A 188,595-nucleotide genomic window follows, 5' to 3' on the forward strand; every position below is an offset into this window, starting at 1 on the left:
CACAGATGGCAACTACACCTTCACCCCGGCACAGGACTGGAACGGCACAGTGCCGACGATCACCTATACGGTGAGCGACGGCGAAGGCGGCACCGACACGGCCGATCTGGTCATCACCGTCACCCCGGTCAATGACGCGCCAGTGCCGGTGGGTACGATCCCCGGTCAAGTCAACGAAGATGCCGACACAGGCGTCAGCGTAGACGTGACCGGCGCGTTCAGCGACGTGGACGGCGACACGCTGACCTACAGCGCCACCGGACTGCCCGCCGGGCTGAGCATCGACCCGAATACCGGCGTGATCAGCGGCACGATCGACCCTTCGGCCAGCCAGGATGGGAGCGGCGGCGTGCATAGCGTGACGGTGACCGCCACCGACGCCGAGGGCTTGACGGCCACGCAGACCTTTGATTGGACAGTGAGCAACCCGGCCCCGACTGCCGGCGACGATGCCGCGACCACCGACGAGGACACTCCTGTCAGCGGCAATGTGCTAGGCAACGACAATGACCCGGACGGCGACAGCCTGAGTGTGACCACCTTTACCGTGGCGGGCGATCCCACCGAGCATACGGCGGGTGCCGGCCCTGTGGTCATCGCGGGCGTGGGCACGATCACGCTCGGCACAGATGGCAACTACACCTTCACCCCGGCACAGGACTGGAACGGCACAGTGCCGACGATCACCTATACGGTGAGCGACGGCGAAGGCGGCACCGACACGGCCGATCTGGTCATCACCGTCGATCCGGTCAACGATGACCCAGTTATCGCCGAAGGTAATCAGACCGGCAGCGTAATCGAGGCGGGCCATCTTGACGACGGCACGGTGGTCCCGGGGTCTCCCAGCGCCACGGGCAGCTTCACCGCAACCGACGTGGATGGCCCCACATTGACATGGAGCGTGGCCGGTACGCCGGACGCCACCTACGGTACGTTCGGCATTGATCCTTCTACGGGTGTTTGGACCTACACGCTCGACAACGATCTGCCGGCGACGCAGGCGTTGAACGAGGGCGATACGGTCGAACTGACCTATACCGTCCAGGTAAGCGACGGCGCGGGCGGCACGGCGACGCGCGAAGTCAGCATCACCATCACCGGCACCAATGATGCACCGGTGGCCATGGCCGATAGCGAGGCAGTGACGGAAGCGGGCGTGTCCGGCGGCGGAAACACTCCCGCGCCGGGCGATGCCACCGCCAGCGGCAATGTACTCACCAACGACACCGATGTCGATGCCGGCGAGAAAGCTACGCTGCAGGTCAGCGAAGTGGGTTTTGGCGGCTCGGCGGGCACGGTCGGTTCGGCGCTGACGGGCGTCTATGGCTCACTGACGCTTAACGCAAATGGCGAGTACACCTACGAGCTCGACAATACGCTATCCGCCACGCAGGCGCTTAAGCAGGGTGAAATCGTCACTGAAGAGTTCTCCTACACGGTGGTGGACGCCAACGGTGCGACCAGCACCAGCACGCTGACCATCACGGTCACGGGCACCAACGACCGGCCAGTTATCACATCGGATGCAGCCGCTGCAGCCGGTGAAGTCACCGAGCAGGGAACTGCCAACCCTGCCGAGTTGACTACGACTGCCGGCACGCTGACCGCCTCCGATGTGGATACTGATGCCACGCAGACATGGAGCATTGCGACAACGGACGGCATCTATGGCACGATCGAGATCGATCCGGCCACCGGACAATGGACCTACACGCTCGACAACTCGCGGGATGCGACACAGGCGCTGAATAACGGCGACACCAGAACGGAAACCTTCACGGCGCGGGTAACCGATGAGTTCGGCGCGTACAGCGAGCAGGTCATCACGGTCACCGTCAACGGTTCCAACGACGAGGTTACGGGGATCACGCCCAATGCCACTGTGCCCCTGACGGAAGACGGCAGCGCGGCCGGCACCTTGCAGGATTTTGTTTCCGACGTCGACGACGTCATCGTCGTGACGGGCTTTCAGGTCGATGCAGATGGCGACGGAACGCCCGAAGACTATGCTCCCGGCGATGTTGTCACTCTCAGGGATAGTGACGGCAACGAGTTGGGATCGCTGACCATAGCGGAAAATGGCGATTACAGCTTCACCCCGGTCGATAACTACGCTGGCGAGGTGCCGACCGTCACCTATACGATGAAGGAATCCAACGGCGGCGGAACGGTGACGCAAACGCTCACCTTCGAGATCACCAAGGTTTCCGATGCGCCGATCCTTGAAGCGAACAAGACCGTCAACACCACCGAAGACAATTCGGTGGCGCTGGGCCTGACCGCGCCGGCCATCACCGACACCGGCACGGGTACGGGCAATGACGACCATTCCGAACGGCTTGGCGAGATCACGCTGACGATCGGCGGTGCGGGCGCGGACGGCGTTATCCTCTCCACCGGCAGCACAGTGCTGACACCCGTCGGTGGCACCTTGACCATCGTTCTCACCGATGCGCCGAACTACCACATCGCAAATGTTCCAGCCGTGAACCCGGCCACGGGCGTTTATCACCTGACCACCGCCGAATACCAGGCATTGGTGGCCAATCCGCTTGCTGAAAGCGGCGAAAACTTCACCGTCACCGTCAGCGCGACCAGTTACGAAGTGGACGGCAGCGGCGCGATTATCCCCGGCGTAGACGGTGCGACCAATACTCAAGTCATTGACGTCGATGTGCAGGCCGTGACCGACGGCGCGACGCTGGCCATCGATACGACTGCGCTGACCTTCGCCGAAGACAATGCCATCGATCTGACCGGCCACCTGACGGCCACGTTGAACGACACGGATGGAAACGCGGGCAACGACACGGACGGCAGCGAGACTTATTGGTACACCGTTACGGGTCTGCCTGACGGAACGATCGTCACCATCAATGGCGCCAACACGACCATCAGTGCGTCCAACCCGACCGCGACCTCGCCGGTGGGCACATCGGCGACCCCGCCGAGCATAAGCATCACCCCGCCCCCCAACTACAGCGGCGACATCAATGACGTGACGATCACGCTCCATTCGCGGGACACCGACGACGATTCGAGCGGCGCCATCGACACGATCACCAGCTCGGTCACGCTGGACCTGCACGTCAGCCCGGTGGCGGGCGACGTAACGGCCGGCAGCGTGACCACGGCGGAAGACACGGCGGTCGCCTTCCTTGCTGGCGTGGCTGTTACCGACACGGGTACGGCTACGGGCAGCGAAGTAATCGATTCGGTGTCGTTCACGGTGCCGACGGACTGGACGGTCACAGCACCGACCGGCATGACCGGGTGGAGCAATACGGGATCCGGCAGCACCTACACGATCACCTTCGACAGCGCACTGACCGAAGCCCAGCGTGAAGCCATCCTCGACGCCTTCACCATTACGCCGCCGGCGCACAGCAGCGCGGACGAGACAATCACGCTGTCGATCACGACCACCGACACCAATACGGTGAATGGTGCGCCCGTCAGCGACACCAAGACAGAGGATCGCGACGTGACGATCACCGTCACCCCGGTGGCCGAAACGACGGATACCGACAGCGACGGCGAAAACGGCAACGACGTGACGATGATCGACGATCACGCCTATACCGTGCCCGGTAAGGAAGACACCTGGTTCGCCTTGGGCGAGAACTATACGGACGCCTCCAACACCGGCGGTGGTCATGACCTGATGACGGGTTGGTCCAATGAAGACACGGACGAGTTCGTCTACGCCGTGCTCACGGCGACGCTGGAATCCGATAGTGCCGGCGCTGACGCGGGCGACACGGTCTTCGGCACGCAGTTCCGCTATTCGACGGATAACGGCAGCACCTGGGTGACGCAGACCTATGCTGGCGAACCCATCTGGGTGCCGCAGCAGTATCTCGACACACTGCAAGTGATGCTGCCCCCCGATGTTTCGGGCACGCTGACTATCAAGGTGCAAACCGGGACGGTGGATTACGACGACGATAGTGAGGTCACGGGAATTCCCCTCGACCCGCCCACTGTCAGCGGTCCGGGAGTGAACGTCGCCGTCAGCGGTGAAGCCATGCTGTCGCTGATCAAGTTCGATCCGGTCGCCGACGCGGTGACGATGGCGCTCAATGGCCGGGCCTCGGGTCTGGAGGATACGGACATTCCGCTGGCGATCAGGACCACCAGCTCCGACGCCTCGGAGACGTTCAACGTGACCATCTCGGGCATTCCCGTGGGTGCGACGATCACCTATGGCACGGGTGCGGGTACTTTGACCTTTACGGCGACCGAGGGCAACACCAGCTTCGAGATCTCGAATTTCAGTAACGACGCCCCGATAATGTTCACCCCGCCGCTTCATAGCAGCGGAGATTTCCCATTGACGGTCAGCGCGGTGTCGGTCGATGGCACCGATACCTCGGATCCCGTGTCTCGAACGATCAATGTGTCCGTGATCGGCGTTGCCGATGTCCCCGAAGTGAAGGTGGTTTCCGACTACAGCACGACCGAGGCCGCGCTGGATGGCGCCGGCAATCATAGTGTGACGCTGTCCAACCTCGTGAGCGGCATTGCGTCTCCCGATGCGGACGGTTCGGAAACCGCCACCTTGCGCATCACCGGGCTGCAGGAAGGGTTCTCCGTCTCCGGCGCGACCATGGTCGTATCGGGAAGCGGCGCCGAACGCGTCTGGATGGTGGCGGCCGACAAGCTGGGGGACGTTTCCATCGTCGTACCGGAAAACTACAGCGGTACGGTGAATTTCCAGGTGGCGGGCGTCACCACCGAGAGGGACGGCCACTCGTACACTGAAAACGAGCTGACCCCCGTGAGCTTCACGGTCACGCCCTCGCCCGAAGCGACGATCACCGACAGCGCCACGCTGGCGGAGGATGTGATCACGCTGCTTAACCTGGCTATCGTGCCGCAGAACGGCGATACCGATGAGACGCTGGGCCAGCTCTATATCCCGACCGATTACGCCACCGGCGCGGATTACACGCTGTACCTCAATGGCGTGGCGCTGGAATCGGCGGGTGTTGGCCCTACTTCCATCAGCGGCGTGGCTGGCTTGCCGGACGGCGGCTACTATGTCATCCCGGCCGGTCAGGTCGGGCAACTGGGCGCAATGGGCGCCTCCGATCTGGACGGCAGCCTGGGTTCGCTTGATTTCTACTATGAAGTCATCGACGCGTCCAGCGACGGCACGCTGACTCCCGTGACCGAAATCAAGCAGGGGACGCTGGGTCTGGATGCCACGCCGGTGACGGATACGGTGGACGCTTCGATCACCGGCATCGTCATGGGCACCGCCACGGGCACGACAGAGGACGCCAGCACCGGCGATGATGCCGCACCCGATACTGCCACCGTGACCGAAGGCGGGGCGTTCACCGTCAACCTGCACGTAAGTTCGGACGACACGGACGGCAGCGAACATCTGATCCGCGTGCTGATCGAAGGCGTGCCCGATGGCGTGACCGTGACCGGCGCATCGCAGGTGGGCGCGGGAAGCTGGCTGCTGGTCTATGACGGAACGAATGCGCAATCCATCGGCGCGGACGGCCTCGATGTACCGGTGGAGTTCATCGTCGGCCAGGGCACAATCAACGGCATGTCGACCATCACAATGACGGTGCAGGCGCAGGACCGGGGCGATTCCGCAACGCCCGCGCCGAGCATCGAAGAGGATTCGGTCAGTTGGAACCTGAATCTCGATCTGGGCGACGGCGACCCGTATACGCCGCCGGTCATCGACGAGTGGAGCTACAACGGCGCGGAAGGCACGGAGGACACGGCCTTCAGGCTGGCCGACATGATGAATGCCGAGGTTTCCACCAGCGACGACGGCCAAGCCTACAGTTACACCGTCACCATCACCGATCTGCCGGCGGGCACCACGGTCGAGGGCATGACGCTGACCACCATTGACGGGGTCCACACCTGGACCGCCACGGTGACGGTGCCAGCGGGCGGCAACAGCCAGACGGCACTTGATGGGCTGCTGGCCGGCATCAGCATCACCCCGCCGGAGAACGGCAACGACAACAATGCCGCCTTTGGCTTTGACGCCAGGCTCACCGCGTCGGTCATGGGCGGCGCCAGCGTGGAGGCGGACGCCGCCGCCGCCATGCCGGTGGTTCCGGTGACGGACCCGGCCGCCATCACGGTAACAACGAACGACGTGGACGAGGGCACGGACAGCGTGACCGCGTCCATCGACGTTGGGACCTCGGTGGACGGCATCCACGGCCAGATCGTGGGCGGCCTGCTCTACGTGCAGGTCATGACCGCCAACAATGACGGCGGCACGGTGACGGACGCCAGCGGCGATCCGCTTGCGCTCACCGCCGTCAGCGGCGTTGACGGCGTGCCTGACGGCGATTACTACGTCATCGATGTCGGCGCCGCGGGCGGTTCGACCGAACTTAGCTATACGGCGGCGGACAGCACCCTCGAACCGGGTTCCGTGACCTTCACCGCTTACGCGCAGACGCAGGAGACCGGTGCGGGCAACGTGGCGTCGGCCAGCGCTTCGGAAACCGCCCAGGTCGTCCTCGCCAATAATGGCGTCACGGTGGACAGTAACCCCGTGACAGGCAGCGAGGCGGCCACGTCCCACAAGAGCAATGCCATCGAGCTGAGCGGCTTGTCGGTGGCGCTGAACGACAATAACGGTTCAGAGTCGATCCATTCCATTCTGCTGTCGGGCGTCCCGGTGGGTTTCCTGCTCTATGTCGGCGACAACGCAGGTAACGCGACCGAGGCCAGCCAAGCCTCCAATGCGGGCGGGGACGGCAACACCAACACCTGGGTTCTGTCGGCCGACGGCACGATACCGGCCTATGTGGCGATCCTGCCGGCCGCCCACTGGAGCGGCACGCTGGACGATCTGGCGCTGATAGTCGAATCGGGCGAGACCAGCCTGCCCGCGACCCTAGTCGAGACCGTCCCGCTGAATCCGGTGACGGTCGAAGCCGCCGCCGATGGCGTGAGCATCGAGCCAACCTTGTCCTTCGGCACGGAAGGCCAGATCATCGCCCTGAACCTGAACGCGTCGATGGCCGACTCACAGCCGGCAATTGCGGCAGTGACGGACGAAAGCACAGAAACCGCGACGCTGCAGATTACCGGCCTGGGCGAGCATGCGGCCTTGTACGTGGGCGACACCCTCGTCACTTCCGGAGTCAGCTATGATGCGGCGACCGATACGTACACCATAACCGGCCTGTCGCAGAGCGATCTGGACGGTCTGGGCTTCGTGCAGGCGGCGTCGGCGCTGACCGATCAGGATGGAGCGAGCGGAACGCAGGTAAAAGTGACGGCGTGGACGGTGGAAAGCGCCAATGGCGCGGAATCCGCCCGTAAAACCGACACCATCACGCTGAACGTGTCGAGCCAGCTTGCCACAACCGGCGACGATACGCTGATCTGGACAGGCTCTGCCATCAACGGCAGGGCGGGCACTGACACGGTGCAGCTGCGCTATGGCGAAGATCTCACCGGCGCTGACTTGGCTTCGCGTTTGAGCAATATCGAGATCATCGACATGGGCATTGGCGGCGTCAACCAGATCACGGGTCTTACCCCTGACCAGCTCAAGGCCATCGCCGGCACGGGATCCAGCTTGACGATAAGTGGTACAGCCGACGACTCCCTGAGTCTTTCTGGCGAGTGGGTCGATAACGGCGACGGTACTTATACGGGAACGCGAGACGACGGATCGGCAGTCACCTTGACGGTTACCGGCGATGTGGGTGTCGACACCGGCGCGGTCGCGGCGTCCGCGGAAACCTTCTCCGCGCCTTTCACTCTCCCGCAGGGCGATGGCGACGATCTTGGCGATGTTGCTGCTGCAAGCATGGCTGCCTTCATGTTCGAGCAGCCGGACACCCCGCCCTCGTTCGAAGGCCTGCTGGCCGACACCGAGGAACCGGGCGAATCCGTTTCGGATTGGCTGCCTGAAGAAACGGATGCCGAAACGCCAGCCATATCCGGTCCGGCCGATGGCCCGGGTGACAGTTTGACGGCGGAACCGTATGCCTACGTGAATGATCCGCTGAGTCAGTACGAGTTGGAGCAAGGTCTGCATGACGCGCATGTACTGGCTTGATCCGGAGAGGGGGGGCGGGCCCCGCCACCGCCGGCTGACTCGTGCGCGTGTGTGCCTGCTCGCGCTTGCCCTGTCGAGCGCCAGCGGCACCGCCGCTCAGATCCATGACCTCGCTGTCCGCCAGGCCGAAAGGCCGGCGGCGCGTTCTCCCGTGTCGGACGAACGCTCCGTCGACATGCAGGCGGCGATTGACCAGGCGTTGAGCTGGCATCCGCTGGTGCGCGGCGCCCGCAGCCAGGTGCTGCAGGCGAACGAAGGCGTCGATGCCGCTCGCTCGGGCTACTATCCCCGCATCAGCGGCGGCGTAAATACGCGGTCCAGCAATTCACCGATTACGGGCTACGACAGCCGCCACATCCAGCGGGCCGAGATCTCGGCCTCGCAGATGCTGTACGACTTCGGGAAGGTTTCCAGCCGGGTCGACCAAGCCCGCAGCGCCTCGGAAGTGGCGCGGGCGCGCGTTCTGTTGTCAGTAGACGAAGTGGTGCGCAACACCGCGTATGCTTGGATCGAGGTGCGGCGCCAGGAGGCGTTGGCCGTGGCCGCGCAAGAGCTGGTAGATGCGGTCGAAGACGTCGCCCGGCTTGCCGCCGAGCGGGAAGAGAAGGGCGCCAGTACGCGGTCTGACACTGTGCAGGCGCGCGCCCGCGTGGACTCGGCTCAGATTGAGCTGCTGTCGGCGCGCGCGCAGACGCAGCGCTGGCGCACCACGCTGATGCACTGGATGGGCGCTTCAGGCCTGCCCGAGGCCGCCGGAGACGTGCCCGCCGCGCTGGAAGGAGCCTGCACCGAGCCGGCCGCCGCCTCAGCAGTCGGCGGCTCCGCGGGGCAGGACGCCTCTGCGATAAGGGTCGCCCTGGCGCAACTTGAGGTGGCGCGAGCCGGCGCCGAGGTCGCGCGCACCCAGCAGTTGCCCACGCTTTCCCTGGAGGCCTCCACCGGAAGGGGATTGAACGCGCATTCGCGCGCCATCGGCGAGCGTTCCATCGACACCACCGTAATGCTGAATTTGTCCATGCCTCTGTACGAGGGCGGGCGCCTGCAGGCCGACCGCAGGGCGGCTGAGCACGCGGTGAATGCGGCTCGCGCCGCATTGGACGAGGCGCGTCTGAGCGTGGAGCAAGGCGGCGAAGATGCCGCACTGGAGTGGCGCAAATTTGCGTCGCGACGCCCGGTGCAGCAAGCGCGTGAAGAAAGCATGCGTCTGACGCGCGCCCTGTATCGCGATCAGTACCTGCAGCTCGGAACGCGTTCCTTGCTGGATCTTCTCAATGCCGAGCAAGAATACTACGGCGCAAGGCGTGACCAGATCGACACGGCTCACGAGATGGCCCGCCTGGGCATCGACTGCTTGTTTTATGCGGGACGCCTGCGTACGGTTTTCTCAGTGCAATCCGACCCGGGCGCCGTCGCGGCGACGGAGGCGTACGTGCGAGAAATGCAATGAGCGCCATACCAGAACAGGAGCTCGTGCCGATTCTCGAAGGCTGGCTGGAGGCCATTCTGGCTGTGGCGGCCCACTATCATCTCGCCGTTTCGCGCGAGCGTCTGCGCGTCAGCGCCAGTTGGAGCGGTTCCGGACAGTTGCGGGCCGCGCTGCGCGAAACGGCGAGACAGGCCGGACTGCAGTTGCGCTGGGTGCGGCCGCGGCTGAGCGGTCTCACGTCCTGGCGTCTGCCCATTGCGGTGGAGCTGCGTGACGGCCAGGTCGGCGTCATTACGGCAATGTCCCAGCAGGAGCTGCAGATCGTCTTCAGCGGCGACGAGGGGCTGGCCACCACGGTGGCGACCGAAGCGCTGCAGGCTTCGCTGGCCGCCGTAGCCGTGATGCGGCCGATCCGCTCCGCACCCGACGATCGCGTGGACCAGTACATCCGGCCGGTCGAGCGCCACTGGCTGCGCGGCATTGTATTTGCCGATCTTCGGCCGTACGCTCATATTCTCGTCGCCTCCTTCGTTGCGAATCTGATGGCGCTGGCCAGCATCGCCTTCTCGATGCAGGTGTACGACCGGGTCGTGCCCGCGCAGTCGGAGTCGACCTTGTACGTGCTGTTCGGCGGCGTCGTCTTGGCCATTCTCCTTGCCTGGGTCATGCGTAATGCGCGTGTGACCATCATCGACGTGCTGGGCAAGAGGGCCGATCTGCGCATCTCCGACCGCGTGTTCGGCCATGCGCTCCGGTTGCGCAACACCGTACGGCCCAAGTCGACGGGCACTTTCGTATCGCAGGTGCGAGAGGTGGAGTCCGTACGCGACATGCTTACCTCCACGACGGTGACCGTGATTGCGGACCTGCCCTTTTTCTTATTGTTCTGCTTCATCTTCTGGCATATTGCCGGCCCCCTGGTGTGGGTGCCCCTGGCTGCTTTTGCGATGCTGGTCGTGCCGAGCCTGCTGGCGCAGCGTCGTCTTCGCGCGCTGGCTCAGGCAAGCATGCGCGAATCCGCGCTGCGCAGCGCGATGCTCGTCGAGGCGATTCAGAGCATCGAGGACATCAAGCTGCTGCAGGCCGAGCCTCGTTTCCAGAACCAGTGGAATCATTACAACGCCGGCGAAGCCGAGGCCGGGCTCAAGCTGCGCAAGTTGATTCACGACCTGAACAACTGGTCGCAAACGGTGCAGGGCGCGGCCTTTGCGGTAGTCGTGTTTTTCGGTGCGCCCATGGTCATGACCGGAGAGATGAGCACGGGCGTGCTGGTGGCCGCGTCCATTCTGTCCACGCGCATGCTGGCGCCGCTGTCGGGCCTGACGCAGGTGCTGAATCGCTGGCAGCAGGCGCGCCTTGCTTCCGAGGGCCTGGACCAGCTGATGAAACTGCCCGTTGATCATGCCTCGACGGAAACCCGGGTGTATCGCCCCGCGTTACTGGGCCATTATGAACTGAAGCATACCCTGTTCAGCTACGACGGGCAGACCGCCGCGCTGCGGATTAAACAATTGGAAATCCGTCCCGGCGAACGCGTGGGCGTATTGGGGCGCAACGGCTCCGGGAAGTCGACGCTGCTGCAGGCATTATCGGGCCTGCTCGAGCCGCAGATGGGCAGCGTACTGCTTGACGGCGTGACGCTGGCCCAGATCGACCCGGCGGACGTGCGCCGCGACGTGGGCCTTCTGTCTCAGAACGCGCGGCTGTTCTTGGGCACTCTGCGCGAGAACATGCGATTGGGCGCCCCGCACGCGACTGACGAGGAACTCATCTCCGCCCTGAAAGCGGCCGGGGCTTGGCAATTCGTGCAGCGCCTTCCCAAGGGGCTGGATTATCCCGTCACCGAGGGCGGCCTGGGCCTATCGGGTGGCCAGCGCCATAGCCTCCTACTTGCACGTCTGCTCCTGCGCCGCCCCGCCGTGCTCTTGCTGGACGAGCCGACCGCCATGCTGGACGAGGCGGCCGAGCGGAACGTCATTGCACAGCTCAAAGAACTGGCTTCCGACCGCAGCCTGATCGTGGCCACGCATCGTCCCGCCGTATTAGAGGCCGTTGACCGGATCCTCGTGCTGGACGCCGGCGCCGTCGTGCTGGACGGGCCGCGAGACGATATCCTGGCGAAGCTGCGGCAAGGCGGCCTCAGGGCGCGCGGGCCGGCGGTGAAAGCTTCGCTTCAGGCGCGGGCCGAGCCTGAGTTCCGCGCCGCGCATGCTTCAGACAGCGGGGTGGCGCCATGAGCACCAAGCCGCTCGCCGATCTTGACGATCTTGACGAAGTGCGCTACAGCGCGGCCGGGCGCGTGGCATGGTGGCTGACCGCTTTTGTAATCGCGTTCTTTGCCTGGGCATGGTTTTTCGAGATCGAAGAGGTTTCGACCGGCGTGGGCAAGGTCATTCCCAGCTCGCGCGAGCAGCGCATTCAGTCGCTAGAAGGCGGCATCCTGGCACGCCTGGACGTACGCGAAGGGCAGATCGTGGAGAAAAACCAGGTTCTGGCGCAGCTCGACCCCACCCGCGGAGAGTCCAGCGTAGAAGAGACGGCGGCACGCTACCGCGCGGCTCTGGCAAGCAGCGCCCGGCTTCGTGCCGAAGTCGACGGGGATGAAGAACCCGTTTTTCCGTCTGAGCTGGATGATTATCCCGAGCTGCGCAAGGCGGAGCTGGCCCTATTCAAATCCCGCCGCGGCAGCCTGAAGCAGTCCATGGCGAACCTGAATGAAGCGCTTGGCCTGGTGCGCAAAGAGCTGAACATCACTCAATCGCTTGTAAAGAGCGGTGCTGCCAGTAACGTGGAATTGATCCGCCTGCAGCGGCAGCGCGCCGAACTGGAGCTCAAGATCTCTGAAACCGAGACGAGCTACATGGTGCGAAGTCGCGAAGAGCTGGCAAAGTCGAACGCTGAAGTGCAGTCGCTGTCATCGGTCGTGCGGGGGCGAGCCGACACGCTGGAACGCATGACGCTTTATTCTCCCGTACGGGGCATTGTCAAGCACATCGAAGTCACGACCATGGGCGGAGTCGTACCGCCCAACGGCTCTGTGATGACTATCGTGCCGCTGGACGATCAATTGCTGGTAGAGGCTAGGATTTCACCCCGCGATATCGCCTTCATTCACCCCGGCCAGGAGGCGCTCGTCAAGGTCACGGCCTACGATTACGCGATTTATGGCGGCTTGAAGGGCACGGTTGCAACCATTGCGCCCGACACCCTGCGCGACGAGATCAAACCCGAAATCGTCTACTACCCTGTTTATGTCCGGACGGAGTCGGACGTACTGGTCAATAAGGCCGGGAAGCAGTTTCCCATTGTCCCCGGCATGGTAACGACCGTCGATATCCGCACGGGAAGCAAGACGGTCTGGAATTATTTGACAAAGCCATTCAACAAGGCCGGCGAGGCGCTTCGAGAACGTTGACGGCGGACATGCTTGATTCATGATTAGAGGATACTTATTTATGAACATTGAGACGCGTATCGCCCGAGCGGCGAAGAATGTGATCCTGGCATCGGGCCTGCTGGTCGCTGGTGCTTCCTGGGCAGCCAATCCCGTCGATCCGATCAGCAACCCCGAGAGCCTGGCCTATCCCGAAGTTCATATGGACCTGCCTGATTATGATGAGCCCTTCCAGAGAGCGGGGATCATGTTGGAACCACAACGCTTGAGTCAAATTGCGCCGGGCATGGCGGCCGAACAAGTTGTGACGCTGCTCGGATGGCCGCTGAACGAGGAAGGCGCGGCGCAAAGCCGACATTGGGACTACAACTTCACTTTCAAGATGCCCGGGTCGGGGCATTACCTCGTATGCCAGTACAAGGTGGTTCTAGACCAAGACCGTAAGCTCGAAAAAGCGTTCTGGCGGCGGCATCAATGCCTAGATATTGCCAATAGCGCGGTGCAATGACTCTGATGTCAATAGTCGGACTGCGTTGTTTTGGTCCGGCCGCAGCGGATGGCCGTCGGTCATTCCGCCGCGCCTGGCGGAATGCGGGTCTCGCACAAGGCGCCTCGTTCTTTAGCCAATCCCGAAAGGCGACCAAGCCCCGCAAGCCGACGAACTCTGGTCGATCGACGAAGGAATATGGCAAAGCAAGTAGGAAGCGAATTTCGAAAAAAGGCGAGTTGGCCGCCCGCACAACCACTCGTCCGGGTCGACAGAACTGAGTCCGGCCGATATGAATCTGACCCAGCATCTCAAGAAGGCGCTGGCGCCGATTGATGTGCGGTTTCCAGACCATATCATTATGATGGCGACGGAGACGGTTTCGCTGGCTGAGCGGGGAAGATGCGACGGCCTGAAAATCTGGCAGGGTGTTCCGACCTGCCTTCCCATTCAATGCTTCCCCTCCCCGACATTCTTAGACTTGATTCTCTGTAATTCGGCGATAAATAGGGCGCCAAGGTTAGGATCCTGCAGCCGCCGTGACATGTAGGAGAAAAGAATGAGGAAGTGCGACGTTTGCTGGATAGCCGTGTTATGCGGGTTTGTAGTGGCATTCTTTGGGTTGGCAGTGCTCCTCCACGGCTGGCCGTGGGCTACTGGCGAAGAAACGAACGCCCCAGCGATCACAGATTGGTTGACATCCATCGGTACGATTGGAGCGATTGCTATTTCTTTAGGAAGTCTTGCACGAATATAGAAACACCAGCGTCAAGAGAGGCTTACAACTCTAAAGGGCATGGCCTGGATTATTGACAACGCAATTAGTAATCTCGAATTTTCTACTCGTCAGATTTGCGATGAGCGCCTGTCTCACGACCAATACAACCCGGACGTTTTGAGAGGCTGCAGAAGCTCAGTCAACCAAGCACTTTCTAATCCGTACCATCAGCCACCATTCAGCGATTGCCTGCGAGACCTGAATATCACGTTGGACAAGCTACGATCAGGTTTAGCTACCCTCGACAGGGCCATCGCAGGCGACGCTGTCAGCAGTGCTAAGTTTCAAGCAGAAGTGAAAATGGCGGGAGAAGCCTTCAACAATGCCTTGTCTGCGCCGGTGTTTCACGGTGTACCTAGGCCAATCACGGCTTATTGGGAATGGGGCGCCCTATCGGATTAACGGTTGACTCTGTCATCATAGTAGGGCCTTGTCAGGAATAAACCCTCCTCCTTGTGTCAAGATTGACAGACATCACACCGCTTCATCACAGCTTCCACTGATTCAGTAGCATGTGTCCCTCCGCCTATCGGCTGCGGGCCGGGCTGTCGTGCTTCGTATCAAGCCGCCTGCGGCGTCTTGCCCCTGCGCGCTTCCATCCCTCAAATTTCCACGCCTGCCGGCGCTGCGCGCTGCACCTGCCCTGGGCCGCTGGCCCAAGTAAGAGCCGCGCCGGGCGCGGCTGGGGGCGCTCGCCGCGCGGCTGCCGTGCGGGGTCATCGCTCGGGCGGGCCGCTGTTCCGTCTTCTGTGAGTTCCGTCGCCAAAACCGCCGACTGTATCACTGCGCTTCTCCCTCCAAGGGGTTCGCTTCGCCGGGTACTCACCCGGTCCCTGCGCTTCGCTTCGGGCTGCGGCTTCCGTTCCCGCCCCTTTCCGGTCGGCGCTACATGATCCAGATCGGCACGGCGACGGAACTCACGGAAGACGGCGGCAAGACCGGAGAGCCAGCGTAAACCCCACACGGCGGACTCACGTTCCGGCTCAAGAATCTTCGGATCCGGTCAGCTGAAAACCCGAAACCTCATTTGGAGATCAGATCATGAACACCTATGAAGCGAAGCAGGCAGCACGGAAAGCAGCGTATCAGGCCAAGGCCGCACAGGCCGAACAACAGGCCGACGCAGCACACGCGCAGGCGCATGACATGGCACAGGCCATCCCCTTTGGTCAGCCAATTCTGGTGGGCCATCACTCTGAACGTGGCGACCGCCGCTATCGGGGGCGCATCCAGCAGGGCTATGAAAAATCCTTCGAACTGCAGAAAAAGGCCGAACACTACGCAGACAAGGCCGCAGCAGTAGGCAAGGGCGGCATTTCCAGCGATGACCCGCAGGCCATCGAAAAGCTGAAGGCAAAGCTGGCATCGTTGCAGGCATGGCAGGATGCCATGAAGAAATTGAATGGGGTTCTTCGCCGCCATGCCAAGGCCGAGCCGGAAACCCGCATCAGCGCCCTGGTAGCCACTGGCCTGGTGGACGGTGCCCGCGCCCGCGAACTCATCAAACCCGACTTTATGGGCCGTATCGGTTTTGCCCCGTACCAACTGCAGAACAATAACGCCAACATTCGCCGCATTGCCCAACGCATCAAAGACCTGGAGAAAGTGGCTGACCGGCCCGAGTTTGAACGCAGCGGCCCCGGCTACACCTACCGCGAGGATCCGCAGGAAAACCGCGCCATGTTCTTGTTTGACGGCAAACCCGCCAAGGAAACGCGCGACTTGCTCAAGCGCCACGGATTCCGCTGGAGTCCCACACGCAGCGCCTGGGTGCGGCAACTGACCGGCAACGCCCAATGGGCCGCCATGGATTTCATGCGCGCCCTGGAACTCGCCCAGCGACAGCAATAAGCCTTTCCTGTCTGGGCGGAGGGTCGCCCAGACATTCCCCCCGACTGACACAAAGGAGAAGTCACCATGGCATCGTTGAACCGCGCCACTCTGATCGGCAACCTTGGCAAAGACCCCGAAGTCCGCTACACCGCAGAAGGTGCAGCCGTGTGCTCAGTGTCGATTGCTACGACTCACCAATGGAAGGACAAGGCCACAGGCGAGCGCCGCGAAGAAACCGAATGGCACCGCGTCGTTTTCTATGGCCGACTGGCTGAAATTGCCGGTGAATATCTGCGCAAAGGCCGCACGGTATTCGTGGAAGGCCGCCTGAAAACCCGCAAGTGGCATGACGCAGACACGGGCACAGACCGCTACACCACGGAAATCATTGCAGACCAAATGCAGATGTTGGGCGGCAGGGAAACGGCCCAGGCTGACACCGCCCAGCCTGGGCCGGCAGCCCGCCCGAAAGGCCGCAGCAGCAAGGCGAAGGCACCCACTGCAACGCCTGACGAAATCGATACATCAGATATTCCATTCTAATCGACAGCCCACCACAGGCCGGGTAACATCGGCCTGGCGAAAACCGCGACTGGCCCGGCTTTGCCGGGCCTTGTTGCGTGTGTCGCCGCAATCCTCGCGCTGACCGACACAGATCATTAAATCAGGCTGGACTGTCGCGGCGGTTCCAGCGGGATGGCATCGAATGCCGCAGCGGGCGGCAGAGTAAACAGCGCCTGCGCGTCGTCCTGGCTGCCGTTCAGCCATTGATCGACATCGGCCAGCTCAATCGGAATCACCGAGCGCTTATCCTGCGCGCCGACAGGTTTGGAGGGATCCGGCTTGTGCATCCTGTTCATCAGGGGATGAGCGTCCGCGTTCAGTGTGAGCATGGTATAGCTTTCCACCACTTCGCCGGTTTCCCGGCTGACCCAGGTATTCCACAAATCGGCCAGCCCCCAGGGCGCACCATCGGCGCGCCGGAACCGCCACCACACATTGCTGCCGCTTTCCCAACAGGGTTCATCGAAGGATTCCGCCGGAATGATGCAGCGCTGCCCCCGCGCCCAGGCTTGCCGGAAGGTAGGCTTTTGCGCCAATTCTTCCGCGCGTGCGTTGTTGGTGGAATAGGGCAGTTTGGCATCCTTGGCGAATGGCGGAATCAGCGCCCACTGGCCCACGACAAGTTCCCGCACCTGCTCGCCTGCACGAATAAACGGCCCCATACCCCGGGGATGCACCTGTGGCCCCCAGAGCTTTGGCGGGTTCTGACGTCCTATATGCCAGTAGCGTTCAACAGCCGCCTGATCGGGTGTTACGTAGCGATTGCACATAGAGAAATTCTCGCGTGTTTGCTGCGGGTGTGCAATGTCGGGTTTGCTCGTGCTGGGGCTGTTGGGGAGCATGTCAGAGCAGCTTTTGCTGCTAGTGCCGTGCAGTTCCCAGGCTGCGCCTGGGACCCTGTCCGGTGACGATGCCAGCCCGGTTCCTGGTCTGGCTGGGACCTTTAAGGCCTCAAATTCGCCTTCGCTCATTTGTGGCCTTAAAGGTCCCACACATGACGCACCCCTAGCGGGGTGGGGAGAAGGTTGTCTTTTCAGGCGCTTAGCGGTAATCCGTTATGAACTGCCATGCAGGACAGAAAGTGCTACAGAATTGCATAAGGCATTGATTGGAAGGAGGAAGGGAAGGCCACGGGTGTGGCCTTCCGGGGCGTAGACGGTGGAATAAATTCTTTCCGCAGTTGTGGCGCTACATCTAGACGGCTGGCTTTATACACCTTCAGGACTTGCTGAGGGCATGCCAGCTGCAGCATGGCTGAAACTGGACTACCCACCAATTACACATTGCCTGCAACCGGCCTGCACAATTGTGTCAATCTACCTCAAGGTCAGATTCGACAGGTAGAGTCGATGCGGCCAGCTCCTTTTCATCCTGGCTAAAGACCTTTGCGGCCGCAGGCTGTAGGTCGTGCGCCAGTCCCTTGTAAGTCTGCCTGTCCACTCTTTCCGGCAGCTTCTCTGCATCGTCGGTGAACACCGTCACATCATGCCGTTCCCGCGAGATGCTGACATAGTAGGTGTCCTGGGCGGTGGAGCGGCTGAAGCTCTCAGCGTTGTAAAGCACCCGGTCGCAAGTCAGCCCCTGCGCGCTGTGCGCTGTAGTGGCGTAGGCGTAGTCCATGTTCAGTGGCCGTTCTGTGGGTAGCTGGACATGGCGGCCCTGGGTTTCAAGCGTTACGCTGGCCGAGTCGATGGCCACAACTTTCGCCAGCTGCCCGTTGACCAAGTCATTCTGGGCGTCGTTGCGCGTGATGCGAACATGGTCGCCGACAGAAATCTCTGCAGTGTTCAGGTGGTAGACCGATAGCTTGCTCATGGTCTTGGGAATGATTTCTATCGGCTGTACGTTAGCCGAGTCCGCCTGGACAGGCATGACGCTGATACGGTCATGGCTGTTGCTGCCTGTCACGCCGTAGAGTTCGCCGCGTTTCAAGCCGCACTTGTAATCACGTTCTGGAATCACGATGTCACCCACGGTGTAGTAGCGGGCAACACTGCGTTCGGCACGAGTGGTGTCATGCCGGGCCAGCAGTTGGCACGGGCGGCCTTTGCCTTCCAGGCCCAGCAAGGCGTGGATGCGTTGGTTGATTTCATTCCTTGATGCGTTGGTGCCGGTCACGACAATGGTGTTGGCCTGTTCGGCGGCAGTCAGCCCGGTGTAGGTCTTGGAGATGGCCTCATAACGGGCTGAACTGTCGCGGGTCTTTCTGCCATGTTCGTCGGTGGTGAACTGATCTGGAATGACGCGGATCCCATTCAGCAGCGGCAAGGAGTGACTGGCCCGGCCTGTGGCGGCGAGTTCTACCGCCTGGCGCAGCCGCGCCGTGCGTTGGCGTTGGATGTCGCCCATCAATACGGTCTTCATTCCGTGTTCCTGCAGCATGGCAAAGGCGCGGCCCGCCTCGATGGCCTTGGTCTGGGCAGTGTCTCCCAGCAGTACCACCTTCGCGCCTGTGGGTTGAATAAGCGCCAGCAGCTTGTCCATCTGCCGCACCGGCACTACTCCAGCTTCGTCGATGACGACCACGGACTTCGGTCCCAGGGAATTCAGGAAGGGGCGCTTGTCGGCAGCGCCCAGGATGGAGGCAATGGTGTTGGCCGGAATGCCGTCGTCGCGCAGGTTGCGGACCATGTTGCCGTAGGGCGCGAGTGCCGTCATGGTGTGACCCTGTTCACGCAGGATGGCCTGGGCGTTTTGCAGAGCGAAGGACTTCCCGGTGCCGGCCAGGCCCTGGATACCGGCCACTTTGTCGGTGCCGGTGGTAATCAGCATGACTGCTTCGCGCTGGCCGGGAGTCAAAAGAGCGTCCAGGGCGTTTTCAGCGTCGGCGGCGTTGATAGAGGGCTGCCAGGCACCCCGGCCAGCCTGTTCAGCAGCCAGTATCCTGGATTCGGCTTCATGGGCCTTGCGGGTGGCGTAGCGTGGGCTTTCCATCAACAGGCGGCCCTGGGCAATGGCGTCATCAACCAGCTGCAGGGCAGTGTCCGGGTTTAATCCAGCCAGTCGAGTGACTTCTGCCGCCCATCCTTCGCGGGTCATGGGCTTTGCTTTTTTGTCCTGTGTGCTGCTGTAGTGCGGCGCTTCCTGGATCAGCGCACCGGATGCGACACGGCCCTGGATAGCTGCCTGAATGGCTGTGATGTTGGTATGGCCCCCGGCATGGCGTATGGCGCTGTGCAGGAGATCGGCCAGGGGCATAACAGACTCCCGTTCAGCCAGATGCTGGATGGCCCAATCCAGCGAAGCCTGTGCGACAAGATCGGCAGACGCTTCCTCTGCTTCGGGCGCCTGTCGTTCAGCGTCGTGGGGAGCCTGGTCAAACTGCATTCCGATAGCAACAGCGGCTTCCCGCCACTGCTGGTGCAGTTCCGTGCGGCTGAAAGCCTGGGATTTCTCTTGGCGGTGCGCCAGATTGATGCCCTGACGCAGTGCATGATGCGCATTGTCGCGGGTTGTGCCGCGTGCAGTCAGTTCAGACGTGATGCCGGCGCTGCGCTTACTGAAGAACTCGATCTGTTCACGAGTGATATGGGCTAGCTCGATATGGTTCTTTTCATGGCGGACGGCATACCCCAGAGTGCGGACATTACGTTCCAGTTCAGCTTGATAGATGGCATCGGTCACCCGCAGCAGCTTGAAGATGGCCTCGTTCGAGAGCGACACCCAGTTACCGTCAGCGCGCTGGGTTAGGTTCATCAGCAAGGCGTGGACGTGCAGGTGAGGGTCAGGGGCTGCGTCTTCCGTAGGGCGTGCGGTTTCGTGGCGGAACTTTGCAATGATGAGATTGCCTGTCTGTTCTACCCGAGACTTGCCGTTTTCCTTGCGGCGACCCATAGTCAGATGCTGTTCAACATAGGCCAGGGCAGCAGCCACCGCCTGATCGTTGGCATAAATCAAGCGTTCATCGCCACCGATCAGCGCCTGCAGCGTAATGCTCTTGGGCGCACCAAAGGTCAGATCGAGCGCAGCACGGGCCTTTGCATCCTTGCGGATCGACCGGCCAGCTGTCACGTTCCGGCCAAAGTCGCCCTGCAGCATGGCTTTGAAGCGGGCAGGGTCAATCTCACCGACGGCTCCCAGGCGCCGGGCGCCGACGCCTTGCCAGGTCGCGGCTCCACCGTCGCGGCTGTAGTAATCGTCGGCTTGGTCGGCGTAGTAGTGGGTGGCAAGAGACGCGCGGGCGCGGTAGCTCTGGCTGTGGGAGATCATCGTGGCTCCAGAAAGGAAACTGATAGCGTGGACCGATTGATTAAGTGAAAGCCTACATATTGAAAAACTTAGTAATATCCTTCTTGCGCACGGGTGATTCGAAGCTGATCAGCCTGTCGCGGCTGGCCCCTAACATGGCGGTCATTCTCTAGCTTTTTGTCTCATAGATTTGGCGCATATTCGCCCGAATGGCTAGAGACCGGTTTAGCTTCATTATTTTTCGGTTAGGGGGAACCTGTGGGATATCACGATGTTCAGCAAGTCTGTATGAATGGTCATCAGATCACCGATTCGTACCATCGGTCGCCTGAATTTCGGAGGAAACATTGTTCTAAATGCGGGGCGGAAACAATCCATCAATGCCAAGCTTGCGGGTTTGACATACGTGGCGACTATCACGTAGAGGGAGTGTTCGCAGTGGGATTCAGGACTCCTGTTCCGACACACTGCGAAAATTGTGGGAAACCATTTCCATGGTTAGAGAAGAAGAAGCAACTTGCTGAAGCTGTCGATACTACTGTGGACGGCTTCAAGCTCCTGGAACACATTTGCAGCCGGTTTCATTTAGTCGCGAAACAACTACGGACAAGGTATAGTGACCGGCCTTCGTTATTGGTGAATGATGAATATGATGTCCAGGATCTGTTGCACGCGCTATTGAGAGTCCATTTCGAGGATATTCGACCTGAAGAATGGACACCCAGCTATGCTGGTGCTAGTTCAAGAGTCGACTTCCTTTTGAAGGACGAGCAGATTATTGTCGAAGTTAAAAAAACACGGGCGACATTAAAGGCGAAGGATGTTGGAGAGCAACTGATCGTCGATATACAACGCTATCGCGCGCACCCTGACTGCAAAAAGCTAATCTGTTTTGTTTACGATCCGGAAGGATGGGTTGCGAATCCGCGTGGTTTAGAAAACGATCTGACGCGCAGCGAGGGTGATCTTGAGGTAAAGGTTCTTATTGTCCCGAAGGGGCACTAGGCCGAACTGATATCTTGACGGGTCTGGTCGTGGCAATGCTTGACGGCCGGTTGGCGTTACTCCAATCCTCAAAAGTCTTCGTTGCTGTTGTATACGCACTGAACGGCAAATTGACCTTTGTAATCGGGTAATTGCCTGCCAAGGCAATATATCCAGTTAATGCCGGCAGCGCTTGTATCTGCGCTGCCGTCACCACGTCTTCCGTCACCCGTTCCATGTTGTCCGATGTATTGCGATTGTCCGCACTGCGACTGATGCTGAACTTGGGGCGTTCCACTTCATGCTTGCCGAGGCTTTCGCTCATGTCCTTGGCCGTTTGCGGGTCGGTGCGGGAGCCGCCGAGCACGGCCAGGTTGCGGAAGCTGGCTCGGATGGTGGTTGCCATGGTGCGCCCGTATATGTGCTCCAGCTGTGATGTGCTTTGCAGGCCCGCCACGATACGCAGACCGTTCTTGCGGCCTTTGGTCAGGCCGGCTTCCAGTGAAGGCAGCGCTTCCAGGCTGGCCAGTTCATCAATGAACAGCCACCAGCGTCGGTAGGCGCTTTCAGGCATGGACAGAATGGAGGTGATGAACACGTCGGCCCAGGATGACACCAGGGGTTTCATGGAACTCATCATGTCTTCGCGCCAGTTGATATACAGGTTGCCGCCGTCTGGCTTTGCCAGCCAGTCACGGATGGAGAATCTGCCGGGTTTCATGCCGGTATGTTCCGAGAGCTTGTTCGACAACACGAATCGGGCTGAGGACAGCGCCTTGCTGGCTTCGCTGGAACCGACAAACAGGGATTCGGCCAGGGTGCCTTCCAGAAACTGCTTCAGCACCTTGGGATCTTCGATGGTGCAAAGCCGAAACAAGTCCATGATGCTGGCTTCTTCGCCCTGCAGCTCATAAAGTTTCTTTGCCGTTTCACGTAGCAGCAGGCGACCGAAATCGTTCCATTCCTCCGCATTGCGGTCCTGGCTCATGGGGACCATGGAACGGGCCAGCCGCTTCCAGTCGTAATCGGCTCGCACTTCGTTGAAGAAAGACCAGCCCTGGCTGCGGGCATCGTAGGGGTTCAGGATGACATCGTTGGGATGCCAGAATTTGCTCAGCAGATCGCCATTGGGGTCAATGACGATCATGCGGTCATTACGTGCAGGCGTTTTGCTGGGTAGATGCCTGGCCATATCATGCTGTGAGCGTTTGAGCACTGATGCCGCCATGTTCCGCAGCAGCACGGATTTACCCGAACCCGTTGCGCCGCTGATAAGCAGGTGCAGGTTTTCATTTGCAGTCGGCATAGGAATGCCGCCCACATTTATCTGCATCTTGCCGCGCTCTTCACACTGTCGTGCCAGGTTTTTGGCGCTGGTGGTGCGCGTCCCGCGCACAAAGCGTTTGTAGGCTGCGCCTTCAAAGCCTTCGGTCCTGGCAGTACGTCCTATGAAAAGTATCAGCACCAGGGAAAGCGCCAGGCCGACACCCAGCGCACCGTAGAGCAGGGGGTACTGCGGTGTGAGCATCAAAAAATGCCGAAAAGTATGGGCGTTCCAGTCGCGCCAGTGCATCTGGCTGGCCCAGGTGGCTGCAGTCATCCACGCTACAGTGGGGAAAATTGCCAAGGAAAAGGCGGCAATGCGCCGCCGGGTGATGGGTGAGATCAGGGTGGACATGGGGGATGAACCTCAAGAGATCAGAAACTTGCCGAGGGCAAGCCCGGCCAGTAGCCCACCCAGCACGCCGGCAGCGCCGCCCACAGCCAGGGCGATGGTGGCCATGCGGCGCGCAGATTGGTGGGCAATGTGGGCGTATTGCGCGGATTCCCGGCTCAGCTGGTCCAGCCGGGAGCCGGTGTCGTTGAGCATGGCTTGTATGGCCTGCTGAAGCTGCTGGTTTACCGGCTTGGCAGCCGTTTCCAGCGTGGCGCTCAGGTGGCGGCTGAGTTGCTGGGGCAGCATCTGCTGGGTTTCGCTCATGGTTTGCATCTGCTGCTGGGCGACATCCAGAGTACGGGTGACGGCTTCCAGCCTGTCCACCAGGCCGGCCACTTCACCCAGGACTTCGTGATACAGCAAATCCAGTTTTGAACGGGGGCCGCTGGGCGGCGTGTGGGCATCCATGACGGATCACGAGAACAGGGCAGCGAAGGCCGCGTTCATCTGCCTGTCCACCGGCTTGGCCAGGGCGCGCAGGGCATGGCGGTTACTCAGCTGCGAGATGCGGGCATGATCGTCAGAGTCGGCGCTACGCAGCAGGGCGCGGTAGTCGGTCTGGTCAGCCAGAACCTCTGCGATGGTGGTGCGCTGGTCGGCCAGCAGCTCGAAGACTTCGTTTTCGTAGACGGCAGCCTGGGGGTTGGCCTGCACTTCGCCCGACTTGGCGGCATAGGCCAGGATGGAGGGAAACTCTTCTTCTACGCTGCTATCGACACGATTGAACAGAATCCGTACCCGTTCCGGGTCCACACCCAGCGCAGCCAGCGCGGCCACGGTTTTAATGGTTTCGCGCTGGGCTTTGCCGGTGTTGATGACCGGCAGCACGAAGTAGCTCATTTCTTCGTGCGCGCCTTCGTAGCGCATCATGTGGGTCAGGAAATCCTCGATGTTGCTGGCACCGACATCGACAATCGCGTCATCCCGGGTGAGCAGTTCGCGGAACAGGCGGCCAAAGTGTTCACCGCGCAGCTGATCGACATTCAGGCCCAGGTCGGCCCCGGTTTCGTTGGTGGATTCCACCGCAAAAATCTGCGCCCCGTTCATGCGGGGTGCGAGCAGATGGGAAGCAACAACCGTCTTGCCAACGGAGCCGGTGTAATTGAGAACGGCGACTTTCATGGTCTATTCCTTGTGGGGTTTGTCAGTGGAAGAGGGGGTTACTTGCCTTCACGGCGCAGGGCTTCCAGGTCGATACGCATGTCGCGAATCTTGCGCAGGTCGCCGGGCGTCTCAATGTTGCGGGGCCGGCCCTGGATGGCATCGAGGGCTGGGACGGTTGCGGGTGGCGCTTTAGGGGCTGTGGTGGGCGCAGCGTGCGGCTTGGGCAGCGCGGCAGGTTTGGCTGCAGCACACCGCTGTGCCTTGCGCCAGCGGTACAGCGTGATGGCGTAGGTGCTGTACTGGACCGACAGGCCCGCTGCGGCCAGATCATCCAGCACGGCTGCATGGGGAACGCCGGCGGCGAGCTCAGCTTCGATCAGAGGAAAGAGCGCGCGCAGCTGGGCTGCGATGCTGATGCGAGGGTCCAGCTCAGCGAGCGCGGCCCGGTAGCGTGCGACGGGAGCGGATTCAGTCATAGGATTCCAGGGGGGATTGATGCCGCTTATCGCGACAATTCAGGAAAGACGGCAGCCTGCCTAGCGACCAGCCAGGAGCGGCCCGTGGCCAGCGCTTCGTCGTAGGCGGATTGTTCGTCTGTAAACGGGGCAGTCTTGCCGTGGGTGGAGAATTGACCGCCGCCGACTTCCTGGCCGTTCTCCAACAGGCGCAGGGTGAAGCAGCCCGTGTCGGCTGGGTGAGGAAGAATCTCGAAATTGAAGCGCAGCCGGGTCTGGGTGACTTCGTCGTAGAACTGTCTTTCGACTTCGCGCAGGCGGGCGGTCCACTCCGGGCCGATGCGCTCCAGGGCTTCAGCGATGCTGTAGCCGCGTTCGCGCAGCCAGTCGCAGCGGTTCAGGATGAGCGCCGCAGTGAGCGCTTCGCCCAGGCTCATGGTGCCGACGCCATGGAGGGCGGCTTCCTGTGCAATGTTGAGCATGCGGGTGTCGATGGTCGAGTGCATGGAATCTCCTTTGCCCTGTGACTTTACGGGCAGTGCTTGGGGTGAAAAGAAGGGGTAGCCCGGGTGGGCGGGTGCTGGCTTCGTTGCTGACCGACAGCCGCTATGCGGCTGTGCAGCGTGGAATGCAAGATGGCCTGACGTGAACAGGCAAAGTGCGGCGTGTCAGGCTGCTGACGGCGTGACTTGTTCACAGGCCGGTTTGGTAGAAGAAAGGTAGAAATAAGGTAGAAGGCGCTGCGATGGCTGGAAAGCCAGTATTCATGCGGGTTTCAAAAAATCTTGCGCGATGCTGTGACGATAAAACGCGATGCTCTGACGAAAGGCCGCGATCTTATGACGTGCCTGCCGCGATGCTATGACGACGCCAAAATCACTTATCCACAGGCTGAAAATCGGGCCTGGAATGGCTGTTTGCAGGCATGAGGCGCGATGCTATGACGATGAAAAACTACCGTTCAAGGCGCGTCCAGACCGCCTGTTCATGGCCCCGAGTCGCGGTTTCAATCCGGGGTTCCGAGATCACTTTCAGAGCTTCCAATTCTTCCAGGCTGCGCTCCAACGTGACCCGGAAATCCCGCATGCGCCCGGTGTATTGGGCGCGTTGCTTGAGGATGTCCAGGCTGTATTTCTGCTGGATGTCGGCAGAGGTGCCAATCAGCCGCTGCAGGCTCTTTGACAGGTCGTGACGCATCTGCAGGCGCTTGGCCCAATCCACCAGGGCATATTCCCGGTTGCCGAAAATCTGCGCCCAGCGCGGGTCGGCATACAGGGTGTAGCTGCCCGTGGGCTCGTGGTAGTCAAAGCCCCCGATCATGGCGATCACACGGGTGGAGGGGTGGCGACCATAGCTGTATTTCACGGAGCCGTCTTTTCTACGCGCCTCGATGCACAGGGTAAAGCGGGCCAGGTCTTTCATGCCTTCATGCAGCCATTCGTAGGCGCTGCCGCCTGTGGGCCGGCCCATGCCGCGCAGGAAGTCGGCACGGTTGATAACCGGCGCTTCGCCCAGCAGGGCGGTGGTCTGCAGATACATGGCGTGCATCCAGATGTCGGCATGGTCTTCACTCAGTTGCTTGCCCGACCCTTTCAGCAGGATGTGGCTGCCCTCCAGGAATACGGTTTCATCGTGGAGAGGACGCCAACCCCGGCGTACCGGGGCAAAGATGGCGCTACGGGCAATGTAGTTGGGAATGGCCCGGACGGTCTCGTTCATGCCGGGCAGCATGAACGGGGTCGGGATGGTGGCTTGTTTCTCTGCAGCGTCAGCCATGGCCTGAGAGGCTTTCTGCATGGCGCGCTGCATGGCAGCCGACAGCCGCTGCAGGTTGGCATCCTTGTGAAAAGGCGTGCGGGTGGGGGTGGTCATTGATGATGCTCCGGGCGAACCCATGCAAGGGCCGCCCGGAGTGTGTGCAGCGCCTCACACGGGTTCGGGGTAGGTGGACCCGGCAACCTGCCGGGTCGAATGGATTGGGTGTGGCTGCTGCGCGAACTCAGGCGACGACGTGGCGCCGGGGTTCAAACCAGATTTCTTGCACACGGAATTTCTCGACATGCACAACAATGTCCACGGTCTGCTGCAGAAAGGTCTGAATCGTGGGCAAGTCCAGATTGCCGCCGGTGGGGGACTGCTTGGTGAGGATGGCCAGCCGGTCGAAGGCGTCGATTGCGCTGTTGGCATGCGTGGTTGTCACAGAACCTGGGTGGCCGGTGTTCAGGGCCGCTAGGTAATCCCAGGTTTCCGGGCCGCGCAACTCTGCCAGGAAAATCCGGTCGGGTGACAGGCGCATGCAGGCCGCCAGGCAGTCGGTGGCCGATACGCGGCCCCGTGTGCCGCCGTACATCAGGTGGATACGGTTTTCATGCCAGGGCAGGATCAGTTCATGCACGTCTTCAATGGTGATAAGGCGTTCATGGACGGGTATTTCATTCATGAGGGATCGGGCGAAAGTGGTTTTTCCTGACCCTGTTGCTCCCGAAATCACGATGTTCTTGCGCGCGCGGACGGCGTCCACCAGAAACTCGAAATAGTCTCCTCTGTTCTTCAGTATCAGCAGCCGCTGATCGAGTTTCGACAAGCCGTCAGCACCATATTTGGCGGTGGCGTCCATGGTGGACTTGAAAGCCCCGCCGGACGCCAGCTGCTTCAGGTAGAAAGTTTCCGTGGCGTGTTTGCGGATGTTGATGGCGATGGTGTCGTCTATGCAGGCCGGTGGCAGAATGATCTGGCCGCGCTCCCCATCAGGCAGGACCACCGACATGATGGGGCTGCGCGCCATGTGGTTGTAGGCCGCCAGTGCCGTCGCGAGCGCTTCCAGGTGCGGGTAGCTCAGTTCCTCGCAGTCGTGCGACACCCAGTGTCCGTCCGTGCGGGCGTACAGATGGCCCTCGCGCACGATGGCAATTTCTGTGACTTTCGGGTCCTGCAGATGCTGAACCAGGGGCCGCAGAAAGGTGCGTACCGAAATGGCGCGATCAAAAGGGACCACTTCAAGGGGTAAGTTCAAGGTCGTAGACATGGCTGAAATCCAGATCACGGGCGACCATGATGCCGATGCGTTCGCCCTGGTTTTTATAGAGGGTGGGAGGTATGTCCAGAGATCGTTCCAGAATCTTGGCGATAGCTTCCTGCCCGCCTTGGGCGGTGTTGTCGAAGCGGATGTTGTTGTCGCCGGACTGTCCCTGATTCGATGCCCAGTTGCCGAAGTCGCCCACCAGGGACAGCAGGATGGCGTTGCCGAAGCGTTCCCAGAAATGGTTATCGACATGACCATCCAGCCCGGCTTCGCCCAGGGGGCCGGTGCCAGGTGAGGCCAGTTCCACGATGACGCCGGCAGGCGTTTCCAGCCGGTTCCAGGTGACAAAGGCGCGGGCCTGGCCCTGCTGGATACCGCCGGACTGATAGCCGGTGAACTTGGTGCCGGCGTCGATCAGCTTGACCTTGCCGTTGGCGCTCATGACATCGTGGGTGGCCAGACAGGTGAGCAGCCCCGGCTGAGTGCTGACCAGTTTGGTTTGTAGGGTGCAGTCGATCATGGTGCCTTGGGTGAGCAGAAAGTTGCGATCGCCCAGCAGCCCGGCCACGGAGGGCGCAAGTTCCAGGGGCCGCAGCTTGTCGGCCAGGGGGCCGGCATCACTGTAGGGGCCGCCTGGCGCGTTGGCTTGGCTGCTGCCTGTGCTGCCTCCGTCTGCGCCGCCCGCCTGCAGCGGGCTGGCCAGCCGCCGCTGAGCCACTTCATCGACACGCGGCGGTGCTGCGGGCGTCGGTGGTGGAAGGACATAGGCGGGCGCAGGGACCGGCTCAGATGCCGGGGGAGGCAAAGGCTTAGGTGGCGCGGGTCGCTCCACCCTGGGCGGTTTCAGCCGGTTGGTGATTCCGCTTTGATCGGCTTCCAGGCTGCTGTCGCTGGCTGACGCCGGTTCCCGGCTCCAGGCTTTCAGCAGTACACCGATGGCCACGGCAATGGCCACCAGGATGGTGAGCCACAGAAAGGCGCGTGCGCCACGTGGGGCGCTGCGCCCGGCGGTTTCCAGGTTCAGCGCTTCACGCTCCAGGCTGGCCGGGGTGGTCTGCTCCTGGTGCGGGTCGGTGTCGTTCATGGGCTGTTCCTTCATGGCGTAATCTCCCGAATCCTCAACGTTGGTACAGGCGCTGCCGCGCCTTTCACCGTGCGCCGGACGGCGGGAGAGGCTGTGCCGGTGTGGGCGGGTACCGGGGTCAGGCCGAAGGCTTCGTTATGGATGGCCAGCACCTGGTTACCCAGACGCAGATGCCAGCGTGGTGAGGTGCGGTGCAGCACCATCGTCCGTTCATCGGCCATGTGATAGTTGGTGATGACTTCCTGGCCGTCAGGGGTCACGCGGTACACCGTGGGCATGTCGGTTTCCGGGGGGAACTGCAGCCAGGTATGACGGCCATCATCCCAGGCGTGAACGGGGGCAATGCTGGCGTTGCCACTTCGGGTGTACGCCTGCCAGTTCATCGTGTCGGCAGATGCCTGCAATGAACGCTCAACCGCTGCCTTTTGTGCCGCCTGAGCCTTCATGCGAGCCTCTACTTCGGGGTAGCGCATCACCAGCTTGTAAAGGGCTGGGGCGCTGCGGTCAGGGCTGTAGGACAGCCGGAAGCTGTATTCCCGCCGGTCGGTGATAACGATCAGGTTGGTGTCAGCGTCTTCGGCGGTGGGTTTGAAGAACAGGTGGTGGTTCTTGTACGTGAAGGCGTAAGCCTGACTGTCGCCAAAGACGTGATACTGATAGCTTTCGCCGGGTTCCAGCTGGATGTGGGTGGCAACACCGATCACCGCATCCAGTTGGATCACGTTGGCCGCGTCATAGTTGACATAGCGCACCCGATGGTCGAGGCGTGAGGAGCGGGGCGTCTCCAGCGCCCAGGCGCTGGTTGGCAGGGCCAGGCACAGCAGCAGCGCCACCGCCCGCCTGCGTGGTAAGAGTTCAAACATGGGGATTCCTTCTGATCCGGGGCGGGTCAGCGCGACAGGTCGGCAGCCAGGTCGTAGCGCACAACCTGAAAGCCCAGCGGATTGCGCCGGGCGACGGCTTCTGTGAGAGGTACGTCGGCGTACTGGTAGGCCATGGTGGCGATCAGATGCCGCGTCCTGGTGACGTTGCCGGTGGAGACTTCACGCTCCGTTCTGGTGAAGCGCACAATGGCGGCCTGATTGGTGCCCAGGGTGATGGAATGAATCTGAACATCGACCGTACCCAGGGTGCCAAGCCGCGTGGTCACGGCATCCGGCCCTTCGAAGCGCTTGCCGTACTGCACCTGAATGGGCGGCGATGACAGCAGGGCGCAGGTGTCGAATTGCTCCTGAATGGTCTGCCAGCTGTAGCCTTCGCAATTCAGCACATAGGTGTTCAGAAAATACTTGGCGATGCGCTGGCCATAGTCTTCCATCGGTTCGCCCAAGGTGCTGACATGCTCGATGCTGCCGGTGGCGTTATCCACGCGCACCACATACATTTCAGGCGGTTGCTTTAGGGGCGTCAGACCCGCCACGGCGGCGACAGCGGCAAAGGCGATCAGCCCCGCGCCTATGGCAACCTGCCAGGCGCGCTTGCGGCTGGTGACCAGTTCGCCCAGGTGGTCGCGCTCCAGGCCACGCGATTGCTCCAGCCAGGCTGCAACGTCTTCAGACTTGAGAGGTTCTGCCACGGTTCAGGCTCCTTTGAAAATCGGTGCGCTTGCATTCACCGGCACACGCGGCCCGTCAGCAGGCTGTGGGGGTTGGGGCGCATGAAAGGCGCAGCCGGCCAGCAGCCCGGCCAGCGCCAGGGCGGCAATGAGTTTGTGCATGGGAAGGGCTCCTGTCCTGCCGCGCGGGCAGAAGGAAGGGGGTGATGGCCCCGCTGGGCAGCGGGTAGGGAGGGGTTTACTTGGCGCGCAGGCGCAACATGCTACGCAGACGCAGAACAGAGAACGCGCCCCGGGCGGCGGAACCGACACCGAGCTGAGCACCGAAGCCGTTGGAGAGGCCGGCGGCAAGGCCGGGAATCAGAATCATGATGACGAGACTGGCAGCACCGACAAGCACCTGAGCGCCGAACAGTGAAAGCACGTCGGCCATCCCTGTTTCTATCTGGTCAGCGATCATGCGGATCAGCTGAATGTTGAGTTGCAGGATAAGGCCGAAGACCAGGCCTGCAAGCAAGGCCAGGAAGACAAAGTTCAATGCCTGCGAAACCCAGTTATTGAAGAGAGGTTTTGTTGGCTCGAACAATGTCGCGGAGATAAAGAGTGGCCCTGCAGCAACCACAAGTGCCATGCCGACTTTGCAGACCACCACAATGACCATGATGATGCTGCCTACGACGGCCGCATTGATTCGCAACAGCGTCGCCAGGATGCTGACCAGCACTTCCCTGGTGGAAGGCATGAAGTTGTACCAGGGCCGGTCGCTGGAACCCAGCATGGCATTGGATGCCTCACTGGTCTCGTTCTGCAGCTTATCGACTTCTGCCGCCACGTTGCCCGTGCCGAGCGCGAGCTGTGTGACATCGTCAGGCAGTGCGATCATGGTTTTGGCAATGTCGTTCTGATACAGGCCGCCTGCTCCAAAAATCATGGACACAATCGCTACGAGAATGGCCTTGCGAAAGAACTCGGTGACGGTCATATTGCTCTGACCGTGCATGAGCGCAAACGCGTACACGACAAATTGCAGAGTCAGGCCCACCACGATGACCGGCATGAGTGCTTCGAACAGTGCCTGCATCGGCCCGTTGATGGCATCGCTGAGGATACTTTCGGTTTGCGTCATGACCCACTCAGCTATGTTGCTTGGCGTAGTGGGTGCCGCGACGGATGGAGTGAGGCTGGCCATGGCGTGCTGGCCTATTCAGCCGCGCCGGGGGATGAGTCTGACGCTGGCTTGTTCCCAAACCATCCGCCATAGACACGTTCAGCCCGAGCCTGCAGCAGTTGTCGTTCCGCATCCAGTTGCTGTGCAGCAAGCTGAATGCGGGTCTGTTCGGCTGAGATATTCGCTTGCTCAATCTGAATCCGCGCCTGCAGTTCAGCAATTTCCTTGGGGTTGGTCGTTTGATTGATCTGATCCTGCAGGGCATCAACATTGGCCAGCCGCTGAGTCATCGAATCGTAGGCCCGCTCACTCATGGCTTTTGCGGTTGCCTCAATGTTCAGTGACCGTTTTGACAGCTCCTGTCTGTCTTCGGCGAAATTCACAGGAGCCATGACATTGTCTGTGATGCGGGAGACATCCCCGTTCAAGCCTGAGCTACCAGACCGGTTCAGCAGGTCCTGGGCGCTGGAGGGTAGCGCTGCGCGAAGCTGATCGCGGATGGCGTAATCGTTGGGAATGACACCGTAGCCGCTGGACTGCGTGAAGGCGGCAAGCTGCTCCCTGGCTGTTGCCAGTTGATCCGTCAGGTTCTTCAGCTGGTCGCGGGCGGTCAGCAGCTGTTCTTGCAACTGGGCTATGGTTGCAGCATCGACCGTAGGGATGCCGCTGGCGCGGGCAGGGTTTATGAAAACAGCGGCCAGGGCAATGCCCGCCGCAAGATGCTTGTAGCGTGTCATGGGAGAACTCCGGGGGTAATAGTGGTGGCGAGCTAAGTCGCCGTGCGTTGTGTAGGTCTCTGTCGAGAACGGGCGTGGATGGCGTGTGCTGCCTTAGATTGTCTGTGACGATCCTTCTTTCGTTACTATGCATGCCACGAGGAGAATTACCGAATGGCACTTACATCCACCCAAATTGGAGCAATTGGCGAAAACTTGCTTATCAACGCCGTGATGAAAGCAAGTGACGGAAGGCTATCACCATTCCAGCCACTGGCTGACGATGATGGCCTCGACGTGCTTTTCTACGATAAGCAGACCGGCAACTCCGCCGCCGTCCAACTGAAGTGCCGAACGAACACATTGCGAAGAGTCGGCTCAGAAGAACGCGGACACACAGTTCACTTCGAAGTGCGGCACACCACTTTCAATGAAGCGCGGCGTGCCTATCTCATTGGCGCCCTGTGCAACGACGATTTGACAGACTTCGTCGCCACATGGCTCATACCGATGTTTGAACTGCCACAGATCGCGCGCAACATCTCCGGCAAATGGGTCATAAGACCCAGCATGGCCAACGACAGTAAAGATCGCTTTACCTCATATCGGTGTGACACGGCCATCCAGCTAGCAGCTCGAATAATTGCTATTTGCGAGGCTGACGGGCCGAACGGGCCGCCTGGGATGGGGCCGCCGGTTAGGGAGTTTTAACGGAACTCAGCGGCACCATCATCATATAACCATGCTCAACCAGCTTAACAGTCCGCTTCTGGAAGTCGAAGCAAGTACAAATCACTGCTTGGAAATGGCTGCTTGGTATTCGGCTTCCGTGATACGGCGAGCCTTTAGGTTGTCAGAGACAATTTTATCGTCAGCCTCTTTGTAGGCAATGTGTGTTCTGTCGCCCACGACCAGGATATTGTCTGCGCCGTTGAGTGTTGCTGGCACGGTATTGGACCGGTATCCAACTTTGCCGAGGTTGTTCCATGCGGTTTCTGTGAACAGGAACGTGTCGTCGTTCCGTTCAATGTGGACCAGGGTCGGCGGGTAGCGACCGTTATCCGAGAACCAATGTCCGATGAATTTCTCGCCTTTCGGTTCAGTCTTGCATCCCGCCAGGATGCTCAGCAGGGCAGTGGCTCCGGCGGCGACGATGAAATGTCTTCGATTCATTGGGTGCGTTCCTATGGTGGTCGGTTTTCGATAAGCCCCTGGCTGCGTTTGTACGCTGCCCAGGCGTCGGCCACGCTGCAAGCGTGTCCGGCAGTTGTAAGCCAGCAGGCACGTTCGTCTTGTTTCAGATTGTTCCACCAAACCATGCCTGCAATCTCATCGGCAGTGGGGTGGCATTGACGGTCTGGAAGGTTTACAGGCACAGCTCTGGTCCATCCTGTTCATGCTGTGGCGACAGCCTTAGCGCATGGTCGAAGCGGGCGCCGATGAGGTCGGCCACCCGCTGATAATCCTCAGGTGTGGGGCGCTGCCCATTCACTTCATGGACGTGCAGGCTGTAATACTTTTGCACACCTTGCTCAAAATAGGCACGATTCTGGCGCGGGTGGGTGGACGAAAACCAGATGTCAGGACTTATGCGTGGGTCGCTGCATGACGGATCGGATACGCCGAAATCCTGGCTGTGTCGTTCGAGGTCGTCAGCGTCCACCGTCACCCGGTCAAGCTCGATGTCACGGGTATTGGTTTCACCAGCCTCCAGGTCTTCATGCGTCCAGTGTTCGCTATAGACCGAGATCAGGAAAGTGTCTTCTGGGCGGTCGGCGTCCGGGTCGTGCAGACCCAGCCGCGTATAGAAATCCTGATCTTTCGTTGCCTGCAGATCATCACGAGCCTGTGTCTGGCGTCGATCTTCATCCAGCGCCTGCTGCTTCTCACGCTCGTTGGCATTGTGTTTCATGGGTTATTCCTATGAAGAGGCCGGGACAATACGGCCTTGGCGAACTGCATCCAGGTACAACGGCAACCAGTGTGCTGGGTCAGGCCCGGCCTGGGCGACTGCTTGTTCTGCAATCTCTGCCATATCGGGGCTGCCGGAGAACACCAGCAGTTCGTCTTCGCAGTCGGAGAGGTCCAGTTGGGCTACCGTGACGCTGGAGCCTTGCTTGACGAGAAACTTCCGGCTGGCTTCGCCCAGCGTTTTCAGCAACTCAAACTCGGCGGGGGTCAGGCCGAATCCTTCGATGTAATCGCGGGCTTTGGCCCTGGGGTTGGGCAGCAGAATCAGGGTGGCCGTCTGCTGAACCAGTGAAGGGCCGACCGGGTTTTGGGTGATGGCGCCCGGTTCCTGTGTAGCGAAGGCGAGCACACCGTTTTTCTTGCGGATGGTGCGGCTGGCGTCCTGCATGTCATCCTGGAAATGCTTGTCTTTTAGCGGGTGCTGGCATTCGTCGTATAGGTTGATGATGCGCCGTCCGTCATGCAGGGCGTCGATGCGGTGCTTCAAATACATGGTGGCCGCGCCGCGTACCGCGTCATCGTCCAGCAGTTCGGTAAGGTCAAAGCCAAAGATAGCGGGTGTGCCGTCATCCGTTGCCAGGCTCAGCTGATCTGACGGATTGTCGAACACCCAGCCGTATTCACCGCCCCGGCACCACGGTGCCAGGCGTGCGTGAATGGTACTGGTGCTGTCATCCTCGCTATAAGGGTTGGGCAGTAGGGTGTTCAGGGTGGACAGCGTGCGGGCTTCGCGGTCGATGAGCGTGGTCAGCTGCTGTACGGCCCGGGTAATGTCGGCATGTTGTCGGGTGGTGACTGTTTCACCCCTGCGTTCCGCCAGGAATACAACCAGTCGCACCATGAAGGCGACGTTCCCCTTGGTGGGTTCCATCTGAAATGGGTTCCAACCGGTCGCTTCGCCAAGGCGGATATTGAAGTACCGCCCTCCCAGCGCCATGATGAGTACCTGCATACCCTGGTCTTTGTCCCACACTACACACGTTGCCCCAAACTTCTGTGCCTGGGTGAGCAGCATGCCCTGCAGCACGGTTTTGCCGGTGCCGGTCATGCCAATAATCATGGTGTTGCCCGGGCGTCGCTTGCCGGTTTCGTCCAGGTCTTCCACTGAAGCGTGGAAGTTGAAGAAGAATGGACTGCCGGTTTGCGTCTTGAGCATGGTGACGGCTGGCCCCCAGGGGTTGCCAGCGGGCTTGCCGGTCAGTTGGTTATGCAGACTGGAGAAGCACAGGAAATTGAGCGACGTGACGGGCACCGGGCGCGGACGCCAGTGCCAGTTGCCGGGCAACTGCGCCCAGAAGCCAGCCTCCAGGGCTTTTTCCAATGGCCTGAAGCCGATGGCTTCTTCGGCCAAGGCGGTGGCTGTATGCGCCAGCGCCTGGCGCACGCCTTCCGCCGTGTCGCCATAGATAAGCAAGGTAGCGTGGTGGTCGCCCAGGCCAAGACGACCAGAAGTGAGGTCATCCATGGCCTGGGTCAGTTGGGCCACCTGGCTGCCGGCGTCGTCGCCGGAATCTACCAGCAGCTTCTGATGGCGCTTCACCAGTTTCTTTGCAGCGGCCCCGGTGTGGCTGCCCCAGGATTGGGTCAGTACAAACTCATGCGGCAGGCCCAGCAACCGGTCCAGATGGCCGGGCTTGCTGGCTTCCGGGTAGTCGCGCAGCTCCATCATGCCGAAGATGCGTGAGTCTGCCACGGTACGCAGTTCGCCAAGCTCGCCATGTTTGCCGAAGATGGGCCGGGCATAGGGCAGGGTGTCGCGTAGCCGTTCCCGCGAAACCGGTACGGGCCGTAGCCGCCCCGAAAGCAGAAAGCCCAGGAACTCAGCGGTTTCACTGAAGGCAAAGCCATTGCGATCCACAATCCCCAGCGTCTGCGGATCGTAGCGGTACAGACCGGCCTTGAATGTGCGCAGAATGTCGTTCAGGCGGGCGATGGATTCCGTCTGCCAGTGCGCGATGCGCTGGCTGTCGGCCTTTTCCAAGCTGGCGAAGGTGCCAAGTATCGGATCCTCGACCGGGTGAACCAGCACCGACAGGTACAGATCATTCACCATCAGGCCGCTTGCGTCGAAAGTGGAGCGATAGGCCGCGTCGAACCGGGAGGCGAAGGGCTGGCTGAAAGTGCTTTCCGGGTATTCGGTGACGCGACGGCGGATGATGTGGGAATAGAAGCCGACCGATCCCATGGGCAGGCCGCGCAGCACGTTATGCAAGGCTTCAATCCATTCCTTCAGTTCTTCCTGTGCGTAGGCATCCGGTGCGCGCCCCGCCACCTTGATGACGGCCAGGTACTCATGGTTATCGCAGGCGATGATCTGATCTGTGACGTGGTGGGAATAGGGCAGATAGCGCGAAACCCGCCGTTCATCCACGGCGAGAGTGGCTGCAGCAGTCATACTGGCGTCCTTTATCGGATAAGCGTGCGCCAGGAGCGGCGCCGGTGGTAGCCGTGCAAGGCGTAGCTGGAACCTTTCCAGAAACGCTGGTTACGGTTGCGTTTACGGGTCTTGAGTTCCAGCCAGAGGACATCCAGCGCTTTGTCGTCGTCGCGAGTGAGGATGGCCAGGGTAGGCATGACCACGAACAAGAGTCCCCACCAGGCCAGGCCCGCTGTCATGGCAATCATCGCGACAACGGCGAAGGCACCCAGAAGCAGCCGCGTGGGAATGCCCATGAAGGTGGCCTTGCGGCCCAGCCCCTTGAAAACAGGGTAGCTGTGATCGTTCATGGCTTACTTCCAGAGCAGTACTACCAGTTCAGCGGCTGACCCGGCCAGCAGCACACCGATGCCCCAACGGATGGCGTCATCCTTGCGCATGACCTCTGCGGAATACAGCACAAAGATGATGATGCCGATGATGATGGCGGCAATCGGCAGGATGACATCCAGGTTGTCGCGTAGGGTCTGCAGCGTCGTCTGCGCCCTGGTAAGTCCACCGATGGATTGGGCCGATGCAGTCTGAGTGATGCTGAACAGCAGCAGGGCTGTCGTCCATCTGTTGAAGATATGCAGGCGTTTTGTAGCGTTTCTGATGCGGATCAGTAGTGACATGGAAAGACTCCTGCCCCAGACGCCACGCGGCGCAGGGGTGACGGTGACAAGGGAAAGTAGGGCCGGCCCGGTGGGCCGTGGTCAGGTGTCGGAACGCTGGCCGGGTTCAGAATCGGGCGTCTGGGCAAAGCCGTCAGTCGCCGGGTTGGAGGTGAAACCGTCGGGTGAGCCGGGTGACGCTTCGGATTGCGGTTTCTGCTTAGGCTTCGATGAGGGCCGGGTCGGTGTTCCGTTCGCTGCCGGGGGTGTCGTGGCGTCGGCAAGCGGCACCAGGGCAGGCACCTTGATGCCTGCCTGAGTCAGTACCTTTCCAACATACCCGTTGGTAAAGCCACGGCGGAAATTGCTGGTGTTGTAGCAGGACAGCGCGGCGCGTAGTGCCTGCTGCGGGTTTTGGTGGGTGGGTAAGGCCCGGGCATAGCAGTCAGCCAGCACGGTCTGGGCGGCAGTGAGGTTCTTGCAGGGGTCAAACACTGTAGTCGTATCCAGCCTCAGCCAGGCCCAGTTACGCACATTGATCTGCCCCAGCCCGGCATCGAAGTCGATACCCTGGTCAATCAGTTTCTGCGCTGCTGCCGTAGCTTCCTCCAGGCTGCGGGGCTGACGCTGCAGTTGGTGGCCCTTGCGATTGACGCCGATGGCGTACTGTTGCGCCCTGGATTCATGCTTGACCACGGCATGTAATGTGACCGGGTGAATATCGGGAGCGCAGGCCAGGGCCAGGGCGGCGAGTTCTGTAAGCATGGCGGCGTCCTCAGTTGTCGCTGCGGTGCCTGGGGTCGGTCAGAGAGAAGTTCCAGCCGTTGGCCCACTGCCCAGTGTGTTCCGCTTCCCACTTGGCCTGAGCCGCTTCGTAATCTTCGGACTTGATCCAGTAGCCGCCCATGGCCGGCCTTCCCACGTACCGGACAGACAGTTCATAGGTCCAGGCGTGATCGTTGTAGACCACACAATAGGCGGGGAGCTGTGTGAGCGTGACCGTGCGAAGCGGATGCACTTCGTAGACGGGTTCGGAGCTGTCGCCGCCGTAGCGGTAGCCGCGTTCGCGCCATTTGTAGGCCGTACCGGCGTAGCTGCTGTTCAGAAAGTCCGCATCACATTTGCCTGCCCCTCGAGAAATGGCGTCGATACGCTGCGCCATACCATTTTCGCCGGAAGCGGGGCATTCAGATAGGAAAGCCCGTCTGGCTGCGACCGTCGCAGACCAGTCCAGGCCGCGTTTGTTGTATTTTTTGATATCGAAATAATGATCCAGCGAAGGGCTGCACTCACCAGGACGCAGGCTGGAAGACAGGCATAGCGTCGCTTCGCAGGCCAGTCGGGGGATGCCGGTCAGTAGCTCAATGGTGCCGTTTGCATGGGCAGCAGGAGTCAGGGCGCAGGCAAGGGCCAGCGCCCCAGCCCGCAGGGCGGGAAGAGTGTGCATGAGGAAGTCTCCGGGAGAGGGGTAGAGCGTGCGGCCTGTCGGCCTGGAGAATCAGCGCTGCTGCAGCGTCTGTTGTGCGATGGCGAGATGTTCGGGCTTGGCCATGGCCCGCAGCAGATGGGCGCTTTCGATGGCGGCCAGGCGGGTATCGCGCAGTTGGCCCAGATCAGCCACGACTTTGCGCAGCAGCGTCAGTTCTTCCTGCAGCGTATCGTCGGCGGAAAGCCGCCGCCTTACATAGTTAGAGAGGGACAGCCCAGACAAGGCGGCTGCTTCGCCCAGGCGTGCAGCATGAGACGGGGTCACCCGAATACGGATGACCTCGGAAAGAGGTTCGTTCATGGAGATATCCTGTTTGAGGTGAGCTACCGCCAAAAGTCCGCCGCTGCTTCTATTCGCGTTCAGGTGCCAAATCGCAGCTTTGATTTGGGCCGTTCGCGTATGAACTGCAGGACTTTGCTCTCCGGCTGGGGCAGCTTGCCAGCTTCCAGTTCATCCAGAAAGTTGGCCCATTGCTGGACCATGGTTTTCCGCTGGGCGATGAATTCTGCGCGGTCATAGCTGCTGCCGAGTTCTTCATCGGATGTATGCGCCAAGTGGCGCTCGATGACATCCGGGTCCCAGCCCAGATGTTCCCGAATCATGGTGCGAGCCGTGGCGCGGAAACCATGACCAGTGATCTGTTCCTTGGTGTCGTAACCCATGGTACGCAGGGCGACGTTGATGGTGTTTTCGCTGATATACCGGCTGGTTTCCGAGCGGCGTGACATGCTGCGGAAGACTGGGCCGGTTGGACCAGTGAGCGAATGCAGTTCCTCAAGAATCTCCAATGCCTGGCGTGGCAGGGGGACGATGTGTGCCGGTGTGCGGCTATCGCGTTTCTGCCATTCGCGCATCTTCATCTTTTCAGGTGGGCAGCGCCAGAGTTCAACCTCTAAATTGATGTCTTCCCAATCTGCAAAGCGGATTTGACCAGGCCGCTGAAACAGCATGGGTGCCAGCCGTAGCGCGCAGCATGTGATGAAGTTGCCATGGTAGTTGCGGATATCTCGCATGAGTTGACCGAGCTGAGCTGGATCAGTGATGGCCGCGTAATGTCGGCCACGGGGCGAAGGCAGCCCGCCTGTGTACCTGTTTACGAAGTTCTTTGCCGGTTCCAATGTGCCAAGGTCTACGGCGTACTGATAAATGTGCTGAATGACCTCACGTATCCGTTGCGCAGTTTCAAGGTTGCCGCGATCTTTAGGACGGTGCAGGCATGACACAATCTCCGTAGGCAGAATGGCGTCGATGGGCTTGTCTCCCACCCAAGGAAATACATGAAGCTCCAGGTGCCGGATGATCCTGTGCGAGTACGCATCGGACCAATGCCTGTCTTTGCTAGCGCTCTTGTGCCACGCACGGGCCATGAGTTCAAAAGTCTGAAGGCGGGCGGTCCGGGCCAGTTCTTCCTCGCGGTCACGAACGTCCTTGGGGTCCTGACCGTTGGCACGTAGGCTGTTTGCCTCGTTTGCCTTGATCCGAGCCTGGGCCAGCGTGACGCCCGGATACGGCCCCATGCCCAGCTTCACCGGCTTGCCGTGTCTCATGTACCGATAGATCCATGCCTTGCCTGTCGCTCGAACGCGCAGGTAAAGGTTGTCGCCGTCGTTCAGCAGATATTCTTTTGGGCCGGGCTTGGCCGCTCTGATCTGAGTCTCGCTCAGTAAGCCCATGACTTGTACCCCCAGAGGCCGTTAATGACGAAACCATTGTGGGGTACAAACTGGGGTACAGACAAACTCGGGATGTAGCGGCGCGCAGTGAGACGTCCTGGGCAGCGAATTGCGCCTAAGACATTGATTTTTTGAAGATTTGGGAGGTTTTGAACCGTGCTGGAACAGCAGAATGGTGGCCTGGGGCGGAATCGAACCACCGACACGCGGATTTTCAATCCGCTGCTCTACCAACTGAGCTACCAGGCCATCTGGTGAAGGCAGAATAATACACCAAAAAAAAAATGTGTGCTTTGGGCAACGCTTTTTATTTTAAATAAACTGTCTTTATCCTTAAACGTAACTCGGTTCTCAGGGTTTTCCCCTTGCCCGGGTATAATGAGCGGTTGTGTCGGTTAGCTGTTTTTTACAGCCCAATTATGTCAGTAGACGTCATTACCTTCGGTCTGAACCACGTCTCGGCGCCCGTATCGGTGCGCGAGCGTGTCTCTATGCCGCTTGAGGTTCTCAAGCCGGCTATCGATGGTTTGCGCTCGGCGTTTGGCGCGTCGGTCAAAGAAGCCGCCATTTTGTCTACCTGTAACCGCACCGAAATCTACTGTGCTGCCGAACCGCATGTGTCGGCGGGCCTGGCCGACTGGCTGGCCGAATTCAACAAGCTTGAATCGCGCAGCTTGCAGCCGCACCTATACCAGTACCAGCAAAACGAAGCTGTGCGCCACGCGTTTCGTGTGGCCAGCGGGCTCGATTCCATGGTGCTGGGCGAACCTCAAATTTTGGGCCAGATGAAAGATGCCGTTCGCGCCGCCGAACAGGCCGGCTCGTTGGGCACCTTGTTGCATCAGCTATTCCAGCGCACCTTTTCGGTTGCCAAAGAAGTTCGCTCGCAAACCGCCATTGGTGCGCACTCAGTGTCTATGGCCGCTGCGGCCGTTCGCCTGGCCGAACGCGTGTTTGGCGACCTGTCGCAAACCCGCGTGCTGTTTATCGGTGCCGGCGAAATGATCGAACTGTGCGCCACCCACTTTGCCGCGCTCGAACCGGCACAAATGACGGTCGCCAACCGTACGGCCGAGCGCGCCGAAGCCTTGGCATCGCGCTTCATGGCCAAAACCATGAAGCTGTCCGACTTGCCCGCGTCCCTGGCCGACTTCGACATCGTTGTGTCCTGTACGGCAAGCTCCTTGCCCATTTTGGGCTTGGGCATGGTCGAGCGCGCCACGCGTATTCGCCGTCATAAGCCCATGGTCATGGTCGACCTGGCCGTGCCCCGCGACATCGAAACCGAAGTCGGGCGCCTCGACGATGTTTACCTTTATTCGGTCGACGACCTGGGGCGCATGGTGCAAAGCGGCACCGATGCCCGTCGCGCTGCGGTCGTGCAGGCCGAGGCCATCATCGAAACCCGTGTGCAAAATTTCATGCACTGGCTGCACAACCGAGAAATTGTGCCCACCATTGTCGACATTCATCAAAAGGCCGAGCAGCTCAAAGACGTCGAGCTGCAGCGTGCCCGCCGTCTGCTGGCCAAAGGCCAATCTCCCGAAGCCGTGCTCGAGCAGCTCGCGCACAGCCTCACTCAAAAATACATCCACGGGTCGCTTGCAGCCCTGAACCGCAGCGAAGACACCGAGCGTCAGCAATTGCTCGACTTGCTTCCCCGTTTGCTGCCCGACGCAGAACGCCGCCGTTAGCGACCCTACGGGTCCTTTGCTGCGCCGCGCCTTCCAACTTTCCTTTTTCTTTTCCCTATGAAAGACTCCATGCGCGATCGACTCGAGCAGTTCGCTCGTCGACTCAAAGAAATTGATGCCATGCTTGCCGAGCCCGAAATTGCCGGCAATATGGACAAGTTCCGCCGCTTGTCGCGCGAACGCGCAGAGCTCGAGCCCGTGGTGCGCGAATTCGAAACCTATGTCTCTGTCGAAGGCGACATGCAGTCCGCCACCGACATGCTTGCCGACCCCGACATGCGTGACATGGCCGAAGAAGAACTGAAGTTGGGTAAAGCGCGTATTGCGGCCCTGGAAGACAGCCTGCAGGTCTTGTTGCTGCCCAAAGACCCCGACGACGGCCGTAGCGTGTTTCTGGAGATTCGCGCGGGTACCGGCGGTGACGAAAGTGCGCTGTTTGCCGGCGACCTGTTGCGCATGTACACCCGTTACGCCGAGACCAAAGGCTGGAAGGTCGAGTTCATGTCTGAAAGCCCGTCAGAAGTGGGGGGCTACAAAGAAGTCATTGTGCGCCTGGATGGCGACGGCGTTTATGGTCAGCTGAAATTTGAGTCCGGCGCGCATCGTGTGCAGCGCGTACCGGCAACCGAAACCCAGGGCCGTATTCACACCTCGGCGTGTACCGTGGCCGTGTTGCCCGAAGCCGACGAGGTCACCGATATTGTGATTAACCCGTCTGATTTGCGTATTGACACCTTCCGGGCCAGCGGCGCGGGTGGGCAGCACATTAATAAAACCGATTCGGCCGTGCGTATTACCCACTTGCCCACCGGGCTGGTCGTTGAGTGTCAAGACGATCGCTCCCAGCATCGTAATAAAGACAAGGCCATGCAGGTACTTGCAGCGCGCCTGAAAGACCAGCAGGTGCAGGCGCAGCAAAGCAAAGAGGCGGCCGAGCGCAAAAGCCTGGTGGGCTCGGGTGACCGCTCCGAACGCATTCGTACCTACAACTACCCGCAAGGGCGGGTGACCGATCACCGTATCAACCTGACACTCTACAAACTGGGCGCCATTATGGAAGGCGACCTGGACGAGTTGACCAATACCCTGTTGGCCGAGCATCAGGCCAATTTGCTGGCCGCCATGAGCGAGGCCTGATCGGCATGAGCTGTGTGCGCGACTTGCTTCGCGACTCACCCTTGCCGCGTCTTGAAATGCAGATGCTGTTGCAGCAGGTGCTGGGGGTGTCGCGCGCCTGGCTGGTGGCCCACGATACCGACCCGCTGCCAGAAGACGCCGTAGCCAACATTCAGGCACTGATGGCACGTCGACAAGCCGGCGAGCCCATGGCCTATATTTTGGGCACGCGCGAATTTATGGGGCACGACTTTCAGGTAACGCCGGCGGTGCTTATACCGCGTCCCGACACCGAGGTGCTGGTTGAAACCGCACTCGACATTTTGCAGGGCAAGTCTGTCGCCCAGCCGCGTGTGCTCGACCTCGGGACGGGTAGCGGCGCTATTGCGATTTCTGTTGCTTTGGCGTACCCGCGGGCCAGCGTTACGGCAACAGATTCAAGCCCCCAGGCGCTGCAGGTTGCGCATGCCAATGCAAAGCAGTTGGGGGCCGCAGTACAGTTTTTCGAGGGTGACTGGTACCAGGCGCTGCCGGCCGAGACCAGCCCTTTCGATTTAATTGTTTCAAATCCGCCGTATATTCGGGCCGACGACACGCACCTGGCCCAAGGCGACTTGCGCTTCGAACCGCGCAGCGCCCTGACAGACGACGCCAACGGTTTGCAGGCTCTGGTCCGCATCGTCGAAGGCGCGCTTGCCTGGCTGGCCGAGGGTGGGGCACTGTGGCTTGAACATGGCTGGGATCAGGGTGCCGACGTCAGGCAGTTGCTGGCTCAGGCCGGTTTCCAGCGGGTCGAAAGCCGCCGTGACCTGGCCGGTATCGAGCGGATTTCCGGCGGCTATTTATAATAGACACAATTCCACTGTTTAGAGGGCACCATGAGCGAAGTTCAAGATTTCATCCGGGAAACCGTTACCAGCAACCCCGTCGTGTTGTTCATGAAGGGTACGGCGCAATTTCCGCAGTGCGGGTTCTCGGGTCGTGCCATTCAAATTCTGAAGGCATCCGGCGTGACTAAACTGGTGACCGTCAATGTTCTTGAAGACGAAGAAGTCCGTCAGGGCATTAAAGAGTATTCGAACTGGCCAACCATCCCCCAGTTGTACGTTGCCGGCGAGTTCATCGGCGGCTCCGACATTCTGGCCGAAATGCACGAGTCCGGCGAACTGGTAACGGCACTGAAAGAAGCAGGCGCACTTGGCTAACAAGCGTCGCCTGGTTGTCGGCATTACCGGGGCGACAGGCTCTATTTATGCCGTGCGCATGCTGCAAACGCTGCGCGAAAAGGCGCCCGATATCGAAACCCATTTAGTGGTTTCGCCATCGGGCGTGCTAAATATCAAGTACGAGCTCGATCTCGATCGCAAGGCCGTGCACGATATGGCCGATCGCGTGTACAGCTTTCGCGATGTTGGCGCGACGCTGGCCAGTGGCGGGTTCGACACAGCCGGCATGGTTGTGGTGCCGTGTTCCATGCGTACGCTAGCCGCTGTGGCGCACGGGTTCTCCGACAACCTCATTACCCGCGCCGCCGACGTCACCCTTAAAGAGCGCCGGCGTCTGGTGCTTATGGTCCGCGAAACGCCGCTGAATCTGGCGCACTTGCGCAACATGACGTCTGTCACCGAAATGGGGGGCGTCATTTTCCCGCCATTGCCGGCGTTTTATCATCACCCCAAAACCATCGAAGAGATGGTCGACCACACGGTGGCCCGTGTGCTTGAACTGGTGGGTATCGACGTGCAGGGCCCCCGCTGGGAAGGCACCTGACGCCGTGGGCCTTAGCCCAGTTTTTGCAGGTCGCCTACTACGTTTAGCGGGATAACCTTGGGGCTGCTGCGGCTTGTCTGCGTTTTGGTGTCCGTCTCGTCGTCATCATCGCTGAAGGCGGCCAGCGCGTCGCTGAAATCCTCGGTATCAAACGCCTTGTCGCCGTCTTCGTCTGCAGCGCCATCGGCTTTCAGGCCGGCAAAATCAAAGATACGGCTATCCATCAGGTGTGACGGTACCGCATGCGCCAGCGCGGCAAATACATTCCACGACCGGCCCGGCAGCTTGCGATCCCATTCGGCGATCATGCGGTTGATTTCCTGGCGCTTCAGGTTCTCTTGTGAACCGCACAAGGTGCAAGGGATGATCGGGAATTCTTTCAGTTTGGCGTAGGCAATCAGGTCTTTCTCGGGCACGTAAGCCAAAGGCCGGATCACGATGTGTTCGCCATTATCTGACTTGAGCTTGGCTGGCATGCCCTTCATGCGCCCGCCGTAAAACAGATTCAAAAAGAACGTGGCCAGAATGTCGTCGCGGTGGTGGCCCAATGCAATTTTTGTCGCGCCCAGCTCTTTGGCCACGCGGTACAAAATGCCCCGGCGCATGCGCGAGCACAACGAGCACATGGTTTTACCCTCGGGGATCACACGCGTCACGACCGAATAGGTGTCCTGGTTTTCGATGTGGAACGGCACGCCGACGCGTGTCAGGTATTCGGGCAGAACGTGCTCGGGGAAGCCGGGCTGTTTCTGGTCGAGGTTGACCGCCACAATGTCGAACTTGAACGGTGCGCGCGACTGATGGATGAGCAGCAGGTCGAGCAGGCCGTAAGAGTCTTTTCCGCCCGAGAGACACACCATGACTTTGTCGCCGGCTTCGATCATATTGAAATCGATAATGGCGCGGCCTGTTTCGCGGATCAGGCGTTTGGTCAGTTTGTTTTCGCTGACACTCATTTTGCGCGGCTCGCGCGGGGTGTCGACGGAGGCGGTGTCCGGGGTTGCTGTAGTGTTCATGGTGTTCAGTTTTGGCGGCTTCGTTCGATGGCGATGCCTACGGCTGCACAGTCGGAAAACGCATTGGGTTTGCTGATGCGCAGCTTGATGTGCTTGATCTCCGGGAAATCGCGCAGCAGCCGCTCGGTCACCTGCTCGACCAGGGTTTCAATAAGATGTACATGGGCCTGGGTGCACTCTTGCACAATGGCGGCACGCACCAGGCGGTAATCAAGCACCGTCTGGATATTCATGTCGTCGACAGGCTGATGAATGTCGACGTCCAGCTCTACGTCGATGTGAAGGGGCTGGGTGGCACGCAGTTCGTGTTCCAGAATGCCAATGTGGGCATCAAGGGCGAGCTGCGAAAAGTAGATCCGGCGGGTAAGCATGAGTAGTGGCGTAAGGGTTGGCGGCGGTACGGGGCCGCAGCCAACGCAGGTTGGCGTAAGAAAACAGATTATAAGCAGCTAAAGTCGCGCTGCAGGCCAAGCAAGTGCTGACCGCCGTCGACCACAATAGACGTGCCCGTCATGCTGGGCGTTTCGGCCGCAAATAAAATGGCGCGGGCAATGTCTTCCGGGCTGCTGGCTTTGCCCAGTGGCGACAGCGCGTGTGTGCGTTCGAAATCGGCTTCGGTTTGCAGGTGACTGGGTAGTGTCAGGCCCGGCGCGACGCCCACCACACGTAAGCGGGGGGCGAACGCCTGGGCAAGCATCGTGGTTGCGGCCTGGAGCGCGGCCTTGGTCAGCGTATACGAAAAAAAGTCGGGGTTGTAGCTCCAGAGCTTTTGATCGAGCAGGTTGACGATGACGCCCTGGGCGTTGGGGCGGGTTTCGATATGCGCGGCAAGTTGTTGTGCCAGCAACAGCGGGGCGGCCAGATTGGGCATGATGTGCGCCTGTAGCGACGCCACCGAGAATGTTTTTGGGTCGTCAAACTCGAACAACGATGCGTTGTTGACAACGGCGTCGACCTGACCCAGGGCATCGAGGGTTTGCTTGAACACGGCAAGCGGGGCTTCCGGGTTGGCCAGATCGCCGCCAACCGCCGTGCAGCGCACGCCCATTTGTTGAAGTTCGGCCAGGGTGCGTTCGGCATCTGCGCCAGACCGGTTGTAGTGGATGGCAACGCCCCAGCCCGACCGGGCGAACTTGAGCGCGACTTCTCGGCCCAGGCGCTTTGCGGCGCCGGTAATCAGGACGATTTTTTGAGCTTCAGAGCGATCAGTCATGGCTAGAAAATTCTTTATTTGCGCTTTATTGCCCAACCTGCGGGTGCTGGGTTAAGGCATACATTAAAAGTGCGAAGTTCATCGCGGCGGAACACATGCACGCTAACGGTGTCATTGGCTTTGTAGGCGCGTAAAAGCCGGTCGATGTCGCCGGTGTCGGCAACGCGTAACCCCCCAATGGCCACCAGTTGGTCGCCGGCCGACAGCCCGCCCTGATGGGCGGCGCCGCCATTGATCACGCTGGCCAGCTCAATACGCCCCTGGCTTGCACGCGTGCGTACGTCAAGCGATGGCGTCTCGGGGGCGGTTGTGCGCTCGAGCAAAATACCGGCGTTGGCCAGCAGTGTTTGCAGCGGCACATCTTCGCAGCCATCGACATGGCGCGCCAGAAAGTCGGCAACATCGACGCCGCAGGCCTCGTGTATTAATGACACCATGGCGTTTTCATCAATACCGCTTTGTGTGCCGGTGTAAAAGTGTCTTCCGTAACGGCCCCACAACAAGCGCATGACATCGTCAAGCGACGCGTGCCCGCTTGAGGCGTGTCGAATAAAAAGGTCGAGGCCCAGGGCAATGAGTGAACCTTTGCTGTAGTAGCTGACCAATGCGTTGGTGGCGTTTTCGTCTTGCTTGTAAAAACGTGTCCAGGCGTCGAAGGAGCTGTCGGCCACCGACTGCATCAGACGGCCGGGGGCCTTGGTGACGGTGTCGATGGTTTTGGCGAGCAGGCCGAAATACTTGGCTTCGTCGATAAGGCCCGCGCGCAGCAGCATCAGGTCGTCGTAGTACGACGTAAAGCCTTCGGATACCCAAAGCAGGCGACTGTGGTTTTCGCGGTCGAGCTGGTAGGGCACGAAGGCCGCGGGTTTGATGCGCTTGACGTTCCAGGTGTGGAAATATTCGTGGCTGACCAAGCCCAAGAAGTTAGTGTAGCCATCGGGAGGGTTGGTTTGCCCGGCAACGGGGAGGTCGTTGCGCGAAGTCATCAGCGCAGTCGAAGCGCGATGTTCGAGGCCGCCATACCCATCGCCAGTGACCATGGTCATGAATACATAACGGTTGCTGCTGTCCAGAAAAGGCGCCGCATGAGTCTCGGGCTCAAAAAAGCTGATCTGGGTCTCACATATTTTCTGGACATCTGCGGTGATGCGATCCAAGTCCAGGTTTGGGGCGATGCCGGTGAATACGAGTTCGTGTTCGGCGCCATGGGCTTTGAATTGGGCGACTTTCGGCGTACCCATTTCAACGGGGTGGTCAATTAGGGCGTCGTAGTCGGGGGCGCAATACAACCCAAAGCCGTGCAGTTTGGCCGCCCCGGGGTATTGCGATGCATCGGCTTCGGGCAAACTGGTGTACACCTTCCAGTCGGCCCGGTGCGCGGGCGCCTTAAGGTCGACCAGGCATTCAAGGTGCGTGTGCCCTTCGGGCGCCAGGAAAACGCTGGTGCCATTAAAAAAGGCATGGGTTTCGTCGAAGTGTGCGCCGCGCACAGACAAGTCCCAGGCGTAAACGGTGTACTGCACGGTTAACGGGCCCTTGCAGGGGGCACAGCGCCAGCTGTGGTTGGATATTTTTTGTATGTCGACACGGCGGCCATTAACATTGGCGGCGATATTCACAATGTGTCGGGCAAAATCGCGAATCAGGTAGCTGCCCGGAATCCACGCGGGCAGACTGAGCACTTGCCCCTCGGGGTTTGGGTTTTGCAGGGTCAGCTCGACCGAAAAATAATGGCCGGCCGGGTCGGCAGGAATTAAGCGGTAAAGTAATGGTTTTGCATTCATAACGCATATATTACTTTGCAAGGAGTCAGCATGAGTGAGCCATTGGTCAAGGTCGAGACACGCGGCCGGGTCGGTCTTTTGACACTGAATCGCCCCAAAGTCCTTAACGCTCTGAGCAACGAGGTGATTGACGAAGTGGCCAATGCCATGAAGGCGTTTGATGCCGATGACAATATCGGCGCTATTGTCATCACAGGCAGCGAAAAGGCCTTTGCTGCAGGCGCCGACATTGCGGCGATGAAAGACTGGTCGTATACCGACGTTTATAAACAAGACTACCTGGGCCACCAGTGGGAATATCTGCGTCGCGTACGCAAGCCGATTATTGCGGCGGTGTCGGGTTTTGCTTTAGGCGGCGGGTGCGAGCTGGCCATGCAGTGCGACTTCATCATTGCCGGTGAAAATGCAAAATTTGGCCAGCCCGAAATCAAGCTTGGCATTATTCCGGGCTTTGGCGGCACCCAACGCTTGCCACGTGCAGTGGGTAAAGCCAAGGCTATGGACATGATCCTGACGGCCCGCATGATGGACGCCGCCGAAGCAGAGCGCGCAGGCTTGGTGTCGCGTGTTGTGCCTTCCGATCGCGTGCTCGACGAAGCGCTCGAAGCCGCCACCGTCATTGCCGCTATGTCATTGCCCTCGGTCATGATGGCCAAAGAGGCGATAAACCGTGCCTACGAGGCGCCGCTCAACGAAGGCCTGCTCTTCGAGCGTCGCAATTTTCATGCGTTGTTTTCAACCCACGACCAAAAAGAGGGTATGAACGCCTTCATCGAAAAGCGTCAGCCCCAGTTCAAGCACGAATAGCAGCCAAAGGCCCGCCAGTCGTCATAGGCGGGCTACCTTACGATTTGCTTACGCTTAAAAAATAAAGTTATACTCTGCGGGTTTGACGCTTAACAAACAACAGCGGGAATGCGCAGGCAGGTTTGCGGTTACCCCAATAAGGTTTACCCCAACGTGTCATCCGCTAATCAGGTAAAATCCCCGGGCTCTGGTGCTGCAGTGCAGCTAACCGAAGCACAAAAAGCCAGCTTGCAGGCCAAGGCCAAAAAAGGTCTCTTGCGGGCGTTGGTTGCCCAGGCAGTCATGGCGGCTGTTGCCGTTGTGGTGTGCTGGCTGGTAGCGGGCGTGTATGCCGGTGCCTCGGCTTTGCTGGGTGCTGCGGCTTACCTGGTGCCCAATGCGTTGTTTGCGTTGCGCTTGCTGGTCGGCCTGGTTATGGGTCGTCCTGCCAACCCGGCAGGGTTTCTGCTCGGCGAGCTCATCAAGCTGGGTGGTGCAGTTGCGTTGCTGGTGCTGGGTGTTTATCTGGCGCAGGCGTGGCTGGTTTGGCCGGCGCTTATTTTTGGGCTGGTCATGGTACTTAAGGGCTACGTGCTTTTGCTAATGTTCAGCAAGCTGCCGTAGTGTGGTGCAAAAATTCATGTGCGGTGTCGTGCCAAGCGGCATCGTGCTCGTTATATAGTCAACAGGGTAAGGGTTCAAATGGCTGCTGCTAGTGATATTTCGCCACAGTCCTATTATATTCAGCACCACTTAGTGCATTTGAATGGCCTCGGCGAGAAGCAATCGACTATCGCCGATTTCTCGGTCATCAACTACGACTCGTTGTTCTGGTCCATTCTTATGGGTCTTATTGTCGTGTTGGCCATGTGGTCGGCCGCGCGTCGCGCCAGTGCCGGCGTTCCGGGTCGCTTTCAAACCGCTGTCGAAATGCTTGTCGACATGGTCGCACAAGAATCCAAAAGCATTATCCCCAGCGAAGCTACACGCCGTTTTGTGGCACCGCTGGCACTTACCGTTTTCTTGTGGGTCATTCTCATGAATGCCCTCGATCTGGTGCCCGTCGACTTGCTGGCCTGGATCTTCAAAATGACAGGCGTTGGCGCCGAGCATGGCGACCCGCTGTATTACCACCGCATTCTGCCAACAGCCGACCTCAACGTGCCTATGGGTATGTCCCTGGGTGTGTTGCTGCTCACTATCTATTACGGCATCAAAATCAAGAGCGGTGGCGGCTTCGTAAAAAGTCTGTTCACAGCTCCCTTCCACGCCCATGGCTTTGTTGGTCTGCTCCTCGTTCCGTTCAACGTTCTGTTGAACCTGATGGAATATGCCGCCAAAACCGTGTCGCTGGGAATGCGGTTGTTCGGTAACATGTTTGCCGGCGAATTGCTCTTCATGCTTATCGCTCTGCTGGGTGGTGCGTGGACAGGCTTTAATGGTGCAAGTATCGGTTTGGGTATTGGTCATGTTCTGGCCGGTTCCGTGTGGGCAATCTTCCACATCCTTATCGTCGTATTGCAGGCTTACATTTTCATGATGTTGGCGCTTGTATATGTCGGTTTGGCTCACGAAGACCATTAATAAATTTCCGGCGCAGTTGCTCTCATCCGGGGGCAGCTGTTCGGGGCGCAAGGTTTTCTTGCAAAGCAGTTTTCTTTTTGGCTTTTTGATTACACAAGGTTTTTTAACCAAGGAGTTGTTATGACCAACGTTGCTTTCGTTGCTCTGGCTTGCGGTCTTATTGTTGGCCTGGGTGCTTTTGGCGCCTCGATCGGTATCGCTTTGATGGGTGGTAAATATCTCGAAGCTTCGGCTCGTCAACCCGAGCTCATGAACGCTTTGCAAACCAAAATGTTCCTGTTGGCTGGTCTTATCGACGCTGCGTTCCTGATCGGTGTTGGTATCGCCATGTTGTTCGCTTTCGCCAACCCCTTCGTCGGCTAAGCAACAATACGCCCGCCAGTACGGGTGGGCTAAGTAGTCGTAGGCAGTGCCGCAGGGCGCTGCTCGCGACTTGGACATTGGGTGTTTTGCAGCATCGCTGCGGGCACTTGTGGTATTAAAGGGACACGACCGTGAATTTAAACGCGACTCTCTTTTTTCAGATGATCGTGTTTTTTGTTTTGGGTTGGTTTACGATGAAATTCGTATGGCCACCTTTGACAAAAGCAATCGAAGATCGCCGTCAGAAAATTGCCGATGGTCTTGCAGCTGCCGACAAGGGTAAGGCCGATTTGGCCCAGGCCCAGGCACGTATCAGTCTGATCGAGGCCTCTGCCAAATCCGAGAATCACGCCCGCATGCTCGAAGCTGAAAAGCAAGCCGCGGCCATCATCGACGAAGCTCGTCGTGAAGCCGAAGCTGAAAAGGCTCGAATCATTGCGCAGGCCAAGCAAGACGCCGAACAAGAAGTTCAGCGTGCGCGCGACGGGCTTCGTGCCGACGTTGCAAACTTGGCTGTTAAGGGTGCAGAACAGATTCTCAAACGAGAAGTCAATGCACAGGCACACGCCGAGCTGTTAAATCAGCTCAAGGCACAACTCTAATATTAGGGCAAGGCCATGGCTGAATTATCGACTATTGCCCGACCCTACGCCGAAGCGCTTTTCGCTACGGCCAAGGGCAACCAGGACGCCTTGGCTTCCTGGTCGGGTTTGGTTAACGAGCTTGCCGAAGTGGCAAGCCTTGACGACGTGCGCGAAGCACTGACTGATCCGCGTCTTAGCAACGATCAGCGCATCGAACTGTTTACAGGGCTGATCAAATCACCCCTGTCAGATGCGGCACGTAATTTCATCGAACTGCTGGTCAAAAACGGGCGCATTTTGCTGTTGCCCCAAATTGCACAGCAATTCGATCTGTTGAAAAACCAGTTCGAGGGCACCGCACTTGCCGAAATCACCAGCGCATTCGAGCTGAGCGATTCGCAGGTTCAAGAGCTTTTAACCGGTCTCGAGAAAAAGTTTGGCCTCAAGCTCAAGCCATCTGTCACCGTCGACTCCGCCCTTATCGGTGGTGTCCGCGTGATCGTTGGCGACCAGGTACTCGATACTTCTGTGCAGGCCCAGTTGGCCCGCATGCGCGACACGCTGGCCGCCTAAGCGAGCCATATAACAGGATTCAGGAGTCTGAACATGCAACTTAACCCGTCAGAGATCAGCGAGCTGTTGAAAAGCCGCATCGAAGGCTTGGGCGCGTCTACCGACGTACGTACACAAGGCACGGTCGTATCCGTGACCGACGGTATCACCCGCATTCACGGCTTGTCCGACGTAATGCAGGGCGAAATGCTCGAATTCCCCAATAACGTCTTCGGCCTGGCGCTCAACCTCGAGCGCGATTCCGTGGGTGCCGTTATTCTGGGCGACTACACCGGTGTTTCCGAAGGTGATCCGGTTAAAACAACCGGCCGCATTCTCGAAGTACCCGTTGGCCCCGAACTGCGCGGTCGCGTGGTAGACGCCCTGGGCGCTCCCATCGACGGCAAAGGCCCCATCAATGCCAAGCACACCGACATCATCGAAAAGGTTGCGCCCGGCGTTATTGCACGTCAATCAGTCGATCAGCCGCTTCAAACCGGTATCAAGGCGATTGACTCCATGGTGCCAATCGGTCGTGGCCAGCGCGAGCTGATTATTGGCGACCGTCAAACCGGTAAAACTGCTGTCGCCATCGACACGATCATCAGCCAGAAAGGCAAGAACGTTACTTGCGTATATGTGGCTATTGGTCAAAAGGCTTCAACCATCAATAACGTGGTTCGCAAGCTCGAAGAGCACGGCGCAATGGAATACACCATTGTTGTTGCTGCCTCGGCTTCCGACTCCGCCGCGATGCAGTACCTGGCTGCTTACTCGGGCTGCACCATGGGCGAATTCTTCCGCGATCGCGGCGAAGATGCCCTTATCGTATACGACGACCTGACCAAACAAGCCTGGGCCTACCGTCAGGTTTCGCTGTTGCTGCGTCGTCCTCCCGGCCGCGAAGCTTACCCCGGCGACGTCTTCTACCTGCACTCCCGTCTGCTCGAGCGCGCTGCTCGCGTTAACGCCGACTACGTCGAAGCGTTCACCAAAGGCGAAGTCAAGGGTAAAACAGGTTCGCTCACCGCGCTGCCTATCATCGAAACCCAGGCAGGCGACGTGTCCGCGTTCGTTCCTACCAACGTAATTTCGATTACCGACGGTCAGATCTTCCTTGAAACCGACTTGTTCAACGCCGGTATCCGTCCTGCTATTAACGCAGGTATTTCGGTATCGCGTGTGGGTGGTGCGGCTCAAACCAAGGTCGTTAAAAAGCTGGCTGGTGGTATTCGTACCGACTTGGCCCAGTACCGCGAACTGGCTGCGTTTGCGCAGTTTGCGTCCGACCTCGACGACGCAACCCGTCGCCAGCTCGAGCGCGGCAAGCGCGTTGTTGAACTGCTCAAGCAGCCTCAATATCAGCCGCTGCAAGTCTGGGAACTGGCCGTTTCGTTGTTCACCGTTACCAAAGGCTACCTCGACGATCTCGAAGTCGATCAGATTCTGCCTTTCGAAAAAGCACTCAAAGAGTCGCTCAAGTCCAAGAACGCTGCCCTGGTTCAGCGCATCGAAGACAAGAAAGAACTGTCCAAAGAAGACGAAGCAGAGCTGGTTGCCGCAATTGAAGAGTTCAAAAAGCACGGTGCTTTTTAATTTGACTGGCGAGGGTGGCAGGGCGGTTAGCCCCGCTGCCCGTAGGACTACAGGAGCAGGCCACGCCTGCTCCGCCATAACGCCCTGACAGGAATTGCGATGGCCGGAATTAAGGAAATTCGAACCAAGATCAAAAGCGTGCAAAACACGCGGAAGATCACCAAAGCCATGGAGATGGTGGCTGCATCCAAAATGCGCAAGGCGCAAGACCGGATGCGTGCTGGTCGTCCCTATGCAACCAAGGTGCGCGACATTGCCGCTCACCTGATGCAAGCGCATCCCGACTACACACATCCTTTCATGGTCGAACGTTCGAACGTGAAAGGCGTCGGCATTGTGCTTGTCTCTACCGACAAAGGTCTGTGTGGTGGCCTGAATACCAACATTACCCGTCTGGTCCTGAACCGCATCAAAGAGTTCGACCAAAAAGGTATCAAGGTTCAGGCAACTGCGTTGGGTAACAAGGGTCTTGGCTTCTTGACGCGCATCGGCACCAATCTGGTGTCCCAAGAAGTTCAGTTGGGCGACAAACCCAACCTCGAGCGTCTTATCGGTGCCCTCAAGGTACAAATCGACGATTTCGTCGATGGCAAAATCGACGCCGTATATCTGGCCACCAACCGCTTCGTCAACACCATGAAGCAAGAGCCGGTATTTGTGCGTTTGTTGCCCCTGCCCAGCGGCTTGTCCGATCCGTTCCAAACCGAGGGCACGTTCCAGGAGAAATCCGAAGACGCCGTCCTGAACACGAAGTACGGCTGGGACTACATCTACGAGCCCGACTCGAAGTCGGTCATCGACGACCTGCTGCAGCGTTACGTTGAAGGCCTGGTGTATCAGGCTGTTGCCGAAAACATGGCATCCGAGCAGTCCGCTCGTATGGTGGCCATGAAGGCAGCGTCTGATAACGCCAAGAAAATCATCGGCGATCTTGAACTGGTTTACAACAAAACCCGTCAGGCTGCCATTACCAAAGAAATTTCAGAAATCGTCGGGGGCGCTGCCGCTGTTTAACCAAACAGAAGGGCATCCCGTCAAAGATATTTAGCAAGGACTAAACATGAGCAACGGTACCATCGTTCAGTGCATCGGCGCCGTGGTGGATATTCAGTTCCCCCGCGACAGCATTCCAAAAATTTACGACGCGCTTAAACTCGCAGACGACAGCTCCAAGTTTGCCGAAGCTGGTCTGACATTCGAAGTCCAGCAGCAGCTGGGCGACGGCGTCGTCCGCACCATCGCCATGGGTTCATCCGACGGCCTGCGCCGCGGCATGGCTGTGGCCAACACCGGCGCACCTATTTCGGTGCCCGTCGGTCAGGGCACGCTGGGTCGCATTATGGACGTTCTCGGTCGTCCCATCGACGAGCGCGGCCCCATTCTGTCTGAAGAAACACGCGCCATTCACCAAGATGCCCCCAAGTTCGACGAACTCTCGCCTTCGGTCGAGTTGCTCGAAACCGGTATCAAGGTTATTGACCTGGTTTGCCCCTTCGCAAAAGGCGGTAAGGTCGGTCTGTTCGGGGGTGCCGGTGTAGGTAAAACTGTTAACATGCTCGAGCTCATCAACAACATCGCCAAGGCACACAGTGGTCTGTCGGTGTTTGCCGGTGTGGGCGAGCGTACCCGCGAAGGTAACGACTTCTACCACGAGATGGCTGAAGCCGGCGTTATCAAGATGGACAACCTGTCCGAGTCGAAGGTAGCGATGGTGTTCGGTCAGATGAACGAGCCTCCAGGCAACCGTCTGCGCGTTGCGTTGTCGGGTCTGACCATGGCCGAAAAATTCCGTGACGAAGGCCGTGACATCCTCTTCTTCGTTGACAACATCTACCGTTACACCCTGGCCGGTACCGAAGTGTCCGCGCTGCTGGGTCGTATGCCTTCGGCGGTGGGTTACCAGCCTACGCTGGCCGAAGAAATGGGTAAGCTGCAAGAGCGTATTACCTCGACCAAAACCGGTTCTATTACGTCGATCCAGGCCGTTTACGTTCCTGCCGACGACTTGACCGACCCGTCGCCTGCAACAACCTTCTTGCACCTTGACTCTACCGTGGTTCTGTCGCGTGACATCGCCGCGCTGGGTATTTACCCCGCCGTCGATCCCCTCGACTCCACCAGCCGTCAGCTCGACCCGCAAGTGGTTGGTGAAGAGCACTACGCGATTGCCCGTGGCGTTCAGCAAACACTGCAGCGCTACAAAGAACTGCGCGACATTATCGCCATTCTGGGTATGGACGAACTCTCGCCCGAAGACAAGCAGGCTGTTGCTCGTGCACGTAAAATCCAGCGCTTCCTGTCGCAGCCGTTCCACGTTGCCGAAGTCTTTACCGGTTCGCCCGGCAAATACGTTCCGCTGTCCGAAACGCTGCGCGGCTTCAAGATGATTGTTGAAGGCGAGTGCGACGCGATCCCCGAGCAGGCCTTCTACATGGTTGGTTCCATCGACGAAGCGCTCGAGAAAGCCAAAGCACTGTAAAAGGGACTCTTATGGCCACATTACACGTAGACGTCGTCAGTGCAGAAGAATCGATTTTCTCCGGTGAGGCGAAATTCGTGGTTCTGCCCGGCGAGTCCGGCGAACTGGGCATCATGCCTGGTCACACGCCGCTCATCTCGCGCATTCGCCCGGGTACGGTAAAGATTGTTCTCGCCGATGGTAGTGGTGAAACCAATGTTTTCGTGGCCGGCGGCATCCTCGAAGTTCAACCCGGTGGTGTAACGGTGCTTTCCGATACCGCTATCCGTGCCGAAGACCTCGACGAAGCCAAGGCACTCGAAGCACGCAAGCGTGCGGAAGAGGCCCTTCGCAATGCCAAAGACAAGGCCGACATTGCTGTCGTCGAAGCCGAGCTGGCCATGCTGGCCGCACAGGCTGCAGCAGCACAAAAGCTTCGTAACGCACGCTCTTCGCGTCACTAAGCGTTTGCCCGTCTTAAAAAACGGCCTTCGGGCCGTTTTTTTTCGTCTGTCAACTATTTGCGCCCGTAGTATCCGAGTGCTGATATTTCCGAATAGTCCTGCGTGACTGACGTCCCTAAGATACGTTCAGGGCCTGAGCACAGGCTCTTCATATCAAGGGGGATACATGAGAGAACGTATAGATTGCGCTGTCTTGCTGGAACCGCATGACGGCTTTTGGTCGGCACTTGATGCTGGTGAGTACCTGGGGGGCAGGCTGGTCATGCACCCGGTGGGCTGCGACGTGTTGTCAGCCGACGTTGACGAAGGCTCGTACCTGCGCGACAACGAAGTCATGCTGCGACGATACGATGTTTGTATTGTCGGCGTTACCGCTTCCAATTTGTCGTGGGCGCGGCGCCTGCTGTCGGCGCGAGCGGGCGCCAAAGGCGAGACCCCTGCACTGGCGGTCGTCAGCGGGCTAAAAGCCGCTGCAATCGACGATCTCTTGTCGCTGGGGCTCGCCGACTTTATCCGCCTCCCGCTGTGCTACGACGAATTGCGGGCGCGTATTCAGCAATTGCTGGTCAGCCGGGGTGGGTTGCGTTATGGGCTGCAACCCGCGCCGTCAAGGGTCGCTTTGCAGCTTAACGACGTGGTACAGCCGTTGGCTGCAAGCGGCGTTGCATCGTCGGGCACAAGCCGTGGGTTTGCCGCGCCCGCTGCTTTGCCGGTGGCCGGTGCCAACCAGCCGACATCCGCGTCACATGCGCCGCCCATGCTGTCTGAAGACGAGCTGTGCGATACCATACTGCAGCGTACCGGGCTCGAGCTCGATGCGTATGCAGTAGCTGCGGCCACGCGTACGGCCACCAGTAAAGACTCGTTCAGGGCGGCAAAGGGGCGGGTCATCGAGCGCTTTGAACGGGCCTACATTGCGGCCGCGCTCGGTTCGTGCTCGGGCAACATTGCCTTGGCCGCCCGCGGCGCGCAAAAGCACCGTCGTGCCTTCTGGGCCCTCATGCGAAAGTACCAAATCGATGCCAGTGTGTATCGGCCCGACCCGTCAAACAATTTTTCCCCAGACGGTTAAAATCGTCTTGCTTAACTTTCAAGGATTGCCGTGTCTTTTCCAAGCTTAAAAAACGACGTTTTCCTGCGCGCTTTGCTGCGTCAGCCTGTTCCCTATACGCCGCTTTGGCTTATGCGCCAGGCCGGCCGCTATTTGCCCGAATACAACCAAACGCGCGCAAAAGCAGGGTCGTTTCTTGGTCTGGCTCAAAATCCCGAATACGCCTGTGAAGTAACCTTGCAGCCGCTCGAGCGCTTCGACCTTGATGCGGCCATTCTCTTTTCCGACATTCTTACTATTCCCCATGCCATGGGCCTGGGGTTAGACTTTGTCGCCGGCGAAGGCCCGCAGTTTGCGCACCCCGTCCGTACCGAAGCCGATGTTGCCAAACTGCAGGCCCCCGATCTGTCCAACTTGCAGTACGTGTTTGACGCGGTATCGCTTATTCGCAAAGAGCTCGACGGTAAAGTGCCGCTTATTGGCTTTGCCGGCAGCCCCTGGACGGTCGCCTGTTATATGGTTGAAGGGCAAGGGTCTAGCGATTACCGCCTGATCAAAACCATGCTGTACAGCCGTCCCGATCTGCTGCATCGCATCCTCGAGGTCAACGTACAGGCCACTACGGCGTACCTTAACGCACAAATTCAGGCCGGCGCACAGGCCGTCATGGTTTTCGACAGTTGGGGCGGCGTGTTGGCCGACGGCCTGTTTCAGCAGTTCTCGCTGGCCTACACGCGCAAGGTCGTCGACGGCCTGATTCGCGAACAAGACGGGCGGCAGGTTCCCGTGATTGTCTTTACCAAGGGTGGCGGCCTATGGCTCGAAGAAATCGCCGCGTGCGGCTGCGATGCCATGGGCGTCGACTGGACAGTCAACCTGACGCAGGCACGCCGCCGCATTAGCGACAAGGTCGCGTTGCAGGGCAATCTCGACCCCATGACCTTGTTCGGCACCGAGGCCGCTATTCGCACCGAGGCGCGTCGCGTCATCGACGATTTCGGCCCGGTGGGTACGGGTGGGCACGTGTTTAACTTTGGGCATGGCATCAATCGTTTCACCCCGCCCGAAGCGGTGGGTATTCTGGTTGACGAAGTCCATAGCCATAGTCGCGCAAAGCACTGATTCAACGCACATTTAGTTGCAGTGCAATGTGCTGGTTTGCGCCTTCAAATCTAACCTTCAAGCCCGATTCATCGGGCTTTTTATCTAAGTTGTGCACAAATATTTTCGCGCCGCACAATGAGCGCGGCTATGTTAGATACAATTTAATTAAATTAAATAACCTTCTGATTTAATTACTATTTTTTCGAATTATAAAAATATTTCTGTAAATTAAGTACTAACTTTAATTGACTTTCCCCAGGGTTATTAATTGCATTTTCCCCAAAGTTATCCACAGGCTTGTTGAAAACATCAGAAGGGCTTGTATTGTCAAGCCTGGCTGCAAATATCCTAGAAATTGCTTTAACTTCAAACAAGGCCGGATGTGATCAATGCTGACGTTGTGCCGACACAAGAATCGACCGAAGCCACGCGTTACTGGCTTGGGGTAGCCCTCGACGTCCCTCTGCCTGGGCTGTTCGACTACTACGCGCCTACCCCTGTCGATGCAGGTACGCGCGTTATTGTTTCTTTTGGTCGCCGCCAAATGATTGGCATGGTGGCGCAGGTTAAGGCGGCCCCCGACATCCCCCCCGAAGGTGTCAAGGCGGTCGATGCCGTGCTTGATGATCTGCCCCCCATGCCCGACGACTGGATGCGCCTGGTGGTGTTTGCCGCACGGTATTACCAGCGTCCGTTGGGCGAAGTCATGTTGCCGGCACTGCCGGTGTCGCTGCGCAAAGTAACGGGGTATACCGGTAAAGGTGCGCGTGGGGGGCCGGTTGCGCGTGTCGACAAATCGAAACGCAAGGTTGCCGTGGTCGACGCGGCCAGCGCCGCGCCGGTTCAGCTGAATCCCGAGCAAGCGCATGCCGTACAAGCCATAACCGGGGCGCAGGGGCATCAAACTTTTTTGCTGCATGGGGTGACGGGCAGCGGCAAAACCGAAGTGTATATGCATGCCGCGCAACATGTTCTGGCTCAGGGGCGCCAGGTGCTGTTCATGGTGCCCGAAATCAATCTGACTCCACAGTTCGAGCAATCGCTGCGTGCGCGTCTGGGCAACGCCGATCAACCTGGCCTGCTGGCGGTACTTCACAGTGGTCTGGCCGATGGCGAACGCTTGCGTGCCTGGTTACGCATCTCGCGGGGGCAAGCCCGGGTGTTGCTGGGTACGCGCCTGTCCATCATGACACCCATGCCCGATCTGGGCCTTATTATTGTTGACGAAGAGCACGACACGTCTTACAAGCAACAAGACGGCCTGCGCTACTCGGCGCGCGATCTGGCCGTCTGGCGCGGCCACGACCTGCAGGTGCCGGTGGTGCTGGGGTCGGCGACCCCGTCACTTGAAACCTGGCATAACGCCCAGCGTGATCATTATCAATTGTTAAGCCTTACCCAGCGCGCCCGGGCGGTTCAGCTGCCGCAGGTGCGTCTGGTCGATACCCGGCGTCTCGCGCTCGAACATGGGTTTTCGCCGCAATTGCTCGACGCCGTCAAAGCGCGCCTGGCACAGCAAGAACAGGTCCTTATCTTTCTGAATCGTAGGGGTTATGCGCCGGTGGTCAGTTGCAATTCTTGCGGCTGGGTCAGCCAGTGTCCGCGCTGCACGGCCTACACCATTTTGCATCGCACCCAGGGCGGGCGTGCACACAACCATTTGCAATGCCATCATTGCGGCTACCATGCCGCCGTTCCCCGGCGTTGTCCCGACTGCGGCGACCAGGATTTGCGCCCCATGGGTCGTGGCACACAGCGCCTCGAAGAGCATTTGGCCGAATGGTTCCCTCAAGCCCGTATTTCACGCATTGATGCCGACAGTACGCGCCTGAAAGGCAGCGCCGAAGCCTTGTTTGCGCAAGTGCACGCCGGTGAGGTCGATATTCTGGTCGGCACACAAATGGTGGCGAAAGGTCACGATTTTGCCAAGTTGGGGCTGGTGGGGGTACTGAATGCCGATGCCATGTTGTTTGCGCAAGATTTTCGTGCACCCGAACGTTTGTTTGCCCAACTGATGCAAGTTGCGGGCCGTGCAGGGCGTCATGCCGGCGCGGGCGAGGTCATTATCCAAACCGACTACCCCGAACAGCCGGTGTACCAGGCATTGCTTAAACACGATTACCAGGGCTTTGCGCGGTACAGCCTCGAAGAGCGCAAGGCCGTTGGCTTGCCGCCGTTTGCCTATCAGGCCTTGCTAACCGCCGAGGCCCGCGCGCTCAAGACGGCCGTTGCCTTCTTGTCCGAGGCGGCAGCGCTGCCGGATACCGCGCCCGAGCTTTATCCTACCTCCGACGCGGTTACGCGTTACGACCCTGTGCCATTGCGGGTGGTCAGGGTGGCAAACACCGAAAGGGCGCAACTTCTGGTCGAGAGCGATAGTCGTCCGGCGTTGCAGGCTTTCTTGACCACTTGGTCAGCCGATGTTGCAGCGCTCGCTACGCGTCATCGTGTGCGCTGCCATCTTGAAGTCGACCCCCTGGAGATCTGATGACAACGTTTACGCACAATGCGTCAATGCCAGTGGGCTACACGTTGCCTGTCGATCTGAACCCGGCGCAGCGCGAGGCCGTGTTGTATTTAAATGGGCCGTGTCTGGTGCTGGCGGGCGCAGGCAGTGGCAAGACCCGCGTCATTACCCAGAAAATTGCTTATTTGCTGCGAGAGTGCGGCTACGCGGGCAGGCAAGTTGTTGCGCTGACGTTTACCAACAAGGCTGCGCGCGAAATGAGCGAACGCATCAAGAATCTTGTTGATCGCAAGGTTTCCAAGGGCCTGACTGTCAGTACGTTTCACTCGCTGGGCGTCAGGTTTTTGCGTGAAGAGGCCGCGTATGTGGGCCTGAAATCGCAGTTCTCGATTTTCGATTCTACCGATGCACTGGCGATTATCCAGGAGCTGTTGGCAACCACCGACAAGGCGCGCCTCAAGGCCGTGCAGCAAACGATCTCGTTATGGAAAAACGCTTTGGTCGAGCCTGATCAGGCTGAAAAAATTGCGCTAACACCCAGCGACATCGAGGCCGTGCGTGTGTATCGCAGCTATAACGCGACCCTCGAGGCCTACCAGGCGGTTGATTTTGACGACCTGATACGCCTGCCGGCCCGGTTGCTAGAGTCAAATGCCGAGGTGCGGCAGCGTTGGCAAGCCCGTGTACAGTACTTGCTGGTCGACGAATACCAGGACACCAACGAATGCCAGTATCGTCTGGTGCGCATGCTAACCGGCGACCGCGCCATGTTTACGGCCGTCGGTGATGACGACCAGGCCATCTACGCCTGGCGCGGGGCCACTGTACAAAACCTGGCCAAGCTGACCACCGACTACCCAGGCTTGAAGCTGATCAAGCTTGAACAAAATTACAGGTCGGTGCAGCGCGTACTGGCGGCGGCCAATCAGGTTATCAGCCATAACCCGAATTTGTTCGATAAAAAACTCTGGTCCGATCTGGGCGTTGGCGACCCCATACAAGTCAAAGCGATGGACTCTGAAGAAATCGAAGCCGAGTCCGTCGCTTTTCGGATTTCCTCCGAGCGGGTCGAGCGTCAGGCCAATTGGCGCGACTTTGCTATTTTGTACCGTAGCAATCAGCAGGCGCGGGTGCTTGAGCAGGCCCTGCGCAATTTGCGCATACCGTACTCGGTGTCGGGCGGCCAGAGCTTTTTCGACAAGGCAGAAATTCGCGACATCTTGTCGTACCTGCGCCTGATTGCCAACGATGCCGATGATCCGTCATTTATTCGCGCGGTGACCACGCCGCGTCGCGGCATCGGTCAGGCCACCCTGCAGGCGCTGGGCGAGTATGCATCGGCACAGCAGCTGTCCTTGTTCGAAGCGATTTTTTCCATCGGCACCACCGATCGCCTGTCGGCACGTCAGCTCGAACCGTTGCAAACGTTTGGCGAATTCATTCAGCGGATTCAAACGCGTGCCGCTAAAGAAAGTGCCCAAGCGGCTGGCGATATCCTTGACGAATTGCTGGCGGCCATTCAGTACGAGCGCTTCTTGTACGATACCCTCGACGAAAAACCGGCCCAGAACCGCTGGCAAAACGTGCTTGAGCTTGTGGGCTGGTTAAAGCGCAAAGCCATCGAAGACGACTTGAACGTGATGGCGCTGGTGCAGCATATTGCCTTGGTCACCATGCTCGAGCGCAGCGATGACGACGCGCCCGATGCCGTTAAACTGTCGACGTTGCATGCGTCCAAAGGTTTAGAATACCCCCACGTGTTCTTGGTGGGGGTCGAAGAGGGCTTGCTGCCGCATTTGGGTCGTGATGACGACGACACGGCTTCAGCGGCCGGCGAAGACGCGTTGGCCCAGCGGATCCAGGAAGAGCGCCGTCTGATGTACGTGGGCATTACGCGTGCGCAACGCACCCTCAATCTAAGCTGGTGCAAGCGTCGTCGCCGTGCGCGCGAAGACGTCGTGCGTGAACCTTCCCGCTTTATTGCCGAAATGGGTTTTCAGGCCGGGAATGCTGCAGGTGTCGATACTGCCGCCGGGCTAAGCCCCAAAGAGCGCCTGGGCATGCTTAAACAGTTACTGAACAAATCGTAGTTTTTATTTTCGACGACCGTGGCCACGGCTGCGTGTCAGGAGACGGAGTGATATGAAAGAAATCAACACCATTGGTATTGTCGGCGCGGGCGCCATGGGCCGCGGTATTGCCCAAATTGCGGCACAGGCGGGTATTGTCGTCAAATTGTTCGACCTGAACGCAGCAGCGGTTTCTGCCGCGCGCGAGGCGCTGCAACAAACCTGGGACAAACTCTCGGCCAAAGGCAAGTTGTCGGCCGACGACGCCGCTGCAGCGCTGGGCCGCATTCAGGCGTGTGCCGACTTGTCCGATATGGCGTCGGCCGATCTGGTCATCGAGGCCGTTATCGAGCGTCTCGATGTCAAACGCGACCTGTTCAAGCAGCTCGAAGCGATTGTTTCGGCTGATTGCATTCTGGCGTCCAACACGTCGTCACTGGCCATTACGGCCATTGCTGCAGCTTGCGACAAGCCGGGTCGTGTTGCTGGTTTCCATTTCTTCAACCCTGTGCCGCTCATGAAAGTGGTCGAGATCATCGACGGCTTGCGCTCCGATCGGGAAACAGGCGACGCCCTGATGGCGCTGGCGCGCAAAATGGGCCACAAGCCGGTGCGCGCCAAAGACATGCCGGGTTTCATCGTTAATCATGCCGGCCGTGGCCTGAACATCGAAGGTCTTCGCACGGCGCAAGAATCGGTCGCGCCGTTTTACCAGATCGACGCCATCATGCGCGAACAGGCCGGCTTTCGCATGGGGCCTTTCGAACTGCTTGACTTGACCGCCCTCGATGTATCCCACCCGGTCATGGAGTCAATCTATCAGCAGTTTTACGACGAGCCGCGTTTCCGCCCCTCGCCAATTACCGCCGTGCGTTTTGCCGGCGGCTTGTTGGGGCGTAAAACGGGTGAAGGTTTTTACAAATACACCGATGGCCAAAAGCAAGTGCCTGCCGAACCCGCCGTACCGGCGCTGCCAGCCGGCCTGAAAGTGTGGGTGGCACCTTACCATTCGGTGGGCCACAAGCGGGCGTTGGGTTTGCTTAAAACATTGGGTGCCACGGTAGTGTCGTCCGAGCAACCGCCCGTCGATGCACTGTTGGTGGTCACTCCCTATGGCGAAGACTCGGCATCGGTCGTCAGCGCCCATCAGCTCGATGGCGAACGCACTGTTGCACTGGACACCTTCTTTGGTCTTGAGCAGGGCAAACGCCGTGTTGTCATGTGCTCGTTGGCCACCTCGCCCCAATGGCGCGATGCGGCTCATGCACTGTTTGCATCCGACAACACGCCGGTATCTATTATTGATGACTCGGCCGGGTTTGTGGGCCAGCGCCTTGTGGCGGCCATCGTCAATGTGGCTTGCGACATTGCCCAGCAAACCATCGCTTCGCCCGAAGACATTGATCTGGCCGTGTCGTTAGGCCTGGGCTACCCCATGGGCGGCCCGCTAAGCATGGGCGACACCCTGGGTGCTGCACACATTCTTGAAATTTTGCGGGCCATGCACCGCACCACTGGCGACATGCGTTACCGCGCCAGCCTGTGGTTGCAGCGGCGCGTTCAACTGGGTGTGTCGCTTCGCACCGAACCCGCGTGCGTGTCGGTTTAAGTCGGGGTGTGGGTTAAGTCTTTAACCAGACGCAAAAAAAGCAGCCTTCGGGCTGCTTTTTTTATGAAGAACGGCTTGCTGGTTTGGGGCTGCGTTGGCATTATGCGAACGCTTTATGCCCCGGCCGTGCTGGATTACTGCGACTTTGAAACCATGTACTGAACGGCTGCGCGGATTTCGTCGTCGGAGGCTTGTGTGCCGCCCCGAGGAGGCATGGCGCCTTTGCCCTTGATGGCAATGGCAACCATTGTGTCCATGCCAGTGGCAATAAGGGGTGCCCATGCGGCCTTGTCGCCCAGTTTGGGGGCGCCGGCCAAGCCCATGTCGTGGCACGAGAAGCACATGGATTTGTAGAGCTTTTCGCCGGCGGGATCGACCGAGGCGGGGGCTGCGGCAGCGGTTTGGGCGGCTGCAGGGGCTTCGGCTTTAGGCGCTTCGGCCGGGGCAGCCGCAGGGGCAGCAGCTACAGGGGCCGCCGGTGCTGCTGCGGCAGCGGGTGCGGCCTCAGCGGCCTTGTCTTCGGCGGCGGGCTCTTTGGGTTCTTCGAACGAAGCGCCCGACTGATTGGCCATGTAGACCACAGCGCGGTGAATTTCGAAGTCGTCGAGGGTGGGGTTGCCGCCCTTGGCAGGCATGGCGTTTTTACCCTTGATGGCGTTGGTAACCAGTGTGTCTTCGCCCGAAGCGACCAGTGGCGCCCATGCGGCTTTGTCGCCCATTTTTGGCGCGCCGGCAACACCGGCGTTATGGCACGAAGCACAGGTGGTTTCGTAGACTTGCTGGCCGGTTTTGAAGACTTTGGGTGCGTTGGCGTCGACCAGTGCGAAGCCCGCAACCGGTTTGATGCGCTGGGCAATGGCCTCGGGGGTTTGGGCGTCGGAGCCCGCGCCAACCAGATCGCTGGATACGACCAGGCGAATCAGCAGGAAAATGATGATGACGGGAACGATAAACGACAGGACAACCGTGACAATAAGTTGTTTGGGTGTCTTGATGGGGCCTTCATGCCCTTCGTGGTTTTCTTCGTTGTGGTGTTCTGTGTTGTTCATACTCGAGTCCTGCGTATACGGGAACAAAGGCGCTTGCCTGGATCGGTAAATCAAACTAAGTTAGCGATTATAACGGGTGTGTCGCCCGATTGCAGGGCGTGGGTCAGGGTATTGAAAAAACTTTGCCGTAAACGCGCTACAATAGCCGGCTGACGCGCCCGTAGTTCAATGGATAGAATTAGAGTTTCCGAAGCTCTCGATACAGGTTCGATTCCTGTCGGGCGCGCCAACTGCAGCATCCCCTTCTATACGCCCACGCTTGCATGCACCCGTCACAATCCCTTTTCGGGTTGTCAGGGTCGCAACAGTTTCTCCGAATCCCGCACCAACTGAAACCCCGGCAGTATCTTTGCAGCCCGTTCTGGGTCTTCCATGGCAAAGTCCAGGTTCTGGCGTGCAATTTCTACGTGCTCTTCGCCTAATGCCTGGGCACGGCTTCCCTGATGCTTTTCAATGGCTTGCACAATGGCGTGGTGGGTACGGTGAGCCTGCTTCATCCATTCGTGGCCTTCTTCCATTGACGACTGCATGGGCAACGTTGCGCTGGCTGCAGCAAAAGCCTGGCTGTTCAAGGTTTCAATAGTGCGTGCCAGCGTCTTGTTGGCGCAGCCGTCGATAATGGCCTGGTGAAAGCGGTCGTTCATTTGGGCGTAACGCGCATAGTCGTCAAGGTCCATGTTGGCCTTGAATACGACGGCATCCCCTTCATCCAGGCAGTCTTTCAGAATTTTCATGGTGCGACGCGACGCGCCGTTTTCGGCCAGCAGGCGGGCGGCAAAGCCCTCGATGACCCCGCGCATCCGGATCGCGTCGGACACATCTTGCATAGTGAAACTGCGCATGTGGTAACCGCCGCCCGGCGAGGCCTCGATGAGCCCTTCGTGCTCGAGCGAGACCAGGGCCTGACGAACGGGTGTGCGCGATGTGTTCAAACGTTCTGACAGCGGAATTTCGGCCAGCCGCTCGCCCGGCGCAAAAGTACCGTTAAGGATCAGGCCGCGCAGTTGCACGAGAACTCGGGATTGTTGGGAGGTCATGTTGTCTGGCTTTTGATGGACATTGTTATTGTATACAGGCCAATGGCGTTGCGTAGCCGCGCGCGCTTAACCGGGGCTTTATAGGGCGAGTGCTGGCATTAATCGTCTTGAATCATTGTATGCAATTGGCTTGTTTTTGGCCTGATGGCATCCGGTTTGTTAGGGGTTTATACCAATAAAAAATACCTTGTTAATCGCTATTTAATCAACCAAGTAATTGATAATAAACAGCATTTTAATTGGTTTGCTTTGCTTTATGGTGGCGCGCTGAAATTGCGATGAAAATGGCTTGTTGTATACAATTGTATTCATCATTTATTGCCATTGTTTCAGGGGGCTATATGCTTAGTGCTCAACAAAACGATTTCATCACCCGTGTCGGGCCTGGCGCACCTGCCGGTCAGCTGCTGCGCCGCTATTGGCAGCCGGTTGCCCTGGTCGACGAGCTCGAAGGGCCGCGCCCCGTGCGCCCGGTGCGGCTTATGGGCCAAGCGTTTGTTTTGTTCCGCGACGAAGCGGGCGAACTGGGCTTCATCGATCGCGACTGTCCGCACCGTGGCGCCGACCTGGCGTATGGCCGTATCGAAAACGGCGGTTTGCGTTGCCCGTTTCATGGCTGGTTGTTCAATGTGAAGGGCGACTGCCTGGAGACACCTGCCGAACCTGAAGGCAGCAAGCTGCATACCCGTATCAAGCAGCGCGCGTATCCGGTGGTTCAGCGTAGCGGCATTATTTTTGCCTACATCGGCGAGGGCGAGCCGCCCGCATTTCCCGAGTTTGACTGCTTTGTCGCACCCGACACGCATACCTTTGCCTTTAAGGGCCTGATCGAGTGCAACTGGCTGCAGGCGCTTGAGGTTGGCATGGACCCGGCGCACGCGTCTTATTTGCATCGTTTCTTCGAAGACGAAGATACGTCGGAAAGCTATGGCAAACAGTTTCGCGGGGCTTCTGCCGATTCAGATATGCCCATCACCCGTGTGCTGCGCGAGTACGACCGCCCCGATATTTCGGTCGACCCGACAGCTTATGGCTTTCGGTTAACCGCTTTACGCAAGCTGCCTCAGGCCCAAACCCATGTGCGCGTCACCAACGTTGTCTTCCCGCAGGCGTTTGTCATCCCCATGAGCGCCGAAATGACCATTTCGCAATGGCATGTGCCGATCGACGACACCCATTGCTACTGGTATGCCATCTTTACCAGCTTTACCGGCCCTGTCGATAAAAAACGCATGCGCGAACAGCGCCTTGAACTTTACGAGCTGCCCGATTACGTATCGCGCAAGAACAAGCGTAACAACTACGGCTACAACATCGACGAACAGAACACCCAAACCTATACGGGGATGGGCTTTGACATCAACGTACACGACCAGTGGGCGATTGAGTCGCAGGGGCCCATTCAAGACCGCACCCGTGAGCACCTGGGCACCACCGACAAGGGCATCGTGGCGTTTCGCCGTCAGTTGGTGCGCGCCATCGAAAGCACGCTGGAAGGGGGCGATGCACCCATGCTTATCTCTGTCGATCAGGCCTCTGGCTTTAGTGGGCCGCCTTCTATCGACGGTATTGAAAAGGCAGGCGTTGACCCCGTGCAATATTGGCAAGAGGCCGACCTGGCACGCCGCAAGGCTTGTGACTGGGCAGCTGCGCGCCTGACCGAGCCCGCCGGAGAATAACCATGGCCTCTTTTGTCGAGCGCCACGGCCTGTGGGGCGATGACCAGCGCGCAAGTGCGGCCGAACTTGTCGCCCGCATCGATGCCGGCGAGATCGAAACCTTGCGTTTTGCGTTTCCCGATCAGCACGGTATTTTGCGCGGCAAGACACTGGTCGCCGCTGAAGCGAAAGGAGCGTTGTCTGACGGCGTCAACCTGACGACGACGCTCTTGCTTAAAGATACGTCGCATAAAACGGTGTTTCCGGTGTTCAACAGCGGGGGTTACCAAATTCCCGGTATGCAGGGTGCGTCTGATTTCACTATTGTGGCCGACCCGGCAACGTTTCGAGTTTTGCCCTGGACCAACAAAGCTGGCTGGGTGCTGTGCGATGCTTACAGCACCGATGGCCAGCCGTCGCCGGTGTCGTCGCGCCAGATCATGACGCGGGCCGTCAACGAGCTTGATGCGCTGGGCTACGAATTTGTAGCGGGGCTTGAAGTCGAATTCCACGTATTCCGGCTGGATGACCCCAATATGGCCCTGACCGATTCCGGTCAGCCCGGCACACCGCCGACGGTATCGCTGCTGTCGCATGGCGCGCAATATCTGACTGAAATGCGATATGACCGCGTGGACGACGTCATGGAGTTGCTTCGTGTGCAGTTGCAGGCGTTGGGGTTGCCGCTACGTTCGCTCGAGGTCGAGTTTGGCCCCAGTCAGTTCGAGCTGACTTTCAGCCCCACGGTGGGGCTGGCGCCGGCTGATCTGATGATTCTGGTGCGTAGCGCCATCAAGCAAATCTGTTACCGGGCGGGCTATCACGCGACGTTCATGTGTCGCCCGCGTATCCCCAACGTGATGTCCAGCGGATGGCATTTGCATCAGTCATTGCGCAGCAAAGCCACAGGCCAGAATGCGTTTGTGCCGCAAGTCGAGGGCGCCGATTTAAGCCCGCTGGGCCTGCAGTACCTGGCCGGCCTGAAGACACATGCCTGTGGTGCGGCCGCCCTGGCCAGCCCGACCATTAACGGGTACCGCCGTTATCGGCCGTTTTCGCTGGCTCCCGATCGTGCCGTGTGGGCGCGTGATAACCGCGCTGCCATGTTGCGTGTGCTGGGCGGTGTGGGCCAGTCGGCAACACGCATTGAAAATCGCGTGGGCGAGCCGACCGCAAATCCTTATCTGTATATGGCGTCACAGTTATACGCCGGCCTTGACGGTATTGCGCGTCAACTCGACCCCGGGCCGTCGGCCGACGTGCCTTACGAAACCCAGGCCGAACTGTTGCCACGGTCGTTGGGCGAGGCGCTGCAGTGCCTGCGTAACGACGCCTGTCTGGTTGAGAAACTGGGTCCCGGCTTTGTTGACTATTTTTGCCACATCAAAGAAGCGGAAATTGCGCGCTTCAATCTTGACGTATCCGAGTGGGAACACCGCGAGTACTTTGATTTGTTTTAGGACGATTTATGACGGTTATTCATTACATTCTTCGCGATGGCACCGACCGTGCTGTTGATGCCAAAGACGGTGCCAGCCTGATGGAAAACGCCATCATGAACAACGTGCGCGGCATCGAGGCTGAGTGCGGCGGCTGCTGCTCCTGTGCGACTTGTCACGTGTACGTCGACGAGAAGTTTGCGGCGTTGCTGCCGGCCCCAGACGAAATGGAAAATGAGTTGCTTGACGGTGTTGCCGCCGAGCGCAAGCCCACCAGCCGCTTAAGTTGCCAGATCAGCGTAGGGCCGGAGCTGGACGGCTTGATTGTGCATATCCCCGAGGCGCAGTATTAGTCAACGCGCTTTGCCTGAACATTAGTAATGGGTTGCGAAACAGAACGGATCAGGCATATCCGAAAATCATAAAGGAGCAATTGTGGGTTTGTGGAAGAAAGCAGGGGCTTTGGGTGTTGTTGTTTCGGGGGGGTTATTGGTCGCGGGCCAGGCCACGGCACAAGATGTGATCAAGGTTGGCATGATTGCCGAAATGACAGGGCCGTTCGCCGAATTTGGTCGCCAGATGAAGGCTGGTATCGAGGCCTATCAGAAGCAGCACGGCACGACTGTCGACGGTCAACGCATCGAGGTGATCTACAAAGATGTGGGCGGGCCGCAGCCGGAAGTGGCCAAACGTCTGGCGCAAGAGCTTATTGTGCAAGACAAGGTCGATATTTTGGCGGGCTTCGGGTTTACGCCCAATGCGCTGGCGGTTGCGCCGGTAGCGACACAAGCCAAGGTGCCCATGGTGGTCATGAATGCGGCATCGGCAAAGCTGACCTCGCGTTCGCCTTACATGGTGCGCACGTCGTTTGGCTACGACACCATGGTACCGCCCATTGCCCAGTGGGCGCTTGAGCAGGGCCAGAAAAAGGCTTACATGATCGTGGCCGACTATGCCCCAGGGCATGATGCGGAAAAAGCGTTCCGGCAGGCCTACGAGCAAGGCGGCGGCGAGATTATCGGCAGCGTCCGTGTGCCGCTCATGACGGTTGATTTCGCGCCGTATTTGCAGCGTGTCAAAGATTCGAAGCCCGACGTTCTGTTCGCCTTTGTGAATGCCGGCAACGTGGCACCTGCGTTGTTCAAAGACTTTAAAACCAAAGGCCTGGCCGACGACGGTATCAAGCTGATTGGCACTGGCGATATTGTTTACGAGTCAATTCTTGATGTCATTGGCGATAACGGATTGGGCGCGACGACAGTGTATCCCTACTCCATGCAGCATCCATCCGAACTGAACCGTACGTATGTGCAACAGTTCCAGGCGGCGCTGGGCGCCAAAGAGCGGCCCACCATCATGAGCGTTTCAGCTTACGATGGTATGGCCCTGATTTATGGCGGTCTGAAAAAGGCCGGTGCCAATGCCGGCGGCCAGGCCCTGCTTGAAGCGTTCAAGGGGCTGGCATTCGAAAGCCCGCGTGGTCCCATTGCTATCGACCCAGAAACCCGGGATGTTGTCCAGAACCAGTATATTCGTCGTCTTGAGCGTGTTGACGGCGAACTGATGAATGTGGAATTCAAGACTTATGAAGCCGGCCGCTGAGGGCATGGATACGGTAGGTCATCGCGCGGCTGCAACGGTATCCGGCGCGGCTGCCGGCAGCGTTTCGGGCGCCGACACCGTTTCGCCTGCGAAAACGCCAACCGCGTTTGCCCCCGGCCTTGCCACAATGGTCGGGCAGTTCCGTCGGGGTGAGCTTTCCCCGGTGACGGTAACGCAGCAGTTGCTGGACGATATCCAGGCCGACACGGCGGGCATTAACGCATTTTGCTTGCTCGACCCTGACCAGGCACTGGCCCAGGCACAAGCCGCCCAGGCCCGCTACCGTGCGGGCGCACCGTTAGGCCCGCTCGACGGGGTGCCGGTGTCGGTTAAAGACCTCGTCGCCGTCAAGGGTTGGCCCACACGACGAGGCTCATTGTCGTCACTGACCGACCCGGCGGCCATGCAAGATGCGCCTGCCGTAACGCTGCTGCGCAACGCGGGCAGTGTCATCTTCGGAAAAACAACCACTACCGAGTTCGGCTGGACGATCGGTTCAACCAACCCGCATGCCGGCATTACCCGCAACCCTCGGTCGCTTGCGCATTCGGCCGGTGGTTCCAGCAGTGGCGCGGCCGCGCAGGTGGCGGCAGGTTGGGGCCCTGTTGCTTTGGGTAGCGACGCCGGCGGGTCGGTGCGTATACCTGCTTCCTGGTGCGGTGTGGTGGGCTTCAAGCCCACGTTTGGCGCTATGCCGCTGGCACCGCAAAGCGCATTTGCCGAGTTTGCGCATTTGGGGGTGTTGACGCGCAGCGTGGCCGATTGTGCCTGGGCGTACTCGGCCATGGCGGGGGCGCATCCGCTCGACCCGTCCTCGCTCTATCCCCGGGCGCGTAATTCGTTGCCGGGGCGCTGTTTGCGCATCGGGTGGGCAACGCAAGTCGACGCCGACGAAGCGCTTGATCCAACCATTGACGCTGCTTTCAGACAATTTGTCGCCCACCTGGGCACGGCGGGTTACGACCTGCAGCCGGCAGACCTTCGCACTGAAGGCCTGGCAGAAGACATGTGGCGTGTCTGGCAGTCGCGTATTTACGAATCGTTTATTGACTGGGCGCCCGAGAAACTTGCGTTACTCGACCCGCGTTTGAGTGGGGTGTATGAAGCCGGGGCAAGGCTGAACCAGGCCACGCTGACCCGCAGCCGCGCGCGTTTACGCGCGTTTGCAACACGCGTAGCGACCTTGTTCAGCAACATCGATGTATTGCTGACACCTGCAACGTCGCAGGTCGCGCCAAGCCTTAATGCCCCTGTCGCGGCGTCTGCAGACGCCGAGAACTGGTTTGCAGGTAACGGCTTTGCATTCCCGTTCAATATTACGCAAATGCCGGCCGTGGCCATGCCACTGGGGGTTAACGCTGCAGGTTTGCCGTTTGGCCTGCAGGTGGTCGGTCGTCGCTACGAAGACGAACAAGTGTTAAGGTTTGCTGCAGAACTTGAACTTCTTCGTCAACCCACTGCATGAAACCTGTCGCCATATTCCAGCACTCCGACATCGGCCGACCCGGATCGGTCATCGACATTATCAACACCTTGGGCCTCTCGTATTCGATCATTGAAACGTATCGGGGTGAGCCGGTGCCCAGGCACCCCGACGATTTCAGCGGGCTGATCTTTATGGGCGGGCCTATGGGGGTCAATGATGATGACGAGTGGCTGACGCACGAGCGGGACTTGATACGTCTGGCCGATGCGCAAGACATCCCGGTGGCTGGCCATTGCCTGGGGGCGCAGCAACTGGCCAAGGCCCTGGGTGCAACGGTGCGGCGCAATGTGCGGCCCGAAATCGGCTGGCAACCTATTGCCGTCGAGCCCGACCCGGTGGCGTTAAGCTGGTGGGGCGTGTCGCAGCCGACCAGTTTGCTGACGTTTCAGTGGCACAGCGACACCTTCGAGCTTCCCGACCGTGCGCACCGTATTGCTACCGGCACCCATTGTGCCAATCAGGCCTTTGTGGTGCGCGATTTGCACATTGGCATGCAATCACATTTCGAGATGACCCCCGAACTGGTTCACGACTACTACCAGCGTAACGGGGCCTTTTTACGACGTGAGCACATGGCGGGCAACCCGGCCGTGACGTCGGTGGACGACACCCTGAGCCAATTGGACGAGCGCACCGGTGACATGAAAACAGTGCTCCAGCGGGTGTATACCCGCTGGGCCCTGGGCCTTAAAAAATAAGGCTTTACTTCAGAAGGTTGCGCAGCACGTACTGCATGATGCCGCCGTGGCGGTAGTAGTCGGCCTCGCTGGGGGTGTCGATACGAACGATGGCATCAAAGCTGACGCTACCAGCGTTGACCTTGACCGTTGCCGGCACTTTGCCCTGGTTCAGGGCCTCGATGCCGGTAATCGAAAACACTTCGTCGCCGGTCAGACCCAGCGATTGCACCGACTGGCCGTCAGGGAACTGCAGGGGCAGCACACCCATGCCAAGCAGGTTCGAGCGGTGAATCCGTTCGTATGACTCGGCAATGACGGCGCGCACACCCAGCAACACCGTTCCTTTGGCCGCCCAGTCGCGCGACGACCCGGAACCGTACTCTTTGCCGGCCAGAATCACCAGCGGCGTCCCTGCGTTGATGTAGTGGGTGGAGGCCTCGTAAATGCTGGTTACCGGCGCATCGGGTTGTGTAAAGTCGCGCGTATAGCCGCCTTCGGTGCCCGGGGCCAGCTGGTTACGTAGCCGTACATTGGCAAACGTGCCCCGAATCATGACTTCGTGGTTGCCACGTCGCGACCCATAAGAGTTGAAGTCTGCAGGGGCGATGTTGTGACTGGTAAGGTAGGCAGCCGCGGGCGAACTTTTGGCGATGGATCCGGCGGGGCTGATGTGGTCGGTGGTGACCGAGTCGCCCAGCTTGGCCAGTACCCGCGCGTTGTGGATATCGCTGACGGGCTGGGGTTGGCGCGGCATGTTGGCAAAATAGGGCGGTTTGCGCACATAGGTAGAGTGGTCATCCCACTGGAACAGCTGCCCTTTGGGTGTGGGCAGTTCTTGCCAGCGTGCATCGCCCGCGAACACATTGGCGTAACCGCCGGCAAACATGTCTGCGGCAATTGTGCTGTCTATCACCGCCTGGACCTCGGCCGTCGTCGGCCAGATGTCTTTCAGGTATACGTCTTGCCCGTCGGCACCTTTGCCCAGTGGCTCGGCGTACATGTCGATATCCATGGTGCCGGCCAGCGCGTAGGCGACGACCAGCGGCGGCGACATCAGATAGTTCATTTTGACTTCGGGGTGGATGCGCCCTTCGAAGTTGCGGTTGCCTGACAAAACCGACGCGACCGACAGATCGTGTTCGTTAATGGCGTTGCTGACTTCCGGGATGAGCGGCCCGGAGTTGCCGATGCAGGTCGTGCATCCGTAACCCACCAGGTTAAAGCCTAGTTTATCCATGTAGGGTGTCAGCCCGGCACGCTCGTAGTAGTCGGTGACCACACGCGACCCCGGTGCCAGGCTGGTTTTGACCCAGGGCTTGCGTGCCAACCCCTTTTCGACGGCTTTTTTGGCCAGCAAGGCGGCGGCCAGCATGACGGCCGGGTTGGAGGTGTTGGTACACGACGTAATAGCCGCAATAACCACCGAGCCGTGGTCTAGCCGGCCCGTGCTGCCGTCTGCCAGCTTGATGGGGACAGCGGCATGTCGGCGTGTGCCGGTGGCTGCGTTGGTGTGATCGGTGGGTTCGGGTGCTGTGGCGGCTTTCTCGTCGTGCGATGGTGGGTCGGAGGCCGGGAAAGACTCGGCCACGGCTTTGTCGTAACCTTTGGGCTTTTGATCTGGCGCGTTGATGTACGACGAGAGCGCGCCCTGAAACGCGGTTTTGGCATCGGTCAGGGCGATGCGGTCTTGCGGGCGTTTCGGGCCGGCAATAGAGGGTACGACCGTCGACAGGTCGAGCTCGAGCCGCTCGGAATAGCGGGGCTCTGCCGTCGGGTTGTGCCACAAGCCTTGCGCCTTGGCGTAGGCCTCGACCAGGTCGATTTGCGCCTGTGAGCGGCCTGTAAGGGCCATATAGCGCAGGGTTTCGTCGTCAATAGGAAAGATAGCAACCGTTGAACCGTATTCGGGGCTCATGTTGCCGATAGTGGCGCGGTTGGCCAGCGGTACGGCCGACACCCCTGGCCCGTAAAACTCAACAAACTTGCCAACAACGCCGTGCTTGCGCAGCATTTCGGTGATGGTCAGCACCAGGTCGGTGGCTGTAGTGCCTTCGGGCAACGAGCCGGTAAGTTTGAACCCGACGACACGTGGGATGAGCATGGAAATGGGTTGGCCCAGCATGGCAGCTTCGGCCTCGATGCCGCCCACACCCCAGGCCACAATGCCCAGGCCGTTGACCATGGGCGTATGCGAATCGGTGCCGACGCAGGTGTCGGGGTAAGCCTGTTTGTTGCCGCCATTGTCTTTGGTGAAAACGACCCGTGACAAATGCTCCAGATTCACCTGGTGCACAATGCCGGTGCCCGGGGGGACGACTTTGAAGTTTTCGAAGGCTTCTTGCCCCCAGCGCAAGAACTGGTAGCGTTCGAGGTTGCGCTGGTACTCGATATCGACGTTTTGTTCGAAGGCGGTTTTCTGGCCGAACACATCGACAATGACCGAGTGGTCGATGACAAGTTCGACAGGGGCCAGCGGGTTGATTTTTGCCGGGTCACCGCCCAGTTCTTTTACCGCTTCGCGCATGGTGGCCAGATCGACAACGGCGGGTACGCCGGTAAAGTCTTGCAAGACGACCCGTGCGGGTGTAAAGGCAATTTCTTTGTCGGGTTCTGCTGAAGGGTCCCAGCCAGCGAGCGCGCGGATGTCTTCCGCGGTCACGTCTGACCCGTTTTCGGTGCGCAGCAGGTTCTCGAGCAGGATTTTCAGGCTATAGGGCAGGCTTGCCACATCGAGCCCGCTGCCTTTGACGGCATCGAGTCGGTAGATTTCGTAGGATTCGCCGCCGACATCAAGGTGTTGTCGGGCGCCAAAACTGTTGGTGTTGCTCATGACGCATCTCCCGGTTGGTAAAAGGGCGTGCCGCAGGGCGGCTACCCTCTTATCTTAACCCCCGGGGCGCGACCTTGCTATTGGGCGGTCGCCCATGACGGCACGGGCGCGTGAAGTGCGGCGTGGTATTTGGCGGCGTAGGTGTCGAAGGACTCGGTGTCGCTGTTTTCGATGGCAAGCTGTTCGGCCAGCGATTCGGTGGCCGTGCGCTCGAGGCTGGCAACAGTTTCTGGCGGCAGTGGCGTGGCGGTTAGTGTTTGATGATGGGCCAGGCTTTGCGAAAGCGTGTAGTCGTGGAATGTGCGGCCGCTGGCGCGCAGTTCTGCCAGCAGGCGTGCCGAAGGCGTTTCTTCGACGTGATTGACCTTTTGCGCCTGCACGCCCAGCGCCCGGGTATGCAAGGTGGTGTTGTTTACCGTGTCGAGCAGCTCGGCATAGGGCGCAATACGTTCGATCAGCTCGCGCCCCCAGTCTTGCAAACCAATGGGCTGGTTTTGGCGAACCAGCTTCAGCCCGGGTTCGCGGCCGCGTTTGGAAACAATACCGAAGTTGTCGTTACTGTCGCGGCAAAACCCGTTGTTCGGGAAAAACGGGCTGTCTTCGACTGCGCAAAACAGCAGGAAGGCGTCCATGAACGCGCTGGTAGTGTCTGGAATGCCCACCGGGCAGAACGGGTCGATGTCGAGGCAGCGGACTTCGATGTACTGCACGCCGCGTGCAGCCAGGGCCGTTGAAGGGCGCTCGCCCCGTTCTACTGAACGCTTGGGCCGGATGCTGGAGTAGTACTCGTTTTCGATTTGCAGCAAATTGGTATTCAGCTGGATCCATTCGCCGTTGCGATGGGTGCCGATGGCTTCGTAGGCAGGCCAGGGCGTGGTGACGGCATCGTGCAAACGCTTCAGAAAGGTTTCGATGTCGTTGTAGCACAGCTGAAGTTCGGACTGTGCCTTGTTGTTGTAGCCCAGATCGCTCATGCGCAGGCTGGTGGCGTAGGGCAGGTACAGTGTGTCGTCGTCGAAGCGTTCGAGCTGATGCGGCTGACCTTTGACAAAACTGGTTGAAATGGCGGGCGACGCACCGAACAGGTACATGAGCAACCAAGAATACCGCGTGAAATTGCGAATGAGCGCCAGATAGCCTTTGGAACGTTGCTCTTCGATGCTGTTGCCTTCGGTGCCTAACAGGGCCCAGACCTCGTCTGGTAATGAGAAGTTGTAATGAACGCCCGCAATACACTGCATGGCTTTGCCATAGCGTTCGGCCAGCCCACGGCGATACACATGCTTGAGCATGCCTGTGTTTGACGTACCGTACCAGCCGATCGGGATATCGGCTTCTCCGGGCAGCAGGGCGGGCATGGACTGGTTCCATATCAGTTCGCCTTGCAGTTTGCCCGCCACGAACCGGTGAATGTCTTCAAGCTCGCCCAGCAGCGATTCGACCGACCCGTGCACCCCCGTGATCAGCTCAAGCAGGGCTTCGGAGTAGTCGGTGGTGATTTTAGGGTTGGTCAGTGCGCTGCCCAGTTGCTGCGGATGCGGTGTGCGGGCCAGGGCGCCGTTCAGGTCGACGCGCAGCCCTTCTTTTTCGATACCCCGCATAATGCCTTGCAAGACGGCGGCCTTGGGGTGCAGCAACATGTGTCGTTCTGGGCGTTGGTTCATTCGGTGTGTCTTCTTGTATATGGGCGTATGGCAGCGGATTTTACCCGAGCCCCTACAATGTACGCCTGTGAATGTTTTTTTGCTTTATTTCCAGCAAATTCCAAAGGGGTTTTGTGGTGTTTGGTTCGGGCTTGATGGCGCTGCGCGCCTTGGTTGTTGTGGCGTTTGCAGGGCTTCTGGCGGGGTGCTCCCCCGACTACAACTGGCGCGAGGTTACGCTGGCCGATGGCCTGGTCATGGCCGCTTTCCCCGACAAGCCCCGGGTGCAAAAAAAGACCCTGCCCTTCGAGGGGCATGCGCTTGAATTTTCACTGACCGGCACGGTGCTGAACGACGCCGTGTTTGCGGTTGGGCATGCGCCCCTGCCACCGGCCATCGGGCAAGACGCCGACCTGCGCGAACGCCTGTATCAGCAGACGTTGCTGTCGTTTTACGGGAATTTTGGCGTACAACCGCCCAATCCGTTGCCTCGCCCGGGTCAGCAATTTGACATTGCGGGGCAAGGCCCTGGCGGGCCGTTGCGGCTGCAAGGGGTGGTATGGGTACACGCATCGTCGATCACCGAAGCATTGGTCACGGCCCCTGCCGATCGCTTTCCCACCGAGCCGGCCATGCAGTTCTTGAGCGCGGTCAAGGCGCCAGGTCGCTGACAAGGTCGCTAAGCGCGCCGGGCGGCGTCAGGCGGCAACCAGGTCAAGTGCCCCCAGATACCCGGCGCGCAAAGCAAACGTAATGGCGGCCTGCCGGTTGCAAACGTCGAGCTTGGTGCAGGCGTTTTTAATATGGAAGTTGGCTGTGCGCTCGGCCAGCCCTAATATGGCGCCGATTTCGGCGCTGGTTTTGCCAATGGCCGCCCATTGCAGGCACTCGACTTCTCGGGGGGTAAGGTGGGTGCCCTGAAAGGGCGTTGCAGGGTGGGCTGCATGAGGCATTTTTGTTATCCTTTTTGTTAGCCGCGGTGATGCGGTGGCCTTTTTTTGTGGCATATTGAAAGAATTTGTTGTTAATGTATCAATATTTCAAGCGATCGCCAAATCATTATGGCTAAAAACGTCGCGGGCAAGGTGTTAGAATTTCGACTCATTCAATGTACGGCGCCGATTTGCTTGATCTGCTTGCGGGCGCCTCATAAATCCAGCTAAAGAGGTCCGCCTATGACCCAATCACCGCACACTGCCGCCAATTTGCCCGCCGACACCACTATCCCTTCAGGTTCTGTCGGCATTGTTTCCCCCGAATTCATCAGCTTCGACGAACCCCTGCATCTGGTCAGCGGGAAGGTGTTGCCGCGTTACGAGCTTGCCGTTGAAACCTACGGTACGCTCAATGCCGATCGCAGCAATGCCGTACTGGTTTGTCATGCGTTAAACGCCTCGCACCATGTGGCAGGCATGTCAGCCGACAACCCTAAAGACGTCGGCTGGTGGGACAACATGGTAGGGCCTGGCAAGGCACTGGATACCGACCGTTTTTTTGTCATTGGCGTCAACAATATCGGTTCGTGTTTTGGGTCTACGGGCCCGGCCAGTATTAACCCCGACACGGGCAAGCCATGGGGGGCTGCGTTCCCCATGCTGACCGTGCAAGACTGGGTGCATGCGCAAGCTCGCCTGGCCGATTACCTGGGCATTAAAAAATTTGCTGCTGTCATGGGCGGGTCGTTGGGGGGCATGCAGGCCCTGGGGTGGTCCATAATCTGCCCCGACCGCGTCGGCCATTGCATTGTCATTGCCAGTACCCCGCGCCTGTCGGCGCAAAATATCGGCTTCAACGAAGTGGCGCGTCGCGCCATTATTACCGACCCCGACTTTCATGGGGGCGATTACTACGCCCATAACAAGGTGCCGCGTCGTGGTTTGTCGCTGGCGCGTATGGTGGGTCACATTACCTATTTGTCAGACGACGATATGGCCACCAAGTTTGGTCGCACCCAGCGTGCCCCGGCCGAGGGCGGCGATTTCCACTACGGTTACGATGTCGAATTCGAGGTCGAGTCATACCTGCGTTACCAGGGCGAGAAGTTTTCTACCTATTTCGACGCGAACACCTATCTGCTGATTACACGGGCGCTCGACTACTTCGACCCGGCGCGCCATCACGATGGCAATCTGGCCCGGGCGCTCAGTCATGTCAACGCCGGCTTTCTGCTGGTGTCGTTCACGACCGACTGGCGGTTTCCGCCCGAGCGCTCCCGCGAAATAGTCGAGGCTTTGCTCGAAAACAAGCTGCCGGTCACCTATGCCGAAATCGATGCGCCGCACGGCCACGACGCGTTCTTGCTTGATGATCGTCGCTATCACGCCGTCGTTCAGGGCTACTACGACCAGATCGCCCGCGAACTAGGTTTGCCCGAGCGCGCTAAAACGACGGGAGTACTGGCGGCATGACGACCACTACAACACACGACACGGCCGCCATTCGTCCCGACCTGGCCCGCATTGCCGGCTGGATCGAACCGGGCAGCCGTGTGCTTGATCTGGGCTGTGGCGATGGCACGTTGCTTGCCTATTTGCGCGACCATAAAAAGGTCGATGGTGCGGGGGTCGAGTTCGATGACGAGCGCGTCATCGCGTCGGTCCGACGCGGGGTCAGGGTCATCCAGCAAAACCTCGAAGATGGTTTGGCTTTGTTTGGCGACCAGCAGTTCGATTCGGTTGTATTGTCGCAAACCCTGCAGTCTATGCACCACACCGAACACATTTTGCGTGAAATGGCCCGGGTCGCGCGGTTCGGTATTGTCTCGTTCCCCAATTTTGGCTACTGGCCGCATGGTTTGTCGATTTTAAAAGGACGCATGCCGGTCACCGGTCAGATGCCTTACGAGTGGTACAACACGCCCAATATTCATTTGTGCACCATGAAAGACTTTGAAGACCTGGCGCGGCAATTGGGGCTTAAAGTGACGCATGTTGCGGCTTTCAACCGCGATAAAGAAGTCAACTTCTTGCGTGGCTGGCGCAGCACCCTGGCCGTGTACCGGTTCGAATCCCCCAACGCCGCATCCTGAGGGAGGCCGTCATTTCTCCGTTTAGCAGCGTTTATGCCAGCCCGCGCGTTTACCCCCTGCTGGTGCTGGGTTTTGCCAGCGGCTTGCCGCTGGCCCTGGTCACCGGCACGTTGCAGGCCTGGGCCACCGTATCTGGTGTTTCGTTGCAAAATATCGGCTTTCTCACACTAGTTGGTACGGCCTACACCCTGAAATTTTTATGGGCGCCGCTGGTTGACCGCTATGCGCCCAATTTTTTGGGGCGTCGTCGCAGCTGGATGTTCTTCAGTCAGGTACTGCTGGGTATATTCATTATGGCTATGGGCATGTTGTCGCCCTCGTCGCATCTGGGTTTGTTGGCGGCGGTCGCCGTTATTGTGGCGTTTCTGTCGGCCACGCAAGACATCGCTTTCGACGCCTATAGTACCGACGTCTTGCGCGACAACGAACGTGCCGCCGGCGCTGCCCTGAAAGTGCTGGGGTACCGGTTGGCCATGATTGTCTCCGGTGGGTTGGCCCTGGTGTTGGCCGGGTCTTGGCTGGGCTGGCAGTACACCTATGCACTAATGGGCGTGTTCATGATGTTGTGCGCCTTGGCCACGGTGTTGGCGCCCGAACCCGAAGTCATTGCGGCGGCGCCTCGTACGTTGGGTGTGGCCGTTGTTGCGCCCTTGTCCGAGTTTTTTAGTCGGCGCGGCGCAGTACTGATTTTGTTGCTGATTGTGCTGTACAAGCTGGGCGACGCCTTTGCTGGGGCCTTGTCGACCACTTTTCTTATTCGTGGCGCCGGTTTCAGTACCGAAGAAGTGGGGGCGGTAAACAAGATCTTTGGGCTAGTGGCTACTATTGTCGGTGCGCTGGCCGGTGGCAGCATTATGGCCCGTATGGGGCTTTATCGCTCGTTATTGCTGTTTGGCATTTTGCAGGCCGTGTCCAATTTCGGGTATTGGGTGTTGGCGGTAACGCCGCCACATCTTTACACCATGGGCATGGTGGTCGCTATCGAAAACGTGTGCGGCGGGCTGGGTACGGCCGCATTCGTGGCCCTGCTTATGGCGCTGTGCAACCAGCAGTTTTCGGCGACCCAGTTTGCATTGTTGTCTGCCTTGTCGGCCGTTGGCCGCACTTATCTGGCCGGGCCGTTTACGCCGCCTTTGGTGGAAACCTTTGGCTGGCCACAGTTTTTTGTATTTACGGTATTGATTGCCTTGCCGGGTTTGGCGCTGCTTTGGTTCAAGCGCGACGACATCCGGCTGCTCGACAGCACCGACCGACATTAAAAGATTCCGCTTATGCTCCGTGTTATTTCTGCCAACCTTAACGGTATACGCTCGGCGGCAAACAAAGGTTTTTTTACCTGGTTGCCCGAGCAAAACGCCGACTTTATCTGCCTGCAAGAATTAAAAGCCCAGGCCGATAATCTGACCGACGAAATGCGCAGCCCGTCGGGCTACATGGGCTATTTTCATTACGCCGAAAAAAAAGGCTACAGCGGTGTGGGTATTTACGCCCGTAAGGTGCCCGATCAGGTTATTGAAGGCCTGGGCGTACCTGAAATCGACGCTGAAGGCCGCTATATCGAGCTGGTTTACGACGGGTTTTCGGTTATCTCTGTTTACTTGCCTTCGGGCTCAAGCGGAGACCACCGTCAGGCGGCAAAGTACAGTTTTATGGATGTCTTTTACGGCCATTTGCAGCAGTTGGCGCAAGCCGGCCGCAGGGTTATCTTGTGTGGCGACTGGAACATCGCCCATAAAGAAATCGACCTGAAAAACTGGAAAGGCAACCTGAAGAACAGCGGTTTTCTGCCCGAAGAGCGGGCCTGGCTGACCCGCGTGTTTGACGAGCTGTCGTGGGTCGATGTCTACCGCCGCTTGTACCCCGAGGCCACGGGCGACGCCTACACCTGGTGGAGCAACCGGGGTCAGGCACGCGCCAACAATGTTGGCTGGCGTATCGACTATCAAATTGCAACGCCCGATATCGCTGCGACCGCAACGCAGGCGTCCATCTACAAAGCGCAATGGTTCAGCGACCATGCCCCGCTGATCATCGACTACGATACCCAAGTGTAATCTTCGGGTTGTTTGGCTAAAGGAAGTGTCATGCAAGGGATCAAACGTAAAGTGGTGTATGTGTCGTTCTACGAGGCCATCGCTATTGCACTGACCACGACCGTGTTTTATTTGCTGGGCTACAGCATGACGGACGCGGGCGTCGCGTCTGTTGTGGCGTCAGTCATTGCGGTGCTCTGGAATCTGGTCTGGAACACCGGGTTCGAGTTCTGGGAGTCGCGTCAAATTCGAAAAGGGCGCAGCATTGCGCGCCGTATTGCCCACGCCATTGGTTTCGAGGGCGGGCTGGTGGTGTTTCTGGTGCCGTTTTTTGCCTGGTGGCTGCAGGTATCGTGGTGGGAGGCACTGGTGCTGGACGCCGGCCTGATCGTTTTCTTTCTGGTGTATACCTTTGTATTTAGTTGGGTGTTTGACCGTGTTTTTGGCCTGCCGGCGTCGGCCATGCCCCAGCCCGTTACCCAGGGGCAGTCGGCGCGGTAACCTCGCCCGCGCGGCGCCGCTGTTGCGGTGTGGCCAGCCGCATTTGTTTCCGGGCTTGTTGGGCCAAGGTTAAAGGCGTTTTAATAGGCGCCTACCTTGCCGGTTGGCAGAAACCTGTTCCAGGAGCCCCCATATGTCCATGCCTCAGCGCCGAAACCGTCTGGCAATTGCCGGCCTTGCTGTTGCTTTAGCCATGCCTTTTGGCGCACATAGTGCGTCGCCCCTTGTCAATGTAGGGCCCTTTCCCGGCCTTGATCAGGTTGCTCTGGCGCCCGACGGCCTGAAGCAAGCCTTGGCCGAACTGCCCGCCATTGTTCAAGATATTATTGAACGTAGCCAGGTGCCGGGCGTGGCCGTGGCGGTGGTGCACAACGGCAATACCGTATTTGCGCAGGGTTTTGGTGTGCGTCAGCTGGGTAAGCCGGCGCCTGTCATCCCCGAAACCGTTTTTCTCATTGCGTCCTTGTCCAAGTCGTTGACCGGTTCGCTTATTGCCACGCAAATCAGTGCGGGCAAAGTGCAGTGGCACGACCCGGTCGTCAAGTATTTGCCAGGTTTCAGGCTGGCCAACAATTACGTCAGTCAAGCAGCAACTATTGGCGACTTCATGGCCCATCGCTCGGGCTTGCCCGGTGCCGCCGGAGACGACCTCGAAGACCTCGGGTACTCGCGCAATGAAATTCTTTCGCGCTTGCACCTGCTGCCGCTCGACGACTTTCGTACGTCATACCACTACGCCAACTTTGGCACGACGACGGCTGCCGAGGCGGTCGCCGCTGCTGCAGGCATGCCATGGGAGTCGTTGATTCAGACCGCCTTGTTTCAGCCGCTGGGCATGACCTCATCCAGCGCACGTCATCGCGACTTTATCGGGCGTTCAAACCGGGCTGTGCAACATGCGTTTGAAGACGGCCGGTTTCAGGCGCTTTACGACCGCAATGCCGATGCCCAGTCGCCGGCTGGCGGCGTATCGTCCAATGTGCTCGATATGGCCAACTGGATGAAATTCATGCTGGCGTCGGGTCGGTACAACGGGCAGCAATTGGCCACTGCCGAAGCGCTTTTACAAGCGACGCAACCCCAGGCGTTCAGCGGGCCGATGGCTGCACCCGACGCCCGCCCGGGTTTTTACGGCTATGGTTTTAATGTCGGTATCGAACCTAACGGCCGTGTTCTTGTCAGTCATTCCGGGGCGTTCTTGCTGGGCACGGGTACGCATTACCGTCTGCTGCCCTCTGCCAATGTTGGCATAGTGGTGCTGACCAACGGCAGCCCGGTGGGCGTCGCCGAAAGTATTGCCGCCGAGTTTACCGACCGTGTTCAGTACGGCAAGCCGCTGCGTGACTGGTTCAGCGCTTATCAGCCATTGTTCCGGGGGTTGCTTGCGCCTGTTGGCGATCTGGTGGGGCAGCAGCCCCCGGCAACGGCCCGGTCGGCGGGCGACCTGGCTGTGTATGCGGGCACCTACCATAACGATTATTACGGGCCGGCCACCATTACAGCGCAGGAGCAATCGCTTTATCTTGCGTTGGGGCCAGGGGGGCTGAAAGTGCCGCTCAAGCCTTGGGATGGCGACACGTTCGCTATCGCTCCGGTGTCCGAGAATGAGGCCAAGGGTTCGTTGTCGTCGGTCAAGTTCGCCCGGGAACCCGGCGGCGTCGCGCACGGGTTTGTGGTTGAGTACCTGAACGGAAACGGTCTGGGGCAGTGGCGCCGGGCCGGCGCCCCCGATTAGCCAAACCGAAAGCTGGACGCCGTAATGTTTGCGAAGGCGGTGACCTCGTGGTGCACACAGGTCGCGGCTTCGTTTTCGGCTGCGCCTACTGCGACCATCAGGGGCAGCAGGTGGTCTTCGCGCGGGTGTGCCCGCCGCGCAGCGGGCGCCGTTTCCCATTGCTTAAGGGCATTGCTGCGCTCTGCCACCGGGCCTTCGACCACGACCTGCTGCAGCCAGGCATCGAATTGAGCCGAGGGTTCAGACCCAATCGTGCGGATTTCACGCAGATTGTGATAGCTCAGACCACTACCAATGATCAAAATGTCTTCGTTACGCAGCGGGGCAAGGGCACGCCCCAACGCCAGGTGCAGCTCTGGGTCGAAATGCGTTTCTAGTGAAACCTGCACCACCGGAATGTCGGCGTCGGGGTACATGATGGCCAGCGGTACAAAAGTACCGTGGTCAAAACCGCGTTCGGTATCGACAGCGCAGGTTAAATCGGCCTTTTCGAGTAAGCCGACGACTTGTCGGGCCAGTTCTGGCGAACCTGATGCGGGGTACTGCACTTCGTAGGTATGCGGCGGGAAGTTGTAATAGTCGTAATACATGGGCGGCTTCGGATTGCCCATAATTAAGAAGCCGCCGTCGGCTTCCCAGTGTGCTGAGACCATGACAATGGCTTTGGGCTTGCGCGGCAACTGGTTCGGGATGTCTTGCAGCGCAGCTGTCAGAATAGCGTAGCGTTCTGCAGCTTCAGGCATCCAGGGCCAGGGGCCGCCGCCGTGCGAAATATAGTAAACGGGCATTGTCATGGTGATTCTCGTGCAGTGTGCGGGTGGGCCCGCCGTGTCAGTTTGCTTTTCTTAAGCCGTCGACACTCCAGGCGCCTGGCCCCGCAAAAATAATATAAAAGAAAATAAAGCAGAACAGCGTGGCTGCTTCGCCGCCGTTAAGTATAGGCAATAGCAAGTCGCCCTTAGGTGCGACGTGGCCGATGAAGTAAGCCGCTGCGGCAAAGCCCGAGGCAATGAATGCGGAAAATCGCGTAAACAGGCCGATAAACAGCAAAATGCCAAATACAATTTCAATAATGCCGGCCAGGCCGTAAATTGAAAAAAGCTGCAGGTTATCGAACATGGCGATATGGGGTATGCCCAACAGCTTGGCCGAGCCGTGCCAGAACAGCAGGTAGCCGCTGACGATACGTAAGATGCCCAGAACGCGGGGCGCCCAGAGTGTGCAGGTGTTATCCATGGTTTTCCTTTAGAAGAGAAAAAGCAACTGCGAACAGCAAACCGTGAAGCAAAGACAAGTATTGTGCTACCCGTGATGCCGGCCTGTGCAGGTCGATACCACCTGCCCAGTTTATAAGAAGCCAATGGGTTCGTGGGGCATGGTTGGCCACTTATGCACGATAATGTTGCTTTTCCAGTCCATTTTCCAGGTCCATCATGTCAGTAAACACCACACGTACCGACTTTGTGCGGTTCTCGCTCGAGCAAGGCGTTTTGCGCTTTGGCGAGTTCAAGGTCAAGTCCGGCCGCCTCAGCCCTTATTTTTTTAATGCCGGCTTGTTCAACTCCGGGTTGTCGGTAGGGCGTCTGGCGCAGTTTTACGCACAGGCCTTGGTCGACTCGGGTATTGAATTCGATATGTTGTTCGGGCCGGCTTATAAGGGGATCCCGCTGGCCACCGCAACGTCGGTGGCCCTGGCGCAGCACCCGGCCATGCAAGGGCGTGATATCCCGTTTGCGTTTAACCGCAAAGAAGCCAAAGACCATGGTGAAGGTGGCGTGCTGGTGGGAGCGCCGCTAAAAGGCAAGGTTGTCATCATCGACGACGTGATCACGGCGGGTACGTCGGTGGGCGAGTCGGTGCAAATTATTAAGGCGGCAGGCGCCGAACCGGCTGCGGTGCTTATTGCACTTGACCGCATGGAGCGTGCCGGCCCCGACGACGCTTTGTCGCCGCATTCGGCCGTGCAAGAGGTCGCGAACCGCTATGGCATGCCGGTGGTCAGCATTGCGTCGCTCGCCGATATCATGGCGCTTATCGAGCACAGTAACGATCTTGCGGTCCACCGCGACGCCGTCGCGGCCTACCGCAAGAAATACGGCGTTTAACCCAGCTTTTCTTTCAGCAGGTCATTAACCTGCTGCGGGTTGGCCTTGCCCTTAGCCGCCTTCATGACCTGGCCAACCAGCGAATTGAAGGCTTTTTGCTTGCCCGCCCGGTACTCTTCGACGATGGCGGGGTGAGCGGCCAGAACCTCGTCGACCATTTTGCCGATGGCGCCGGTATCGCTGATTTGCTTAAGGCCTTTAGCTTCGATGATGGCATCGGCATTGCCGTTGTGCTCGCCGGCCCACATTGCGGTAAACACATCACGAGCAATTTTGTTAGACACCGTGCCATCGATGATGCGTTTGATCAGGCCGGCCAGGGCATCGGCTGAAACCGGGATAGCGTCAATGCTGATCTCGTCGCGGTTGAGTGCGGCCGAGACCTCGCCCAGTACCCAGTTGGCGGCCAGCTTGGCCTGGCCTTCGGGCAACTGTTTTGCCGTCGCCTCGAAGTAGTCGGCAAACGCGCGGTCGAGCGTTAGCTGAGCCGCGTCGTAGCCTGTCAGGCCTAAGTCAGACTCGAACCGCTTGCGCTTGGCGCTCGGCAGCTCGGGCATACCGGCCTTGACGCGCTCAATCCATTCGGGCGCAATAACCAGCGGTGGCAAGTCGGGATCGGGGAAGTAACGATAGTCGTCAGAGTCTTCCTTGCTTCGCATGCTGCGGGTTTCGTCTTTGTCGGCATCGTACAGACGGGTTTCCTGACGTACCTTGCCGCCATCTTCGATCAGGTCGATTTGGCGTTGGGCTTCGTGCAAGATGGCGCGCTCGAGGAAACGGAATGAGTTCAGGTTTTTGATCTCGCAGCGGGTGCCGAATTCGGCCTGGCCTTTTGGGCGTACCGAAACGTTGGCGTCGCAACGAAACGAGCCCTCTTGCATATTGCCATCGCAGATACCCAGCCAGACCACCAGGCCATGCAGGGTGCGGGCATAGGCAACGGCCTCAGCCGCCGAGCGCATTTCGGGTTCGGAGACGATCTCGAGCAACGGGGTGCCGGCGCGATTCAGGTCGATACCGGTTGATGACTCGCCGTGCGGGCCCGTGAAATTTTCGTGTAGCGATTTGCCGGCGTCTTCTTCAAGGTGGGCGCGGGTCAGACGCACGGTTTTTTCTGTGTCGCCTACAAAAAACCGGATTTCGCCGCCTTGAACAACCGGGATCTCGAATTGGCTGATTTGGTAGTTTTTGGGCAGGTCGGGGTAGAAGTAGTTTTTGCGCGCAAATACCGATCGTGGCGCCACATGTGCGCCTACTGCAAGACCGAAAGCAATGGCCCGCTCGACGGCACCACGGTTAAGCACCGGCAGGCTGCCCGGCAAGGCCATGTCGATCTCGTTGGCCTGGGTGTTGGGCAGCGCACCGTACTTGGTGCTGCTGCTTGAAAATATCTTGGATGCCGTCGATAGCTGGGCGTGTGTTTCAAGCCCGATGACAATTTCCCATTCCATTATTTCTGTTCCGGTTTACGTTGGTGCCAGTCGGTGACCTGCTGGAAGCGGTCGGCAATGGCCAGAATCTGGCCTTCGCGGAAGTAGTTGCCGATAATTTGCAAGCCGACGGGCAGCTTGCCTTCGGCGCCGCCAAAACCGCAAGGGATAGACATTGCCGGCAAGCCCGCCAGGCTCACGCCCAGGGTGTAGACATCGGCCAGCCAGTCGGCGGTTGGGTCGTCGCGGTTGTCGCCGATGCGTTTGGCGACAGAAGGTGTAACGGGGCCCATGATGACGTCGCACTGGTCGGCAAAGGCTTGCTGGAAGTCGTTGGTGATCATGCGACGTACCCGTTGGGCCTGCAGGTAGTAGGCGTCGTAGTAGCCGTGGCACAGTACGTAAGTACCCACCATAATGCGCCGGATTACTTCGGGCCCGAAGCCTTCGGCACGGCTGCGGCTGGTCATGTCGGCCAGGTCGCCGTATTGGTTGGCCCGGTGGCCGTACCGGACACCGTCGTAGCGCGAGAGGTTGCTGGATGCTTCGGCCGGCGCAATGACGTAATACGCGGGGATGGACAGTTTGGTGCGTGGCAACGAGATATTGACGCGCGTGGCGCCCAGGGCCTCGTAGTGTTGCAGGGCGGCCTCGATGGCAGCGGCTACGTCGGCACTTAAGCCGTCGCCGAAAAATTCGGTGGGTACGCCAATGCGCAAGCCTTGCAGTGGCTTGGCCCCGTTGGCATCGAACTGGGCAGCGTGTTGCGCAAATTCGTTGCGCATGCGGCCGGGTGCGTTGGCAACACCATCGCAAAACTCAAGGCTGGTCGAGTCGCGTTCGTCGAAGCCGCTCATGGTGTCGAGCAGCTCGAGGAGGTCTTTGGCGTGACGGGCAACCGGGCCGGCCTGGTCGAGGCTGGACCCGAAGGCAATCATGCCAAAACGCGATACCGTGCCGTAGGTGGGCTTGATGCCGCTGACGCCGCAAAGGGCCGCCGGTTGCCGGACCGAGCCGCCGGTGTCGGTGCCCGTGGTGGCGGGCACAATGCCCGCGGCAACCGCTGCGGCCGACCCGCCCGACGAGCCGCCGGGCACCCGCTGGGTATCCCAGGGGTTGCGCGTAGGGCCGAACGCCGAATTTTCGTTGCCCGAACCCATGGCGAATTCGTCGCAATTTAGTTTGCCAACCGACACCGCCCCGGCCAGCGCCAGTTTGCTGACAACTGTGGCGTCGAAGGGGCTGGTGTAATTGGCCAGCATTTTGCTGGCAGCGGTTGTGCGCCACCCCTGTGTGACGAAGACATCTTTGTGGGCAATGGGGACACCGGTAAGCGGGTGCGCCTGGCCATTGGCCAGCATCTGGTCGGCTGCGCGCGCCTGGGCCAGCGTAAGTTCCGGGTCGACGTGCAAAAAAGCGTTAAGCCCTGACTGGGCCTGCGCAGCCTGAAGCGCGGCATTGGCCAGCTCGGAGGCACTGACCTTGCGCGCTGTTAAAGCGCCGCGCAAGGCTTCGATGCTGTCGAATTCTTGAAGTGTGGACATGGGTAATATTTAGTAAGAGTTTATTCGATGACCGTGGGCACCAGGAACAGGCCTTCTGTTTGGGCCGGCGCGTTCGACATAAGCGCATCGCGGCCTTCGGGGGGCTGTGCCGGCGCGGCGGCGTCTTCGCGCAGCCGAAGGGCGATGTCTTGGTGCGCCGAAAGCGGATGTGCCATGGGGTCAATGCCCGAGGTATCGACGGCCTGCAGTTGTTCGATCAGGCCCAAAATGCCATTGAGCTCGGTTTGCATGGTTTGGCTGTCAGCGTCTGACAGTGCAATGCGCGCAAGACGCGCGACGCGGGTAACGTCGTCTTGGGTGATGGCCATGGAAATTGTCCGGTAGAGGGATCGGTTACTAAAAATTAATGGGCCAGGAATCTGGCCCTATCTAAAATGAATTATAAGTTATCATTTACGGCTAATTCTGTTAATTGGGCCCGTGGTGCGCGTGCTAAGCTTCAAAACCGCGATGGCTGATTAATTCGCTTTAATAAACTATCTACGACTAAGCGCACATGTTCGGATTTCTCCGCAGTTATTTCTCCAGCGATATGGCCATCGATCTCGGTACGGCCAACACGCTTATCTACGTTCGCGGCAAGGGTATTGTGCTCGACGAGCCCTCGGTCGTCGCCATCCGCCACGACGGCAGCCCTAACGGTAAAAAAATCATCCAGGCCGTAGGGCGCGAAGCCAAGCAGATGCTGGGTCGGGTGCCGGGCAACATCGAGGCCATTCGGCCCATGAAAGACGGCGTGATCGCCGACTTTACCGTGACCGAGCAAATGCTCAAGCAGTTTATTCGTATGGTGCACCCGGGCAGCATGTTCGCGCCCAGCCCCCGAATCATTGTTTGTGTGCCTTGCGGTTCCACTCAGGTCGAGCGCCGCGCCATCCGCGAATCTGCCCTGGGTGCGGGTGCCAGCCAGGTCTACCTTATCGAAGAGCCCATGGCTGCCGCCATTGGTGCCGGGTTGGGCGTCTCCGACGCCAGCGGCTCCATGGTTGTCGACATCGGTGGCGGTACCACCGAAGTGGCCGTTATCTCGCTGGGCGGCATGGTGTACAAAGGCTCGGTACGTGTCGGCGGCGATAAATTCGACGAAGCCATCATCAATTACATCCGTCGCAACTACGGCATGCTTATCGGCGAACCCACCGCCGAATACATCAAAAAAGAAATCGGTTCCGCTTTCCCGGGTGCCGAAATCCGCGAAATCGAAGTCAAGGGTCGTAATCTCTCCGAGGGTGTGCCGCGCAGCTTTACGGTGTCGTCCAACGAAATCCTCGAGTCCCTCACCGATCCGCTTAACCAGATCGTATCTGCGGTAAAAACAGCGCTCGAGCAAACCCCGCCAGAACTGGGCTCCGACATCACGGAAAAGGGTATTGCCCTGACCGGTGGCGGCGCACTTCTGCGCGACCTCGACCGTCTGCTGCAAGAAGAAACTGGGCTGCCCGTTATTGTCGCCGAAGACCCACTCACCTGCGTTGTGCGCGGCTGTGGCGAAGCGCTCGAGCATCTTGAACGTCTGGGCACGGTGTTCATCTACGATTAACACCGACGGTGCGGCCTTGACCAATGCAGCGAAATGCAACTCTCCGGTTATTCAAGCGTGGGCCAACGCCTGAATTTCGTCTGCTGGTTGTTGTTCTGCTCAGTCTGGTTTTGTTGTTTGTCGATGCGCGTTGGTCGGTGCTCGATCCTTTCCGGCGCGTGGTATCGGTGGCCATTTATCCTTTTCAGCGGGTCGCCATGGCGCCGCGCGATGTCATCGAGCTGGTCGATAACTGGATGAACGCGGCAACGCTGGCGCGTACCGAAAAAGAAGCCCTCCAGCGTCAGCGCATCGAACTTGCGCAATTGGCCAGTCATTCGGCACAGTTGGCCACCGAAAACCAGCAGCTACGTCGTTTGCTCAGCGTAACCGAACTGGGCCAGCAGCGGTCTATTGCTGTCGAAGTCCTTTACGAGCCGGCCAACGCGTTTAATCATCACCTTATTTTTAATAAAGGCAGTACCAGCGGCATTGCGCCGGGCATGCCGGTCATCGACGAGGGTGGTGTGGTTGGCCAGGTTATCCGGGTAACACCATTTACTTCCGAAGCGGCGCTGCTGACCGACGACAAGGTGTCGGTGCCTGTTCAGGTCGTACGCAACGGGCTGCGGCTTATCGCCTTTGGCGGCAATCCCGAAGGCAAGGTTGAAGTACGTTATTTAATGGCCAATGCCGATATTCAACCTGGCGATACGCTGGTGACCAGCGGCATTGGCGGGCTGTTTCCGGCAGGTTTGGCGGTCGGCCGCATCGACGAAGTCAAGCACGATACCGTCAGTGGTTTTGCTGTCGCGCTTGTCACGCCGTCGTCGCACCCCGAGCGCTACCGGCATTTTCTTGTTTTAAGTACCGAGGCTGCCCGTGCTGCGGTCAACGCCGAGGGTGACGATGCCCCCAAGTAATACAACGCCTCGTTCGTTAAGCTCGTTGCAGCCGCTCGATACCCGCTCGTTCGGCGGGCCGGCCAGTTTGTGGTTGGTGTGGGGCTCAATTTTGCTGGTCTGGGTGGTTTCGCTATTGTCGTGGCGCCTTTGGTTGCCCGCGCCCGATCTGCTTTTGCTGGTTATTGCGTTCTGGTGTCTCAACGAGCCTCGGCGTGTTGGTCTGTTTACCGCATTTGTATTTGGCCTGCTGCTGGATGTCCACGATGCGGGCCCATTGGGCGGGCAGGCGCTTGTGTATGGGTTGGTGGCGTACGGTACTGTGGTGTTAAGCCGCCGGTTGGCCCGTTTTAATGTTGTTGTGCAGGCTTTGCATTTGCTACCCGTTTTTGTGGTGTCTAAAGCGGTTTACGCCCTGATCAGCGCGTGGCTGTTGGGGCAATGGGTGGGCTGGACATGGTTGTGGTCGGCCCTGTTTACCGTTGCGCTTTGGCCCATCGCCTATATTTTGCTGCACTACCTGCCCAATCGGTTGCACGATGAAGTCGAGTCGGGGGCGGCCTAAGGCCGTTTTCGCACGCATCACATGTTCGAATTCAAGAAAACCTCGCAAGCCCAAAAGCGCCGTTTGTTGCTGCGTCTTTGTATTGCCGCAGCGCTGGTGCTGGTGTGTTTCGGGTTGCTGATTGCCCGCCTGTGGCATTTGCAAGTCGAACGCTACGAAGGGTTGGCGGCCCGCGCCGATGCAAACCGTATCGCTGTCGTACCTATACCACCCCGCCGCGGCGAAATCCTCGACCGAAACGGTGTTGTGCTTGCTCGCAATTATCGCGATTACACGCTGGTGGTAACGCCCGCCCAGGTTAAAGATCTTGACCAGCTACTCGATAACCTCTCTGCATTGGTGTATATCAGCCCCACGCAGCGTAAACGGTTTTTCCAGTTGGCTCAGCAAAGCAGCCGGTATGCGCAAATTCCCGTACGCAATAATCTCAACGAAACTGAAGCCTCCTGGTTTGCCGCCCATGCCTACAAGTTTGACGGCGTCGAACTTAGCGCGCGCTGGGTGCGCGAGTATCCGCACGGCGAAACCGCCGCCCATGTGCTGGGGTATGTGGGGCGCATTTCCGAGGCCGACCTCGAGCGTCTTGAAGAGGCCGACCAGTTGGGCAACTATCGAGGCAGCCAGACCATCGGTAAAAAGGGTATAGAAAAAACCTGGGAATCGGTGCTGCATGGCCAGACGGGGCTTGAAGAGGTTGAGGTTACGGCAACCGGTCGGCCGGTACGAACCCTGCGCCGCGTCGACCCTGTTCCGGGGGCTGATCTGGTGTTGTCGCTGGACATTGGCCTGCAGCAGCTGATTGAAAATGAGTACAAAGGGAAACGCGGCGCGTTTGTGGCCATCGAGCCCCAGACCGGCGAGGTTTTGGCCTTTGTGTCGGCGCCTTCGTTCAATCCCAATCTGTTCATTGATGGTATCGACGTCGACAACTGGCGCGAACTCAACGAGTCGCCCGATCACCCGCTTATCAATCGCCCGCTGTACAGTACTTACCCCATTGGCTCTACTTATAAGCCGTTTGTTGCGCTCGCGGCGCTCGAGATGGGGTTACGCACGCCGACGCAGCGTATTTCAGACCCGGGTTACTTCGAGTTTGGCGGTCAGCGCTTCCGTAATGCGGGGTCGGTCGCCTATGGGCCAACCGATATTCATCGCGCGTTGGTGGTGTCCTCCGATACCTATTTCTATTCGCTGGGCCCCGAAATGGGGGTCAACGCCTTGCACGATTTCAGTCGGCAATTCGGGTTTGGGCAAATTACGGGCATCGACCTGGATGGCGAGAAAAAGGGGATCTTGCCGTCAACCGACTGGAAGCGACAGGCATTTCGCAAACCCGAGCAACAGCGCTGGTATGCCGGCGAAACGGTGTCTGTAGCGGTTGGGCAGGGGTACAACTCGTTTACCTTGTTGCAGCTGGCGCAGGCAACGGCGGTGCTGGCCAATGGCGGGGTTTACATGACGCCCCACCTGGTTAACCTGGTGCGTAACGCGCAAACCGGGTTGCTTGAAAAGACTGTGACCGAACCGTCGCACAAAGTACCGCTTAAGCCTGAAAACCTCGCGGTGATTACCAAGGCGTTGGCCGGCGTTGTCAACGAAGGTACGGCCCGCCGCGCGTTCGCCGGGGCGCCCTATCAGGCGGCCGGGAAGACCGGTACGGCCCAGGTTTACAGTTTGCGCGGGGCCAAGTACAACGCCGAGGCCATCGACGAGCGACTGCGCGACCATGCCTTGTTCATGGCCTATGCGCCGGCCGAAAATCCAAAGATTGCCATCGGGCTCATCGTCGAGAACGGCGGATGGGGGTCAACTGTGGCCGCACCCATCGCACGCAAGGCCTTCGATTACTGGTTGCGCGATTACGTCAAGCCCGAACCACCCGAGGAAAACGCGCGGGCCGACCGCCACAATGCGACGGCGAGGGCGGGGCAATGAAACGTTTGGGGCAATGGCTGTTGCGTGTGGTTCTGGCCTTCGACTGGCCTTTGCTGTGCATTCTGGTGCTCATGGGCGTGCTTGGGCTGGTGATCATGCAGTCGGCCGTTGGCGGCACCGATTGGCGTTTTGCCGATCAGGCCCGAAACTTTGCCTTGGCTTTTTTTGCCATGTGGGTCGTGGCGTTGACGCCGCCCAAGTTCCTGATGCGCCTGACACCGCTGCTTTATTTGTTTGGCGTGGTGTTATTGCTGGGCGTTGAATTTTTTGGTGAAACCAGCAAGGGGGCAACCCGTTGGCTCGACCTGGGTATTGTGCGGATTCAACCCTCCGAAATGCTGAAAATTACCGTGCCCATGATGCTGGCCTGGTACTTTCATCGCAAAGAGGGCAAGTTCGGTTTTCTCGACTTCATCGTGGCCGGCATTTTGCTGGCAATTCCTTTCGTGCTTATCGTCAAGCAACCCGACCTGGGCACGGCGCTGCTGGTGTTAATGTCGGGCTTTTTCGTCATGTACTTTGCAGGCTTGTCATTCAAGCTGCTGGTGCCGGCAGGTATTGCGTTGGTTGTGGGGCTGTCGGCGCTAATTTACTTCGAGCACGATATTTGTCAGCCGGGCCTTGATTGGGTGGTGCTGCACGAATACCAGAAGAACCGGGTATGCACCTTGCTCGACCCCAGCTCCGACCCCCTGGGCAAGGGCTTTCATACCATCCAGTCCATGATCGCTATCGGGTCGGGTGGTGTGTATGGCAAAGGGTATATGGAAGGCACCCAGACACATCTGGACTTCATCCCTGAACGTACAACCGACTTTATTTTTGCTGTGTATGCCGAAGAGTTTGGCCTGTATGGCGGCATTTTGATGCTGGTGCTGTATTTCTTGTTGATCGGGCGCGGCTTGTTTATCTCGGCCTGGGCCACCACGCAGTATGGCCGGTTGCTGGCGGGTGCCATGGCCATGATGTTCTTTGTTTATGTTTTTGTGAACATTGGCATGGTGACCGGCATCTTGCCGGTGGTAGGTGTGCCGTTGCCTTTCATGAGTTATGGGGGGACGGCGCTGCTGACACTTGGGGTCGCCAGTGGTTTGCTAATGAGTATCAGCCGGCATCGGGCTCAGCTGGCGCGCTAATCAAAGACGGCTGCGCCAGCCCCGCAATTATTTTTTTGACCGGGGCAGGCAGGGCCAGGGTTGGCCACTGTTGCAGGGCAAACCATTGTTTTTGTGGTTCGGCTTCGCGGGTTGTAGCACCTGGGGCATTGACTTGCCAGGGCGTGATGTCAAGCTTGAAATGCGTAAATACATGCTGCAGCCCACCCATGCGCTGCGGGGCCGTGGTAACGCCACGCTGCACGCAGTACGACGCAAGTGCCTCCGGGTCGTCAAATTCCGGCAGGCTCCATAAGCCGCCCCAAATCCCTGAATCCGGCCGTTGTTCCAGGAAAACATGGTCATCGTGCAGCAAGATCAGCATATGACACGACCGGAGGGGGACTTCGGCGCGGGGCTTTGGCGTTGGTAACTGGTTTTGTAGCCCGTGCTTGCGGGCGTGGCAACTGTGCGAAAGCGGGCATTGTTCGCAGGCCGGGTTGCGGCGGGCGCACGGGCCCGAGCCCAGGTCCATCAGGCCTTGGGTATAGGCGGCGATATCTACCGTGGCGGGCGCGGCGTCGAGCACGTCATGGGCCAGGGCCCATAGTGTCTTTTCGACGACGCTGTTGCCCGGGTAGCCCGTTACGCCAAAGTAGCGGGTAAACACGCGCTTGACGTTGCCATCCATGATGGGCGTGCGTACGCCATAGGCAAACGCGGCAATGGCGCCTGCGGTAGACCGGCCAATACCGGGCAAGGCGGCAATCAGCTCGGGGTCCTCGGGAAAGCGCCCGCCATGGGTAGCCTGCACCGCCTGGGCGCATTTATGCAGGTTGCGTGCGCGCGCATAGTAGCCCAGCCCCGCCCAATAGGGCATGACATCCGCCTGATCGGCCTGGGCAAGAGCCTGCAATGTCGGGAAGCGCACGAGAAAACGGTGGTAATAGTCAATGACCGTCGAAACCTGCGTTTGTTGCAGCATGATTTCGGACAGCCAGATCCGGTAGGCGTCGCCCGTTTTCTGCCAGGGCAGATGGTGACGCCCGTGCTGCTTTTGCCACTGGATGATGGTGGTTACGAATGCCGACGGGTTCTGTGCGGGGTAAGGCCGGGGGTAAGACGACATTCAGAACCGTGTGTTTCGGGTCACAGACCAGCGTGCCGACAGCGCCGCCAAAACGGCCACACCGACAATTGCCGTTAATAGCCAAAGGCCATCGGGCAACTGCAGCCGGATTTGCGTACCGTAACTGTTGGCCAGGTTGGCGATGGCCTGGTTAAGCGGGTGCAGCGCAAGCCAGGCAATGCCAATGGCGCAAACGCCGGCCAAGGCACCGGTGAGCGCACCCAAATACAAAAACGGGCGCCGCACGAACGACTCGGTGGCGCCCACCAGGCGGGCCACGGCGATTTCTTCGCGCTGGGTAAGCGCCTGCATGCGGACGGTATTAAAGACGGTAGCCAGTACAACCAAGGCGACACCGGCGGCCAGCATGCCTAAGCCAATGCGAACGAAGTCAAGAATGGCGGCCAGGCGCTGTACCCAGTTGGCGTCGTGCTGTACGCTGTGCACATCGGGCAGGGCCTTCCAGGCGGCGGTTAGTGTGGCGGTTTTTGCGGCTAGGTCGTCGGTGTTTTTCAGGGTGACGATAATGGCGTCGGGCAAGGGGTTGCCCGGCAACACGGCCAACGCGTCGGCCCAGTTCGGGTTGCGTTTCAGGGTGGCCAACGCTTGTTCGCGCGGCACCACGCGTGTGGCCTCGATGTGATCTTGGTAGTTGTCGGCCAGCGTTTTGGCGACGGACTCGGTGGCCCCGCGCGGGGCATCGGTAGCCATGAACAAGGTGATTTCGGGCGAAATGGACACTTGTTTGACGACGGGCTGTGCCGCGGCCAGAAAGCTTGCGCCCAATAGGGGTAACGCCAGTGTCAGCGCAATAACCAGCAAGTTGGCGACCGACGAGAACGGATGCAGCCAGAGCCTTCTGAGGGCGACAGCCAATGCGTAACGATGTTGTCTTAACCAGCGCCTCATGCCATGACCCCTTTAAAGTCGGCAAAACGGCCGGCGGTAATTTGCAGGGTGCGGTTGGCGTAAGCCGCCATCAAACCGGTGTCGTGGGAAGCGATCAGGGTGGTGACGCCCACCCGGTTGAAGTCGCGGAAAACGTCCATAATGCGCGTAGCGCTGTCGTGGTCGAGGTTGGCGGTAGGTTCGTCGGCAATAAGGATGGCGGGGCGGTTGACGATGGCCCGGGCGATGGCCAGACGCTGCTGTTCGCCACCCGACATTTCAATGGGGTTCAGGTCTTCTTTGCCCGACAGCCCGACCTTTTCGAGGGCGGCGCGGGCGCGCGCAACCGCCTGGGACTGTTCCAGCCCGACTACGGTAAGGGGCAGGAGCACATTGGCCATGACGGAGCGGTCGAATAGCAGGTGGGTGTCTTGCAAAATAACGCCAACTGCCCGCCGCAGGTAAGGCCGGGCCCGGTTGGGCATTTTGTCGATACGGTGGTTATTGACGATGATGCTGCCGCGGCTGGGGGGTTCGAGCCCGCCAATGAGTTTGAGCAGGGTAGATTTACCTGCACCCGATGGCCCCGAGACGAATACAAACTCGCCTGCATCAACGCGAAAATTGATGTCGGCCAGGATGTTCCGGCTGCGACCGTAAGACTTGAAAACGTGCTGAAACTCGATCATGGTGAACAGCGATGGGTAACCTGTTGATCCGACCCGTTGGGTAATCCGGGTATTCTAAGTGAATATGATATTGTGCCCATCGGCAATTTCCTAATCGGTGCTGATTTTTAATGGCTGTGTCGTCTTTTCGGTTCAATACGCTCAAAGGCTTTGTGTCCTGGCACAACGCACGGTTTCGCGCGTTGGTCTATCAGGTGCTGCTGGTGGCCGGCCTGGTGTCGGCCTGTGCCTATCTTGTTGTCACCACATTAAACAACCTCGAAGCCCGTAATGTGGCAACGGGGTTTGGTTTTTTGCACCGCGAAGCGGGCTTTGCCATTAGCGAGTCGCTACTGGCTTATCGCCCGGCCGATACCTATGCGCGGGCTATTTTGGTGGGGTTGGTGAACACGCTGAAGGTTGCGGCGGTGGGCGCCGTGTTGGCGACAGTACTTGGCTTGCTTGTCGGCCTGGCGCGCCTTGCGGTCAACCCGTTGCTGTCTTGGCTGGCGCGCACCTACATCGAGGCCATGCGCAATGTGCCGCTATTGCTGCAGTTGTTCTTCTGGTATGCCCTGATTACCGAAGCGGCGCCTGGCCCGCGCCAGGCCATTGCCGTTTTGCCCGGCGTGTTCTTGTCGAACCGGGGGTTGGTGTTGCCCGCCTTCGACTTCGATACCCTTAGTCTTGGTATGCCGGTGCTGCAAGGGTTTAATTTTGCAGGCGGCATCACCGTTAGCCCCGAGTTTCTGGCGTTGTTGCTGGGCCTGGTGTTGTATACCTCGGCCTTCGTCGCCGAAATCGTGCGCTCGGGCATACAGGCGGTGGGCAAGGGGCAGTGGGCGGCCGGCCGGGCTTTGGGGTTGTCGGATCGCCAGGTGTTAAGGCTGGTGGTGTTGCCCCAGGCCTTGCGCATTATGGTTCCCCCCATGACCAGCCAGTACCTTAACCTGACCAAAAACAGTTCGCTGGCGGTGGCGATTGGCTACCCGGACATCGTCTCGATAGTCAACACCACCATCAACCAGACGGGGCAGGCTATCGAGGGGGTGTTGATCATCATGGCGGCGTATCTTAGCGTCAGTTTGTCCATCTCTGTTCTGATGAACATGTATAACCGCCGCCTGGCGCGGGTGGCGGGCCGATGAGCCGGTTGCGCCTGCTTGTCGCCAGTCCGTTCAATACCGTACTGACGGTGTTGTGTGCGGGGCTTTTGCTGGCGCTGGTGCCTCCCGCGCTCGATTGGCTGTGGTTAAGCGCCAGTTTTGGCGCAACCGATGCGCAGGGGTGCCGCGAGGCTGGCGGGGCGTGCTGGTCGTTTATTGCGCATAAATATCGCCTTATCCTTTTTGGCGTGTATCCGTACGACGAGCAATGGCGGCCATTGCTGGCCAGTGTTCTGCTGGTTGGCTTGGTGGCTTTCAGCTGTGTGCGCGCATTCTGGCGCAAATGGCTGGCGCTGGTATGGCTGGTTGCCCTGGCGCTTGTTGGCGTGTTGATGTGGGGCGGGGTGTTTGGCCTGAGCTGGGTCGAGAACCGGTTGTGGGGCGGTTTGCCGTTAACGCTTGTTTTGGCGGTTTTTGGTGTCGGTCTTGCGTTTCCGTTAGGTGTATTGCTGGCCCTGGGGCGCGCGAGCGACATGCCCGCGGTACGCGTGTTGTGCGTGACCTATATCGAACTGATTCGCGGTGTGCCGCTGATTAGCCTTTTGTTCATGGCATCTGTGATGTTGCCCTTGTTCTTGCCCGAAGGTATCACCATCGACAAACTGTTGCGCGCGCAATTAGCCATTGTATTGTTTGTGGCGGCCTACATTGCCGAGACGGTGCGGGGCGGCTTGCAGGCGGTGCCACCCGGCCAATATGCCGCGGCCGATTCGTTGGGGCTGGGGTATTGGCAAAAAATGAACACGATTATTTTGCCGCAGGCGCTTGGCACCGTTGTCGGGCCGTTGGTGGGCATTTTCATTTCTTTGTTTAAAGATACCTCGCTGGTGGTTGTTATTGGCGTGTTCGACCTGACCCAGGCCGCTAAAACGGCGTTGGCCGATGCCCAGTGGCAAGGTTTCAGCACCGAGGCCTACCTGTTTATCGCGGCCATTTATTTCGTGTTCTGCTATGCCATGTCGCGCTACAGCCGAACGCTGGAACGGCGCTGGCAGCCCTGAGAATAAAATTGTAACAACGCGATTGCTTCAGCCTTGGTAGTATAAAAAGCGATCAGGGCGTGTTCGTCCTGTCAAAAAGGAGAACAATATGAACGTGTCTATGCGATTGAATCGTGTGATTGCAGGGGTGGGGATTGCAGCGCTGCTTACGGGTTGCGCCGCAGTCAACGACACCATGGGTGGCATGAGCCAGGGTGGCCGCACGGCGGCCGGCGCGGGCGCGGGCGCTGCCGTGGGCGCCGGGTTGGGCGCTATTATCGGTGACAGCAGTAAAGCGGCCCTCATTGGCGCCGGTATTGGCGCTGTGGCCGGTGCTGTTGCCGGCTACAACTGGGCAGGCATCAAAAACGACGTCCAGCAGTCGGGCGCCACCAGCCTTGGGGTTGATGTTGTCGAAATGCCCGATGGCACACTTAAGGTCCTGATCCCCAGCCATGTGTCATTCGACACAGGCAAGTATGCGCTCAAGCCCGAATTGCTGCCGGTACTCGACAGCGTTGCACGTGCCCTGACGCAGCATCCCGAATTGCGGGCCAAAGCTATCGGCTACACCGACAGCACAGGTACCGCGCAGGTAAACCAGACGCTGTCTGTAAATCGGGCGCGTGCGGTAACCGACTACATTGCCGCACGGGGCATTTCGGGCACACGCCTGATGTCTGAAGGCCGCGGCCCCAGCAACCCTATTGCTGACAACACTACGGTTGAAGGTCGTGCCATGAACCGGCGCGTCGAGCTTTTCTTGTACGCAGTACGCTAGCCGGGTCGGTAGCGCCTTTACAAAACAAACCGCCCCGCGTAATTGCGGGGCGGTTTGTTTTTGCGCCGCCCGTTAAGGCTTAGAACGGGTAGTGGCGCGGGGTGGTTTGCATCGATACCCAACGCAACTCGGTGAAGGCATCGATGCCTGCTTTGCCGCCGAAGCGGCCGATGCCGCTGTCTTTGACGCCGCCAAACGGCATTTGGGCTTCGTCGTGAACGGTGGGGCCGTTAATGTGGCAAATACCCGACTGAATGCGCGTGGCCACTTGCCAGGCGCGGGCGACGTCTTTGCCAAATACAGCCGACGACAACCCGTATTCGCTGTCGTTGGCCACGCGGATGGCCTCTTCAACACCGTCGACCCGGACGATGCCCTTTACCGGACCGAAAGACTCTTCGCTGTAGATTTTCATGTCGGGCGTGACATTGTCGATGAGCGTAGCGGGGATGAGGGTGTCGGTGGCTTTGCCGCCGCACAGCAGCTTGCCACCCTTGGCCAGCGCATCGTCAATCATGGCGTTACAACGTTCGACCGTCGACATGTCGACAACCGAGCCCAAGACGACGGGGCCTTTGCGCGGGTCGCCCAGGGGCAGGTTGCGGGCTTTTTCGGTAAGTTTGGCCACAAACTCGTCGGCGATTTTTTGGTCGACAATAATGCGCTCGGTCGACATGCAGATTTGCCCTGAGTTGGCGAACGCACCAAATGCAGCGCCATTGACGGCATCTTCGATGTCGGCATCGTCGAGGATAACCAGCGGCGCTTTACCGCCCAGCTCGAGGACGACGGGTTTAAGGTACTTGGCGCAGGCCATCGCAATGATGCGGCCCACACGTGTCGAGCCGGTAAAGTTGACACGGCGAACGGCCGGATGCGCGATCATGGCCTCGACGATGGGGCCGGCGTCGGCGGGTGCGTTGGTGACAAAGTTGACGACGCCTTCGGGCAGACCCGCTTCTTGAAGGGCTTCGATGATGAGGCCGTGCGTGGCCGGGCAAAGTTCAGAGCCTTTCATGACAACGGTGTTGCCGCAGGCCAATGGCACGGCAATGGCCCGGGTACCTAAAATGACGGGTGCGTTCCAGGGCGCCATGCCCAACACAACGCCTGCAGGCTGACGCACGGCCATGGCCAGGTTGCCGGGTACATCGGAGGGGATGACCTCGCCACTGATTTGAGTGGTGAGCGAGGCTGCTTCGATGAGCATGTTGGCGGCTAAATGAACATTGAAGCCGGCCCACATGGCAGACGCGCCGGTTTCTTCGGCGACCGCTTTGATGAAGTCGTCGGTACGGGCCTCGAGGGCCTTTGCGGCCTTGAGCAACAGACCGCGACGCTCGCCGGGGCCCATGGCGGCCCATGCCGGAAACGCGCGCGATGCGGCTTCGACGGCGGCAATGGCATCGTCGACGGTGGCGGCGGGGGCAGTGGTTGCCACGCTGCCATCAAGCGGGTTTTTACGTTCGAAGGTTGCGCCGTTGCTTGCCGCCTGCTTCTTGCCATTGATTAACAGTGAGATGGTGGTCATAAGGGGACTCCGTAATGGGTGGTATGGGCGTGAAGCCAAGGGCCGCACTCTGCCGGGCAGGCCTCTGATGCTTCGCGACCTTTCAAGTGTAACTCTTCAATCTCAATTGTTGGCTTGGCAATTGGCTCGGGGTCTCTATAATCGGTACAGCCTATTTTCGGATGTACACATGCACTTTCTGACATTGTTGCTGAATCGTTGGGGCGGGTTTGCCGGGGTGACTGCAACGGTTGCCTTGTGCTTTGCAACCAGCTCCCTGCCTACGCCGCTGTACCCGTTGTACGAGCAAGCCTGGGATATCCCGCCCAGCCAATTAAGCTATGTGTTTAGCGCGTATATGGCATGTGTACTCGCTAGTTTGCTGTGTTTCGGTCGGGTTTCCGATACATTTGGACGCTTTCCTGTTGTTGTGACGGCACTGGTGACGCTCATTGTGGGCTTGGTCATGTCGATGCTGGCGCCCGGAGTGCCCATGCTGTTGGCCGCCCGGGTGCTGATTGGCATAGGCAACGGCATGCTGATGACCACTGCTGCGCTGGCCATGGGCGAGTCGCACCCCGATCGCGACAAACGCAAAGCCGCTGTTGTTAACTCAACGGCAGTGACGGTCAGTTTCGGGTTGGGGCCGGTGCTGGGCGGTGTGATTGGTCAGTTCAATGTGTATCCGCTGGTGCTGCCCTACGTATTTGTGCTGGTGCTTGCTGTGCTAACGCTTTTTGTTGTGTTGCGCTCGCGTCATCAGTTGGCGGGGCCGGTGGGGGCACGTGCGCCGCTGTCGGTGTTACCCAAAGTGGCACTTCCCGGGGCCGGTCGGCGTGTTCCTTTTTTGCAAGGGTGTATTGGCGGGTTTTTTACGTTTGCGGTGGGTTGCATGTTTGCGTCGCTGGTGCCGTCTTTATTGCCCGCCCTCGAGCTCGACTGGCAAGGGCCTTTGGTGGTTGGGGTGGCCTTTTTGTTTATGTCCGTGGCCTCGCTGGCGGTTCAAATGACGCAAACCCGGCATGCGCCCTTTGTGGGCCAGGCTTTGGGCATGTTTGCGTTTGCCCTAAGCGTGCTGGCCCTTATTGCAGGCATGATCTCGCATAATGTGTGGGTGCTGATTTTCAGCATGGTCACGTTTGGTGTCGGGCAGGGCTTTGGCTTTATGTATTCGGCCATGATTGTCGGGCAGTACGCCGACGAGCATCGGCGTTCGGCCAATATATCGACGTTTTTCTTGTTTACCTACACTGGCGCATCGGTGCCTGTTGTGGCGCTGGGCTTGCTGGCCGACCGCATTGGTCTGGCATCGGCCATTTTTTCGTATAGCGCCATAACGGCAGTATTGCTGGCGCTACTGACGGTATCGGCGTTGGTGTTGCACCAACGCGCTTAACCGCGGCCGACTTTCCGCCGTTCGTGAAACTTTCTTTTGTCTTCGTACATAATGCGGTCGGCTTCGCGCAGGGCGGCTTCGATACGTTCGCCTTTTTGGCATAGCGCCCAGCCAATTGCCATTTGCAGCGGCGGCCCGGAATAAAACTGGTTGTTCAGTTCAATCAGTTGTTCAATACTTTCAAGCAACAGTTCGCGCTCTTCTTCGGTGGCGCCCGGCATGATGATGGCAAACTCGTCGCCGCCAATGCGCATGGCATGAAAACTCTTGCCGGCGGCCTGGGCCAATACCTCGCCTGCCCGGCGCAGCAGCGCGTCGCCGGCCGCGTGCCCGTGGGTATCGTTAGCGTCTTTCAGGTTGTTCAGGTCTATCATGACCACAGTCGCGGGGAAAGGCCCTTTACGTTCGACCCGGTTAAGTTCGTCGACAAAGAACGCCCGGTTCTTGAGCTTGGTGAGTACGTCGTGTTTGCCCAGGTATTCAAGATAAGCTTCTGCTTTCTTGCGCGCGGTAATGTCTGTCAATGCCAGTAAGACCAGGTCCCATGAGGCTTCGTGCCCGGCAAACACCGAAAACTGCAGGTGGATATTCAGGGGGGTGCCGTCGAGCGCGTAATTAAGCACTTCGCGCTGTATAAACAGCTTGCCTTCCCACAGGTCGATGAGCTGTTCGCGAAAGTGAGGCAGCATCTCGTCGCGGAAGATGTCGGGCAAATGAACGAGCAAGTCTGGCTTGCTGTCGGCTTTGAACATATCCAGGGTGTACTGGTTGACGTCCAGTACCCGGATCTCGGCCATGCATTGCTCAACGAAGTCGGGATGGACATCGGTAAAGGTACGAAAGTCGGTAATGCCGCGTTCGCGGACTTCGTCGAGCAGCGCCTTGATGCGCGAAAAATCTTCGACCCATAGCGATACCGGCGCGTACTCGAAAATGCCGGTGGCATAACGCTCTTGTTTGGCGACTTGCTCGTGGGCGACTTCGAGTGCGGTAATGTTGTCCAGCGATACCAGAACGCGGTCCCAGCGCTTTTCGTGGTCGGGCAGTACAACGGCCTTGATCAGTACGTCAAGGCGTTCGCCTTCAAGGGTGTAGTTAACGCTTTTGCTCTCGAATTGCTCGTTGCCCGCCCAAAGTTGTTCGAGTTCGTCGATATGGGCTTCAAGCATGTCGTCGCGCAGTACCTCGCCCAGCCTGCCGGCCAGCTCGTCGAACGATGACGCCTTGAACATGTTTAGTGTTTTTTGGTTGACCAGCAAAACCTTGATGCAGGCTGAGCAGGCCGCGACGCGACTGACGTCGGCCTCGAGGTATGCGCGCAGGTCGGACACGCCGTTTGCCCGCCATTGGGCGAAAAGCTCGAATAGCTGGCTGTAATCTTCGAGCCATAGCGAGTTGGGCATGATCTCGAAAAAGGCGGGCAAGGTGGTGCCCCAGGTATCGGCGTGGCTGTTTTGTGTATTGCCTGGCTGCATGAAAAATTCCGGAATTGTGCTGGACAAGCATGGTAACCAAAAAAAACAGGCCCCGTGAAGGGCCTGTTGTCAAAGATTTAGATCATGGGGTGCTTAGATGCCAGGATCTTTGAACTCTTTGATGACGTCGAATTCGACGTTGTAGATTTGGCCGTCGGCCAGACGCTCGGAGCGACGGATGTAAATGTCTTGCACAACATCACGTGTTTCGGGGTCGATTTGCATTGGGCCACGTGGGCTGACCCACTTCATGCCCTTCATGGCTGCCAGGAGCTGGTCGCCATTGGCGTTGGGGCCGGCTTTTTTCAGGGCTTCGTAGATGAGGTGCATGCCATCGTAGCCACCCACCGACATAAAGTTGGGGCGCATGCTGTTGTTCGTCATTTTACGGAAGGCTTCGACATAAGCTTTGTTTTCTGGGGAATCGTGCGCAGTGGAGTAGTGCTGCGAAGTGATGATGCCCAAAGCTTCGTCGCCCATGGCAGGCAGGAGATCGTCGTCGAGGACGTCGCCGGTACCGATAAGCTTGATGCCCTGACCAGCCAGGTTACGCTCGGTGAACTGCTTCATGAGGGTGGAACCCTGGCCCGACGGCACGAAAATGAAGAGGGCGTCGGGTTTCAGGTCGCGGACGCGCTGCAGGAAGGGAGAGAAGTCGGGGTTTTGCATGGGCACGCGAAGCGAGTCGAGAACCTTGCCACCGGCTTCGCTGAAGTTCTTGACGAAGGCCTTTTCGGCGTCGTGACCTGGACCGTAGTCGGCAATGAGGGTAACGGCCGATTTAATGCCGCCTTCCTTGGCTGCCCATTGGCCCATGGGTGCAGTGACCTGAGGCAGCGTCATGGACGTACGCACAATGTAGGGCGACTTCTGGACGATGGACGACGTACCGGCGGCCATGACGACCATAGGTGTTTTGGACTGTGTTGCGATGGGGGCGGTTGCAAAGGCCAGAGGTGTCAGGCCAAAACCGGCCAGAACGCCAACCTTGTCTTGTACGACCAGCTCTTGGGCAATACGCTTGGTGGCTTCAGGCTGAACGCCGCCGTCGTCTTTGACGATAAGTTCGATTTTGCGGCCGGCAACTTCGTCGCCGTTTTGCTGCATGTAAAGACGGGCTGCAGCTTCGATTTGTTTGCCAGTAGAGGCAAATGGGCCGGTCATGGGGATGATAAGGCCAATTTTGAACGGTTCAGCCGCCTGGCTGACCGCAGCGGTCATCAGGCAGGTGGCGGCCAGCGCCACCTTGACGAATTTTTTCATTGTCTGCTCCTGGAAAGGATGGTTATAGCTTTAAAAACCAAGTATTGCTAAAGTATGTAACCACAAAACGTGCGGGGATACTACTAGCGTAATTCCGTACAATAGCCAACACTTGGTTGAGTGTACTGAATGTCCGCACCACGGGATTGTTACTTATTTGGGCAGAGTCTGCAAGCGGTTCAGCCATGTGCCGAACCGCTTCAGGGCTGTTAGTTGGCGACCGATACGCCGCTTTGCCGCTTGATTTGAAGCCAATGCACCGCGACCAGTACGATCATGAGCACCAGACCTGCAATGTCTGTCCAGCCGGCGCCCTTAAAGGCGTCGGCCGGAATAAGCATGAGCAGCCCTGCAGCCATGTAAAGTACACGCTGTAACGCGCTGACGGCCACCCAGAAATACCCCACCACCGCAATAGAACCGGCAAGCACGCCCAGCGACGCGGTAATGACGGCCCAGATGATGGTGCCTGCCGAGCCTTCCATGAGCAACGCCGGAGAGAACGCAAACAAGAAGGGCACAACATAAGAGCACCAGCCCACACGTGTTGCCGTCCAGCCAACCTTGGAGCCGTCGCAGCCTGCAATATTGGCGGCGGCAAAGGCGGCAATAGCCACAGGCGGGGTGATCATGGACATCATGCCAAAATACATGACGAACATGTGTGACGCCATGGGCGAGAGGCCGGCCTGAATAAGCGCAGGGGCAATAAGCGTGGCCAGCAAAATATAGACACCGACGGTGGGCATGCCCATACCCAGAATAATGGCGACGACCGAGGTCATGAGCAGCAGAACAATGGTGCTGTCACCACTAAGCGCAAGCAGTTGCAGCGTCAGGCCAAATGCCAGACCCGTCAGGTTAAGTGTGCCGATAACCAGGCCGGCTGCGGCGGCAATGACCAGCAGGTCGATAGACGCCTTGGCTGTGCTGATGGTGGCCAACAGTAATTCGCGCAGTGGTGTGCGCTCGCCTTTGTAGCCAAAAATCAGGTTGAAAATGACCAGCAGCGCTGCAGCTTGTAATGCCGCGTATTCGGCGGCCACATTGAAAAACACCAGTCCGACAACCAGCACTACAAAGGGGATGGGAAAGTACCAGCCATGACGCATGACTTCTTTGATGGCGGGCAGGCGGTCCATCGGTTCGCCTTTAATGCCGTGCTTGGCGGCGTCGAGGTCGACCTGGATGAACAGGGCCAGGTAATACAAAAAGGCGGGAATAAACGCGGCAATAAGTACGGCGGCATACGAGGTTTCAAGCAGTTCGGCCATCAGGAACGCGGCTGCGCCCATGACCGGGGGGGCCAATTGGCCGCCTGTTGAACCCACGGCCTCGATGGCCGCGGCGACGTGCTTGGGAAAGCCGGAGCGTTTCATCATGGGGATGGTGATTACGCCCACAGCAGCTACGTTAGAGACCGCACTGCCGGAAATCATGCCGAAAAGGGCCGAGCCGGCGACCGAAATTTTGGCAGAACCGCCGCGATACTTGCCCATGACAGCCATGGCCAGATCGCCAAAAAACTGTGAGCCGCCTGTACGGCCCAGAATTTGACCCATCAGGGTAAATGGCACTACCACAATAATGGCAATGGCCAGGGTTTGGCCCAGCACCGCATTGGTGTCCATACCCAGGTAAACCAGCAGCCGGGTGAAATCGATGGGGCGGCTGACGAATTCGTCGGGCAACAGGTGGCCCAGCATGGCGTAGGCCACGAGTACCAGCACTACAATGACCAGGGTCATGCCGGCCGTGCGCCTGACGGCCTCGAGAATGAGCGCCACAATAATGGCACTGATAATAATGGCGTCGAGCGGCCGGTAAATGACCTCGTTAACCAGAACAGGGTAACGGATGGCGATGTAAAAACAGGCCACCATGCCGGCCAGGCCGGCTATGGCGTCAACCCAGGGCGTTGGCGTGTCTTCGGGTGAAGGGCGCGCCCGAATAAGCAAAAAGGCCAGGCCAAGGGCCATGCCTAGAATGGCTGCTAAAAATTGTTCGTTGTACAGACTAAGCTGCAAATACAGCGGCAGCTTCAGTACCCAGGCGATGACCGTGACTGTCATCAGGGTTTGCAGGGTTAAAGAAAGCGTGTTGCGAAGCTTTGGGGGAAGGCCCCCCGCCTGCAGCCCGGATGCGATCTGATTCATGGTCACCAGCCTTGGGTAATGATTACATGCTTAAGTGTTACTTGACGAGGCCGGCTTCTTTGTAGAAGCGCAGTGCGCCGGGGTGGAATTCGCCAGGCATGTCGGGTTTGTACATCAGCTTGACGTCAAAGCCGCGGAACGGTGCGAACGAGGCGGCCAGCTCAGGCTGGTTCTCGTAGACTGTTTTCATGGCCTTGTAAACCACGTCGTCTTTGGTGTTGGTGCTGGTCAGCAACAGGTTGTCGTACGCCAGTGCAGCGGTGGGTTCGCTGACGCCGGCCAGACCTGGGCGTGGCTTCTCGACGAAGGGATAGCCATACGGGAATACTTTGCGCATGGCTTCAAGCGCAGCGGGTTCGGTGTTAATAGGCAGCATGCGCAGGCCACCGACCGAGGCGTCGATTTCGGTGACTTTAGCAGCGCCCACGGCAAAGAAGAAGCCGTCGACGTTGCCGGCCGCCAGTTCGTCGGCGCCACGGCCTACGTTGGGGACCAGAACCTGACGGACGTCTTGGGGTGTCAGGCCGCCGGTAGCCAGAAGGGCATCGACAATGGTGTTGATGGTGCCCATGGCGGTAAAGCCGTAGGTAAGGCGCTTGCCTTTCAGGTCGGCCACGGTTTTGATGTCGGAGTCGGCACGAACGAATATTGCTGTTTTAAGCGGGAACAGGACCGAGGCGACGCGCAGGTTTTTGGCCGGACGATCTTTGAAAACGCGCTCGCCGTGTACGGCTTCTGCGCTTTCAATGACGTTGGCAATACCAAAGTCCAGTTCGCCGGTGTCGAGCAACGGGATCAAAACGCTTTCGCCGCTGTTGGGCTGAACGCGGGCTTGCATGCTGCCTTTTTCGGTTAGGACTTTGGCCAATGCCGAGCCACTTGAGTAGCTCATGGTGCCCTGGCTCATGGTGCCGACACCAACGTTTTGTGCAACGGCTGTTGCGCTGCAGGCAGCGGCGACAACAAGCCCGGCTAGAAATTTAAACTTCATGGTTTGTCTCCTCGGGGTTGGGGGTAAAGCAGTATTGTTTTGTGTAAATGTTAGTCGATTTGGGCGGCGCGACGTACGCTGTTGATCATCGACGAATTCATCAGGAACGCGCGGTGTTTTTCCGGGTCAGCTGCCGTATCGCGCATTTCTTGCAGGCGTTCGGCCCTGATCTGCGGGTCACGCTCTTCGAGCATTTTCTTATTGCGAATCGTGATGGCCTGTACATACTCAATATTGGTCAGGCGGCGTTGGCGATCGTACTGGTCGAGCAGGGCTTCGGGTGCACCGTCGAGCACGATACGGGCGAGCTTGTCGGCCAGATTGATGGCATCGTGGATGCCGCTGTTCAGGCCCATGCCGCCCAATGGGTTATTGACGTGTGCTGCGTCGCCGGCCAGTGCAATGCGGCCTTTTCTAAACGACTGGGCAACGCGCTGATGGACACGATAAACACTGCGGTAAGGGATTTCGTAGGTTTGGTCGGGTGACAAAAACCCCTGGATACGACTTTGTACATAGTCGTCTGACAGTACTTCGGCTTCGTCTTGTTCCGGCTTGATGGGGAAGGCAATACGGTAGATGCCCGGAGGGCCATCGTGCGGTTGAACAAAAATGGCTGCCCATTCGTCCGGGTCGGCAATATACGCGTTGCCGGTAAAGCCGTGTTTTTTCAGGTCAAATGTGGTCGCAAACACCAGAAAGCGTTCGGGCCATGTAAAGCCTTCAAATTCAATGTCGGCGGTTTTTCGCACAATGCTGCGAACGCCGTCGCAACCCAGCAGGTAGCTACCGCGCAGTTCTACCGTATCGCCATTGGCGCTTTCGGCCTGCACGGTGACACCGTCTTCGTCTTGGGTATAGCTGCTGCAGGTGTGGCCAAACATGACGCGCGCGTTGGGGTATTTTTGCAGTGCCTTGAAAGCCAGATGCGACAGTTTATGTTGTTCGCAATGCAGGCGGAACGGGTAAGGGGTTTCGTCTGCAATCAGGTTCAGGTCAAATTGGGCCACCAGGCCTTGCTTGCGGTCCCTGATCTGCCACTCGGGCACTTTAATGCCCATGTTCAGCAGTTCTTGTCCAATAGACAATGTATCCAGCATCTCAACTGTCGGCGGGTGAAATGTCCCGGCGCGCAAATCGGTGGGGATCTCCGGGCTGCTCTCCAGGATAACGACGTCAAGTCCTTTTTCGGCCAGCGACAGCGCTGCGACCAGTCCGACCGGCCCGCCGCCGGAAATAATGATGGGGTGATTGCTCATGTGTGTTACCTGGTTTATTCTCGACCCGGAGTCGTGTAATTTTGAACATGCTCATTTTTGAGCGTGTTCCATTCTATGGGTGTAGTTTGTCGTTGGTCAACTCAGGTAAAACGCGAAGTTCACCGTTTAGCCCGGGTTAATCAAGAAGACGTATAAAAAATCAGAGAGCAACGACGTATGGTCAAAAGAAACCAGGCGGCAGCGGCCCGTGCCGATGACGCCGCGACATTGGGCTTGCGCGAGCGTGGCAAGCTCGAAAAAAGACGCCGTATCAAAGCAGCGGCGCGCCAGGCATTTACCGAAAGTGGCTACGACGCGGCCACGACGCGTGATATTGCGGCGTTGGCCGAAATTGGTATCGGGACGTTATTTACGTACGCCAAAGACAAACGCGAACTGCTGCTCATGATTATTAACGACGATCTGGATGCGTTGGCGGGCACAGCGGTTCAGTCGGTTGACCCGCATGCACCTTTGGTCGATCAGTTGGCCGCTTTTTTCGAATCGCGTTACCGATACTGGGCCGGCCAGCCCGCCCTGGGCAGGCCCGCCGTACGCGAGACGCTTGACTTTCTGGGCGGGGTAGCACCGCAAGGGCCGGAAGCCATCCGGTTTTATGCCCGACGACCTCGCATGCTGGCCGCCTTGACCGACATCGTACGAAGCTGGCGACAGCGCGAACGGGTCGCTGCCGATGTGCCCGTCGACCTGGCCGCCTCGTTGTTCATTACCATTTACCTTACCGAGGTGCGTCGCTGGTTGATGGAGCCCGCGCCAAATGCCGACGAGGGCTTGCGTCGCTTTCGCGAACTTGCTTCCCTGGCGATTCGGGGCGTGGCCCCGGCCAGCGGCCCAAGCGCGGCCCCCGAAGGCGGGTCAAACAAGTTATCCGGGGTGTAATTTCACTGAGGTTGGGGTAAATCGGTATCGAATAATGGTTGAAATCTAAACCAAGTCGTGCAAAATAGTGGGTGCAAGATAATTTAGGTTTCAACTAAGGAGATATCATGAGCACTGCCGCCAATCACCTGGAACAGCTGGCCGCCGGCAATTTCAAGGTCGTAGATCTGACCCATACATTGTCGCCCGACTTCCCCCCCCTGCAGTTACCGCCGCAGTTCGGTCAGGTGGCTGCATTCAAGATGGAAACCATCTCCGAGTACAACGACGCCGGCCCCGCCTGGTACTGGAACAACTTCACCTGTGGCGAGCACACCGGCACGCACTTCGACGCGCCAGCACACTGGGTTACCGGTAAAGATCACCCGCAAAATACCGTCGATACCATCGACCCCAAAAACTTCATTGCCCCTGCTGTTGTGGTAGACGCCACGGCCGAAGTCGCCGCCAACGAAGACTGGGTCATGAATGTCGATTTCCTGCAAAAATGGGAAGAGAAGCACGGCCGTATTCCTAAAGGCAGCTGGGTGTTGCTGCGTACAGGCTGGGCTGCCCGCCTGTTCAAAGACCCGGCTTCGTATGTCAACGTTCGCGAAGATGGCGCGCACACCCCCGGTCCTTCACAAGAAGCTGTCGAGTGGCTCATCAAAGAGCGCGACGTTCATGGCTTTGGTGTTGAAACCATTAATACCGATGCCGGTCAGTCGTATGCATGGCCCATGCCTTACCCTTGCCACACCCTGATGCACGGTGCCAACAAGTATGGTCTGCAGTGCCTTAACAATCTCGACCAGTTGCCCGCAACCGGCGCGATCATTGTTGCCGCACCGCTGAAAATCCAGCGTGGTTCGGGCAGCCCGCTGCGCGTTCTGGCACTGGTTCCCTAAGGAGGCATCATGACCCACCAGGCCCAGGTCATTATTATCGGTAGTGGCATGAACTCGCTGGCTTGTGCCGCGTTGTTGGCCAAGCGAGGCAAGTCTGTTCTGGTACTCGAGCGTAACGACCGGGCCGGTGGTTGCATCCGTACCGAAACGCTGTTTCCCGGTTTCACCCACGAAGTCTTGTCGTCGTGGTACCCGTTGTTCATGGGGGGCGGCGCCTACGCCGAACTCAAAGACGACCTTGCCACCGTTGGTGTCGAGTTCGTCGCCAATGACTACACCACGGGTATTGCTACTCCCGACGGTCAGCTGTTGGCCCTCAAGCAAGACATCGAAGACAGCGTCAAGCGCATCAATGCCATCGCCCCGGGCGATGGCGATGCCTTCGGTGCCATGGCCGGGCAATTGTTCGGCCAAGACGCAGCGCTTACTTTTGGCCTGTTGGGCAACTCGCCCTACAGCGGCAAGGTGCTGCGTTTGTTGTTCTCCGAGTGGCGCAAGCGCGGCCTCAATGGCTTGTTGCAGTTTGGCGCCGACTCCATCGAATCTTTCCGGCGCTGGTCCGAACGCGAGCTCAAGTCTGACCTGACCCGCGCCATGATCAGCCCTTGGGTATTGCACACGGGTCTTGGGCCTGACGAAGCGTGCTCGGCCCTGATCGGCAAGTTAACGTTTGCGGCTGTTGTGGCCGGCGGCATGCCGGTTGTTAAAGGCGGTGGCCAGCGTCTGGTCGAAGGCCTGCAAACCTTTATCGAGCAGCGCGGCGGTAAAGTGCTCACCGGCGTCGACGTCGAGTCCATCACATTAAGCGGTTCGCGCGCGACGGGTGTTGTGGCCAATGGTCAGGCCTATCAGGCTTCCGAGGCTGTGGTGTGCAACGTAACGCCGCCGCAACTGTATGGTCGTTTGTTGCCCCGTGCGCCCGAACCTGTTCGCAAACAGGCGCAGGGCTATCGCTTTGGTCGCGGCTGCATGCAAATTCATTTTGCGCTCAATGGTCCGGCGCCCTGGGCCGACCCCGAAATGCTTAAAGTGCCGTTGGTCCACCTGACCGAAAGCATGGAAAACGTGGCTTTGGCGGTTTGCGAAGCCAACAACGGGCTTATTCCGCGTCGTCCTACCGTGGCTATCGGCCAACCGGTTGCGGTCGACCCAACCCGTGCGCCCGAAGGCAAATGGATCCTCTGGCTGCAATTGCAAGAAATGCCTTCGCAGTTACGGGGCGATGCGGCCGGCGAGATCGACGTTCCTGCCGATGGCCGCTGGAATGAAACCGTTCGCGAGGCCGTGGCCGACCGTGTGCAAAAGCGCATCGAAACGGTCTTGCCCGGTTTGTCCGACCTGATTATTGGCCGCAAAGCTTATTCGCCTGGCGACCTCGAAGCCATGAACTGCAACTTGGTGGGCGGCGACCCTTATTCCGGGGTGTGTTCGCCAGACCAGTTCTTCTGGTTCCGTCCGTTTGCCAGCAACTCGGGGGCGAAGGCGCATCGTACGCCTTACAAAAATGTGTATCAAATCGGCGCGTCAACGCACCCTGGCCCCGGTCTGGGTGGCGGTTCGGGGCAAATTGTGGCCGATATGCTCACCAAACGCTAAATCAGCCGTTCAGGTCTTTTAGCAGTCGGCGGTGCTGTCGTACTTCAGACAGCACCGCGCCAAATGTCTCCAGCCCGCGCGCCTTCAGTGCGGGGATCACCTTAAGTAATGCATCTGCCGTCGCAATGGCGTCGCCAATGGCCGTGTGGCGCGCCTCTTCGGGTATGGTGATACCCAGCCGATGTGCCAGGGCGTCGAGGCTATGGCTTTCGGCTTCGCCGTACACCACTGCCGAGAGCAATACCGTGTCGAGGATGGGGTGGTCGAAACGGCAGCCCGCAGCGCTTTCGTGCCGGCGTATAAACGCCATATCGAAGGGTGCATTGTGCGCGACCAGCACGGCGCCTTCGGCAAACTTATGAAAACGTTGTACCGCTGTGACTGTGTCGGGGGCCTCGGCGACCATGTCGTTGGTAATGCCGTGTACCTGGGTGCTGGCGCCCGGGATATTTCGGCCCGGGTTGACCAAGGTGTCGAAGGCCTCGGTTTTAACCCGTTTGCCGTTAATGATGCGAACGGCGGCAATTTGTACAATTTCGTCGCCCTGGTCGGGGTACAGGCCGGTGGTTTCGGTGTCAAATACCACATAGGTCAGTTCATCCAGCGGCGTGCACGATACCTCGGCGTTACCGGCCTTCGAGAGCAATTTGAAGTCGTAGACCACGGCCCGGGGTATGGCGGGTGGTCGTCTTTGCGCCAGCCTGGCCTCGCGGATATGCAGACACAGCTTGGGGTGTAGCCGGCTGCTGTTGTCGGGGACCAGTGTGGCGCCATGAATGGACAGCACACCTTGCACGGTCATGTCGGCCAACCCCACATCCAGCGGCGCCGTCAGCAGTTGTGACAGTGCCTCGTCAGACAAACCCAGGCCTTCCCACGATAATTCGGCCATTGCGCCCGCGCCGTCGCTGCGGATGTTCAGGTGAAGCGCGCCGTGCGGCAAGGGCAGCCGGTTGATCAGGGCGGTAATTAAGGCTACCAGCTGAAACCCGTCGCATCGAAGAATAAGATCTGTGGTTTCGGTGGTTAGCGCCACACCTTTGCTGCGTAATGTGGCTTGCAGGGTCGAGGCCAGGTCGCTGGCGCGTATCATTGACAAAGGCCAGTCGCCGGGGCGGTCGGTATCGGGCCGAATGCTGTGCGTGGCCAGGTCGCCAGTAATGTCGCGCAAGGTAAGGACATAACCGCTATGCGACGGGTCGTCGGTAGCCCCCGAAGGGCTGCCCAGCAGGCGCATGCGTGCGGCCAATACCCGGCCTTCGTTCTGGGTAGAGCACAAAATATCCGACGCGGCATCGGGGTCGTCGGTTTCTAGCAGCCGTGCATAGGCGTGCTGGATGGGGGCAGGATGCAGATAGTCGAATACCCGCCGGTTTAACCCGGGAGCGACACCTGCATCGACCCCGCCCAGCAGGCTGACGACTTGCCCGTTGTAAAAAACCAGTTGATGTTCAGCAGAACACAGCATCAGGCCCACGGGTACGTCGGACAGCAGTCGCTCAAGGCGGTCTTTTTCCAGGGCCAGTGTTTCGGTTTCGCGGGCAACGGCCTGGTCAAGCGCCGTGCGGGTATCAAGCAGTTGTTGCGCCAGTTCGCGTGCGGCGGGGATAAGGTCGGACAAATAGGCCGTGCGTTCGGGGGCGGGGATAGCCGTAGCCTTGCCATGGGTGAGCGTGCGTAGATTGCCCGCAAGGCGCTGCACGGGTCGGGCGATGTGTTCGTCGATGACCAGCCAGGCCCAGGCGGTAAGCCCAAAAATAACAAACCCCGCAATGACGCCGCCAATGACCAGCGCACGGACAATGTCTGGGTCGTTGGCCCGGTGATAGCCGAAATACAGCCCCCCGGCCAACGCCAGCAGGCAGCCCGCGCACAGGGCAGCAAAAACCCTGAAGATCTTCAGGCGGGTGCGGCTGTGTGCGGCCATGGTGTGCGGGTTATGGCCGGCACACGGCGCGAAGTAAGGCCGTGTCGTCGTTTGCCGGTTGCCATTGGGCGCCGGTCAGGGTGCCGTCGGGGCTTAAATTGGCTGCGCCGCCCAGGTCGGCGCGCAGCTGTTGCTTGCAATCTAAGGCCACTGCAACGGTGCGTGTCGGTTGCCAGCGTTCGATCAGGTAGAGTTCGGTGCGGGCCAGCTCGGGCCGGGATTCAGACCGGGCAATGGCCTGGGTGTCGACGGCGACAAACCTTACCGTTACCGGCGCCAGGTAAGTCCAGGGGGCCCATGGGGCGCTGCGTTCGCCGGTGCCCACCACCACAATATGGTTGGGTAATGCCGATTCGAGCCTTGAAAACCAGGTGTATTCGTTCCAGACAGCGTAAGCAATGACCGAAGCGCCAATGGCTGCCGGCATGACCCAGCGTTGCAACTGGCGACCCGAGCGGCGCATGAACCGCCCGATAATGAATACGATGCACGCCGCCAAGGCGGCAATAGCCAGCATTGCAATGAAGTCAGCCCACATGAATTGTTGTCCCTTGTTGTTGTAATTTAAGTAGCTTAAACCGGAACGCGCCGGCCGTGGCCGATGGCCGACTGCATTGTACGCACGACGACAAAGGCGTCGCGCAGGTGGTTACGCTCGAATTCGGGCAGGTCGGCAGGTGTCAGGAAGTTGTCGGGCTTTTCTCCGGCCCGAATAAGCTTGACCTGGTTTTCGAGGCGCAAGGTGGCAATGAGGTCGTACGCTGCAATAAGTTCGTCAGCGCCGCTGCTCGAAATAATGCCGGCATGGCCTGCCGCCTGCAGCCGGGCCCGCGTGTTGATGTCGGTCAGTTGCCCCATCAGGGCGTAAGCCCGGCCCAGGTCGGTTACGGGTATTACGCCGTTGTGTTTCAGGTCGATCTGGTGGCGGTTACGGGCGGTGCGTACGGTAGAAAACCCCCGTATCAGGCCAAGCGGCGGGGTATGTTTCAGGCTGTTGGCCACCATGTGTGCCATAAAAATCGTATTTTTCGATGCCGCCAGTAAGGTTTCGGCCTGCAGGTCGTGGTACAGCGGCAAGTGGCCGCCAATGGGGCGAAGGTCGAACATGACCGAGGCCAACATGTGCGACTCGGGAGCGTGGCGCGTCATCCAGGTACGAAAGTACTCGCGCCACACACTGACAGGCTGGCACCAACGTGGGTTGACGGCCATCATGTCGCCGGGGCAATACACGTAGCCGCAGGCGTTCAGGCCGTCGCACACAAAGCGCGCCAGCTGGGCAAAGTAGGGCATGTCGTCGGGGCGTACGTTGTCGTCAATAAATACGCAGTTGTCCTGGTCGGAGACCCCGGTTTGCTCTTGTCGCCCCTGGCTTCCGCAGGCCAGCCATAAGTAAGGCACCGGGGGCGGCCCAAGCCGGGCTTCGGCCATGGCCAGCAGCCGTTGGGTGACGGCATCGGTAATGTCGGTGATATGGCGGGTAACGACTTCGTGCCGTTGTTGCCCGGCCACCAGCTGGATCAGCAAACGCGGTAATGTTTGCGTAAGTTTGACAAGCTGGTCGACGTCTTTGGCCTGGCTAATGTCGTGGATAAGCAGGGCGCTGCTAACCGCCTGAAACCGTGTAATGTCGGTTTGGGTGATGATGCCGTAAAAATGACCATAATGAACAATGGGCAGGTGGCCGATATTGTTGTCCATCATGGTGCGCAGCACATCGGCGCCCAGGGCATTAGGCGGCAGCGTGGGTGGGTTGGGTGTCATGACCAGCCCGACGGCGGTGCGCGGGTCAAGGCCTTCGGCCAGCACGCGGTTGGTCAGGTCGCGCACCGTAATAATGCCCACCAGTTGCTGGGTGTCGGCCTGTAATACGCCCAGACACGAAATGCCTTCGTCACGCATGATTTGCGCGGCGCGCACCACGGGGGTGTCGGGTGAACAAGCAATAGCCTTGCGGGTAATCAGGTCTTCGACCTTTAGCGAATTGATATCGGTAGGCCGGTTTTTCGTGCGGCTCCCGTAATAAAAGTAGTGGTCGAACGCAGGTGAGTGGCGAATCAGTCGACGGAATTCAGGAGCGGGGATGAGCAGTGTTTCGGTGTCGGACCGGGCCTGTGCTGTGGTCGAGGCCAGGCCGTTGCCGCTGCGCATAAGACCGCGTTCGCCAAAGCTTTGCCGCCGCGACAGTTGCGACACCGTAGCTCCGTTGCGATCGGTAATGTCAACATCGCCCGAGACAATAACGTGCACGCCGTCCAGGGGCTCGTCGATATGGTAAATGTAGTCGTCGCTGCGATACCGACGCGGGCTGATTGTTCGGGCCAGCTGGGCAAGTTGTTCGCCCGGCAAGCTGTTGTAAGGGGCCAGGGTTTCAAGAAAGTCGCCGATATCAAGCGGTGCAGTTGCCATGACCAGGCCCTTAAGCGGTCAGGGTGCCGTGCGGCACCCTGAGTGTTAATAAATGAGGTGCCGGGCGGGGCTGAGCCGCCCGGGTCAATGGGTTAGTGGTGGGTGGCGGAGCCTGCACCCTTAGGGATGCGGATGGACTCGACCAGGTCTTGAACGTGCTGTGGCGGTGCTGCGGTGACCGAAGACACCAGGTAAGCCACGATGAAGTTCAGCAATGCGCCGACGGCACCGATAGACAGCGGCGAGATGCCGAATACGTAGTTGGCTGCAGTGTCGGGCAGGTTATTGGTGCCCGGGATAAAGAACCAGCCCTTGTAGACGAAGATATAAACCGCGGTAAAGACCAGACCAACCAGCATGCCGGCAATGGCGCCTTCTTTGTTGATGCGTTTCCAGAAGATACCCATCATGAGTGCCGGGAAGATGGTTGCCGCCGCCAGACCGAAGGCCAGCGCCACAACCTGTGCTGCAAAGCCGGGAGGGTTAAGCCCCAGCCACGTGGCCAACACGATGGCGAATGTCATGGAAATTCGTGCCGCTGTCAATTCGCCCTTTTCGGAGATGTTAGGGTTAATTGACCCTTTGATAAGGTCGTGCGAAATGGCAGACGAAATGGCCAGCAACAAACCCGCCGCAGTAGACAACGCTGCAGCCAGCGCACCGGCGGCAACCAGCGCGATTACCCAGCCTGGCAAAGCAGCGATTTCGGGGTTGGCCAGCACCATGATGTCGTTGTCGACTTTGGTCAGCTCGTTACCCTTCCAGCCTTTTTCTTCGGCCATTTTCATGATGGGCGAATCGGCAGGCGCCTTGTCGTTGTAGTACTGGATCAGGCCGTCACCGTTCTTGTCTTCGATGGCCAGCAAGCCGGTTTTTTCCCAGGTGCGGATCCAGGAGAGCTCGGGTTTGCTGTCGATGTCGGCACGCGAAATGGCAGGGCCGCTGGTGGCGGTGCTGGTAATGGCGGCCGGCCACATGGTGGTGGTCAGGTTAAGGCGTGCCATAGAGCCAACGGCAGGCGCTACGGTGTACAACAAGGCAATAAACACCAGGGCCCAACCCGCCGAAGAACGGGCGTCGGCTACTTTAGGTACCGTAAAGAAGCGGATGATGACGTGGGGCAAGCCGGCGGTACCGATCATGAGCGACATGGTGAACAAGAACATGTTCAACCGATTTGGAGTGTCGGCCGTGTAGGCAGTAAAGCCCAGTTCGGTAACGACCTGGTTAAGCTTGGCCAGCAGGCTGATTTCGCCGCCCGACGGGGCATAGCTGCCAATTAACCCCAGTTGCGGCAGAATGTCGCCGGTAAGGTTGAGCGAGATGAACAGCGCCGGTACGGTATAGGCGATGATAAGCACCACGTATTGCGCGACCTGGGTGTAGGTAATGCCTTTCATGCCGCCAAACACGGCGTACACAAACACAATGGCTGCGCCAATGTACAAGCCCATGTCGGTGGACACTTCGAGGAAGCGGCTAAAAGTAACGCCTACGCCGCGCATCTGGCCAATAACGTAGGTAATGGAGATGATGATAAGGCAGACAACGGCCAGCAGGCGTGCCCCCCCCGAATAGAAGCGGTCGCCGATGAATTCGGGCACCGTGAATTTGCCGAACTTGCGAAGATACGGCGCAAGCAGCAGTGCCAGAAGGACATAACCGCCTGTCCAGCCCATTAAGAAGGCCGATTGCGTATAGCCGCCTGCCGGCGCCAGCGCAATAATGCCGGCCATGGAAATGAACGAGGCGGCGGACATCCAGTCGGCGCCGGTGGCCATGCCGTTAAGCACGGGGTGAACCCCCTGCCCAGCGGCATAGAATTCGGAGGTAGTGCCGGCGCGGGCCCAGAACGCAATGCCAATGTATATGGCAAACGTAAAGCCTACAAAAATAAGATTAAGTACGAATTGATCCATGAATGTGCCCCTTTATTCTTCTACGCCGTGTTCGCGGTCGAGCTTGTTCATCATTTTTGCGTACACAAAAATAAGAACAATGAACACATAAATGGAACCGTTCTGTGCCATCCAGAAGCCCAGATCGGCGCCGCCCACTGAAATACCCATAAGGGCAGGACGCAGAATAATGCCCATGCCGAACGAGCATACAAACCAGATGACCAGCGATATCAGGATGATGCGGACGTTTGCCTTCCAGTAGGCGTCCGATGACGATTTGTCTACCATGCAAAGTACTCCTTGTCGTTATTGTCTTAAGCCGGGCAAACCTACGCGCCCGGCCCCTCCTGCCAGGTTCGCCCGGGGGCGACGCCAAGCCGGCAAGGTAAAGGCTGGTAAACAGGCTTTACCTTGTCGTATCGGCGGTGCTGCAAGCAGCCTGTGGCTTTGACCACACGCTGACGCATACAAAACAACCCCGTGGTTAGGCGGGGTTGAATAGGTATGAATGCTGTAGGGTTTTGGGCGCCGAAGCCGGCGCGCGCAACGAATGGGAAGACCAGGCCGCCGATGGGCCCGAACGATGCAATGGACGGATGGAACAGCCGAAATACGGAATGCTTCCTGCCTGCCATATAGGCACCCCCTTTTGGTGGTAACCCGCTTTTTGCGGGTTGCTTCGGTGTAGCCCGAAGTGTTTGTCTCGTGCTTGCCAGTAATTATTGGTCTGGCTTTTTTTCCGATTCTATACTCATCGGTTTTGTTTGTGTAAGGTTTATTGATATGAATTCGGGAAACCCATGAGGGCCTCAAACAACAGTCGTGAGGGCTGCATGCAACAGGTTTCCCGGGTTATGCTTTCGGTCTTGAGCGGCCTGTGGTCAGGCCATACAGGTGTCCCATGATTTCTCTTTCTGCCATAGAAACGCTGCTGGCGTGTTGTTTTGTGCTGGTGGCCGGTCGTGTCCTTACCAGTCGTGTCGGGGTGTTGGCCCGCTACAGTATCCCCGACCCGGTTGTCGGCGGCATGCTGTTTGCGGTACTGGTGTTTTTGCTAACTGATTTTTCCGGGGTCACGGTGTCGCTCGAGGCCAATATCCGGCCCACCCTGATGCTGATTTTCTTTGGCTGCGTGGGCTTGACGGCCAATCTTAAATTGCTTGCTGCCGGCGGGCCGCGACTGATTGCGTTTTTGCTGGTGCTGGTTCCGTTCGTCATTTTGCAGAACGCGATTGGCCTGGGTATGGCCTGGCTGCTCGATTTGCATCCGCTCATGGGGCTTGTGGCGGGTTCAATTGCTTTGGTTGGGGGGCATGGTACCGGGGCGGCCTATGCCAGCAGCTTTGCCGACGTCAATAACATCCAGAACATCATGGCCTTGGCCATGACGGCTGCAACCATCGGCTTAGTGCTGGGGGGGCTTATCGGCGGCCCGGTGGCCGAACGCTTGCTGAAACGGCACAAATTAAAGGGCAGCTTAGATCCTGCCGATACGGGTGTCGGGGCCAGTAATGCTGCCGCCGGCATCACCGACAGTACCAGTCAGATGCCGCCTGACTCGGGCAGTTATATCGTGTCGCTGACAGCAGCGTTTGTGTGCTTGGCCGGGGGCATTGCGTTGGCCGAACTGGCCCAAGGCTGGCCTGTCAATATCCCCAATTTTTTGTGGTGCATGCTTATTGGTATTGTCATCCGTAACCTGGGCGGCCGGTTGGGGCTAAAACTCGACGACCAGGCGACAGAAATGATCGGCACGCTTTCCTTGTCCATCTTTCTTGGGTTGACCATGATGACGCTGGACGTGGACAGCGTACTGGCCTTGGCCGGCCCGTTGGCCATTATCTTGCTTGTGCAGGCAATTTTTGCCGCCATCTACGCCAGCCTGGTCGTGTTCAGGGCGCTTAAGAAAGACTATGAAGCGGCCGTTATTTCGGCCGCGTTCTGCGGGTTTTCTATGGGTGCGACGGCTACTGCCATCGCCAACATGCAGGCCCTGGTCCGGCGGCATGGCCCGGCGCCCGAATCGTTTATTGTGGTGCCGGTTACCGGGGCCTTCCTGGTCGACATCATCAACGTCACCGTCTTAACGACGTTCTTGTCGTTGCCCTTTGTCGGGGGGCTATAACATGTTCAAGCGACTGCTTCTGGTTGTGGGTTGTCTTTTGCTGGCCGCGTGTGGCCGACAACCCGACGTCAGCACCTTGCGTACTGATATCGGGCAACGACTCGATGCGACTTATGGTGAAGGTGTTTTTAAAATCGTCGAACTCGACCGCAAGGGTTCTGCCACCGACAGTACGGCGCCTGAAGGCGAAGATCGCCGCGTGGTGTATTACGACATTGCGCTCGAATTTGAAAAAGACGTCACCCTCGATGCCTGGGATCGGCCCGGTGTGGCCTCGTTGGTGACGTTGCTGGGTGCCGGCCCACGCAGTATTTCTGGCGTTAAGTCTGGCGGTAACCTGGCCGGTGACCAGATCATTGCGCACGCCAGCGCTATCTATGCCAAAAATGCCGGCGGCCAGTGGGTTTTGGCAACGCCGCCCGGGGTCAGCAATGCGCAAGCGCCTGCTATCGATACCGGTGCGCCACCGCCGGTTTCCCGGCGTCTGCTCGACACGCTCGACGAAATATCCCGTTCGGTGACCCGCAGTAACTCGGGCGCCGGCGAGCGCATTGTGCAGCAAGAGCTGCAGCGCTCTGTTGCGCGCATTAATGGCCGCCTTAGCCGCATGCAGCAAGGCTACCCCTTGGCGGGTGGCCCCGACCGCGGTGAGTACGTGGCCTTTGCCAGTGCGTTGGCTGCATTGGCGCACGACGGTCAGGCAAAAATTACGCCGTTAATCACCGGTGGCAGCGTCGATAACATCGAAATGCTGCGTACCGGTGACGCCGTCATAGCGCTGGCCCAGGCCGATGCTGCCGATATGGCCTACGAGGGTGAAGGTCCGTTCTATTCAAAGGGGCCGTTTACCAACTTGCGTGCCTTGGGCGGGTTGTATCCCGAACTGGTTCATATCGTGGTTCGTGACGACCCGGCCTACCGGGGCGTACGCAGCCTGAAGGGCAAAAAGGTGGCGCTGGGCCCAGCGGGGTCTGCGGTGCGTACAACGCTCGAACATGTGCTCGACGCGCACGGCCTTCAGGCCGGTAAAGATTACACGGCAGTCGATATGCCGTTTACGGCGTCGTTGCCGGCGCTCACCGCCGGGGTTATTGACGCAACCGTGCATGTCATTGGTATCCCGGCTACGCCCCTGCGCGATGCCTTGGCCAAAGCGCCATTAAAACTGTTGCCGCTTGATGCGGCGGCCATCGAGGCATTAGTCGAAGACGAGCCTTCGCTTATGCCGTTGAATATCGCCCAGGGCGTTTACCCCAATCAGACAAAGCCCGTGGCTACGGTGGGTATGGCGGCGTTGTTGCTGACAACCACGGCATTAACCCGCGATGAGGCCATTGAATTGACCCAGCGCGTATTTCAGGCAGGCTACGATCTGTTGGCTTATGGGTCGGCCCAGGGGGCGCAAGTGTCTGCGGCCAGTGCACGCATGGGGGTTACTGTACCGCTGCACGACGGGGCCGACGAGGCCTTGTCGGCGCTGGGTAACCGCCCCTGAGTATAATTTTTACTAATCAAAATTATTAAATTCATTATATTGATTTAGTTTTTTGCCTGGCCGAGAATCTCTTCACTAAAAGTGTTGATCAATTTTTGAAGAGATTTTCGATATGAAGTTATGCCGGTTCTTTCCTGATCGTCTGGGTTTGGTCGAAGGCCAGACGGTTTACGATGTGACGCCCGCACTGGCCTGCGTGCCTCAGGCGACTTACCCGTACCCCTTGGGCGACCAACTGATTGCCCACTTGCCGGCGGTTATGGCCGAAGTACAACGCCTGAAGGCAACCGCGCCGGCACTGAACTTGAACGACCTGGCACTGCTGTTGCCTTTTGCCAATCCGGGCAAAATTATCGCGGCGCCGGTCAATTACAAAAAGCACTTGCAAGAAGTGCTCGACGACCCGAACCTGCATCACAACAACCAGATCAATCATATTGAGCGGGCCGGCCTGTTCTTGAAGGCGCAAAGTTCGTTGGTTGACCCCAGTGTAGGCATTACCCAGGCCTTGCCCGATCGTCGCACCGACCACGAGGTTGAGTTGGTGGTGGTAATTGGCAAAACTGCGCGCAATGTGTCGCGCAAAGAAGCGCTTGATTATGTGGCCGGTTATTGCGTGGGCCTGGATATTACGATTCGCGGCCCTGAAGAGCGCAGTATGCGTAAATCGCCCGACACCTACACGACCCTGGGCCCTTGGCTGACAACAGCCGACGAGTTACCGGATGCCGGTCATCTTGACCTGACACTGTCTGTTGACGACGAACCGCGTCAATCGTCGAATACCTCGGAGTTGATCCTGGGTGTTGCTGCCCTGATCGAGTTTGGTTCGAAGTTTTACACGCTGCACCCCGGCGATGTGATTTTTACAGGGACTCCAGAGGGCGTTGGCCCCGTACGCAGTGGTCAAACCATTCGGGCCAGCGTGCAGCATTTAGGCGAACTGATCGTAAACGTACATTGATTTTTACCGTGTGTTGTCGGGCACAGCGCGCGCCAGACTGGCCGCGCTGTTTATTGGACGCCTACCACTTGATGCCCAGGCCCGTACTGTAAATAGACTGGTTGAGGCCGCTGCGCGAGCCGCTAACTTGATGGCGCGCGTATTTCAGGTATAGCGACAAGGTGCTGTTGACGTTGTATCGGGTGCCAACTTCGCCATTAATTGCAAAGTCGGTTTCGCCGTTAAACGATCGCAGCACTTCGCCGCGCGTGTACAGCTCGATTTCCTGGCCCATAAAGTAGCGTACGTAGTCCCAGCGCAGGCTGGCGGCGTAATCGTCTTCGCTATAGCCGTCTTTATACTTGTAGTGAACCCGGTTCAACAGGGCCGACACAGAAAACGACCCGAGCTCGTCATCCCAGAACTGGTAGCCGGGGCCGGTACCGTATGACACCTGGCGTGTCAGGTCTTCGACCTGGTCGCGTCGGTACGACACCCGGCCTTGCCAGAACGCTTTGCGGCTGATGAAGTGGTCAAGCGAGTATCCTGCACCGTAGTTATAGGTGCTGTCGGTGTCGTTTTCGCGGCTGCGAGTGTAGTCGGCCCCAAGACGATGTCGCCACATGCCATGGCGCAATTGGGCATGAGAATCCAGGGTGTAGTCTTTCGTGTCGGTCGAGGCAAATTTCTGGCTGGCAGCCAAGTCTATGCGACCGCTAAAGCTGGCCTCGTTCAGGAACGGGCGGGGGCGAACGACGCGTTTGATGCTGTCCAGAGCCACGGCCTGACTGACGGGCTCGGCGGCGTCGCCTTGTCGTGCCACACCGTTCAGGGTTACGGTGCCTGCCTCTGCCGCCACCAGCTTGGCCCGGTAGTCCCGTTGTAACGAGGTATCCCGAACGACCAGCGCTGTATCGCTGGACAGGGTTTTGACGTCATTGAAGTTGATGCGTACATTGCCGCTGTAGGCGGTTTCGATGACCAGATAACCGGCATCGAGTGATTTGATTGTGCCTGTAAGGCGGTCGCCGTTATTAAGCCAGACGGTGTCGGCGAAGGCGCTGGATGCAGAGAGCAGGGCGGTGAGTAAAAGTGATTTGGCGTAGTTGTGCTTTTGAAATGACATTAGGGCGTGTGCGTTTTGCCTAAAAATAATAAGCAGTGAAATTATTAGTAAGCAAAACATTGTAGGCGCAACACAATATCATCGCAAATGCGGTCAGTTACTTGACCAGGGCAACAGATTTAACCTGTGCCCAGACAGGCTGACCAGGCTGCAGGCCCAGCATGGCTTGAGCGCGCTGCGTAATACGGGCGGTAAGGGTGATGTCGTTGCAACGTAGTTGCACCAATAGTTGTGACGGTTGGGTGTCGGGCGATACCGAAACCACTTCGCATGGCAGGTGGTTCTGGATGCTGGTGTGCTCGGGCTTGCCTTGTGTAATGCTGACGTCGCGCGCCAGCACAAGCAGTCGCACCTCTTGCCCTACCGTAAGACTGCTTTGCGATACCCAGAAATCTGCCGGCCCAAGGGTGATCCGGGCCATTTGCCATTCGGTATGCAGGCTGGCTACGTGCCCGATCAGTACGCTTCCTGCGTCGTTACCCGCAATAAGGGCGGGCTCGGCATTGCCAAGTACGTCGTGTATAGGCCCCGAGGCAATAACACGACCGTGTTCAAGCGCGACTACATGGTCGGCGAGCCGTTGCAGTTCGTTGGCCGAATGGGTCACGTAAAGCATGGGCAGCTTCAATTGGTCGCGCAGCTTTTCAAGCCAGGGCATGACCTCGTCCCGGCGGGCCTGGTCAAGGGCCGACATGGGTTCGTCGAGCAGCAGAATACGTGGGCCGCACGCCAGCGCCCTTGCAATGGCAACGCGCTGGCGCTCGCCGCCCGACAGCCCCGCCGGGTGCCGTTGCAGCAGGTGGCCTATACCCAAAAGCGTTATGGCGGTGTCCAGCAGGCTGGACGATTGGGGCGTCTGACGTCGCTTTAGCCCAAACTGCAGGTTGTCGTGAACGTTCAGGTGCTCAAACAGGCTGGCTTCCTGGAAGACATAACCCAGCAAACGTTTATGGGTTGGCACAAAAAGCTGCTTGCCGCTGTCTTGCCAGACTTCGTCGCCAATGACTATTTTGGCGTGATCTGGATGCTCAAGGCCCGCGACGCATCGCAACAGACTGGTTTTACCCGAACCCGATACCCCATAAATAACCGTAATGCCTTGCCCCGGCAGCGTCAGGTCGACCTGTAACCTGAACCCTTTTCTGGATAGTTCGATATTGACAAGCAGCGATGAGGTGTCGTGTGGCGTCATGGGTGATGGGCCGGGTCAGGGCAGCACGCGGGCATTGTTTTTGCGCAGGGCGGCCAGCGCAAGCAGCACAATAAAAGAGAACACCAGCATGCCGCCTGCCAGCCAATGCGCCTGGGTGTATTCCATGGCCTCGACATGACCGTAAATTTGGGTGGATACAACGCGTGTCTGCCCGGGGATATTGCCCCCGATCATGAGCACTACGCCGAATTCGCCCACGGTATGGGCAAAGCTGAGTATGGCGGCCGTTAGCATGCCGCTACGTGCTTGCGGAAGCGCAACCGTGAAGAACGCGTTAAGCGGGCTGGCGCCCAGGGTGGCGGCCACTTCCATGGGGCGACGGCCCATGGCCTCGAAGGCATTTTGGATGGGCTGAACCGCAAAAGGCAGGGAAAAGATAATAGAGCCAATGAGCAAGCCGGTGAAGGTAAACGACAAGACACCCCACCCCATGGCCTGCGTGAACTGGCCCAACGGTCCGTTGGGCCCCATGGCAACCAGCAGGTAAAAGCCCAATACGGAAGGCGGCAATACCAGGGGCAAGGTGACCAGCGCATGGATGGGGGCACGCAACCCCGATGCCGTGCGCGTTAGCCACCAGGCCAGCGGCGTAGCAATCACCAGCAGCACCAGGGTGGTTAATGCCGAGAGTTCGAGGGTCAGCCAAATGGCTTGCCGGGCTGCGTCATCAAACATCATGCCGTCAAAGAAACACCATGTCAGGGGGTGGTGCCTAAACCATAACCATAACTGCGAATGACGTCATGGGCGGCTTGGCTTTGCAGAAACTTTAGTAACGCCAGCGCGGCAGGGTTGTTTTTGCCCCGCGCCAGTACGACAGCGTCCTGGCGGATTGGGTCGTAGAGGGCTTGGGGAACAACCCAGCTTGAGCCAGGCTGTGTTTGGCCCGGTGCGCTGACTTGCGATAGGGCAACAAAACCCATGAGCGCGTTCTCGGTGGCGACAAACTGGTATGCCTGACCAATGCTTTCGCCCATAACCAGCCTGGGCTCTAGCTGTTCGTATACGCCGAGGGCTTGAAGCGTTTGCTGCGCGGCAAGGCCGTAGGGCGCCAGTTTTGGGTCTGCCATGGCAATTTTGCCGGTTTGCACTTGTTTCAAGACATCGCCTTTGTCGTCAACGACGGACGGGCGCCGGCTGTACAACACCAGTTTGCCCACAGCGTACGTGGTTCGGGTCGGGGCCAGCGCCAGACCGTCTTCAACAAGTTTTGCAGGCGTCTTTTCGTCGGCGGCCAGCAGAACATCGAAGGGTGCGCCGTTCTTGATCTGGGCGTAAAACCGCCCGGTAGACCCAAATGCCAGTGCCGCCGTGTAACCGGTTTCGGCTTCGAAAAGCGCCGCGATTTTTTGCATGGGCGCGGTAAAGTTGGCCGCAACGGCGACGGCAACCGACTGCGCGGTTGCGGCTTGGGTGCCCGCCAGGGCCAGAAGGGTTGCCGACGCGAGCCGACGAAAGAGTTTCATGGGTATACTCAAAACGCTGAAAATCAGTAGCGCAATCCTATCATTTGCACGCCGCAACACGCTATTTGTGCGTGGCAGCTTATATAAAACAGGGGGAAGTCCATGACATTTGGCAAATTGATACGCTCTATCGCCGCCGTGCTGGCACTTGGCTTTGTGCTGGCTGGTTGCCAAGAAAAAGAAGGCCCCGCCGAGCGCGCGGGTAAAGAGCTTGACAAGGCCGCGGCGTCGGTGGGTTCGGCCATTGAAAACGCCGGGCAAAAAATGCAAGACGCGGCAAAGTAATGTTGCCGGCGTCTGGCGTGGCGCAAGCCACGTAAAAAAGCCTGCCGGGTTCATCAGCCCGGCAGGCTTTTTTTGGGATATCCAGGGGTAGATATCCCTTCATCAACGTGGGGTACGCGCCGGTTACTTGGGCATAATCACTGCGTCAATGACATGAATCACGCCGTTGTCGGTGTTGATGTCGGTCTGGACAACATTGGCGCCGTCAACCATGACTTTGCCGTCTTTAACCGACACGGTCAGCGGGCTGCCTTGTACTGTGGGCACCTGGCCGGGCTTGACGTCAGCCGCCATGACCTTGCCGGCCACAACGTGATACGTCAATACCTTGGTCAAACCGGCTTTGTCTTTAAGCAGGGCGTCAAGCTGGTCTTTGGGGATTTTGGCAAAAGCCTCATCGGTTGGGGCAAAAACCGTGAAGGGGCCCGGCCCCTTCAGGGTGTCGACCAGGTCGGCGGCCTGAACGGCGGTGACCAGGGTGTTGAAAGAACCAGCGGACTTGGCGGTGTCGACAATGTCTGCGGCATGTGCGGAACCCAGGGCAAGGGCCAGTGAGGCACCCATCAGAAAGCGTTTCATCGTTCACTCCTTGTTCGTTGCGAGACGGCGGGGCGGTGTGTGGCTGCCTGTTGCCGTCGCGTCAGGTTGAGTCCGTTTCATATGAACTGGACGAGCCCTTAATTTAAGGTCCCTTTCAGCTAGTGTCCATAGTTTGTGCTAGACAAGGCTAAACAAAACGGTTCAATAGCTGTTCAATATCTCTTAAAAATCAAGCAAGTGAAACAAGATGAATACATCTGTGCTGATGCCGCTTTGTGCCGGTTAACCAAGGCTTGCGCTAACATTCGCGCAAGCCACTGAAATTTTTCTACATGCAGACACTAAAACTTTCCGATCTGATTGCCCTGGGCTTTATGACCTTTGCGCTCTTTCTGGGGGCCGGCAATATTATCTTTCCGCCATTGGTGGGTTTGCTGGCGGGTGACGACATGGGGCCGGCCGCGCTGGGTTTTTTGCTGACGGGCGTCGGGCTGCCGTTATTAACGATTGTGGCGCTGGCGCGGGTGGGCGGCGGTATTGCTGCGCTGACAGCGCCGGTGGGGCGCGTGGCGGGCACCACGTTTGGTGTGCTGGTGTATTTGGCGATCGGGCCTTTTTTTGCCTCGCCACGCACAGCAACCGTGTCTTTCGAAATCGGGTTCTCGCGGTTTTTTGACGTGGGCACCGGACCGTTACTGGTGTATTCGGTTATTTACTTCGCCGTTGTGATGTTGATTGCCTTGTACCCAAGCCGGCTTATCGACAACGTGGGCAAGTTCATTACCCCCGTGCTTATTGCCGCGCTGGTCTTGCTGGGCGCCGCTGCGCTGCTTGAGCCCGCCGGCGACATCGGCGACAGCCGGGGTGCTTATCAAAGCGCGCCTTTGGTTCAGGGCTTTCTACATGGGTATCAAACCATGGATGCGCTGGGTGCGCTGGTTTTTGGCATTGTGATTGTCAATGCCATACGGGGGCGCAACGTTACCGACATACGCTTGCAAACCTATTACGCCATATGGGCTGCAGTCATCGCTGCCGTTGGTTTGGCACTGGTTTATGTGTCGCTTATTTACCTGGGGGCAACCAGTGCCGGGCTGCATCCCGATGCCACGACCGGTGTTCCTGTTTTGGCCGGCTTCACGCAACAAACCTTTGGCCATTTCGGCAGTGTCGTGCTGGCGGCTGTCATTGTGTGCGCCTGCCTGACGACGGCGGTGGGGCTTATTACGGCTTGTGGTGAATACTTCAGCGCGCTGTTGGGTGTTTCGTATCGCAAGGTTGTGGTTCTGTTTTGCGTGTGCAGCATGGTTGTTGCCAATCTGGGCCTCACGCAGTTGATCGCGGTTTCGGTTCCGGTTCTGGTCGGTATGTACCCTGTGGCCATCACGTTGGTGTTGTTAAGCCTGATGGGACGTTTCTGGCGATCGGCGCCTCGCGTCTTTGTGCCTGCCCTGGCCGTTGCGACTGTATTTGGCGTGGCCGATGGCCTGAACGCTGCCGGCTTGGGGGCATGGGTGCCCGCATGGGTTAATGCGTTGCCTGCCGCCTCGTTGGGGCTGGCCTGGTTGGTGCCTGTTTTTGTAGCAGTAGTGGCGGGTGTGTTGTTCGACCGCCTGGCGCCGGCACCCTAAGTGTTTTCCATAGGTTCGACCCGTTTTATACCCTGACAGCATTGCCGTTTGCTATGATTTGTTCGACTTTTGTAACAAATTAACAGGACTCGGGCGTCTGGTATTTGCGCCCTCTCGAGGGATGTATGCGGCAAGGTATTTCGGTAGTTGATTCAGGCATTGTGGCCTCGGCACGAACGGGTGCACCTGCAGAATACGTGTTAAGGCCCAACGAAACCATCATTTCGAAAACCGACTTAAAAGGCAATATTACTTACGCGAACGACAACTTTGTTCGCATTAGCGGGTACACCCGCGACGAGCTTATTGGTGCGCCGCAAAGCATCGAGCGCCACCCCTACATGCCCAAACAGGTGTTTGCCGACTTGTGGGCTACCTTGCAAGAGGGTAAGGCCTGGGGCGGCATGATTAAAAACCGCTGCAAAAACGGTGACGAGTACTGGGTGCTTGCCTTTGTTGCGCCTATTGTCAAAAACGGCGAAGTCACCGGCTATACCTCGATTCGGGTCAAACCGGCCGAGCAAGCGTTGGCCGCCACCAAGGGGCTGTACGACCGGCTTAATCAGGGCGATAACTCGACGGTATTGCACAATGGTGTGCCAACATCCATGTCGTTCTGGGCGCGAGCACGGCGTCTGTTCCAGTTTTCGCTAAATACCAAATTTAATTTAATGGCCTTGCTGGTCACGCTGGTTTTGGGGGGCAGCGGGGTCAACGCGGTGCTTAACGGGCGCACCAACGAGCTCTATCTTCTTGTCCCGGAGCTGGTCATTATTTTGGCGGGCCTATATGCGCTGCGTCGTTCGCTTATTTCGCCGTTAACCGACGCGACCAAACTGCTGGTGTCCATGAGCAGCGGTAACCTGTACGACCGCATCCCCGCGCGCGGCGACGACGAACTGGGCCAAATCAGCCAATGGCTGCGTATCTTGCAGGTCAATATCAAGCTGCTGGTTGGGCAAATTCAAGAAACCACCCATCTGGTCAACCAAAGCTCTGCAGGTATTGCCAGCGGCAACGCCGAACTTGCCGAGCGTACCGAGGCGCAGTCATCCAGCCTGCAAGAAACCGCAGCCGCTATGGAAGAGATCACCTCGACGGTCAAGAGCAACGCCGACAACGCGAATTCGGCCAGCGATCTGGTTCACAAAACCTCCGAGGTCGCGCGCGATGGGCGAACCTCGGTGGGGCAGGTGACGGCGGTCATGGATGACATCTACGACGGCTCGCGCAAAATCAACGACATCATTACCGTTATCGACGGCATTGCATTCCAGACCAATATTCTGGCGCTGAATGCCTCGGTCGAGGCGGCTCGTGCAGGCGAGCAGGGCAGGGGGTTTGCGGTGGTGGCGGGCGAAGTACGCGCGCTGGCCCAGCGCAGCGCAACGGCCGCCAAAGAAATCCGCGAACTTATCGTGGCGTCGTCCGGCAATGTCGAGCGCGCCCATGCGTCGGTGCGCGAAGCCGAAAAAACCATGGGCGAAATTCTGTCATCGGCCGACAAGGCTGCGCAGCTCATGATCGATATTGCCAATGCCAGCCGCGAGCAAAGCGTGGGGGTGTCGCAGGTCAGCGAAGCCATTGCCCATCTCGATCAGCTTAATGTCCAGAATGAAGCGCAAGTTGATGCGGTTGCCGGGGCGTCGCAACAGATGCGGCGACAGGCTCAGTCGTTGTCTGACTTGGTCAGCGAATTCAAGATCGTTGCGCCCAGCCGCTAAGCGGTAGGTGCTTTAGTTTTAATGCGGGCGCGTGCGGCGCCCGCTGATCTTTTGGCGTCGTACATTGCCGCGTCGGCCGCCGCAATGACTTCGTCGGCCGACGCATAACCACGCAAGCTGGCTAGCCCGATACTGGCCGATACCCGGCCGGGTAGTTTAGAGCGGGCATCCTTTTTTTCAAGTGCTTGCAACACCCGCCCGGCAACCTCGCGCGCTTGTTCCAGTTGCGTTGCCGGCAGCAGCACCAGAAACTCGTCACCCCCCCAACGCGCCAGAATATCGCTGGTGCGTATGGCTTTGCGCAGTGCCTGGGAAACGTGTTTGAGCACCTTGTCGCCCGTCAGGTGCCCATGCTGGTCGTTGACGTCTTTGAACTTGTCCAGGTCGATCATCATGAGCGCGCCCGGGTTCTCGGGGTCAAGAATCGATTCAAGCTCGAAGCGCAAACGTACTTCGAACGCACGTCGGTTCAACAGGCCGGTAAGCGGGTCAAGGTGGGCCTGACGCTGTAGTGCATGGCGGGATTCGTCAAGTTCTTTGACCAGCAGACGCTGGGTCAGGTGCAGGCGCCTAAAGTCGAGCAGATGCATGACCTGATCGCGCAGCAGTTTCAGGGCCTCGATTTGGGCCTCGGTAATCGTGCGAGGTTCGTGGTCGAGCACGCACAACGTCCCCAGAGCATTGGTACCCGATTTAAGTAGCGCACCCGCATAGAACCGCAGGTTCTTTTCGCTGGCAAACACCAGCGGGTTGCTTTTTGTGCGGGCATCGGTCTGGGTGTCGTTGATCACCATGATGTCGTCTTCCAGCACGGCGTGTCGGCAAATAGATATGTCTAGCGGCGTTTCGCGAATCCCCAAACCGATTTCGGCCTTGAACCATTGACGTTCATCGTCGATGAAGTTGATGACAGCGATAGGTGCATTGCAGATATTGGCCGCCAGTTTGACGATGCCGTCGAACGCCGCTTCGTAGTCGGTATCGAGCACCTGATAGTCGGCCAGTGCCTTCAGGCGGGCCTGACTGGAAATGATGCCGTCGGGGGTTGGGGGTGAAGATGGGGACGTGCTCAACGCTACCTCGTTTGGTGGGCCGGGGAAATGGTACTGATCCATTCAAGGCATCAATTCATTTTAGAGCAAAGTCGTAACAAAGCGTTCCCCAGGTGTTGCGGTCGCCCAAAAACCGAAGTTGCATTTTGTTGCGATTTTAGGGGTTAAAACGGGGGGGATGCTCGGGAGAACCCACATTGCGCATGGCCGTTATTTCACTTAGTATTTTTTATGTCTTTAGTACTCACTACAATTTTTTTCGGTGTTTGCTACATTTTGAAGACAGGTTCCAGCTTGTGGCCTTATGTCAGGTGTTAGCAACAGGCCATTGGTAATTGCTGTATTACGTGCCTAACCGGCTCACCAGAGTTTTCGGGAGAAAATTAATGAAGTTGTTAAAACAAATCACTGTTGCTGCAGCAATGGCAATGGGGCTCAGTGCCTTTTCGGGGTCGACATTTGCAGCCGGCGACAAGATCCTGATCGGCGAGATCAATAGTTACAAAACGTTGCCGGCCAACCTTGAGCCCTACAAAAAGGGGTGGTTGTTGGCCCAAGAGCAGGTCAATGCCAAGGGTGGCGTGCTGGGCAAGCAGCTTGAAACCATCTTTCGTGATGACAACGCCAACGCGGGCGATGCCGTTCGTATTGCCGAAGAACTGATTTCACGCGAGCAAGTTGATATTTTGACGGGTGTGACGCTGTCGCACGTCGGATTGGCTGTCACAGACTTTGCCAAGCAGCGTAAGCGTTTCTTCCTGGCGTCCGGCCCGTTAAGCGACAAGGTGGTCTGGGATAACGGCAACCGGTATACCTATCGCTTGCGCGCGGGTACGCATGCTCTGTCCGCATCGGTGGCACCGGCCGCAGCTGCACTGAAGAAAAAGCGCTGGGCACTGATCTACCCCAACTACGAGTATGGTCAGGCCGCCGTAGCCTCGTTCAAGTCCGAACTGAAACGCCTGCAGCCTGACGTAGAGTTTGTGGCCGAGCAAGCCCCGCCGTTTGGCCGCCTGGATGCCGGTCCTGCCGTGCAAGCGCTTGAAGACGCCAAGCCCGACGCTATTTTCAACGTACTGTTCGGGCCCGACCTGACAAAGTTTGCGCGTGAAGGTAAAACCCGTGGTCTTTTCGAAGGCCGTGAAGTCGTCAGCTTGCTGACCGGCGAGCCCGAGTACCTGGACCCGTTGCGTGGCGATGCCCCCGAAAACTGGATTGTGACGGGCTACCCCTATAAAACCATCGATACGCCTGAGCATCGTGCGTTCATTGAAGCCTATCAGAAGAAATACGACGACTACCCTCGTCTGAACTCCGTCATTGGTTACTCGACGGTCATGGCTTTGGCTGCGGGCATCGAAAAAGCCGGCTCGACCGATACCGAGGCGTTGATCAAGGCATTCAAAGGGCTTGAGTTCAACACGCCGTTTGGACCCACTTATTTTCGCGAGCTCGACAACCAGTCGATGATGGGGATTTACGTCGGTCGTCTTGCCGTTGAAAACCGCAAGGGTGCGATGCCCACCGGTGAATACATCCCCGGCGAGAAGCTTCAACCTTCGGACGATTACGTGAAGTCACTGCGCAAGGCTGATTGAAGTCCTTCAAAAGAGCCGCCGTATGCACGTGCTGAACAGCTACGTGCACAAGGCAAAAGGCGGCCTTATCGGGTAACACGTCGTCTACGGGCGTGTTACCCGCCACTAAAACTATCTGCTGCGAGTTGTTATGGATTTCTCAGGGTTTATTGTGCAGTTGCTGAACGGCCTGGCCGGCGCATCGTCGCTGTTCCTGGTGGCCGCAGGGCTGTCGCTCATATTCGGCGTCACGCGCATCGTCAACTTTGCGCATGGCTCGTTTTATATGGTGGGCATTTACGTTGCCTATTCTTTGGTCATGACCTTCGAAAGCGCGCTGGGCTTTTGGGTGTCTGTTGTCGTCGCGGCGCTTTTGGTGGGGGTGTTTGGCGCTCTGATCGAAATATTTCTGTTACGTCGTATTTATCACGCGCCTGAGTTGTTTCAGTTGCTGGCTACCTTTGCGGTGGCCCTGATGGTGCGAGACGCTGTGCTTTGGTACTGGGGGCCCGAAGAGCTATTGGGACCACGTGCACCAGGGCTGGAAGGGTCCATTGAAATTCTGGGCCGGAACTTCCCGCAGTACGATATTTTCTTGATTCTTATTGGCCCGATTGTGCTGGGCTTGCTGTGGTTGTTGCTGACTAAAACCCACTGGGGGACGCTGGTGCGCGCCGCCACACAAGACCGTGGCATGGTCAGCGCCCTGGGTATCAATCAGGCCTGGCTGTTTACGGCGGTATTTGCCCTGGGGGCGGCGCTTGCCGCGTTGGGGGGTGCGTTGCAGTTACCCCGTGAACCTGCCAATCTTGAAATGGACATCCACATTATTGGTGCGGCGTTCGTGATTGTTGTGGTGGGCGGTATGGGGTCTATTACCGGCGCCTACGTGGCCGCGTTGCTTATCGCCGAACTGAAAGCGATCTGTATGTGGCTTGGCTTGGTCGAAATATTTGGTTTGACGATTTCGTTCTCGAAGCTGACGCTGGTGGTTGAATTTGTGGTCATGGCCGTGGTGCTTGTTTTGCGGCCCTGGGGTTTGTTTGGTCGGCCGCAGGCGGCGGGTCACAAAAACAACGATGGCGAAATGCCTTTGTTGCCGGCGTCCAAAATATTCAAGATCGGCATCGGCATTGTCCTGCTGTTCCTGGTCGCTACCCCCGGCATTTTCTCAAGCGCGCCTTACATCACCGTTTTGATGATCGACATTCTCATCGCAGCGTTGTTTGCCACCAGTTTGCACTTCATCATGGGCCCTGGCGGTATGCACTCATTCGGTCATGCCGCTTACTTTGGTCTTGGGGCTTACGGTGCGGCGTTGCTGGTGCAGGCCGCAGGTCTGCCCATGGAGATGGCCCTGATTGTCGGTCCGGTTATTGCTGGTCTAGGGGCATTCTTCTACGGCTGGTTCTGTGTGCGGTTGTCTGGCGTGTATTTGGCCATGTTGACGTTGGCCGTGGCGCAAATTACCTGGGCTATTTGTTTCCAGTGGGACGACTTCACCGGCGGCAGTAACGGTTTGACCGGTATCTGGCCTTCCGAGTGGTTGTCGAATAAAACGGTCTACTACTACCTCGTCCTGACGCTGGTTGTGCTGGGCATTATGTGGTTGCGCCGCGTATTGTTTTCACCCTTCGGGTATGCCATGCGGGCAGGACGCGACTCATTCCTTCGAGCCGACGCCATTGGTATCGACGTCAAGAAAATCCATTGGTATGGCTTTGTCCTGGCAGGTGTCGTTGCAGGTTTGGCCGGTGCATTGTTTGCGTTCTCGAAGGGTAGTATTGCCCCCGAAACCCTGCACGTGAACCGGTCTATTGACGGCCTGGTCATGGTGTTGCTGGGCGGCATGCAAAACCTGATGGGGCCGGTCGTGGGTGCGGTGTCCTTTACCTGGTTGCACGACACCGTCGCGCGTAATACAGAATTCTGGCGCGCCATGTTGGGGGGCATCATCCTGATTCTTGTGTTGCTGTTCCCGCAGGGTATTGCCGGTACGCTCAAGCAACTGGTGTCAAATTTTCAAAACCGTGGTGTCAAGCCTGCGGTAGGTCTTGAAGGAGCGCGGTCATGAGTTTGCTTACAGTAAACGGCCTGGGTAAGTCGTTCGGCGGCGTCAAAGCAGTCGATGGCATTAACTTTAATTTGCACGCTGGCGAGCTGCTGGCGCTTATTGGCCCGAATGGGGCGGGCAAGTCTACCACGTTCAATATGGTCAATGGTCAGCTGCACGCCGATCGTGGCTCCATCAAGCTTGACGGCCACGAACTCATCGGCAAGCCGCCGCGCGAGATCTGGCGGCTGGGTGTGGGCCGCACCTTCCAGATTGCCGAGACGTTTTCGTCTTTTACCGTGGTGGAGAACGTGCAAATGGCCTTGCTGTCGGCCGACAACCGACTGTTGTCCACCTGGCGTCGAGCGGCGGGGCACAAGCGCACCGAGGCGCTCGAATTGCTTGACCAGGTGGGCATGGCAGCCCAGGCCGACAGAGCCTGCAGCGAACTGGCTTACGGTGACGTCAAGCGTGTAGAACTGGCAGTGGCCATTGCCAATAGCCCCAAGTTACTGCTGATGGACGAGCCCACAGCGGGCATGGCGCCCAAAGAACGTAACGACCTGATGGCGCTGACCAAGCGCTTGGTGGTTGAGCGTGGCATGGCCGTGCTGTTTACCGAACACAGTATGGACGTTGTCTTCGCGTATGCCGATCGCATGATCGTTCTGGCGCGCGGGCGGCTGATTGCCGAAGGTAAACCATTGGAAATCAGGAACCACCCCAAGGTACAAGAAGTGTATTTCGGGACGGGTAAAACCTTTGAAAAAGAAGTGCAAGCGCAGGAGCCGGCATGAGTAAGTCTGAAGTTCTTCTTGAAGCACGCGGGCTGGTGGCCTGGTATGGGGCAGCACAAATTTTGTATGACCTTGACCTTGACGTCAGGCGGGGTGAGGTCGTTGCGCTAATGGGGCGTAATGGCGCGGGCAAATCCACGACCCTTAAAGCCATTATGGGCATGCTCGAAAAGCGTCGCGGCCAGATTTCGTTCATGGGTAGCGATATTTCGCGTACCGAACCCTATCATGCCGCACGCATGGGCCTGGCCTTTGTACCCGAAGACCGCCGCGTCTTTACCGATTTAACGGTCATGGAGAACCTTGCGGTGGGCCGCCAGGCGCCGCGTGCATGGCCCGATGGGGTCGCTGCGCCTGAATGGACGCCGGAGCGGTTGTTCAAATTGTTTCCTAACCTGGGTGAAATGCCGCAACGCCCGGGGGGGCGCATGAGTGGGGGCGAGCAGCAAATGCTGACGGTGTCTCGTGCGCTCATGGGTAATCCGTTTCTGGTTTTGCTCGACGAGCCCTCAGAAGGGGTGGCGCCGGTGATTGTCGAGCAGATGGCCCACATGATCCTCGAGCTTAAAAAGCAAGGCGTCAGTATTTTGCTGTCAGAACAAAACATGCACTTTGCTGAACTGGTGTCTGACCGGGCCTACGTGCTTGAAAAAGGCCAGATTGTTTATCAAGACACTATCGAGGCGCTCGCCGCAAACGAAGATGTGCGCCGTACCTATCTGACAGTGTGATCCTCCTGGTGGCTGTGTTGAGCCGGGGCGCCGCAAGGTGCTCCGGTTTTTTTCATGCCAAACCGTTACTATCGGGGCGACCGCGTTGCTGTCACCTGTGCGTTCGGCTGGTGCGTCGCAGTGTGTGTCAATCTACTGCCCATTTTGTTTTTTGTTAGCCAGTCTATGCCTTATCCGCTTTCATTTGATGTTGCCATTATTGGTGCCGGCCCGTCCGGGCTTATGGCAGCCGAAGTTATTTCGGCTGCGGGGTTGTCGGTGGCGGTATTCGAGGCCAAGCCATCGTTGGGACGCAAGTTTTTACGCGCCGGGGTGGGGGGGCTGAACCTCACGCATGCCGAGGCTTATGAACAGTTCTGCTCGCGTTACGGCGATCGGCAGCGTTGGCTGCAACCCATGCTCGACGCCTTTACGCCAACAGATGTTCGGCATTGGGCGCAAGGCCTGGGTATCGAGACCTTTGAGGGTTCTTCCGGCAAGGTGTTTCCGGTTCAGATGAAAGCCGCGCCGTTGTTGCGTGCGTGGTCGCAGCGCTTGCACGAGGGCGGTGTCAAGTTTATGTTGCGTCACCGTTGGCAAGGCTGGGTTGACGACGCGCTGCGTTTTACCACGCCATCGGGAGAGGTGTATGTAAAACCCCGGGCAACGGTTCTGGCGCTTGGGGGTGGCAGTTGGCCGCAACTGGGGGCCGATGCGGCCTGGGTCCCCTGGTTGCAAGAAAAGGAAGTGGTCATTGCCCCGTTGCAAAGCGCTAATTGCGGTTTTAACGTGAGCTGGACGCCGCACTTGCGTACCAAATTTGCCGGCGCACAGCTGAAAGCCGTCGCATTGACCTTTACCGATGCGTTGGGGACAACGCATACCCGGCGCGGGGAATTCGTGGTGAGTGAAACCGGTGTCGAGGGCAATCTGATTTATGCGTTGTCCGCATCTTTGCGCGACATGATCGTGCAAGAAGGCGCAGTGACGGTTTACGCCGATTTGGCGCCCGATCGGTCAACTGAAGCACTGTTCAACGAGCTGGCGCGCCCGCGAGGGTCCAGGTCGTTATCCAGCCACCTGCAAAGTCGGGTTGGCATTACCGGTATCAAGTCGGCCCTGCTTTACGAGGTGCTCGACAAATCATCGCTGGCCGACCCGATGCAACTCGCCCAGGCCGTAAAGGCGTTGCCCATCAGGCTGTTGTCGCCCAGGCCCATCGCCGAGGCCATCAGCACGGCCGGCGGGGTTGTGGCTGACGCGGTAGACGACACCTTGATGCTGAAAGCCATGCCGGGTGTTTTTGCTGCCGGGGAAATGCTCGATTGGGAGGCGCCGACAGGCGGCTATTTATTGACGGCCTGCCTGGCCCAGGGGGTATGGGCCGGCAATGGCGTGTGCGCCTGGCTGAAAGCGGAGCGGCCGGCTTAAGACGCCTGGAGGGCGCCGTCGTTGCGGCCCTTTCTGCGCATAGCAGCCTTTAATGGCAATTTAAGCGGTTCTGAATATCGCGCTGATTATGCGCCGCAGCCACGAATGTGCCGGGTCGCGTTGCATGCGTTCGTGCCAGTGTTGCCGTACATTGTAAGAGGGCAGGCTGACCGGGGGTGGCATGACCTGCACGCCATAGGCCTTACCCAGTTCGGCCGCCGCGCGGCGGGGCAGTGTGGCGATCATGTCACTGTTACCCACCACCGTGCCCAACCCCAAAAAATTGGGGATCCGCACACCGACTTTGCGATCGATACCCAGACGTTTCAGGCTGCGTTCGATAATCAGGTGGCCGGTGCCCGATGTCGTCACTATGACGTGATCTTCTCGCGCGTAGTCGTCCGGAGTCATCGTTTGGGTGATGCGAGGATGCCCTTCGCGCACCAGGCAGGCAAAGCCTTCTTCGAACAGGCTTTCCTGAACAAAGCGCCCGTCCATATCGGGGATAAAGCCAAGCGCGATATCAATTTCGCCATGCTGCAGTTGCTCGGGCAAGGCGTGGGTAATCGTTTGCACTTCCAGCTGGATATTAGGTGCGACATCGCGCAGCGTATTCAAAATGGCCGGCAGTACGACAATCTGGCCGATGTCCGTCATGGCAATCCGAAATTCGCGGTGATCGTGCTGCGGGTTGAAGTGTGGTTGGTAACTCAGGGTGGCCTCGAGTAGCGCAATGGCGTTGGCAACCATGTCTTGCAACTGGTCGGCAGTGGGTGTGGGCGTCATGCTGCCGCCTACGCGTACGAACAGCGGGTCGTCAAAGTGCTTGCGTAAACGCCCCAGTGCCAGGCTAACGGCGGGCTGGGTCAAGTCCAGCATTTCTGCCGCTCTCGACAAATTCTTGGTCTGATAAACGGCGTCGAACAGCTGCAGCAGACGCAGGTCAATGTTGGCCAGTTTTTCCATAATTAGAATTAATTGAAATTATTAAAATCATTATATTGAGTAAGAGTTTGGTCTGAAAGACAATGCATCAGAAAGGAGATGCATTCATGAGTTCTGCAGTTCGACAAGGTCACGAAACAGTGTTGGTGGTAGGCGGCGGTATCGGGGGCTGTGCAGTCGCCCTGATGCTGGCCCGTCAAGGGCGGCGCGTTCTTTTGCTTGAGCAGGCCGACGCCCTGCGCGAGATCGGCGCGGGCATTCAGCTTGGGCCGAACGCGTTTCGCATGTTCGACAAACTGGGTATTACGGCAGATGTTGAAAAGACGGTCGTGTACCCGGACCATCTGGTCATGATGGACGGGTTGACCGGCGAGCAGGTGACCAGCATGCGCATGGGTCAACCCTTTGTCGATCGCTTTGGCAAACCGTACGGGGTAATTTACCGGGCCGATCTTCACATGGCGCTGGTCAAGGCCTGCGAGGCACAGGCAGGCATTGAAATGCATACGGGCTGCAAGGTCGACCGCTACGAGGCGCACGGCGATCAGGTCACTGTCTATACCGAATCGGGCGCGTCTTACACCGGCGACGCATTGATCGGATGCGATGGCTTGTGGTCACGGATTCGGGCACAAATGCTGCAAGACGGCCCGCCCCGCGTGTCGGGACACATTGCTTACCGTGCCGTGCTGCCCACCGAAGACGTTCCTGCCCATTTGCGTCGCAACGACATGGTGTTGTGGGCCGGGCCAAAAAATCATCTGGTGCAGTACCCGCTGCGTTGTGGCGAACTGTACAACCTGGTGGCCGTCTTTCATAGCGACCGCTATGTCGAAGGTTGGGACGCATCCGCCGACCCCGAAGAGTTGCACCGCCGGTTTGCTGCCAATTGCGAGCCCGTGCGCCAGATGCTTTCAAAAATCGAAACCTGGCGTATGTGGGTGTTGTGTGACCGTGAGCCGGTTAAAAACTGGACGCAAGGGCGGGTGGCATTGTTGGGCGATGCCGCCCATCCCATGCTGCAGTATCTGGCGCAGGGCGCCGCAATGGCCATGGAAGATGCCGTGTGTTTGGCCGATGCGTTGGACAGCGGCGACGATATCCCCACCGCATTGCTGCGTTACCAAAATAAACGTTATCTGCGCACAGGGCGTGTTCAGCTGACGGCACGGCTTTATGGCGAGGTTTATCACGCTGATGGTGTAAAGCGCGAATTGCGCAATCTGATGCTTCAGTCCAGAAACGATGAGCAGGGCTATGAAAGCTTGTCCTGGTTGTATGACGCCGCCGGCGTGCCCTGACAGGGGATGGTAGACAAAGCAGTATCTATATAAAAACCAAAGGAGACAAAAATGCAATTAAAAAAATGGCTGGTCGCTACGGCGCTGGCAGGCGTACCTTTCGCGCAGGCACAGTCGGCCGAAGAGTTGCGTATAGGGGTTGTCACGTCAATGACCGGCGTGTATGCCGTGGGTGGTCAGCAGCTGCAGGCGGGTATTAACGCCTACATGAAGGTACACGGCGATGAAGTGGCAGGTAAAAAAATCAAGGTGATTTACCGCGATACGACGGGGCCTAACCCCGAGGTGGCCAAACGTGCAGCGCAAGAGCTGATTACTGCCGACAAGGTAAATGTTCTGGCCGGTTTCGACTTTACGCCTGGTGCGTTGGCCGTGGCGCCATTGGCGACACAGGCTAAAGTCCCTATGGTTGTGATGAATGCCGCCACGTCAATTATTACAGCGCGCTCGCCGTACATTGTGCGTACTTCGTTCACAACAGCTCAAACGTCGTACCCGATGGGTGAATGGGCCGCCAAGCAAGGCTTGAAGAACGTCTATATTAGCGTGGCCGATTTTGCGCCGGGCCACGAGGCGGCAAAGTGGTTCAAGAAAGCGTTTACCGAAGCCGGTGGCAATATCGTTGGCGAAGTCGCACTGCCTATCACCAGCTTCGATTATGGCCCGTTCATGCAGCGCATTAAAGACCAAAAGCCCGATGCGGTCTTTTCGTTTCTTCCGGTGGGTGAGCCCGTTATCTTGTACTACAAGTCTTGGGCGGAAAAGGGTCTGAGCGATGCGGGCATCAAGCTGATTTCTCCCGAAGGGTGGGTTGATCCTGACGTTCTTCGCGCGGCAGGCAATGCCTCGGTGGGTGCCATCTCGGGCGGCTTTTACACACCGTCGAATCAGACGCCTCAGAATCAGGCCTTTTTGAAGGCTTACAAAGAGGTCGCAGGTGATAAAACATTGCCTAATTATCTGGCTGTCGGCGCCTACGATGGCATGGCGGTTATTTACGAAGCGCTCAAGAAAACCGGCGGCGATGTCGACGGCACGCGTCTGGTTGACGCCATGAAGGGATTGGAGCTGCCAAGCCCTCGAGGCACAATTGCCATCGACCCAGACACACGCGACGTGATCAATACCGTTTATGTACGCAAGGTTGAAATGGTCGATGGCCAGCCCGTCGCGATTGATTTCGACAAGTTCGACGCCGTCAAAGACATGGGTAAGGAGTAACCATGAATTGGTTGAAGAATGTTTGGTACGTGGCGGGTTTTACGCACGAGCTCGATCAGGCGCCTTTTGTTGCCCGTACCTTTCTGGGTCAGCCGGTGGTGATGTTTCGTACGTCAGATGGGCAGGTCAGCGCGTTGCGGGATCTTTGCCCGCACCGGCTGATGCCCCTGTCCAAAGGGCGCCGAGTGGGAGACGAGCTGCAGTGTGGCTATCATGGCATGCGGTTTAATGCTCAGGGGGCGTGCACCGATATTCCCGGGCAGACACAAATTCCGGCCAAGGCGTGCGCGCAAACACATCCGCTGCGAGTCAGGCACGGTTTGTTATGGATCTGGATGGGTGATGCCGCGTTGGCCAGCGACGACCTGATCCCCGATGTGCACTGGAATGATGACCCCATGTGGACTCCTTCGATCGGCTATCACCGTCTTGCTTGTGACTTCAGGTTGGTAAACGACAACTTACTTGATTTAAGCCATGAAAGTTATGTGCACTTGCGTACGATAGGCAACGACGAAGAGGAGTCAATTGCCAATTACCCGCTAAAAGTCACCATCGAGGGGGAGCGATTGGTGCGCGCGCATCGCGACATGCCAAATATTGATCCACCACCATTCTTTGCCATGGTGCTTAAACACAATGGGCCTATTCATCGTTGGCAAACCGCCATCAATATGCTGCCGGGCATCAATATGACCGATGTGGGTGTCTACCCGGTTGAAAAGACCAAAGACGAGGCCCATATGATGCACGTCATGCATTTGCTGACACCAGAAACAGAAACCAGCACGCATTATTTCTGGACGGTGGCGCGTAATTTCGATCTGGACGATGAGGTATTGACTGGCAAGATTCAGGCGGCGATTTCGGCAACGTTTGACGAAGACCAGGTCGTGCTCGAGATACAGCAAAAGCAGCTTGAAACGTATGGCAGCGCAGTACCCAATGTGGCGATTCGACTGGACGAAGCTGCTGTCCGGGCAAGGCGCTTGCTTGAGCAGCACGTGCAACGCGAGCAGCAGGTGCCGCAAACGGTACTGGCACCATTGCCTTTGTTATAAAAACTATGGGCCCCGAAGGGCCCGTAATTTTTGGCATGCCTTTGACCTGGCGTCAACAAGGTTCAGTCGTTGCGCTCGGTGACTTCGAGCAGGTGGTAGCCAAATTGTGTTTTAACGGGGCCTTGTACAACGCCAACCGGTGCACTGAAGACGACGGCGTCGAATTCGGGGACCATGGCGCCACGGCCAAAGCTGCCCAGCTCGCCGCCTTGAGCCGACGACGGGCACAAAGAGTTTTCTTTGGCGACTTGTGCGAAATCGGCGCCATTTTCGATAGCGGCTTTCAGTTGGTTGGCGGCGTCTTCAGACTGCACCAAAATGTGACGTGCGGATGCGGTTTGCATGAGTAATCCTTAAAGCGATTTAATGGGTTGGCCTGACAGGATAACGCAAAAGTTGGGTGTTACGCCCAAAGCACCGAGGCATCAATTGCGTCGATACGGGGCCGACCGCTCAGCAGCATGGCCATTTCAAGTTCGGTGCGCAGTATGTGTAAAACGTGGGCCACCCCTGCGGCGCCAGCGGCCGCCAGGCCGTATATCTGGGGCCGTCCTATCAGCACGGCACGCGCGCCCAGGGCCAAGGCTTTCAAAATGTCGGTGCCGCGGCGTATGCCACCGTCCATCAGTACGGGTACTTGGGGGCCTACGGCTTGTACAACACCAGGTAGCAGGTCGATGGCGGCGGGCAGGGTGTCGAGCACACGGCCACCATGGTTCGACACAATAATGCCGGCACACCCGGCGTCTATGGCTCGGCGCGCATCTGCGCCATGCGCAATGCCCTTGGCCACTACAGGTAGGCGGGTGTGCGCCACCAGGCGGGCGAGGTCGTCAAAAGTAGACGTTGGGGAGCATAGCGGCCCCGCCAAGGCCTGACCAGCAACCGCCTGTGCGGTACCCGCCCGCGCGGTCGGTGGTAGATTAACGGCCGCAATATGGGGCGGCAATACAAAGGCTGCCCTTTGCTCTTCGTTACGCAGCCCGCTAATGGGTGCGTCGACGGTGACCACAATTGCGCGATAGCCCGCCGATTCGGCCCGGCGCACTAGCGTCAGCGTGTCTTCGAATACGGGTTGCATGTATAGCTGAAACCACAAGGGGGTTTGGGCACGTGCAGCAATGTCTTCCAGGCTGACATTGGCCTGGGTGCTGACCACCATGCCGGCCTGCACGGCTGAGGCGCCCAGTACTGTAGCCAGCTCGCCGTCGGGGTGGGCCAGCTTTTGGTAGGCGACGGGCGCCAGCAGTATCGGGTAGGGGAAAACGGTGCCGAAAAGCTCGATGGCGGTCGATGCGTTGGCGCTTGACTGCAGGGCGTTGGGCAAGAGCTTGAGTCGTTGCAAGGCATCGATATTGTCTTGTGCCGTTAGGCCGTCGCCGGCGGCGGCTGTCAGGTACGCCCAGGCTGCAGGCATGACCCGTTTGCGTGCGTATTCAATATAGTCGGTAACCGAGGCGATGGTTGGCGGTATTGTGGTTAGCGTTGGCGGCAGGGCAGGTGATGTCATGGCGTCGACCACTCGCGAATGAGGTTGTGATACACCCCTGTCAATCGCGCAATTTCTGCGGGCTTTGCGTTTTGCAGTGTCAGACCCTGAATGGACTGATCCAGGTCCCATAGCAGGCGCCGACGATGGTCTTCGCGCACAAGGCTTTGCACCCAGAAGAAGGCGGCTAGCCGAGCACCTTGCGTGACAGCGTTGACGCGGTGCAGGCTGCTGCTGGGGTACACCACCATGTGTCCTGCGGGCAGTTTCAGGTGCTGCGTGCCAAAGGTGTCCTCAATGACCAGTTCACCGCCTTCGTAGTCGGTTGGGTCGCTGAAGAACAGTGTGGCGGAGATATCGCTGCGCAAGCGTTGGCTGGTACCCGGCACCGCAAAAATGGCGTTGTCGATATGGTTGCCGTAGTTACCGCCACCGGCATAGCGGTTGAATCGCGGGGGCAAAATACGAGCGGGCAACGTGGCCGCAACAAACATGGGGTGAGCAGACAGTGCCTGCAAAATCAGTTCGCCCACTTGTCGCGCAACCGGGTGGTCTAACGGCAACTGCTCGTTGCTTTTTACGGTGGCCGCCAGGTGGCCGGCCGTGGTCAAGCCGCTTTCCCAGGGGGCGGCCGAAAGCGCCTGGCGACAGGCAGCAAGCTGGTCTTGGGTTAGAACGTTGGGGATGGTGATGATCATAATGACAAGCCGGGCCGCCTGTTTAGCAAGCGACCCGGTCCAGGGCGTGTAAGACGGTCAGTTTATGACAAGTCAGTATCGCAAGGCGCTTAGTAACGCATGTTGGCGCTCAAGATGAACTGACGGCCAGGGCCGAAGTCGGCATGATGAACACCGTTGGTGCGCACGTAGTATTCCTTGTCGGCCAGGTTAAGTGCATTCAGCTGCACATTCAGGTGCTTGTTGACCTGGTAAGAGGCCATTGCATCGAATCGCCAGTAGGCGGGCATATAAACTTTGTTGGTGCCGCCACCAGCGCCGTTCTGGTTGCCACCAAAAGTTTTGCCGACGTAATACGCACCGCCGCCCAGGGTAAAGTCGGGTGTGACGGCGTAGGTCGACCACAGGCTCAAGCTGTGTTTGGGCGTATTTGCCAGCGGGTCGCCTTCGTTTACGCTGTTGTAGCTGCCTTTAAGCAATTCGCTGTCCATGTAGGTGTAGCCGCCAAAGACACTCCATTCCCGGGTAATTTGACCCGAGATTCCCAGTTCCAGCCCGCGAACCCGGGTTTTGCCGGCCTGAGCTGTGGTGTTGGCGTCGATACTAATTTGGGCATCTTTACGCTCGTTCTGGAAGATCGCTGCCGTCAGGCTCAGTTTGTTGTCGAGTACGTCCCACTTTGTACCCAGCTCGATGGTGTTGCTACGTTCAGGTTTCAGGCTCGATGTGTCTGCTCCAAGGCTTTCCTGGTCGCCGCCAGAAATGGTGGGCGGCGTTGATGCTGTGGCATACGAAACATAAACACTGCCGTTTGATGCCGGCTTGTAAACCAGGCCGACCTGGTAGTTGAACATAGTCCACTCACCGTCTGCGGAGCCCGTCACGGCGGGGCGGCCCGCCGTGTAATCGCCCGAGATACGATAGTTATCTACGCGTACACCTGTATTTAACTGAAAGCGCTCGCTTAAGTCGATGGTGTCGAGCAGATAGGCCGAGCGTGTGGTGGATGTCAGGTCTTGGCTTAGCGGATTGCGGGTGATGGTGCCGGTCCATGGGTCGTTGGGGTTAGGGGACAACAACGGCGTGCAATCTCGGTCGCCAACGCCGAACCCTGCAGTCACCGGGCATGTGGTGCCCGATAGTGTGGCGACGTTATAGGTGGCGTTTTCATTGGTTTCTCGGGTGAGTTCAACGCCGGCATTAAAGCGGTGCTTCAGGCTGCCGGTTTCAAATTCGCCGTACAGTTCGCTGATGTTTGTCAGCATGGTGGATTCTTGCCAACGCGATTTTGTGCCGCGTTTCATCCAGTAGGTATTGGTGGTTGGGTCAAGCTTTACTGTGCCGTCGCCGGGGTTGGTTACCACGTAGTCATTCAGGGTTTTGCCGTAGCGCGTTGCGTTGCGAAAGGTGAGTTTGTCTGAAAGGTCGTGTTCGATTTCCACCGTACCGATGTCGGCTTTGGTTTTTTGATAGTCACGCGCATACAGGCCATAGAAAGCGTCTCGGCTTACGTCCAGAATGCCACTGCCGTTGTCCAGGGCAGGTGCTTTGCTGGCCAGTGGTACCCCGTAGTCGGGCATGCCGTTGGTTTCCAGGTGGTAATAACTTAGGGTAACGCGGGTTGGCGTACCCAGCCCGAACGACAGTGATGGCGCGATGCCTTTCTTTTTGTAGTCAACGGCTTCGCGCCCGGCAACGTCGCCTTTAGCACCCAGTACGCTCAGGCGAAATGCCGAGGTTTCATTGAACTGCCAGTTGCCGTCGGCGGTGCCGCGCAGGTAGTGGTCGGTACCAAAGCCCAAAGACCCTTCTGCAAAATTACCCAGGCGAGCGCGTTTGCTGGCCAGATTGATACTGCCGCCACCTGAGCCACGTCCGCCATACGCCGAATCTGCGCCTTTAATGACTTCGACCGATTCCAGATTGAAAATTTCGCGGGTTTGGCCGCCCGGGTCGCGGATGCCATCAACATAGACGTTGTTACCCGAAGACATGCCGCGAATAAAAGGGCGGTCTGCCAGGGGTTGACCGCCTTCGCCGGCGCCGAAGGTGATGCCAGGGACGTTGCGCAATACATCTTCCAGCGATGAGGCGGCGCTGTCCTGAATGACCGCCTGGGGAATGACTTGCACGGTTTTGGGCGTGTCGAGCAGCGGCGCGGTGAACTTGGGCTGCGACGCCACGGGGGTTTGGTAGCTGCTTTGTTCGCGTTCGCCCGTCACTTTAACGGGGGCCAGTACCGGGGTGTTGTCGGCGGCTTGGCCGAACACATGTGTCGGAACGAACACGGCGGACGACGCGAGCGCCAGCGCTAGCGATGGCACCGCGCGTAAAGACGTTTTGGATGGTTTCGCAACGGATGACTGCATTGATTTTCCCTACCCTTATTAATTGATAATGCGAATGATTCTCAGGCGCAGGAATTCTAAACCAAAACCATCATTTTTCATGAGACTTTTACAATATTGAAATCTGACTGAATAAAACTTGAAATACAGCTTAAATATTGTTTAAAAACAGCTGAATGGTGGTCGGGTAGAACGCGGATATTCAGGGTGCGACAACTGAAATCTGATACGCTTTGATCGACTGCAAAGCACAGTCGTGTGTCGTGCGTATCTTTCGTTTCATATCAACTGGGGGGTGCTTATGGCTGGGAATTTTGAAATCTACAAAGACAAGGCCGGCGAGTTTCGCTTTCGTCTTAAAGCCGGTAATGGCCAGATTATCTTGGTCAGCGAAGGCTATAAGACAATGGCTTCGTGCAAGAACGGGGTGGATTCTGTAAAAAGCAATGCCTCTGTCGACGCGCGTTACGAGCGCAAGGCAGGGAACACCGGCAAATTCAGTTTCAACCTTAAGGCGACCAATGGGCAGGTTATTGCAACCAGCGAAAGCTACGCTTCCGAGGCCGCACGCGACAGTGGTGTTGACTCAGTCAAGGCAACCGCGCCCGATGCTTCCGTGTCCGATCTGACAGCCTGATTTTTACGCCATTCGGTTTAATTTCAATTTCACGTTATTCAAGACAGGCCTCATGGTGTTTCGTTGGTTGGGTGGCCGCGGGGCCCGTCAAAAAGAAATTGATTTTCAAATGGCACGGCTCACGCCGGCGTGCTGGCAAGGTGCGCTGGCGGCGCATTCTTTTTTGCGTGGCTTATCGGCTCAAGAAGAGGCAGCGCTTAAGCAAAGAACCGCGTGGGTGCTGGCCAGCAAGTCGTTCAGCGGCGCGCACGGGTTAGCGCTTTCGTTCGAGATGCAGCTATCAATTGCATTGCAGGCGGCTTTGCCAGTCATGCAGCTTGATCCTCGCCTGTACGAGGGCTGGACAGAAATCATTGTGTATCCGGCCGGCTTTCTGGTGCCTCGCACCGAGGTCGATGATGCCGGTGTCGTACATGAATACATTGAAGAGGCCTCTGGCGAGGCGTGGGAGGGCGGCCCCCTGGTGCTGTCTTGGCACGATGCTCAGCCGGGTCGCAGCGACGACGTCAATGTTGTTATTCATGAGTTCGTGCACAAGCTTGACCTGCAGTGCGGCGACGCCGACGGCGTGCCCAGCCTTGCTTCGCATAGCGAAATTTCGCCGGCCCGTTGGGCCGATGTGCTGCACGATACCTGGGCGCATTTCGAGCTGGCCTTGACGGAAGCCGAAGACAGTATCCCGCATGACGTTGACCCCGAGTCGGAAGCGGCCATGATTTATTTCAGCCATTTGCCGCTTGACCCTTACGCGGCTACTGACCCGGCCGAGTTCTTTGCGGTAAGCGCCGAAGCGTTTTTTCTGGGCCCGCACGGTTTGGTGCAATGGTACCCAGACTGGTATGCATTACTGTCGACGTACTTTCGGCAAGACCCGTTGCAGCGGTTAGGCTGAACTTGGGTAAAGTACAGGGTGTGATTCACACTCTCTGTAGCGGTGTCCGGCAGGCCGGAATACAATCACTTTTGGCCGCCAACGGGTTTTCTGGAGCGTCGTCGTGCTTGCGTCTTTAATGCCTTATTTTCCCGCCTGGAGCCACGAGTGGCTGGGCTCGTTGTTTTTGACCTTTCAGGTGCTGGTGATTTTGCTGGGCGCCTGGTTTTTGCAACGCGGCCTGAGACGGATTTTGCTGCGCGCCAGCGAACGCTACGATTTACCCATGCACCTGATCCAACCCACTGCAACTATTGTGCGTTGGGTCATCATGATTGCGGCGGGTTTGTTGGTGCTGGGCCGTCTGGGCGTTTCGGGTACGGTGCTCTGGACAGCGTTTACAGGCTTTGCGGCAGTTGCCGCCGTGGCGTTTTTCGCGGCCTGGAGCGTGCTGTCCAACATTTTCTGCGCCATTCTTATTTTTACTGCGCGTCCATTTCGCCTGGGTGATTATGTCGAAATTCTTGATACTGCCGAGAAGCCCGGCGCCAAGGGCGAGGTCGTTGACATCAGCCTGCTTTACGTGACTTTGCGCGACAGCACCGAAGAAAACGCCGGGGCCTTGTTGCAGATTCCTAATGCGCTGGTGTTTCAGCGAGTGGTTCGCCGCTGGAAGGGCGGGCCGCCGGTAGTGTCAAGTGATAATGCCCGGCTGCCTTAAGCCGGGGCATGACATGCCGCGTCCAGTTGCCGCAACATGTCATGCCCCTTAATTAGCGCTTGCTGCTGGCTGTCCGAGCCTTGTTTTTTGTTCTGTTCGGGGCGGCGGGCTCGAAGCGCTCCGCCGGTGTCTGGGCCAAAAACTTTGCAAAATCGCGGCCGCCGCCGTCGATATGGTTGCGCATTTCTTGTGCCGCGGTCTCGGCGTCGCCGGCTTCAATGGCCGCCACGACGCGCTCGTGCTCTTCATGTTAGCCTCTGATACGGCAACGGGAGCTCGACAATGCTCAATGAAGGCGTTCTGGCACGAGGCAAGCCGGCAAGTATCTCCGGGTTTTGCGCACCGGGGTTCAGGCATGTGTTGTCGCACCAGTGCGGGATGTGTTTTAACGATAGCGCCCAGACCGACGATGTGTTCGATTTCGAGGCCATGCGCAACGCCCTGACCGAACAAAAGCTGCCTTGGCCTCCCGGTACACAGCCCGCCTATAACACCACCAATATCGGCTATTTGCTGGCAACCATCATTCTTAACGTCACCGGGCAGTCGGTGGTCGAGTTTTTAAAAGCCGAGGTTTGCGGGCCTTTGGATGTCGCGTTTTATCTGGGTGTGCCCCCCAAGCTGCTGGATAAGGTGGCCACGCTGTATCCGGCCGATACGGTCAACGAGCAATACCAACGCGGTCAGACGCCGGGGTCTAATATTTACAGGGCCTGGAACGCAATGCCCAAGCCTTGGGACGTCGACGTGATTAACTCTGCAAAAGTGCGCACTGCATTTTTGCCCTCGTTTGGCGGCCATGGCACAGCGCGCGGGCAAGCCACGGTGTATGCCTTGTTGGCCAATCATGGCGAGCTCAATGGTGTGCGGCTGCTGTCCAGTGCTGCAGTGACCCAGGCCCAGACGCTTCAATGGGAAGCCGAAGACGCCATCCTCAATCGCCCATTGCGTATGGCTTTGGGCTTTTTCAAAAACAAGCCGGGTTGGGTTCCGATGGGCCCCAACCCCGATGCCTTCGGCCATTTCGGCTCGGGCGGCACCCTTGCATTTGCCGACCCGGATGCTTGCTTGTCGTTTGCCTGTCAGTCCAACTTTCAGTGTGGTGGCCAAAGTGTGGGCGATCGTACCGAGGCGCTGGTAGAGGCCGTCTACAAAAGCCCACCGGCAATGGGTTGACCCGGTAGCCTTTAACCCGTATGGCCCGGGTGGGTTGTGGGGCCAGCGTCAGGTAACATGCCCAAAAGATCAAGTATTTGTCATGGCGCGAATTGCTTCCGCACGCCCCGGTAGTGAGGCCGGTAATTGAGCTTCAAGGCGGGGTTGCACCGTTTTTTTTAAGTGCGGCCGTTAATGGTATACCCCGATACCGGCACTTTCGGGAATACTTAAAAATGAAAAGCCGTTTAACCCGAGCATTTCTATGTCTGTTGCTATTCGAGCGTTTCAGGGAAAATTTGGGCGGATCGCTCTGCTGGATATGGATCGCCCGCTGGTTACGCACGCCCATTCTCAGTGTCACGTTTTAATTAAGGCCGGTGGCGAGGACACTTTCTTCTCCGTTCAGGACAAAACGGTCCCGTTAACTGACGACAACATAGTACTTATCAATTCTTGGGAGCCTCACGCATATACGCACCGGCTAAATGCACCGCGCACCATAATTTTGGGCTTATACATCGAGCCAGCATGGTTGATCGACATTGAGAAGGCGTTTATCAGCAGTGGCACCTCTGGTTTCTTTCCCATGCCATATGTCGAAACGTCGCCCAACGTGCGTCGCTTGGCGGGCGAGTTGGCATTTGAAATGTTTTACGGCGCCGAGTTGGCGGGACCAGAATTAGAGGAGCGGCTCTTCAATTTAATGATATCGGTCATCGAGTCTTTCACTCGTTGGCGCGCCTTGAACGTTCTTGGGCAGGCCAAGTTGCCTGCCGTGCCCGATCATCGCATACGGCGCGCGATTGCCTATATGAAGGCAAATATCGGTGCAGAATTGGATATTAGTACTTTGGCTGAGCAAGCCTGCCTCTCCAGGGCTCACTTCTTTAAGCTGTTTCAACAGTCGACCAACGTAACGCCGATTGTTTATGCCAACGTACTGCGTATGGAGGCGGCGATCCAGAGAGTGGCGCAAATGGAAGACTCTCTCGCGCATGTTTCTGAAACTCTGGGGTTTAGCGCTCCCAGTCACTTCACCCGTTTCTTTCATCAGCATCTTGGCGCAACGCCTAGTCAATACCGTAAAGTAGTCGATGTGCTTGCGCAATCGCACAATAAGTAAAAAATCAGACTCATCGGTAAATAGCCAGACTCCTTGATAACGTGTTTTTGGCCACCCAAACTTAAACTTTTTCCAACGATTACCCCATTAGGGGGAACAGATTGGAAGGAGCAAGACAAGTGGCTGAAGCTGCAAACAAGGCTGAGATGCCAACTGCTGCGCATGCGCATATTGGGCGTTCAGTGCTGCGAGTGGAAGACGAGGCGTTGCTCACTGGTCGTGGCGCTTTTGTCGATGATATTGGCGTCAAACCGGGGACCTTGCACGCGGCCATTGTCAGGTCTCCGCTAGCTCACGCTGATATTCTGTCCATTGATGTATCAGCTGCATTGAAATCCCCTGGAGTGCGTGCGGTCCTGGTTGGTAGCGATGTAAAGGCTTGGGCGACGCCCTTTGCTGTGGGTGTTCGACAACCAATGGAACATTGGTGCATGGCGATTGACCGGGTCAGGTACGTAGGAGAACCTGTCGCAGTTGTTATCGCCGAATCCCGCTATCTCGCAGAGGATGCATTGGATCTGGTGCAGGTTGAGTACCGTCGGCACGACGCTGTAGTGGATCCGGAACAAGCGTTGTCGGATCGCGCGCCGGTGCTCCACGAGGCGGTAGGTTCTAACTTGGTCAATGATCGTCACTTTTCCTATGGCGAGCCAGATACGGCGTTCGCTGCGGCGGAGCGGGTGATCAGCGTCAAAATTCGGTATCCCCGCAACTCATGCACACCCATCGAATGCTTCGCCGTTGTCGCTGAGTTTTTGTCGACTGACGGTGGGTATGACGTCTTGTCAAATTTTCAAGGGCCTTTCGCTCTACACCCTGTAATGGCAAGGGCACTAAAAGTACCGGGTACTCGACTGCGTATGCGCTCTCCACGTGATTCCGGAGGGAGTTTCGGTACAAAGCAGGCCGTGTCGACTTATGTCGTTTTGTTATGTCTAGCTGCACGTAAGGCAGGCGCGCCAGTAAAGTGGATCGAAGATCGTCTTGAACACCTGCAGGCGTCTGTGTCAGCAACAAACAGGGTGACTACGTTGGAAGCCGCCGTGCGCAATGACGGCGAAATTGTTGCCCTTCGATACGATCAGATCGACGACTGTGGCGCTTACTTGCGTGCGCCAGAGCCCGCGACTTTCTATCGCATGCATGGAATGCTGACGGGTGCATACAAAGTCAAGCACGTTGCAGCGCGTAACAGAGTGGTGTTGACGAATAAAACACCATCGGGGTTGGTGCGGGGTTTCGGCGGCCCGCAAATGTACTTTGCGCTCGAGCGCCTGGTGCAGCGCATTGCTGTCGAACTTGATTTGGATCCGCTTGAAGTAATACGACGTAATTTGATTGATGCCGATGCCTTTCCTTATCGGACGCCAGCTGGGGCTCTATACGACTCTGGGAACTATCAAGGCGCCTTGCGGCAGGCCGAACTGGAAGGTGGGGTGAGTGAGCTCTATACGCGCCGTGACCAGGCGCGTCGTGAGGGACGTTTGTATGGTATTGGCTATGCGGCGATTGTGGAGCCTTCGATTTCAAATATGGGCTATATCACCACTGCAATGACGCCCGAGGAACGGGCGAAAGCGGGCCCCAAGAATGGTGCAACAACCAGTGCGACGATCAATATCGATGGGCTGGGAAGCGTGAGTGTCATGATTGATTCGGTGCCACAGGGTCAAGGGCATCGTACGGTGGTGTCCCAAGTAGTAGCCGACGTACTGGGGCTGGAGCCTGAGGACATCACCGTTAATGTTGAGCATGACACCCAAAAAGATAGTTGGTCTATAGCAGCAGGAAATTACTCCAGTCGCTTTGCCGGTGCTGTTGCTGGGACAGTCCATCTCGCTGCTAGGCAGATTAGAGAGAAGTTGGCGAAAATTGCGGCCGGTATGTTGGGCGTTGATGCGGATGACGTGGTGTTTTCCGGTCGGAAAATCTACGCTCATTCCCGTCCGGAAGATAAGTTAGCCTTTCATCGTGTCGCCGGTGCGCCGCATTGGGCCCCAGGTACTTTGCCACAAGGTGTGTCGCCAGGCTTACGCGAAACCGTATTCTGGACACCTCCGCAGTTAACGGCGCCGGATGAGCGTGATGTAGTGAATAGCTCGGCCGTATACGGTTTTGTGTTTGATGTTTGCGGCTTGGAAGTAGACCCCGTGACGGGCAAAATCCATATTGATCGTTACGTTAGCTTGCATGATGCGGGTACGATTTTGAATCCCGCTTTGGCCGATGGCCAGTCGCGCGGAGGATTCGCACAGGGGGTGGGGGCCGCCCTACTCGAAGAGTTTAGTTATGGCGAAGACGGTAGTTTTTTGGCGGGAACGTTCGCCGATTATCTCGTGCCTACCTGCTGTGAAGTGCCCGATCTGCGTATATTGCACATGCAGACGCCCTCACCGTTTACGCCGTTAGGCAGTAAGGGAATTGGCGAAGGCAACAATATGAGCACGCCAGTCTGCATCGCAAACGCCGTTGCTGATGCCTTGGGTGTTGCCGATGTCACCTTGCCGTTGACGCCTTCACGGGTTCATGCGCTATTGGGTACGAGCGATCCCCCGCCTCAAGCGCACATTAATGTTGCCAATGATCAGCCTGTCGCTAACGCAAAGCGTGGTGGCTTGGCCCTGAACATGTCTGGTTCAGTTGATCTGCTAGCCAAACCCCAGCAGGTATATGACGTTCTTCTTGACCCGAAAGCCCTGGCTAGTGTTGTGCCGGGATGCCATAGCTTAGTTCAAGTTGCCGAGAATCATTATCGTGCGGAAGTCACTATGGGAGTGGGGCTTGTCCGTGCACGATATGTTGCGGAAATACGTTTAAGTGACTTGACTCCTCCCAACGCTTTGACGCTCGACGGTAGTGGTCTGAGTGCCCTCGGTTCCGTGGAGGGTAAGGGCCGCGTGCGGCTTGAGCCCTTCGAGGCGGGGACCCGGCTGCATTACGACTACGGCGTTTCGATCAACGGAAAGGTTGCAGCAGTAGGGTCGCGCATGCTCGAAGGGGCAGCGCGCATAGTTCTGCGTCAATTTTTTGAACATCTGGGGCGCAAGGCAATTGGCGAGGATGTGTCCCTATCGTGCCGGCCGTCTTTATGGCGGCGACTGATGGACTGGTTAGGAGGAAGAAAATGAAGCCAGCCGGTTTTGATTATCTTTGTGTTGAAACACTAGATGAGGCGCTCGAAAGTCTCCAGTTATATGGTGAGCGCGCCCGTATCTTGGCTGGTGGGCAGTCATTAATGCCAATGCTCAATATTCGCTTGGCTCAACCCAGTTTTTTAATCGATATCTCACGGTGCTCTGAGTTGGACTATATCCGTGTCGAGGGAGATCAACTGGTTGTTGGTGCAGCGGTAACGCAAGCCAAGCTCCAGCATTGGCCTAACCTGGCGCAAAAAGTGCCGTTACTGCACCAAGCATTTCCATTTATATCTCATTTCCAAATTCGTAATCACGGCACTGTCTGTGGCTCTATTGCGCATGCCGATCCAAGTGCCGAGCTGCCTTTATGCCTTACTGCTTTGAATGGGTCAGTGGTGGTCCGTTCTGCAACCAATCGGCGCGTTGTCGCGGCCGAAACATTTTTTCAGGGCATGTTGACGACTACATTGGCGCCGGACGAGCTCATTCAAGAAGTGAGGTTCCCAATGGCTTTGCCAGGCGCTCGTTACTACTTCGATGAAGTCTCGATGCGGCATGGTGACTTTGCTTTGGTGGCCGTGGCTGCGGTGGCTGCAGGGGAGTATGTCGACTTGACCGTTGGTGGAGTCGCTGATCGCCCGCGAACCGCTAAGTTGGGCCGGTTATCTGGTGAACAGCTGGAGTTGGCGATCAACGACTTTGCGTGGAGTTTGGAGGCGCAGTCCGATACGCACGCTACCGCTCACTATCGACGCCATCTTGTACGTCAGTTGGGATTGCGTGTGATTCAAGGAGTAGTTGTATGAAACATTACAAAAAAGATGAGCTTGCTCCCATATCTTTGACGCTGAATGGTGTCGCGCGTAGCGCTTACGCCTCGCCGAGGACGCTATTGTCCGATTTTTTGCGCCATGACCTAGGTGTAACAGGCACCCATGTGGGCTGCGAGCACGGTGTTTGCGGGGCATGTACGGTCCAAGTTAATGGCGTAGCGACTCGATCATGTCTTTTGTTGGCGGTGCAAGCTCAGGGATGTACGGTCAATACAGTGGAAGGTCTTGCTGCGGATTCTGATGGAGGGCTTTCCGACCTTCAAGCAGCATTTCAACGTCATCACGCGTTGCAGTGTGGTTACTGTACAGCCGGAATTCTGATGTCGTGTGATCACTATTTGAGAGAAGTTCCGCAGCCCACCGAACTCGAGGTCAAGGAAATGCTCTCTGGCCATCTCTGTCGTTGCACCGGATATCGCAACATTATTGATGCCGTACTAGAGGTAGCTAACGCCCGTCAAAAATCGAAAGGGATGGTGGAAAAAAATGCTTGATTTGGGTCGTAGTTTCTTGGCTTCAGTGGAGCGTAGTCCAAACGAGACCGCGATTGTCGATGGCGTGGTTCGACTAAGTTACGCGGAATGGTTCGAACGTATTCGCAATGTGACGGGTGCTTTGCATGATATTGGGTTGAGGCGTGGCGATCATTTGGTCACGCTTTTGCAGAATCGTTGGGAGTTGGCCACGTTGCATTGGGCTTGTCAGTTTCTAGGTGTCATTGTGACGCCATTGAATTGGCGTGCCAAGTCCGATGAAATTGACTATTGCCTTCAAGACTCCAAGGCAACCGTGCTGGTATTTCAAGATGTATCGTCGCAGGCTGTGGCTGAGTCTGCAATGGCCAATCGAGTAAAACGTGCATCAGTCGGCATGTCAGCCGCCGGGGCCGTCAGTTTTGACGATTGGCTGGTCGCGGAGCCAGCATCGCGTTTGCTTAATGCTGACGCCGATGATTGGTCCCTTATGTTGTACACGTCCGGGACAACAGGCAAGCCTAAGGGGGTGCCACGACGACACCGGCATGAGCGCGCTGCCGCACTGGCGCACGTGGCGCAGAATCTTTACGGCCGAGGTGAGCGAACACTGGGCGTGATGCCGCTTTACCACACGATGGGCGTAAGGTCGTTGCTGTCTATGTCGCTGATCGACGGGTGCTTTGTGTGTGTTCCGAAATTCGATCCCGCTGCCGTGTTGACTTCGATAGAGGCCGAACGCATTTCCAATTTGTATCTCGTGCCAACGCTATATCACGATATCTTGGCGCACCCTAATTGTTCTAAGACCGATCTGTCGTCAGTACGAAAGCTGGGGTTTGCCGGGGCGCCCATGAATGCCGACCTGGTGCAGCGACTCGTTGCGGTGTTTTTGCCTGAGTTGTTCGTTAACCATTATGGATCTTCTGAGGTTTATACCTTCACCGTTGATCAGAATGCGGCCCGTAAGCCCGGTAGCGCAGGGAAAGGAGGCATCAATCAGCGTATTCGTGTGGTGCGATTGAACTCAAAATGTCCCGATGCTTTGACCGAACCCTATGAGGAGGGGGAAATCATTGCGGATCTAACAGGCGACGAGTCTTTTGAAGGCTATTGGAATAGGCCCGATGCTGACGCGAAGTCACTTGTTGAAGGGTGGTACTTCAGCGGCGATACGGGTTACTTCGACAGCGATGGTGATTTGTTCGTCTCAGGACGTACCGATGACATGATTATCAGCGGCGGTGAGAACATTTCGCCAGTTGAAATCGAAAGTCTACTTTCCTTGCATCCAGCAGTCGATGAGGTGGCTGTGGTGGGTCTGCCAGATCCCCGCTGGGGGCAGCAGGTTACTGCATTTGTCAAACGCGTTGGTGAGGTCACGGAGGCCGCTTTGGACGAGCATTGTCGTGCCTCGGGGCTAGCCAACTTCAAGCGTCCCCGTGCTTACATTTTTGTAAAAGAAGTTCCACGTTCGCCAGTAGGCAAGCTTTTGCGCCGCAAACTTGTCGCTAGTGAGTATGACCCCGAGTAGTAAAGGTCTTAACTAGGCACACATAGGCCGTCAGACCTTCAAGATAATTAAATAATCAGGAGACATCATGCATAAAAATACATTTTCCAGAAGCGCTATAGCCTTCACACTTGTGACAGGCGTTACCGGCTTCAGCCCTGCCATAGCTGCGGACCCGATCAAGATCGGAGTCGTGACCCCATTATCAGGAACTTATGCCAGCCTGGGTCAGCAGGTGCGTTGGGGCATCGAGTTGGCGACTAAAGAAATCAACGCCGCCGGAGGGATCATGGGGCGTCAGGTTGAGTTGTTATTTGAGGATGAAGAGGCCAATCCGGCAGTTGCAACTCCCAAGGCAGAGAAATTATTTCAAGTAGAGAAGGTCGATTTCTTGACTGGGACTGTCAACTCGGCTTCGACACTGGCAGTTGGTCAGGTTGCTGAACGCAATGATCGATTAATAGCCACGACGGTTTCGTTCTCCGATGCTATTACCGGAGAGAGGTGTTCGCCCAATGTTTTTCGTGTCAACGCTAAAGCGGGTCAACAGTCTGTTGCTTTGGCCTCTTGGATGAGTCAGTCGATACCTGATGCTAAGGTCTTTTATTTAGGGCCCGATTATGAAATGGGTCGTAGCACGGTACAGGCATTTAAGACCGCAGCCGAGAATAAAGGTGCCAAGACAGTAGGCGAGGTTTTCGCTCCATTGGGAAACAAAGATTATTCCCCTTTCTTTGGTCAAATTCGTGCGGCGCGTCCTAATGTTATGTACACGTCGGTGGCGGGTAACGATACCGTTCGTTTGTTCAATCAACTGTTTGAATATGGCTTGAATCGCAATCTGACGATAGTTGGAGCGTCAGGAACAGTGACCTCGCAGAATATGGATGCGATGGGGAAAAACTCCGAGGGATTTACGACTGGCGTGGGGTACTCCGTTGATCTAGACATCCCTGCAAATAAGACTTTTGTTAAATCATTTCAGGAGGCCTATAAAGCCTTGCCTGACTTGTATGGGGCTGACTCTTACGGCGTGATGTATTTTTATAAGGCTGCAGTAGAAAAGGCTCAAAGTACCGAGACCGCAAAGGTGCGCACGGCAATGGAAGGTCTTGAGTGGGAAACGCCACAGGGGACGAAGACAATGCGTGCGGGCGATCATCAGGCTATGCAGGACATGTATGTAACGCGTGTTCAAGACGGTAAGTTCAATGTGCTGAGCAAAGTAGACGCTAAAGACGCACTTGGTCCGGATACCTGCACTCGTTTCTGAATAGCCTTTTCTCTAAGACCAGGCCCGGGCCATGAGTATCCGGGCCTCGGTCCCTACAAGGAATAATGTGTATGGGTAGCGTGATCGATGCCTTTCAGTTTGTGTATGCGCCTCAAATTATCAATGGTTTGTCTATTGGCGTAGCGGTTGTGCTAATGGCGCTGGGGCTAACAATTATCTTCGGTTTGCTTGACGTAATTAACATGGCTCACGGCGAGTTCTATGCGCTTGGGGCATATGTGGGTATTACCTTGTTGGCTTTGGGTGTAGGGTTCTGGGTCGCCTTGGTTTTGGTGCCGCTTATTATGGCGCCGCTCGGATACATGACTGAGCGCTTGTTTATTCAGCGTGTTTTCCATCAACGTGACCGACATATGTTGACCCTGCTTTTGACGTTCGGTCTGGCAATCGTTTTGGAAGACGTCTACAAACTGATTTTTGGGCCCCAGCCCTATTCTGTCGATATGCCGATTGGCGGCGGCAGTGAAATTATGGGGGTGTTTTTTCCAAATTATCGTCTTTTCATGATGGCTATCGGTGTACTGATCATCGCGTTAGTCTGGTTGGTGGTTTACAAAACCCGGCTTGGAGCTATGGTGCGTGCGGCCGCTTTTGACAAAAACATGGCGTCTTCGCTAGGCGTCCCGGTGTCTGTGGTGTATGCGGGAACTTTTGCGTTTGGAGTGGCTTTGGCTGGGCTGGCAGGAATAATGCTTGCGCCAATATATTCCGTTTTCCCCACTATGGGAAAAGACTTTATCCTGATGGCATTCAGTGTGGTCATCGTGGGCGGCCTGGGTAGCATAAAAGGGGCCCTGATTGCTGGGTTGTTTCTGACCCAAATTCAGGCGCTTTCAAGTTTATATATTTCGCCATCTTGGAGTGACCCACTGGTTTTCGCCATTATGGTGCTTGTGCTAATGGTGAGGCCGCAAGGTTTGTTCGGGAGGTTAGGACATGCTTGAGCACACCACTTCAGCCCCATCGCGGCGTGTCTTGTCTCAACAGCCCGAGGACATTGCACGCAATATTCTCAGACGCTTTGCCTATCTTTTTATCGCATTGGCACTACTGTTCACAGTGGTCGCCTATGTAGCTAATGACGTTTTTTTCTTCCGGCTGGCTACTGAAGCTTTGCTTTATGGCGGTTTGGCTATGGGCGTGGACTTGCTCCTAGGCTATGCCGGTCTTTTGTCGCTGGGACACGCATTATTTTTTGGCTTGGGCGCGTATGTCTCAGCGCTGGTTCTTAAGAGTATGGCACCGTCTTTTTGGCTCGCGATGGTCATCACTATTTTGATTACCACTGCGGTTGGCCTAGTTGCTGGTCTTATAGCGATAAGGGCTAGGGGCGTTTACTTCGCCTTGATTACCTTTGGATTAGCTGAGGTTGTTGCGAAGGCCGTATACAACACGTACGAATTGGGCGGTTCAGACGGCATTATGGGCGTTCCGATTATTGAAATAAGTTTTGGATTTTTCGCAATTAACAGCAATGATCCCGGCGCGTTCTTTTTGTTTGTTCTCGCGTTCATTATGGGGCTTTACTTTATTCTGGAGGCGTTATCGCGAAGCCCTTTTGGTCGTGTCGTGGTTGCCATTAAAGCCAACGAAGATCGCGTGCCATTTCTGGGCTTCAGCGCTCAAACTTACAAGCTTCTTATTTTTGTCATCGCCGCTAATGTGGCCGCGCTTTCGGGGGCTTTGTATCCCGTCTTGCGGGGTTTTGTTTCTCCGGAGCTATTGTTCTTCCACACGTCAGGGAACGCCGTCATTACAGTTGTTTTGGGGGGGATAGGCACACTTATCGGGCCACTGTACGGCAGTGTCATTCTGACTGCGCTTAAGTCAATTGTGGGCTCGTACACAGAGCATCACTTAATTGTCATCGGAGTGCTGTTCATGATTTCGGTCATTTTCTTTCCCACCGGGTTAATTGGGTATCTGAAGACACGTATTCAGCTTCGCATTGAACGTCCAGGGAGGGCTGTATGAGTGCACGTTTTAACTCTTCCACCTCTGATGGGGATGCCATCCTGGATGTGCAAGGCTTGTCTGTATCGTTTGGTGCACTTAAAGCCGTAGATCAGGTGAGTTTTCGCGCGCCACGCGGAAAAATCGTTTCTTTGATCGGGCCTAATGGCGCTGGAAAAAGTACGTTGTTTAATCTTGTCAGCGGTGCGATCCGTCCCACCCAAGGCGAGGTACTTCTTAATGGCGAGCGTGTTACAGCCTTGACGCCTAATCAGTTACTGCACAAGGGCTTGTCACGTTCTTTTCAGATCACCAAGCTGTTTTTCGATTTATCTGTCATTGAAAACTTGCGCCTGGCGGCTCAGGCGCTCGAGTCGGGGGGGCGGGCCTTTCAGCCTTTGTCTCGAAGTGTCCATGCCAGGCAACGAGTTGATGAGCTAATTATCCAGTTTGGCCTTGAGGAAAAGGTTTACGAGCTCGCAGGTTATTTGTCGCACGGCGAACAGCGACGTCTCGAGATTGCGTTGGCTATGGCCTCGAGGCCTAAATTGTTATTGCTTGATGAACCAACTCAAGGTATGTCGCATGCCGACACGCTCGAAACGGCCGGGCTTATTAAGTCATTGGCTGGGGATGTAACTGTATTGTTGGTTGAACATGATGTTGGATTGGTTATGACGCTTTCTGATCATGTGGTCGTGATGACACAAGGCAAAAAACTAACAGAAGGTTCCCCGCAAGATGTAAGGGCAAATCCGGCCGTTCAGTCAGCCTATTTTGGGGAGCGGCAAGATGCTTGAGTTGCGCGATGTAAATACTCACTATGGTTTGAGCCATGTATTGCAGGGGGTGTCTTTGTCGGTTGAGCCCGGCGAGGTTGTTTTGCTATGTGGCCGTAATGGTGTGGGCAAGACAACGACAATCAAAACAATTGCAGGGTGGGTTAAACCGTCAGCCGGGGTAGTGCAGTTTAACGGGGCATCTCTAAATGAAATGGAGTCCGATCGAATATGCAGGCTAGGTATAGGTCTGGTACCCGAAGACCGGAGGGTGTTCCCCGGTCTGACCGTTGAAGAAAATTTGCAGCTTGGCGTTTTGCAATGTCCTCGCAGATCAAGAGCTGAAAGTCGTCAGATTCTAAGTCAGGTGTATGACCAATTCCCCCGGCTACGTGAGCGTCGCTTGCAGATGGGAACTTCTTTATCGGGTGGTGAACAGCAGATGTTAGCAATTGCTCGGGTCTTGGTCGGTGCGCCTAAGTTGTTGCTTATTGACGAGCCTACCGAGGGGTTGGCCCCAATCATTGTCGAAGAGATCTTTGCCATCATTGAGCGATTGAAGTCTGAGGGCATGCCCATTTTGCTGGTCGAACAGAACGTTCACCGTGCTCTTACGGTTGCAACCCGTTTTTATGCACTGGAGCGGGGTCAGGTCGTCTTGCAGGGTAATGCTAAATCGACAGACGACCGAGAGGCATTGAATAAAGTGATTGCTGTTTGATTTTGATTTATATGCTGCTGCGTACGTTTGATTTTTGTAACGCAACCCCAGATTTATTTTTGATGTTAAAGGAACGAAGATGTCACAGTTGACACATGTAGCTCAGACGATGTTATCCGAACTTGATGGGTTTTCCGTAGAGGTCGATGCTGCACGCGAACGCGCCGATATTATTTTGGACAGGCCGCCGTTCAATATTATTTCTATGGCCCAGCGAGATCAGTTGCGCTTGGTATTCGAGTCCCTAGATCAGGATCCGGCCGTTCGTATCATTGTTCTACGTGCGCGTGGGGAGCATTTTTCTAGCGGCGGTGATATTAAGGGTTTTCTTGAGGCCACCCCAGAGCATGTTTCTCAATTAGCTTGGAACATTGCGGCGCCTGCGCGTTGTTCCAAGCCCGTCATTGCCGTAAATCGGGGCTATTGTTTTGGTGTTGGTTTCGAAATTTCTCTAGCCTGCGATTTTCGACTTGTTTCAAACACCACGTTGTACGCTTTACCAGAACAAAAGCTAGGCCAAATCCCAGGCTCTGGTGGGTCGGCACGTTTGCAGAAGATGGTTGGAATCACCCGTACGAAAGATGTTGTAATGAGGTCGCGGCGTATTTCTGGGAAACAGGCTTACGATTGGGGGGTAGCGACAGAGTGTGTGGCAGACGATCAGCTGGAGAGTGCGACTGATGCTCTGGTTGAAGAGCTGCGTAAGTTCTCTCCTTTGGCGCAACGTACAGCGAAGAAGTTACTTAATGAAACGGAGGATGCGACCCTAACGACTGCAATAGACCTTGAGGGGCATTGTTATAGTCGCTTGCGTTCGTCCAACGATTTTCGCGAAGGGGTTGAGGCTTTCCACAGCAAGCGTGCAGCCAAATTTAATGGAACCTGATTCGGATCGCGATGCCCTCACTTATATCCATAAACATCCAGCTTGTCGAAAAGAAATTTGACAAACCCATTGGGGGGTCCGGAGTAACGGGCGTTGACATTATTGTCGCGACCTTGCGCGATACCGATGGCGCAACGGGGCTGGGGTTGTCGTATGTGATTGGGGGTGGCGGGGCCGTCGTTGCGCAGCTTGCACAAGTGCTGGCCAACCGGTTTTTGCAGGGTGGTGCGCTAAAGGCGCCGCCCGAGCACTGGGCCGACATTAAAAAAAGCTTCAACAGAACCGGCGATGGCCCCAACATGCTGGCCCTTGCCGCACTAGACGTTGCCTTGTGGGACCTGACCGCGCGTCGCCAGAACAAACCGTTGGCGCTGGCGCTGGGCGGCAGCATGGCCCCTGTGCCTGTATATGCCAGCGGCGGCTTTGGCCCCAAAGACGACCCGCAAGCCGTTGCCGCGCTGGCGGCGCAGTACATGTCTGCCGGTTATGCGGGCGTAAAGCCACGCGTCAATGCCAATGTGGGTGACGAGGCCGTCTTGCGCGCCGTGCGTGACGCCATTGGTCCGGAAGCCCGGCTGATGGCGGACGCCAACGAAAAAGGTAATGCGCACAGCGCAACAAGGCTCTTGGCATTGGCCGCCGAATATGGGCTAAGTTTTATCGAAGAGCCGCTGCCTTCTGATGATGTTTTGGGGTATCGCCGTCTGGCTGCGCAAAATGCCGGGGCGGTCATTGCCATGGGTGAGCATTTTCAGGGGTTGGATCGTTTTTCGGTGTGTATAGAAGATGGCATTGCCGGTGTCATTCAGCCCGATCTGGCCATGGCGGGCGGCCTGACGCCCTGTCTGGAAGTTGCCCGTATGGCCGCCCTGAAAGGCATACAAGTGGCCCCACACTTTTTGCCTGGGCTGTTCGTGCATTTTTCCGGCGCATTCCAGGGGCAGTTGTTACTCGAGGCGTTTCCTATTGTCGAAGACGCCTTCGAGGGGTGGCCTGAGCGCGGTGCCGACGGCCGGCTGCAGCCCCGCGATACGCCGGGCCATGGTTTGTTCTTAAAGGCCTAGGGCAGCAACAGATTAAAAGGCATAGCTTGCCGTCAGTCCGGCGCTCCAGTTCCGACCCGGCGCGGGCTCGTAATAGCGGGCGTTGCCCTCGTTCACAATCACCGAGCCGGCATATTGTCGGTCAAACATGTTGTCGATGCGCGCGTAGCTGGTCAGGCGCCACGGCCCGGTTTCCCAGACATAACCGGTGCTCATCGACGCGGCAAAGTAGCCTGGCGCACTTTGTGTGTTGCCGTCATTGACATAAATTTTGCTTAGATAGCGGCCTTCCAGGCCCAACTGCCAGCCGGTTTCCGGTGCCCAGCCGATGCCGACAAACCCCATGTGTTCGGGTATGCCGGGTATGCGGTTATTGGCGGCCAGGCGGCGTTCGGGCGAAGCGCCGGGGCCGCAGGTGGCTGTCTGGCACTCATCTTGGTAGCGGGCGTTGATCCAGCTGTAGGCCAGGTCGATGCGTCCGTGGCTGCCAAAGTACAGCGTGCCGCCCAGTTCCAGTCCGGTTCGCCTGGTGCGCCCGGCATTTTGAAACGTGCCACGCCCCTGACTGCTGCCGGCAGACACAATTTCATTCTTGCTGCGTGTTTGGTAAAGCGCAGCTGTTAGTTCGTGCCGGCCCACGCGCGCTTTCAGGCCGGCTTCTACCGTGGTGTTGGTGGATGGCTGCAAACCAAAATTAAGGCCTGGTGAGCCGTCGGGTCGGTAAGACAGTTCGTTGATTGTCGGGGTTTCAAAGCCGCGCCCCGCCGACACATAACCCAGCACGTCGGGCGTGAATTGATAGCCCAGCGACGCAAAAGGCAAGGCTTCTTTATAGCGCGCCGATCCGCTGTCGTCGGTGTTAACGGCGTTAATGTACCGATCATCAGATTGCACGCTCACGGTGCTGTAGCGCACGCCGGTGTCCAGCGTCCAGCGGGGCGCGAACCGCCAGGACATCTGTACATATGGGTCGAACGTGTCGGCGGTGTTGACTTCGTTTCGGCGCAGTTCGCCTTGTACTCCGCGTTGTTGGCCCGGCCCTGTTCCAACGAAGTTGAAATAGCCTTTGCGGCGTTCGCGCAGTGTGTCATATGCCACGCCCGCAATCAGCGATGTCCGGGGGCTGGCTTCCCATGTCCAGCGTAAGTCGGCGCCCATGTACGCCCGGTTCAGGTCAATGACCCCGCCCGGATGTTGTGGGTTGGCCGGGCTGGTTTGTACCGCTACGGGTATTGATTGGTACTGCACGGTACGACGTTGGCCGTCAGGGTCAGTTCGCTATCGTTCTCGAACAGCATGCCAAGTTTCACATTACCCAATGTCTTTGCCGCAGCGCTGTGGTCGCGGTAGCCTTCGCTTTGAAAGCGGTTCAGGCTGGCGCTGTAGTCAATGAGGGTGCCGCCTGCGTCCGTTTCGCCAAGCGCCTTCACGCCGTAGCGTTGCGTGTCGTAGCTTCCGGCGGCGAATCCGCCTTCAAGACGCGGCGGGTTAGCGCCGCGCTGGGTGGTGATGTCTATAACGCCGCCAGACGCGTTGCCGTACAGGGCCGAGAACGGGCCGCGTAAAACTTCAACGCGATCAATCGAGGCAATGTCGATATTTGAGGTCTGGCCTTGCCCGTCTGGCATGGTGGCGGGGATGCCGTCAACATAAATACGCACGCCCCTGACGCCAAACGTTGCCCGTGCGCCATAGCCTCGAATCGACACCTGAAGGTCTTGTGCGTAGTTTTGGCGGTTTTGTATCAGCAGCCCCGGCACACTGCCTAAGCTTTCCGACAAATTGACCTGCAGATGGTTGTGTCGCATTGTCTGGCCATCGACCAGCGAAACCGACGCCGGTGTGTCCAGTATGTTTGTGCCTGTCCGGGTCGACTGCACGATAATCGGGTCAAGCGTGACCGGATCAGTTTGTGCGGCGGCGTTTGTTGCCGTTGCACAAACGACCGCAGTTGCAATGTCCCTTATGGGCTTGAAGACAAATCGCTTTGCTTGCTGGACGGTTCGACAGCGGGATGCGGGTTGAGTCAAGGGCATTCAGTTGCAATCCGGGGTGGGAAAGTCAATAGCAGAATGCTAACCTAGAATCCTTTCAGCCAAAATTCAGCTTGGAGCGATTAATGACAAAACTGTCTCTAACCCGGCGCCTTCTGGCGGGTGTTGCGCTGACCGCAGCCGTATGGGGGGCGCCCGCTACCTTGGCTAACGCACAAGACAAGGCCGTGCAGGTTTTGCCCAGCCAACTGGGCCAACTGAGCGTGACCGAAGTGGCCCGCAAGCTTGACCGCCCGTGGGCGATGGCGTTCTTGCCCAACAGCGAAGGCATCCTTATTACCGAAAAGCCGGGTAACTTGCGCTTGTGGCGCGCCGAAGGCGGGTTGTCCGAACCCATCAAAGGTGTGCCGGCCGTTTACGAGCGCGGTCAAGGAGGCTTGCTTGACGTTGCACTGGCGCCCGACTTCGAGCAGTCGCGCCGTGTTTATCTGACCTACGCTGAAGAGGGCGACGGCAGCGGCAGTACGGCAGCGGGGTATGGCGTGTTGTCGGCCGACGGTACAACGTTGTCTGATTTCAAGGTCATCTTCAGGCAGATGCCGCGTTTATCGAACGGCGTGCACTTTGGTTCGCGAATGGTGTTTGACCAACAGGGCTACCTTTACATTGCCCTGGGCGACAACAATCAGCGGCCAACGGCGCAAGACCTGGACAAACTACAAGGCAAAGTGGTTCGTTTGTATCCAGACGGCCGTATCCCCGACGACAACCCCTTTGTAAATCAGGCGGGTGCCCGGCCCGAAATCTGGTCTTACGGGCATCGAAACCAGCAAGGTGCGGCGCTTAACCCCTGGACGGGCGAATTATGGACGCATGAGCACGGACCGCGGGGCGGTGATGAAATCAATATCCCCAAAGCGGGCAAGAACTACGGTTGGCCGTTGGCAACCTACGGTATCAACTATTCCGGGTTCGACATCCCCGAAGCGCAAGGTACGCATGCAGACGGTACCGAGCAACCCCTTCATTACTGGAAGGTATCGCCGGCTATTTCGGGCATGGCGTTTTACGATGCTGACCAGTTTCCCGCCTGGAAGGGCTCGCTATTTATAGGCGCGCTGCGCGGGCAAGCGCTGCTTCGCCTGACACTCGACGGCAACAAGGTCACTGGCGAAGAGCGCTTGCTCGAATCACTGAACGAGCGGATTCGCGACGTGCGTGTCGGCCCGGACGGTTACGTGTATGTGCTGACTGATGGTGGCAATGGTCGATTATTGAAACTGGGCTTCTAGGGTTTTCAACTAGAATGTGCGCTGCCGCCCTGTCGCTGACAGGGCGCGTCACACGGACCCTTCATGAAAAAAACTGATCTCGAAAAAAATAAAGCCCTGAAAATCATGGGCAAACTTAATGCCAGCCTGCCCCCCGGGCGCTTTGCCGGTGCCGCCGCCGCACCCGACCGGCGCGAACAGCGGCGGCTGGACCAGGCCGCTGGCCTGGTCTCGTTTCCTGTCAAACTTCAACAGCCAATCATTACGGCGTTAAATGCCAAGGCGCAAGCCGATGGCGTTACGGTCAACGACCTGATCAACAGCCTGCTGGCAGACGCCCTGAAGGCCTAGCTCATGCGAATATGGGTTGACGCCGATGCCTGCCCGGTCGTCGTCAAAGACATCCTTTATCGGGCGGCGCAGCGTTGGCAGCGGTCGACAACGCTTGTGGCGAATCAAATGTTGCGCACGCCGCCGTCACCGTTTATTCGGGCGGTGCAGGTGCCACTCGGTTTCGACGTGGCAGACGACTACATTGTTCAAAACGCTTGTGCGGGCGATTTAGTGATTACCGGAGATATCCCTTTGGCCAGCCTTGTATTGGCCAAAGGCGCTTTTGCGCTTAACCCGCGAGGCGAACATTACACGATTGAGACGATAGGTGAACGGTTGGCTATGCGTGACATGATGGACGAGTTGCGCAGCCAGGGCGTTGATACCGGCGGGCCGGCGGCGTTCAGCCAGTCAGACAGACGTGCATTTGGTAATGCGTTAGATAAGTTGATGATGGCGCGGTCCCAGAGGAAGGCGTGAACGTCGAAGGCTTGGTTTATGTTTGCTCGCTGACGACGAATAATCCCGGTTCAAAATGACAACTTCCCGATTCCCTGTTTTGCAAGACGAAATGGTGTTTAGCGCTATCCGTGCGCAGGGTGCGGGTGGGCAAAACGTCAACAAAGTATCCAGCGCAATACATTTGCGCTATTCAATATCGCAGTCGTCGTTGCCAGACGATGTGAAAGAACGCTTGCTTGCTTTGCGCGATTCGCGCATAACCGACGAAGGTGTGGTGGTTATTAAGGCACAAGGTAGTCGCAGTCAGGACAAGAACAAACTGGAAGCCATCGCGCGCTTGCAAGCCTTGGTCGATAGCGTGTCCAAGCCGCCTTTGGCGCGTAAAGCGACCCGGCCAACGCTGGCCTCAAAGCGGCGACGGCTAGAGGGAAAACTTGTTCGAGGACAGGTGAAGCGCGGGCGAGGACGAGTGCTTGTGGAGGGTTAGCGATATGAGCAGTATCAGTGCCCTAGCCATATCGCCGCCAGCGATGCCCGACTATTAATACCCAGCTTGCGGTAAATTTCGCGTACATAGCTGTGGGTGGTTGTCGGCGAATGATTCAACTCGTCGGCAATTTGCTTTTCAGATTTGTCGGTCAGCAGCAGGCTCATGACCTTGCGCTCCATGACGGACAACGGTGTTTCGCTGATCATCAGACCAAAGCTTAAAAATACGCGTCGCTGAAACCAGCCCAGGCCACGTAAAAGCGTGGCCGCCTGGTTCAATTCTTCGTGGGTAAAAAGGTCGTTTGGCTCGCCTTTGCGTTGAAGGCCGATGTAGGCTTCGCAATGTTCATTGACAGGCGTGGTCACGAACATCGTGTCGGTTATGCCCCATTGCACGTATACCTTGTGATTGAAGTCCGACGCCATCCAGCCGTCGGGCACCAGGTCGCGGTTCAGGGCAGCCCGAAAAGTGCCGGCGCGCCGGGCTTGCTCAATGATGGCAGGGTCGGGCGCGCGGTCTGCCTCTTTGGCCAGTTTTGCCATTTGCTTCATGCGTTCCGGGTCTTGGTGCAAATAGTGCAGAACACGGGGGCGCCAGCCGTTCAGCGGGTCGGCAGGAGAGTGGTCAGAAACACGGATGGCACCCAGCCAGTACGCGTTTTGGGCATTGACGTGCTCACACAGCGTTTGCAACAGATGGTTTAGCGCGTCGTGTGTGGCCGAGGCCGGCACACCTGCCAGATGGTCCCACAGTGCCTGTAATTGATCGATTGGGTTGGTGTTGGATGGTTTTACAGCAGTCATGCGCTTAGTTTATAGGCATACCAACGTTCGCACAGCCCGGGCCAACCTTGATTTTTGGGTCAAAAATATCCTTTGTTTGTAAAGGCTTGCGCGCGCCCCCTCTGATTAGGGGAGTTTCAGACGACGCATGCGTTGCTAGCATGGCCCGTCTTCACAGGAGGTTCAATGAGACGGGTGAAACGCTCAGGTACTGCATTTCCCGCGAAGCACGTTGTCACGCCCGTGGCTAAAGTTCTTGCCTTGATGCTGGCGGGCGTGTGGGGTGCAAGCGACCCGGTGCGGGCGCAGGGGGCACCGCAAACATACTGGAACGGAAACAAGGCGGCGCCTGATGGGGTAATTGCGGGCGGGGCTGGAACCTGGAATGCCACCGGCATGAACTGGACAGACGCTGCGGGTAACGCGAGTGGTACGTACGACCCGGATGGTGTGCTGTACTTCACGGGCGACGGCGCAGATGTGACTGTAGACAACAGCGCGGGCCAGGTCTCCATTTCGGGAGGTCTCTGGTTCGATTCCGATAACTACGCCATTGTTGGCGACGCGTTGCAACTGACGGGCGATGTTTCAGTCGGTTTAAGGCTTGACGATCTGGCAAGCGCCTCGTTCGCAGTCTCTATCAGAAGCGACCTGACCGGTGGTGGGGCGTTGACGTTGATTGGCGGTAGAGAAATTGCGCTTACCGATAACAACACTTATGCCGGCGGTACAACAATTGAACGCGGGAATCTTTATTTGGACAGGGGAAGCATCTATCACCCGGATGCCGATCTTGTCCTTGTTGGCGAAGAGTTCGGTAGATTAAGCATTACAAATGGCGGCAAGGTTACCACTGGCAATGGGTACATTGGTGACGCAGGTATTGGCAGTGAGGTGGTCGTGACCGGCTCTGGCTCGCAATGGGTCAACAACGAGAACGTATATGTTGATGGCTTCTTGAATATCGCGTCGCAAGGCACTGTTGAAACCGGGGGAGATGTATTTATTGCCCATTCGTCAGAAGACGGTGCGCTATCTGGCGACAGCTTTTCGCCGAGCGGGTCGCAGGAGCGATTGGCCCAAAAAGGCACACAAGGCGGCGCCAACGTCTGGGTGCAAGGAGGTACCTCGCGCCTGAAAGAAGATGTTGAGCGTGCGGTCGGGAACGCCCAATACGTAATGCAGGGCAACGCCATCGCGGCGGGAGTCGAAGCCGGCAACGATGGCTGGCTGATGGGCGTTGCGGGGTCTGCAGTTAGCGCAGACCTTGGCTTTAGCAACCGCCAGGCAAGTGGCGATATGAATGCCTACTTTTTGGGTGGTTACGGCCGTTGGCAAAGCGAAAACGGCAGGTACGTTCGGGGCGGCCTAAGTTACGGCCGTGTTAATACCAAGGCACAGCGCACATTCAACCAGCGCGCAATCAAGTCAGATTTTGGAATGCACGGTTTGCGGGCAGATGTAGAAGCCGGGGTGCAGATCCCTTGGCAGCAACTTAACGTGACGCCCTACGTGCAGGTATCAAGCACCTGGCTTAGACGCGAAGGCTTCCAGGAGCGCGGCAGTAGCGGGGCCGAATAAAGCGTGGACGCCACAAAACTGGCAACCCGCGAATTAACGTTGGGTGTGGATGTGTCTGCGCCTTTCCAGGCCGGCGGCCTCGACGGCGTTGCGTGGGGCGGCGTCGCCGCCGTGAAGCGGTTCGATGACACCCAGGCCGTGCAGTCAGCCGCCTTTCGCGCAGGCAGTGAACGCTTCAAGGTGTACAGCGCCGACATGGGAGACACCCGCGCGCAGTACGCGATGTAATTAGTCTTACCAACACCAATGTTTCTAAATGTTTTGATTATTTCCTGAAAGTTTCGTACTATCGTGCGCTGGAAAGCGGGCGGCAGGGGCTGTCGGTTTATGGTCCAAGGTAGCCGAGCGGGGCGCAGGTAGATGGTTAGATGAGACGGTTTTGGGTTTACGTGCTGTTGATTATGGGGTTCGCGCATTTGACGCTGAACTTTTCTCCGCTGGGGCTGAGCGATCGGGCCGACAAATACCTTCAAGACCTTTTCAACACGTATGCCGGCGATCTAGTTTATGGGTCACCGCAGGACGATATCACCGTCCTTTTGCTAACCGACGAGACACTTGAGGCACATCAGCGCGGGCACTGGCCAGCCAGCTACGATTTTCATGGCAAAGTGCTGAACTCCCTGCTGCATGAAAAACCCCGAGCTGTCTTCATCGACTTTCTTTGGTTGAGCCAGCGCCTGGATGCAAGCCTTGGCATGCCTCGCGATGGCGATTATCTAATCAAGGTTTTGCGGCGTTATAACCTCGCCGGGATTCCCGTGTTTTTGGCCTCGACGCCTGCCGTAGAGCAAAACTGGCCCGAACTGGCAGGTTTGGTTGTACCGGTGCCGGCCGAGTTGAGCATTGACGTTATGGATTTTGTGTCCAGAACGTATCCGGTTGTCGTTGGCAACGCCCAGCAGACACCTGCGTTTCGCATAGCACAAGAAGTTCGGCCTGATCTGTTTGCCACTGACCCAACTGAGCCGATGGATGTCTTTTGGGGCACCTTGCCCAACAAGAAGAACGATTGGATGAAGGTCGAAAAGCACGACGCCGACATCGCAACAGTGGCTTTATACGGCTTTTCAGGTGTGAAGACTCCCGTCCCATTCGTCACTACGTTGTATGTTCGAGACTTGTTGAAGCAAACGGGCGAAAACCACGAGGATGTGCGAAAACAAGCGGCCGCGCTCATGAAAGACAAAATCATTTTGTATGGCGCCAACTTGACTGGTGTCAACGATCTGATTTTTACGCCTACGCGTGACATTCTGCCAGGGGTTTATTTGCATGCCATGGCATTGGATAACTTGTTGCGTTGGGGTGGGGAGTACAAGTCGGCTATGGGTACAGGTTTGCACGCAAATCGTATATGGCACGGCGTTTGGAGTTTATTGATTGTTTTGCCCGTGGCTATGTTGCTGGCTTTTTTCCATCGACGTCCAGGTTCGGGTACGCCCGGCAATCAAGGGGTTCGTACGCTCAATTTACCTTCGTCGATGGCGCCTCAGCCTCAAACGAGCCAAGTATTTGGATTGAACGCATTGCGCTCGTGGCGAATGCGGATGCTTGCGTTATTCGACCAGCATCGGGTGTTAGGCAGACTGTGCGTCATGTTGGCATTGGTTTGCTGGTTTGCTGCATGGGGTGTTGTTGAGTTTGTTTATTTCAACATCTCGGCGGGCACAGTGGCCGGCTACCTCGCCTTTTTAACCTTGGGCTTTTTCCTGGACAAGATCGGTCTGGTCGACTGGATGATCGACCACGTATACCTTTGGATCAGAAAGGCCTGCAGCCGACTTGCACAGACGCTAGGTCGTTATAAATCCCGAGTATAGGAAAAAGTTTATGAAACTGAATATAAAGCAGTTCGCGCTGGCGGTGGCCTTAGGGGTCTCGTGTTATTCAACGGCAGCAGCTGATTTAAAGATTTCAGCACTGGCCGCAGATGCCACCGAACTAGACCTGTTTAGCCCAGCGGCAGATGGCGCCTATATTAAAAGCGTGGAACTGTCGGCGTTGAAATTTCCCATTGCGATTCTGGAAGATCGAAATGGTGGCTTCATCATTCGGTTTGAAGGCAAAAAGTACTATGTGAATGCCCCGGATGTGGTTGCGAATAATGTCTATAAGGTAACTGCCGAGTGCGACAACACATTTTCCACCGAGCTTGTCGGCGCCACGCGCGGCATAGCGGGCAAGGGGTGTTGAATATGTATCGATTGTTAGCCCTATGCACAGCAGCCATTTTCCTTACGGGTTGCGAGACACTAGGTACTACGCCACGTTGGATGCCTGCGGCATTGAATAGTGAATCCCCGTATTTGCAGCAGTTGTCGCCCGAGAAGATCAATGTGGCTTCCGACGCGGAAGACGTGCAGGAAGATGTTCGAAAAATGCAAAGTATGGGCTTGGGGTTGGTGTACTACCCCGAGCTTGAGCAGCTTTTGAATGACGAGTTGCAGCGGATCAAAAGCGCCTCTGACTTTACCGATGTTCCCGGCCGAGTTTACATTCTGGCGTCGCCCACGATGAACGCTTTGACTACAGATCAAGGCAATATCTACATACCTATTGGTATGTTGATGGATATCCAGAGCGTGGATGAAATCGATGCGTTGCTTGCGCACGAGTTCGCCCATACCGTTTTGTCACATACCGACATCGACATACTGAAGGAAATCCAGAAGAAGGGTACCGCTGCGTATGCTCTAGTCAATCGGTTGGGTGTGGATGCCGGAAATGCCGAAAGCGTCGCCAGACGCATACGCAACAGCTTTGCGCTTTACATGGCTACCGAGAAGGTTCTTAGTCCTACCTGGAGTCGCACCCAAGAAACCGATGCTGACAAGCTTGCCGTGGATTTCCTGATACGAGCGGGGCGTAACGTAAACGGCATGACCGCCTTGCTGGGTCGTCTAGACCAGTGGGACAAGATTAACGCCAGCTTACGTGAAGACGATAAACCCAAACAAAGCATGTTAGTGGCGGTTGCTAGCAGTCAGTTTGCTCAAAACGAATGGCAGGCCCTGTTTATCCAGGCGCTGGAGCCCTTGGGGCAGAAGATAGAAGATGGCATTGCCCAGGCTAGCCACACGCATCTAAGTCCCGAAGAGCGTTTGAGCGATGTCAACGACTACATTCGTGCGCATTATCGCAAGGCTGCGCGCCCTGCTATGGATAGCAAGACGTGGCGCAGAGTGGCCCACAACCAGAAAGGCAAACGCTTGGCAAAAAGCGTGGTGCAATCGCACGTTGCTTTTCGTTCGGTCAGCCAGGGTAAAACTAATGTCGCTAGAGCAGTGCTTGCGAAATCTCGACATCGAGACGTAAATGGTCAGACCTTTTACCAGCTTGCCCTGGCTTCGGTGGCGGAAGACCGGGGGCGTAGTCAAGAAGTGCTTGCCATGGCTGAGGCCTCGGCTACCAATGTATACGACTCGTATCGTCTGCATGTAATGGCGCAACAAGCCAAGGCGCGCCAAGCCGGGGGTAAGGCCGACAGTGACGAGCTGGCCGCTTTGTACAAACAGTTCGACGCTTATGGTCGCCCGGCCGAGTTCTACTACGACCTGATTCAACTTGCAGACACAACGGATAACTTGGGTATACAGGTCGAGCTAGGCCTGCGTTGCCAGGCCGCGTATTTTGGTGATGCGAATGCTTGTTCGTCCGGTAAAAAGCAGGCTGAAGTAAAGCAAGAAGCAGGGTTGGTAGGTGGCTTGCTTGGGATTTTTGGCAACTAGCGATTGGGGGACGTCGAACCGATGCAGTTTATGTGCCCGTTAACCTTTGCTCTGAATTTCTATTTGCAAATGTCTGCTTGACGGGGTGGTTACGGTTGGAGCGGTAACCATGCCAACGTAGCACTGCAAGACAAAACGCATGCGCAGCGTTGTAGGCCAGATCGAAGCGACTCTCGATAGACAGCGACTCGTTTAGTGCATCACGCAAACGAGCATGCCCTGAATGGATTAAGCCTTCAAACTCTCGTTTGTCAGGCGGTTCGGCCCGCAACGGCTTGTTGGGGCCGCTTAGGTTTTCAAATGCCGAGGTCACTGTCTTTCCCTAGTATCCAGATCTTGGGTTGTTCCAAGACACGGGTCAGGAATGATTCCTGATTGGCAAGGCGTTTCTGGAACTCGTCTTGAGACAGTATGGTTGGGTTGACCGGGCGTCCGAGGGTCGCACTGGCCGCTTCAACGGCGGTGAAAAGCTCACCGTAGCTGATGCCATCGCTGATCACCATCAGATCTATGTCGCTGCTGGCCGTGTCCGTCTTCTTGGCGACGGAGCCATAGACAAAAGCTGCGGTAATCTGGGCCGACATGGGCTGAAGTGCTGTGCGCAACGGTTCAGCCAGGCCTACCGTCTTCTGGATAATGGAACGTAGCTCATTAAAGATGGGCGATTCTGCGTTCGCTTGGTAGTGCTTCTGATTGCCAACTGCCATCACGGTCACCAAGCCACTATTTGTGAGCGTAGCCAGTTCACGTTGCACGGCGCCGGAGCCACTGGCCGCGAGGCTGATCAATTCATTGGCATAAAAGCTGCGATCGGGCTGACCATACAGTATCCCTAGCACCCGCTGTTTGGTACTGGGAAAGAGAGCGTCGGACAGGCTCCAACAGGGCGCTGTAGTGCTTGAAATACCCATATTGGGCTTCATGATACCCAATTTGGGTTTTTTTGGCTACTGGATTCAGGAACTTTGAAAATTACCGCATGCGGGTCTTGGCCCAGTGCGGTTGGAACGGTGTGATTAACCGTGTCTAGTGAATGCGTATCCCCCGATAATGGGGAAGAGCCAAGTAAAATCAGGGGTTTATCAGAGTGGTGCCCGGGGCCGGAATCAAAAGCCGCATGAATAAAGGGTTTGCGGGTGTTTGGGGAAATTTTTGCGTATCCCCATAAAAACAACAGTCTGGTGTTAGACGGGTTTGGAAGGGGCGGTCGGGAAAGGTGGGTTGTCTTGTGGCGCCGATGCATCGCCAGAGGCGATGGGATGAATTCGCTGTTTCGGCCTCTGGCTACGAGAATAGTTCTGAATGGGTGCGCTTACTTGCGGCTGGCTTTTTCGAGGTCATCAATCAAGGATTCTGGGTTATTGAAGCGGGCACGACGGTTCTTGATGATTTCCCCTGCTTCGGCCATTGCCGCACGGCTACGGGCATTTGGGGCCTTGACCGCGAACGGTAGCTCTTTGTCGGCAACAACCCGTGTCAGGAAGAGGCGAACAGCATCAGACACGGTCAAGCCCATTGAAGCCAGCGTTTTCGTGGCCTGTGCTTTGATCTTTTCGTCTACATGCACATGCACCATGGTGGTTGCCATAAGAGTCTCCAGCTGAGTGTGATTGAGATACATTGCATCGCAAATTGGTGGTGCGCCGGAAGCTCACCCGACACCCCAGCGAGGTGATTGCATCAAGGTGGTAATTCTTGATGCATCGTCGAACTGGGCGCTGACCTTCCTGTCGAACCACTAAGAAATCCTCAGTAGTTGCCTCTTCAGTCAGAGGGTGGCAACATCCGATCGCTGGCGGCAGCCTGATGCCGTAGCCGTTGGCCGTTTCTCGGGCTTCAGGCTATCATGACCAGAGTTGGTTTGTAATATCCTGGCGGAAAAAGTCAGGGTGGCAGTTTGCTAGTCGTTTGGAGAAAATGATGCAAGCAGGAACGAAAAAAATAGCCATTCAGGAAGGCGACATCCCAAGCCTTGCCAAGGATGCTGTTCGAAAGGCTTATGATCGGGCACTGAAGTCGGGCAGCAGTGTGCTTGAGGTCGTGGACGGGCAACTGGTTAAGTCGAATCCTGATGGTTCCAGGACCATTCTGAAGGCTTTGCACCCAGGCAGGGTAGTCACTCCTGGCACAAAAATTCGTCTCAGGAAGTAGAGATCGTGCCACGACTGCGGATGTTTGCCGGTCCGAATGGGTCTGGTAAAAGCACGATGAAGGAAGTTATCCCGGAGGCGCTGCTCGGCGTGTATATCAATCCGGACGACATAGAGAAAGCATGGCGACAATCTGGTTGCATTGATTTTGCCGCGTTCAAGTTGTGCGTCGATGCTGAAGACGTATTGGCCTTTTTCAGACAGTCCACCTTTCTGGCGAACGCAGGGCTCTCCTTGGAGGTTTCTCATCTTCGTCTTGACAAGGGCCGGCTATGTCTTGACCCTGCTCTGGTCAATTCTTATTTCGCCTCTGTCGTATCCGACTTCATTCGCCAAAAGTTGCTAGAGCAGAACATCGACTTCACTTTCGAGACGGTAATGTCGTCGTCAGATAAGGTCGATTTTTTGCATCGGGCCAAGGCTGCTGGGTTTCGGATTTATCTTTACTACGTAGCCACTGAAGATCCGGACATTAATATTTCGCGGGTACGGCATCGCGTTAAGATGCATGGTCATGATGTGCCTGAAGACAAGATCATTGAGCGCTACTTCAGATCTCTTGATCTATTGGTTGATGCAATTCGTCTTTCAGATAGGGCGTATATTTTCGACAACTCCAGCCAGAATAGGATCTGGCTGGCGGAAGTGACTGATGGGACTGAATTGGAGTTCAAAACTGATTTGGTGCCTCATTGGTTTGAGACGTACGTTCTCGAAAGGTTGAGCTGATTAGGGAAAGACTCTCGTGCCGAGCTATCCGGAAATTCCGGATAGTTGGATCTTTCTGCACTTTTTCTCGGCGTAGATATTCTTGATGAGCTCTCCGACGGTTCTTACATCCTTGTCGAATAGTTTGACCATCTGCGCCTGCCTGAGCCAGATAGTGTCGTTGTCAAGCGCCACCTCCAGACGGGCAAGCCCATCGGCAGAGACAAAAAGGTGGACGTCGGATGGGGTCATCGTTTGCTTTTCCGTCTGGTGAACACAATCAATCAGACCCATTGATACTACATCACTGTTTGATTACGCGGGCGGCCAGAGCGTGCGCGGCGCTGTGCGAGATGAGTGGTCACCCACTCCTCCACGTCAGTACGTCGCCATCTGGGGTTGCTGCGTTTGCCATCGTCATTGAGGCGCAGGCGGATGGCCACCGGAAATCCCGGAGCCAGGGCAATGGTTTCCCGGATATACCGGGCGGGGTAGCCCAGCATCGCGCCGACATCTTCGGCACTGAGCAGGGCTTCGGGTGACATTCTCGCCGCAATCTGTCGGGCGAGCTCGGAGTAATTGAATTCGGTTGCAACAGTAGTCATGGTTTGCATCTTCTTTGCGGCGGGCTCTGCAGACATTGGCGGCAAGGCACGGCAGCGAGTTGGTCAATAAGAACAGCTGGCCAGGCGCAAGAGGTGCTGCGCCTGGCGGTAAAGCGGTGTGCGGTCTTCTCCCGCTGTCTTCAGCCCGATTACGACGCCATCGGCTGATTACAGGCGCGACACTCATCCCTGAGTGCCGACCCCCCGGGCTCGTTCCCGTACAGCACCTCGCGCAAGAGGTCGGTGTTGAGCCCATGGATTTCACCTGTTTTGCTTCTACCCAGGTGCCTTGCAGGTAGTCACGCAGTCGCGTGCCGCAAGCGGCAGGGCGTGATGTTCATCGATTGCTTGTTGTTAAAGAGCGTGAATGAATAGTAGCAAATGCTTTTTAATTGAGCAATAGATAACGTAGCAATGCGATGCAATTGCCACGTTTCGAAGGTGATGTGGAGATTGGGCGGACGAATTGCCCGAAAGACGGGAGGGGAAGCCAGGGTAAGAGGGTAGCGTTGCTACTGTTGCTTTGTGTCGAGCTCTTGCGCCAGCACCAGGCCGGCCGTTACTACCGACAGCAAGGCCGGTGTGGCCCATTCGGGCACGGGCTCACTTGGCTGGCGTAGCACCAGTTCGACAATCCGCTGTACGGGAACCGACGACGCGCGGTAGCGAGCCGCGATGTCGTCGGGGCTCGCATCAGCTGCATGCAAAGGCGGGAGGGCAGGGGGCTCGTTGCCTTCAGCCTGGGTAAACCATCCACGCATTCCGGGAATGCTCTCGATGTGGCGTATGGTTTTTTCGGAAACGGCGCGTGAACCATTGAGCATCTGCCGGATGAACGCACCATCTTTGAAGCCCAGGCGGCGGCCAAAGGCACTGCGATCACCGAGGGTGAGGTGATCAATGGCCTTGGAAAGTAGCTCGCGGCGCTGCTGGGCGATATGTGCTTCGTTCATGCGTGTAAAGGTAGCACAAGCTCTGGTAGCAGAGGTAGCGTTTTCGAGGAAAAATACCCTTTTGATACCGCTTGAGGCCGTTTTGTACCTCTGATCCACAGATAGAACGTTTTGTCCGCGAGAGTTATGGACTTTAGGTTCGCTCCGTTGGTTACGGCCGTTGGGTATGTTTCAAAAAAACCTCAAAGTGCGTCACCCCATTATCAGATGAGGCTCCAACCTGGCCGCCATGCGCCTGAACAATCGATTTCACGATGGCCAGCCCAAGCCCGGCGCCTTCGCCATTGCGGTGCCGCGACGCATCCGGTCGGTAAAAGCGCTCAAAGATGTGTGGAAGGTGCTCGGCCGCGATGGTCGGCCCTGGGTTGGTAATGCAGATCCGCACGGTATCGCTCTCGCCGCGAACGTTCACCCGCACGGTGCCGCCTTCCGGCGTGTAACGAATGGCGTTCGAGAGCAGATTGGAAAATGCTCTGCGCACCATGGCCCTGTCAGCGTGGGCCGCCAGTGTTTCGTCGCCGGTGATGACGATAGCGACTTTACGTTCCTCACACCATGCTTCGAAGAAGTCGGCCAGCTCGCGCAGTTCGGCTACCAATGGCACGGCTGCGCGCTCCGGCTCGATCAGGCCGTTATCGGCCTTGGCCAGAAAAAGCATGTCGCCAATCATCTTGGCCATGCGCTCGTATTCCTCGAGGTTTGAATACAGTATTTCGCGGTATTCCTGGGCGGTTCGTGCCCGGGACAACGCCACTTGAGTCTGGGTGGTCAGGTTCGTAATGGGGGTGCGCAGCTCGTGGGCGATATCGCCTGAAAAATTCGACAGTCGCCTGAAGCCGTCCTCCAGTCGGTCGATCATCTCGTTGAAGGCGGTGGCCATGGGGGCCAGTTCCGCAGGAACACCCGTGGAGTCCAGCCGAAGATGCAACTGCTCTGAGTTGATGCGATTGATCTGCTGGCTGATGCGACGTATGGGTGCGTGGCCCTGGTGAACGGCCAGCCAGGTGGCGGCAATCGCAATCAGGCAGGCCACGGCCGTCAGCCACCACAGGTAGCGGTGAAAGCTGTTCAGAAAATGCAGGTGAAAATCGATGTCGGTGGCCAGAACGACAGAAAACGGTTCGACCTTTTGGCCCGTGCCTGCGGCCAACCGCACCAGCACGCTGCGGAAGGTCTTGCCTTCATACTGCCAGGGCGACACGGTTTTGTTGTTGATCTCATCCACCGGAGTCAGTTGTCCGAGTGCGGCTTCCAGGTTGGCGCCCGGGGTGGCGTAGAGCACCTGGCCATTGCTGTCAGCGACCAGGAATTCTGCGTTGTGGTGGCCGGACAGCGTGCTGTCGAAGTGAGCTTTCAGCGCGTTGGCGGCGGTTTCGTCGTCAAATTGCCGCAAGGTGGCCTGAATCGAGGTTTTGGCGGCGTTCAGTTCATGGATGTCCTGTTCCACGAAGTGGGCATTGATCGAGCGTTCCACCAGCCAGCCAAAACACAACAGCAAGGCGGTAATGCCCGCGCCGATGGAAATGGTCAGGCGCAGGGCCAGCGAGGGCGGGGATGTCAGGAGCCTGCGCATATGCCTGCCTACCTGGCTTCGGGAATGTCGAGCATGTAGCCCATGCCACGTACTGTGTGTATCAATTTGGGTTCAAAGGCATCGTCGATTTTGGCGCGCAGCCTGCGCACGGCCACATCGATCACGTTGGTATCGCTGTCGAAGTTCATGTCCCACACCTGGGATGCAATCAGTGAACGGGGAAGGACTTCGCCTTGCCGGCGAACGAGCAGTTCGAGCAGGGCGAATTCCTTGTTGGTCAGGTGAATGCGCACGTCGCCTCGCATGGCGCGGCGACGGGGAATGTCCAGCACCAGATTGGCCACCTGTATCTGTTCGCTGAGAACGGCCATGGCGCCACGTCGCAGCAGGGTGCGTACCCGCGCCAGCAATTCGGAAAAGGCAAAGGGTTTGACCAGGTAGTCGTCGGCGCCGAGTTCCAGCCCCTTTACGCGGTCTTCAACACTGTCGCGTGCGGTAAGAAACAGCACGGGCGTGGCAGATTGCGCGTCGCGCAGCGCCTGCACAATGCGCCACCCATCTACGTCGGGAAGCATGACGTCCAGAATGATCAGGTCGTAAGGCTCGGTCAGGGCCCGGTGGTGGCCGTCAAGGCCGGTTTGCACCCAGTCCACCTGAAAGCCGGCTTCGGCAAGCCCTTGCCGAAGGTAGTCTCCGGTTTTCACCTCGTCTTCCACAATCAGCAGTTTCATTGGCGTGTGATTTAGCCCTATTGTTGGTGGGCAATAAATAGAGTGATTAAATGGTTTTCCAATGTAACGCAGTCGACATGACGAAACCATGGCCAGTGCATGACAAAAATGTAATGAAATGAGCGTGCGGGTTAGATGACGCAAATGTAATGCCAACGTCATCGTGGCGAAAGACACACCTCTATAGAGTGTCAATATGTCTATAAAGTTTTTATCGAAAACCTAGGGCAATACTATTGGAGATGATTATGAAGTGCTCAATGAAGACGATGATGAAGGTTGGCGTCACGTTGGTTGCAGCAGTGGCGGTCGGATATGCGGCCGTTCCCGCATTACGCGAGTGGCTCGTGGCGTTTTCACCGTTTTTGTTCTTGTTGGTTTGCCCCTTAGCCATGGTTCTAATGATGAGAGGCATGAGCTCTCATGATCCGCATACTGCTATTTTGCCGCGTTCCGTTGAGACACCTGCGCAGACAGAGGCAGCAAATACTGATCGATCTGACCGCACTGCTGTTCATGGTTAATTTAGGGGTGGCTCTTTATCGGAGATAGGTCATGAAGCAGGTTATCTTGGTGGTGTTGGCTGTTATTGGTGCTCTTGCTTTGCTTTGGTGGCTCGGCATGGGGGCCATGATGTTATGGATGATGAATCCGTAAAGGGTTTTAGGGGTTTTCTACTCAAAAAAATTGTCGACAGTGGTTTATCGCAGTTGTATGACCCACTGTCGGAAAAACAGTAAGAATTTTAAGAGTCTGGATTTTCCACTGAGTTTATCCTAGCCAAGGCCATTTCTCACGCCCTTGGTGCGTTTCGTGTTTACCGGCATCCCCGTAATCCGAGTCATCCAGGACCAGTTCCGCATCGCAGCTCGGCAGAGCATGGATCAGCATCGCATCGGCCAGAATAGTCGTTGTGTCCACCTCCGAATGTACTAGGCTCGTATTCAGTTCTATCCCAATGTTCCCCTTTGGGACAAAACTCCTTCTCTCACTGGGTCCTTTAGTTTGAGCTTGCTGATTGCATTGAGTCTGTAGTGCCGACTTGGTGGACTGCTGCTAGTGGCAGTCCTTGCCTTCGTGCGGGAGAGTTTGGCAATTTCGTCCTTGTCATTTCACGTCGCTGTGGGTTTACCCTTCTTTGTAACTTCTCGCGGGGTGTTGTTTGCGCATGCCAGAAAATTCTGCATCAGAAAACTCAGTCAACTCATGATAAGCCGATAAGAGATGTCCGCGACATTTATCTCTTGGAGAGTGGCTGTTCACGGAGCTCTCGACGGTAAGTACGGAGGCAATTGAGCGACATGACAAAAATGTAATTCGGGCGTCATGCCAGCGACAGCTGCTGCTAGCTACAGTGTTGTTCTATCAAAAGGCACTGAGTTTTTTGTCTTTACGCAATGCTTCAGATCAATTTTTAAAGGATTAATTTCACGTGAGACTTACAGGCACTGGTTTTTCCCCCTATATGCCGCGTCGCCGTTTCGTTCAGGGCCTGGCCGCCGGCGGCGTGATGCTGGGTTTGTCGCCGTTTGCCCATGCGGCGGGAATCGTGTCTTCCCAGGCACGCACCGGCACGGCCCCCGTGCTGACGGGTACCGAATTCAATCTGGAAGTGGGGCAGTCGCCGGTGAATTTCACCGGCAACCCGCGTATGGCGTTCACCATCAATGGTTCAATCCCTGCGCCGACATTGGTAAGCGTCCGCTCAGCACCGTCTTGCGCTACAGCTGAATTTCCCTCAGGCGTTGGTTGACCTCGTTTAGATCGAAGGCGCTTGGGTCGAAGGGACCACCGCACCACTGCATCATCTGTCC

170 protein-coding genes, 2 tRNA genes, 4 pseudogenes and 1 riboswitch are annotated in these 188,595 nt (G+C 57.8%); of the genes and pseudogenes, 101 read left to right on the top strand and 75 right to left on the bottom strand.

All coding sequences use genetic code 11. The annotated features are described in order from the left end of the window. From GTU67_RS08875 to ssb, 9 genes and pseudogenes are all read left to right on the top strand, one after another. Nucleotides 1-8,068: VCBS domain-containing protein (locus tag GTU67_RS08875; protein WP_185779737.1), on the top strand; the 8,068-nt coding region annotated here is incomplete at its 5' end. Next, complete coding sequence (locus GTU67_RS08880) at nucleotides 8,046-9,515, top strand: TolC family outer membrane protein (protein ID WP_185779738.1); 1,470 nt, start codon at nucleotides 8,046-8,048, stop codon at nucleotides 9,513-9,515. The genes GTU67_RS08875 and GTU67_RS08880, both read left to right, overlap by 23 nt. Further along, the gene (locus GTU67_RS08885; protein WP_185779739.1) at nucleotides 9,512-11,731 is read left to right on the top strand and encodes a type I secretion system permease/ATPase; all 2,220 of its coding nucleotides are present in this window, start codon (nucleotides 9,512-9,514) and stop codon (nucleotides 11,729-11,731) included. The genes GTU67_RS08880 and GTU67_RS08885 overlap by 4 nt, the downstream gene beginning before the upstream one ends. After that, entirely contained in the window at nucleotides 11,728-12,909 is a 1,182-nt protein-coding gene (locus GTU67_RS08890; RefSeq protein WP_185779740.1) for a beta-barrel domain-containing protein, read from the top strand. The genes GTU67_RS08885 and GTU67_RS08890 overlap by 4 nt, the downstream gene beginning before the upstream one ends. A gap of 40 nt (nucleotides 12,910-12,949) precedes the next feature. Then, nucleotides 12,950-13,396: an outer membrane protein assembly factor BamE domain-containing protein gene (bamE, locus tag GTU67_RS08895; protein ID WP_185779741.1), complete on the top strand. Its 447-nt coding sequence runs from the start codon at nucleotides 12,950-12,952 to the stop codon at nucleotides 13,394-13,396. 241 nt (nucleotides 13,397-13,637) lie between these two features. After that, a pseudogene (locus GTU67_RS08900) lies at nucleotides 13,638-13,925 on the top strand (JAB domain-containing protein); the annotation flags it as partial. Nucleotides 13,926-14,171: 246 nt separating this feature from the next. Continuing rightward, entirely contained in the window at nucleotides 14,172-14,555 is a 384-nt protein-coding gene (locus tag GTU67_RS08905) for a hypothetical protein (RefSeq protein WP_185779743.1), read from the top strand. A gap of 639 nt (nucleotides 14,556-15,194) precedes the next feature. Further along, nucleotides 15,195-16,004 carry a DUF3560 domain-containing protein gene (locus tag GTU67_RS08910; RefSeq protein WP_185779744.1) on the top strand — a complete coding sequence of 270 codons (810 nt, stop codon included), beginning with the start codon at nucleotides 15,195-15,197 and terminating at the stop codon, nucleotides 16,002-16,004. 66 nt (nucleotides 16,005-16,070) lie between these two features. Next, the gene (gene ssb / locus GTU67_RS08915; protein ID WP_185779745.1) at nucleotides 16,071-16,529 is read left to right on the top strand and encodes a single-stranded DNA-binding protein; all 459 of its coding nucleotides are present in this window, start codon (nucleotides 16,071-16,073) and stop codon (nucleotides 16,527-16,529) included. Nucleotides 16,530-16,645: 116 nt separating this feature from the next. Here ssb and GTU67_RS08920 read toward each other — a convergent pair whose 3' ends face one another. Together GTU67_RS08920 and mobF are read right to left on the bottom strand one after the other, a co-directional pair. Next, complete coding sequence (locus GTU67_RS08920) at nucleotides 16,646-17,320, bottom strand: SOS response-associated peptidase (protein WP_185779876.1); 675 nt, start codon at nucleotides 17,318-17,320, stop codon at nucleotides 16,646-16,648. A 541-nt stretch (nucleotides 17,321-17,861) separates the two neighbouring features. Continuing rightward, a complete protein-coding gene (gene mobF, locus GTU67_RS08925; RefSeq protein WP_185779746.1) occupies nucleotides 17,862-20,759 on the bottom strand; it encodes a MobF family relaxase in 2,898 nt (965 codons plus the stop codon). Between the two features lie 237 nt (nucleotides 20,760-20,996). On the opposite strand from mobF, the gene GTU67_RS15600 reads away from it, so the two are divergent. Continuing rightward, nucleotides 20,997-21,743 (top strand): DUF2321 domain-containing protein, encoded by a 747-nt coding sequence (locus GTU67_RS15600; protein WP_343060230.1) that lies wholly within the window; start codon nucleotides 20,997-20,999, stop codon nucleotides 21,741-21,743. On the opposite strand, the gene GTU67_RS08935 is transcribed toward GTU67_RS15600, so the two are convergent. From GTU67_RS08935 to GTU67_RS08995, 13 genes are all read right to left on the bottom strand, one after another. After that, nucleotides 21,721-23,400: a type IV secretion system DNA-binding domain-containing protein gene (locus tag GTU67_RS08935; protein ID WP_185779747.1), complete on the bottom strand. Its 1,680-nt coding sequence runs from the start codon at nucleotides 23,398-23,400 to the stop codon at nucleotides 21,721-21,723. The genes GTU67_RS15600 and GTU67_RS08935 overlap by 23 nt on opposite strands. Nucleotides 23,401-23,412: 12 nt before the next feature. Beyond that, a complete protein-coding gene (locus GTU67_RS08940; protein ID WP_185779748.1) occupies nucleotides 23,413-23,847 on the bottom strand; it encodes a hypothetical protein in 435 nt (144 codons plus the stop codon). 6 nt (nucleotides 23,848-23,853) lie between these two features. After that, on the bottom strand, nucleotides 23,854-24,561 hold the full coding sequence (stbB, locus tag GTU67_RS08945) for a StbB family protein (protein ID WP_185779749.1): 708 nt from the start codon (nucleotides 24,559-24,561) through the stop codon (nucleotides 23,854-23,856). Between the two features lie 38 nt (nucleotides 24,562-24,599). Next, nucleotides 24,600-25,019: a hypothetical protein gene (locus tag GTU67_RS08950; RefSeq protein ID WP_185779750.1), complete on the bottom strand. Its 420-nt coding sequence runs from the start codon at nucleotides 25,017-25,019 to the stop codon at nucleotides 24,600-24,602. 26 nt (nucleotides 25,020-25,045) lie between these two features. Beyond that, nucleotides 25,046-25,504, bottom strand: a complete 459-nt coding sequence (locus GTU67_RS08955; RefSeq protein ID WP_185779751.1) for a hypothetical protein — start codon at nucleotides 25,502-25,504, stop codon at nucleotides 25,046-25,048. 448 nt (nucleotides 25,505-25,952) lie between these two features. Continuing rightward, a complete protein-coding gene (locus tag GTU67_RS08960) occupies nucleotides 25,953-26,870 on the bottom strand; it encodes a TrfA (RefSeq protein ID WP_185779752.1) in 918 nt (305 codons plus the stop codon). Between the two features lie 127 nt (nucleotides 26,871-26,997). Further along, nucleotides 26,998-28,023, bottom strand: coding sequence for a P-type DNA transfer ATPase VirB11 (virB11, locus tag GTU67_RS08965; protein WP_185779753.1), 1,026 nt, complete (start codon nucleotides 28,021-28,023; stop codon nucleotides 26,998-27,000). Next, nucleotides 27,995-29,104 carry a type IV secretion system protein VirB10 gene (gene virB10 / locus GTU67_RS08970; RefSeq protein WP_249417659.1) on the bottom strand — a complete coding sequence of 370 codons (1,110 nt, stop codon included), beginning with the start codon at nucleotides 29,102-29,104 and terminating at the stop codon, nucleotides 27,995-27,997. Before virB10 ends, virB11 begins: the two co-directional genes overlap by 29 nt. An 11-nt stretch (nucleotides 29,105-29,115) precedes the next feature. Continuing rightward, the gene (locus GTU67_RS08975) at nucleotides 29,116-29,967 is read right to left on the bottom strand and encodes a TrbG/VirB9 family P-type conjugative transfer protein (protein ID WP_185779755.1); all 852 of its coding nucleotides are present in this window, start codon (nucleotides 29,965-29,967) and stop codon (nucleotides 29,116-29,118) included. Between the two features lie 26 nt (nucleotides 29,968-29,993). Beyond that, nucleotides 29,994-30,680, bottom strand: coding sequence for a VirB8/TrbF family protein (locus tag GTU67_RS08980; RefSeq protein WP_185779756.1), 687 nt, complete (start codon nucleotides 30,678-30,680; stop codon nucleotides 29,994-29,996). A 3-nt stretch (nucleotides 30,681-30,683) separates the two neighbouring features. Next, the gene (locus GTU67_RS08985; protein ID WP_102776198.1) at nucleotides 30,684-30,821 is read right to left on the bottom strand and encodes a conjugal transfer protein; all 138 of its coding nucleotides are present in this window, start codon (nucleotides 30,819-30,821) and stop codon (nucleotides 30,684-30,686) included. 76 nt (nucleotides 30,822-30,897) lie between these two features. Beyond that, entirely contained in the window at nucleotides 30,898-31,785 is an 888-nt protein-coding gene (locus GTU67_RS08990; RefSeq protein ID WP_249417660.1) for a TrbL/VirB6 family protein, read from the bottom strand. Nucleotides 31,786-31,859: 74 nt separating this feature from the next. Continuing rightward, the gene (locus GTU67_RS08995) at nucleotides 31,860-32,564 is read right to left on the bottom strand and encodes a TrbJ/VirB5 family protein (RefSeq protein ID WP_102776196.1); all 705 of its coding nucleotides are present in this window, start codon (nucleotides 32,562-32,564) and stop codon (nucleotides 31,860-31,862) included. 153 nt (nucleotides 32,565-32,717) lie between these two features. Here GTU67_RS08995 and GTU67_RS09000 point away from each other — a divergent pair, with 153 nt between their 5' ends. Continuing rightward, nucleotides 32,718-33,254, top strand: a complete 537-nt coding sequence (locus tag GTU67_RS09000) for a hypothetical protein (protein ID WP_185779758.1) — start codon at nucleotides 32,718-32,720, stop codon at nucleotides 33,252-33,254. Nucleotides 33,255-33,335: 81 nt separating this feature from the next. On the opposite strand, the gene GTU67_RS09005 is transcribed toward GTU67_RS09000, so the two are convergent. The 10 genes from GTU67_RS09005 to GTU67_RS09050 all read right to left on the bottom strand — a co-directional run bounded on the left by GTU67_RS09005 (nucleotide 33,336) and on the right by GTU67_RS09050 (nucleotide 40,955). Next, entirely contained in the window at nucleotides 33,336-33,716 is a 381-nt protein-coding gene (locus GTU67_RS09005; RefSeq protein WP_185779759.1) for a twin-arginine translocation signal domain-containing protein, read from the bottom strand. Nucleotides 33,717-33,909: 193 nt separating this feature from the next. Continuing rightward, on the bottom strand, nucleotides 33,910-34,455 hold the full coding sequence (locus GTU67_RS09010; RefSeq protein WP_185779760.1) for a hypothetical protein: 546 nt from the start codon (nucleotides 34,453-34,455) through the stop codon (nucleotides 33,910-33,912). A 9-nt stretch (nucleotides 34,456-34,464) separates the two neighbouring features. Continuing rightward, on the bottom strand, nucleotides 34,465-36,909 hold the full coding sequence (locus GTU67_RS09015; RefSeq protein ID WP_185779761.1) for a VirB4 family type IV secretion/conjugal transfer ATPase: 2,445 nt from the start codon (nucleotides 36,907-36,909) through the stop codon (nucleotides 34,465-34,467). A gap of 11 nt (nucleotides 36,910-36,920) precedes the next feature. Continuing rightward, nucleotides 36,921-37,241 (bottom strand): VirB3 family type IV secretion system protein, encoded by a 321-nt coding sequence (locus tag GTU67_RS09020; protein WP_102776193.1) that lies wholly within the window; start codon nucleotides 37,239-37,241, stop codon nucleotides 36,921-36,923. 3 nt (nucleotides 37,242-37,244) lie between these two features. Continuing rightward, complete coding sequence (locus tag GTU67_RS09025) at nucleotides 37,245-37,565, bottom strand: TrbC/VirB2 family protein (RefSeq protein WP_102776192.1); 321 nt, start codon at nucleotides 37,563-37,565, stop codon at nucleotides 37,245-37,247. Nucleotides 37,566-37,646: 81 nt separating this feature from the next. Further along, on the bottom strand, nucleotides 37,647-38,309 hold the full coding sequence (locus GTU67_RS09030) for a lytic transglycosylase domain-containing protein (RefSeq protein WP_185779762.1): 663 nt from the start codon (nucleotides 38,307-38,309) through the stop codon (nucleotides 37,647-37,649). A 10-nt stretch (nucleotides 38,310-38,319) separates the two neighbouring features. Further along, a complete protein-coding gene (locus tag GTU67_RS09035) occupies nucleotides 38,320-38,991 on the bottom strand; it encodes a TrbM/KikA/MpfK family conjugal transfer protein (protein WP_185779763.1) in 672 nt (223 codons plus the stop codon). Nucleotides 38,992-39,042: 51 nt separating this feature from the next. Then, on the bottom strand, nucleotides 39,043-39,333 hold the full coding sequence (locus GTU67_RS09040; RefSeq protein WP_180150773.1) for a plasmid mobilization protein: 291 nt from the start codon (nucleotides 39,331-39,333) through the stop codon (nucleotides 39,043-39,045). A 59-nt stretch (nucleotides 39,334-39,392) separates the two neighbouring features. Next, nucleotides 39,393-40,706: a tyrosine-type recombinase/integrase gene (locus tag GTU67_RS09045; protein ID WP_185779764.1), complete on the bottom strand. Its 1,314-nt coding sequence runs from the start codon at nucleotides 40,704-40,706 to the stop codon at nucleotides 39,393-39,395. A 173-nt stretch (nucleotides 40,707-40,879) separates the two neighbouring features. After that, nucleotides 40,880-40,955: transfer RNA gene (locus GTU67_RS09050), tRNA-Phe, on the bottom strand. 170 nt (nucleotides 40,956-41,125) lie between these two features. Between GTU67_RS09050 and hemA the strand changes: the two genes are divergently transcribed. The 5 genes from hemA to GTU67_RS09075 are packed head-to-tail and all read left to right on the top strand — an operon-like array spanning nucleotide 41,126 to nucleotide 45,286. After that, a complete protein-coding gene (gene hemA, locus GTU67_RS09055) occupies nucleotides 41,126-42,400 on the top strand; it encodes a glutamyl-tRNA reductase (RefSeq protein WP_185779765.1) in 1,275 nt (424 codons plus the stop codon). A gap of 57 nt (nucleotides 42,401-42,457) precedes the next feature. Beyond that, complete coding sequence (gene prfA, locus GTU67_RS09060) at nucleotides 42,458-43,537, top strand: peptide chain release factor 1 (protein ID WP_185779766.1); 1,080 nt, start codon at nucleotides 42,458-42,460, stop codon at nucleotides 43,535-43,537. Between the two features lie 5 nt (nucleotides 43,538-43,542). After that, entirely contained in the window at nucleotides 43,543-44,364 is an 822-nt protein-coding gene (prmC, locus tag GTU67_RS09065; RefSeq protein ID WP_185779767.1) for a peptide chain release factor N(5)-glutamine methyltransferase, read from the top strand. Between the two features lie 30 nt (nucleotides 44,365-44,394). Next, entirely contained in the window at nucleotides 44,395-44,721 is a 327-nt protein-coding gene (gene grxD, locus GTU67_RS09070; protein WP_093969808.1) for a Grx4 family monothiol glutaredoxin, read from the top strand. Continuing rightward, nucleotides 44,714-45,286 carry a UbiX family flavin prenyltransferase gene (locus tag GTU67_RS09075; protein ID WP_185779768.1) on the top strand — a complete coding sequence of 191 codons (573 nt, stop codon included), beginning with the start codon at nucleotides 44,714-44,716 and terminating at the stop codon, nucleotides 45,284-45,286. The genes grxD and GTU67_RS09075 overlap by 8 nt, the downstream gene beginning before the upstream one ends. A gap of 11 nt (nucleotides 45,287-45,297) precedes the next feature. Here the strand turns inward: GTU67_RS09075 and ttcA are convergent, their stop codons facing one another. From ttcA to GTU67_RS09095, 4 genes are all read right to left on the bottom strand, one after another. Continuing rightward, nucleotides 45,298-46,302 (bottom strand): tRNA 2-thiocytidine(32) synthetase TtcA, encoded by a 1,005-nt coding sequence (gene ttcA / locus GTU67_RS09080; RefSeq protein ID WP_185779769.1) that lies wholly within the window; start codon nucleotides 46,300-46,302, stop codon nucleotides 45,298-45,300. A 5-nt stretch (nucleotides 46,303-46,307) separates the two neighbouring features. Next, nucleotides 46,308-46,673: a dihydroneopterin aldolase gene (gene folB / locus GTU67_RS09085; RefSeq protein WP_185779770.1), complete on the bottom strand. Its 366-nt coding sequence runs from the start codon at nucleotides 46,671-46,673 to the stop codon at nucleotides 46,308-46,310. A 68-nt stretch (nucleotides 46,674-46,741) separates the two neighbouring features. Then, nucleotides 46,742-47,515 carry an SDR family oxidoreductase gene (locus GTU67_RS09090; RefSeq protein WP_185779771.1) on the bottom strand — a complete coding sequence of 258 codons (774 nt, stop codon included), beginning with the start codon at nucleotides 47,513-47,515 and terminating at the stop codon, nucleotides 46,742-46,744. 14 nt (nucleotides 47,516-47,529) lie between these two features. Further along, a complete protein-coding gene (locus GTU67_RS09095; RefSeq protein ID WP_185779772.1) occupies nucleotides 47,530-49,299 on the bottom strand; it encodes a M61 family metallopeptidase in 1,770 nt (589 codons plus the stop codon). A gap of 30 nt (nucleotides 49,300-49,329) precedes the next feature. Between GTU67_RS09095 and GTU67_RS09100 the strand changes: the two genes are divergently transcribed. The 15 genes from GTU67_RS09100 (at nucleotide 49,330) to GTU67_RS09170 (ending at nucleotide 65,986) form a co-directional block, all read left to right on the top strand. After that, nucleotides 49,330-50,106 (top strand): enoyl-CoA hydratase, encoded by a 777-nt coding sequence (locus GTU67_RS09100; protein ID WP_185779773.1) that lies wholly within the window; start codon nucleotides 49,330-49,332, stop codon nucleotides 50,104-50,106. 198 nt (nucleotides 50,107-50,304) lie between these two features. Next, nucleotides 50,305-50,709 carry an ATP synthase subunit I gene (locus GTU67_RS09105; RefSeq protein WP_346727011.1) on the top strand — a complete coding sequence of 135 codons (405 nt, stop codon included), beginning with the start codon at nucleotides 50,305-50,307 and terminating at the stop codon, nucleotides 50,707-50,709. 78 nt (nucleotides 50,710-50,787) lie between these two features. Next, nucleotides 50,788-51,669 (top strand): F0F1 ATP synthase subunit A, encoded by an 882-nt coding sequence (atpB, locus tag GTU67_RS09110; RefSeq protein ID WP_185779775.1) that lies wholly within the window; start codon nucleotides 50,788-50,790, stop codon nucleotides 51,667-51,669. Nucleotides 51,670-51,789: 120 nt separating this feature from the next. Beyond that, nucleotides 51,790-52,032 (top strand): F0F1 ATP synthase subunit C, encoded by a 243-nt coding sequence (atpE, locus tag GTU67_RS09115; RefSeq protein ID WP_093969799.1) that lies wholly within the window; start codon nucleotides 51,790-51,792, stop codon nucleotides 52,030-52,032. Between the two features lie 131 nt (nucleotides 52,033-52,163). Then, the gene (locus GTU67_RS09120; RefSeq protein ID WP_093969798.1) at nucleotides 52,164-52,634 is read left to right on the top strand and encodes a F0F1 ATP synthase subunit B; all 471 of its coding nucleotides are present in this window, start codon (nucleotides 52,164-52,166) and stop codon (nucleotides 52,632-52,634) included. A 15-nt stretch (nucleotides 52,635-52,649) separates the two neighbouring features. Next, entirely contained in the window at nucleotides 52,650-53,189 is a 540-nt protein-coding gene (locus GTU67_RS09125; protein WP_093969797.1) for a F0F1 ATP synthase subunit delta, read from the top strand. Between the two features lie 33 nt (nucleotides 53,190-53,222). Continuing rightward, nucleotides 53,223-54,764: a F0F1 ATP synthase subunit alpha gene (gene atpA / locus GTU67_RS09130; RefSeq protein ID WP_185779776.1), complete on the top strand. Its 1,542-nt coding sequence runs from the start codon at nucleotides 53,223-53,225 to the stop codon at nucleotides 54,762-54,764. 99 nt (nucleotides 54,765-54,863) lie between these two features. Continuing rightward, on the top strand, nucleotides 54,864-55,778 hold the full coding sequence (gene atpG / locus GTU67_RS09135; protein WP_185779777.1) for a F0F1 ATP synthase subunit gamma: 915 nt from the start codon (nucleotides 54,864-54,866) through the stop codon (nucleotides 55,776-55,778). A 46-nt stretch (nucleotides 55,779-55,824) separates the two neighbouring features. After that, the gene (atpD, locus tag GTU67_RS09140) at nucleotides 55,825-57,243 is read left to right on the top strand and encodes a F0F1 ATP synthase subunit beta (protein ID WP_185779778.1); all 1,419 of its coding nucleotides are present in this window, start codon (nucleotides 55,825-55,827) and stop codon (nucleotides 57,241-57,243) included. A gap of 11 nt (nucleotides 57,244-57,254) precedes the next feature. Then, entirely contained in the window at nucleotides 57,255-57,686 is a 432-nt protein-coding gene (locus tag GTU67_RS09145; protein WP_093969793.1) for a F0F1 ATP synthase subunit epsilon, read from the top strand. 166 nt (nucleotides 57,687-57,852) lie between these two features. Then, entirely contained in the window at nucleotides 57,853-58,758 is a 906-nt protein-coding gene (locus tag GTU67_RS09150) for a hypothetical protein (RefSeq protein ID WP_249417661.1), read from the top strand. A gap of 30 nt (nucleotides 58,759-58,788) precedes the next feature. After that, entirely contained in the window at nucleotides 58,789-59,859 is a 1,071-nt protein-coding gene (gene hemE / locus GTU67_RS09155; protein ID WP_185779779.1) for a uroporphyrinogen decarboxylase, read from the top strand. Nucleotides 59,860-60,241: 382 nt separating this feature from the next. Continuing rightward, complete coding sequence (locus GTU67_RS09160; protein ID WP_346727012.1) at nucleotides 60,242-62,329, top strand: primosomal protein N'; 2,088 nt, start codon at nucleotides 60,242-60,244, stop codon at nucleotides 62,327-62,329. Next, nucleotides 62,329-64,398: a UvrD-helicase domain-containing protein gene (locus GTU67_RS09165; protein WP_249417662.1), complete on the top strand. Its 2,070-nt coding sequence runs from the start codon at nucleotides 62,329-62,331 to the stop codon at nucleotides 64,396-64,398. Before GTU67_RS09160 ends, GTU67_RS09165 begins: the two co-directional genes overlap by 1 nt. Before the next feature lie 52 nt (nucleotides 64,399-64,450). Further along, nucleotides 64,451-65,986 carry a 3-hydroxyacyl-CoA dehydrogenase gene (locus tag GTU67_RS09170; RefSeq protein WP_185779780.1) on the top strand — a complete coding sequence of 512 codons (1,536 nt, stop codon included), beginning with the start codon at nucleotides 64,451-64,453 and terminating at the stop codon, nucleotides 65,984-65,986. A 134-nt stretch (nucleotides 65,987-66,120) separates the two neighbouring features. Here GTU67_RS09170 and GTU67_RS09175 read toward each other — a convergent pair whose 3' ends face one another. Next, nucleotides 66,121-67,035, bottom strand: coding sequence for a c-type cytochrome (locus tag GTU67_RS09175; RefSeq protein WP_185779781.1), 915 nt, complete (start codon nucleotides 67,033-67,035; stop codon nucleotides 66,121-66,123). A gap of 154 nt (nucleotides 67,036-67,189) precedes the next feature. Between GTU67_RS09175 and GTU67_RS09180 the strand changes: the two genes are divergently transcribed. Beyond that, nucleotides 67,190-67,264 (top strand) — tRNA-Arg (locus GTU67_RS09180). A 64-nt stretch (nucleotides 67,265-67,328) separates the two neighbouring features. Here GTU67_RS09180 and GTU67_RS09185 read toward each other — a convergent pair. Then, nucleotides 67,329-68,072: a GntR family transcriptional regulator gene (locus GTU67_RS09185; RefSeq protein ID WP_185779782.1), complete on the bottom strand. Its 744-nt coding sequence runs from the start codon at nucleotides 68,070-68,072 to the stop codon at nucleotides 67,329-67,331. Nucleotides 68,073-68,413: 341 nt separating this feature from the next. Between GTU67_RS09185 and GTU67_RS09190 the strand changes: the two genes are divergently transcribed. From GTU67_RS09190 to GTU67_RS09215, 6 genes are all read left to right on the top strand, one after another. Continuing rightward, a complete protein-coding gene (locus GTU67_RS09190; protein WP_185779783.1) occupies nucleotides 68,414-69,751 on the top strand; it encodes an aromatic ring-hydroxylating dioxygenase subunit alpha in 1,338 nt (445 codons plus the stop codon). 2 nt (nucleotides 69,752-69,753) lie between these two features. Next, complete coding sequence (locus GTU67_RS09195) at nucleotides 69,754-71,190, top strand: glutamine synthetase family protein (RefSeq protein ID WP_185779784.1); 1,437 nt, start codon at nucleotides 69,754-69,756, stop codon at nucleotides 71,188-71,190. A gap of 8 nt (nucleotides 71,191-71,198) precedes the next feature. Continuing rightward, nucleotides 71,199-71,522 carry a 2Fe-2S iron-sulfur cluster-binding protein gene (locus GTU67_RS09200; RefSeq protein ID WP_123659767.1) on the top strand — a complete coding sequence of 108 codons (324 nt, stop codon included), beginning with the start codon at nucleotides 71,199-71,201 and terminating at the stop codon, nucleotides 71,520-71,522. An 82-nt stretch (nucleotides 71,523-71,604) separates the two neighbouring features. Next, entirely contained in the window at nucleotides 71,605-72,771 is a 1,167-nt protein-coding gene (locus tag GTU67_RS09205; RefSeq protein WP_346727013.1) for an ABC transporter substrate-binding protein, read from the top strand. Further along, entirely contained in the window at nucleotides 72,755-74,236 is a 1,482-nt protein-coding gene (locus GTU67_RS09210) for an amidase (protein WP_249417663.1), read from the top strand. Before GTU67_RS09205 ends, GTU67_RS09210 begins: the two co-directional genes overlap by 17 nt. Further along, entirely contained in the window at nucleotides 74,233-74,955 is a 723-nt protein-coding gene (locus tag GTU67_RS09215) for a type 1 glutamine amidotransferase (protein ID WP_185779785.1), read from the top strand. Before GTU67_RS09210 ends, GTU67_RS09215 begins: the two co-directional genes overlap by 4 nt. Before the next feature lie 4 nt (nucleotides 74,956-74,959). Here GTU67_RS09215 and GTU67_RS09220 read toward each other — a convergent pair whose 3' ends face one another. Both GTU67_RS09220 and gshA read right to left on the bottom strand, forming a co-directional pair. Next, the gene (locus tag GTU67_RS09220; protein WP_185779786.1) at nucleotides 74,960-77,767 is read right to left on the bottom strand and encodes an aconitate hydratase; all 2,808 of its coding nucleotides are present in this window, start codon (nucleotides 77,765-77,767) and stop codon (nucleotides 74,960-74,962) included. Nucleotides 77,768-77,844: 77 nt separating this feature from the next. Continuing rightward, nucleotides 77,845-79,431 (bottom strand): glutamate--cysteine ligase, encoded by a 1,587-nt coding sequence (gene gshA / locus GTU67_RS09225; protein ID WP_185779787.1) that lies wholly within the window; start codon nucleotides 79,429-79,431, stop codon nucleotides 77,845-77,847. Nucleotides 79,432-79,544: 113 nt separating this feature from the next. Here gshA and GTU67_RS09230 point away from each other — a divergent pair, with 113 nt between their 5' ends. Beyond that, complete coding sequence (locus GTU67_RS09230; RefSeq protein WP_185779788.1) at nucleotides 79,545-80,081, top strand: hypothetical protein; 537 nt, start codon at nucleotides 79,545-79,547, stop codon at nucleotides 80,079-80,081. Nucleotides 80,082-80,108: 27 nt separating this feature from the next. Here GTU67_RS09230 and GTU67_RS09235 read toward each other — a convergent pair whose 3' ends face one another. Continuing rightward, entirely contained in the window at nucleotides 80,109-80,363 is a 255-nt protein-coding gene (locus tag GTU67_RS09235) for a helix-turn-helix domain-containing protein (protein WP_185779789.1), read from the bottom strand. A 152-nt stretch (nucleotides 80,364-80,515) separates the two neighbouring features. Next, nucleotides 80,516-80,594, top strand: a riboswitch (SAM riboswitch). Between GTU67_RS09235 and metX the strand changes: the two genes are divergently transcribed. The 6 genes from metX to GTU67_RS09265 all read left to right on the top strand — a co-directional run bounded on the left by metX (nucleotide 80,586) and on the right by GTU67_RS09265 (nucleotide 86,707). Next, the gene (gene metX / locus GTU67_RS09240) at nucleotides 80,586-81,818 is read left to right on the top strand and encodes a homoserine O-succinyltransferase MetX (RefSeq protein WP_185779790.1); all 1,233 of its coding nucleotides are present in this window, start codon (nucleotides 80,586-80,588) and stop codon (nucleotides 81,816-81,818) included. (Overlaps the previous riboswitch by 9 nt.) Further along, nucleotides 81,815-82,438, top strand: coding sequence for a methionine biosynthesis protein MetW (metW, locus tag GTU67_RS09245; RefSeq protein ID WP_185779791.1), 624 nt, complete (start codon nucleotides 81,815-81,817; stop codon nucleotides 82,436-82,438). The genes metX and metW overlap by 4 nt, the downstream gene beginning before the upstream one ends. Continuing rightward, entirely contained in the window at nucleotides 82,432-83,697 is a 1,266-nt protein-coding gene (locus tag GTU67_RS09250; RefSeq protein WP_430459009.1) for a muropeptide transporter, read from the top strand. Before metW ends, GTU67_RS09250 begins: the two co-directional genes overlap by 7 nt. A 12-nt stretch (nucleotides 83,698-83,709) precedes the next feature. Next, on the top strand, nucleotides 83,710-84,492 hold the full coding sequence (locus GTU67_RS09255) for an exodeoxyribonuclease III (protein WP_185779792.1): 783 nt from the start codon (nucleotides 83,710-83,712) through the stop codon (nucleotides 84,490-84,492). Between the two features lie 30 nt (nucleotides 84,493-84,522). Beyond that, nucleotides 84,523-84,972: a PACE efflux transporter gene (locus tag GTU67_RS09260; RefSeq protein WP_185779793.1), complete on the top strand. Its 450-nt coding sequence runs from the start codon at nucleotides 84,523-84,525 to the stop codon at nucleotides 84,970-84,972. A 133-nt stretch (nucleotides 84,973-85,105) separates the two neighbouring features. Further along, a complete protein-coding gene (locus tag GTU67_RS09265) occupies nucleotides 85,106-86,707 on the top strand; it encodes a serine hydrolase (protein WP_185779794.1) in 1,602 nt (533 codons plus the stop codon). Here GTU67_RS09265 and GTU67_RS09270 read toward each other — a convergent pair. Together GTU67_RS09270 and GTU67_RS09275 are read right to left on the bottom strand one after the other, a co-directional pair. Then, entirely contained in the window at nucleotides 86,704-87,501 is a 798-nt protein-coding gene (locus GTU67_RS09270; RefSeq protein WP_185779795.1) for a DODA-type extradiol aromatic ring-opening family dioxygenase, read from the bottom strand. The two genes, GTU67_RS09265 and GTU67_RS09270, sit on opposite strands and share 4 nt — an antisense overlap. A 37-nt stretch (nucleotides 87,502-87,538) precedes the next feature. Next, nucleotides 87,539-87,943 carry a DoxX family protein gene (locus tag GTU67_RS09275; protein WP_185779796.1) on the bottom strand — a complete coding sequence of 135 codons (405 nt, stop codon included), beginning with the start codon at nucleotides 87,941-87,943 and terminating at the stop codon, nucleotides 87,539-87,541. 197 nt (nucleotides 87,944-88,140) lie between these two features. Between GTU67_RS09275 and pyrE the strand changes: the two genes are divergently transcribed. Next, the gene (gene pyrE / locus GTU67_RS09280; RefSeq protein WP_185779797.1) at nucleotides 88,141-88,812 is read left to right on the top strand and encodes an orotate phosphoribosyltransferase; all 672 of its coding nucleotides are present in this window, start codon (nucleotides 88,141-88,143) and stop codon (nucleotides 88,810-88,812) included. Here the strand turns inward: pyrE and gatB are convergent. Genes gatB through gatC form a run of 3 tightly spaced genes read right to left on the bottom strand, consistent with a single transcriptional unit; the run spans nucleotide 88,809 to nucleotide 92,115 of the window. Further along, nucleotides 88,809-90,263, bottom strand: a complete 1,455-nt coding sequence (gene gatB / locus GTU67_RS09285) for an Asp-tRNA(Asn)/Glu-tRNA(Gln) amidotransferase subunit GatB (RefSeq protein WP_185779798.1) — start codon at nucleotides 90,261-90,263, stop codon at nucleotides 88,809-88,811. The two genes, pyrE and gatB, sit on opposite strands and share 4 nt — an antisense overlap. After that, entirely contained in the window at nucleotides 90,263-91,786 is a 1,524-nt protein-coding gene (gene gatA, locus GTU67_RS09290) for an Asp-tRNA(Asn)/Glu-tRNA(Gln) amidotransferase subunit GatA (protein ID WP_185779799.1), read from the bottom strand. The genes gatB and gatA overlap by 1 nt, the downstream gene beginning before the upstream one ends. Nucleotides 91,787-91,806: 20 nt before the next feature. Beyond that, nucleotides 91,807-92,115: an Asp-tRNA(Asn)/Glu-tRNA(Gln) amidotransferase subunit GatC gene (gene gatC, locus GTU67_RS09295; RefSeq protein ID WP_185779800.1), complete on the bottom strand. Its 309-nt coding sequence runs from the start codon at nucleotides 92,113-92,115 to the stop codon at nucleotides 91,807-91,809. 188 nt (nucleotides 92,116-92,303) lie between these two features. Here gatC and GTU67_RS09300 point away from each other — a divergent pair, with 188 nt between their 5' ends. The 5 genes from GTU67_RS09300 to rodA are packed head-to-tail and all read left to right on the top strand — an operon-like array spanning nucleotide 92,304 to nucleotide 97,864. Continuing rightward, complete coding sequence (locus GTU67_RS09300; RefSeq protein ID WP_093969769.1) at nucleotides 92,304-93,347, top strand: rod shape-determining protein; 1,044 nt, start codon at nucleotides 92,304-92,306, stop codon at nucleotides 93,345-93,347. Nucleotides 93,348-93,370: 23 nt separating this feature from the next. Continuing rightward, a complete protein-coding gene (gene mreC, locus GTU67_RS09305) occupies nucleotides 93,371-94,249 on the top strand; it encodes a rod shape-determining protein MreC (protein ID WP_185779801.1) in 879 nt (292 codons plus the stop codon). After that, entirely contained in the window at nucleotides 94,236-94,793 is a 558-nt protein-coding gene (gene mreD / locus GTU67_RS09310) for a rod shape-determining protein MreD (protein WP_185779802.1), read from the top strand. Before mreC ends, mreD begins: the two co-directional genes overlap by 14 nt. A gap of 21 nt (nucleotides 94,794-94,814) precedes the next feature. Continuing rightward, complete coding sequence (gene mrdA, locus GTU67_RS09315; RefSeq protein ID WP_185779803.1) at nucleotides 94,815-96,728, top strand: penicillin-binding protein 2; 1,914 nt, start codon at nucleotides 94,815-94,817, stop codon at nucleotides 96,726-96,728. Continuing rightward, nucleotides 96,725-97,864 carry a rod shape-determining protein RodA gene (gene rodA, locus GTU67_RS09320; RefSeq protein ID WP_185779804.1) on the top strand — a complete coding sequence of 380 codons (1,140 nt, stop codon included), beginning with the start codon at nucleotides 96,725-96,727 and terminating at the stop codon, nucleotides 97,862-97,864. The genes mrdA and rodA overlap by 4 nt, the downstream gene beginning before the upstream one ends. Here the strand turns inward: rodA and mutY are convergent. From mutY to GTU67_RS09335, 3 genes are read right to left on the bottom strand one after another with little or no spacing between them, the layout of a single operon-like run. Next, entirely contained in the window at nucleotides 97,833-98,951 is a 1,119-nt protein-coding gene (gene mutY / locus GTU67_RS09325) for an A/G-specific adenine glycosylase (protein WP_185779805.1), read from the bottom strand. The two genes, rodA and mutY, sit on opposite strands and share 32 nt — an antisense overlap. Beyond that, on the bottom strand, nucleotides 98,952-99,860 hold the full coding sequence (locus tag GTU67_RS09330) for a cell division protein FtsX (protein WP_185779806.1): 909 nt from the start codon (nucleotides 99,858-99,860) through the stop codon (nucleotides 98,952-98,954). Then, nucleotides 99,857-100,528 (bottom strand): cell division ATP-binding protein FtsE, encoded by a 672-nt coding sequence (locus GTU67_RS09335; protein ID WP_185779807.1) that lies wholly within the window; start codon nucleotides 100,526-100,528, stop codon nucleotides 99,857-99,859. The genes GTU67_RS09330 and GTU67_RS09335 overlap by 4 nt, the downstream gene beginning before the upstream one ends. Nucleotides 100,529-100,638: 110 nt before the next feature. On the opposite strand from GTU67_RS09335, the gene GTU67_RS09340 reads away from it, so the two are divergent. The 3 genes from GTU67_RS09340 to GTU67_RS09350 all read left to right on the top strand — a co-directional run bounded on the left by GTU67_RS09340 (nucleotide 100,639) and on the right by GTU67_RS09350 (nucleotide 103,434). Beyond that, nucleotides 100,639-101,655, top strand: a complete 1,017-nt coding sequence (locus tag GTU67_RS09340; RefSeq protein ID WP_185779808.1) for an amino acid ABC transporter permease — start codon at nucleotides 100,639-100,641, stop codon at nucleotides 101,653-101,655. Continuing rightward, the gene (locus tag GTU67_RS09345) at nucleotides 101,652-102,674 is read left to right on the top strand and encodes an amino acid ABC transporter permease (protein ID WP_185779809.1); all 1,023 of its coding nucleotides are present in this window, start codon (nucleotides 101,652-101,654) and stop codon (nucleotides 102,672-102,674) included. Before GTU67_RS09340 ends, GTU67_RS09345 begins: the two co-directional genes overlap by 4 nt. A gap of 88 nt (nucleotides 102,675-102,762) precedes the next feature. Further along, nucleotides 102,763-103,434: a YiaD family glycine zipper/OmpA-like lipoprotein gene (locus GTU67_RS09350; RefSeq protein WP_185779810.1), complete on the top strand. Its 672-nt coding sequence runs from the start codon at nucleotides 102,763-102,765 to the stop codon at nucleotides 103,432-103,434. A gap of 79 nt (nucleotides 103,435-103,513) precedes the next feature. Here the strand turns inward: GTU67_RS09350 and GTU67_RS09355 are convergent, their stop codons facing one another. Then, nucleotides 103,514-104,965 carry an aldehyde dehydrogenase gene (locus tag GTU67_RS09355; RefSeq protein ID WP_185779811.1) on the bottom strand — a complete coding sequence of 484 codons (1,452 nt, stop codon included), beginning with the start codon at nucleotides 104,963-104,965 and terminating at the stop codon, nucleotides 103,514-103,516. A 169-nt stretch (nucleotides 104,966-105,134) separates the two neighbouring features. On the opposite strand from GTU67_RS09355, the gene GTU67_RS09360 reads away from it, so the two are divergent. Further along, entirely contained in the window at nucleotides 105,135-106,340 is a 1,206-nt protein-coding gene (locus GTU67_RS09360) for an MFS transporter (protein ID WP_185779812.1), read from the top strand. On the opposite strand, the gene GTU67_RS09365 is transcribed toward GTU67_RS09360, so the two are convergent. From GTU67_RS09365 to GTU67_RS09385, 5 genes are all read right to left on the bottom strand, one after another. Then, the gene (locus GTU67_RS09365) at nucleotides 106,337-107,815 is read right to left on the bottom strand and encodes a sensor domain-containing diguanylate cyclase (protein ID WP_185779813.1); all 1,479 of its coding nucleotides are present in this window, start codon (nucleotides 107,813-107,815) and stop codon (nucleotides 106,337-106,339) included. The two genes, GTU67_RS09360 and GTU67_RS09365, sit on opposite strands and share 4 nt — an antisense overlap. Nucleotides 107,816-107,908: 93 nt before the next feature. Beyond that, nucleotides 107,909-109,078, bottom strand: coding sequence for an ABC transporter substrate-binding protein (locus GTU67_RS09370; protein WP_185779814.1), 1,170 nt, complete (start codon nucleotides 109,076-109,078; stop codon nucleotides 107,909-107,911). Between the two features lie 209 nt (nucleotides 109,079-109,287). Continuing rightward, the gene (locus tag GTU67_RS09375) at nucleotides 109,288-111,234 is read right to left on the bottom strand and encodes a TRAP transporter permease (RefSeq protein WP_185779815.1); all 1,947 of its coding nucleotides are present in this window, start codon (nucleotides 111,232-111,234) and stop codon (nucleotides 109,288-109,290) included. Nucleotides 111,235-111,271: 37 nt separating this feature from the next. Then, nucleotides 111,272-112,225, bottom strand: coding sequence for a TAXI family TRAP transporter solute-binding subunit (locus GTU67_RS09380; RefSeq protein WP_185779816.1), 954 nt, complete (start codon nucleotides 112,223-112,225; stop codon nucleotides 111,272-111,274). Between the two features lie 50 nt (nucleotides 112,226-112,275). Then, nucleotides 112,276-113,484, bottom strand: coding sequence for an FAD-dependent oxidoreductase (locus GTU67_RS09385; protein WP_185779817.1), 1,209 nt, complete (start codon nucleotides 113,482-113,484; stop codon nucleotides 112,276-112,278). A gap of 177 nt (nucleotides 113,485-113,661) precedes the next feature. On the opposite strand from GTU67_RS09385, the gene GTU67_RS09390 reads away from it, so the two are divergent. The 3 genes from GTU67_RS09390 to GTU67_RS09400 all read left to right on the top strand — a co-directional run bounded on the left by GTU67_RS09390 (nucleotide 113,662) and on the right by GTU67_RS09400 (nucleotide 116,867). Beyond that, nucleotides 113,662-114,384 carry a TetR/AcrR family transcriptional regulator gene (locus tag GTU67_RS09390; RefSeq protein ID WP_185779818.1) on the top strand — a complete coding sequence of 241 codons (723 nt, stop codon included), beginning with the start codon at nucleotides 113,662-113,664 and terminating at the stop codon, nucleotides 114,382-114,384. Nucleotides 114,385-114,491: 107 nt separating this feature from the next. Beyond that, nucleotides 114,492-115,271 carry a cyclase family protein gene (locus GTU67_RS09395; RefSeq protein WP_185779819.1) on the top strand — a complete coding sequence of 260 codons (780 nt, stop codon included), beginning with the start codon at nucleotides 114,492-114,494 and terminating at the stop codon, nucleotides 115,269-115,271. A 9-nt stretch (nucleotides 115,272-115,280) separates the two neighbouring features. Beyond that, nucleotides 115,281-116,867, top strand: coding sequence for a phytoene desaturase family protein (locus GTU67_RS09400; RefSeq protein WP_185779820.1), 1,587 nt, complete (start codon nucleotides 115,281-115,283; stop codon nucleotides 116,865-116,867). A 1-nt stretch (nucleotide 116,868) separates the two neighbouring features. Here GTU67_RS09400 and GTU67_RS09405 read toward each other — a convergent pair whose 3' ends face one another. The 5 genes from GTU67_RS09405 to GTU67_RS09425 all read right to left on the bottom strand — a co-directional run bounded on the left by GTU67_RS09405 (nucleotide 116,869) and on the right by GTU67_RS09425 (nucleotide 123,392). After that, nucleotides 116,869-118,794: a 3'-5' exonuclease gene (locus tag GTU67_RS09405; protein WP_185779821.1), complete on the bottom strand. Its 1,926-nt coding sequence runs from the start codon at nucleotides 118,792-118,794 to the stop codon at nucleotides 116,869-116,871. A 10-nt stretch (nucleotides 118,795-118,804) separates the two neighbouring features. Next, on the bottom strand, nucleotides 118,805-119,332 hold the full coding sequence (locus GTU67_RS09410; protein ID WP_185779822.1) for a hypothetical protein: 528 nt from the start codon (nucleotides 119,330-119,332) through the stop codon (nucleotides 118,805-118,807). A 35-nt stretch (nucleotides 119,333-119,367) separates the two neighbouring features. Continuing rightward, nucleotides 119,368-121,203 (bottom strand): DUF294 nucleotidyltransferase-like domain-containing protein, encoded by a 1,836-nt coding sequence (locus GTU67_RS09415; protein ID WP_185779823.1) that lies wholly within the window; start codon nucleotides 121,201-121,203, stop codon nucleotides 119,368-119,370. Nucleotides 121,204-121,295: 92 nt separating this feature from the next. Next, on the bottom strand, nucleotides 121,296-123,122 hold the full coding sequence (locus tag GTU67_RS09420; protein WP_185779824.1) for a sodium:solute symporter family protein: 1,827 nt from the start codon (nucleotides 123,120-123,122) through the stop codon (nucleotides 121,296-121,298). A gap of 12 nt (nucleotides 123,123-123,134) precedes the next feature. Next, on the bottom strand, nucleotides 123,135-123,392 hold the full coding sequence (locus GTU67_RS09425) for a DUF4212 domain-containing protein (protein ID WP_185779825.1): 258 nt from the start codon (nucleotides 123,390-123,392) through the stop codon (nucleotides 123,135-123,137). 613 nt (nucleotides 123,393-124,005) lie between these two features. Here GTU67_RS09425 and gltS point away from each other — a divergent pair. The 3 genes from gltS (at nucleotide 124,006) to GTU67_RS09440 (ending at nucleotide 127,688) form a co-directional block, all read left to right on the top strand. Continuing rightward, nucleotides 124,006-125,229, top strand: a complete 1,224-nt coding sequence (gltS, locus tag GTU67_RS09430) for a sodium/glutamate symporter (protein ID WP_185779826.1) — start codon at nucleotides 124,006-124,008, stop codon at nucleotides 125,227-125,229. Between the two features lies 1 nt (nucleotide 125,230). Then, nucleotides 125,231-126,724 carry a TAXI family TRAP transporter solute-binding subunit gene (locus tag GTU67_RS09435; protein ID WP_185779827.1) on the top strand — a complete coding sequence of 498 codons (1,494 nt, stop codon included), beginning with the start codon at nucleotides 125,231-125,233 and terminating at the stop codon, nucleotides 126,722-126,724. A gap of 112 nt (nucleotides 126,725-126,836) precedes the next feature. Beyond that, complete coding sequence (locus tag GTU67_RS09440) at nucleotides 126,837-127,688, top strand: fumarylacetoacetate hydrolase family protein (protein WP_185779828.1); 852 nt, start codon at nucleotides 126,837-126,839, stop codon at nucleotides 127,686-127,688. Between the two features lie 61 nt (nucleotides 127,689-127,749). Here GTU67_RS09440 and GTU67_RS09445 read toward each other — a convergent pair whose 3' ends face one another. From GTU67_RS09445 to modA, 4 genes are all read right to left on the bottom strand, one after another. Then, the gene (locus GTU67_RS09445; RefSeq protein WP_185779829.1) at nucleotides 127,750-128,793 is read right to left on the bottom strand and encodes a DUF481 domain-containing protein; all 1,044 of its coding nucleotides are present in this window, start codon (nucleotides 128,791-128,793) and stop codon (nucleotides 127,750-127,752) included. 97 nt (nucleotides 128,794-128,890) lie between these two features. Beyond that, nucleotides 128,891-129,985, bottom strand: a complete 1,095-nt coding sequence (gene modC / locus GTU67_RS09450) for a molybdenum ABC transporter ATP-binding protein (RefSeq protein WP_185779830.1) — start codon at nucleotides 129,983-129,985, stop codon at nucleotides 128,891-128,893. Nucleotides 129,986-130,000: 15 nt separating this feature from the next. Then, nucleotides 130,001-130,684 carry a molybdate ABC transporter permease subunit gene (gene modB, locus GTU67_RS09455; RefSeq protein WP_430459007.1) on the bottom strand — a complete coding sequence of 228 codons (684 nt, stop codon included), beginning with the start codon at nucleotides 130,682-130,684 and terminating at the stop codon, nucleotides 130,001-130,003. Nucleotides 130,685-130,704: 20 nt separating this feature from the next. Then, the gene (gene modA, locus GTU67_RS09460) at nucleotides 130,705-131,472 is read right to left on the bottom strand and encodes a molybdate ABC transporter substrate-binding protein (RefSeq protein WP_185779831.1); all 768 of its coding nucleotides are present in this window, start codon (nucleotides 131,470-131,472) and stop codon (nucleotides 130,705-130,707) included. A gap of 102 nt (nucleotides 131,473-131,574) precedes the next feature. Between modA and GTU67_RS09465 the strand changes: the two genes are divergently transcribed. Beyond that, nucleotides 131,575-131,757, top strand: coding sequence for a hypothetical protein (locus GTU67_RS09465; protein ID WP_185779832.1), 183 nt, complete (start codon nucleotides 131,575-131,577; stop codon nucleotides 131,755-131,757). 123 nt (nucleotides 131,758-131,880) lie between these two features. On the opposite strand, the gene GTU67_RS09470 is transcribed toward GTU67_RS09465, so the two are convergent. Continuing rightward, nucleotides 131,881-132,336: a fasciclin domain-containing protein gene (locus tag GTU67_RS09470; RefSeq protein WP_185779833.1), complete on the bottom strand. Its 456-nt coding sequence runs from the start codon at nucleotides 132,334-132,336 to the stop codon at nucleotides 131,881-131,883. 293 nt (nucleotides 132,337-132,629) lie between these two features. On the opposite strand from GTU67_RS09470, the gene brnQ reads away from it, so the two are divergent. Beyond that, nucleotides 132,630-133,928, top strand: coding sequence for a branched-chain amino acid transport system II carrier protein (gene brnQ, locus GTU67_RS09475; protein WP_185779834.1), 1,299 nt, complete (start codon nucleotides 132,630-132,632; stop codon nucleotides 133,926-133,928). 125 nt (nucleotides 133,929-134,053) lie between these two features. After that, nucleotides 134,054-135,652, top strand: coding sequence for a methyl-accepting chemotaxis protein (locus GTU67_RS09480; protein WP_185779835.1), 1,599 nt, complete (start codon nucleotides 134,054-134,056; stop codon nucleotides 135,650-135,652). Here the strand turns inward: GTU67_RS09480 and GTU67_RS09485 are convergent. Then, complete coding sequence (locus GTU67_RS09485) at nucleotides 135,649-136,725, bottom strand: sensor domain-containing diguanylate cyclase (RefSeq protein WP_185779836.1); 1,077 nt, start codon at nucleotides 136,723-136,725, stop codon at nucleotides 135,649-135,651. The two genes, GTU67_RS09480 and GTU67_RS09485, sit on opposite strands and share 4 nt — an antisense overlap. A 365-nt stretch (nucleotides 136,726-137,090) precedes the next feature. On the opposite strand from GTU67_RS09485, the gene GTU67_RS09490 reads away from it, so the two are divergent. The 5 genes from GTU67_RS09490 to GTU67_RS09510 all read left to right on the top strand — a co-directional run bounded on the left by GTU67_RS09490 (nucleotide 137,091) and on the right by GTU67_RS09510 (nucleotide 143,272). Continuing rightward, entirely contained in the window at nucleotides 137,091-138,302 is a 1,212-nt protein-coding gene (locus GTU67_RS09490; protein WP_185779837.1) for an ABC transporter substrate-binding protein, read from the top strand. Between the two features lie 130 nt (nucleotides 138,303-138,432). Then, nucleotides 138,433-140,355: an ABC transporter permease gene (locus GTU67_RS09495; protein WP_185779838.1), complete on the top strand. Its 1,923-nt coding sequence runs from the start codon at nucleotides 138,433-138,435 to the stop codon at nucleotides 140,353-140,355. Continuing rightward, nucleotides 140,352-141,131 (top strand): ABC transporter ATP-binding protein, encoded by a 780-nt coding sequence (locus GTU67_RS09500; protein ID WP_185779839.1) that lies wholly within the window; start codon nucleotides 140,352-140,354, stop codon nucleotides 141,129-141,131. The genes GTU67_RS09495 and GTU67_RS09500 overlap by 4 nt, the downstream gene beginning before the upstream one ends. Next, nucleotides 141,128-141,862: an ABC transporter ATP-binding protein gene (locus GTU67_RS09505; RefSeq protein ID WP_185779840.1), complete on the top strand. Its 735-nt coding sequence runs from the start codon at nucleotides 141,128-141,130 to the stop codon at nucleotides 141,860-141,862. The genes GTU67_RS09500 and GTU67_RS09505 overlap by 4 nt, the downstream gene beginning before the upstream one ends. A gap of 165 nt (nucleotides 141,863-142,027) precedes the next feature. After that, on the top strand, nucleotides 142,028-143,272 hold the full coding sequence (locus GTU67_RS09510; RefSeq protein ID WP_185779884.1) for a TIGR03862 family flavoprotein: 1,245 nt from the start codon (nucleotides 142,028-142,030) through the stop codon (nucleotides 143,270-143,272). A 60-nt stretch (nucleotides 143,273-143,332) separates the two neighbouring features. On the opposite strand, the gene GTU67_RS09515 is transcribed toward GTU67_RS09510, so the two are convergent. Then, nucleotides 143,333-144,238, bottom strand: a complete 906-nt coding sequence (locus GTU67_RS09515) for a LysR family transcriptional regulator (protein WP_185779841.1) — start codon at nucleotides 144,236-144,238, stop codon at nucleotides 143,333-143,335. A gap of 86 nt (nucleotides 144,239-144,324) precedes the next feature. Between GTU67_RS09515 and GTU67_RS09520 the strand changes: the two genes are divergently transcribed. Genes GTU67_RS09520 through GTU67_RS09530 form a run of 3 tightly spaced genes read left to right on the top strand, consistent with a single transcriptional unit; the run spans nucleotide 144,325 to nucleotide 147,800 of the window. Further along, a complete protein-coding gene (locus GTU67_RS09520; protein WP_185779842.1) occupies nucleotides 144,325-145,518 on the top strand; it encodes a 3-hydroxybenzoate 6-monooxygenase in 1,194 nt (397 codons plus the stop codon). Nucleotides 145,519-145,569: 51 nt separating this feature from the next. Next, entirely contained in the window at nucleotides 145,570-146,739 is a 1,170-nt protein-coding gene (locus tag GTU67_RS09525) for an ABC transporter substrate-binding protein (RefSeq protein WP_185779843.1), read from the top strand. A gap of 2 nt (nucleotides 146,740-146,741) precedes the next feature. Then, nucleotides 146,742-147,800: an aromatic ring-hydroxylating dioxygenase subunit alpha gene (locus GTU67_RS09530; RefSeq protein ID WP_185779844.1), complete on the top strand. Its 1,059-nt coding sequence runs from the start codon at nucleotides 146,742-146,744 to the stop codon at nucleotides 147,798-147,800. 62 nt (nucleotides 147,801-147,862) lie between these two features. Here the strand turns inward: GTU67_RS09530 and GTU67_RS09535 are convergent, their stop codons facing one another. From GTU67_RS09535 to GTU67_RS09550, 4 genes are all read right to left on the bottom strand, one after another. Further along, nucleotides 147,863-148,144, bottom strand: a complete 282-nt coding sequence (locus tag GTU67_RS09535; RefSeq protein WP_185779845.1) for a peptidylprolyl isomerase — start codon at nucleotides 148,142-148,144, stop codon at nucleotides 147,863-147,865. Between the two features lie 59 nt (nucleotides 148,145-148,203). Then, a complete protein-coding gene (locus GTU67_RS09540; protein WP_185779846.1) occupies nucleotides 148,204-149,310 on the bottom strand; it encodes an alpha-hydroxy acid oxidase in 1,107 nt (368 codons plus the stop codon). Further along, nucleotides 149,307-149,987, bottom strand: coding sequence for a Fe2+-dependent dioxygenase (locus tag GTU67_RS09545; protein WP_185779847.1), 681 nt, complete (start codon nucleotides 149,985-149,987; stop codon nucleotides 149,307-149,309). Before GTU67_RS09545 ends, GTU67_RS09540 begins: the two co-directional genes overlap by 4 nt. Nucleotides 149,988-150,076: 89 nt before the next feature. Next, nucleotides 150,077-152,335: a TonB-dependent receptor gene (locus tag GTU67_RS09550; protein ID WP_185779848.1), complete on the bottom strand. Its 2,259-nt coding sequence runs from the start codon at nucleotides 152,333-152,335 to the stop codon at nucleotides 150,077-150,079. A gap of 280 nt (nucleotides 152,336-152,615) precedes the next feature. On the opposite strand from GTU67_RS09550, the gene GTU67_RS09555 reads away from it, so the two are divergent. The 3 genes from GTU67_RS09555 (at nucleotide 152,616) to GTU67_RS09565 (ending at nucleotide 154,543) form a co-directional block, all read left to right on the top strand. Continuing rightward, on the top strand, nucleotides 152,616-152,951 hold the full coding sequence (locus GTU67_RS09555; protein ID WP_185779849.1) for a YegP family protein: 336 nt from the start codon (nucleotides 152,616-152,618) through the stop codon (nucleotides 152,949-152,951). A 55-nt stretch (nucleotides 152,952-153,006) separates the two neighbouring features. Then, entirely contained in the window at nucleotides 153,007-153,843 is an 837-nt protein-coding gene (locus GTU67_RS09560; protein WP_185779885.1) for a zinc-dependent peptidase, read from the top strand. Between the two features lie 103 nt (nucleotides 153,844-153,946). Further along, a complete protein-coding gene (locus tag GTU67_RS09565) occupies nucleotides 153,947-154,543 on the top strand; it encodes a mechanosensitive ion channel family protein (RefSeq protein WP_430459008.1) in 597 nt (198 codons plus the stop codon). A gap of 52 nt (nucleotides 154,544-154,595) precedes the next feature. Here GTU67_RS09565 and GTU67_RS09570 read toward each other — a convergent pair. Then, a pseudogene (locus tag GTU67_RS09570) lies at nucleotides 154,596-154,781 on the bottom strand (GntR family transcriptional regulator); the annotation flags it as partial. A gap of 44 nt (nucleotides 154,782-154,825) precedes the next feature. On the opposite strand from GTU67_RS09570, the gene GTU67_RS09575 reads away from it, so the two are divergent. The 13 genes from GTU67_RS09575 to GTU67_RS09635 all read left to right on the top strand — a co-directional run bounded on the left by GTU67_RS09575 (nucleotide 154,826) and on the right by GTU67_RS09635 (nucleotide 169,477). Further along, on the top strand, nucleotides 154,826-155,719 hold the full coding sequence (locus tag GTU67_RS09575) for a serine hydrolase domain-containing protein (protein WP_185779851.1): 894 nt from the start codon (nucleotides 154,826-154,828) through the stop codon (nucleotides 155,717-155,719). 244 nt (nucleotides 155,720-155,963) lie between these two features. Continuing rightward, complete coding sequence (locus GTU67_RS09580) at nucleotides 155,964-156,824, top strand: AraC family transcriptional regulator (protein WP_185779852.1); 861 nt, start codon at nucleotides 155,964-155,966, stop codon at nucleotides 156,822-156,824. Between the two features lie 146 nt (nucleotides 156,825-156,970). Continuing rightward, nucleotides 156,971-159,952 (top strand): xanthine dehydrogenase family protein molybdopterin-binding subunit, encoded by a 2,982-nt coding sequence (locus GTU67_RS09585; RefSeq protein ID WP_185779887.1) that lies wholly within the window; start codon nucleotides 156,971-156,973, stop codon nucleotides 159,950-159,952. Further along, nucleotides 159,949-160,767: an FAD binding domain-containing protein gene (locus GTU67_RS09590; protein ID WP_185779853.1), complete on the top strand. Its 819-nt coding sequence runs from the start codon at nucleotides 159,949-159,951 to the stop codon at nucleotides 160,765-160,767. Before GTU67_RS09585 ends, GTU67_RS09590 begins: the two co-directional genes overlap by 4 nt. Beyond that, nucleotides 160,764-161,288, top strand: a complete 525-nt coding sequence (locus tag GTU67_RS09595) for a (2Fe-2S)-binding protein (protein ID WP_185779854.1) — start codon at nucleotides 160,764-160,766, stop codon at nucleotides 161,286-161,288. Before GTU67_RS09590 ends, GTU67_RS09595 begins: the two co-directional genes overlap by 4 nt. Beyond that, nucleotides 161,281-162,801, top strand: a complete 1,521-nt coding sequence (locus GTU67_RS09600) for an AMP-binding protein (protein WP_185779855.1) — start codon at nucleotides 161,281-161,283, stop codon at nucleotides 162,799-162,801. The genes GTU67_RS09595 and GTU67_RS09600 overlap by 8 nt, the downstream gene beginning before the upstream one ends. A 67-nt stretch (nucleotides 162,802-162,868) precedes the next feature. Then, the gene (locus tag GTU67_RS09605) at nucleotides 162,869-164,053 is read left to right on the top strand and encodes an ABC transporter substrate-binding protein (protein WP_185779856.1); all 1,185 of its coding nucleotides are present in this window, start codon (nucleotides 162,869-162,871) and stop codon (nucleotides 164,051-164,053) included. Nucleotides 164,054-164,124: 71 nt separating this feature from the next. Further along, entirely contained in the window at nucleotides 164,125-165,018 is an 894-nt protein-coding gene (locus GTU67_RS09610; RefSeq protein WP_185779857.1) for a branched-chain amino acid ABC transporter permease, read from the top strand. After that, nucleotides 165,011-166,048 carry a branched-chain amino acid ABC transporter permease gene (locus GTU67_RS09615; RefSeq protein ID WP_185779858.1) on the top strand — a complete coding sequence of 346 codons (1,038 nt, stop codon included), beginning with the start codon at nucleotides 165,011-165,013 and terminating at the stop codon, nucleotides 166,046-166,048. The genes GTU67_RS09610 and GTU67_RS09615 overlap by 8 nt, the downstream gene beginning before the upstream one ends. After that, the gene (locus GTU67_RS09620) at nucleotides 166,045-166,827 is read left to right on the top strand and encodes an ABC transporter ATP-binding protein (RefSeq protein ID WP_185779859.1); all 783 of its coding nucleotides are present in this window, start codon (nucleotides 166,045-166,047) and stop codon (nucleotides 166,825-166,827) included. Before GTU67_RS09615 ends, GTU67_RS09620 begins: the two co-directional genes overlap by 4 nt. Continuing rightward, nucleotides 166,820-167,527 carry an ABC transporter ATP-binding protein gene (locus tag GTU67_RS09625; protein ID WP_185779860.1) on the top strand — a complete coding sequence of 236 codons (708 nt, stop codon included), beginning with the start codon at nucleotides 166,820-166,822 and terminating at the stop codon, nucleotides 167,525-167,527. The genes GTU67_RS09620 and GTU67_RS09625 overlap by 8 nt, the downstream gene beginning before the upstream one ends. A gap of 79 nt (nucleotides 167,528-167,606) precedes the next feature. Then, nucleotides 167,607-168,413 (top strand): enoyl-CoA hydratase/isomerase family protein, encoded by an 807-nt coding sequence (locus tag GTU67_RS09630; protein WP_185779861.1) that lies wholly within the window; start codon nucleotides 167,607-167,609, stop codon nucleotides 168,411-168,413. Between the two features lie 11 nt (nucleotides 168,414-168,424). After that, the gene (locus GTU67_RS09635; protein WP_185779862.1) at nucleotides 168,425-169,477 is read left to right on the top strand and encodes an enolase C-terminal domain-like protein; all 1,053 of its coding nucleotides are present in this window, start codon (nucleotides 168,425-168,427) and stop codon (nucleotides 169,475-169,477) included. Nucleotides 169,478-169,489: 12 nt separating this feature from the next. On the opposite strand, the pseudogene GTU67_RS15705 reads toward GTU67_RS09635, so the two are convergent. Beyond that, nucleotides 169,490-171,492: pseudogene (locus GTU67_RS15705) on the bottom strand (TonB-dependent receptor family protein). A gap of 83 nt (nucleotides 171,493-171,575) precedes the next feature. On the opposite strand from GTU67_RS15705, the gene GTU67_RS09645 reads away from it, so the two are divergent. The 4 genes from GTU67_RS09645 to arfB all read left to right on the top strand — a co-directional run bounded on the left by GTU67_RS09645 (nucleotide 171,576) and on the right by arfB (nucleotide 174,003). After that, entirely contained in the window at nucleotides 171,576-172,742 is a 1,167-nt protein-coding gene (locus tag GTU67_RS09645; RefSeq protein WP_185779863.1) for a PQQ-dependent sugar dehydrogenase, read from the top strand. Between the two features lie 63 nt (nucleotides 172,743-172,805). After that, nucleotides 172,806-173,072: a hypothetical protein gene (locus GTU67_RS09650; RefSeq protein ID WP_185779864.1), complete on the top strand. Its 267-nt coding sequence runs from the start codon at nucleotides 172,806-172,808 to the stop codon at nucleotides 173,070-173,072. Nucleotides 173,073-173,075: 3 nt separating this feature from the next. Beyond that, entirely contained in the window at nucleotides 173,076-173,534 is a 459-nt protein-coding gene (locus tag GTU67_RS09655; protein ID WP_185779865.1) for a YaiI/YqxD family protein, read from the top strand. A 55-nt stretch (nucleotides 173,535-173,589) separates the two neighbouring features. Then, nucleotides 173,590-174,003: an alternative ribosome rescue aminoacyl-tRNA hydrolase ArfB gene (gene arfB, locus GTU67_RS09660; protein WP_185779866.1), complete on the top strand. Its 414-nt coding sequence runs from the start codon at nucleotides 173,590-173,592 to the stop codon at nucleotides 174,001-174,003. Nucleotides 174,004-174,017: 14 nt separating this feature from the next. Here the strand turns inward: arfB and GTU67_RS09665 are convergent, their stop codons facing one another. Beyond that, nucleotides 174,018-174,809 (bottom strand): helix-turn-helix domain-containing protein, encoded by a 792-nt coding sequence (locus GTU67_RS09665; RefSeq protein ID WP_185779867.1) that lies wholly within the window; start codon nucleotides 174,807-174,809, stop codon nucleotides 174,018-174,020. A gap of 165 nt (nucleotides 174,810-174,974) precedes the next feature. Between GTU67_RS09665 and GTU67_RS09670 the strand changes: the two genes are divergently transcribed. The 5 genes from GTU67_RS09670 (at nucleotide 174,975) to GTU67_RS09690 (ending at nucleotide 180,100) form a co-directional block, all read left to right on the top strand. Continuing rightward, a complete protein-coding gene (locus GTU67_RS09670; protein WP_185779868.1) occupies nucleotides 174,975-176,369 on the top strand; it encodes an autotransporter domain-containing protein in 1,395 nt (464 codons plus the stop codon). Nucleotides 176,370-176,372: 3 nt separating this feature from the next. After that, the gene (locus GTU67_RS15615; protein WP_185779869.1) at nucleotides 176,373-176,597 is read left to right on the top strand and encodes an autotransporter domain-containing protein; all 225 of its coding nucleotides are present in this window, start codon (nucleotides 176,373-176,375) and stop codon (nucleotides 176,595-176,597) included. Between the two features lie 161 nt (nucleotides 176,598-176,758). Beyond that, on the top strand, nucleotides 176,759-178,192 hold the full coding sequence (locus GTU67_RS09680; RefSeq protein WP_185779870.1) for a CHASE2 domain-containing protein: 1,434 nt from the start codon (nucleotides 176,759-176,761) through the stop codon (nucleotides 178,190-178,192). Between the two features lie 10 nt (nucleotides 178,193-178,202). Further along, on the top strand, nucleotides 178,203-178,565 hold the full coding sequence (locus GTU67_RS09685; protein WP_185779871.1) for a hypothetical protein: 363 nt from the start codon (nucleotides 178,203-178,205) through the stop codon (nucleotides 178,563-178,565). 80 nt (nucleotides 178,566-178,645) lie between these two features. Continuing rightward, nucleotides 178,646-180,100, top strand: a complete 1,455-nt coding sequence (locus GTU67_RS09690) for a M48 family metallopeptidase (protein ID WP_185779872.1) — start codon at nucleotides 178,646-178,648, stop codon at nucleotides 180,098-180,100. Between the two features lie 296 nt (nucleotides 180,101-180,396). Here the strand turns inward: GTU67_RS09690 and GTU67_RS09695 are convergent, their stop codons facing one another. Together GTU67_RS09695 and GTU67_RS09700 are read right to left on the bottom strand one after the other, a co-directional pair. Continuing rightward, complete coding sequence (locus tag GTU67_RS09695; protein WP_185779873.1) at nucleotides 180,397-181,023, bottom strand: nucleotidyltransferase domain-containing protein; 627 nt, start codon at nucleotides 181,021-181,023, stop codon at nucleotides 180,397-180,399. A 389-nt stretch (nucleotides 181,024-181,412) separates the two neighbouring features. Continuing rightward, nucleotides 181,413-181,688, bottom strand: coding sequence for a type II toxin-antitoxin system RelB/DinJ family antitoxin (locus tag GTU67_RS09700; protein WP_249417664.1), 276 nt, complete (start codon nucleotides 181,686-181,688; stop codon nucleotides 181,413-181,415). Nucleotides 181,689-182,017: 329 nt separating this feature from the next. Here GTU67_RS09700 and GTU67_RS09710 point away from each other — a divergent pair, with 329 nt between their 5' ends. Continuing rightward, the gene (locus tag GTU67_RS09710) at nucleotides 182,018-182,251 is read left to right on the top strand and encodes a hypothetical protein (protein WP_123659835.1); all 234 of its coding nucleotides are present in this window, start codon (nucleotides 182,018-182,020) and stop codon (nucleotides 182,249-182,251) included. A gap of 56 nt (nucleotides 182,252-182,307) precedes the next feature. Beyond that, on the top strand, nucleotides 182,308-182,979 hold the full coding sequence (locus GTU67_RS09715) for an ATPase (RefSeq protein WP_249417665.1): 672 nt from the start codon (nucleotides 182,308-182,310) through the stop codon (nucleotides 182,977-182,979). Nucleotides 182,980-183,003: 24 nt separating this feature from the next. On the opposite strand, the gene GTU67_RS09720 is transcribed toward GTU67_RS09715, so the two are convergent. The 6 genes from GTU67_RS09720 to GTU67_RS15620 form a co-directional block, all read right to left on the bottom strand. After that, complete coding sequence (locus tag GTU67_RS09720; protein WP_123659836.1) at nucleotides 183,004-183,252, bottom strand: virulence RhuM family protein; 249 nt, start codon at nucleotides 183,250-183,252, stop codon at nucleotides 183,004-183,006. Between the two features lie 5 nt (nucleotides 183,253-183,257). Continuing rightward, nucleotides 183,258-183,563 (bottom strand): helix-turn-helix transcriptional regulator, encoded by a 306-nt coding sequence (locus tag GTU67_RS09725; RefSeq protein WP_123659837.1) that lies wholly within the window; start codon nucleotides 183,561-183,563, stop codon nucleotides 183,258-183,260. Nucleotides 183,564-184,075: 512 nt separating this feature from the next. Next, nucleotides 184,076-184,516, bottom strand: a complete 441-nt coding sequence (locus tag GTU67_RS09730) for a hypothetical protein (RefSeq protein WP_185779874.1) — start codon at nucleotides 184,514-184,516, stop codon at nucleotides 184,076-184,078. Between the two features lie 151 nt (nucleotides 184,517-184,667). Continuing rightward, complete coding sequence (locus GTU67_RS09735; RefSeq protein WP_185779875.1) at nucleotides 184,668-186,089, bottom strand: heavy metal sensor histidine kinase; 1,422 nt, start codon at nucleotides 186,087-186,089, stop codon at nucleotides 184,668-184,670. Between the two features lie 8 nt (nucleotides 186,090-186,097). After that, entirely contained in the window at nucleotides 186,098-186,781 is a 684-nt protein-coding gene (locus GTU67_RS09740; protein WP_123659840.1) for a heavy metal response regulator transcription factor, read from the bottom strand. Nucleotides 186,782-186,992: 211 nt separating this feature from the next. Then, nucleotides 186,993-187,196, bottom strand: coding sequence for a hypothetical protein (locus GTU67_RS15620; protein WP_233574835.1), 204 nt, complete (start codon nucleotides 187,194-187,196; stop codon nucleotides 186,993-186,995). Here GTU67_RS15620 and GTU67_RS09745 point away from each other — a divergent pair. Both GTU67_RS09745 and GTU67_RS09750 read left to right on the top strand, forming a co-directional pair. After that, nucleotides 187,129-187,305 carry a DUF2933 domain-containing protein gene (locus GTU67_RS09745; RefSeq protein WP_233574833.1) on the top strand — a complete coding sequence of 59 codons (177 nt, stop codon included), beginning with the start codon at nucleotides 187,129-187,131 and terminating at the stop codon, nucleotides 187,303-187,305. The genes GTU67_RS15620 and GTU67_RS09745 overlap by 68 nt on opposite strands. A 941-nt stretch (nucleotides 187,306-188,246) precedes the next feature. Next, nucleotides 188,247-188,474 (top strand): annotated as a pseudogene (locus GTU67_RS09750) (twin-arginine translocation signal domain-containing protein); the annotation flags it as partial. Nucleotides 188,475-188,595: the final 121 nt, after the last annotated feature.

This window comes from Pusillimonas minor, from assembly GCF_014237865.1.
Taxonomy (GTDB): Bacteria; Pseudomonadota; Gammaproteobacteria; order Burkholderiales; family Burkholderiaceae_B; genus Neopusillimonas; species Neopusillimonas minor.

Excerpts from the sequence above, each read along its gene's own strand:
- GTU67_RS08880 (WP_185779738.1), top strand. The coding sequence starts at position 8,046 with ATGACGCGCATGTACTGGCTTGATCCGGAGAGGGGGGGCGGGCCCCGC.
- GTU67_RS08885 (WP_185779739.1), top strand. The coding sequence starts at position 9,512 with ATGAGCGCCATACCAGAACAGGAGCTCGTGCCGATTCTCGAAGGCTGG.
- GTU67_RS08890 (WP_185779740.1), top strand. The coding sequence starts at position 11,728 with ATGAGCACCAAGCCGCTCGCCGATCTTGACGATCTTGACGAAGTGCGC.
- bamE (WP_185779741.1), top strand. The coding sequence starts at position 12,950 with ATGAACATTGAGACGCGTATCGCCCGAGCGGCGAAGAATGTGATCCTG.
- GTU67_RS08905 (WP_185779743.1), top strand. The coding sequence starts at position 14,172 with ATGGCCTGGATTATTGACAACGCAATTAGTAATCTCGAATTTTCTACT.
- GTU67_RS08910 (WP_185779744.1), top strand. The coding sequence starts at position 15,195 with ATGAACACCTATGAAGCGAAGCAGGCAGCACGGAAAGCAGCGTATCAG.
- ssb (WP_185779745.1), top strand. The coding sequence starts at position 16,071 with ATGGCATCGTTGAACCGCGCCACTCTGATCGGCAACCTTGGCAAAGAC.
- GTU67_RS08920 (WP_185779876.1), bottom strand. The coding sequence starts at position 17,320 with ATGTGCAATCGCTACGTAACACCCGATCAGGCGGCTGTTGAACGCTAC.
- mobF (WP_185779746.1), bottom strand. The coding sequence starts at position 20,759 with ATGATCTCCCACAGCCAGAGCTACCGCGCCCGCGCGTCTCTTGCCACC.
- GTU67_RS08935 (WP_185779747.1), bottom strand. The coding sequence starts at position 23,400 with ATGTCCACCCTGATCTCACCCATCACCCGGCGGCGCATTGCCGCCTTT.
- GTU67_RS08940 (WP_185779748.1), bottom strand. The coding sequence starts at position 23,847 with ATGGATGCCCACACGCCGCCCAGCGGCCCCCGTTCAAAACTGGATTTG.
- stbB (WP_185779749.1), bottom strand. The coding sequence starts at position 24,561 with ATGAAAGTCGCCGTTCTCAATTACACCGGCTCCGTTGGCAAGACGGTT.
- GTU67_RS08950 (WP_185779750.1), bottom strand. The coding sequence starts at position 25,019 with ATGACTGAATCCGCTCCCGTCGCACGCTACCGGGCCGCGCTCGCTGAG.
- GTU67_RS08955 (WP_185779751.1), bottom strand. The coding sequence starts at position 25,504 with ATGCACTCGACCATCGACACCCGCATGCTCAACATTGCACAGGAAGCC.
- GTU67_RS08960 (WP_185779752.1), bottom strand. The coding sequence starts at position 26,870 with ATGACCACCCCCACCCGCACGCCTTTTCACAAGGATGCCAACCTGCAG.
- virB11 (WP_185779753.1), bottom strand. The coding sequence starts at position 28,023 with ATGTCTACGACCTTGAACTTACCCCTTGAAGTGGTCCCTTTTGATCGC.
- virB10 (WP_249417659.1), bottom strand. The coding sequence starts at position 29,104 with ATGAACGACACCGACCCGCACCAGGAGCAGACCACCCCGGCCAGCCTG.
- GTU67_RS08975 (WP_185779755.1), bottom strand. The coding sequence starts at position 29,967 with ATGTTTGAACTCTTACCACGCAGGCGGGCGGTGGCGCTGCTGCTGTGC.
- GTU67_RS08985 (WP_102776198.1), bottom strand. The coding sequence starts at position 30,821 with ATGCACAAACTCATTGCCGCCCTGGCGCTGGCCGGGCTGCTGGCCGGC.
- GTU67_RS08990 (WP_249417660.1), bottom strand. The coding sequence starts at position 31,785 with ATGACGCAAACCGAAAGTATCCTCAGCGATGCCATCAACGGGCCGATG.
- GTU67_RS08995 (WP_102776196.1), bottom strand. The coding sequence starts at position 32,564 with ATGACACGCTACAAGCATCTTGCGGCGGGCATTGCCCTGGCCGCTGTT.
- GTU67_RS09000 (WP_185779758.1), top strand. The coding sequence starts at position 32,718 with ATGGCACTTACATCCACCCAAATTGGAGCAATTGGCGAAAACTTGCTT.
- GTU67_RS09005 (WP_185779759.1), bottom strand. The coding sequence starts at position 33,716 with ATGAATCGAAGACATTTCATCGTCGCCGCCGGAGCCACTGCCCTGCTG.
- GTU67_RS09010 (WP_185779760.1), bottom strand. The coding sequence starts at position 34,455 with ATGAAACACAATGCCAACGAGCGTGAGAAGCAGCAGGCGCTGGATGAA.
- GTU67_RS09015 (WP_185779761.1), bottom strand. The coding sequence starts at position 36,909 with ATGACTGCTGCAGCCACTCTCGCCGTGGATGAACGGCGGGTTTCGCGC.
- GTU67_RS09020 (WP_102776193.1), bottom strand. The coding sequence starts at position 37,241 with ATGAACGATCACAGCTACCCTGTTTTCAAGGGGCTGGGCCGCAAGGCC.
- GTU67_RS09025 (WP_102776192.1), bottom strand. The coding sequence starts at position 37,565 with ATGTCACTACTGATCCGCATCAGAAACGCTACAAAACGCCTGCATATC.
- GTU67_RS09030 (WP_185779762.1), bottom strand. The coding sequence starts at position 38,309 with ATGCTTACAGAACTCGCCGCCCTGGCCCTGGCCTGCGCTCCCGATATT.
- GTU67_RS09035 (WP_185779763.1), bottom strand. The coding sequence starts at position 38,991 with ATGCACACTCTTCCCGCCCTGCGGGCTGGGGCGCTGGCCCTTGCCTGC.
- GTU67_RS09040 (WP_180150773.1), bottom strand. The coding sequence starts at position 39,333 with ATGAACGAACCTCTTTCCGAGGTCATCCGTATTCGGGTGACCCCGTCT.
- GTU67_RS09045 (WP_185779764.1), bottom strand. The coding sequence starts at position 40,706 with ATGGGCTTACTGAGCGAGACTCAGATCAGAGCGGCCAAGCCCGGCCCA.
- hemA (WP_185779765.1), top strand. The coding sequence starts at position 41,126 with ATGTCAGTAGACGTCATTACCTTCGGTCTGAACCACGTCTCGGCGCCC.
- prfA (WP_185779766.1), top strand. The coding sequence starts at position 42,458 with ATGAAAGACTCCATGCGCGATCGACTCGAGCAGTTCGCTCGTCGACTC.
- prmC (WP_185779767.1), top strand. The coding sequence starts at position 43,543 with ATGAGCTGTGTGCGCGACTTGCTTCGCGACTCACCCTTGCCGCGTCTT.
- grxD (WP_093969808.1), top strand. The coding sequence starts at position 44,395 with ATGAGCGAAGTTCAAGATTTCATCCGGGAAACCGTTACCAGCAACCCC.
- ttcA (WP_185779769.1), bottom strand. The coding sequence starts at position 46,302 with ATGAACACTACAGCAACCCCGGACACCGCCTCCGTCGACACCCCGCGC.
- folB (WP_185779770.1), bottom strand. The coding sequence starts at position 46,673 with ATGCTTACCCGCCGGATCTACTTTTCGCAGCTCGCCCTTGATGCCCAC.
- GTU67_RS09090 (WP_185779771.1), bottom strand. The coding sequence starts at position 47,515 with ATGACTGATCGCTCTGAAGCTCAAAAAATCGTCCTGATTACCGGCGCC.
- GTU67_RS09095 (WP_185779772.1), bottom strand. The coding sequence starts at position 49,299 with ATGAATGCAAAACCATTACTTTACCGCTTAATTCCTGCCGACCCGGCC.
- GTU67_RS09100 (WP_185779773.1), top strand. The coding sequence starts at position 49,330 with ATGAGTGAGCCATTGGTCAAGGTCGAGACACGCGGCCGGGTCGGTCTT.
- atpB (WP_185779775.1), top strand. The coding sequence starts at position 50,788 with ATGGCTGCTGCTAGTGATATTTCGCCACAGTCCTATTATATTCAGCAC.
- atpE (WP_093969799.1), top strand. The coding sequence starts at position 51,790 with ATGACCAACGTTGCTTTCGTTGCTCTGGCTTGCGGTCTTATTGTTGGC.
- GTU67_RS09125 (WP_093969797.1), top strand. The coding sequence starts at position 52,650 with ATGGCTGAATTATCGACTATTGCCCGACCCTACGCCGAAGCGCTTTTC.
- atpA (WP_185779776.1), top strand. The coding sequence starts at position 53,223 with ATGCAACTTAACCCGTCAGAGATCAGCGAGCTGTTGAAAAGCCGCATC.
- atpG (WP_185779777.1), top strand. The coding sequence starts at position 54,864 with ATGGCCGGAATTAAGGAAATTCGAACCAAGATCAAAAGCGTGCAAAAC.
- atpD (WP_185779778.1), top strand. The coding sequence starts at position 55,825 with ATGAGCAACGGTACCATCGTTCAGTGCATCGGCGCCGTGGTGGATATT.
- GTU67_RS09145 (WP_093969793.1), top strand. The coding sequence starts at position 57,255 with ATGGCCACATTACACGTAGACGTCGTCAGTGCAGAAGAATCGATTTTC.
- GTU67_RS09150 (WP_249417661.1), top strand. The coding sequence starts at position 57,853 with ATGAGAGAACGTATAGATTGCGCTGTCTTGCTGGAACCGCATGACGGC.
- GTU67_RS09165 (WP_249417662.1), top strand. The coding sequence starts at position 62,329 with ATGACAACGTTTACGCACAATGCGTCAATGCCAGTGGGCTACACGTTG.
- GTU67_RS09170 (WP_185779780.1), top strand. The coding sequence starts at position 64,451 with ATGAAAGAAATCAACACCATTGGTATTGTCGGCGCGGGCGCCATGGGC.
- GTU67_RS09175 (WP_185779781.1), bottom strand. The coding sequence starts at position 67,035 with ATGAACAACACAGAACACCACAACGAAGAAAACCACGAAGGGCATGAA.
- GTU67_RS09185 (WP_185779782.1), bottom strand. The coding sequence starts at position 68,072 with ATGACCTCCCAACAATCCCGAGTTCTCGTGCAACTGCGCGGCCTGATC.
- GTU67_RS09190 (WP_185779783.1), top strand. The coding sequence starts at position 68,414 with ATGCTTAGTGCTCAACAAAACGATTTCATCACCCGTGTCGGGCCTGGC.
- GTU67_RS09195 (WP_185779784.1), top strand. The coding sequence starts at position 69,754 with ATGGCCTCTTTTGTCGAGCGCCACGGCCTGTGGGGCGATGACCAGCGC.
- GTU67_RS09200 (WP_123659767.1), top strand. The coding sequence starts at position 71,199 with ATGACGGTTATTCATTACATTCTTCGCGATGGCACCGACCGTGCTGTT.
- GTU67_RS09210 (WP_249417663.1), top strand. The coding sequence starts at position 72,755 with ATGAAGCCGGCCGCTGAGGGCATGGATACGGTAGGTCATCGCGCGGCT.
- GTU67_RS09215 (WP_185779785.1), top strand. The coding sequence starts at position 74,233 with ATGAAACCTGTCGCCATATTCCAGCACTCCGACATCGGCCGACCCGGA.
- GTU67_RS09220 (WP_185779786.1), bottom strand. The coding sequence starts at position 77,767 with ATGAGCAACACCAACAGTTTTGGCGCCCGACAACACCTTGATGTCGGC.
- gshA (WP_185779787.1), bottom strand. The coding sequence starts at position 79,431 with ATGAACCAACGCCCAGAACGACACATGTTGCTGCACCCCAAGGCCGCC.
- GTU67_RS09235 (WP_185779789.1), bottom strand. The coding sequence starts at position 80,363 with ATGCCTCATGCAGCCCACCCTGCAACGCCCTTTCAGGGCACCCACCTT.
- metX (WP_185779790.1), top strand. The coding sequence starts at position 80,586 with ATGACCCAATCACCGCACACTGCCGCCAATTTGCCCGCCGACACCACT.
- metW (WP_185779791.1), top strand. The coding sequence starts at position 81,815 with ATGACGACCACTACAACACACGACACGGCCGCCATTCGTCCCGACCTG.
- GTU67_RS09255 (WP_185779792.1), top strand. The coding sequence starts at position 83,710 with ATGCTCCGTGTTATTTCTGCCAACCTTAACGGTATACGCTCGGCGGCA.
- GTU67_RS09260 (WP_185779793.1), top strand. The coding sequence starts at position 84,523 with ATGCAAGGGATCAAACGTAAAGTGGTGTATGTGTCGTTCTACGAGGCC.
- GTU67_RS09265 (WP_185779794.1), top strand. The coding sequence starts at position 85,106 with ATGTCCATGCCTCAGCGCCGAAACCGTCTGGCAATTGCCGGCCTTGCT.
- GTU67_RS09270 (WP_185779795.1), bottom strand. The coding sequence starts at position 87,501 with ATGACAATGCCCGTTTACTATATTTCGCACGGCGGCGGCCCCTGGCCC.
- GTU67_RS09275 (WP_185779796.1), bottom strand. The coding sequence starts at position 87,943 with ATGGATAACACCTGCACACTCTGGGCGCCCCGCGTTCTGGGCATCTTA.
- pyrE (WP_185779797.1), top strand. The coding sequence starts at position 88,141 with ATGTCAGTAAACACCACACGTACCGACTTTGTGCGGTTCTCGCTCGAG.
- gatB (WP_185779798.1), bottom strand. The coding sequence starts at position 90,263 with ATGGAATGGGAAATTGTCATCGGGCTTGAAACACACGCCCAGCTATCG.
- gatA (WP_185779799.1), bottom strand. The coding sequence starts at position 91,786 with ATGTCCACACTTCAAGAATTCGACAGCATCGAAGCCTTGCGCGGCGCT.
- gatC (WP_185779800.1), bottom strand. The coding sequence starts at position 92,115 with ATGGCCATCACCCAAGACGACGTTACCCGCGTCGCGCGTCTTGCGCGC.
- GTU67_RS09300 (WP_093969769.1), top strand. The coding sequence starts at position 92,304 with ATGTTCGGATTTCTCCGCAGTTATTTCTCCAGCGATATGGCCATCGAT.
- mreC (WP_185779801.1), top strand. The coding sequence starts at position 93,371 with ATGCAGCGAAATGCAACTCTCCGGTTATTCAAGCGTGGGCCAACGCCT.
- mreD (WP_185779802.1), top strand. The coding sequence starts at position 94,236 with ATGCCCCCAAGTAATACAACGCCTCGTTCGTTAAGCTCGTTGCAGCCG.
- mrdA (WP_185779803.1), top strand. The coding sequence starts at position 94,815 with ATGTTCGAATTCAAGAAAACCTCGCAAGCCCAAAAGCGCCGTTTGTTG.
- rodA (WP_185779804.1), top strand. The coding sequence starts at position 96,725 with ATGAAACGTTTGGGGCAATGGCTGTTGCGTGTGGTTCTGGCCTTCGAC.
- mutY (WP_185779805.1), bottom strand. The coding sequence starts at position 98,951 with ATGTCGTCTTACCCCCGGCCTTACCCCGCACAGAACCCGTCGGCATTC.
- GTU67_RS09330 (WP_185779806.1), bottom strand. The coding sequence starts at position 99,860 with ATGAGGCGCTGGTTAAGACAACATCGTTACGCATTGGCTGTCGCCCTC.
- GTU67_RS09335 (WP_185779807.1), bottom strand. The coding sequence starts at position 100,528 with ATGATCGAGTTTCAGCACGTTTTCAAGTCTTACGGTCGCAGCCGGAAC.
- GTU67_RS09340 (WP_185779808.1), top strand. The coding sequence starts at position 100,639 with ATGGCTGTGTCGTCTTTTCGGTTCAATACGCTCAAAGGCTTTGTGTCC.
- GTU67_RS09345 (WP_185779809.1), top strand. The coding sequence starts at position 101,652 with ATGAGCCGGTTGCGCCTGCTTGTCGCCAGTCCGTTCAATACCGTACTG.
- GTU67_RS09350 (WP_185779810.1), top strand. The coding sequence starts at position 102,763 with ATGAACGTGTCTATGCGATTGAATCGTGTGATTGCAGGGGTGGGGATT.
- GTU67_RS09355 (WP_185779811.1), bottom strand. The coding sequence starts at position 104,965 with ATGACCACCATCTCACTGTTAATCAATGGCAAGAAGCAGGCGGCAAGC.
- GTU67_RS09360 (WP_185779812.1), top strand. The coding sequence starts at position 105,135 with ATGCACTTTCTGACATTGTTGCTGAATCGTTGGGGCGGGTTTGCCGGG.
- GTU67_RS09365 (WP_185779813.1), bottom strand. The coding sequence starts at position 107,815 with ATGCAGCCAGGCAATACACAAAACAGCCACGCCGATACCTGGGGCACC.
- GTU67_RS09370 (WP_185779814.1), bottom strand. The coding sequence starts at position 109,078 with ATGAAAAAATTCGTCAAGGTGGCGCTGGCCGCCACCTGCCTGATGACC.
- GTU67_RS09375 (WP_185779815.1), bottom strand. The coding sequence starts at position 111,234 with ATGAATCAGATCGCATCCGGGCTGCAGGCGGGGGGCCTTCCCCCAAAG.
- GTU67_RS09380 (WP_185779816.1), bottom strand. The coding sequence starts at position 112,225 with ATGAAGTTTAAATTTCTAGCCGGGCTTGTTGTCGCCGCTGCCTGCAGC.
- GTU67_RS09385 (WP_185779817.1), bottom strand. The coding sequence starts at position 113,484 with ATGAGCAATCACCCCATCATTATTTCCGGCGGCGGGCCGGTCGGACTG.
- GTU67_RS09390 (WP_185779818.1), top strand. The coding sequence starts at position 113,662 with ATGGTCAAAAGAAACCAGGCGGCAGCGGCCCGTGCCGATGACGCCGCG.
- GTU67_RS09395 (WP_185779819.1), top strand. The coding sequence starts at position 114,492 with ATGAGCACTGCCGCCAATCACCTGGAACAGCTGGCCGCCGGCAATTTC.
- GTU67_RS09400 (WP_185779820.1), top strand. The coding sequence starts at position 115,281 with ATGACCCACCAGGCCCAGGTCATTATTATCGGTAGTGGCATGAACTCG.
- GTU67_RS09405 (WP_185779821.1), bottom strand. The coding sequence starts at position 118,794 with ATGGCCGCACACAGCCGCACCCGCCTGAAGATCTTCAGGGTTTTTGCT.
- GTU67_RS09410 (WP_185779822.1), bottom strand. The coding sequence starts at position 119,332 with ATGTGGGCTGACTTCATTGCAATGCTGGCTATTGCCGCCTTGGCGGCG.
- GTU67_RS09415 (WP_185779823.1), bottom strand. The coding sequence starts at position 121,203 with ATGGCAACTGCACCGCTTGATATCGGCGACTTTCTTGAAACCCTGGCC.
- GTU67_RS09420 (WP_185779824.1), bottom strand. The coding sequence starts at position 123,122 with ATGGATCAATTCGTACTTAATCTTATTTTTGTAGGCTTTACGTTTGCC.
- GTU67_RS09425 (WP_185779825.1), bottom strand. The coding sequence starts at position 123,392 with ATGGTAGACAAATCGTCATCGGACGCCTACTGGAAGGCAAACGTCCGC.
- gltS (WP_185779826.1), top strand. The coding sequence starts at position 124,006 with ATGATTTCTCTTTCTGCCATAGAAACGCTGCTGGCGTGTTGTTTTGTG.
- GTU67_RS09435 (WP_185779827.1), top strand. The coding sequence starts at position 125,231 with ATGTTCAAGCGACTGCTTCTGGTTGTGGGTTGTCTTTTGCTGGCCGCG.
- GTU67_RS09440 (WP_185779828.1), top strand. The coding sequence starts at position 126,837 with ATGAAGTTATGCCGGTTCTTTCCTGATCGTCTGGGTTTGGTCGAAGGC.
- GTU67_RS09445 (WP_185779829.1), bottom strand. The coding sequence starts at position 128,793 with ATGTCATTTCAAAAGCACAACTACGCCAAATCACTTTTACTCACCGCC.
- modC (WP_185779830.1), bottom strand. The coding sequence starts at position 129,985 with ATGACGCCACACGACACCTCATCGCTGCTTGTCAATATCGAACTATCC.
- modB (WP_430459007.1), bottom strand. The coding sequence starts at position 130,684 with ATGATGTTTGATGACGCAGCCCGGCAAGCCATTTGGCTGACCCTCGAA.
- modA (WP_185779831.1), bottom strand. The coding sequence starts at position 131,472 with ATGAAACTCTTTCGTCGGCTCGCGTCGGCAACCCTTCTGGCCCTGGCG.
- GTU67_RS09465 (WP_185779832.1), top strand. The coding sequence starts at position 131,575 with ATGACATTTGGCAAATTGATACGCTCTATCGCCGCCGTGCTGGCACTT.
- GTU67_RS09470 (WP_185779833.1), bottom strand. The coding sequence starts at position 132,336 with ATGAAACGCTTTCTGATGGGTGCCTCACTGGCCCTTGCCCTGGGTTCC.
- brnQ (WP_185779834.1), top strand. The coding sequence starts at position 132,630 with ATGCAGACACTAAAACTTTCCGATCTGATTGCCCTGGGCTTTATGACC.
- GTU67_RS09480 (WP_185779835.1), top strand. The coding sequence starts at position 134,054 with ATGCGGCAAGGTATTTCGGTAGTTGATTCAGGCATTGTGGCCTCGGCA.
- GTU67_RS09490 (WP_185779837.1), top strand. The coding sequence starts at position 137,091 with ATGAAGTTGTTAAAACAAATCACTGTTGCTGCAGCAATGGCAATGGGG.
- GTU67_RS09495 (WP_185779838.1), top strand. The coding sequence starts at position 138,433 with ATGGATTTCTCAGGGTTTATTGTGCAGTTGCTGAACGGCCTGGCCGGC.
- GTU67_RS09500 (WP_185779839.1), top strand. The coding sequence starts at position 140,352 with ATGAGTTTGCTTACAGTAAACGGCCTGGGTAAGTCGTTCGGCGGCGTC.
- GTU67_RS09505 (WP_185779840.1), top strand. The coding sequence starts at position 141,128 with ATGAGTAAGTCTGAAGTTCTTCTTGAAGCACGCGGGCTGGTGGCCTGG.
- GTU67_RS09510 (WP_185779884.1), top strand. The coding sequence starts at position 142,028 with ATGCCTTATCCGCTTTCATTTGATGTTGCCATTATTGGTGCCGGCCCG.
- GTU67_RS09515 (WP_185779841.1), bottom strand. The coding sequence starts at position 144,238 with ATGGAAAAACTGGCCAACATTGACCTGCGTCTGCTGCAGCTGTTCGAC.
- GTU67_RS09520 (WP_185779842.1), top strand. The coding sequence starts at position 144,325 with ATGAGTTCTGCAGTTCGACAAGGTCACGAAACAGTGTTGGTGGTAGGC.
- GTU67_RS09525 (WP_185779843.1), top strand. The coding sequence starts at position 145,570 with ATGCAATTAAAAAAATGGCTGGTCGCTACGGCGCTGGCAGGCGTACCT.
- GTU67_RS09530 (WP_185779844.1), top strand. The coding sequence starts at position 146,742 with ATGAATTGGTTGAAGAATGTTTGGTACGTGGCGGGTTTTACGCACGAG.
- GTU67_RS09535 (WP_185779845.1), bottom strand. The coding sequence starts at position 148,144 with ATGCAAACCGCATCCGCACGTCACATTTTGGTGCAGTCTGAAGACGCC.
- GTU67_RS09540 (WP_185779846.1), bottom strand. The coding sequence starts at position 149,310 with ATGACATCACCTGCCCTGCCGCCAACGCTAACCACAATACCGCCAACC.
- GTU67_RS09545 (WP_185779847.1), bottom strand. The coding sequence starts at position 149,987 with ATGATCATCACCATCCCCAACGTTCTAACCCAAGACCAGCTTGCTGCC.
- GTU67_RS09550 (WP_185779848.1), bottom strand. The coding sequence starts at position 152,335 with ATGCAGTCATCCGTTGCGAAACCATCCAAAACGTCTTTACGCGCGGTG.
- GTU67_RS09555 (WP_185779849.1), top strand. The coding sequence starts at position 152,616 with ATGGCTGGGAATTTTGAAATCTACAAAGACAAGGCCGGCGAGTTTCGC.
- GTU67_RS09575 (WP_185779851.1), top strand. The coding sequence starts at position 154,826 with ATGCTCAATGAAGGCGTTCTGGCACGAGGCAAGCCGGCAAGTATCTCC.
- GTU67_RS09580 (WP_185779852.1), top strand. The coding sequence starts at position 155,964 with ATGTCTGTTGCTATTCGAGCGTTTCAGGGAAAATTTGGGCGGATCGCT.
- GTU67_RS09585 (WP_185779887.1), top strand. The coding sequence starts at position 156,971 with ATGCCAACTGCTGCGCATGCGCATATTGGGCGTTCAGTGCTGCGAGTG.
- GTU67_RS09590 (WP_185779853.1), top strand. The coding sequence starts at position 159,949 with ATGAAGCCAGCCGGTTTTGATTATCTTTGTGTTGAAACACTAGATGAG.
- GTU67_RS09595 (WP_185779854.1), top strand. The coding sequence starts at position 160,764 with ATGAAACATTACAAAAAAGATGAGCTTGCTCCCATATCTTTGACGCTG.
- GTU67_RS09600 (WP_185779855.1), top strand. The coding sequence starts at position 161,281 with ATGCTTGATTTGGGTCGTAGTTTCTTGGCTTCAGTGGAGCGTAGTCCA.
- GTU67_RS09605 (WP_185779856.1), top strand. The coding sequence starts at position 162,869 with ATGCATAAAAATACATTTTCCAGAAGCGCTATAGCCTTCACACTTGTG.
- GTU67_RS09610 (WP_185779857.1), top strand. The coding sequence starts at position 164,125 with ATGGGTAGCGTGATCGATGCCTTTCAGTTTGTGTATGCGCCTCAAATT.
- GTU67_RS09615 (WP_185779858.1), top strand. The coding sequence starts at position 165,011 with ATGCTTGAGCACACCACTTCAGCCCCATCGCGGCGTGTCTTGTCTCAA.
- GTU67_RS09620 (WP_185779859.1), top strand. The coding sequence starts at position 166,045 with ATGAGTGCACGTTTTAACTCTTCCACCTCTGATGGGGATGCCATCCTG.
- GTU67_RS09625 (WP_185779860.1), top strand. The coding sequence starts at position 166,820 with ATGCTTGAGTTGCGCGATGTAAATACTCACTATGGTTTGAGCCATGTA.
- GTU67_RS09630 (WP_185779861.1), top strand. The coding sequence starts at position 167,607 with ATGTCACAGTTGACACATGTAGCTCAGACGATGTTATCCGAACTTGAT.
- GTU67_RS09635 (WP_185779862.1), top strand. The coding sequence starts at position 168,425 with ATGCCCTCACTTATATCCATAAACATCCAGCTTGTCGAAAAGAAATTT.
- GTU67_RS09645 (WP_185779863.1), top strand. The coding sequence starts at position 171,576 with ATGACAAAACTGTCTCTAACCCGGCGCCTTCTGGCGGGTGTTGCGCTG.
- GTU67_RS09650 (WP_185779864.1), top strand. The coding sequence starts at position 172,806 with ATGAAAAAAACTGATCTCGAAAAAAATAAAGCCCTGAAAATCATGGGC.
- GTU67_RS09655 (WP_185779865.1), top strand. The coding sequence starts at position 173,076 with ATGCGAATATGGGTTGACGCCGATGCCTGCCCGGTCGTCGTCAAAGAC.
- arfB (WP_185779866.1), top strand. The coding sequence starts at position 173,590 with ATGACAACTTCCCGATTCCCTGTTTTGCAAGACGAAATGGTGTTTAGC.
- GTU67_RS09665 (WP_185779867.1), bottom strand. The coding sequence starts at position 174,809 with ATGACTGCTGTAAAACCATCCAACACCAACCCAATCGATCAATTACAG.
- GTU67_RS09670 (WP_185779868.1), top strand. The coding sequence starts at position 174,975 with ATGAGACGGGTGAAACGCTCAGGTACTGCATTTCCCGCGAAGCACGTT.
- GTU67_RS09685 (WP_185779871.1), top strand. The coding sequence starts at position 178,203 with ATGAAACTGAATATAAAGCAGTTCGCGCTGGCGGTGGCCTTAGGGGTC.
- GTU67_RS09690 (WP_185779872.1), top strand. The coding sequence starts at position 178,646 with ATGCCTGCGGCATTGAATAGTGAATCCCCGTATTTGCAGCAGTTGTCG.
- GTU67_RS09695 (WP_185779873.1), bottom strand. The coding sequence starts at position 181,023 with ATGAAGCCCAATATGGGTATTTCAAGCACTACAGCGCCCTGTTGGAGC.
- GTU67_RS09700 (WP_249417664.1), bottom strand. The coding sequence starts at position 181,688 with ATGGCAACCACCATGGTGCATGTGCATGTAGACGAAAAGATCAAAGCA.
- GTU67_RS09710 (WP_123659835.1), top strand. The coding sequence starts at position 182,018 with ATGATGCAAGCAGGAACGAAAAAAATAGCCATTCAGGAAGGCGACATC.
- GTU67_RS09715 (WP_249417665.1), top strand. The coding sequence starts at position 182,308 with ATGAAGGAAGTTATCCCGGAGGCGCTGCTCGGCGTGTATATCAATCCG.
- GTU67_RS09720 (WP_123659836.1), bottom strand. The coding sequence starts at position 183,252 with ATGGGTCTGATTGATTGTGTTCACCAGACGGAAAAGCAAACGATGACC.
- GTU67_RS09725 (WP_123659837.1), bottom strand. The coding sequence starts at position 183,563 with ATGACTACTGTTGCAACCGAATTCAATTACTCCGAGCTCGCCCGACAG.
- GTU67_RS09730 (WP_185779874.1), bottom strand. The coding sequence starts at position 184,516 with ATGAACGAAGCACATATCGCCCAGCAGCGCCGCGAGCTACTTTCCAAG.
- GTU67_RS09735 (WP_185779875.1), bottom strand. The coding sequence starts at position 186,089 with ATGCGCAGGCTCCTGACATCCCCGCCCTCGCTGGCCCTGCGCCTGACC.
- GTU67_RS09740 (WP_123659840.1), bottom strand. The coding sequence starts at position 186,781 with ATGAAACTGCTGATTGTGGAAGACGAGGTGAAAACCGGAGACTACCTT.
- GTU67_RS15620 (WP_233574835.1), bottom strand. The coding sequence starts at position 187,196 with ATGCCTCTCATCATTAGAACCATGGCTAAGGGGCAAACCAACAAGAAC.